Here is a 230,686-nt window from a genome sequence, read left to right as displayed (position 1 = left end):
CAATCAACGATTTTGTTTCTAACTTTGTTGGAAAAGATCGTATCTGGTCATCTCCTGAATATATCAAAGTTTCTGATATTATGATTGAAAAACCAATTACCTGCACAAAAGAATTATCTATTATAAGATGTATGGAAAAGATGCGTAGTAACAAAGTTGATAGCTTACTTGTCATTGATTCTATCACTAGAAAACTAGAAGGCATTATTAAAGCCAAAGAACTTAGAAATGTTGAAGATAAAACACAATCGGTTGGAAATGTTATGAGAACAACTTTCTTTAAACTTCATCCTGACCAAACAATCATTGATGCTTTATCCATTGTAAATGAAAATCACATTTCAACCGTGCCTGTCGTTGATGACGATGGTGCCTTAAAGGGTCTTGTAACAAATAGTAGTTTAGTTACAACTTTAAGTCAGCAATATATAGACATGGAAGAATAAAGCCAGAAGGGAATTTCATTCATTTTAAATTGAACTTCCTTTCGACAAATGGAGATAAGTGTGGAAAATAAAAATGAATTTCACACGCAAGTTTGTGCTCGCGCACCACAAATTTGTAATGCATAAAGAACGTGCGCAGGAATGGGGATTAATATGAAAATAATTGAATTTTTTGAATATATAATTAACAATCAACAACAAATTTTAAGTTTGTTGCTAGAGCACATTAAACTAACGGTAATATCCGTTGGCCTAGCCATTTTAATTGGTGTTCCTCTAGGTATATTTATAAGCTATATGAAGAAGTTAAACAAACCAATCTTAGGAATTGCTAGTGTTGTTCAAGCCATCCCAAGTATGGCACTACTAGGATTTTTGATACCACTATTGGGTATCGGTTCCGTACCAGCTGTTGTTACAGTAATTTTATATTCTTTACTACCAATCATTAAAAATACGTATACAGGGATTGATAACATCAACCCTCAAACGCTGGAAGCAGCCAAGGGTATTGGCCTTACTAAATTTCAAGTATTAACAAAAGTACAGATTCCTCTAGCACTTCCAGTTATCATGGCGGGTGTTCGTATCTCAGCCGTAACTGCTGTTGGTCTTATGACAATGGCTGCTTTTATAGGTGCTGGCGGTCTTGGATATCTAGTGTTTTCTGGTATTCGTACCGTTAACAATTTTCAAATTTTAGCTGGTGCAATTCCTGCCTGTTTACTTGCTCTTCTCGTAGACTTTTTAGCAGCAACCATTGAAACATTAGTAACTCCAGTAAGTCTTCAAAAAGGCGGTCTAACTGCTAACCGTAAAAAAAGAACAGGGAAAAAAATAGCCTTATCTATTGTTTCATTTGTTATTATCATATCTTTTATTTTCTCTTATTTTAGTGGTGTAAACAAAAGTGATAAGGTGATAACTGTTGGTTCTAAAGACTACACTGAACAAGCGATTCTTGGTAATATGGTTGCCGATATGATTGAAGCACATACCGATATCTCGGTAAATAGACAATTGGAACTTGGTGGTACACAGGTATGTTTTTCCGCTTTAAATTCTGGAGAAATTGACATGTACGTAGAATATAGTGGTACCGCATACGGCGATACGTTAAAATATGCACCAATCAGTGATGTAAAAAAAGTCTATGATACTGTTAAGAAAGATTTTAAAGAAAAGTATGGTATCGAGACATTAAAACAAATGAGTTTTAATAACACCTACACTCTTGCTGTTACAAAAGAGACCAGCGAGAAATATAACTTAAAAACAATTAGTGATCTTGCTAAAGTTGCATCTAAATTTGTATCCGGTACTACATTTGAATTCTTAAACCGTGGCGATGGTTTACCTGGAGTTGAAAAGACATATGGATTTAAATTCAAAGATTCGAAAGCCCTTGATAGCTCTCCAAGATATGTTGCTCTTAATAATGGAGATGTTCAAGTAATTGATGCCTTTTTAACCGATGGCTTATTGAAGAAATATGACCTTGTAACTTTAGAAGATGATAAGGGATTTTTCCCACCTTACTATGCGATCCCAATCGTAAATGAGAAAGTCCTTGAGAAATACCCAGAGATTGAACCTCTTATGGATGAGCTAGGTGCGGTTCTTACTAATGATGTAATGGCAGAATTAAATTATAAGGTAGATGAATTACAAGAAAAACCAAGCGATGTTGCTCATGAATTTTTAGTTGAACAAGGATTAATTGGTTAGTAGTTTAAAATATAATCATCTTTGTTAGCTACTAAAAATTACGAAGCACAGTGTCCGTTTTGTGATACTGTGCTTTTTCTTACTAAAATTATCCAGATTATTCTTTCTTGTTAATTTAATTATTCCATGATGAATTTACTTACTTTAATTATTCCATGATGAATTTACTGCTTTACCCATACAATGTCCATCCGATATCCTCACTTTATTGATTTTATTCCTTTCAAATTTACCCTATAATTTGGAAATTTCTTATTTACTTACCTAAGGTTATATGTTAAACTTACAATAAGTTTGCTCTCAGCATTCGCTGAATCTTTATTCCTCACATTCAATGAATGGAGGATTATAATGTCATACATAAAAAAATTTTTATATTCTTTCTTATTATGTTCTGTAATGCTGTTTTTTTCTATCCCAAGTCAAGCAATATCAGTAAAAGCATCCAATCCCATTGAATTTGTTTTACTTACTAAATATGAAGCTAATGCCAACATTGGAGATGAATTCTATATTATTGCGATTACCACCAATGGAAAACTACCTACCTGGAAAAGTAACAATTCTAAAGTTGCTTCTGTAAGTACCTTTGGAAAAGTAACTGCAAAAAGCTCTGGTTCTGCTACCATTACTGCAAAAATAAAAGGTGCAGAAGCTTCTTGTAAAGTCACAGTAAATAAAACAAAAGTTACAATTAGTAATTCAAGCGCCAGAATTGAACGTGGTGAAACATTAACACTTACAGCTACTTGCTCAACTGGTTCAAATATCACTTGGAAAAGTAGCAAGAAAAGTGTTGCTACAATTGATGAGAATGGTGTCATTACTGCTATTAAGCCTGGTGAAACTATAATCACTGCGACAGCCGATAAAGTTAGCGCTACCTGTAAACTTACGGTCAAATCTCCTACTGTCAAATTAAGCAGTACAAAAATCAAATTGTATCGTGGTCAAAGTGCAACGCTTACTGCTACGGTCTCTTCTAATATTAATCCCACTTGGAAAACGAATAAAAAAAGTGTAGCTACAGTAGATTCTAACGGCATAATTACCGCACAAAAACACGGTACGGCCACGATTACTGCAACGATAGATGGCGTATCAAAAACATGTGAAGTTACCGTCGAGCAACCCGTAATAAAGTTAAGTGCATCGGAACTAAGCATTAAAAAAGGAGATACCGCTACTATTACTGCAACGGTATCTTCTGGAAATGTTCCTGTATGGACTACTAGTAATCCAAATATTCTTTCCATTGATTCCAATGGAACAATAACTGCTTTACAAAAAGGAACCGCATATGTTTATGCCTCTGAAGATGGTATAAAAATGCGATGTACAATTCGTGTAACTGAATAATGATTCTGTGAGGGATAAGGAGAGCAAACTTTATTTTCTTTAAACATAACTAACATTTACTAGATCCAATTAAAAGTTCTTTCACTGGACAAGGATTGGATTCTCCATTACAATAATACTATTGTAGAAACAGGAGAAATGCTATGGAAATTACAATTGATAATAAAACAATATACTTTCAAGTGCAGTATGCTAAAAGAAAGAAAACCACTTTAGAAATAACACCTGAGGGATTAATAACTGTAAAAGCTCCAAAACATACAGAAGAACAAGAAATTCTAAAATTTGTTCAATCACATGCTAAAACCTTATTAGCGCATCAAGCTCAACTTGAGAATCGAAAATACATTTCCAATAAAAAAAGCTATAACGAAGACGAAAACTTCTTATACCTTGGAAAAGTGGTAACGTTAAATGACATATTAGAGGTTATTCCTGAAACAGAAGAAGAAATTCAAGCAGAACTCAAGAAATTCTATACAAATAAAACGAAAAAGATAGTAAAAGAACGAGTACAACATTATGAAAAAATCATTGGAGTAAATGCCAAAGGAATTACAGTGGTAGACTCAACAAAAACGTGGGGAACCTGTAATTCCTTAAAGCAACTTACTTTTAATTATAGACTATCTATGGCGCCAATGAGTTCCATTGATTACGTGGTAATACATGAACTTTGCCATATACTGCATCTTAATCATGATCGTTCCTTTTGGAGAAAAGTTGGCATGTATGATCCAGATTTTAAGAAGCATCAAGAGTATTTGGATCGGTTTGGTTTTTTTATGACGATTTAAGTAAAGTACTCAAAGTTCGCACTTTCAAAATCTATACTATTCTTAATTAATTCAGGCGAAAGAGTGTAATTACCATGATTAAAACTTTTATATCGACGTGAATCAAACTTATTTTAATCCGTTACACACCCTAAGTCCGGTTTAGATAGCAGAGAAATCGAATCCGCCACCTTTCCTTCCGTTTCAAATACAATGATCTCATTCTCCCCAATATGTAATAATGGGCCTGGGATATAGAGCCTTCGTTGAGGCCCTACTTCCCAGAACCTTCCGATATTAAATCCATTTACAAAAATACAACCTTTACCCCAGCCAGTAAAATCAAGGAAGGTATCACCTATTTCAGAAACATCAAATGCAAACCGATAAAATGCAGGCCTACCTTCTTTATAACCCCTGGTATAATTTAATCTTTCTAAATTATCAAGGGGCAGTGTATATAAAGACCATCCCACATGCTGATATTGATTTACTTGAACCATACGATGAATGCCCTTTTGTTGCTTTTCTAGCATCGGTCCAAAATTAACACGCCCCATGTTTTCAACTAATATATCTAGTTTACCTTCTACAAACGGAATGCTAGGTTCAAATTTTTTAGTAGAAAGCAATTCACGATCATACAATGTTGCTACTAACTCTTCATCTACAAATATGTGTGCCCGATCGTTCGCCTCCCATAAACGAATTTCAGCTAAATCTTTTGAGTGATTCATTTGAGTACGATATAAAATATATCCATAATTCTGACCGAGTTTTTCCATTGACTTTGGAAAACTAGAATTTTCCTCCTGGGAGATGTCTGGTAATGCCTCAAATAGCCCTACCTTCTCTTTTACAAAAATTCTACCATAGTCTTTCTTTTTAATTACTGTTGAAAACTTCACCTCTGGGAGTTTAATAAACTGCTTAATCACTTCTTGAAATGCAAAATACTTTGCTGTGCACTCCCCATCTTCTGTTAACAATGCATCATAATCATATGAAGTAACATCGGGTGAAAGTTTATCATAATAATTTGATCCATTCATAAAACCGAAATTCGTCCCACCATGGAACATATAAATGTTTACATGTCCATGTTGTAAAATATATTCTAAATCCTTAGCGTGTTCTTTAATATCACCTGTTTGATGATTTTCCGAACCCCAACTATCAAACCAACCTACCCAAAACTCCATGCACATCAATGGTCCACCATTGGTGTGCTTTTTTAATACTTCAAACTGTTCTTCCCCACGTGAACCAAAATTAGCAGTTGGTAAAACTCCCTCTAAACTTCCAACAGCAAGGGCATCTCCCCAAGGTCCATCCGAAGTTACCATTGGTATCGTACATCCATTTAAAAGCATGATATTTCTTAATTCTTCTAAATATTTCTTATCATCGCAGTAGTATCCATATTCATTTTCAACTTGATATAAAATAATTGGTCCACCATTGGTAATCTGTAATGGTGTAAGAATTTGAAATAATTTAGTATAATATTCTTTTAAATGCTTCATAAAAAGCTCATCGCTTGTCCGAAGTTTCATAGACTCGTCTGCCAAAAGCCAAGCTGGAAGCCCTCCAAATTCCCACTCCGCACATATGTATGGGGATGGACGAATAATCACCCAAAGTTCTAGTTCCTGTGCAAGCTTGATAAATGCCTCTAAATCTAGTATTCCACCAAAACAAAACTTTCCCTTTTCAGGTTCATGCATATTCCAAGGTACATAAGTTTCAACTGTGTTGCAACCAAGTGCCTTTAATTTTTCTAATCGGTCCCTCCAGTATTCTGGAACGGTACGAAAATAATGCATTCCACCTGAAATAATTTTAAATTCCTTATCATTTAAATAAAAGTTATCCTTAACCTTAAACGACCCCATAAACGTTTCCTTACCCTTTCCTCTTTCGACTTTTTGCCAATCATTCAATATAGCTTTTATAATACGCTTAAGTTATGTTATATATAGTAACTTGTTTTAAGTATATATTTACGTATCAATAGCATCAATGGATTTTTCTATACTAGAAAAGCATTATCTATTATTTCTTCCTTCGCTTATATTATAAACGAAAAAAGGCTATCACAAAATCTCTTCATTCCTCATGAAGCATATTTTGTAACAGCCCTTTTTCATCAAAAATATGATGAAGTTACTCTTCACATTTATCTACTTATTAAATAGTTTCTAAATCTCTGAAATATAGAACCTGGATTTTTCTTAAATTCTTTCATTTCTTCATAATCATCAAGTTCATTATATGTAGAATCATTATTAAACCCTTGAAAATAACCCCATTTATCTTCTTTGTGTTCTTCTAAAAACATAACAAAATCATTCAATGGTAATGTACGATCGAACTTAAGAGGTATTCTATATTGGAAACAATAACTTGTTATTAAAGAATCAAGTATCGCCCACTGTATAGGTATAAATGGTTTATATTGATGCCTAAGTTCCTCAATAACCTCATAATTTCTCGTATCATTTAAATATCCAGCAATAATTAAATAATCAATTGGTTGTGACTCTGTTGTTTTTAAAACTTGTTGCTTATTCTCCACCACTCCAACTACAGAAATCCCTGCAGTAATCAAAAAATTAGATAATGCTTTTGCACAATCTATTAAACGGTCCGATATAATTAGGACCCTGGTCAATTCGCTCAAACCTTCTTCTTTCATCATAATATTCTCCCCTTTCAATATTATTTAATGACAAAATTCGTTTATAGTCAAGGACCTATTCATAATATTTTATGACTAGTTATCAAGTGTGCTACTTCATTGTAGCATAGATAATATCAAAAAGCTATTATAAATAGCATTTTAACAATTATCTTTTTTTGCTTCGTTTTATATATGTAAATTTGCATATATTTCTTTGTTTCTGACATGCTAATTTGTAACTACTATATAAAATTTTCTTGAAATTTGTAGAAGAATATGCGATAATATTTCCACAAATTATTATTGAAAATTAAACTTATATTTAACGTAAGGAGGCACTGTTATAAGCGTCGAAAATAAAAAAGAAAAATCTCTTGGTTATACCTTAGTTCCTAATAAAACAAGGTATATCGTATTAACTTCCTTTTCTTTAGTATTCCTACTAATCGGAATTCTTTCGGATTCATTTTCCAATATTCTTTCAGGTTTATATAAAATTATTATTGAACCAGATATTTTAATTACTGATTACTTTGAAGTCGGAGGCATTGGTGCTGCATTTGTCAACTCAGGTTTATTAATGCTTATATCTGTATTGATTTTATTTATATTAAAGGTTGAAATAACTGGAATCACAATTGCTTCTGTATTTTTAATGGGTAGCTTTGCTTTGTTTGGTAAAAATATCGTCAATGTTTGGCCAATTATTTTAGGTGTTTACCTATATTCAAAAGTATGCAAAGAAAAATTTGCAGACCATATTTATGCTGCTTTTTTTTCAACCAGCATCTCCCCTATTGTTACGGAATTATTGTTTGTGTCTAATTATCCTTTGTGGATTCGAATTATTAAGACACTTGTAATTGGTATAAGTATCGGTTTTTGTGTACCTCCAGTTTCAAAACACTTATTTCATGTACACAAAGGTTTTAGTCTTTATAATACAGGTTTTGCAGTTGGTATCATCGGTACTGTGTTCGTTTCATTTTTTAAATCCATCGGTTATGATCCAAGAAATAGGCTTTTATGGAGTTCTGGCAATGATGTCTATTTAGGAACTTGGCTCATTATTATCTTTACTTGCTTATTTATTGCAGGTTATTTTTTGAGTGGTAAATCACTTGAAAATTTAAAAAATATCTTTACATATTCCGGACAGCTTAGCAGCGATTTTGTAGCATTGGAGGGTTTTGGATCTGTTCTAATGAATATGGGGTTGAACGGTTTCCTAGCAATGGCATATGTACTTATAGTTGGTGGTCCATTAAACGGACCTACAATTGGTGGTATTTTAACGGTTGTAGGTTTTGGAAGTTTTGGAAAGCACTGTAGAAACATATTTCCAATATTCCTTGGTGTCTTACTGGGTGGCATCCTAAACCTATGGGAATTAAATAATCCATCCATATTATTAGCTGCTTTATTTGGTACATCACTTGCACCAATTGCTGGACGCTTTGGATTTATATGGGGTATTGTTGCAGTTATCATTAATTCTGCTGTTGTATTAAACTTAAGTGTCCTTCATGGTGGAATGAATTTATATAATACTGGTTTTTCTGCTGGCATTGTATCTGCTTTCATGGTACCTATATTAAATACTTTTTATGAAAAAAACATAGTAAGCAAAAATAATTTGATATAATCATCAAAAAACAATAAATAAAATATTAAATTGCTATTCAAATTGCGCTATTTAACTATAGCATATGAACTCTCATATTGCTATTTTAAATAGCCTTTTTTATAACAAAATTACTTATACTCTACTTAGATTGGATGGTGATTTCGTGAATAATGAGCTACTAGCAAAACGCTTAAGAGAATTGAGAAAATTGCATAATTACACGCAAGAATATATTGCTTCCTATTTAAATATAATTCGTCAAACATATTCCCACTATGAAACTGGGCGTAATACGCCTAGCACTGAGGTTTTATATAAACTTGCTACACTTTATAGCATTCCTGTGAATGATTTGTTGCAATTAACAATTGAATTAAATTCCAATATTTATCATGATGCTCCCACTGTTGCACCATCGGTGAATGAATTGTCCAATTATTTAAATTATACAACAGATCCAAACAACGAAAAGAAACTAAAACATTTAAATAGAAAAGAAAAAGAACTATTATATTATTTTGAAAAATTAAACGTCAAAGATCAAGAAGACATACTAGATTTTATTCGCATCAAAGCGAAGAAGAGGTAAATGAGATAAAAAAAGCATCCATATGATAAGTCTCCAAATTAAGCTTGCTTAATGTAGAGTATTTTCATATGAGATGCTTTTTAATTGTACAAACATGCAATTGTCTATAATTAAGTTTGCTTATTTCAACCTTAGTTAATAACTATTATAAAACTTTTTTAATCTTGCTTGCATATTAGCTTATAAAGCCTTTTTTAGCCTAACTTGCAAACTGGCTATTATAAAGCTTTTCATAGAACCCTTTTCGAGCTAATAACTCCTCGTGTGTTCCCTGCTCTATAATTGTACCTTGTTGCATTACAAGGATTAAATCTGCATCGCGAATTGTAGAGAGCTTATGAGCAATAATAAAGCTAGTTCTACCTTTCATTAAATTGTTCATTGCCTTTTGTATTTCAACTTCAGTTCTAGTATCAACACTTGAAGTTGCTTCATCTAAAATTAATATCTTTGGATCTGCCAATAATGCTCTTGCAATTGTAAGCAGCTGCTTTTGACCTTGTGATACATTGGCACCATCTTCCGTAAGAATTGTGTTATAACCCTCTGGAAGTGTTCGTATAAAATGATCTGCTCTTGCAGACTTTGCTGCTGCAATTATTTCTTCGTCACTTACATCAAAATTACTGTATGCGATGTTATCTCTTATACTTCCACCAAATAACCAAGTATCTTGCAATACCATACCAAACATACTTCGCAGCTCTGCACGTGTCATAGATTTAATATCCATGCCATCAATCGTGATTCTACCACCTTGTATTTCATAGAATCTCATTAATAGATTCACTAGTGTTGTCTTACCTGCACCCGTTGGACCTACTATAGCTACTCTATCCCCTGCATTTAACTTAATATTTACGTCTTTCATTAAAATATGATCGTCGCTATAACCAAATCTCACATGCTCAAATGATACTTCACCTTTTGGTGCAGAAAGAACATTAGGACTTGCGTTATCTGGCACTTCATCTAGTTGATCCATGATTTCAAAGAAACGTGCGGAAGCTGCAAATGCTGCCTGCATAGAGCTAATAATCTGAGAACATTCAATTACTGGCTCTGATGCTTTATCCGTATATTGAATAAACGCCTGTACTGTACCAATTGATAATCTACCATTTAAAATAGATAGTCCACTCATTACTGCAACAACAATATAACCAAGATTGTTGATTACACGAACAGAAGGTGCAACAATATATTGCGCAATTTGTGAATTATTACTTGCTTCATATAAATTTTGATTTATCTTTCTAAATTCATTAATCGCATTCTCTTCCTGATTAAATGCCTTTAATACTAATTGACCAGTAAACGCTTCTTCAATATTCGCATTTAATTCACCAAGTGAGGATTGATAATTGTGAAAATATCTTCTAGATTTTTTGGCAATTAACATCGTAACCAAAGTCGCTGTTCCGATTGTTAAAAAAGCAATCACTGACAAGGAAGGACTAATTACAATCATCATAATAACTGCACCTGAAATAATAACTGCACAGCCGATTAATCGGTTAAAACCTTCTCGCAACGTATCCGCTACCTTTTCAAGATCATTGGTAGCACGGCTTAAGATTTCACCACGTTCTGTCGAATCATAAAAACGAAGTGGGAGGCGGTGAAGTTTTTCACTTAACGCGTTACGCATATTTAAGGACACTGTTTCAGAAACAGATGACATCAAATAATTTGCAATGTAATTTGTAATAAAACTAAAAACATAAAGCATTAAGAGGATTAAAAATATTCCACCCATAGTATGAACATTTACTTGAAAGCGAGTGCCATTTTTAACAGCATTTTTAATTCCCTCAGCGAGTTGATCTGTCGCTTTCCCTAAGAAAATTGGTGTGGCAATAAATAACCCATTACTTAATACTGCAGCTATAAAAATGAATAACAGTTTTAATCTTAACCCATGAAAATAAGGAAGTAGTCTTCGAATTGTGCCTTTCTTTTTCTTTTCCATACTATTTAACCTCCTTCCCTTCTAATTCAGATTCACTTAACTGTGAAGCTGCTATCTGCTGGTACACTGGACATGACTTCATGAGTTCTTCATGACGCCCGATGCCCACCATTTTTCCTTCATCTAATACAATAATTTGATCTGCATCTAAAATAGTACTAATTCGTTGAGCAACGATCACAACCGCAGACTCTTTTACTTCACTACGTAATGCTTTTCTAAGCATTGCATCTGTTTTAAAGTCAAGGGCAGAAAAACTATCATCAAACACATACACTTCTGGCTTTTTCACTAATGCTCGCGCAATAGCCACTCTTTGTTTTTGTCCACCAGAAAGGTTTGTACCGGCTTGGGCAACAAAAGATTGATATCCATTTTCTAAGCCTTTTATGAAATCATGGGCTTGAGCAACCTTTGCAGCATGCTCTATTTCTTCCATCGTTGCATCATCTTTTCCAAAGCGTATGTTACTTTCAATTGTACCTCTAAATAGAAATGCTTTTTGAGGAATAAAGCCAATTTTATCTCGTAATAACTTTTGAGGGTATTTTTCAATATTCGTGCCATTTAGAAGGATTTCACCTTCTTTAATATTGAAAAAATGGGGAATTAAATTCGCAATGGTAGATTTTCCCGAACCAGTACCACCAATAATTGCTGTAGTTTCTCCTGGTTTTGCCGTAAATGAAATATGACTTAGCACAGGCTCTTCCGCATTGGAATATTGAAATGTCACATCACGAAATTCTAAAGTACCTCTTTGTTTGCTATCTATGATTTCGGTATTCGTATCTTGAATTTCTGGAGTTAAGTTTAAAACTTCATTTAATCTGGCTGCACTACTTAGCGCACGTGGAATCTCCATAAATCCCATAACCGCCATAACGCCACAGAATAAAATAATTGTTAAATACTCAATCAATGCGAAGATACTACCTATTTCCATGAAGCCATTGGATACTTGGATTCCTCCAAACCATACAATAGAGGCTACACTTAAATCTAACACTAGAAAAAGAGTAGGTAATAAAATTGCAAAAATTTTATTTGTATGCACCGCAACATCACGGTAATCGTTACAGGAATCCTTAAATCTCTTTTTTTCAAATTCTTCACGATTAAACGCACGAATTACTCGTACTCCTGTAATACTCTCACGTAGTACGTATGTTAATCGATCCATTTTAATTTGTAATTGTTTAAATAATGGAACTGCCTTTCTACCAATGAAATATGCCAAAACACCAAATATCACTATAACTGCAACAAAGAAAAGTGCCATTTTTGCATCTGTGGCAAATGCTAAAGAAAGACCAACGATTGTCATCACTGGTGCTGGTAAGATTACACGTAAGAACATCATTCCAGATTTTTGTATAATCGTGATATCATTTGTACAACGGGTAATCATTGAAGCAGTTCCAATTGTTTTAAAATCATTCATAGAGTATTGCTGTGCTTTTACAAAGACAGCTTCTCTTAAATCTCTACAAAAGGCTGCCGTAACTTTTGATGAAAATATTGCTGATATAATTGAACTCACACCACCAAGTACTGCTACTGCAAGCATAAGTGCACTTATTCGGTAAATGTAGTCTAAATCTCCATTCGCAACCCCAATATTGATAATTTTTGCTGTTAATGTTGGCAAAAACATCGCTGTGAAGTTATTTAAGAACAAAAATAAAACGGCTCCTATCAGTAATTTTTTGTGTGGTTTTAAGTAATGTAGTAATTTACTCATAGATATCCTCCTAAATTATATGGAAAACATAAAATTATTGGTTCCCTCATACCAATCATTCTGCTTTCTGTTACATCCTTGACGCTAGGACGCAATTATGTCATTATAAAGTATAGTGTTACCCGAAAGTCAAGAAGGAGATAAAAAAATGTCAAGCCAAAACATGCAGTACTTTACAACAAGTGAATTTGCTAAAATCTGCGGAGTTACAAAGCATACTTTGTTTCATTATGATGAAATTGGAATATTAAAACCAGAGATTGTAAAACAGAATGGTTATCGGTATTACTCAATAAAGCAGTTTTATACCTTTGATATGATTTCAATTCTTAAACAGGCAGGGACCTCGTTAAGTGATATAAAAAAATATATAAATGATCAAAATCCGTATCATTTTCTTTCTATTTTAATGGAAAAAGAAAAGCAACTGACAGAAGAAATAAGAAAAACTACATTAATGAGAAACCAAGTAAAAGCAACAATAGACATGACGAAGAAGGCGTTAAGCTCCATTTATGGAACTCCTTCTATTGAGAATTGCGAGGAAGAATATTTTATTATTGTCAAAATGTCTAGTAAAGACAGTGACCGTGAGGTACTTCAAAAGATTCGTGAACATTTTGAATATTGTGGAATGCAAAACGATTATTGTGAACTCTTACTCGGTACTATCATAAATAAAGAAAATCTTGTGAAAGGCTTATACGAACATCCCGATTACTACAGTAATAAAATCGCTCATAAAGTCAAAAGTGACCGCCTTCATATTAAACCCAAAGGAACTTATGCTGTCATCATACACAAGGGAGCATATAGCGAGTTACCACGGTCTTATGAGCTACTTAAAAAATTTATAAACGACAAGAATATGATTATCGATGGGAATGCTTATGAAAATGACATGCTTGGTTATTTAGCTGCGGGAGATCCTAATGAATTTGTCGTTAAAATATCCATTCCAATAAAAGAAAAAGACGAAAACAAATAATTTTTTTCAAGAAAGCTAAAATATTTTTAACATTGTTCAGGGTGACAGAATACAATATATTACGACAATATGAAAGGAGAATCGACATGCTTACTTTAAGTGCTATTAAATTAAGTAATGTATTCACTCTGATAACTACTGTTAATCCAATATTTATAAAGCTTTACTGCACTATTTGTTTTTACATCATATTTACTGGCCTTATTTCTACAGTAGTTTTAAAATTAATTAAAAAAATAAGAAAATCCAACTGCAATGAATCTAGTTTAATGTGTTGTAGCCTTGATTCTAATTATTCTTTTAATAATAATGTTCAGGATGATGACCCAGAAATAAATTCATTTTCACTACAAAACGCAAGACAAAATAATTGGAATGGGAATCCATGTTTTAGGCGTTCAAGATGCAATAATAACGCTATGATAAACAGAAGAAGATGCTGTAATCCTTTATTTAACTGTAGAAGAAATACTTGTAACAACACATCATGTCGTCAAATGAGATATGATAAAACAGGAGCACTAATTTTTGACTCCGATGATCGTAGAAGAAATCAATCTGAAAATAATCTACGCAAGAATTCTAGAATGTACAATTATACTGGATATGATCCTGATTCCTATAGCCGATTTGATGGTTACAACTATAATGATAATAATGGCTATAGCAATGATAATAAGTATAGTGATAATAATGACTATAGTGATAATGATAAGTATAACGATAATAATGACTATAGTGATAATAGTCAGTATAGCGATAATAATGACTATAGTGATAATGATAAGTATATCGATAATAATGACTATAGTGATAATGATAAGTATAACGATAATAATGGCTATAATGATAAGAATGACTATAATACTGTTACAGGAGATACCGATATAAGAGAACGTGATACTGATTCTCATCACATGAAATCTAATAAAAATGAACGACGCCATACAAAAAAATTAAAAAAGGCCAATAAGAAAATTAAAAGGGCACCTAGAATTAATCGAAAAACAAATTTAAATGAAATTTTGAAGAATCACTTTACACAAGATAAGCATTTAAATTTCCGTAACGATGATAATTATACGACACCTATATATCAAGATCCCGATGATACACGTATTGCATCGAATAGATTTAAGTTAAACAATATTAATTTAATTCCGATAAAAGACACTATTTTAAAACCAATACAAGGAGTCTTAATTAATAATAATGCCCAATCGCAACCACCACTTACGGTAGACGAACTTAATAAAGATTTAGAGCCGTATGGCTTTGCATATGATCCTAATAAAGATTTATTCTATTCCAATATGAATTGCTGGCAACGAGAGTTTGGATACTGCAGACTATATGACGAAGGATGTGCTACCTTAAGTATGATTGTTGATTCCGAACCAATATATTTCAACTATGATGGTAGGAGCTGGCTTATTGAATTATGGAAAGGACAATATGGCCTTAATACAGGCTGCGAGATGGGGGTCTATAATTCATCAAATATTATTGATGCAGACGATGTGCAAGGTGCTTTTTATAATACGGTAACCGATGATGAACTTTTAGATTTTGAATTTACTTTATACAAAAATAAAAAGTTCTTACTATCAAGAAAAGAAACACATTGGTGGTTAACTGCATTTAAACTTGGTGAATTTAGTCAACCAAGTGAATTAACACTAGACTCTAAAATTACATTTAAAAATGAAGAGATGTTAAAAGCATTCCTTGGTGGATTAAAGTCAGCTGGCTATGCAAAAAACGATTATAGTGTTGATGACTTAACCGTACACATTATATTCGATAAGCCAAAAACCCAGCAACCACGGACACGTACCCCAGTGATTGAATTTATAATGCAATTAAATAATAGATTAAATTGTAACACTTATCAAACAATAACAAAAGATTATGATTATACCTTAGATAAAATAAGCTATTTAAGACAAAAAGCTCCGGGACTTTACCGTAAGCTAATGGATTTAGGTAAGTCAACAGCAATTATTAAAAGCTATCAAAGTATAGCAAATAAAAAGAAAAATGAACATAGAGAAAAAAATGATGATCATAAAGAAGAGAATAAAGAACACAAAGAAAAAAATGATAATCATAAAGAAGGGAATAAAGAACACAAAGAAAAAAATGATGATCACAAAGAAGAAAATAAGGAACACAAATAATTGAACGTTGATTACAAAAATGAGAATAAGAAACACAAATAATAGAACCTTAATCACAAAAAAGACGAATGAAACATATGTGAAGTAAACAAGGATGAATAACTTTTCATTTCCCTTTATCTCTCAATAAAAACAAGGGGTGGTCCTTTCAACCATCCCTTGCTTTTATTTTGGTTCTATAATAAATGTTGGGGTGCAAACTCCAACATTTTATATTACAATAAAAAAAGACCTCCTCGTGCCAGTCTGACAAACAAATCACAAGGAGGTTGCAATAATGCATAATTATTGTATCAATAAATTATTAGATTTAAAAGGGGTAAAAATAAAAAATATCACTCATGCTGATACTTTTGTTAAAATATATCTCGAAACTAATCCTTCTGAACATATTTGCCCTAATTGTGGTAAACAAACAAAACGTGTTCATGACTATCGAGATCAAAAAATAAAGGATTTACCTTTTCAATTTAAAAACTGTTTCCTTGTTCTTAGAAAACGGCGTTATATCTGCACCTGTGGCAAACGGTTTTATGAAAAATACTCTTTTCTAGCAAGATACCAACAGCGCACAACTCGTCTTACACATATTATTGCTCATATGCTTCGTGAGCTTGTAAGCATGAAATCTATCGCTAAGCGTACTAATGTATCCCCCTCAACGGTTGCTAGAATTCTTGATACGCTCAGTTATTCCTGTCCGAAGCTTAAAAATTCTATTTCTATTGACGAATTCAAAGGCGATACAGATGCAGGAAAGTATCAATGTATTATAGTAAATCCAAACTTACCTTCTGTTATGGATATTCTCCCTAATCGATCACAGGCTCACTTATCATCTTACTTCTCTGGACTAAATCGCGCAGAAAGATATCGAGTGAAATTCTTTGTTTGTGATATGTGGCAGCCTTATGTTGAATTAGCTAAAATTTATTTTCCCAATGCTGCCATTATTATTGATAAATATCATTTCATTCGCCAAGTAACTTGGGCTACTGAAAAGGTACGCAAACGTCTTCAAAAGACAATGCCTGTAGCATTACGGAAATACTATAAACGTAGTCGAAAGTTGATTCTTACACGATATTATAAGCTCAAAGAAGAAAAAAAGCATGCATGTGATTTAATGTTACAATACAATGATGATCTTCGCTTAGCTCATAAATTAAAAGAATGGTTTTATGCGATATGCCAAAATAAGAAATACTCAGAACAAAGAAAACAATTCTTTGAATGGATTAAATGGGCTGAAACATCCGGCTTAGAGGAGTTTGAGAAATGCGCAGCTACTTATCGTAATTGGTCGGAAGGAATTTTAAATGCATTTAAATACGGATTAACCAATGGCCCTACAGAAGGGTATAATAACAAAATTAAAATTCTAAAACGTGTATCATTTGGTATGAAAAACTTCCCACGTTTCAGAACCAGAATATTGCATAGTATGAATTAAATAAAGCTAGACTGGCACGAGGTTTATTTGTCATGTCCAAAAACAGACATTATAGAAAATAACATAAAAACAGCTCTGATTCTAGTAAAGAAGCGGGTTCCACAAGAACCCGCCCCAACACTTGACACAGAGCCTTTATTTTCACGATATTTAATTATGGCTCTACACCTAATACAAGATTACCATCATAATATACCAGTATATGTGCGCTATCGCCGTACGAATAGTCGTTTTCCTGGTTATATAAACTCCAGTCACTCTTGGATATTCTAGTATTGATCATTAAGGTAGCCCCTGCAGACAGCTTATCTGTTGTATTAAATGCTATATTAATATAAGAATCTGCGTTTGCTATTGGTGTTACCATAGAATAAAATGTTCCTTTTACTGCCGAATTATATGTTACATACCAAGGAGCTTTATTTAACTGCATTGCAGAAGTATCACAATAAAAGTTTTCTGTAGCAGCTCCTTCTTTTGTATAATAATAACGGATGCTAAGCTTGGATAAATCAATATCGCTTCCATTTTCATGCTTAATTTTTAAATTATTATTTATCGTATTCGATACCACTGTTGCATTTCCGCTATTCGTTAATGATAATGTGAATTCACCTGGGGTAGGTGTTACTGTTGGTATCATAGTAGGTATCACTGTAGGTGTAATCGTTGGTATTACCGTTGGCGTTATTGTTGGCGTTATTGTTGGCGTTACCGTTGGTGTTACTGTCGGAATTACCGTTGGCGTTACTACTGGTGTTACTGTCGGTATTATTGTCGGAATTGCTGTTGGTATTGCTGTTGGTATTGCTGTCGGTATTATCGTAGGAATCGGTGTTGGTAGTGTCCCATCAAAGTCAGGTAATTCATCTAAAGTAATTACTTTCTCACTATTATATACTTTTTTAACCATAGATGCTTCTGTATATACTCCGTTTAAATTACCAGAATAGTCAATTAGGAAATCGCCATACCATACTGCAAACCACAGCCAAAATGTATTATCTCTAGACATTAAATCTGGATCTAACATAACACCATTTTCACTTAGTGCAGTCATTTTATTTCCATTTGCATAATTTAGTGTTTTCATAAATTGCGCAGTCTGAGCATTATAATTGTGTTTATCCGCATAAATATCTGTACTAACAATATCACAATATTCATCTCCTGGATACCAATCTTGACCTTGTCCATTCCATACCCAAATTAAATTATTTAGTTGATGATAATATGTTTGACGATCAAACATCAACTTATATAGCCATAAATAAGCATCCGACCCAGCAGCTCCCCACCAAAACCATCCGCCACTTGCTTCATGAAGTGGTCTCCAAAGTATAGTGATTCCTGCATCTTGTAATTGATCAATATAACCAGAAATAGCATCAATATCTCTCACCATAAGATAACATTCTTCTGAAATCTTACCAGCTTCATACATAGCTTTTACTTCCGATAAAGGCTTTCTGCTAATATCTTCTGTTGTGACTGCTTTTGCTAAATCAAATGTAGTTTTTTCAGTATAAAAAGATGCCCCTCCTTTTGGTGCATGCCAATGCCATTGAAAAGTAGTTAAACCACCTTTTGCTTCCCAATCAAGAGCTAAATCTACTTCACCAGTAGAATGCCAATCACTTGCTGGAGAACAAAAAATAAAATCTAGCATACGTATCGCTGGATATTTACCAGTCGTTTTATAAAGGGTTTCAATTTCTGTACTCGCATTAAGTGTAGCAGACTGTCCAGATAAGGTTTGCTTCCCATAAATGCTCTTTAAATACCCCATTATATTTTTTGTTTTCTCATTTGCATTGGGATTTACAAGGGTTGCTGTCGCTCCTTGATAAACAGAAGCATCCACACCAGAGCCAGCTTCAATAAAAATATAATCTAAATCGAACCAACCCCAAAATTCTTTCACGGATAAAGTCAGAGTTCCCGCTTGTAAATATACGCTTTCGATAACGGTATCACCCCATATACCATCACCTGTACTGTAAATTGTGCCAGCTTGTGCACCATCGATAAAAAGATAATTTTCTTTATAACTATCAGATGCACTTCGGATCGTAAAAGTATAATGCCCTGTTACTGGAATAGTTACAGCGATTGACCAAGAATTATTATTGCTTTGCGTAAATCCTGTCGCATATCCTGTTCCACTATACCCTTCTCTTGTGTCAGAAACTTGAATCGTTCCGGTCATTGTTGCATCTTCAGCTTCCAACTTTGTAGAAAATTTCTCAGCAGCTTGTGCACTTACACTGCTGTTTGTACCTGCCATAACCCCTAATGGCCCAGATACATTTGTAATTAGCATAGACGCGACTAATAATAATGTTAGCGCCGATGCAATTACTTTGTTTTTGCCTCTTATCATTCTTAATACCTCCCATAAAATATTTACACTCGGAAAATAAAAATTCACAGATATTGGCCCATATGTAAAACATTTATATTTAGAGAAAAGTTATATAAGCAGATATCTTTCTGTTTAATACTTTTCCGAGAGTACAAAATAAGATGAATGGGTTGTAGGGTCTAATATGAGTGTTAAGTTAAATGAGTATTAAGTTAAATGAGTGTTAAGCAAAATAAGAGGTTATATAAATCAAACTGACATATTATCTATATTAAGTAGTTTAATATTTGTTTTCTTTCATTATATAATAAATGTAATTATTTTACAATATTTTAGATAATCTATGAATGACTAAAATTATGCTGTATTTTAAGCATTTTTACTAATTATAAACTAATATGTATATAAATATCGCACAATTATTTTGAAGAAAATTGTATCTCACAATAATATAGTAAATTAATACCATGCCAATAGAGATAAAAGCAGCAAGGGTAATGATGTGATCCCTTAAAGTTAGATTTATGTCTAACTTTAAGAGGTCGGCTCATCTTCCCTTGCTGCTTTTTTATTGATTAAATTTTTATTATTAATTCTTTACAATTTTTCTACTATCTAGTCAAAGATTCTCCATGCAACGATAAATCTTGAACTCCACCAAGAATTGATATCACGATATACAATTCTTCCTTGTGAAGAAGATGCATCGATAACCATACCATTACCAGCTGCAATACCAACATGGCCTTTTACTACAATAATATCTCCGGCTCTAACATCTGATAAACTAGAAATTCTCTTATATTTACCAACATTTCTCCAGCCACTTGATGTTAAGTAACTTTGTTTAATACCAACCTGATTTAAGCACCAGTAGATAAATCCAGAACAGTCAAATGCGTTTGGACCTTTTGCACCAAGTACATAAGGCGTTCCAACCTTTGATTTAGCTATACTAATCAATGCGCTAACGGATGAATTGCTAGTGCTTGAAGAGCTGCTTGAGGAACTACTGGAAGAACTACTTGAGCTTCCAGAATTACTGCTGGAGTTACTTGAGCTGTTTGAACTGCTTGAACTGCTTGAACTATTTGTGTTACTTGCGTTACTATTAGAGGAACTTGAACTTGAGGAGCTAGATGAAGAGCTACTAGCTGGAGTGGCATCACCTGATGTCAACTTGTTCATTGTCATAACGCCAACGTTACCATCTGCAGTAAGTCCATTATTTTTCTGGAATGCCTTTACTGCATCTTCAGTTACCTCACCAAAATATCCTGTCATATTACTAGAGGATATATATCCATATTTATTTAATAATTCTTGAACACGTTTAACTGCATCACTGTTATCACCTAATGATAAACCATTAGGAACTGCAGAAGAACTATTTAATACTTGTCTTGTGGATGGTCCTAAGAAACCATCAACAATAAGGTCATTTCTTGATTGAAATTGCTTAACTGCAATTAAGGTATCATTTCCATATGTACCATCTGGAGTAGTTGTTAAATAACCTAATTCTTTCAATCTATTTTGAGCTTCAAGCACAATATCTGATTTTTCTCCATAAACAATTAGGTTTGGTTTTGCTGCTTCACTATATAAAAGTTCAACTGTTTGAACACCTACTTTACCATCAGCAGATAAACCATTGTTTTCTTGCATTTTTTTAACAGCTGCTTCTGTAACATCCCCGAAATGACCAGTTACCATATCCGCAGATGTAAGGTAACCCATTTCATAAAGTCTTTGTTGAATACGTTTGATGTCATTACCATCCATACCCAACTTTGCTGCATAATGTTTCGCATCATCTGATAATAATGTTGCATATGTCTCTGGTCCAAGAATTCCATCTTGCTTTAAGTCTTGCTGACGTTGAAACATCATAACTGCTTCGGATGTAATTGTACCATAATAATCGGTTGGTTCTGCATACTCCATAAAACCAAGATCCATTAATCGTTCTTGAATAGCTATTACGCTGCTATGCTTTACACCAATTGTATAAAACATTGGAGCTGGGTCTTCTTCTACTGTAGTTTCAGCATCAGTTTCACCATCTTCTGCATCATCTACTACATCTTCACCTGCATCCTCTTGATCTTCTGTTGATAATGTAGATACTACATTTTCTTCATCTGTTGATTCATTGGTGTCTGCTGATTTATCAGTTTCAGCTTCGTTTGCATCTGCACTAGCTGTTACATCATCTGCATTCTCGTTGTTCGCCAACGCATCAACATTACTATCTGAATCATTCGCTTTATATGTAATATTATTTTCTGTATTATTAGAATCTCTTAATACATTATTTAAAGTATAATCACTAATATTGGTAGCACCTAAAACATTACTAGCCAAACTAAGTGCACTATCATTATCTTCGATCAAATCATGCTGCTGTGAAACGATTGCAGCTTTCTTACTAGCCTCTACTGTATTCTCCTTAATTAAAAAATTAGGAGCTACTACTGATGAACTTAATCCTACCACTGCACCAACTACTGCAATGCGTAATCTGTTCTTTCTTGTAAATGGTAACATGAGTACTATTCCTTTCTCGACTCCATGAAGCCTTCTATCTATTTAATTTTGTTATAGTCATTTCTCAATTGCTTATCGTAAAACTCATTGTTTTACATCGCCTTTTACAATTATACGACAAAAATGTGTCTAAATTGTGACATAAATGTTAAATTTTCAAATTAAATGTTATTTTTTTGACCCAAAAGCAAATAAACTGTAAGATTATTGTAATATCATACAAATAATTCATACAAAAAAGAGTATAAGAATCCCTTTATTTCATATTTGAAATAAAGGGATTCTTATACTCCTTCTAAAATTTATTATTAACTTATTACTTCTTTATATATGCCTCTCATTACTCTGTGTTACTTTTCAATATGTAGCATAATCATGAAACAATATATTAGAAGCTAATATTTTAAATTATAAATTTATCCAACCATTCAGCAAAACCATTTGCAATATTTTGCATATACTTAATTGTTCTTTCACTGGAAATATTTCCTTGTTCATCAAGACTATCTGTAATACTAGATAGATATGCTTCTGGCTGTTGCATTGTATAAACATTTAAAAAGGAAAGCACTTGACGCAAATGATGATTTGCACCAAACCCACCTAAATTACCAGGTGAAACACTAATGATAGCTCCGGGCTTACCTGACCATACATTTTGCCCATATGGTCTTGAAGCAATGTCCAATGCATTTTTAAGTACTGGAGGAATGGAGCGGTTATATTCTGGTGTTACAAACAAAAAACCATCCAACTCTTTTACCACTTTACGGAATGCATCCCATTCCTTTGGTGTATTCCCATCATCATCAAAATCTTGATTATAAATTTGCAAATTGCCTATCTCAATTATTTTCATTTCATACTTTTCTGGCATAAGAGAATTAAACGTTTCCGCTACCTTTTTGCTAAAGGAATCTCTTCTTAAACTGCCAACAAAAACACCAATTTTAATGCTCATTTTATTACCTCCTTTAAGTTATGTATATCATTCACTGATAACTCTATTATAAAGAGATACTTAAGTTAGGTCAAGCTTACTTAAAATGTTTCGTAGTTTAAATTCTCTTTTTCGTAAATTGCCTTCTTTGCCATTATTACATAAATCCCTATTATTCTTTATCAAATAATTTTCTAGGATTATAATTTGCGATAATAGTACTGGATAGCAATGTTGCAACTAAAACTACAACCAGATAGATTACGCTTGCATACAGCAGCGATTGAACAGAAAATGCATGTTCCAAAACTTTACTTTCCATAGCATTGTCAAGAAATTTTGAATTAGTAAATCTTAGAGCTAAATTTAGTAACTGGTTTCTATATGTATACACCACGCTACGTCCAATTAATATAGATACAATAAGGGAGCTTACTGCAATTGTTAGTATCTCTAGCACAAAATATAATACTATTTTATACTTTTCTGTTCCTAACGCAATATAGATTCCAGCCTCATAATAATGATCCCTCATCCACAAGAGAGTCATTAAAAATAAGATAAAAAGGGACGTAATATATGTAAATTCAAGTAAACTAGAAGTCGTATTCTTTAAAGTAAGTATAACTTTTCCATAATAGCTTAGAGTACTCTCAAGGCAATTAATTACTCCGTACCCTTCAGGCAAAACAATTTCTTCGATTTTTTTATACGTTGGTAATATATTGTCGTACTCATTAACATAAAATATCAAGGATGTTATAGACGAATTTCTGTCAGATACTTTGAAATATGAATCATAGTCACAAAAAATATAACTATTTGCGGATACCGTATAATGTGTACCCAAATCATTACTCACCTTTGAATTCGGTGCTTCTAATGTTTTATATATGCCAATTATATTAAAATCAACTACTTTATCATATACTTTGCTGTATAGTTTTATACTTTTTCCAATACTGAGTTCATTCTTTTTTGCAAGCTTTTCATCAATAAGGACACCTTTATTTTTAGAATCAGGATAAGTTCCCTCAATAAGTATCATCTCATTATTTCGAAAGCTTCCATATAATGACGTATTAATATTGGCATATAATATAACATCTACTGCCTCTTCATTTCCTTCTTGGTCATTCCCATCATACGGAATATTTATAAAATCAACTGGCCTAAAATAATCATACAAATTACTATTATTATTGCAGCCTATTATATAATCTAATGCTAAAATCTCATCACTTATTTCATTTGGTATAGACTCCTGATTATTATTCTCAATGGCGATACTATACCCCTCTATTTTAATATATTCCTGATACGCAGTTTTTACTATGTCGTGTAAAAATACTCCCACCAAGGATGCTAATGACAATACTAATATCATAAATGCTATAGTCACCGCTCTAAATGGCCTTCTTATAATCTCCATAAATATCCGCTTATATAATCCCATCCTAATCCTCCAGAGAGTAACATATATCACATTGTTCTTTCAAACGTTCTGAATGAGTAACTGCTATCACACATTTTCCCTGCTCTTTTACTAATTTTTTAAAAATGTCGATTATATTTTGCGTATTATCTTTATCAAGATTCCCCGTCGGTTCATCTGCAAGTATATATTTTGCATCGGTTGAAAGTGCCCTAGCAATTGCTACTCTTTGCTGTTGTCCACCCGATAATTTTGTTACTCGTCTATTCATCTCCTGTGTATCTAGCCCCAAGGAAGTAAGCAATTCAACTGCTTTTTCTTTTGCTAACTTATTATTTTTTATTTTACCTGTAATATCAATTGCTAACATGACATTTTCAATCGCTGACATATAATTAAAAAGATGGAAATCTTGAAATACATAGGAGACGTAATTTTTTCTGAGGTTATTATATCCAATTTCCTTTATATCCTTGCCATCCAAGGATATCGTCCCTTTTAATGGGCTTTCCAATCCTCCAAGCAATGACAAACAAGTAGTCTTACCACTTCCGGAGGCACCATACACTGAATAAAATAAACCTGCTTTAAAATCAATGCTTACATTATTAAGAACAAGAATATCAACTTTATTTTTATTTCTGTAACCATAACTTACATTTTTCATTGAAAGCATTTTCTTTCCTCCTACTTTTTATTTAATAAAAAATGAGGTTTTGTAACCATAATACTATAAATTGGTATCACCATAGATAACAATAAAAAAGCCACACCAATCATAAGAATCTTTATATAATTCCACAGACTAATCATTTCATTAATATTAATTTCCATTGAAAATCCTTGCCCTAACTGGGGTGTTTTATAAGGTGTTAATAAAGAAGCAGATACGTAATTTTTAGAAATAACTAGTTTCGCGCTATCATCTAAACTATAAACCACCTGTTCAGCTGTAAAATGAAATATAATACCAGATATGAAAAATGCTATCACTATAATTACTAACATTGATAAAAAGTACTGTAAAATAACCCTTGCCTTTTTACCCCCAAGGGCTAGGAATATACCACATTCCTGCTGATATTGACTAGCATAAAAGGTTAGTAGAAGTAACATGATAATACCACCAATTATAGTTACATAACCTAAAATCGTAAGTGAATAATTTTTCATTAAAACAACTACACCTCGTTCATTATTTAAATATCCATTAGCAGTATTATATATTTCAGCATCCTTACCTAATAAATTACGTAAGTCTACCCCAACTTTCTCTATTGATTCATATTTATCTACATAAACTTCACATCCTTTTGGAGCATAGGATTCAAAGCCAATTGTCTCTGAAGCATATTCATAATCAATATAAGCAACATTATATGGACTGTATTTAAAGACACCTTCTCCATAGGGATTATATTCTGTTATTTCAAATTCGGAATCTACCTTAAATATTCCACACACATTATATGTACACTCTTTATCACTACCCTGCAATGCATATGTAATTTCATCTCCCAAGGAAAGATTATTTTGCTCTGCAAATCTACTTTCAATTATAACTCCCTTATTCTTTGAATCTGGATAAGTACCTGCGATCAGTGAAACTGATTTTTCCCACCTGAACCACGAATATAATTTTGTATCCATTAATGCCACTAAAATTACTGAATTTTTACTCCAATCAACTTTTTCAGTTTCTACTCCTGGATTGATTCCGGTGTATTCTTTTACATTATCCATTCCTACTGGTTCAGCTAAAATTCCTTTCCAATTATTAACTCCAACTACATGTTCGATAGAAGTAATCTGTTTATATATATCTGGAGTAAGATTCAAATTTTCCCCTTCTATAATAAAATCCGAACCGTGATAAATAAATGCATCTTCTTCTCCATTTTTAGCTATTGAATATACACATATACCAATTAATTCACCCAAAAATATGATGATTAAAATCATGCATAAAATTATATTCTTAGTGGGTTTACGCATAATATTTATCAAAACACATTTAAACATACTCATTTATTAATTCTCCCATATTCAATAGAACATTCTCAATTAGCTTCAACTTAAAATTACTGTTTTAAATGATTTGGTGATAATGGTAACACTCAGAGTCTTCATTTTTTAAATTTATTTATCCTCCATATACATTGATTCTAAAATCGATTTCATTTCATCAAAAGAAACATCTCCTTGAACATCACACTCATTCATTCCGATTGTCCAAGTGACCATTGTTTTATCAACGTTAGAAAAGATATAATGGTCAATACCATTGTATGAGAAAATAAATGGTGTCCCCTCACTCTTTTCAAAGGACCTTGTTTGCCCACTGGGTATTTCAGAATATTTTATGACAGTAACCGTTATTGATTTTTCTTCATTTTTATAAATTGATGCTATAATGTCATATTCTGAAGTGTCACTCACTTGTACACCCACAAACTGATAATTACTTGGAAGCCAAGTCGGCTCTTTTACTTCACTAATTCCATATACATCCAATGCATCTTGAAATGACTCATAAGTACTTGACTCTATTTTCTCAGGCAGAACACTTAAGTGGGTAATCTCTTCATTCTCCATTGAAACAAATGTCTTATGAAATACATTATCCGTAAAACCAGCTATTGTCTGTAGAATATTAAAATTGAATGCATATGCAGAAATAGTATTACCCATTAATAACAACAGAATAACTGCGGCTACAGCTGCAAATCGTCTAAATTTAACCCTATGTAGAACTTCACTGTAATTCCACCCTAAATATTCTTGCTTAGTAGTCGTTACATTCCTTCTCTTCACTACATCATCAAGTCGGATAGGCAACTTATCTCCATGGTTGATAAGTAACCTTGCCCAAAATGCAATTCGTTCTGTTTCACGTTGATCGTCAGTCTTGTTTTCTTTTTTTATTATCACCTCTGTAATTTTAAGAATTAAATCGCTATTTAAAACATCGTCCAATGGTAATATATTTTCATCAGCTAGCATTTCACGAAGTTCTTCAACAGTTTTCTTCTCAAGTTCGGTGACAGATATCTGACTAGACATTAAAAAGCCTCCTTCTACATGATATATCCCTTTTTTACTTAAAAATCTTGCATTAAAAAATTATTTAATTTTCATTGATTTTTAAAAAATTAATAATCTTATTTTTTATACGAAATACCTTAGAATCTATCGTTCCTGGCCTTACCACCATTAATTCAGCAATCTCGTGATGCTTATATCCCTGTTCCTTTAGCCTAATAATACGAACTTCATCCGGTGATAATATAGATGTAAATGTGATTTCGTTTTCTAAATCAGGAATATATGTTTCTGCCTTTACATCAGTCATTAAAGCGTCCATAACTCTTTTTTCGCTTGCTAGTTCATCATAGAATTTATGTATGTGATTCTTTAGCGCGTTCATTAGCCAGCCTCCTGGGTTTAATGAATTCATAACACTATCAATATTCTCCCAGGCTGTACAGCATGCATCTTGAACTAAATCATATGCTTTTGAAGTATCCGTTACTCTCATACGAGCATATACAAGTAATTTATCATATGTTGAATCAATAAGCTCTGCATAAAATTTTTTCTTCTCATTTGAGCCTAACATCATCCCTTTTATTCCTCCTTATTATTTACCTCCGTGACAATCATAATTTTTATTTCATGATAAATAAAACATTATATTTTAGCTTAGAAAATATTTAGCCACTCCCCTCTAGTTTTAGTTTTAGATTAATCCATTATAACATCGAGCATTCCAATTTTCACCTAATTATTTACAATAAATACTTAATTATTGTTTTTATTTACAATTAAAACTTAAGAAGTTGACTTGAAATCATTATCTTTATTATTTCTATACAAAAAAAAGCCCTCTTTTACAATAATTGCAAAGAGGACAGGGAAAGTTATTCCTAATAAAAACTCAATATATGACTTGGATAGTACCAATAAAAAAGATGGCATAAAAGCATTGAATTCGTTTTCTCTTCATTTAACACCTGCGTTTATGGATTGCTAGGGCCAAATGGTGCAGGAAAAACTTTAATACATGTTTAATGTAACCCCCTTCTATTTGGCAAGAGACCTAATGGAAGGAGTCCTTCTTAATATTCCGGTCAAAAGCAATAAGCTTCTCTTTTCTTTTTTCACAATTCCCATCTTTAATCGCTTCTACTACTTCTTCCCAAAGATGCCTTAACGTTACATCATCCCCTATTATATCTAATCTTTTTACACACTTTCGCATAATTGCTTTCGACCAAAAAAGAAGCTCACTATCATTTTCACTCAGAATAATGGTTCTCGATATTTGATATAGCATTGGGATTTCATTTATCTTCAAATCCGGTACTAACTCGCTCAAGTTTTTTAATGCTTCTTCTCTATACTGGCATTTATCTTCGCAACAATACTCTAGTATGTCTTCTAGATACTTTCTCTTCTTTGTATGAATATATAGATATTTGGCTAGATTAGGGGTATCCATAGTATGTTTTTGTAATGCCTCATATTGCTCTGCTACAATTGAAATACCATCAAACGTAGTTAAATGTTGCATAAACTTTAAAACACTTATATCTTGTTGTTTTAATAAAGAAACTAGGTGGGTTTCAACCTCTGTTCGCTCCTCAGGGTATATTGATTGTAACAAATCGTCCCGATACCCTTCCCTTTTGAGTGCATAGTCGATTGAATCTTTTTGTTTCATAAATAATTGAAATGCTTCGCTATGTTCCATTTCATGCTCCTTTATTCTTTACATTTTTATTTACGTTACCACACAGCAATAAAGGTTGTGAAAATTCCTCTAGCTCCTCAGCTTTAATTATATGATAATCCTCTCTAATAGCATAAAAGCGAAGAGTAATTGATGATTCAACATCTTCATCTCCAACATCAACACTTAATAAAATATCAAATAGCATATTATTATAATCATTATGCATTTGTCTTTCTAATTGATTTAGTACTAATAAAGCTTCATACATTAACTCATTTATTTCACGGGAAGACGATATGTATATTTCATTACCATCCCATTCTAGTTCCGTTAATTCAATTCCTCTGGCCACTATTCTTTTATTGGGTAAACAAAAACCTTCTTTTAAACGATAATATTCTTCTCCATTTTCGCTCTTTCTTTTTTCTATTACCTTATTATTACAACTTGTACACTGCGACAAATTAATATTCTCTAGTAATTTTTTCATTTCTAAATTATAAACCATACATCCCTCCATTCTATATCTATCTCCTGATATAATCTTACCCCCTATTACTTTACTTAAAATGTGACCTACACATAAGTTACACAATAATAATCTATTTACATTAACCCTTGGAGGCCTGCTTCCTAACAAAAATTAAACCAATGATATTTCGGATTGTCTTTAAATATCCTGATCACAAATATGTTTTACAGTAATTTCTGGAGGGAAAGTAGTTGCGATATCTACAATATCATCAATCACTTGTAAGTAAAAAGCTTACTTCAATTTGTGATACCTCTTCCATATTTATTCCTTTCAATTTTTATATTTATCAAGTCTTCTTAATACCTATAATGTGATTTATTAATCACCCTCTATAATATAGCATACGTTAAATAGTATTTCTTTCTTATCCAGCATACTTATAAATTTTTTAAACTTAATAACACCAACTATTATTTCATCATCACCACCCTGATATCTCGATTGGAACATTATTGTTCTATTTGGTGAACTTACAAGTAAAAATTCAACTATTTTAATAAAATCATCATAAACCTCAGCTCTTATAATTAGTGGTGTTAAATTATCTTCATTATGATTTAAAATCCAACCTGGTGGTAATTTTTTTGAAATTATCGAATCAAAATCAGAATCACATAAAGAAAATGAACTATAAAATTCCTCATTTACTTCCTTAACCAAAGTATATAAAATCCCCGTAGTTTGCGAAAAGAAAGGCCAAATATCTGCATATCTACTCACTTCAGGATTAGTTACTTCATTTCGTAAAATAATTTCAGAAGTAAACGGAAGCTGAACTTCTTTCTTTTGATTTATCGATACTATATTTATTTCATATGACATTACTAACTCCAATCCGTTTTACATTTACCGTTTTCCATTTACTTTTTAGATTTCATTAATAACATTTCCGTTTTTCACTTGATGTATTTCCGTGCTATTCCTCATTACAATACAAAATTCCTGGCTTTTGTATTGAATTAAACTCTTGTATGAGTCTTTTCATGTCCAATAAATTTTTCACACTATAATTACATTTTTTTAAGTTAATAACCAAAACTTCCAATAACTTTTTCCATTCTTCCATAAACGAAGTCTTATCTACCCTAATACTATTAGATTCATTTAGTAAATCTTCTGTATGTCCTAAAACCATATTCCAATTTGTATTAATTAATAACTTATTTTCTTCCCATTGTAACTCCCATTTTGATGAAAAAGTATTGGATGCCCAGTTGATACTCATATTGCCTTGTTTTTTCGCCCTTAAATTATTCAACATTATTAAGATATCTTCAATCATTACACTTATATCATACTTGTAATTTAAAGGAATATAAATTGTATTCCACACAAGAAGTGCTTCTTCTGTCATCATTGGAAATATTGTTTCTATTGCTTCTGATATTTTCTCATCTTCACTACAAAAACAACCATTATTACGTGGGTTACTTGCTTGAATTCTAAACTCCATTTTTTGCTCCCTTACTATATACCTCTAACCATATTTTCCTTAAGCAGAACCTTAATCATATTTATTGTAAATTCTATTTTCTCTTATTCCATTCAGCAATTGTAGTTTTTGCATTAAATCCCACACCTTCTGGTTTTCCCTTACATTTTTTTAGAGTTTTTATACCTATGGTAGAATCAAAAGGTAAAAAATGATAAGCGACACTACACCGTACAAAATTACTATCGTGCTTTAAAAGTTCTTTCAAAGCATTCTTTCCTTCAACCCCATATTTACATATATCAATAAAATAATTTGTATACACTTTATAATAAGTATTAGCTTTTTTATAGTCTCCTGCCCAACTCTCTTTCCCATGAATCATCACAGCTTCAACATATTTCTGAATTAACTTGTCGAGCTTATCCATTCTTGACCTCCTCACTTCATGAATATAATCGTTGCTCCTAATTCCTTAGCATACACCTCACGGTGGGCCCCCTACTATATGATCCCAATAAAAAGACACATACAAGCTTTCATTCGGATGATATCGCTATGCATAGAAAAAAATATCACCAAACTTTAGTTACAATGTAACAGTAGTATCACTCAATACATCTTTTCTAACACCATGATTTTGCAGCATCTTTTCATAATGATTTTTCTTATTGGATACACTACTGCCTTTCCTATTGATCTATACTTATTCAACCATATATGGAGACCTAATATTTTCAATGAAAAGTCCACTGTTTTCTATACTGCTTCTACATTTAACTAATGATTTTCTAGATCCAATATACATATAATAGTCATATCCAAAATGTACAAAAAAGTTAGTATTATTTAATTTGCCCCACAACTTTTCTCTTAGCACCAATTTCATAAATATGATAATCTGATTAGTCGCTAATTCTATACCATCTTCCATAGAATTGAAAGTTTCTTCCATGTTTTTATCTACATAATCATAATCCTTAATATCATTCTCTCTCTCTAAATTTTCTATTTTTAGTGATGTTATATTTAATTCATCAAGTATAGTTAATATAGCTTCTATATAAGTATTTTCTACTTCTAAATATGCCTCGAAAGTTAATTCTATCTTATTAAAAACATTACCTATATCACAAATTGAGGTCCATTCATCATTTTCAAATCTCCCAAATGAATCACGATATTTAGGATCATACTTTGATATTCTCCAACAATACATTATAATCTCCTATTCTTTTTAATATATTATCAAAGGTTCCACTACTAAGACGTGCTAGAGACTAGCCTTCCCTACCAATAGCATGCATCTCCCACTTAACATCCATTTTATCCTTCCACCCTTTTCTTTTATAAGTATATATGTTTGTAAGGACATATAATAAATTATCGTCTGCTAAAGCGGCTGATATAATAAATCCTTTCATTTCATAAGTCCATAGCTTTTCACCTTTCACAGAAAATGCTTCAATCCATGAATCATATTGAGGATATTCTTGCATAAAGCTTTGCTGAAAAAGTCTCCCATTGCTTCCTACAATTGGCGCCTTTAGAGTAGCACCTGCTATCTCATTCTTCCATAATTCCTTTCCATTACTATCTAATGCCACTAGCCAATAAGGTGTCGTATTAAGATAAAGATTTCCTTCATTATCTATTGCAGGTGTATTTATTACGCTCCCTTCACTAGGTTTATATTTCCAGTTAATGCTTCCGTCAGAATTAATTGAATATAAAATACCTCCTTGGCATAAATAGATTGTCCCATCATTTCTTAAATTTAGTGTCTCAGATGATGGTTCATGTGTCATTGGTAATTGCCATAATTTATTGCCCTCTTTATTAAAAGCAGTTAATGTTTTACTAATATTTAATCCTATATAAATAATCCCTTCTTGTGAAATAATAGGATCACTCCAATTAACGTCTGTAAGCTCATATTTCCAATTTAAAGTTCCTTTGTTTGAAATACTAAATATAGTGCCATTACCAGCCAAAAAAGTGAATAAATATATATTTCCTTCAGCGTCCAAAACAGGATTTGAATTTGCCATATGGTTAATATCATATTCCCACATTAGATTACCATCTGAATTTAAACAGAACAATTTATGTCCTATAGAATCAGAATGTCCATCTGTGGAAAGGTATATCAGTCCATTCTTACCAATAATGGGTGATTTTAGAGTTCTTTTATAATGAAATATTTCCTTTATTTCACCTTTATAACTTATCTTTAGTAATCTTCCTGTTCTAATATCACCATCCAAATTATTATCATTTTCAACAACTAGAACTTCATTGTTTTTATTAATTACAAATGATGCTCCCTCACACATTTCACCCAAATACCCATTGTTCAAGCCAGTCTTCCATAATAAAGACGGTGTATCAGGTATACAAAATCGTGAATTTCTAGTCCAGCATGTGTTAATTGGATATTTTGCCTCCAAATCATAGTTTCCTTGTTCAAAACCACCCAGACCCTCGTTTGCACTAAACAGAGTGACTTCTTTTTTCATATTGTACCTCCAACTAAATAATACCGAGTTATGAAATAAACAATTCGTTTTAAAATACTATGCTTACATTCTATCTTGTTCTCTAATATTATTATATGCCTTATATAGGCTTGGATCTGCCGCAAACCAAGTATATAAATCTTGTTCTTCAATATCACTCATTGTCATCCATGCAATACCAAATATTATTTCTTTAATTTGTGTTTTTGACAAAATAGAAATCCTTAGCCCTTCCTCTTGATAACCACAAACAATACCCGGCAACTCATCTTCAACCCCAATGCTTACTTTTCTATCATCAGAATAAAAACTAAGCATCGCCACTCTCTCTCCAGACTCTACACATTTTTCAAGCATATTTTTTCCATTTTGTATTAATACACACTCAACAATAATCTTTTTATATTTTTCTTTACAATATTCACTAGTGTTAACAATTATTTTATAACGCTTATCAACCTTAAAATTTACTTCTTCATTAGACAGTTCTATTGATTGATAATCAATACTTTGTCCATTGATCATTATCTTAACTTGCCCAAATATAGTGTTTATCATAATAGCCCTCCACTTTTTAATTATCTCTGAAACTGCCTATCAGGCTTTCCGCTCGTTTAAACTCATATAATTAAAATTGTTCCACTTTGATTGCGGGCTATATGCAGTAAAAAAGGGCTCTTCAGAATTTATCGGAGTAAAACTCCGTTTTCATAACCATATTTTGCTACATTAAAAAAGGCCACAACAGCTGAAACTGCGTAGCCTAATAATTAAACACTATTCTTCTTTTTCAACAAAAACAAAATGCTCGCTTTAATTTCCACAAAGTTATCGCTCAACAGACAATTCATCATAACAGTCCAAAAGATAATCATCAGTCGCTTCAATATCTCTCCAACTATATACAATATCGTGCAATGGTAAGCACGTATTAGTTCTATTATTACTATTAAGTATAATAATGCAAATGTTTAATTTTTCATCCCACTTCCACTCACCGTTAAACTCGTTAATAAGGGAATTGCCATAGTATGCAGCCATCTCTAAAAGTAATCCTTGCATTTCTTCATATTCTTCATCTTGCTTTTCTTTCATTAGTTGTAGTATTTGATGTATACCATCCTTTGTATTATCAATTGAAACTTTATACTTTTCAATAAAACGATTACATAAACTATCATGATTTACAAAAAGCTTAGTTTGCATTTCCAAGGTCAAATCAATTCTTGACTCCCTTGTTGGTATGCTAAGTTCATCTAATGCATCTAGTCCATAATCAATGATTATTTGTGCAAAATCATTTAAAATATGAATAAATGAGTCTTCATCTGCATAGTCCCAAAAATATATAGTTCCATATTTCTTCTCCCATTTAGGATAAAAATCTCTTATTTCCATAATTCTAAAAACGTCTACTGACGTAAAGATTTCTAATCGTATTGACTTTGAAAAATTGCTTTCAAAAACACTAACGAACTGCTCTACATCATGGCATTTACGACTAAAAATCCATGTATTAGGCTCTGATCTATAGTATTTAAATCCATACTTCTTTAATCTATTACCAATTGTTCTTTTTATTAAAGCTATTTTTTTCACTTTACTCCCCACTAGCTGTTATCTTTCATTTATTTATATGACGCTATATTTTGTTACAATAAAGCTTTACGGCTTCTCAACGCAAACTCGTAATCGTCACTTTTTAACTAGCACTTCTAAACTATAAGGCATATTAGTTACTCCGTTTTTTATTAAATATTTTGTGTAATATTATCTTACACTCATTAATTATTATCAGAAATAGTCGTAACTACTATATCGGGTAAATCAATCTCCCACTCCTTATTCCAGTCTCTATAGTGTGTATGACATTCACTATCAGTTTTTAAATAGGACTCATGCCGTTCTTTAACTATTTCTAAAAAAGTTATCAATTCTTGTATCTCTTCCAAATTACAATTAAATATGACTTCCTTTAATTGTATCGTTTCCCCATCATCTTCTCTACTACCATATACTCTCATTTCTAATCCACCTTACATCCATGTTCTTTAGGACACTTTTTAGTATTTTGGATGGATCTGGTTCTCCACCTTTTTAGTCAAACTGAAGCTATCACTATTGCTTCTTTATATTCGTCAATATCTTCACTTAACCATCTCTTTTCATTATGACGCAAACAATGGAAACGGATTTCTGTTTCATTGGCTGTTACACTATTCTTCTCATTATTTCTATAATACCTAATTTTACCATCCATTTCAACACTTACTTGTTCGTTACCAAAGATAAATTCCGAGTTACAATATATTCATTATGCCAAATCAATTTTTACATTTTTCCTACCCAATCTATTATCTCAGATACTTTGTTCTTGAGTTTATTACTATTAGTTATTTAATCATCTGCTTTACCAAATCAACTTGTCTGGAACTTACATATTCTAAAAAGAAAGAGCTCAAAGGCTTATACCTAATAACTCATTCTTTTCTGTCTCTTTCTTTATATGTATTAAAAAAATAATTAAATCACTTGTCTGTATCATTCATTTTCCGTAAAATTTCGCTTGTTACTTGTAAATTTTGTCCTCTAATATATATTTCTCTATACAACATACCACAAGTATAATTATAGAGTTTTACAAGAATAATATCATAACTATTAATACTTCCCACTTCGATAGAAGTTATTTCTGATTCTAAGTAATCACTATCTTCATGACATATATAATCAATTCCTGTCACTCTTACTTCAATCTCAACTTGATCATCGATACTAAGATCTTTGATATTGTAATTATCAACATTCAGTTCACTTAACAATTGTACAATAACTATCTTTAGAATTCCTTTTGCATCATAACAAATATTTGAAATATAGCTGTCATGAAATGAATTTTTTTCAAAATACTCTTTTACTGTCATAGATTTTTTTCCTCCACTCCTATTGCGGATATATATCTAAACCTTATAAATCTACCAATCTTAGCATCAAACTCTGCTGATTAAAGGCTAATATCAAAGGTTGGATTAATCATAAAAAATCCCAACTGACATAAGCCAGTCGGATAATTAATCTTGCATTGGAATAAAATACAAATCAATTATATTTTTCCAGTGATAATATTTTTAAACATTTCTGGAATGATGGAATAATCCAAGTCCAATGAGTTAATTTCATGAGTACTTCTATCGATAATTAAGTTAAAGTATTCATTTAATTTATCAATTTTCTTTTGGACTTCAATATTTTCTTTACTTGGTGACCATGTAGTATGTATTTGTCCCCAATCAAACAGCCTCTTTACCTCTAGGTCTTTCCATTTCCATGTAGGATTATCATTTAACTTCAATAAAATCCCATTTCCAATTATTTCGTCAAACTCTGATATCTGTTTTACCAATTCCGTAGTTTCTTTTGAATCAATAAAAATATTTTTAGTGTAAATGGATGGCCATGAATCACTCATTTGCTGTTTAGCATTCGGTGAGCATTTTTTTATTTTATCAATGTCGGCTTTCATGTCCCATATTACTTGTCGAACAATCAAACCATCAATAATATCTTGGTCATCATTTCCATTTTCATTCCATTCTCTTCGCTGAGAATAGATACACCAAGAATAAGATTTTGTATTCATTCCCCATTTTCTTATTCGCAATATTTGTTGAAGCTTATAACTATCTTCATCTTGATTTAACTGCACATTAACCAAATAAGGTTCTTCTGAGTAAAAATCGAATATGGCTTCATATCTCAGCATACTCAATTTTAACATTGGAGAACAAATCTCATTAATAGTTCTAGCATTACCTGTGTTTATTGGTTTTAAATCTTTCATCTAAAGCCTGCTTTCTAATAAAATACCTCACTTTGCTTCGGGCTGACATTTAACTTAGGATTTAACAATCCTCATATAATGAGTTACTTCCTCTACTGGTTATCCAACTCTTTAATACACTATACCACCTTAACGCTACATTTAGAGTAACTTATCTTTTATAAAAAAAATAATATTCTCTAGTTTAATTTCTCGAATATCGGACTTTTCCTTTATTAATTCAATAAAATAATCGTACTTAGGATATTCTAGCTCTTCTTGTGATATAAATTTCTCAAAATTTCGTTATCTTATCATAATATATTATACTTATCTTTTGATGTAATAATAACGGTCATAAAATAAATTTCCTTTTACACTTTAACTTATTGAAACGGTGTTCCTGGTATAAAATTTCTCTTAAATACTTAGCTTGACATTTTTTACAAACAAGTATAATCTCACCCGTTTCCGTCATTCCAGAAGAAACTTTTGTTTCGTTAATCATATTTTAAAAGGCCACAGCAGTTGAAACTGTGTGACCATTAAAATTATTAATTTTGATTCTATTTAAATTATTGATACTCTCCAGTAGTGGAACTCCTTGATCTTGCAGTCCTGAAAGATTATTACATTACAGGCCTTTTAATACTTCTCTTGAATAGGTCTCATTCTCCACTATCATTGCATTGAAATAATCCCTATCATCTTCTTCAAGATGCCTTATTTCCTCCTGTAGCTCTTGGATTGCTTCATATCTTTCATGCAAAATTTCTTTCGTCATATTGCTGTTATCTTTCATTGATTTATATGACTCAATGTTTTGTTCCAATAAAGCTTTACGACTTTTCAAAGCATACTCATAATCGCCACTTTTTAATGCCATAAAATACTTGGAGCTATCTAAAAGATTAAGTCCTGCACCTTCCAAAGCCCCATCTTCAATCCCATCAGCTTTTAATCCAGCGATACGATTCTGATTAAAATGCTTTTCTAATTTTATTAGTTTTGGCAAAGCAGTCTTACAAGAGCATGCATTCTCGAAGAGTGGAATTAAGTAACTTGTTAGGTATCGTAGAATTTCGTTAATACAAGCCTCCATACTTTCATCTGACTTAGAGTTATACACCCATTCATCCCAATGTGTCCAACGTGCTGGTTCAAACCTTCTCAAGTTATATGAATACACACCACCTAATATATAATTTTTCTCAATGCGCAAGCTAAGAGGAATTATTGCAAACTCCAACCTAATCCTACCAGACCCAAGCTTTTCAATTGCAAAATTTTGCATTACATCATTTATGACGCGTACAAAAGCTTTGTTTTTTTTCTTGAAACCATATTGTGAAAACATAACTTTACAGGCTTCATAATAATTCTTTAGAAAATAATTCATGCTTTATCTCCTCTTACTTAACCAATATTGGAACTAACGCAGGGGCTGCCATACCTCCCGTTGAGTAAATCAAGACTGTTGATCCTGCAATAATGACAAGACTTGTAACTACCTCGGTAACTTCTTCGCAATCAGTTACTTTATCATAATCATACGCTATAACTCCGCCTCCTGCATAATAGTAAGAAATATTATAAGTGTCAACGTTTAATTTAACAGTTAATGAATCTGGAGCGATATATCCGCCAACGGAAAGTGTTTTATCCGGAAATCGCTTCCATTTGTTTTTTACATATTTCAATACTTGCGCGACACCTTTTTCTATTTGTTTAGGCTTATCTCTTTTTACATCCCAAACGTTTCCAAAAACACTAATTAAATCAGCTCTCCCCCATCCAAAGTCATAATCTATTGTTTGCTCTTTGTAGAAACCGTGCTTGAGAGCGATATAGTTTACAACCAAATTATGTATCTGGCCCGGAAATGCTAATTCTCCTGTTGGGTCAATATACCGAATAGGATTGTTCATTACATAAATATATAAATTTAATCTAACTGACTCACTTTGCTCCCCACGATAACTATCCTCACTAATAAATCTACCAATCTTAGCATCATAGTATCTTGCCTTCGCATAGTAAAGGCCAGTACTCTCATCATATACATGTCCGGTATAGGAGAATAAATTCTCCGAGAATATATTCCCATTCGTCCCAACAGCTTCTGGATTCAGCATCACTCCATACTCATCATACTGAATGCTTGCTTGTACCTTCCCTGCCCCATCCAGTATCTCAGTGACACTATTCTTCTCATCGTTTCTATAATAGCTAATTTTACCATCCGTTTCAACACTTACTTGTTCATTAACAAAGGTAAATGCAGAAACTTTACCAGTCACCGTATCCTTAGCCATAACAATATTCTGATAGGTTGTCATCGTATCAACGACATAACTCGTGTTACTAATCACAGAACCATACTTGGTTACCTTAACATTTACACGGTTTCCATTGCCATCATAATCATAAACTGTTGTCGTATCTTCTCCAACAACTTTCGTTAACTTATTCGTGGAATCAAATGTATATACTTGCTTTGTATTACCATTCTCTTCTACCGTTGATAAGTTACCTCGCTTATCATAGCTATATGTAGTAAGATCTCCACCCCTAAATTCATATACCAACTGATTTAAGTTATTGTAAATATATTGAGTAGATAACTTGCCACTTTCCTCTTTGAAAATTCTGTTATTAAACTCATCAAATCCATAGGATCGAGTGCCATTCTTATCCGTCACGTCGGTCAACTGATTTAATACATCGTACGTATAACGAGTGATTTCCGTCATTCCAGAAGACACTTTTGTTTCTTTGATACGGTTACCATTCTTATCGTACTCGTATGTATACGTATCTTTAAGAACTCCACCATTCTTTTCTTTACGCTCCGTTAACTGTCCAATGGAATCGTAGGTATATGCGGATTCTGCACTGTTTGGAAGTTTTCTAGTCTTTACTTGATTTAGTGCATCGTAGGTATACGTTGTAACCGCATTATTTGTATCTGTCACCTTGCTTAGATTGCCGTTATTATCATACACATAACTTACGACTTCACCATTTGGATCGATTATGGATTTCTTCTGGCCAAGTTTTGTCCATGTGTATTCCATTACCTGATTCTTTGGATCGGTTATTTTAATGGTTTGACCATTGGCATCGTATTCGTAAGTCGTAGTACCGTTCCAGTCTTTCATTGATTTGAGCTGATTGATACTATCATAGGTATACGTAATGCTTCTATTATCACTATAGGTGATTTTCTTAACATTACCAACCTTATCGTATTGATATCCAGTGGTTGTTCCATCTTTTTGCGTTTCCTTCGTGATTTGACCATTCCCATTGTAAACATAGGAAATGCTCTCACCCAGTGGATCCGTAAGCTTTGTTAAACGACCATTTTTATCGTACTCATATTTTGTTGTCTGGTTGTTTGTAGAACTAAGCCCCACACGAGTTTCTTCGGTTAAATTACCAAGCTTATCATAAGTATAGTTTGTTACATGACCTAGGGCATCGGTTACTTTCGTAAGGTTATTACTAGAGTCATATTCATAGTAAGTTCGATTTCCTCTTGCATCGGTTTTTCTGTTTAGATTTCCAAGGGCATCATACTTATATGAAATCACGTTTCCTTTTGCGTCTTTTTCTTCTAGTAACTGATTCTTAGCATCGTATGTGTAGCTTGTGATTGCACCTAGCGCATTTGTAACTTTTTCTTGGTTTCCATTCTTATCATAGCTATAAGAGGTAACCTTCCCCTTTGCATCGGTTTCTTTAATTAACTGACCCTTTGCATTGTATTCGTATTTTGTAACTTTGTTCAATGCATTTGTAATCTGCGTTACGTTATTTGCTGCATCGTAAGCATATTTCGTTGTATTACCAAGTGCATCTTTTTCTACTACTTTATTACCAGCAGCATTGTATTCATAAGATGTAATTCAACGTAAAACACCTCATTTGCTATAACAGCAAATGGAGGTGTTTCAATCAATTACATTTCATTTAATCAGGGAAAATTAGGAATATGCATTACATTTTTCCCAAAAACATTATATTTCTCTTAGAAATCGTCTTCTCCTTCTAGAATAAGTAATTTTTATGTCAATTCATATGTTAATACTTTATCACCACACGAATATAAATTATTAATTATCAAATTTTTAACTTCATTTAAGTTATAAGCTTGAAAAAAAATATCCATATGATCAGAAGGAGATATTATTAATTTAGAATCTTTAAATACTATTTGAATAAAGCTATTGTATTTAAAAACAGACTCAATGAATAATTCAACAATTTTATCATTTTTATTGACCAATAGACCGCCTTTCAATTTATTTGTCACAGAATTATTTGCTAAAATATTTGCTAATTCCGGTGCTTCTTCTTTGTTAACAACCCATTTCTCATTGTATTTAACTATTATGCAATTATCTTCAGATACTTTATTAATTATCTTTTTTATGAATTCAATAAGTATCTTCTTTTTGAATTCATACATCTCACAACCGTTGTTTAACATTAAGTCACTATACGTTACTGTATCAATATAATTATGAAATTTAACTATTAATTTAGTATTATCCTCTGAACATAACTCATCAAAATTATAAAATTTAATCTTCTTTTTAATATTATTCATTTGTTTACTACTTATTTTATGCAACCATTTCAACTCCTTATAATTAATTATATTGTATTATTTTGGTGCTTTGTTTTTATTTTTAGGCCCATTAGGCCATATCTCATTCCCATCATAATCAACTTCACGGATTTTCTGGCCTTTTTTATTACTGATATCCCAATGATCTTTGTGTAATTGATCTTTTTTCCATGTATTTCCGTCTTTATCTTTATATCCTTGATTTCCTTTTAATTTTGTAAAATCCTTTGGATTTGAGGATGGTGTCTTAATTTTATCAGACTTATTCACTCCCTTATTAGTGTCTGATTTATCCGCACTAGCTCCGTTACTCCGTAATATAAACGTAGTTTGATCTACATTAGATAACGTAAAATAATTTGGAAACGTCTTTGGTTTAATTCCAAATAAAGAGCCTATTATATCCTTAGCTTTATCTACAAATTTGAAATTATATTCAACATACTTTTTGCCTAACCAAACAGTTCCTGCAACTTGAAGTTTACCAGCTACAACTACTCCATCTTTAATAGCAGTGGCGCCCCTATTAATTGCGTCTTTGCCCTCAGGAGAATGGATGTATCTCTCATAAGTACTAATTGCATATGTTCCAACAACTAGAATAATTACGGCGGCTGCATACATAAGTGGAATAGCAATATTCCCACTCGGATCCGAATACTTAACTGGATTATTATGAACATAAACATATAAATTTAAGCTAACTGACTCACTTCGCTCTCCACGATAACTATCCTCACTAATAAATCTACCAATCTTAGCTTCATAGTATCTTGCTTTCGCATAGTAAAGTCCAGTACTCTCTTCATACACATGTCCCGTATAGGAGAATAAATTCTCCGAGAATATATTTCCATTCGTCCCAACAACTTCTGGATTTAATATCACTCCATACTCATCATACTGAATGCTTGCCTGTACCTTCCCTGCACCATCCAGTATCTCAGTGACACTATTCTTCTCATCGTTTCTATAATAGCTAATTTTACCATCCGTTTCAACACTTACTTGTTCATTACCAAAGGTAAATGCAGATACTTTACCAGTCACCGTATCCTTAGCCATAATAATATTCTGATACGCTGTCATCGTATCAACGGCATAATTCGTGTTACTAATCACAGAACCATTCTTCGTTACCTTAGTATTTACACGGTTTCCATCTCCATCATAGCTATAAACTGTTGTCGTATCTTCTCCAACAACTTTCGTTAACTTATTCGTGGAATCAAATGTATATACTTGCTTTGTATTACCATTCTCTTCTACCGTTGATAAGTTACCGCGCTTATCATAGCTATATGTAGTAAAATCTCCACCCTTAAATTCATATACCAGCTGATTTAAGTTATTGTAAATATATTGAGTCGATAACTTGCCACTTTCCTCTTTGGTGATTCTGTTATTAAACTCATCAAACCCATAGGTTCTAGTGCCATTCTTATCTGTTACGTCGGTCAACTGATTTAATACATCGTACGTATAGCGGGTGATTTCCGTCATTCCAGAAGAAACTTTTGTTTCTTTGATACGGTTACCATTCTTATCATACTCGTACGTATACGTATCCTTTAGAACTCCACCATTCTTTTCTTTACGTTCCGTTAACTGACCAATGGAATCGTAGGTATATGCGGATTCTGCACTGTTTGGAAGTTTTCTTGTCTTTACTTGATTGAGTGCATCGTAGGTATACGTTGTAACAGCATTATTTGTATCTGTCACCCTACTTAGATTACCATTGTTATCATACACGTAGCTTACGACTTCACCATTTGGATAGGTTATGGATTTCTTCTGGCCAAGTTTCGTCCATATGTATTTTATTACTTGATTCTTTGGATCGATTATTTTAACCGTTTGACCATTGGCATCGTATTCGTACGTCGTAGTACCGTTCCAGTCTTTCATTGATTTGAGCTGATTGATACTATCATAGGTATACGTAACGCTTCTATTATCACTATAGGTGATTTTCTTAACATTACCAACCTTATCGTATTGATATCCAGTGGTTGATCCATCTTTTTGTGTTTCCTTCGTGATTTGACCATTCCCATTGTATTCATAGGAAATGCTCTCACCCAGTGGATCCGTAAGCTTTGTTAAACGACCATTTTTATCGTACTCATATTTTGTTGTCTGGTTGTTTGTAGAACTAAGCCCCACACGAGTTTCTTCGGTTAAATTACCAAGCTTATCATAAGTATAGTTTGTTACATGACCTAGGGCATCGGTTACTTTCGTAAGGTTATTACTAGAGTCATATTCATAGTAAGTTCGATTTCCTCTTGCATCGGTTTTGCTGTTTAGATTTCCAAGGGCATCATACTTATATGAAATCACGTTTCCTTTTGCGTCTTTTTCTTCTAGTAACTGATTCTTAGCATCGTATGTGTAGCTTGTGATTGCACCTAGCGCATTTGTAACTTTTTCTTGGTTTCCATTCTTATCATAGCTATAAGAGGTAACCTTCCCCTTTGCATCGGTTTCTTTAATTAACTGACCCTTTGCATTGTATTCGTATTTTGTAACTTTGTTCAATGCATTTGTAATCTGCGTTACGTTATTTGCTGCATCGTAAGCATATTTTGTTGTATTGCCAAGTGCATCTTTTTCTACTACTTTATTACCAGCAGCATCGTATTCATATGTAACTTTATGGCCTAAGGCATCGGTAATGGAGGTTACTTGATTTTCTTTATCATAGGTATACATTGTACTATTACCGTTGGCATCGGTTACTTTTGTAAGGTTATCGTTTTTATCATACTCCCAAAGAGTAATATTACCAATTGCATCGGTTTCTTTCGTCTGTCTTCCTTCTTTGTCATACTCATAACGGATTTTATTCCCTAAGGCATCGGTGGTACTCTTTAATAACCCTACGGAGTTGTATTCATTTTTCGTAACATTCCCTAAGGCATCCGTTGTTTCAATTACATTACCGACTTTATCGTATTTATACTTCGTAATACCACCAGAAGCATCAATTTCTTTTATTGCTCTTCCAAGTTCATCGTATTCATAAGTTGTTGTACGATTTAAGGCATCGGTTTGTGCGATGACACGGTTTAACTTATCATAGGTATTCTTTGTTACATTTCCTAACTCATCAACTTCTTCGGTTATATTTCCATTGACATCATAGGTATAGGTAGTTTTACCACCCAATGCATCCGTTAGCGTTTCAAGTCTACCTAATAAATCATAGTTATAACTTGTAATTCCACCATCTGCTGCTGTAACGGAGGATATATTGCCCATGACATCATACTGATATTTCTCGATATTTGATAAGGCATCGGTAGTTTGGCTTAATAACCCAGTCTTTTTATCATAAAGATAAGAAATTGCATTCCCATTGTTATCGGTTTCTTTTAGGATTTTTCCATCTTTATTATATTCTGCTGTGCTAGAAAATCCGAGTGCATCCGTTATCTTTGTTGTATTGCCATTTGGTGAATACTCATATTTTGTGATATAACCATTGGCATCCGTATATTTTGTTACACAGTTTAAGATATCATAATCCAGAGTTATGGTATTTCCATTTCCATCGGTAGCTGTTAATAAATTTCCTCTGCTATCGTAAGTACCAGTCTCATAACTTCCATCTGGTCTTGTGATCTTTGTTAAATACCCCTTCGAATTATAGGCATATTCTGTTTTATTTCCAAGTGCATCCGTTACCGACGTTAAATTGCCCTTAGCATCATAATCATAAACCGTTTTGTTTCCAAGTGCATCGGTTACGCTTGTGATTTGATTTAATTCGTTAAAGGTATTTGTTGTCTTATTGCCCATGGCATCCACAGAGGAGGTTATGTTTCCATTATCATCATAGGTATAATCGGTTGAATTCCCTGACTTATCTGTATTGGAACCAAAAGAATCTTTGGAATCTACTGGGTATTCTATTTCTACCTCTGGGTCTGGATCAACGATTTCTGCATAAGACAATGGCATACTACCAAATGCCCATTTACCTGCTACAAATATGGCTATTTTATTCCATTCTTCGTAGGTAGTACTTTCCGTATTTAAAGAATAATCATTGGTTTGTACGTATTTTGTCCAGTCCGGTCTATGGATTCTTATATTAAGTTCTACATATTCTCCTGGATTTAAGGAGATATCACTTCTTGTAAATCCAATGTCAGCTACACAATTGGTTTTTAGATTCTCATCACCAACCTCTGTAAACTCAGCGGTTACGTCCTTACTACTAAGGTTTGATTGAAACCTACTTCCGATACCTACCCAGTCAACGTTAAAGACTTGTGTCTGTGGTCCGTCAGCTGTGTAAAAATAGTTAATCTTTAAATCCGATAGTTTGATTGCTTCGTTCGAAGTATTATATACTCGAAATCTTGGTGAAACCGTATTACTTCGACTCTCTCTATTTGCATTATACATTTCCCCACGAACAGGTGTATAGGTACTGTCCGCATAATCAATATGTTCTAGTTCTAACTCTTCTAATTCTCCAGGTGTTAGGTCCTCTCCCCAAACTTTCACACCTTTTATAAATACATCAACTTTCTTCCAGTCTTTAAAGCTTTCTGATGGATTTATAGAGTGGTCATTTGTAATATCGTAATTGCCCCAATCATCCTTTGCAATGCGCATATGGATGCTTATGGTTGAGCCAATATCAATATAACCAGAGCCTTCTTTAAATCCAACCTCAAGGTACGTATCTGCTCCTTCAAATAATTCATCTAGATAATGGAAGGTTCCGGTCACATTTTCTGTACCAGCACTTGACCAGTCACACCAGAAATTCTGTGGCTTATCGTCATCTCTTGTATAGTAATAGCGAATCTTTACATCACTTAGCTTCACCATATTGGTTCCAGTATTTACAAGGCGCATCATAGGATGAATCGAATTCGTATAGGAACCACCATTCCCTGTGTTAAACATCTGGATTTTTAGTTTGTCTGTTCCTTTTGGTTCAAACTCTTCTTCCTCCGTATAGCTACCGTTTCCAGAATTGTTTCCAGTGTTCCCATTATTCCCTGTATTTCCAGAATTGCCATTATCACTTCCATCCGCTGGTCCATTGCTGCCTTCTCCAGAGATAGAACCTTTTCCCCAGATGAGATCACCCTTATAAAACATATCTACTTTATCAAAATAAGATAAACTTGTAGAATAATTTTGAGAATAATCATCTCCTGGGATGAAATCATACCAGCCAACCTTTCCAATTCTAGTATGCAGATCAATATAATTTCCTGGACTTAATTTTCCTGCACCACTACGAAAGCCTACTTCTAAGTAGTAGTCCGCACCTGTTACTGGCGTATTTAATTTTACAAACTTACCAGTTACATTCGCCGCTCCAATGCTTGACCAGTCACACCAGAAGTTTTGTGGCATTTCACCATCAATGGTATAGTAATAACGTAAGGTTACATCCGATAAATTGATATCCCCATCACTGGTATTGAATATACGAAATTGTGGATATAAGGTATTATTTACAGCACTACCAGAGCATACATTCATGTTAAAAGTTTGAAGCTCTAGTATATTATCAATGCTTTTAAGTTCATTGTTTCCATTTAATGAAAATACAGTTAATTCTTGTCCATCTTTCACAGCGGACAGCTCAGCTGTATATGCTGCCTTATCCCGTCCTATATTTGATGAATTATTAGTTGTATTCTTTACGAAATCTACATTACTAACCTCTGAACTCGTAATCGTATTGGATGATACTATGTTTGTATCGCTCTCATAATTTATATCATCGTTATTGGTAATTTCACTATTTGTAATTTCACTATTCGTGCCATTACCCTGTTTTCTTAAATTCTCAGACTTTCCGCTACTCTCTTTGTAATAATACTTAATCGTTCCATCGGAATATTCTTCTGATTCAATTCGATAATCCGAAGTGTACTTAAAGGTTATCTTATTACCATTTGGCTCCGTACACTCGATGGTTCTTGATTTGTCATTATAACTATAGGTGTATGTGCTTCCTTGAACTGTTTTTGATATTACACGATCGGACGTATCATATTCGATTGCATACAAAGTAATTTTTTCTGGGCTAACTACTTTGTTTAATCGATTGTAAGAATCGTAAGAATAAGTTGTCTTATTCCCTTCTGCGTCCGTGAAACTTGTTACTAATCCATTGGTATACCCATAACTTATACTACGATTTCCACTATCCTTTACCGACCCAATCGTACCGTCTGTGTTATAGGTAAATTCCATATGTCCACTGGGATTTGATACTTTCGTAAGCATTCCATCATAGTAAGTGAAGGTTGTTTTATTTCCATTTAAATCAGAGATTGTCTTAATTCTACCACTTGCTGTAAAATCATAAATTTCCAAACCTTCCACCGTTAAGGTATAAGTTCCGTTGGCATTCTTGATCAATTTTCTTGCCATTCCATCTGGTGAAGCATAAGTACCATCGCTATTTTTCGTATAGTACTCAATATGACCATCACTAAACTGAATTGCTATGGTACTTCCTAAGTCCTGCAATAGATAAGAATAAGAATCCGACCAATTGATACCAAATTCATGGAAACTCTCACTCATTGAATTATACATTCTTGTAAAGGATAATGGTGTATATCCATCGATTACGAGATCCTCATTGGAATAAAAATTATTTCCCATGGTAAGACTGACTGGATTCATTGACGCAGTTCTTTGTAATTGGTCAACCACACCTAGATGCTGATTGGTTAAGGTATTATTACTTGTAATCTCTTGTTTAATGTCTTTTGATGGGTCAATGATAAGAATACTTGATCCCACCAATTCACCACTATTGGTATAGGTTCCATAAAGCCCATTATCGCGGATAATTGCAGCATCTTTTTTATAATCACCATAATAAGCAGATGCTAAATATTCCAGCCGGTCGGTTACACGAAACGTATGGCGTACCGCTGTAATTGATTTTGTACTATTTCCACTGGAACTTGATACCGATGCTTTAATGTTATAAAGTTTATAACTTGTCATCGGAAGTTCCGCATACCATAAGTTATCACTTATTGTAGCACTGATACTTTTTACAGCTTCCCCATCTGCAGTTACAGAGAGGTTAACCTTATTTACCCCCTGCTTTTTACCACCTTTTCCATAAACTTTAAAAATGGTTCCATTTACATTCGGTGAAATATAAAGTTCACTATTGTTATCACCTATGACAGCAATATTGGTAATGGACTTATACTTTTTATACTTATCTTGTGGCTCTACAACTACCTTATAAGTTCCACTTTTTACGTAGCTTCCACTCTCGTCCTTACCATCCCATTGCAATTCATGGGTTTCATAGCCACCTTTGTACTCCCTGTTTTTCGCAAGGTAAGCGACTACTTTTTTCCCGTCCATAATCATGACATTGACAACATGCTTATTTTCTAAATTAAATGTTATCGTTGCCTTTTCACCACTGGATGGTACGAATACTTGCGGTTCTGCTTTGATAAACTTTTTAGTAGATGCCGCATTCGCTGAAAATGGAATGCTGGTCATAACCATAGTTACACAAAGAAGTAAACATAAAACCCTGTTAAAAATACTTTTCTTCCTTCTTAGTACTTCCATACTTTCCTCCTACTTTGATTTAATCTTTGGCATCAAAGCATATTTAAGGACTCCAAAAACCGCATAAAAAGTAAAAAAGGGCAACAAAAAAAAATGCCGGTTGCACCACTTGCTCCCTATAGCCCAAAGTGCCCAGATATTGACTATAGTTCAACGCATCATTTTTTTACATTCGTATTTAGTTGTATTTATCCATTAAATCGCCTGATATATGGAGCTTCATTTAAATTCTAATAAATATTCAATATAATTGATTTTTTTTATTTAGCCCATATTAATTATATATCGGTAATATTTGTATGAAATATAATATATTTTCCTTTTTATTGTATAGTATAAAAGTCCTAGGTATAAATGGATTTTAGTAATATTGTCGCATATTTTCAAATCATTCAATCAATTTAACTATGGATAGAAATAGTATATCTAATGCATATTCTTGGGATTTTTGATGATAATTATAATAATTAACGAAAGTTCCCAACGAATCAAAAAATAAATAAATTTTACAAGGATGGGCTGAAAATAGGCATATCCGTCATAAATGAGCACAGAAAATTCTTTACGCACAATAATTTTGCTGCCAGTAGCAGCATGGAGGAAATTATGAAGAAATCCCATGACGAAAATAATGTTGTTACCTTACCTTTGACAAAAAAGCTAGATGAAAATATAAAAACCCTTGAAACTTTATTTGTATCTTGCAGTGATGTTATTAAACGTAAATTAACCATTGGTGGTTCGCAAAAAGTAAATATCTATCTTTCCTATGTTGATCTTATGATAGATAGAAAGTCACTGGAGCAGAACATTATTGATAATTTATTATACAGGATGGACGACCTACCATCAGAACATCAATTTGATTATATCAAAGCCCATGCATTACAGACAGCAGATATCAAAGAACTAACCACGATGGATGAAATAACACAAGCAATTATGTCTGGTGATGTTGTCTTGTTAATTGACGGTTTTAATAAAGCTCTTATGATATCTTTAAAGAGCTATCCTAGTCGGGGTGTGTCAGAAGTCAAAACAGAAGTCACAATTAGAGGAGCAAAGGATAGTTTTACCGAAAGTGTCGCTATCAATAAGGCTTTAATACGACGACGCATTCGTGATACTAAACTTAAAATGGATCCCCTTAAAGTTGGAATCAGAAGTCGTACAGATATAACCATAGTTTATATATCTGACCTTGCACATGAAGACATAATAAACGAAATAAAAGAAAGAATTGATCAATTTGTAATTGATGGTATCTTTGATATTGGTATGCTAGAGCATCTTACCGAACATGCCTGGTACTCTCCTTTCCCACAATTTCAGTCGACAGAACGACCAGATAAAGTAGCATCTGCTTTGTTAGAAGGTAGAGTTGCCATATTGGTAGATAACTCACCAATGGCAATGCTCTTCCCAGTCACACTAAGCTCATTTTTTCAAGCCTCTGATGACTATTATAATAGATGGGAAGTGGTATCTTTTATAAGAATATTAAGATATCTCGCATCCATCATAGCGATTGGAGCTCCTGGATTATACATCGCCATTACCAATTACCAACCTGAAATGATTCCTACCTCCTTAGCTCTCTCATTTGCTGCTGCAAGACGGGGTGTCCCGTTTTCCATTGTCTTAGAAGTTATTATCTTGCAGATAGCCTTTGAATTATTATCTGAAGCCGGGATACGGCTTCCTAGTCCACTGGGGAATACCATTGGTATTGTCGGAGGATTAATTATCGGCGAGGCAGCGGTAAGTGCTAACTTAGTAAGTTCTATGGTAGTAATTGTTGTAGCCTTTACTGCGATTGCTTCTTTTACTATACCAAATGAAACCTTTTCCTCTGCGTTTCGTTTAATTCGATATATGATTATTATCTTATCTGCTATATTGGGTTTGTTTGGATTTATAATTGGTTTAATGCTTGTCTTTATCCACCTAGCAAGTTTAGAAAGTTTTGGAGTACCTTATCTCTCTCCATTTGTTGCAGTGAATCACAAGAAAGAAAGTACGATTGGCGATTCTATCTTGAAATACCCAATTTTCAAGCAAAAGAAACGTCCATTTTATGCAAATGAAGATCAAAAAGTCCGTTTAAAAGAACGTGATAAAAAAAGAAATGGTAAGTAGGTGAATCGCTATGTTTCCGAGGAATTTTAAAATTTCAAGCTCACAATTTAGAAAAATGCTCGTATTAGATATTCTAAGTATATCTATTATGATTGTGCCACAGATAGCCTCTGTGGGCGCTGGCAAAGATGGAATCCTAGCAATTATATTAGGATCTGTCCTTGCACTTCTTTATAGTTTACTCATGTTATATTTTACAAGGAGGGTAAATAGCGACTACTTCACCTATAGTAAAGATACCGTTGGTAAATTTATTACTTTTATTTTTGGCATTTTATATATCATAAAATTTTTAATTCTATGTATCTTCGTTTTTAATCTTTTCTCAAATATTATAAATGAAACTTTATTGCCGAATACTAATTATAAAATTATTTTACTATTTCTTATCGTTTTAACCTTATATTTGGCTTCAAAAGAAATTGAAGTTCGTGCAAGATTAACTGAATTCCTTTATCTTGTTGTCTTAATCCCTCTTGTTCTTTTGTTACTTTTAGGAGTTCCAAAGGTTGATATTCCTAATTTACTTCCTATATTAACAACAGATGGTGGTTCTATTTTACGTACAGGATTTTCGATTTTTTTAACGTATTCTGCTGCTGAATTTATATTATTCGAATCTGCTGCTATAAAACAAGACGATAAACGTAGTCAAAAAAATGTGATACACGCAATTATAACATCAACTGTCATAAATATATTTTTCTTTATTATGGTAGTTGGCTTACTTGGTATTTATAGTACGAATCAAAAAATATGGTCAACGATTATAGTAATGCAACTCTTAGAAGTTCCCGGAGGTTTCATACAAAGACTCGATGCAATTGTTCTCGCCTTTTGGATGATAAGTATTTTTTTCATTTCAAGCACCTTACTGTACCATATTAGTAACATTGCAAAAAGTATTACGAATGCTAAAAAACGTGAATATTATCTTATCATTTTTGCAATATTGATTTTCTTAATTTGTATGAAGCCAATTAAAATAGATATTATTCTCGCCAATTTAAATAAATATCTAATATATATTGGAGTACCTCAATCGATTCTTATGCCACTTATAGTGTTTGGTATTGATAAAATTAAATCTGGGAAAGGAATACGCCATGAATAAAGTAACGTTATTTAAAAAAATAAAAGTTATTTCTTTGATTTTAATCATATTCCTTATCTCCTTTACAGTCACTGGTTGCTCTGACATGGTTGAAATACAAGATAGAGATTTTGTGCTCGCGTTAGGAATTTCTTATACCGATAAATACAACGTAACATTTGCACTCCCCGATTTAGATGCAATTACTGGTCAATCAAACGAAGCAGCAAAAGAACGTTTGTTACGCAATTTTAGTGCTGAAACACTTCCAGAAATTGAAGTTCTTTATAATTTAAACTCTGAGAAACGCCTTGATTATAGGCATTTAAAAGCAATTGTTTTAGACGGCTCTATCTTCTTAGACCAAGAAAAGCTAAAAGAATTTTTAAGATACATTGATAATCAATATATGTTGTCACGAAATGTTTTATTATTTTACTATCCCGATGGCGCAAACAACTTATTGGATATGAATAGTAAAATTGGCGGTAGTATCGGAGATTATTTAAAAAAGCTAAATAAGAACAACTTAAACATGAAAGATAATGCAACCCTTGGTAGTATAATGAATTGTTTGGATTATACGAAATCTCTTCTAATTCCAATGCTTAAAGAGGAAGAATCTTCTATCGCTTTAAATGGTGGCGTGATCTTTTATAAGGATTCTGAACTTAAAATAATCACGGAAGAACAACGTAAAATCTATGAAATTCTTCAAGGAAAAGGTACCGATTATGTCTTTCGAATCGGTGATGATGTTATTCGGTTAAAGGATGTAAAATGCAAAACCAAATATGAATATACGAATCATGTGCCATATGTGCAATTTAATATCAACGGGATATCAGAAAATTTACAATCGGATTCCAGTATGGATACTTCCTTACCAAATAAATTAAAGCTATACCTTGAAGAGCAAATTAAGGGAGAGTTGAATACTCTTTTAAAACAAGATCACATTGATTTTTTAAATCTTTATGAAACGAGTAGCTATAAAAATCGTGATATTTGGGTGAATTATGAAGGTAGGATAAATGAATTTATTGATGATTTACAAATTGGACTAAATATTGAAATAAAATAAGAACTTAGGGAATTTAATTTATCTGTATTTCCATATTATTAAAAAATCCGGCTGTTTCGACTACAGCCGGATTTTTTTAACACAAGAAATTAGAAATTATAGAGTTCTGCTATAAATCCTGTTTTTTTAATGCTGTCTTTTTAATGCCTTTTTACTATCTTTACTAGAATTTTCAAGAAAAGGATTATGTATAATACTGAGCCTGGGCATTCCAAAGGTTAGAATAAGCTCCATCCTCTTCCATTAATTGCTCATGACTACCACGTTCGATGATTTTACCATGCTCAAATACAATAATATCATCACAAAATCTACAGCTACTCATGCGATGGGATATATAAATACTAGTTTTATCTTTCACTAGCTCGTCAAATCTTGAATATATCTCATATTCACTAATAGGATCTAATGCTGCCGTCGGTTCATCTAGTACTACAAATGGTGCATCCTTATAAATTGCTCTGGCAATTGCAAGTTTTTGCGCCTCACCGCCACTTACTTCCATACCACCCTCATCGTATTTATAAAGTGGTGTAGAAAGTTTCATCGGCATTGCTTCAATACGTTCTTTTATCCCTGCTTTTTGTAGACTATCCCAAATTTTCCCTTCATCCACCTCTTTACTTGCAGCTATATTTTCCCGAATTGGAAACGCAAACAAGGAAAAGTCCTGAAATACTACACCAAAAAGCTTTATATAGGATTCATAATCATATTTTTTGATATCAATACCATTTAATGTGATTACTCCTTCTGTTGGATCATATAACCTACAAAGCAATTTTATAAACGTCGTTTTACCAGCGCCATTGCAGCCTACTACTGCTATTTTATCTTTTAATGTTACTTTACAGGACACACGGTCTAATACTTTTTCACTGCTACCAGGGTAAGAAAAGCTTACATCATGAAATTCAATCTCATATTCATTGTCAAGACGCTTCTCAATAGGTATTGTCCCAGTTTCCCTCTTATTTTCAAGTTTCATAAAATCAATAAAACTACTAAGATAACTACATATCTTACGAATTTCAGTATTTTTGCTCTGCATATCCATAATGGATTGATTAAATTGTGAAAATGCGCCTGTATATTTTGTAAATGATCCCACGCTAACTGCACCAGCTAAAATTTTAATCAAAACAAGCATGTAAGTATAGATGGTAAACACTCCACCAATGATACTGTCTAGTAATAAAGAATTCTTTTCATACTCACACATATTTTCATATACTTTTCGTGTTGGCTTTTTCCAATAATCAAAGATATCTAAAAGCATTTCTTTCATTCCAAAGATACGAATGTATTTTCCTTTTGTATAGTCAAAGAAAACATCCATCACCATATATTGAATTTGTTGCTCTGCTTTTATATGGGAATTAAAATTAGTTTCTTGCTTTTTTCCATAATATAAATTTTTCTTATTTGTTATCATAAATAAGAACGCAAAAAAGATAATAAATGAAATAATAGAAAAAGGAAGGCTTGCTAATTTCATAAAAGCAACTGTCTTTAATGGCTTTGAGATACAAAGATTTATAACTAACACAATTGCTGTGATTGCAGATAATAACGCTCCTAGCATTTCTTTATACTTGATTATTAAGTAGCCAACGCCTCCATACATGCTCATCGTAAATTCGGTTGAACTTATTTTTTGAAGAACATCCGCCTTTTCCATTGTTTCATAATCAAGTTCAAATGCTTTCTTTCGAATCAATATCTTCATATTGTTTAGAGATTCTTTTGATTTGTAATCACAGATTTGCTTTAACAAATCAACGAGCAACCCTACAAGAAAATCTAAGCTTATCATTAATATTGTTAGAAAAATTGCAGTCTTAAATTCCTTACTTAATAAATGATCAATAATAGCAGCTGAAAAAAACAATCCAATATAAGGATATATTGCTTCGACGACTGCACTTAGCATAGCAAGAGGAATTGTGGATGAATCTGTTTTATGAACCATTGCCATTAGTTCAAATCCTTTTTTATGAAATCCTAACTTTTCTTTTAGTTTATCCTTCATAACACAGTTCCTCCTCATTGTTTTCTAGATTTTTTTGATAATAATGTGATTGAACCGCAAACATTTTTGCATATTCTCCATGCTTGTCCATCAACTCGTCATGAGTGCCTTCTTCCATGATTCTTCCATCTTTTACAAAGATAATGCGATCACAAAAGCGGGTAGAACTTAATCGATGTGAAATAAAAATACTTGTTTTATCTTCTGTTAATGATTGATATTTCTCATATAAGTTACTTTCTGCAATCGGATCAAGGGCTGCTGTTGGCTCATCTAAAATTATGACTGGAGCATCTTTATAAAGTGCCCTTGCAAGCATAAGCTTTTGCATTTCACCTCCTGAAAATTCAACCCCTTCTTCATCTAATTTTTTCAACATCATAGTATCCATCTTCTTAGGTAATTCCTGAATTTTTTCTGTAAGGTCAGCCTTTTTCACCGCCTGTGTTAATCGCTCCTCGTTAATCTCTGAACGCTTTACGCAAACGATATTTTCATCCAAATGAAATGCAAATGCAAATACTTCTTGGAACACAACTGCAAACTCTTTAAAGTAATCCTCCTTACGAAATGTCTGTATATCAATGCCATCAAGATAAATTTTTCCTTCGGTAGGTGTATACAAACCACTGATTAACTTGATTAATGTTGATTTTCCTGCACCATTCATACCGACTACTGCAAGTTTTTCACCTGCACGAATTGTAAGATTGATATCTCTAAGAGTATACTCTTCATTTCCTGGGTACTTAAAAGAAACATGTTCTAATACTATTTCATGTGATTTGGAATTTTTTGGTGTTAGCTCTCTATTTTTATCTTGATTTTGTATTTGGTTTTGTATTGGTTCTTGTATTTGTTTTTGCTTCTGTATTTGTTTCTGTTTTTGCTTTTTATTCTGTTTTAGCTTCTGTTCTTGTTTTTGTTCTTGTTCTTGCTTTTGTTCTTGTTTTTGTTTTTGTTTTTGTTTTTGTTTTTGTTTCTGTTTCTGTTCTTGATTTTCTACAATTCCATACTCCATAAAACTTCTATAATCATTTAGATAATCGGAATCCACCTGCATACCATGGTATTTCTGAAAGATTTCTTTCATCCAAGTTCCAAAACCTGCTGCAACACCAATGTATAGTAAAAATTGATCCAAAGGCATTCCATGTATCATTTGATAAATCAAGTAAGCATACACTACGCCATCACGTACTAAGTTCATGATTCGCTCTGCCGCATTTACAAGATAATACCTTCTATATTCTTTCTTGTACCAGTAAAATCTTTTTTCAGTGTATTCTTTAAAGGAATCTAAAAACCAATTCTTAAGTTGATATAGTCGAATATCCTTACCATTCTTTGTGTCGATTGCTTGATTTTGCAGATAATCTAACTTTTTATCATAAGGAGTCCAATCTTCCTTATGTTTTTGTATAAAAGAACGGTTTTTATGGTTTAAAATAACTATGATTAGAGTGGTAATAATAAGTGTTATTAATATAAATATACTCATATTAGCCGATATCATAGCATATAAAATAAATCCTCCAATTTGTGCAATTAAAGCACTGGTTTTATTTGCTAGTGCTTCGATACCAACATCATTTCCTGCATACACTGCAAATCTTGCCTTAGTCAGCATGTCTTGACCTTTTGGACATTCTAATTTTTCGTAGTCCATTTCAGTGGTATGAACTAACATTTCTCTCATAAAATCAATTCGAAATAAAAATGTTTTGCTGGTAGTTGTTTGTTTTAGAAAAGTCAAACCAATTCTTACAACCATTAATAATACTACATAAAATAGAACTTTTAGAATGGATGTCTCTACCCTATTTTCTAATGTTATTGCGGCAATGACCACACTTGGCAATGCCATTGTTAAAAACGGTGCTGCTATTTCAAATAGTATTTGAAACATTGCATAAGCAAAATAGGAGATACCAACATAATCATATACTTTTTTAAAGGTGTATCTTATATTTTGCCATAGTGTATAATTTTTCTGCATACTTACCTCCCGTAGAATATTTACTCTTATCATACTTATTTTTTATTGTATGAGGAGTAATCAGCACGAATTGTAAAAATACACGCACGAATTGCAAAACACATGCAAGAATTGTAAATACACACAGGAATTGCGCTTTATCTATAAGGGAATGGTTACTTCTGAGGCAAATATCCCTGGTTCATTTTGTAAATTAAGATAACCATCGTATTTTTCAGTTAGTATTTTAACACGTTTTAAACCAAGTCCATGATTCCCACGTTTTGTCGTAATATAATTTTTATCATTCACCGATAAATCTTCTTTCGCTGAATTTTGAATTGATAGATAGAGCTGCTTCTTAATAATTGCAATATAAACTCGAATAAAACGCTTATCCTCCTCAATCCTTTCGCATGATTCAATTGCATTATCCAGTAAATTTCCTAGTATGACACACAAATCAATTTCACTGACAGATAAATCTTCCTTAACCTCAGCCTTACAATTAATTTTAATATTCTTTTTCTCAGCCAAAGACAACTTACTATTAAGTATCGCATCAATCATAAGATTTCCTGATTTTACGAAGGTATCTACATGTGATAGTTCTTGCTCAAGCTTATCAAGGTATGTATTTACTTCCTCTATTTGCATAAGAGCAATGTGGGCTTTTATTACCTGAATATGATTATGATAGTCATGACGCCAGCCTCGCATATCTAAATATATATTCTTAATTTCTTCGTATTGATGCTGTAACAAATTCTGTTGGAAACTTCTCATACTCTTTTCAAAACCAGTTTTATAAAACCTAAGAGTTAACTCTAACATAATAAAAATTAGTAATGATAAGCCAGATAGCCACAACTGAGTAATTCTAAGATAAGTATCATTCCTAAAAATTTCACTACCGTTTTTATTTATAAGGAATGTAATCATAATTATACAAGCATATACAACGGTAACAATAAATGCATTAAATATACGTAAATAAGACCGTTTCCAAGAAAATATAAAGAATAAAAACAAACATAGAAATTCCATAAGTATTTGTTTAGTAAAAATTGGATGAATACCCTCTAGCAATTGATAAACTAAAATGATTCCACCATATAAAACGATATATTTCCACTGAAATTGAAATATTTCTTCATCAAAGAACAAATCATATAGCACAAAAAATAACGTAACCAACAACCATCCAACAAAACTATAGCCAAGTACGTTTGCAACAACAACGGAACTTACGGAAAGAAAGCAAAGGATACTTAATTTTCCTTTGCCCTTTTCAATTTCGCCCATCTGATATAAAAAATATGTATACCCTACGATAAAAAGCAATTGATATACAATGTTTAATGCATTCATAGCAACCTTAAATGATGTATTTTAGTACAATACGTACACTACACCAATATGCTCCTTTCCTCTCAACTTTATTATATTAACTCAAACTTCGCATTATAAAAGTTAAATGAATACTTGATACATTCAGAAATTAGTTTATCTATATTACCATGATTATAATTCTCTTCGATAATATTCTAAAAAGGCCTGATTTAAAGACTCCCACTTCCCTCTTGCAATGGGAATTTTATCGCCAGAATCAACAACAAGCTCTGTCTTTCCAATACGTTCAATTTTTGAAATATTCACAAGATAGGAACGGTGCGTACGGTAAAACCCGAAAGAGCTTAGCTCCTCACTAAGTTTTTGTATTCCTGTTCTACTTTTATACTCCATGCTTTTTGAATAAATAATAGAATCATGTCCCGCACTTTCTATGTATAAAATATCTGAAATCCTCACCTTACTTAAGGTACCCTTTTCTTCACAAATCAAACATTGTGGAGCTGTCTGAATTTTTTGATATGCCTTATCTAAGCATTCTTTTAATATATCTTCTTTCACAGGTTTCATCAAATAAAATAATGCATTCACCTCATACCCAGAAAATACATAATCCGAGATACCAGTAATAAATATAATTGGAATCTCATCGTTTTTCGCTCTAAGTTTTTTTGCTAGTTCCATTCCATTCATATCTTTCATTTGAATATCTAACAAAAGCAAATCGTAATCATTTTTATCTTCATAAGAAAACAAAAAGTTTTCTGAACTTATAAATGTATGTATTTCACAAATTTCTTTACGGTCATAACACCATTTCGTTATGTATTTTGATAAAAGCTCTAATTCTACATTTTCATCATCACAAATTGCAAATTTCATATACTTAATTTCCTTTGCTTCTTATTCAATCATAAAGTACTATTGCTAGTGAACTTCCTTATAAGTTTACTGCAAAATAACAAAATAAGCCAGAATGTTTTTATAACATCCTGGCTTGTTTTGATAGATAAAGCTTCTACATAGATTAAAAGGATTTAAGTAATACTTAGAATTATGCTATTATTCAGCACGACTTTAAAATACAACAACTAAGAACATCTTAAATTTCTCTGTTGCATAAACAGCATGTGGATGACCGGATGGCATTACAATTGTTTCACCAGCTTTTAATACATAATCCTGTCCATCAATTGTAATCTTTCCTTCGCCCTCTAAAGCTAATACAAGCGCATCACCTTCCGATTGGTGAGTACTAATTTCCTCATCTTTATCAAAAGCAAATAAAGTTAAACTAACCGCTTTATTTTGAACCAAGGTTTTACTAACTACTTGACCTGGTAAATAAGAAGTTTGCTCAGCCATATTAAGTACCGTTGAAAATTCAATATTTTTTAATATTTCTTTCATTAACATCCCTCTTTTCTTTTATCCAAAGATTATGTTGCATCCGTATTACATTTATAGAATAGCCTAATTGAATAGGATGCATTGTATCTGTAGCAACATTTTGTATTTTTTAGGAGTTTCGTGTTTATTAGAGTTTCGTGTTTATTGGAGTTTCCTGATTTATTAAGAAAAATATTAAATATTCAAATCAGTTTTCTAAACTTTCATTTACTTCTTTCGTTATTTTCACCCCGCCTCGTTCCTTCCACAAGCCTACGAATGTGTCAAAACTTTCAATTGGTTGTACCCCTGTAATAATCTTTAAAAATGCATCTTTTTCTAATTGTTCAAGCATCCACCACTGGGATTGAATCGTTTTCGTTTGTCCATTTAAAACATCTTCCTCATAATGAACAGTACCTTTTTTTAATTCACTTGCGGCAACGATACGTGACATATACGCTGCCCATTGTTCTGGATTTGGTTTATCACTTTCTAGATATTCCACACACATATCGTAGTAAGATTTTTCAAGCACACTGAGATTCTCTCTCTTCCTAGTACCATCAAGAGCCTCTTTAATATGTTCACTACTTCTAAAATAAGCATCATGATAATCTACATTTATTGCAATTGGCCTAGCAGTTGGATCTACATTAGCAGCATAATATCCCTGTATTTCTGTGACATTATCATTATTTGTTCTCTCACTATCAAACAACGCACTAACTAGTTTAACTGCAATTTCAGGATGTTCAAATCCTTTTCTAACTACTACATATTTACCGCTAGCTTTTTGACTGTAAGTAGTACAACTACCATCTTCTGAAGTTTTTATAAAGCAAGGAACCCAATTTGCTTCTGGATCCTTTTGATAAGCTTCCATTAAAGGATTATTTGGTGCCCACCACGGTCCAAAAAATGCACCACTCTTACCTTCAATAATAAGCTCATGATTATTTTCATTATTCCTCATTAAGAATTGATTATCTAAAATACCTTCTTGATACAGCCTACTTAAATATTCAAGTGCTTTTCTTGTTTCTTTTATTATTGAACCATAAACCGCATTCCCGTCCCCGTCCAATACCCACTTTTTAGGAAACGCTTCAAATGAGGCGAAAATAATATCCATTTGATACTCTAAATCATAATTCCCACTGATATCTTGATCACATAATAATCCGATTGTTTTCCCTTCTCCATTGCCTCCTGGGTCTTTCTCAATAAATTGACGAATTACATATTCCATATCCTCAAGACTCTCTGGAAGTTCTAACCCAAGTTTATCTAACCAATCTTTTCTTATCCACAATAAATTAGGTCCATAACTAATATTCACATCTGGAATTGCCATGATCTTTCCATCAAATGTAACGGCATCTAAAGCTTTCCCTTGATAACTATCATATATCTCTTTAATTCGGTCACTTACACAATTTTCATACGCTGTTGTCAAATCTTCGATTGCTCCAGAATACACTAAGTTTTTTAGTATCGTTAAATCACTAACGACCATGATATCTGGTATATCCTGATCTGAGATTGCCATTGATACAATATTATCATAATAGATACCTTCTGCTTCAAATTTATTCATGTTTTGAATATTCAAAAGATTATAAATATAGCGAGTATACGCATTATTCTCATAGGTATCCCCTTCTGGCATATTGGAGCGATTTGTCCCTGTCATCTTCCCTAAGGTGTATGTTATTAACTCAGGATACTTACCAAAAGGAGTAGTCATAGCAATCTCCATTTGTTCTGATACCCTTTGTTCTTCTGCTTCGGATTTTAAAATACCCGTTTCCCCAAAATCTGTTTGATCTGAGTTTACTTGTTTTATTGTATTTACTGGTATTGTTTTGTCATTCAATCCAAGCAAGTTTTTTAGATAGTTCTGATTTTTAAAATACACTGCAATACTAATACCAATTAAACATATTATAATTCCAAATATTATCCTACGATGTTTCATTGTCACCCTCACACATCTTATTCTCAAAGATTGTACACTAATATTTCATCGAATCTTTTTCTGCAAATTTTTTAAGTTATCACTGCTTTAATTCTTTATTTGAATTGTTATAATAGTTCCAACTCCTAGTGAACTTTTTATATTTAAACTTGCTCGATCACCATATAAAAGCCGAATACGGTCATAAACATTTTTAACACCGTATCCAGACGTATTCCGAGTAAGCAGTTCCTGACAAGTTTCTTCTTCCATTCCGTTACCATTATCTTGCACTTGTAATATTAAACCATTCTCATCATGGTAACCACGGATTATCAATATTCCTTTCCCTTCTTCTTTTAAATCAATGCCATGGTTAATTGCATTTTCAACGATTGGCTGTAATATTAGGTTCGGCATCTTGTCCATTAATATATCGTTAGAAACCTCCCAATTTACATCAAAACTTCGGTCATGCATAAAAAGTTGTATTTCTAAATAGTCCTGTATATTTTGTAATTCGTCCTTTACAATCGTTATATTTCGCCCTTTATTTAAGGTTGTTCGATAAAAGGATGCCAAACGTAATGCTATTTTACTAATATCCTTTTCTCCAGCCTGTAACGCTTTCCAATTAATCATAGAAAGTGTATTATATAAAAAATGTGGATTAATCTGCGCTTGCAAAGCTTTCATTTCAAATTCTTTTAAATCAATTTTATTTTTATAATTTTCATCAATTAGTTTATGTATTCGCTGTACCATCTTTCCAAAACTACGGATCATGATTCCAACTTCATCTCTAGCATCACTTGTAACCGTTACGTCCATTTTTCCATCATCGGCAAACTGTCTCATATTTTCTGTCAAACGTTCAATTGGTTTAACAATAAGATGTGAAGCAATCACTCCTACCCCGTACATAATAATTAGACTAACAAATATAATAATGCATACGGTGAAAAGAATATTATTCGAATATTTAGGAAAGGTTTCAATTGGTTTATATAAGAATATATTCCAGTCGAACCCTTCAATACTTTCCATAGATACATAATAGTTCCCGGTCTGTTGATGAATCTCCCCTGCTCTTAACCCTTCACTGCTGGTTATTTTAAAATCCTTATAATCGTTAATCAAAGTATCATAGTCATATATAATTCTATCTTGGGCATCTGTTACTATTACGCCGATATTTTCCTCACCAAGTACTTGCAATGGCAGAAATAATTCTTCATACTTAAATTCTATTAATAAAATACTATTCGCATCTTCATACATTTTTGATAGCATATTTCTTACTAGAAACACGGAAGTATCCTTTTTTACAAACCACTGAATCTCGGTACTATACCCCATATTCTTGTACCAATATTCTTCTTTTACAGAATCTAATGGTAAAACACTAGCACCGTAAGCATCTGTAACATGATCTGTATAGATTACAATCTGTGACATGTCCGTATGTAAATACCGCATAGAATCTAAGATTGGATTCACCAGCGAGCTATACTTTGCATAACTATCATAATAATTTTGATATGGGTAGTTAATCACTTGGTAGATTGTCTCATTAAAAGCAATGTAATCTGCTAAATTCTCAAATATATTTAACTGGTTCTCCATACTAAACGTAATTTGAAGTAAAAAATCATTCATCTTTCCTTTTTCCGTATGTTGCACCAGTTTACTTGACTGTTTATACGCATAAATACCTACAATTAAAATAGGTATAATACATACTAGCAAATATGTGTAAGTAATTTTTTGTTGTAAATTAAATTGTCTTTTCTTTTTCATTTACTTCTCCGGACTGTCTGTATTTCTCAGGACTTACCCCAAAACTATCCTTGAAATTTTGACAAAAATACGAAACATTCGTATACCCTACAAGCTCACATATATGAACAATCTTCATCTGTGTACATTTTAATAATTCTTTCGCCTTATCCATTCGATAGGCTTTTATAAATTTATTTAAGTTACATCCCGTCTCTTTTTTGAATATATAACTTAAGTAACTAGGCGTTAAACAAACCTGTTCCGCTAATAATTGAATGCTAATGTCTTCTTGATAATTCTCATAAATATAACTTTTGATGGCTTGTATTTCCGTTCTCATCCCTGGGTTATTAAAGGATTTTATAAACCTTTCAATATAACGATTCGTAATTTCAATAACATCCTGCATTTTTGTACTCTTATATAATTCCTCTATCTCTTTTTCTAATTTATTTTCATTGTTAAAAGCAAGTACAGCACTAACTTCTTTCATAATATTTGAAAAAATAAATTTAATAAAAATTTGTGAAAAGGAAGTCTGTTCTTGATATTTATTACATAAGGTTTCATAATTCTTTTTAAGACCTTCAATATTTTTATTCCGAATATCCTTATGGATTAAATTTATAAGTTCATCCTCTGACTTAGTTTTTGTAAAGACAGAGCTATTTTTTCCTACCATAAACACATGATCATCTGGCTGATAAAATTTTTCCTCCATTAATTCTTCTAATTTCAGAAAAACTTCTCCAATCTCACTAATATTCTTAAATGACCTGCTAACCGCAACATAGCAAGACTCTTGGTAATTTTCCTTTATAAATTTATAAATATTTTGTGCTAATAATTCGTAATCAACACTCAAGGTTTTCTTAAATAAAAGAATACTCTGTTGCATATTAAGATTTAGATAATCAAATTGTAACTGCAAATTTGTCTTAAGCTCATAAGAAAAAATTTCATTCACACGTTCAAAAAAATTATGGTTTGACTCAATTAATATCATACGATGATACATCGTAAATGAATTTTTATCTAACATAAAGTCTGTACGATCCTGAATCGCTTCTAATGAAATACCATTAACCAGTTGATAAAGAATATGATCCCACAGATAACTATTCTTCTTTTGACGAATTTTTTCTTGTAAATCTTGTTTGTTTAACTCATTAAATACTTCTTTTATTGTTTTAGTAAATTCATCGGGATCCACTGGTTTTAATATATAATTATTTACTCCCATACGAATTGCTTCTTTGGCATATTCAAACTCACTAAATCCACTAAACACAACGCATTTTAAATCTGGGTAGAGTAATATTGCCTCCTGAATTAGCTGTAGTCCATCCATAAAAGGCATTTTTATATCGGTAAATAAAATATCCACTTTATTATGTTTTAGATATTCAAGGGCTGCCTTTCCATGTACAGCTTCTATTACCTGTAACTCAAAACCGCTTTCCTTTAATAGAAATTTAATTCCTTCTCTTTCGATTCTTTCATCGTCTGCAATTAAAATAGTTCTCATAATGGTATTCACTCCTCAAAGCTACTACTAACTTTTCATTGATACAGTACCTCTTAATTTACATGTTTTTCCTACCTTATTTTACCATATAACTTTCATTTGCTCAATTTTAATTCATAAAATGATAGAATTAAAAAAGCTCAGTCAAGGGCCTACCACAATCAAGTAGTCGAAGTATTCCTTGATTGAGCTTTTTACTTTTCTATATGTAGTAAATCCTTCAGAAATTTGGTTTAAGTTTTATTTTAAATATTTTCCACTTACTCCTATTTTCCCTGGTGCTGGATTACCAGGTAGATCAAGAACATAAACTCTCATATTTCCTTTTTCAGTGCTTGGTATTGATAATGAATTACTTGTAACAACCCTTATATCTCCTGTAATCGCATCCTTATAAGTTCCATTTGGTATTCCATTAAAGGTTGCAGCATTGGTAATTGAAACTAAAACAAAGCTATCAACACCTGTTTTTTCGTCGGTATAACGTCTCTTAAATGCCATTTCACCAGATACACCTTCTGTAGAATATTGTCCTTTTCTTAGTGCCGGAATTGCTCTACGAATCTTATTCAATCTTTGAATATGTAAGGACAGTGGATGGTTTAAAGTAGACGCAATAGGACCAGTTGCATTGGTATATTCTGCATAATCGGTTACTGTAAGCGTCCCTTCAATGTTATTTCCAAAATACGCTCTTCCTGTCTCACTCAGAGGCTTTGTTGGTCCTGGATCAATGACTGCACCTTTCATAAATTCAATTTCGCTTCCATAGTAAATACAAGGAATTCCCCGGAACGTAAACATAAGATTAAGATTCTCTGCCCAAGTGTCTTGTGTCCCTGCAAATCTTTGATTTTCAGGAGCGCCATCTGGTGCATAATCATGAGAATCTACATATGTTACATTCCAAGTAGCATCGCTATAATTCTTATCCCCTTCTACACCAATTCGAAAGGCATCTCTTGCTACTGAAAAGTTCCAATGCATAGGAAAGTCAATAACACCCAAGCCAGAGGAAATACTATTATCTGGTACATGGTATGCATTTCCATTTAATAAATGATTATTACTAGTAGGTTGTTCATTCACATTTTGATTATCATTCCAGTGCTTAAATGTGCTATTCATATTTGTTATTGTATCTCCCCATGCATATGACTTACTTTCAGCCCAAGTATAAAATGGGGTAGATATTGCTGGAATATTACTATTCCAAACTTGTCGGTATCTCGTAGCAACCTCCCCAAATATGAAGAAATCTTCTCCTCCCGCGGCTTTAAAAGCTGGAATGTATTCTTTATTAAAGGTTAGCCTAGAAATATGTTTTACCGTATCGATGCGAAAAGAATCTACACCCATATCTATGTATTTTTTATACGCTTCTGTTAGGTAGTTTACTACAATAGGATTTTCCGTATTTAAATCTACGCAATCACCAGCAATTTGCCCAGTTTGCACAGTATAGCCTTCCCAACTTAAACTCTTTTCATGATGGTATATATTTAGAATATCATTCGCATCTTCTTTCATTGCACTAATTCTAGCTTGATATTGTAAAGCTGGAGACAAGACATTATAATTTGCTGGTAACCTACCTTCGTCAATTCTAATAATATTAGCCGCTGTATCTTCCTTAGTTTCATCTTTAGTGAACATCGGAAATAGATTCTCTTCTCCAAAATTACCTGTATGGTTTAATACGATGTCTTGTATAACTTTTAGACCTTTTGCATGTGCTGCATCAATGAAATCTTGATAGGTTATTCCTTCTGATTCATATCTTGGATCAACTTCTGTAAAATCGATTGCATGATATCCATGATAATCATAACCACTCATATTTTTAACAACTGGTGTAATCCAGATTGCTGAAAATCCTAGCGCTTTAATATAATCTAGTTTTTCTATTAACCCTTTAAAATCACCTCTCCATGCCGCATCATCACTATTTTTCATTGCTGCTACTTCGTCCCAACAATGTACATTATTGCTTGGATCCCCGTCATAAAATCTTGTTATCATTACAAAATAAATGGTCTCATCGCGAAAATCAACACCAGTATCTACCCCCGGAGTTGGTGTAATCGATGGTGTAACAACTGGTGTAGATGTAATACTTGGCGTTGGTGTTACACTTGGCGTTGGTGTTTGGGTCACAATCGGTGTTGGTGTTAAGGTTGGTGCTGTACTTGGTGTAGGTGTTATTGTTACTTCTGGATTATTTGAATACCAAGTATTGTTTTTAAACCACCATTCTCCTTTCGTACGGGACAAATCGGCTGTTTGACTTCCACTATAATTAAAGATTAAATTTGTTGAAGTGGTATTATTAAAAACATATTTATACCATCCATCCTCTTCTTTTAACATCGTCGTTCCTGGCCAAGTTATTGTAGAAGCTGAGGGCTGTGTATTCCAATAGTAAATATTTGCTCCACTCCAAGGGCTTTTAAAATGAACCGTAATCAAATCTTCGGTTACTACACTCTCTGGATTATAATCATACCACTGGGAGTCTTTATACCACCATTCTCCTGAGGTTCGAAATAAATCAGCTGTCTGTGATCCATTCTGATTAAAAATAAGGTTAACACTCTTAGTATCGCTAAACGAGTAACCAAACCAGTTATTACTTTCAGCATTCATTTTAACGCCTGGCCATGAAACTGGATTATTACTTTCTCCATTCAGATTCCAGTAATAAATATTTGGTGCAGTATAGCTTCCCTTGTAATGCACTATAACTGAGGTGGTTGCTGCTTGAGCATTTGTTGCTATTGATATTTCTGATACTCTAATCCCCGTAACAAGTAATACAACTAGTAGTAAATATGCAGTCAGTTTTCTAAATAAATTATTTTTCATACCAACCCCTGCCTTTCAATCATTATTACTTACCCCGTAATTTTCACATTGATCTTTTTTTACTTTCTTTCTCTTTTGATTCTGCTTCTTTTCGTTCCTTCCTCTTTTGAACTTGCTTTTCTTCCTTTCTCTTTTGATTCTCTCTCTTATAAAATTCTGCTCTCTTTCATCCCTCCTTTCAAACTATAAATGGCCTGTAAAACTTACTTAAGTGTTAAAAAAGTCCACAGGCCACATAATTAATTCAATTTATTTTACAGTAATCGTTGTTTTAAAGCGTTTCATTGTTCCATTTTTTAAAGTTACAGTTGTCGTAATTTCTGCTTTACCAGGTGCAATACCCGTTACTTTTCCAGTCTTTTTATTCACGATTGCTATCTTACTGTTAGAAGACTTATAAACTACGGTTGCTGCCATTTCTGATGGTGCAACTTTTTTGAGTGCTTCTTTATCGAAGGAATTAATAATATTGATAATTTCTGGTACCGTAATTGTTATCGTTTTACTATCTCCTTTCGCTATCGTCTCTTTTCCTATTACTGTAATTTGACTTATTAAAGCAGTTTTAACTTTTGCACCTGCAAGAACAGGAAGTACCACGTATTCATTACCATACTTCGGACTGATTTCGATGCATCCATCCTTATCAACTTGATATTCATATGTTGGCATTGTCTCTAGTTTCTGAGTTTTTGGGTTATAATGATATAAATACACGGTATCGCCTTCTTTAACATCCATGCTATCTTTTACCCTAATTGTTACTTTTGTACCGTCTGGAATATTTTTTATTTCTCCAAAACGTACAACACAACCTGCGCTTCCTCTTTTATATGATTTTAATATCTTATAAATATCTGCATTATCTTTTACTTTTGTTACATTTAATGCAAGATTTAAATCTCTTACTTCTTGCTCAAATTGAACGAATGCAGCTCCGCTAAGACTAAAGCGATATAGCATTCGACCGTTTTCATTTACCACCGTAACATTAATATTTGCACTAGTTTCTTTAATTGTTGCAATAAATTCCTTCTCGAGTTTGAGGGCTAACTTAATCTTATTATTATTGATTAATTTACTATCCATTATTATTGTGATATCTGCTTCTAAAACTTCTTTTCCCTTTAGAAGTGTCATCAACTTTTCGGAAGATACTGTAATTACAAGTTCTGCTACATCTTTTATTTCTTTCTCTGCAAATTCTAATATTTTATCGGCAGGTAGTTTAAAAGAAACCACAGCTTTTTTATCCTTGATTAATGTTTCCATTGTAATTGGAAGAGTGATCGTTGAATCCTTCCCTTTTACCTTAACTTCAATGGTCTCAATATAATTAACATTATTTGAAGAAGTTCCTGCACTAGATTCTGTATTAGTATTAGTACCATTTCCATTTCCATTGCCGCTACCATTACCATTACCGTTTCCGTTTCCATTTTCAGAACCTGAGGATGTAACTGCTAACAATACACATCCACCATCCTGTGCTGCTGGAATCGTTACCAATAACGAGCCGTCATCCCCTGCCTTATATGTCTTTCCACTATATTCATCAATTACTGTGGCATTTTTAGCAAACGGAAGTGTAATCGTTACAGATTTCGCTTCATCTGTAACATTTAAACCTACTACAAGGTTTTGGGTTAGATAGCTTCGATTAAACATCATGTAACCAAGCTCATCACTTCCTGCAACCGCTTTACGTTCCCCTTTTGCAAATACTTCGGAGTACTTATTTCTTGCCGCAAGTAGTGTTTTGTAATGAGTTAACATTGAATTCTCATCATTTACCAAAGACCAATCAAAATCATATCGATTTGTTTGATATGGATAATCATTTGCTCCACTAAGGCCAATCTCTTCACCATAATAAATAACTGGTTGCCCTTTTGCAGTGATTTGTAGTGCTGCAGCTACCATCATTTTTGCTTTTGCTTCATCCTCAGAGTAGGTTTGTTTTAATCGATAGTAAAGACCATCTTCATCATGACTACTTAAAAATCCGCCTAAGTTTTCTACATTATTAATTGCACTATTTCTTGTTTCAAAAAATGCTTCAACACTCTCTAAGTTGCCTTTTACAAAGTTCTCTGCATTATCGTTAAAATCAAAATCTAATAAAGAATCCATCGTTCCGGAACCAAGATAATCAAAATTATTTGCATATCCTGCTCCGTAATATTCTCCAATCATTTTAAATTCAGGATTTATCTTTGTTAATTCATTCTTTAATTGCATCCAGGTAGTCATATCCACATGTTTTACCGTATCAACACGGAAGAAATCAATTCCAAAGCCTTCCACCCATGCAGTTTGCCACTCAATCAGCTTATCCCTAACTTCTTTCTTTTCTGTTGCAAAGTCTGGAAGTCCACTTAAGGAATCTAAGATCAAGTCACCGGATGTGTTATCTTCTGAAGCACGTAACATATCTTGAAATATATCTTCTGTTCCATAGCCAGCATGATTTAAAACGATATCTACCATAATCTTAATGCCTTTGCTATGTGCGGTTGTTATTAAGGTACGAAGTTCTTCTTCTGTTCCAAAGTTAGGATTTAATGCTTCAAAATTCTTAGCCCAATAACCATGATAAGCTGAATTATAAGGCACATCGTTACTTCCAGAAACCTCACTACCTACCGATGTTCCCTTGATATTCTCAACAATCGGTGAAATCCAAATTGTGTTCACACCAAGATCTTTTAAATAATCAAGTTTTTCTGTGACACCAGCAAAATCACCACCATGATAAAGACCTGGATTGTCTCCATATGCATCTTCACCATTCGCTATGTTATTGGATTCATTTCCATCAAAAAAACGATCTGTAAGCATGAAATAAATGATTGCCTCATCCCAATCAAAGTCACCGTTTGCTTCTCTTTTTACTACTGTTATAGAGGTATTTGTTGTATATTTATTCCCATATTGGTCGATTACAGTAACCGGAATTGTCTTTACTCCATCTGAAATTGTATCTCTTACACCAATCGATAATTCCATCAACTGTGGGTCAATACTTACTTTATCCTTACCCCCTAGTGAAGTTAAATCTGCAAAAGCATCTTTTACCTTTAACTCACTTAGGTCAGAACCATCCACTTCTTGAATGTCCACTGCCAATATAGCATTTTCATTATAATTTATACTAGTATTAGAAATAGTAGCATTAACGATAGCATCAAACTTTGCATAGGAATAGCTGGAGCATTCTACGCCATCATAAATTTCTTTTACTGTATTATATTTGTCTAAAATGATTTTCCCATTTACAATGTAATAATAATAGTGTTGCCCTATTGTTAATGGTAAATGAATACTAAATCTTTGATTTACTGAATCATAGGTCATTTCTTCTATCTTGCCATCATGATAGAGCTGAATACTTTCAATCTCTTGAAGTGTTTCCTCTAAATATGCCGTATCATCTCGGTAATAAAAATCCACCTTATCATTCTCAGTATCAATTTCGTATCCTGTATTATATGGATATAATAATTTAGGTTCGCTTCCTGCAGTCATAACCGATTTTATTACGGTCTGGTTTAATGGCACTGCAATCATATGGTCACCGCCATCTTTAGCTCCCCATACATCATTTCCAACGGTCTTTCTTACGCAAAATGAAAGAGTATTTACCGTTGGCATGATTGGTACTATCGCTACCCATCTACCATCTTTTGTTTCTTTAAAATCCACACTGACCTCAGAGCCATATCCACTGTTCCAAGTGTAAATATTCCATCCATCATATTGTCCATCTGGTCGTATATATTCTATCGTAACATATCGTTTCTCCGTTTGGATAACCACTGGCTTTTCTGTTGTTATACCTTTTCCATGGATATACCAAAGGGTAGCCGTATTACCATCTAGCTGATTATAATATTGATTGCTATCCTGACCACTCCAACTACCTGCGATTGGTCTACCAATAATACCAAGCTTATTATATGGAAGTGTGATTGTTCCCTTTAGCCATGTAATCCCATTATCATTATCTTGATATGCTTCATCTAGTGAGACTATGGCATTTTTCCCTCCACCATTTTCAAATATGTAGACATCTGAAGCACCTTCTACCATTTCAGTATACTGGTTATAGTAGTAAAATGTATATGTATACATACGTTCAACAACATCAACTTTTACTTTAGTAGTAAGCGAACTACCAGATGCTACGATAGCTCCTCCTGATGTTATCACTGGAGCATTTGTCGCGGTAAGATTTACTTCTGTTCCAGAAAATCCTTTATCTACGTTTAATTTATACCCATCTAAATTAACTGCATCATCATATGTATCTAATGTGTAAGTAACATCTACGGTTTTTCCTTGTCCATTCATATCATAATGAATTCCAGTAGTATCAAGCATGACAAAAGATCCCTTTTCTACTTGCTTATTCTTTACTACTAAACTTTCATTATTGGATAAAGATACTTCAATGTTAGAACCAACATTAGCGGAATCAATGGTTAATGTCACATTGGCAGGTGCGGTTAGTTTTAAAACATAATTTCCACCAGAACTTCCCCAGGATTTGTCCCATCCAAAGGTAGCAGGATCTTGGAGTATCTTAAATTCATAAGTCCCTGCTGCTACATTGTCTAATGTTACTGAGTATTTGCTTGAATTATCCACTTGGCTTAGGTAGGTTGTCGATGCTAAATGCTCCCATTTCGTATCAACAAGTTCACCTACTACAACATAAATATCTGCTGCCTCAGGTGCTTTTAGCTCGTTTGTACAATCAATATCTGTATACCATATTTTATTCTTACAATATAAATCTGCTGGTGTATCCCCATTAAATTGAGTCATAGAAGGATTATAAACAGAACCACTTGTATTCTTTGAACCATCTGAATTTAGAAATTGGATTCCGCCTACGGAACCTTTCAAGGTTAAATACCACCAACCACTTTCCTCATCGGTTAGTTTGTGTACATCCACCCCCCAACTCTCTAACCTTTTACTTTCAGGTGAATTTGCAAGAGTTGGTGAACCGCCCCAATACTGTAACCAAACTTCATCATACTTCTCACTGCCGTTATAGAAATGAAGATTTACATTCATTTCATCAGCTGCTGCTGTTGCCACTTTCCCATTCATTGGCAACATGGTTAAAGTCATAGCAAGTATTAACACAAAACTTACTATTCTTGACCAAACTTTTGATATTTTCATAACCTTTCTCCTTTCTTGTAGTGACTTTCTTCTTAAAGTTTTAAAATAAGAGTATTCACCACTTTTATTATAGAATAGAAAGGTTTTGACTATCTATATCAATATTCTTTGAAACATGTTGTTATTTTACGAAAACAAAGAACATAAAATAAGCCAGAACGTTTATATGAACATTCTGGCTATTTCTATATATAAACACGATAAAGTTAAATGCACACTATTATGATTTACAAAGATTAGTTCTCACATTAAACGCTCTACTTTACATTCACTTTATCCTCTATAAACTTCATAATACAGGTAGAAGCATCTCCGCTGACATTCTGGCCCTGCGATTTTTTCATTCGTTCTATCATTTCAGGTGAATTTAATAATTTTATACCTTTTAACACCTGTCCTTTTATAGTCTTTGAAGATACCGACATTTTATGTTTCCTAAAAAATTCACGATTGGCGGTTTCACACCCTGGAATCGGAGACGTGTGTATTAATGGTTTCCCTAATACGGCAACCTCGGTAGATGTTAAGCCTCCTGGTTTTGTATAAACAATATCACATGCCTGCATATATAGATGCATTTTCTTAGTATGACCTACGATAATTACATTAGGTATATTCTTATATTGCTTTTTCAACTTATAAAATACTTTTTTATTATTACCACATATGACTACAACGCAAATCTTATGCTGATTCATACTCCACACGGTTGAAGTTAGTTTTATAATATTTCCTGCTCCCATACTTCCACCAATAAGCAAGTGTATTTTTTTATCGGAAGGTAATCCAAGCTCTTCTCTAGCATTTTTACTACATCTTTTATCAGATTCTAATTCTAAGTATTCCAAAAACTTAAGACTTACTGGTATTCCTATCGGAATCAATTTTTCTTTTGGAATGCCACGGCTACTAAATTCATCAAGAAGATCCTTATGAGGGATGATATAATAATCGCAATTTGTTTCTTCCCAAAAGGGAATACAGGTATAATCTGTTGCCACCCCTATCGTAAGGGGAAGTGAAATTCCTTTATTTTTCATGTAAGTAATGGTTTCAGCTGGATATAGATGTGGCATAACAATAGCATCAAAGTGATTTTCATTCAGATATTCCTTAAGGTATTTTCCCATTTTAGCATTTACGTAATATACAGGTGATCTCTTAACCCTCTTACTCACGAACATTCCAAGCTGATAGACCTTCCCGAATAATTTCGGCATATATTTAACAACATCTACATATAACTTTTCGACCCACTTTGAAACTCTACCACCGGCCAATGTAAGATAGTCGAACATAACCGCCTCATGGCCTTCCTTCTCAAATCTTTCTTTTATTGCTATGCCAGCTGCATCATGACCACCGCCAGTTTTACATGATAATATAAGCACTCTCATAACCTAACTCCTTTTAAATAGAATCCTTATCTGCCTTTCCTCATTACTTTTTAGTTCCTGCATATGTTTGCTAATTACTACTGCCGTAATTAAAATAGAGCCTGTAATAATTCCTATGTCACTCTTTATGAATATTTCACTCATTACCCAAAATACAAATGTTACAGCCGTTCGAAAGCTATGGGGTTTTATATTACATATTACGGAGAAAAAGATATACCAAAATGCAAGTAACAAAACACTAGAGAACTCAGGAAGCAATCCAATTAAAACTCCAAAGGATACTGCGATGCCTTTCCCTCCATATTTAAATTTAGTGTATATCGGATATGCATGTCCAAGCACTGGAGCCAAGAGAATAAGTGAAAAATAAATATGATTCGTGTCCAATGCCTGTTTTGCTATATAAACTGGAATTCCACCTTTTAGCAGATCACAGATTAATACCAGTATCCCACACCCAATACCTGCATATGAAAAAGCATTTGTGGTACCTGGATTTCCATCTCTGCTGACTTTTCTTACATCAATTCCCTTTAATTCTTTTGGAATAATATACCCAAATAATATACTTCCCATTAAATATCCTAGAATAGAATATAATAAAAATTTCATGCTAATCATACTTCTTTCTTATCATTATCTTTCCTATCATTAATTTCTTCTTGTTACTTTTCTTTTTCTTACTGTTTCTTATTCTTACCGTTTCTTATTCTTATTCTTACTGTTCTTTTCTTTACTGTTTATTTTCCTTCAATCCTTTACTATCTAACTTATAGATTTAATCATTCCATGTTTGCTTCATTCTATAAAACTCTGGTATATATAAGAGGAAGGTAATAAACATAATTATCATTTCACCTATTATTAAGAGATTCGCCGCACTGATTGAAATCTCTGGCAAGAAAACAAGTACCATCAATACTAAAAACAAACTTGCTGTACAAACTTTACCAAACCATTTTGCCCCATCTAGTTTTGTTCCATGTCTGAGATTGATAATCCCCATGACAGCCATAAATCCCTCTTTTATAAGCATTAACAAAACCAAGTATTTCATGTAATGATATCGAAACATTAAACAAATAGCAATTGCTCCATGGGTTATTTTATCCGCCACTGGATCTAAGAACTTACCAAATTCCGTTGTCATGTTAAATCTTCTAGCGATTTGCCCATCTAAAAAATCTGTAATCGTTGAGACTAATAAAATACCTGCTGCAATATAATAGTCCTTTAACGAATCTGCTCTCAAATAAACAAAACAAAAAACTGGGATTAATAAAATTCTAAAGTAGCCCATAAGATTGGGGATTGACCATAGTTCTTTTTTATTTATTTTTTTCATTTTGATTCCATCCTTATACGTATTAGATTTCTGTATCTATTTCAAGTATGCGTTTTAAAATCCTGAAAAATTCTCTTGCATCCTTCTCTCCGATTTCTCGAAGCACTCTTTCAACTTTTTCTATGGTTTCCTCATAAAGTTTTTGTGCACAACTTCTACCACTCTCTGTTAATGTTACAATAATTCGCCTTCTATCATTTTTATCAATCTGACGATGGATATAATTTTTATTTTCTAAGCTTTTCAAAGCAGCTGCCACCCTACCCGTACTTATTTCTTGAATTGCGCTTAATTCTCCTGGAGTAAGCATTTCTCCTCCACTTTTCTCATTAATTAAAAGTGATTGTAATATTCCGTTTTCTCCTTTTTCAAATTCTCTAAAATCATTTATTGGACGCTTTTTCTTACGCATCATTTCCATTAATTCATAAGTTAACTCTCTGTAATCCATACCTCTATCACCTTCTCTTCTAGTATAAATATCTTCTACTATAAGATAATTTATCATGAATACTCTGTCTGGTCAAGTCATGGGCTTTTCAATGTTGTATTGAAGGAAGTATGTAACTTGTATTTCAACTCTAATAGTAACAAAGAATGTGCATAGCACATTCTCATCGTTATTTACGACTGACGTGCTTAGACGCTATAGAAATATTTCATTTTAAGCGGCTATGCAGCCATAGCTTCCTATCATAAAAAAGCCACCTCACTCGTATCAGGTTAACCTAATATCAGTGAAGTAGCTTTTATATTGATTCATTGTATTATAGATAAGCTATATCATAGGAACTAAATTCTTGTTCCTATAATCAGATTTACGGTGCAAAATACGCACCTTTTATCAGAAGTTTAATAGCAACTTCTGATAAGCTATATTATAGGAACTTAAATCTTGTTCCTATAATCAGATTTACGGTGCAAAATACGCACCTTTTATCAGAAGTTTAATAGCAACTTCTGATAAGCTATATTATAGAAACTTAAATCTTGTTCCTATAATCAGATTTACGGTGCAAAATACGCACCTTTTATCAGAAGTTTAATGGCAACTTCTGATAAGCTATAATATCTGCACACGAAATGCGGTTGTTTGAGGTGGTATACTAGCTGTTTGGAAGGTTGCATGTTCAACTCTTACATTCTGTCCAACAGATAAATCTGCCATGCAAATTTTTCTTCCGCGTTGATTGGTAATAATCGTATCTTCTGTAATAACCAATCTTAAAAGATCATTTTCTCTATTTTTATTATCAATAAATACAAAATTATTTTCTGCATCAATTTCTGTGATACATCCTTCTCTTGTAACAAAGTTAGTAGATCGATTCACAACAGAAATTTTAATTGCTTGTGCTCTAGGTGGCATACTACGATTCATATTTCTAATACATTCTACATCTATGTTCATGCCAACTCTTAAATGTCTTAAAAACATTCTTTGTCCTCTATGATTTCTTATAATTGTATTATTATCAATCACTAAAATCATTTTTCTTGTTATAATCAAATTACCACGGCCTGGTACACCAAAAGATATTGTAACGAGACCTAATTGATTTTCTCTTGTTATTTGTTCAATTAATGCATTTTCAATATGCCTAGTGCTATTGTTATTATTATTACTATTTCTTGTTCTATTATTTCTATTTCCTAGATTAAAATTAAACACATTTGCACCCATTAATCCATTTTATATATCATATGTTTGCAAATTATAAATGTTAATCATTAGCTCTTTTATCTAACTAGATAAATAGATTGCATAGATGAATTTACTTTAAATGTTCATTTAATTCTTAATATTTATTTTAGAAAAGTCCTGTCCAGATGGACTTTGATAAATTTGTAGTCCAAATTCTTTCACTACAGCAAATAAATGATCAAAAATATCACTTTGAATATTTTCATAATCTGCCCAAACCGTTCCATTAGAAAATGCATATATTTCTAACGGCAATCCTTCTGAGGTTGGTGATAACTGACGAACCATTAAGGTCATATCCTTACGTAATCCTGGGTGATTTCTTAAATAATTTGTTACATAAACTCGGAAAACACCTATATTCGTAAGTCTTCTACCGTTGGACAACTCTGTCATATCCAGTTGTTTGTTGCGGTTATATTCTATTATCTCAGCTTGTTTTGTAGTAATATAATCTTTGATATATTCAATCTTTTTAAAATGCTCTAACATTTCATCGGTACAAAATCGAATACTATTTACATCAATATTGATTGCACGCATAATTCTGCGACCGCCACAATCTTGCATTCCACGCCAATTTTTAAAAGAATCTGAGGTTAGTATATTGGCTGGTATACTTGTTATGGTATAATCAAAATTCTGTACTTTAACAGTTAACAAAGATAATTCAATCACTGTTCCATTGGCATCATACTTAGGTACTTCAATCCAGTCACCAATTCGTATCATGTCATTTGATGTAAGTTGAATTCCAGCAACAAAACCAAGTATTGTGTTTTGAAACACCAACATAAATACAGCTGTTAATGCACTGATTCCACCAAGAATAATAACTGGGCTTTCACCGATTAGCGCTGCCATTGATATTATTCCACCGATAATAAATACTACAATCTTTGTAACTTGAATAATACCTTTCATCGGTTTAGTCTTCGAAATTTCATAATTCACGTAAATATCATCTATCGCTGATAACACTGCATCTACAATAAGTATCATTACTAATACAACGTAAACTTGAATTCCTCGATTTACTAACGCTTTATAACTTGGAAAATATTCAACAAAAAAGCTTACAATTAATGGTGAGATAAGATATGCCAAACGGTGAAATACCTTATTATCAAGCATATGGTTTAACCAACTAATTTTTTGATTTTTAGGATTTTTATTGTTTTTAATAACTTTAGCTACAAAATTTAATACCGTTTTACGTGCGACTACATTTCCTAAGATACATAGTAGTACTACAAATATAACTAATAGAAATCTTGATAAATTTTCGGATGTCTGTTGTTTCATTCCAAAGTCTTGGAAAAATTCAATCATTATTTTAAGCATATAAAACTCCTGACTATTCCTGCTTTTAGACGGCTCACTCCTCTTCCATTATACCATGATCAAAGGGTTCAAGTCTTGTTACTCCAATCGGCATCAACAAGCAAGCTTGTAGATACCACACTCCGCTTTCATTATACCACATCAAGTATTTCCCTCAAGTGGTAATCGGTAGCAAATTCTTTCACGCTTCCTCTTTATTTTATCCTAGATTGGTAATTTAGAAAAGGCCAACATAGGTATACTTCATATGTTGACCTCCAAATATTATGTTTTATAATTATCTTCAATTTTAATTGTTATGCTGATTTTTACATATGATCATAACATCTGCTGATTTTGAGCGAATTGATACCTTCTTTTTATTATCCTTATCCATTCCAGCAAAAGCATTCTCTGTTTGACCCTTCTCATTTTCCACCGTAAAATCTAATGGTGCATCTGCTGATTGAATCCATTTAACAATTCCAGAATTACTTGTAACTACTCCTTCAATCTCATTCTCTTGATTCACAACTATACGGCTACTGTCGCTATTGATTCTTAGTTTATTTTGAAGGTCCCTTACAATGATTTCCCCCTGCAATGAGTCAATAATTGTACTTCCAATTTGATTCTCTATCACAGTATTTCCAATTTCATTATTTATAATAAACTCTTTTATTGCGGTATTTTGTATATCAATTTTTCCATGTATGCTTTTGATGTTCGCCTGATTCGAAGTGATATTTTCAACATTAATATAACCTTTTTCAGACACTAAGTTTAAATTTCCTTCACCACTTTTTATAATCGTCTTGCCAAGCCTATTATGAATATCAAAGACAGAATAATACTCATTAACTATTATATCGGCTTTTTTGGTTTGAACAGTTATCTTATTCGCATTTATATCTATTACATGAAATTCACCTTTTTCAATGAAAACATCTAAATTATCTGCATCAAGATGAACTATTTTTATGGTACCATCTTTTATATCTAAACGAAAATCTTTTACCTTTTTATCTTCTGGAAGATATAAAACTAATTCTGCCTTCTCCATTCTTGTAAATATATCAAATATGCTATTGGTACCCAAATTTAAATTCACTGTATGATCTTGGTCTTGTCTATTTTCAATTTCTTCATTTAGGTGTCGAATACTAGATGACTTAAAATATCCCTTCACTTCCATCCTAGCCTCTTGCCCTTTTGTAACTTGTACAGTTACTACACGAATCGGATAATCCGTATGTATCTTCATAGTAAATTCATTATTTGTTGGTAAACCAATTGTTTTATTATACTTAATCCCTTGATAAAACCAACGATTGGTTGCCGTTAACCAAGTGAAACCTATAATTCCAAACCAAAAAAAGACCTTCCCTACGTTTAGAATATTCTCCTTTCTTAATAAAGATACAATAATTCCAATTAACAGACTTGTGATTAAGATAGGTGTAAACGCTGCATGCTTTTCCACAATAGCTTCATATATTACATATACTATAAAATATACAATTAATATAGAAATTAATGTGATTGCAATATTTTTCAAAGTCCTTATAACAAATTTAAAATATTTTTTTCTGATCCTTGCTCTTTCATTTTTATAAATTCGTCTTACGTCTTCTAAAGGTATTACGTCTTTCTTAGCATTTAAAGCTGTTTGTATTCTTTGTTCCTCGTAAAACTCATCTACTATTTCATGGGGTGTTCCCAAGGATTCTAGAATTTCATCCTCACTTTTTCCGCTTTCTTGTTGAACTCGGATATGTTCTAAAAGATCTTCTTTCATCTCATAAAATGCCTCTATATCAAGCGGGAGAAAAAGGGCTTCCATCTCAAGAAAAAACTCCTCAATTTTGCTCATTATCTTCTTCCTCTCTTATCTTAGCAACATCTTTAATAAATATTTTTTATCTCTCTTGTACGATCCCTTTGCATCTATTTCATTGTAACCTATCTTCGATATTTTTTCTACCAATTATCTACATCTTTATACTCGTTTCGACTAAAAAAAGCCGTTACTAGCAGCATTTTATACTATTTCATATAAAATACCATCCCATAACAGCTTCTTTCTTATATTCTTTATTTTATATATAACTCTTACATCTTAAATTCGATTTCTTTTCCATCGGAATAAGTTGCTTTAAACTGAAATTCTTTATATCCCTTATCTAAGTTTAATTTCGTTAAAATATGGTTAATAATCGTTGTTTGATTATTTTCTTTTATATCTAAGCCTTCAAGTATTCCTTCAATTTTTTCCTTTGCAGCTTTTCCTTGTATCTCTTCTTTTGTAAAATCATTTTGATACTCAGCCTTTATACTACCATCTAATTTAACGCTATATTCAAGTTCAACACTTCCGTTTTTATAATCAATGTTTATCTCTAATTCTTTTAAATTGGATTGTGTTACTTCTGGTGTTGTTGTAACCACTACATTCATATTTCCTTCTTGGTCTAAGCTTGGTTTTGAAGTTTCTGTATTTCCATTGTATCCGGATACACCAATGTAAGCATTTTGATATGTAGGTTTATTAAGCACTACAACTTTAAGGTTTAATTTGCTATTCTTTGCTAGTTTTTTTAATATGCCAACTGCTTGGTTGTAGTTATTATTAAAACGAGCTGCAATTAATTTTGCATCATTAGCACTATACCCAGCTGCTTCCCAAATTGTAGATTTTTTTAATTGTTTGTAAACGGATGAAGTGTTCTTATATGTTAGCTCAATTCCTGTTAATTCCTTTATGTCAGCCTTGGTTATTAAAGTAACCACTTTATACTTTGTAGAGGATACCACAATTGGTGTTACTTTTGATGTAGTTTCTTCTATTCCCGTAGTAGGTTTAACATTTTCTACTGAAGTTGATACGGTAATTGCTTTTGCAGGCGTTGTCGCTGTTACACCTACGTTTTCAGTTGATTTTACAGTGCTTGTTTCTTTTTGTTTTTCTGAGGATGGAGCAGCTTTTACTGCCACAACTCCGATTGATAATACAAGGACTGATGCCAGTACTGCACCTTTTAATTTATTTAATCTCATAGTTATTCTCCTTTGTGATGTTACTAATATCTGTATGTCCGTATTATATATTGAATAGTTGCGTAAGTCAACTTAGTGTGCTATCGTTGCATATGCAATATTGAGATTCCCTTTTTTTGTTCAATAGAGTTATTTATAAATATAATAAAATGTATCTCCTAAGCTAGGAGCAACTTGTATTCGATAATTCTCTATACTTCTTTATCAAAATTTCAATCCACGCGCATGCGTAAGGAGCGACTTGTCTGAGTGCCCTAAATCCGTTCAGTTTTGTATTTCAATCCACGCTCCTGCGTAAGGAACGACGAAGTTCTGGTATCACGTAATCTGCATCCATACCTATTTCAATCCATGCTCCTGCGTAAGGAGCGACAAAGACTATGTACCAAATGCAGCGCAAACAGATAATTTCAATCCACGCTCCTGCGTAAGGAGCGACTAGCTATGGTTTGATGCAAAGTTATATAAAACAAGGATTTCAATCCACGCTCCTGCGTAAGGAGCGACAACAACTGCAAATAAGTTTATGGTTTATCGTTGTAATTTCAATCCACGCTCCTGCGTAAGGAGCGACAAAAGAAAATTTGCTATTGCTTATGACCCAGCTAATTTCAATCCACGCTCCTGCGTAAGGAGCGACAATACAAGTATAACAAAGATATAAAAAAATACATTTCAATCCACGCTCCTGCGTAAGGAGCGACTATACATAATTAACAGCACTTAAAGTTTTTCCAATTTCAATCCACGCTCCTGCGTAAGGAGCGACTATAGTCACACACCATGCACGACCATAACCATCAATTTCAATCCACGCTCCTGCGTAAGGAGCGACCTGCACGTTTCTGTTTTTCAGCATAATAAACAATATTTCAATCCACGCTCCTGCGTAAGGAGCGACTAGCCCTTACCCTTACAAATACGTGTAAGGGTCTTATTTCAATCCACGCTCCTGCGTAAGGAGCGACGTTGTACTAGTTGTTTTAGAATTTTATAAGCTGTCTATTTCAATCCACGCTCCTGCGTAAGGAGCGACAATGAAGAGCATGACGAATTTATGAAAAGGTATAATATTTCAATCCACGCTCCTGCGTAAGGAGCGACGCTGCATTTATGGCAGCAAGCTTATATGAATTAAATTTCAATCCACGCTCCTGCGTAAGGAGCGACCTCCATCCTCTTTCTTGTATAAAGCATCATAAACTTATTTCAATCCACGCTCCTGCGTAAGGAGCGACAGTATATTGGTAAAAATCCAGTTGCAAAAGTAAAATTTCAATCCACGCTCCTGCGTAAGGAGCGACCATCAATGGAGTGTCTATGGCTTTTGGATCTTCGTGATTTCAATCCACGCTCCTGCGTAAGGAGCGACGTGCCCTCCCCTATAGACGGGGCTTGGGATGATGATTTCAATCCACGCTCCTGCGTAAGGAGCGACATAATAGTCAATGTGATATGCCTACACGCACAAATATTTCAATCCACGCTCCTGCGTAAGGAGCGACCATAACAGTTTTCTATCTCTTCTGCGCACTCTTCAAATTTCAATCCACGCTCCTGCGTAAGGAGCGACCCATCCGGTGCTCCTATCATTACATACTCTCTAAAATTTCAATCCACGCTCCTGCGTAAGGAGCGACATATTTGATAAACAAAATACACAACGATGCGTTATTTCAATCCACGCTCCTGCGTAAGGAGCGACAGAATAAGTGAAAAATTCTATGAAGGCAATTCGAAAATTTCAATCCACGCTCCTGCGTAAGGAGCGACTATGACAAAGTCAGAATTAGACACTCTCATTAAATTTCAATCCACGCTCCTGCGTAAGGAGCGACCTGACTCACTCATGATTTTATTATATTGTGCATATTTCAATCCACGCTCCTGCGTAAGGAGCGACTAACTCACCACAATAGTCAAAATCATTTCTTTTTATTTCAATCCACGCTCCTGCGTAAGGAGCGACATTTTTATGTTTATCCATTTTCCAGTACATGCTAATTTCAATCCACGCTCCTGCGTAAGGAGCGACGCACTCTATCCCATTCATCCATCAACGATTGTGGATTTCAATCCACGCTCCTGCGTAAGGAGCGACTCACATGCTTCTAACCATAGTTCTTCATCATTACTTAATTTCAATCCACGCTCCTGCGTAAGGAGCGACGTCCTGTCCGATTCCTGTCTTGTAAAACTTGCTTAATTTCAATCCACGCTCCTGCGTAAGGAGCGACAATTAAGTCCTCCATTTTACAATTCAATACCTTAATTTCAATCCACGCTCCTGCGTAAGGAGCGACTTGTTAGGACATGCTGACATTTCAGTAACAGAAAAATTTCAATCCACGCTCCTGCGTAAGGAGCGACTAGTCCGTCCCAATCCTCATCTTTTAAATACTCTTATTTCAATCCACGCTCCTGCGTAAGGAGCGACAGCAAATAACAACAAAAAATATCTAGAATTCTATATCATTTATATATTTTTTGCATAAAAATCTAAAAATAATATTAAAATAAAATATAATAACCATTTAAATAACACGCAAAGCAGTATAGAAATTGGTGCGAATCTCCAAGGAATTTATGATCACTTCTGGTTCGCACTAAAATAATAATGTACCTTCAATATCAAATGTTTCTTTAGCACCAATATGTTCAACTTTTCTTTTATAATTTTCACCTAAATAGTAAAATCGTAAGCTATCCTTTTCTTTATCTATAATTCCTTCAAGTATAGCCTTAACCTGACGACATTTGGCAGCATCCATAATACATTCAAATACCGAATTCTGTACTCTTTGACCATAATTTTTACATTGCTTTGCCACCATTCTCAAACGTTTTCTACCAGCTGCTGTTTCTGTATTTACATCATATGTAATAAGAACTAACATAAACACCTACTTCCACATAAACGGTGGGTACTCGTCAATATCACCTCTTAAGAAACGACTTAATAACATAGCCTGAACATAAGGTACAAGTCCCCATTCAACTTTTTCTTCTAAAAAAGGATGCAGTATCTTTTCTTGTTTTTTTGTTTGCCAAGCTGTTAATACAGTTTTCTTACAATCATCCGTCATTATAACAGCTCCGTTTTCCTTTTTTACAAAACCTTTTTCATTTACAATTCTCTTATTTATTAAAGATAAAACAAAACGGTCTGCAAATACTGATCTTAACTCTTCCATTAAATCTAGTGCCAACGAAATTCTTCCCGGTCTATCCCTATGTAAAAAACCTACATAGGGATCAAGACCAACTACTTCTAAAGCTGAAGCAGTCATATTAGCAAGCATGGTATAACAAAAAGATAATAAAGCATTTACATTATCTAACGGTGGACGTTTATTCCTATTTTTAAAATAGAATTTTTCTTTTTGTTGCAAAATTAAATCATCAAATACTGAAAAATAAACACTTGCAGCTTCACCCTCATACCCTCTAATAGCATCCAAACTATCACAAGTTGATATATAACTCATAGAATTCTTCAAATAAGCAGATGCCTTCTTTAACTTTTCAACATCAAGCCTTAAAGCATGATCTCTTGTGGCGCGCTCAATAATCCATCTAGAATTATAAATCTTACCAATGATAAAGTTTTTTGCAATCTTTGCACTATCGATTTCATTATCAGAAAAACGATACTGTGTTTTTCTAAGAGTAACATTACCTCTTACTTCTCCAGTAACTCTTGCAAGAAAACGCCCATTACTTGTCATAAAACATAACATAATGTTATTCCTTGCGCAAGCTCCCATGAGTGCTGGACTAGCTCCTGTATATCCAAATGTCACAATGCCTTCTAAATTATGTAGTGGCAGTCTTCCAATCTCTTGATTCTCACATATAATAACAACATTCTCACCATCTAATGCAAGATACCTATCAGGAGAGGTTACATATAATGTATTTAATAATTTTTTCATCCAACAATCTCCTCTGAAATTTTTGATTCAATATATTTCTTAGCAGATTTATTTTTACATAACTTAGGTATACATATATCCTTTAAAGAACAAGCATTACATGATTTCGTTAATTTAACCTTAGGCGTATAGCGTCTCTCATATATTTCATGCATCTCTTTAAAAGTCTTTACCACCTTTTCTCGCAATGTATTATCTATCTTCACTTCAATCCTATGTCTTGTTTCTCCATAATATAGATATCCCATATTAATTTCGCAACAAAGCATTTCTTCAAGACAAATTACCTGCGCTACAAGTTGAAGAATATCCACATCGTTTTCCTTAGGCTCACCCTTTTTGTATTCAACTGGATACACTTTATACAACCCTCTTTTTCCATGAAGTTTGATACCATTTTCATCTTTATGAAATTCAACCACATCACAGACTCCGTTGATACCTAAACTTCTTGAATATACTGCCATACCCCTTGAAATAATAATATCTCCACGTTTTTCTGTAATATTTCCATTATGCGCTCGGTTGTGAAATAAGTCTCCTTCTACCGTTCGAAGATTCTCTGCCCATTGTTGTTCAATATGTATTAGTGCCCATTGCCTTCTACAGAATTCAAAATGTTGTATACCAGATAAATTTAAATAATCATCCTCTTCATACATCATAGCATTTGTATTAACTCAACACCGTCTGGAATGTTATTCTCATTTATAATTACATTGTAATCACTGTATTTTCTAGGTGTTGCAACTTCATCATTTTTAGCTACTGAAATAGATTCAAACAATTTATGTGCTGGACAACATCCAAGTTCACTATTATGCTTAAATACAATTAAACTTCTAACTGACATTTTACCTCTCGCTGCTGAATGATCTATTTCAAACATATTTATTATTGCATCCCATAATAATTCTAAATCTTCTTCATTAAATTTTGTCGTTTTTCTTGCTAAATTCGCAGATACATATCCATCGGCACGATAAAGAGCATATGGAATAATGTGCTTACGCCCCATTTCTGTTTCTTTTTTCTTAGCATCTGCTTCTGTTGTAATTGCAACTCTAGTTATTGTAACTTCCTGTGGTATAATAGGATCTATACTTTTAGCAAAGCCAAGTTGAACAGGTCCCCTAACTTGTCCACAGTTTAACTTTGCTTTTACAAAAGTAGTCATTACAGCCCCAAAGGTTCTTATATCATAAAAATTTTGGCACATAAAATCTGCTATCTTTTCATCGATTTCACCCTTACTCTTATTTGCTTCTTTTTCATCAATTCCAAGATATGTATAAGCTTCTTTATCACTTTGATTTAAAGGTACTCCTTCTTTTATATAAATACGATATCCTTCGCTGTCCTCTTTCACTGTTTCTACATAATTACGAATTTTTCGTTTCAAGCAAACATCCGTCACAATCCCATATCCAGTTTCAGGATCAACTCTTGGCATATTTCCAGCATCAGGATCCCCATTTGGATTTCCATTTTCAACATCAAATAACACAGTAAATTCATATCTATTTTTAATTACATTACTCATTTTAAGCCTCCTCCTTCTTATAAAATGCATTTTTTTGATGATAATATCCTAATACGAAAATCCCCTGTTCTTCCAATGGTAATTGTTTTGGAAATGGATTCTCATTTACTGATAATAAGTCCATTACTCCCCTTATACGATTTTCACTATTCTTTCCATACTCGGCTTTTGAAATATGATGATTCGATAACTTTAATAGAATAGGAAAAACATTTGCTGGTGTTGCACAAGCTGATGTAAAATATCTATCTTTTATTGTTGTATTTATTCCTGGATTCGCATCCTGCTGAACTTTTTCCAAAATAGCAAATAATCTTCCCAATACATATGCTTTATTTGTACTTTCGTTATTTAGTGACAAAGTCAATACCTCCTTATATTTATTATAATTCTTACAGCGTGTTAGATAAGCCTTAATAATCCCAGCTTTATTATAGTTAATATTTCCTTCCGCCCGTATGCGAATCATCACCGCATGAAAAAGTTCAGTTGGATAAGAGCTACCTTCTAATATGGCACGCATAACAGATCCTGATAGTAATGGCGAGGCTGATTTATCTCTTGAGTTAGGCGATACTGTTTCATTTAGAATCCCCCATATAGATAGCCAATTCTTATCACTTTCGTATTGCTTTTCTATTGCCAAATTCTCATAATGCTTAATTATATTTTCTGTTACTTTTCCAAATGAATTTTGTATAAAAAATCTTACAGAAATTCTTGCAGCATTTGGTGATAATCCAAGAATATAAAATTGAACATTCTTATCAATACAAAGAGAATCAATATCAATTTTCTTACCTTCTGAAATTCTTTCTAAAATACCTCTTACTTCTTTCGCTGCACTTAAATCTACTATGTATTCTTCATCATCTGAATCTATCTTTTCTTTACTATGTGGTTCCAGCATAAAAGACATCATATCCTGAAAAATGGACTTCGGAGATTCTGCCCAGTATACAACAGTTGAATCACCAATCGTTAAACGATGAGCCTTATCCTCTAATAAATGATTAAGTACCGTTCCATAAGCAAAAGCAGCATATTCCGACACTGGTGAATTGAATCCTTGACTATCTTCATTCCCATAAGATTCATACGCTTTTGCATTGAAGGACACTAGAGAGTTTCCCATTGCTTGCCCTCCATTAATCCCTTTAATAATTGGGTGAAGCCTTGCAATAGCTGACTTTTTTCCAGTGACAAGACAGTTTTTTATAACCGATTCTGTAGAATTTTTATATTTCATCCAAGCTCTTTTAATCTCTTCATTTTGATGTACATAGTGGCTCATATTATCTACTATAAAAACAAAATTAGCACCACCATATATGTCATCTAAATATTCTCTTACGATTCCATTATCTACAGAATATCTTACATCCCAATTATTTAAAAAATTGATAACTGCTCTTGCTTCAATGCAATCTACATTTCCCAAGATATCCATATGTAACTTTTTAAACGCTTCAAAACATTCTATGGAACGTTTTGGCTTCCCTTTGTTGTCAAACCCAAATACATAACTTGAGTTATCACACAAAAAATTAGGCGACACTCCACTTGATCTTGTAACTGGCTCCGGAACAATCATGTTTTGTGCTACCAATTTTTTAGTAGTCTTACTCGGCACTTTAAGGGGTACCATATTTAACAATTCCCCTTCTTTTGAAATATTAAGAGCAAATGAGACTTTCACATTACCAAATCCTTGCTGTGGAATGTTATAGTCCTCATCCTCCGATAAAATTTCATAGTATTTTACCAATGACTGTAGTAACATCCACCTCACCTCACAATATCTACATCTGTTAAATCTACTACTCCGTTTTTCCAATATGCACGAAAAAACATTGGTGTAATATTTTCAGACTCACTAAAATTCATGTCGTAAAGCATAAAACCTAGATCTCTTTCACCAACAATATTACTTTTCGGTATTTCATCATCTTCTATGATTCTAAAATTCGCTGGAAATTCTCTACATCCGAAATAAGGTTGATAAAACATCTGTCCTTTTCTCAAACGACGAAGCAATATGTTATAATGTTTTTCTGGCGTATCTTCTTCCCCTGCTTTCTTTGTCATTTCAAAATGAGCTTCAATAACGTAACGCACATTCGTTAAAATCATAGATGCTCGCTGCTGTATTGTATCTTTTGTGTTAATATAAGCTCTAGAAACTTCTATACCACTCATTAATTTTTTCATATCCGAAGCCAAGATTTTAGCACTTACTTCATTTCTTCTTATATTTTTAAACTTTGGTTCATTGATTACATGTATTTTATCTATAACATAATGAATCGCTGGTTTCCAATAAATTGCCTCTAATATCCCTCTTGCAGCAGAAGGAGTTATAATATCATAACTTACACGTTCCACCTTAAATTCTGGCCTGCTAAACAGTGCATAATCACCAAACAATTCCACCTTAAATCCATAACCCATGTTATCACCTCCTTTCAATGATTTAAAGTAAGTTCATTTAATAAAACAATCCAACTCCAGATTTGATTTCTATGTTTATCCCCATCTCTTCGCTATAATCTTCCATACTCCTAAGTACTGCAATATCTTTTTGCACTAATTCTATCTTACCTGCCCCATACAAATTGTTATATTCACGTTCATAAATATTAACCGTATAACCCTGTAATGATTTTAATATCTCACCGATAAAGTCAACATATCTTAATTCATTAATCTTCCTAACCGCAAGGCAATCAAATGGAATAATAACAGAAACTGTATTCTCTTCCATTAATTTGAAGTCTCTAGCAATATCCTCAAATGGATAAGTAAATGCTTCATCAAAACTTTTAACCTTTTTAGGACATGCTTCATTTATACGCTTTATTATATCTTTATTATCCAAAGATTCTTCCCCATTATAAAAATATAGTTTATCAAAATACGATTCAATTGCTTCTGGTGAAGTAATATCTTTGTAATCGCGTATAATCTTTTTCGTTATCTCTATTGGAGCTTTAAAATTTAAAGGCTGATTTTTTGTATATTCATCATCTGCTTCAAAAATATGTATTTCACCTTGAGTCAAATTACCATTTTTATCTCTTAACTTTCCTTCTCTATTTCCTCTTCCTGCTGACTGGATAATAGAATCAAGCCCCGCAAAAGCCCTGTAAACCCTCGGAAAATCTACATCAACACCAGCTTCAATTAGTCTCGTTGAAACTACCTTACACGGTTTATTTTCTCTCAATCTCATTCTAATCTCATCAATTACTTGCTTTCGATGCTCTGGACACATTAGTGTAGATAAGTGAAATACACCCTCACCTTTTAACATTGAAAATAAGCTCTTTGCATGTCTTCTTGTATTAACAATAGTTAGACATTGATATAATTCATTCATTTCATTTGCTAACTCTTTTGTTGTAAGTAATCCTCTATTAATTATAGTTGTACGTTTAAATAATTCATATAATTCTTTCGTATTCTTACATATTTCAATCGGTCGTATCTCTCTTGGAAACATATTTGTAAGAGAAGGCTGTGTAGCAGTACATAATACAGCAGTACAGTTATAATTAATAACCAATTCTGAAATTGCTTTCGTACATGCTTTTATATATTCCAACGGTAGCATTTGTGCCTCATCAAATATAATTAAACTGTTCGTAATATTATGTAATTTTCTTGATCGAGTTGTTTTATTTGAATAAATGGACTCAAAAAATTGAACGTTCGTTGTTATAACAATTGGCATATCCCAATTTTGCGATGCTAATTTCTTAACATTATAAAAATCATCATCTTCTGAATTAAAATCATAATTAGAATGATGTTCTAATATAACATCAGGCCCAAAAATATCAGAAAAAACTTTTGCTGTTTGTTCAATAATATTAGTATAGGGGATCACATAAATAATACGATTCATTTGATTTTTAATCAGATGATTTAACGAAAAAGCCATGGAAGAAAGTGTTTTTCCTCCCCCAGTTGGTACCGTAAGAGTATATAAACCTCGTGGTAAATAAGCTTTTTCTATACAATCCTGTAAAATCTCCTGTCGTTTTACATTTATAATACCATCATTTTTTTGAAGATGTTTTAAGCATAAATTCAATTTATCAAGCATTTCTTCAAAATCATAATTGACAGTTCTATTGATGTTCCCATTGTACATAAATGCTTCGGTATCTAAATAATCAGCATCTGTCAAACAAGAATGTAGCATCTTTATAAACATATAAAAGGTCATACCAAAATCATTGGAATCATAAATCTTTAAGTTGGGCGGTGTGTCATATCTTAAATCCTCTATTTCAATTTCTTTCATGAATGCATCAAAATTCGGAATTTTATAATCCTTAGATAACCTTGAACAAAGTGTTCTTTCTCTATCTATATCAGAATAAGTGCCATGATTTAGAAGTCCCCCATGATGTCCAGTAATACAAAAAGACAATATCTTACCAAAACGAGATAAATCTTTAACAACTCTGGCTCCAGCAGTAGAATGGTCACAACGCTTACCATCATTACGAATCCTTTTTTGAAATGCTTCTGAATACTTACCTATATCATGGAATAAACCACATAAATACGCATAGTCACTATTATTAAAATCCTCAGCAAATTTTTTTGCAATTTCTGCAGTATTTTTAAGATGTACTATTAAATCTTGTTCCGTACCATCTTCTCTTACATGAGCTAGATAGTTCATTAAAAACTCCTTTATTTTATATTTTTTCTTAAAAAATTACTTAAGTTTAAATTGGTTGTTTATATTCTATAATAGTTCAAACATTCTATTTATTCAACAATATTTTACATTGTTTTGGAACTTAATTACAATAAACACAATTATTTTCTATATTTAAAACTATTATTTTTTTAATCTGGAAACTAAATATTTCATTTCATTTTCCATTTTCCACCTGTTAATAATCAATATGATTCCAAAATTAACCTTGCCAGAAACAAATTCTACAGATTATAATAAAAATAAATTACATATTTAATAAAAAACTTTCATTTTATTTTAATCATTGGCAATTATAATTCTATATAAGGAGGTGTTAAAATTGCGAATATTAGTAGTTGAAGATGAAAAAGATTTAAATAATGTAATTACAAAAAAATTAGAAGCAGTACACTACAGCGTGGATGCTTGTTTTGATGGTAAACAAGCACTAGAGTATATCGAGTTAGCAGAATATGATGCAATTATTTTAGATATCATGATGCCTTTGGTAGATGGTATTCAAGTACTTAAAAAAATGCGATTAGCAAAGAATAATACTCCTGTTCTTCTGTTAACCGCAAAAGATAGTATCGAGGACCGAGTGGTAGGACTTGATGCTGGCGCTGATGATTATTTAGTGAAACCATTCTCATTTGAAGAGCTCTTAGCAAGGCTTCGTGCAATGTTACGACGTGCTTCAAATAATACAAGTAATTGCTATACCCTTGCCAATTTAACAGTAGATTGCGATACCAGAACGGTATTTCGCGATGATGTTGAGATATCTTTATCCAGTAAGGAATTCTCTATTTTAGAGTACATGATTCGAAATAGCGGAATTGTTCTCTCTAGAGATAAAATAGAACAACATATTTGGAATTACGATTATGAAGGTGGTTCTAACGTTGTTGATGTTTATATAAGATATCTTCGCAAGAAAATTGACGATAATTATTCTCCAAAATTAATTCATACCTTACGTGGTACTGGATATGTATTGAGGGTGAATGAATGAAGCGATTATCAATTAAATTTAAGGTAACCTTATGGTACACCATTTTTATGACGATATTAGCGATTCTTGTAATCTCGCTTTTATTTAAAATGAGTAATAATCAAATCTCATCACTATCCCAGAGAAATCTAACAGAAGTGGTTTTAGATAGTTTAGAGGATATTAGATATGATGAAAAAAACAATAAATTAGTTTTTGATATAGATTTCTTTGAAGATGAAGTTTATCTGTCAGTATATGATATGAATCAATCTCTTATCTATGGACGGGTTCCCCGTGACTTTCTTAACAATGTTGATTTTACATCAGAGCATATACAGACAGTAAATGATATGGGTATGGAATGGTATGTATACGATATTTTAGTTGAAGTAAATGGTTATGGTAATGTTTGGGTTCGTGGTATTACTTCTATATCTTCCGCCGGATCCGCAATGAATACTATGATTCATTTATCTGTGATTGTATTTCCATTTCTTGTGTTATTCATCGCTGTTGGCGGTTATTTCATTACAAAAAAAGCATTTCGCCCTGTAATGCAAATTAATGATACTGCAAAAAAAATCAGTGATGGAAATGATTTATCTAAACGCATTCAATTAGGAAATGGGACAGATGAAATTCATCAACTTGCGCACACCTTTGATGGTATGTTAGATCGTTTACAAACGTCTTTTGAAAGTGAAAAGCAATTCACTTCCGATGTATCCCATGAATTACGCACACCGACATCCGTTATTATTTCACAGTGTGAATATGCACTAGAAAACGCAACTTCACTAGATGAAGCTAAGGAAAGCTTATCTATAATACTTGGACAATCTAAAAAGATGGCTGGACTTATATCGCAATTACTCACGCTGGCAAGAACGGATAAGGGAACACAAGCATTACACTTTGAAGAGGTAAACTTAAGTGATATTTTAGAGGTTGTTGTTGAGGACCAAAAAGACTTGGCAAAAGGAAAAGAGATTTCTATAAAAACAGAGATAGAACCTGATATTATGTATACTTCTGATGAAACAATGATAATGCGATTATTTATTAATCTCATTTCAAACGCCATAACTTATGGAAAACACGGAGGGAACATTTGGGTAGGCTTGTCCTTAAAAGGCTCGACCATCATCGGATATGTCAAAGACGATGGCATTGGTATTCCCAAAGATAAAATTTCGAAAATATGGGATCGTTTTTATCAAGTTGACCCATCACGTACTTCAAATAAAGAAGGTGGCATCGGACTAGGCCTTTCTATGGTCAAATGGATTGTGAATGCTCATGGTGGTACCATCGAAGTAGACAGTGTTTTAAATGAAGGTTCGACATTTACATTTAAATTCTTTAAATAAGAAGTTTATCTTATGCTTGATGTTAATCATGATTTTAAAATTTTTTTTCGTTTTAATTTTATTTTAATTTAAGGCAGTTATGATAGATTCATAATCAAAAAGGAGGAATTTAAAAATGAAAAACAAATTATTAATGACAGCACTAACATTTGCAACCGTATCTGCAGCTCTTGTAGGATGCAATGGTTTAAACGATAATGTAGCTACTTCTAATAACAATCAAACTGTAAAAAATACAGTTACAGATAACACAAATAATAATGGAACTACAACTGATTCTAACAATCTTATCACTGAAGATGAAGCTAAGAAAATTGCGCTAGAACATTCAGGTATACAGGAATCAGACATCACTAATTTTAGAATTAAACTAGATACCGATGATGGCATTAAGGAATATGAAGTGGAGTTTCTTTCAGGAAATACTGAGTATGATTACGATATAAACGCTATTTCTGGCGAAATTATTAGTTTTGATAACGATGTTGAAAATGATTTTAATAGCAATTCTAATGATACTTCAAATAGCAATAACACTTCAGGGGATGCTAGTAACGTAATCACTGAGGATGAGGCTAAGAAAATCGCTTTAGAGCATGCAGGTCTTAAAGAGTCAGACATTACTAATTTTAGAATTAAACTAGATACAGATGATGGTATGAAAGAATATGAAATAGAATTCTACTCTGGTAATACAGAATATGATTACGATATAAACGCTATTTCTGGTGAAGTTATCAGCTTTGATAACGATATTGAAAATGATTTTAATAACAATTCCAATAACACTGCTGATAATTCTAATGAATTAATCACTGAGGATGAGGCTATGGCAATTGCTCTTAAAGATGCAGGTATTAACGAAGCTGATGCTACATCCCTTAGAATTAAGCTAGATACAGATGATGGTGTTAAAGAATATGAAATAGAATTTTATACTGCAGATAAAGAATATGATTATGAAATTAATGCAAGCACTGGGAATATTATTAGTAAGGATGTAGAGAACCTTAAGAATAATTAGAAGATTATATTCTAAATAATTTAGCAAATACAAATCCCAAAATGCTGTAAAGGACTCTTCCGCCCTTTATGGTATTTTGGGATTATCTATAACTTTTCTAACTTATTTTGATATTATCTTCTTTATCATTGAATGTAAGATAAGATAATGAGTTAATTTAAAGAGATAGTCACATATTCCCCACCAGGATAAAGTGTAGAGGAATATAATCTTTTTATCTGAGGGATTGCTACTCCAGATGGTTTATCGCTTAAATCATACTCTGTACCAGAAAATATATATGCCTTTTCTGGCGTATACACAATAACATCCTCTTTATTTCTACCAAACAAATCCCCATGCAAAACATATCCATCCGCACCAAACTCAACAACTATATTACCATCGCCATCATAAAGTGCAGGATTAACTCCTCCCCCTCTACGATATGCTAATATATAATCGTCTCCATCACCGTTCCAATTTCTAAGGGTATCAACAATGGTTAGCCATCCTTTTGTTTTTCTATCCTCTTTCCAAACTTCCCTTCCCTTAAAATCAATTAAAAACATTCCATCTTTGCCATCCCATTGCCCTTTATATCCATCACCACGAACGATTCGATCTAGTCCAGCAATCATTAATCCTGGCTCATTTTTTTTAAATTTACCTAAGGCAATGTGCTGAGATTCAATGGATCCTTCATATCTCCAAAGTTCATTTCCATCAATATCATATAAACAAGTAACGCTACCACCAACTGCAATCTCTAATTTACCGTCACCATTTACATCCCCAACCCATAAACAATCCGCATGGTCATCCAAATCTTTGCAAGACCATAATATTTTTCCATTATGATCAAGTAAATCATAGCCTGCCATTACTTCATCAAAACCATCGCCATTTACATCATACACCCATGGAAAATGTCCTAAGTTTCCATCATGAGTCCATAAGAGATTAAAATCCTCATCAAGGGCCCACATTTTATGGTATCGATCCTTTAAAATAATATCAGATGGACGTTCTTTTCCTTGTAAATTAGCTATGATGATACAGTCATGTGCCTCTTCTCCTGGTAAATCAAAACTCTTTTTTACCGTTCCATCCATTCCATCAAGGATAAGGAATTTCTTGTTCATAACACATAAAATTTCTAATTTTCCATCCCCATCAATATCATAAATCTGTATCGGGAAATCAGAACCAAAACCACCTGGCGTCTCCTCTGGCGTACCTGTTTGCCATAAAAGAATTCCGTTTAAATTATAGGCAGTTACACAGGTAATCTGGTGGGGCACATATCTATCATCTATATTAGAATCTGCCTGCCCAAAGATAAGCTCCATTCTACCATCGCCGTTGATATCACCTAATAAACCTTTTCCATTGCCAGCAGCCGTAATATCGATAGTTCCAATTAATTTTGCCTCCATAAAATACCTCCAATATTTATAAAATACGCGATTTCCATAAATCAAATCAATTAACTTTATGCCAACCATAATTCTATAACAATTATGTTTTATGAAAATCTTGTTCTATGGCAATCTTGTTCATGTCAACCATGTTTATGCCAACCATGGCAACACATAGCGAAAATCCATATCGGAAGCATAATAAAACGATGGATACGCAGGTTGATTATAGCAATTGTTTTGCCATGCGATTCCCGTACGATACTGAATATCATGCATGAAGGTAAATAATTTATGATTCGTTATTACTGCATTTGTATAAATGCGAAGATATTTACTATCTATTGTACGTAACACCAACTCTTCGCGAAAATCACCAAACAAATCTGCTACTAAGCAAGGATTTCCTTTCGTTCCATTATTGGTCATTGTTCCTTCTGGTTTTAACATAATTCCGTGGATATTATCATTAATAATACCTGTGTGCTTACCTCCTACATAATCGACTCCATCGGTTACCTGTGTAGTCAAATCTGGTGCCCAACGTATGGATTGATTGGTACCAAGTAAAGGAACGGAAAGTTTTTCTCCTGTACAAGAGTAGGTTTCTCTTACCCAAACTTCTAGTCCTCTCTTTGTTGGGTCGATATCTCCAATCATACATCTACCTAAATCTTCTTCTGCATACTCACCAAAAATGGCTTCTCCAGTTGCCGCATCTCTTAATGCAAATCCATAAGGAGCCGCGCTTCCACCTTCAAATACATTGAAAATTTCAAGACCTGGTCGATCCGGATCAATATCTGCAACATGCATCGCATCACCATGACCAAATTTAGCATATGTACCGTCTGGTAAGTATCCATAACTACTATATAAAAGACTTCCATCGTGATCAATTACTGCTCCGCCATAAATGATTTCATGGCATCCATCACCGTCTACATCCGCTGTGGATAAGCTATGATTTCCCTGTCCCGCCAAAGTTCCATATACAGGATCACTTCCTTCATATTCATGTGGATTCCCATGAAATGGATTTGACATAGGAACAAAACCTGTATCTACTTTAAAATGCTCTTTAAAATGATTATCAAAAAACTGATATGCAGTTATCGCTGCTCTTGTGTAATAACCCCTACAAATAATTAGATATGGATTTTCACCATCTAAGTACGCTACTCCTGATAAGAAGCGATCCACACGGTTGCATGGTTCAATTCTAGGCATTGCATAATCTCCCCATAATAGTCCATCATCTACACGTGGAGTTGGAAATGGAATCGTTTCAATCTCACTGCCATCCCCTGCAAACATCGTAAGATATTCTGGCCCTTTCATAATAAAGCCTTCGCATTTCTCTAAATGGTTTTTCTCGCTTCTCATTGGTGCATAAACATGAATAAAATATTCTGCAAGTTCTTTCGCGTCTTCTTCCTTTAGTGGGTATGAGTATTTTTTTTCTATACCAAAACATGCTTCTAAAGTATCTGGCCATTGTCCTTTTATTACCTCAGGATGTTTATGCCAATTTAAAAACAAGTCTATTATATAATTTTTGTAATCATCACTGGAACAAACATAATTATCCTCGTGTCCATAACCAGCCTTAATATCTTCCTCTGGCATGGTAATAAATCTTTCACTCCCCAAATCACCCGACTCATTGTAACTTATCATTTTCGTTCCAGGCGCAGTTTTTACAGCAATTTCAGCCTTCCCATCATTATTAAAATCATAGACCATAAATTGCGTGTAATGTGCACCAGCTCGAATATTAACCCCCATATCTAGACGCCAAAGTTTTTTACCATCTAATTTATAACAATCAATATAACACTTTCCTGTGTAACCTTTAATGGAGACATCATGAGAATTGGAAGGGTCCCATTTCACTATGTATTCATACTCTCCATCACCGTCCACATCACCAACACTAATGTCGTTTGCAGAATATGTATACGCCTCCCCTGCAGGTGTAACTCCACCCTCTGGTCTATCTAAAGGAATTTCTAAATAATTCACACCGCTAGAAAATGCTTTTTTCCCCTCGCAAGGAGCAAACTCCTTGCCGTTCAAATAAGGAGCCACTGCATACAAATCATTCATCGTACCTGTTTTATCTAAATAGTTTGTACTATCAGCTACAGTTGAAATTTTTTCTCCATTCTTATACACTACAAAATCCATACCAGACAATCCAGTATCTGTATAACCATTTACCTCATTTAAGAACAATCTCCAACTTAAGAATATTCCTTCCTTTGTTTTAACAACGATAAGTCCCCTGTTAAGTTTCTCTAATTTGGGTTCAAATACTTTTTTTACAGGAGTCTTTAATACCTCACTTAATAATTGTTCTTTATCATTGATCACTGCTGAAACTTTTATATAATGAGGCACATGGGTAGCTTTTTCTAAAGTAAAAACACACTCTGATGTTGATGCAATCTTTTGATACTTTACCGTTTTCGTATCTTTATCTGCATAATAAATGTTATATGTCTTAGCATCACTAACTTTATTCCAAGTAATAGTTACAAAATTATCTTCTAATTGTTTTATTATTGGTTTTATCATTATAACCTCCATGCTACTACAAGCAGCTTAATCATTGAGTGTAAAGTACTCTTTATGCTTTAAACTTTTATCCGCAAGGTTTATCAATACTAATCAAATACAGAAAAGAAGCTGTCTTTGACAGCCTCTTTCTATATCAATTATACCCTGAAAAAGTTTCAAAGCGTTATTATAAAAATTACTTATTTAAATCTGCATGGTAAAGTTCGTTTACTTCCTTAATTACTTCTGTTCCACCTAAGCTCTCCCAGTTCTTCCATGCTTTTTGTAATCCTGCTTCATCAATTTCACCACAGATATATTGTGTTCTCGCTGCTTGAAGCTCTTGATCTAAGGATGCACCATTTAATGAATATGTAGGTGAATTTACTAAGTAACCGGATGCTGGATTAAATACTGCTTTCTCTACATTCTCTTCTTTAATTCTTAACTCAATATCTTGTCTTTCCGTTGTAACTGTTTTAATACTTGTTGGTGTTAGATTTGGAATATATGCAACTACTTGATTTAATGGAGCATAATCTTTCGCTTTTACAGGATCTTGAGTATCTAAATCAACTAAATTTCCATTTTCATCTTTTTCCCAATGTACACCTTCTAATCCATAAGAAGAAAGAATTAACATTTCATCATCGCACATTTTATCTAGAAATTTTAAACATGCCTCTACTTTTTCTTTCGTATCTGCAGCCTTAGTTATAACAAAGAAACCACCATAACCTGTTGTTGCTAATGTTTTATCATTAATAGTACCAACTAAATTCATTGACGCATTTTTACTAGAATCAGTAACGGATGGGATGCTATTTGTCTCAAAATAATCCCATATTCTTCTAGCACCATCTAGCACGTCGATGTAGATACCACATTCACCATTTTTAACAGAATCAGACCAAGTTGCAGTATCTCTAACTGCCCAATCTTTATATACTAAGCCATCATCATACATCTTTTTGAACCAATTAAGTGCTTCCATATATTCTGCTGTCTGATGAACTGGCACTAAATCACCATCTTTTTCTACCCACCCATTGCCTACACCAAACCATGTCTGCATAATATCAAATGGTCCAGTATATTTACATAATGCAACTCCATAAGTGTCATCCTTACCATTTCCATCTGGATCATTATAAGTGAATTTATACATCATATCATAAAATTCATCGAGGGTTTTAGGCTCACTAATTCCTAATTTGTCTGCCCAGTCTTTACGATATCCAAAACCATTTCTTCCGATTGGTCTTGCTCTATATAATCCTATAAGTTTTCCACCAACAGTAAGTGATTTATTTACATTTTCATTTGCTTGGGATAAATTTGGATAGGATTCTGAATCATTTATAAACTCACTTAAATCCCAGAATGCACCTGCTTCTGCAGAGCTAACAATAACACCAGTCATACTTCCTACTGCCATTATCATAGGCATACTATCTGGATCTGCTAATGCAAGGGTCAATTTTTCCTCATAATTATCACTTGGTACCCAATCAAACTTAACTTTTGTATTTGTATAATCTTCCATTTTCTGAACAACTTCTGCAGCATATTCCCCAGATAAAGGACTGCCTTCATAGTCAAATGTCATCATCGTAATTTCTGTTTTTTTGTCCCCATTACTTCCAACTTCATTGGATGCGCTCTTACTTTTACAACCACTAAATGTGGCTCCTACCATAGTAGTAATCATAAGTAATGCTACTACCTTTTTTAAGCTTCTTTTTCTCATAATACATCCTCCTTAAAAATGATTTATTTTTGACTCATTGCAATATACCTTGCAGCTGAGATATTGCTAACTATGTAATTGGGTATGTAACGATAATTTTTTTATCAACCTTTTACAGCTCCAACCATAACACCTTGAGCAAAATATTTTTGAACAAATGGATAGACCATTAATATTGGAACTGTTGCAACAACTGTTGCTGCCATCTTAACTGCTTTATCCGGTGGTGCTCCCATTGCATCAAAATTAATTAAATCTGTTTGTATTCCTTGTGCCAACAAAATAATTCGGCGTAGTACAATTTGTACTGTTTCTTTGTGTGGCTTTAAATAAATCATTGCATTAAAATAATCGTTCCAATGGCCCACTCCATAAAACAAGGAAATCGAAGCAAGTACTGGTTTTGATAATGGTAGTGCTATCTTTGCGAAAATACGAATCTCGGAGCATCCATCGATTCTTGCTGCTTCATCAAGTTCTCTTGGTAGCTCTTGAAAGAAATTCTTAACAATGATCATATTAAATGGGCTAATTGCACCCATTAACACCAAACCGAAAAATGAATCCTTTAATTTTAAAGTTCCCATTAAAATGTAAGTGGGTATCATACCACCTGAAAATAGCATCGTGATAATTACAAAGTTCAATATTGCATTTCTTCCTCTTAGTTGTGATTTTGAAAGTGGATATGCAAAGGTTGTTGTGAAAAACATATTAACGAACGTACCTAATATCGTAAGAATTAAAGAATTTTTAAGTCCTCGAAAAATTTCACCTGTTTGTGCAATGTATTGGTAAGCATTGAATGAAATTTCTCTTGGTATGATAAAAAACGCTCGCTCTGTTAACTCTTTTTCCGTTGCAAAGGAACCTGCTACTACATATAAAAAGGGTAACAATGTAGCCAATGCTATCAAACCAATGATAATATAAATTAGTACTTGTGTTGCTTGATCGCTGGCGCTTCTTTTAATTTTGTTATGTGCCGCCGTCATATAGCTCATCCCCCTTCTAATAGATTCCTTGTTCACCAAATTTTTTCGCTAACTTATTAGAGCCTAAAACCATGATCAGACCTACAATGGACTTAAATAACCCCGCCGCCGTACTGAATGAATATTGCGCGTTAATGATACCTTTTTTGTAAATGTAAGTATCGAACACTTCTGCTGCTGAACGATTTAAATCATTTTCCATTAAGAAAATTTGTTCATAACCAGTATTTAAAAGTGAACCTACGCGAAGGATTAACATCATGATAATAGTACCTTTGATTGCAGGTAATGTGATATGCCACATAAGTCTCCATCTTCCTGCACCATCAACTCTTGCAGCCTCATACAATTGAGTATCAACACCAGCCAAAGCTGCAAGGAATATAATTGTCCCATAACCAGATTCCTTCCAGATGCTCTGCCCCAAAATTAATCCCTTAAAATATTTTGGTTTTGATAAAATATCAATTGTATTTCCAGTAATTGATTTTATAATCATATTAACAACACCATCTGATATGTTAAAAAGCTGATATGTAAGACTGGCTACGATAACCCAAGAAACAAAATGTGGTATATAGATAAAGGTTTGCGCAGTCTTTTTAAATTTTTGTGATCGCAATTCATTTAATAATAACGCTAAGATAATCGGTGCCGGAAAATAAAATACTAAATTTAAAATAGAAATCCCCAATGTATTTTTTAAAATCATCATAAAATCTTGATTTGCAAAAAATGATTTAAAATGTGTAAGCCCCACCCACTTACTTCCTGTGATTCCTTGAAATGGGCTGTACTGTTGAAACGCAATTACTATACCTCCCATTGGTATATAACGAAAAATTAAGAAGTACAGTAATCCAGGTAGCAGCATGATATATAACCATTTATGATGCATTATATATCGAAACAAACTTTCTTTTTTTATTGCTACATTTGTTGCATTTTTGTTTCGCTTTCTAAATGGAATAGGTACAAGAGCTTCTTGTTTTGCTTTTTTCATAAGCCTCCTCCTTTTATGCATTTTGTCTTTTACAAAACTTTTTTTAGTAACTTTATAGTGCAATAATACTTCTCAAATGCAATTACATCAATAATCATTTTCTATCCTTTTGTGTTAATTGCATATATAACCTATATTTTTATTGTTATTTTTGTTAATTTTGTAATTTATAATCATTTTATTGACCATATAACTAAACCGGAATTAGATGATTAGAACGAAGCTCTCTGCTTTTATTTCCTATCAGAACAAAAGTGTGCTTCGCACACTCTCGCGAGCAAATACTGATATAGCACACCTTTTGTTCCGCGCGCGCAGCTGCGTATCCTTAACGGAGCGATTTTTAAATGATAGGACAAAGCAAAAATGCTTTGTCCTATCATTTAAAAAAAGCTCCTACATATAGCTCCTTTCATGTGGTCACAAAACAAAGAACACGCGCACACACATTTTAGATTGCTATTTGTAAAAGCTTATTTTAGACAAAATGATATTCATAATCCGCTTACACTGGTTGCTCTATACCCCCGATCGTGAAAGTGAGGATAATTCTTAGTAAATTAATTCTTTTTATGTTGTTGACGATACTTTCCTGGAGTAGTTCCTTCCATTTTACTGAAAAATCGAATAAAGTTTTGAGAATTCGTATAGTTTAATTCTTCAGCAATATCTGAAATATTCTTATTGGTTTCTATTAAAAGTTTTTTCGCCTTTTCCAATTTATAATTTCCAACATAATCAGTAAAAGTGGTATTGTATTTCATCTTAGTCACCTTCCATATATAGGATGGATGGTAATTTAATTGCTGGGCACATTCTGCTAAGGTTATATTTCCGTCATTTTGTTCAATTAAATCCTCGATATCTCGCATAGTTTCTGAAGATTTACTCATTCGAATTTCATTTATTTTTACTATAACAGGCTCTATTACTTTTTTCTTTATAAAAGTCCGCATCTTAGCCATATCGTAAATTTTATTCATCTGCTGGAATATGTTATCCTTTAAATTATCTTCAAATATATCATCTAACGAAAGACCTGCATCGGTTGCTATTAATAAACCAGATATTACAAATCTTTGAATATGTAAAAAACAATCACTTTGTATAACATTTTTCTGGGTAAGTCCATTAATAAATTCATCTATAATAAGAAATGCTTCCTCAATATTATTCGTATCAATCGCTTCTTTTAATTTCTTCTCCGATAATCTGTCATAGGAATATCTACTATTATTTTCTTTGATATCCGAATAAAATAACATACTATTACAATCTGTCGCATCTTGCATTGAGCCAATAAATAAAATATTTTTCATGGCCTCTAAACTTTCATGATAAGCAACTCTATATTCTTCTAAACCACTATGAGAAAGACTGACTCCAACGTTAACATGTAAATGATACTTCTCAGTGATAAACTCTTCAATTTTTTGATATATATTTGAAACTTTATCTTCTAGTTCCTTCGACGTTTGTCCAGTGACTGAAAGTATAAAATTATTTTCATAACTAATTGGTGCAATAAAAGTTAAGTCTTTTATTTCTTTTGGCAGACTATCAATCATATCCATTCGAATTGCATCTAAATTCGTGTCTTCTGATAAATCTTTTTTATCTTTTGTAGTTAAAACTCCCAACATCAGCATATAACAATTTTGAATTTGAATATGAAACTTTTCTACATAATTATAAATTTTCCCTTTATCAATACTGCCACGAATCATACGAATCTGAAATAACTCAACCAGCTGTGGTTGCTGACTTACTACTAGATTCTCATAGAAGTTACGGTTATCTACTAAGCTTTCAATACGTTCATTGATATAATCAAATTCATTTCGTTTGTTTACATGTTTTGCCTCGTTCTTTAGTATTTTCGTTGACATACTGCCGATACGTTCTGTAAGTAGAAAAACCGGTTTATATAATTTTTTAGTTATAAATAAGGAGATACTCATCATTGCTATGATTCCAATCAAAAGCGATAACGTCAAATATATAATAGTATCTCCTTCACTACTAACCACTTCCATATCATAGCTAACTAAATATGTCCAGTTCAAAACGCCTGAATGTGCAGTTGCAATACTATATTTTTTACCATTATCCAACTTTATATTTTTTGAATCTTTAAGAAGTTCCATATGACTTTTCGCATAGGAAGCTAATGTAAGATCGGTTGTATAAACCACATCACCTTCATTATTTAGTACAGTAATATCTCCACCACCTAAATCTTCTCTTAATTTCCGTTGTAAAAAATCCATATCTATATTTATTATTAAAAGACAATTTGGATTTTTTTTAATTGTTGGTGCTTTAATCACCAAATTTAAACCATTAATTTTAATCTCTTCACGACTTAATTTTGTTTCAGGCATAAGTGAGTTATCCAACCAAAAACTCCTGGTTAAAGTTCCCTCATATTGATTGAAAATATCTTGTATTTCTTCTTGATTTTTTGCTTCAAAAAAATGATACATTCCTCGGTTACTAAGAACCCACTGGGTATCAAAATTAATGAAGGTATATCCTGATATGTAAGACAAATAATAGTTGGTTCCAGCTAAAATATCTGTCGCTCTTTTTAAATAGGAATAATCTGAATATGAAATTTCTGAATTTATTAGCCACTTAAGCTCATCTCTACCTGTTTCATAGACATAGCTTCTGCGTATGTTATCAAGTGCTGTATCTATCTTTGATTTTACTTGAGAAACAGTTGATTTTGTTGAAGAATACACCTTATCAGATACTCCTGACGTATAGGTATGGTAAGAAAAAACACCTAAAATAATCGTTGGAATTAACATAATGATCATCATGCATATAAAAACAGTTCCTTTATAGTTTAAGTGCAATAACCCCTTGCTCTTCTTCATCTTCTCCTCCTCCCATGTTTCGTAATCTCCAAATTTTATATTAGTCAAAGCAGATTCACCGTCTACTTATACTACTCATAACCTTACTTCTACTTCCTTGGATTTAACTATATTTCCATTAATTCTATAAACCTAAACTTTACAGCAACAAAAAAAGAGCTCGCTTCCTAGTAATTTTCCATTCTGCAATGCCCTCTTATTATTTGTACGTACACTCGATGTCTCTTAACAAAGTCATTTCTTATATCGTTTGTATTATCGTTACTATACAGGCTTAACAAAAAATTACACTATTTTCTACTATATCGCAATTACAAGCAAAGATTTCCTAATAACAGTATAGCAAACAGCACTAAAAGATTCAATATAAATCCCTAAAAATAGTAATAATGACCATATTTGCTCATTATTATGTGTTTTTTGATTATTGTATATATTAAAATACTTCTCGTACTTTTGGTATGTTATCGTAATTAAATTATCATTATCCTTGTATAGTTTTATTGCTTTCTTACCAATAAATGTGTACAATAGTAAGTAATTATTATACATTTTTAACAATTATGTGGAGGGAGTCATGAAACAGATAAAGAAAATCGGAGTATTTATCTCTCATATCTATGGAGAATATCAGAGCATGCTTTGCGAAGGAATTATACATAAAGCCACAGAGTACGGGTATCTAGTAGAAATCTTTTCTTCCAATGAGGGGGAAAACTTAGGCGATTATGGCCTTGGTGAATTTGGAATTCTTCATATTCCAAATGTGGATGACTATACAGGCATTATATTTGCTTCTGATACCTATCGACTAGTTTCCTTAAAAGATGAAATTACTAAGTTACTTGAAACTCAATTTACTTGCCCTATTATAGACATTGCTCAATCAACATCACCCTTTCCACGAATTATATTAGAAAACAACAATCCATTTGAAGACCTTGTGACTCATCTAGCTAAGGTACATCAGTATAGGCATATTTGTTATTTAGGAAATATTGAACAACCTAAATTAAGTAACCTACGTTATCACGCATACCAAAGAGGAATTAAAAATCTGAACTTACCACTAAGTGATCAGCATTTTTATGAATGCACGGACACTAAAAATCAAATAGCAAAAGCAGTTACTTTTTTCCTGAATACAAAACAAAGACCTGATGCCATTTTATGCTATAACGATGAATACGCTCTTTCAGTTATTGAAGAATTACGTGCTAGAGGAATGAAAGTCCCAGAAGATATCGCAGTTACAGGATGTGATACCTTAGAATTTGGTCAAAATACCATGCCTAGTCTTACATCTGTCACATTTCCAATTGAAGAATTAGGCGAAAGCGCGATGAATCAATTAATTCGCGTCTTTCATGGTGAAACGATAGAGCCTTTATTTACTGTAAATGCTTCGCCGCATATTGCTAGTTCCTGTGGTTGCAGTATTAAAAATGCAGAAAATCATTCCTACAGTCATATTTTAAAACAGCGTATCGATACATTGGAAAACCACTTAGTTAGTCATATTCATATGTCTTCCACTCTTCATAATGTTACAGATATTGATCAAGGAATGGATATATTAGCACAATTTTTAATTGATTTACCAGAGTGCAAAGAATTTTATTTATGCCTTTATGAGGGGTGGGACAGAGTTTCTAAGCATATACGTATACTCACAAATTCTGAAAAAGAACGCTTTGATACAAACACAATACTTTTAAAACTTGCTTTAAAGGATGGAAAACGTTTGCCCGAATGCACGTTTATAAAACATAATTGTTTACCGAATTATATCTATGAAAAAGATTGCACCTACATATATACTCCTCTCTTTTTTGGTGAAAATAATTTTGGATACGTTGCTCTTTCCTACCACCATGACAAAGTAGGCTATTCCTTTTCTTTTATCTCTTGGTTAATGAACATAAATAGTATGCTAAAAAATATATGCGACAATAAAAATATGGGATTATTAGTTGGACGTTTGGAGGATATCTATCTAAAAGATGAACTTACAGGACTATACAACACACAAGGCTTGCAACATATGTCACAAAAGTTAATACAAACTGCAATTTTAGAAAATCGTAATATAATGATTGCTATTTATGATTTAGATTGTTTAAAAATAATAAACGATACTTATGGACATCTGGAAGGAAACTTTGCAATTCAAGTATTAGCTCATGCGCTAGAAAACTCAATAGAAGATGGAGTTATATGCGCAAGATTAGGTGGTGATCAATTTCAAGTATTAGCAATCGATTATACGAATGAAATGGCAAAGCTTTTACGAAGTAAGGTTAGAACATATATTGATAACTACAATCGCTTAACTACTAAGGAATATGTAATTCAAATTAGCTGCGGTTTTTGTGTTCGTTCCATTTCTTCTAAAGATGAAATGGACGATTTATTAGATCAATCTTATAAGCAATTGTATCAGGAAAAAAGAAAAAAAGAAATTCATAGGCAATCGATCTCTGATTGATAAATATTTTGTTTATATAACGATTCATCCTGAATTATTCATGTAAGTAAATAACAAAGTTAATTTACTGATCTTTATATCAGCCCGTTGTTTTTTACTTTGATTTTATGATTTTACTTTTTTTAACAGTCAAAAAGAAAGGAATTTAACTAAGGTATTATTACTCTCTTTTTTTAACTGCCAATGTGCAACTCACTATCTACTCTAATAACCTTTGTAGTGGTCTTAGTGAATGTATTTTTGATAAAACCTCATTAAATTCATTTTTATAAGGGCAACTACTGCATAACTTAAAGATTAGATAGCGTGATTTCTTCGTTAGCCTTGCTGCTATTTTTATAAGTTTTAAACGAATTGTATCAACTTGAAGATGTCTCATCTTCTTTGGTAAAACCATTCGACGAAACCAATTGAATATGTTATATGTTAACATATTGATTTGGAGTCGATTTTGATTAGTTATGAAATCATGATTTGGCATAGCATTCATATGAAAGCCTAGTTTTGCTTCTTTAATCATGTTTTCCATAGTCCCTCGATTACAATAAAAACGTAAAATATCCTGGGCAGGAATCTCCATATTTGTAACGATGAATGTATAATTAGCTACCATTACTCCATATGGTTTTTCAATCTTGCAAACAATTCTACGAGGATATGCCCAGCTATCAGCAGCATACATGAATTCAGTATAAGTGCAAGCGTAATCAACAAGATTATTGTTTAATGATTCCATAAAATCATAAACATCACCTTCAACCATCTTACGTAAGCGTGCTGATTCCTTCATACGAATAGCAAAACTCACACCATTGGTCTCTAACTTTTCATAAAGCATAACGTCTGCGAAACCACTATCACCTCTTAAGAATAGTTGAGTATCTGGATAATTATCCATATATTCCAATAGGAGAGGATACAAAAAATTATGTGCGTCCTTTGAAGTGTAAGTATTTCCTGGTCTTAACTCAGCCTTTAATAAATCCTTAGTTAACCCATCAAATACTAATAATGGATGATATCCAACGTTTTGATAATGAGTATTATAGCTACTACCTTCTTGCGAACCATACGTAGTAAATGAAGTAGAGTCGACATCAAGAATGATCTGTTGTGGTTGTTCATAAGAATAAATCTTCTCACGTAATAGTTGATGAAGAACATCCATCTGCACAATACAGATGTCATCAAGACGATTCATAAAACGGCTTATTGTAGGTTGAGATGCCAATCTTTCTTTCGAAAGAATTTGAGTAAATATAGGATCAAAAGCCAATTCATCCGCATCATCATCTTGAAAGTACCCAGCGATGTTTTGAAAGATACGTTGCATGAGTATGGATGAATCAGAATGAATACGCTGTTTTGTATCAGTACTAAAATTCTCAGCAATGATAGAGGGGATCTTTAGTTTATTTATATATTCATAGAGTAAAAGTAATCCAGAATCGGAGGAAAGTTCTCCTCCATTAAAATTTATTTTAATACGGTTATTGCATTCTAAGTGTAAATCCTGTAAACTAGACATATAAGGTTTCTCCTTTGTTTGATTTTGGGTCGCACTTAAATTTTAACAAAGAAGAGGCCTTTTTTCTATATCTAGATTTCACTTTTTAGGTGAAAGTAATAAATGTATGAAACTCAGTATTAAAAAGGTATTGTATCATGCTAACAAGGTCAGCATGAATAATTCAGGTTCATTTAGAACTTAATTCGCATGGTGCTAAAGCTCAGCCATTGCAATTTAAAAATCAATGAAAGAACAAAATATTTTGTTCCAGAATTAAAAGATATATGTACCATCATAAAAAACATGAGCACATGATTTTATATGATGGTATATATATCCTTATATAGATTTTACATGTATCCCATTCCATAAAGCTGTCTTAACTAACTTTTTAAAAATTCCTTACGTTTAAATTGCATATTCTTCCGATACTCCGTAGGTGATACCCCGCAAACAGATTTAAAGGTTTTCATAAAATGTTTCTCATTTTCATAACCAATTTTCTGGCTAATATCAATAATCTTCATATCGGTTTCTTCTAACAAACGTTTCGATTCTTGTATGCGTATTTCCTTTAAAAAGTTTACAAAATTACTTCCTGTATATTGCTTAAAAACATAAGAAAATAAAGAATAATTCATAGAGATATGATTTGAAACAACGGCCATATTCAAGTCTTTATCGTAATTTTCCATAATATATTGAACTGCTTGTTGAATTTTTTGCTTATTCTTATAATCATCAAATTGACGATTTAAGTTTTTACAAAATTCCGTGATCCATAACATCATCTCTTTTTCAAATTCCTCAAAGCAATTATATTCATAAATCTTTTGAAATTGTTGCAATTCCCCATTGCTAACCTGTAATACATTCGAGTAGGTAGATTGTATTCCTTCAAATAAAATTGAAATATGCTTTTCTATATTTGTAGGCGCATATCCTCCTAATTTCGCATTCTTAAAGATACGTCCAAGTTGCCTTAATGCTTCGTCATATTTATCAGTTCCTAATAACTGAATAATTTGTTTCATTATTAAGTCATCTAATTCCATTCGATGTTCTTTATTATGTACCTCATCATAAGTTATGAGATTTTCGCCTAAAAAGTAGGCTTCTCTCCTAGCTTCTAATGCTTCCTTATAAGCAATTTGTAAGGATTCTAATCCTTGATGTTCGCTACTTACTCCAATATAGCGATTTAATAATTCCGTTTTGACCATTAAGTTTAAATTTTCTACTTCCGTAATAAATAATTCGGTATCATCAACATCACTTAAATAGATATACATATCCCCGTTATGATTCTTTTTACCGATATTATTCGTACAGCAAATTACATACTTTCCATTATAACCTGAATTATTCATGCTGACCTTGTTAGCATGATACAATACCTTTTTAATACTGAGTTTCATACATTTATTACTTTCACCTAAAAAGTGAAATCTAGATATAGAAAAAAGGCCTCTTCTTTGTTAAAATTTAAGTGCGACCCAAAATCAAACAAAGGAGAAACCTTATATGTCTAGTTTACAGGATTTACACTTAGAATGCAATAACCGTATTAAAATAAATTTTAATGGAGGAGAACTTTCCTCCGATTCTGGATTACTTTTACTCTATGAATATATAAATAAACTAAAGATCCCCTCTATCATTGCTGAGAATTTTAGTACTGATACAAAACAGCGTATTCATTCTGATTCATCCATACTCATGCAACGTATCTTTCAAAACATCGCTGGGTACTTTCAAGATGATGATGCGGATGAATTGGCTTTTGATCCTATATTTACTCAAATTCTTTCGAAAGAAAGATTGGCATCTCAACCTACAATAAGCCGTTTTATGAATCGTCTTGATGACATCTGTATTGTGCAGATGGATGTTCTTCATCAACTATTACGTGAGAAGATTTATTCTTATGAACAACCACAACAGATCATTCTTGATGTCGACTCTACTTCATTTACTACGTATGGTTCGCAAGAAGGTAGTAGCTATAATACTCATTATCAAAACGTTGGATATCATCCATTATTAGTATTTGATGGGTTAACTAAGGATTTATTAAAGGCTGAGTTAAGACCAGGAAATACTTACACTTCAAAGGACGCACATAATTTTTTGTATCCTCTCCTATTGGAATATATGGATAATTATCCAGATACTCAACTATTCTTAAGAGGTGATAGTGGTTTCGCAGACGTTATGCTTTATGAAAAGTTAGAGACCAATGGTGTGAGTTTTGCTATTCGTATGAAGGAATCAGCACGCTTACGTAAGATGGTTGAAGGTGATGTTTATGATTTTATGGAATCATTAAACAATAATCTTGTTGATTACGCTTGCACTTATACTGAATTCATGTATGCTGCTGATAGCTGGGCATATCCTCGTAGAATTGTTTGCAAGATTGAAAAACCATATGGAGTAATGGTAGCTAATTATACATTCATCGTTACAAATATGGAGATTCCTGCCCAGGATATTTTACGTTTTTATTGTAATCGAGGGACTATGGAAAACATGATTAAAGAAGCAAAACTAGGCTTTCATATGAATGCTATGCCAAATCATGATTTCATAACTAATCAAAATCGACTCCAAATCAATATGTTAACATATAACATATTCAATTGGTTTCGTCGAATGGTTTTACCAAAGAAGATGAGACATCTTCAAGTTGATACAATTCGTTTAAAACTTATAAAAATAGCAGCAAGGCTAACGAAGAAATCACGCTATCTAATCTTTAAGTTATGCAGTAGTTGCCCTTATAAAAATGAATTTAATGAGGTTTTATCAAAAATACATTCACTAAGACCACTACAAAGGTTATTAGAGTAGATAGTGAGTTGCACATTGGCAGTTAAAAAAAGAGAGTAATAATACCTTAGTTAAATTCCTTTCTTTTTGACTGTTAAAAAAAGTAAAATCATAAAATCAAAGTAAAAAACAACGGGCTGATATAAAGATCAGTAAATTAACTTTGTTATTTACTTACATGAATAATTCAGGTATAAAATTGATTACTATACTGTTTAAATAACAACTCTTTTTCTTGCTGGGTGATATTTTCATTTAAAATGAAATATTTTAATTGCTGATAGCCTAAGGTTCTATCTTGCTTTAATAATTCCTTGCTCTCTATAATTTCAGCATTTAATTTTTCTAAAACCTCTCGAATCTTTTCCCTATCAATCGGCTTTAATATATAATCTTTCGCCCCCATGCGCATCATTTCTACTGCATACGAAAAATCATCATATCCACTGATTGCAACCGTTAAAGGAACATGAGGTAGCTTTTGCATTTCTTTTACTAATTCGATTCCGTCCATCTTTGGCATGCGTATATCTGTAAACATAACATCAATCTCTTGCATTTTTAAGATTTCTAATGCCATCTGTCCATTATTACACTCGATAATATTATCTACCGTTACACCTGATCTTTGGATCATCGACTTAATACCAAGACGAATCATTTTTTCATCTTCAACGATTAATAAAGTATGCATTTGTTCCTCCCTCTTTTTTTATGAATATCAAAACTATTGCTACATCTAATTTAGATAATCTATTTCCTCTTGCATTGGAATACGTACTCTAATCTTCGTAAAACACTCTAATTTTGAAGCGATTTCAATTCCATACTTGTCTCCAAAATTCATTTTAATTCGGTCCTGTACGTTCTTTAACCCAATACCATTTCCTGAACCACCCGAAGTTTCTATTTCACCAGATATCTTTTTTAACAATCGATCAACTTCTTCTTCACTCATACCCTTTCCTGCATCTGTAATCTCAATGATACAATCTTCCTTTTCTACAAATCCTTTTATGTAAATATTCGTATCTTCCGCCATTTGCTCTATTCCATGGTAGATCGCATTTTCAACAATGGGCTGTAATGACATTTTAGGAATCTTTTGCGTAAGTATCTCAGGCGGTATGTTTACAGACAGATAGATTTCATAGTCAAAACGAAGATTTATCAATGTCATATAGTTACGGACATACTCCATTTCATCCATAACTGTTACAAGGTTAGAACTCCATTTCATACTGTAGCGAAGAAGTTTTCCCAATGTAGTTATAGCATCTGAAATAGCATACTTTTCTTCAATTTCAGCCATCATCTTTATAGATTCCAACACGTTATAAATAAAATGTGCATTGATTTGATTCTGTAGTGCCCGAATCTGTGTATTTTTAACTAGTAATTCATGCTTAAAATTATCATAGGTTAATTGTTTGATACTACTTAACATTTTATTGATTTGGTTACCCAATTCCCCCATTTCATCGGAACCACAATTTTCAATAACAACGTTTAAATCTCCTTTTTGCACTTCTCGAATGGAATGAAGGATTTCATAAAAACGTTTTAAGACCCCCTTTACCACTGAATTAATACAAACTACTAATATTGCAATTACTAAAATAGCGGCAAAAATAAACCAACTGCGTTGATTATATATTGAACCAACATCGGAACTTATGTCATCCATACTAATTAAAATTCCCGATAATTCCTTAACCCATTGATAACCAACTACTACAAATCTTTTATCTAATTTCATTAGATATACTTGATTATCCTTCGGATTTGCTATATGAGATTTTATTATCTGGTCTATAAGTTCATATGATTCTTCTGATTCTTCGCCGTCACCTAAATAATAATTTTCATCACTATCGACAAAACAACTCCACTCCGTATCTGTTGTATCATATAAAGAAGGAAACATCGTTTCCATTTCCATTGCAACTTCAAGAGTTGCGATTTGTCCAAGCCCATATGCCTCAATGGGTGTAACTAAAGACATGATTTTCTTATTTTGATTTAGTACAAAGGATTCAAATATGGTATCTACATAGTTATACTTCCAACCATTTAGATTTACATCATGAGCCCAAGATAATTTATCCATTCGCGTCTTACGATAAAGAATTGGCATCATCTCTTGCATTGTATTGCTTTCTACATACACCCTTATTTGATACAAATATGGATTGTTATTCACCATACGTTCTAACGAGGCTATATCCTTATTGTAGATTTCCATTAAGGTTTCGATGCTATAACTTTCACCTTCCCTTATTCCAATTAAATAATCATTTAAGGTCTGATCACTTATGAAAAACTGAGTAGACATATTAATGGAATCAATATTTTTTAGTATTTGATCATAATCTTTGCTTAATTTGTAAGTCACCGCATTTTGTTTTTCTTTAATTACATTATCCTCCATATTTTTAAATAACCAAGCGGATAATGCAACGATTGGCAATAGGACGAAGAACAAAATAATAATCGTGAACTTGACATTAAGCTTTAATCCTAGGAATCTTTGTTTCATTCTATTCATTATTTAATCCCCAATTTTTTTTTCGTCTCCTTGATTTGCTTTGTACTTTCTTCTTTCACAATATTAAATCCTAGCTTCTCTCTTTTATCAACAAACTCCTTTAGTATAGAATCAAATTCTTCTTCTGAAGATGCTAGTAATAATTTCGGTAAGGTAATACTCCATAGTTTTTTTATATTTATATCTGTATTTCCTGCTTCTGTATTACTATCAAATCTAATTTCGTATTGTCCAAGGTAATGACTATAGGGATAAGTCCATTCCTCTAATTGACTGTTTGGTTCCTCTAATTTAGGTTTCCAAGCTAGTTGCATTACATTATCCTGAAACATCCAGTAAGTATTATCCGCTCCATATAATCGATCGTATTCACTGCGATTTGAATTAATTAGCTTTTTTACCTCTGGCTTAATGACAGCTTTTCCATCTACCATATCATATGTTTTACCTTCTACACCAAGATACGTAATCTTTTGTCCATGTTCACTCATTAAATATGAAAAAAGTGCGATTGCTCTTTCTGGATACTCACAATTCTTAGAAATTAAAGTTACGGTCCAACCATTAATACCTGCTCCTGGAAGTATATGATCATCACCTGCAGCATTTTTAGGTCCATCAATCGCTATGTAAATGCTATCCGGATCATTTGCATAAAGTAGTGCCTGTTGCGCACTCATATCCGTACGTTGATATAACATGCAAAAATACTGCCCTCTCGCTACTTTTTCTTCCATCTGCGTCCTCTGATCAATAAAAATATCTTCTTTTAATAGGCCCTCCGCTCCTAATTCACGAAACATTTTTAACCAAGTTATGTAATCAGCATCTGTATATCGATCATAAAACTCTCCGTCTTTTTCAAATGGAATTGCTAAAAAATTCTGAAGATATTGGTCAAAGGAATTACACCCCGTATTTGTAAAAATATGTGTTCCCACTGGTATTAGTGGATATCCATTTACCTCTGGATATAGCTTAGCTGCCATCTCAACCGCTTCTTTAAATCCTTTCGGTGTTGTCATATCTGGCTTTCCAATTGCTTCATAGATATCTTTTCTTACTAAAAAAGTTTGATTGGAGGCTATATTCTTATTCTCAATATAATCAGAAGGTAAATACGAAGAATTTGGATAAGAATATAAATTCCCGTCTTCTCTCGTATACCAATCAACTACTTGTGGATCCGCAACCTCCCAAAAGTAAGTATCATACTGATCCGCTAATTCATTTAAAGGATACACCATACCTTTATTTATCATTTCATCTACCTGATTGTCCCACCATCCAAGTGTTATGATATCTGGTAATGTATCTGATGAAATTAACGCATTAAATTTCTCTTCCTCGTTCCCAAGGGGTGTGATAAAATTTATGGTTACGCCAGTTTCTTCTGTTATGGTTTTTGAAACTAGATTTTCTCCCCATGGCGTGGTATACCATGAGAAATTCACGTACCAATCTAGCGTCACTTCCTCATCAGAATATACTTCCCACATTGGCCTACCGTCCGCTATCACAGGTTCTTTTTCATCGACTATTTCTTGTTTTGAGCATCCTATGAATAAAACAGACATGCTCATGGTAAATCCCAGTAACAACCTTAATACATTTCTTTGTTTTCTCATCTTTAACCCCGTTTTTTTATGATGCTTCAATTTTAAAAGAAACTCTTTTATTTTATAGCCCACTATATCATAATTCATATAACGCAATATGGAAGTTATCTAATTTCAATCTTCACATTTTCCTATATTTTTATTAATTCAAATATAGCAAATCATGTACAAAAATGCAAGAATTCTCCAGACGAGTATACTTACAAACAAAGCAGCAAAAGCCAGAAAATAACTAAGATATCTTTGCTTAACCTCTTTTAAACATTCGATATCTTAGCCATCTTTCTGGCATTTAACATATTTTATTCTTTTACACTACCTGCTGAAATACTGCTTATAATATATTTTGAACAAAAACAAAATACAATTAAAATTGGTATCACAGAAATTGCTACTGCTAAATAAATTGCTCCTTGATTGGATGCTATATCCGTGGATGAATTCAGTGAAGAAATCATAACTGGAAGAGTAAACTTTGTCGGCGTATTTAAAAGAACTAAAGGCACTAAATAAGAATTCCAATTTCCTATAAAAGATCCAATGGACATTGTTGCGATTCCTGGTGCCATGATTGGAAGAACTATTTTATGAAACATATGTATTTCTCTAGCTCCATCAATCCTTGCCGCTTCTAATAAACTCTTTGGTAATACCGACAATACATACTGTCTTAAAAAAAACACTGTCCCAGGAGCTGCAATTGCTGGGATAATTAATGGAATATAGGAGTCTACTAATCGTAATTTACTTACCAGATTATAAAATCCTAATAATCCTAGTTGCCCAGGGATCATCATAAATATAACAATCGTTGTAAATATGATATTCTTTCCTTTAAACTTATATACTGCTAATGCAAAGGCAGTTAATGCCGAAAAATATGCGGTTAAAACAGTTGCTGGAACCGCAACTTTAATACTATTAAAAAAACCTAGAAATAAATTAAAATATCCGGATACAATTCTCCAATTCTCTTTGAGGCTATCTCCTGGTTTAAATGTAAAGGAGGTCATTATTTCCCTTCCACTTCTAGTTGAATTAACCATCATTAACAAGAATGGAAGCAAACATACAATTGCAAGGCTGATTAATAGTATATAAAGGATGGACTTTTTAATTTTTGTTCCCATTTTTACCTCTCATTCCGCCGCCTACGACGGCACAAAATTAAACGAAAGAAGCCGCATCGCGGATTCTTTTAGAGTGAACATATCTTTTCTCTCACTCCTAATCCTCCTTCTTGCTATATAGAAGCTTATACTGAATTAGCGATACAACTAAAATTATGATAAACAAGGAATATGCAATTGCTCCTGCATAACCTACTTGATAGGTTTCAAATCCAAATTTATATAAATACATAACAACTGTTTGCATAGAACCAGCTGGATTACCTGCTGTTCCACCAGTGATTAAGAATGGTATATCAAAGATTTGTAAGCCACCTATTAGCGATGTAATTGCTACATACAACATAATTGGTTTTAATAATGGAAGCGTTATTTTCCCAAACACATACCATCTACCAGCCCCATCAATTGCAGCTGCCTCAAAATAATCTCTTGAAATTCCTTGTACACCAGCCATTAGTAAAATAAAAGAGTTACCAAACCACATCCAAGCACCAATGATAGACACAACATAAGGTGCTGTAGAAGTCTGCCCTAACCAATCAATTGGTTGCTTTACAAGACCGATATTCATTAGTATCTGATTTAAAGAACCAAACCTCCAGTCAAGTAAGGTTTTAAATAAAAATGAAACGGATGTTGCTGCAATTAAATTAGGCAAATAAAATAAAGCACGAAAGATACCAAGACCTTTCATCTTATATTTCATATCACTAAAAAGAATTGTTAATAAGAATGCAAGCCCTAATTGAACTACAATATTTACACCCCAAATCTTAACGGTATTAAAAAGTGCTTTCCAGAAAAATTTATCATGAACAACACGACTATAATTGTCCAATCCCACAATTGTAGCTTCTCCATAACCTTTGTAATTTGTAAAGCTTAAGTACAAGGTTCGAACCACTGGATATACATTAAATACCAAAAAAACAACAACAAACGGTAACACAAAAAGATATGCGATATTATTGTAGTTTCTCTTTTTTCCCTTACGTATTGTTTCCGTTCTAACCATATGCATTACCCCCATTGGTGGTTTTTGAGTGAAAGAGGTTGTTGCAAACCTTGCGACAACCCCTTCTATATTATAAATATGATAGATAAAATGTTTATCGTTCAATCTTAATCTCTGGATATGTGGAAGCTACAACATCATAGAATTCATTTACTGCATCTTCTTTTGATTTTTCACCAGTCTTTACTGATGTAATAGCTGCACCCCACGCATCTCCAATTGCCTTATCATATTTTGTTACTTTAGAATAATCAATACCTTTTGCTTGCTCTAACCAGAATGCATAAAGTTTTTGTCCACCATAGATTTCATTTTCATCGTCTGCATGCTTTTCTAAAGTTGGGATATAAGAAACTGTATCACCCTGAGATGCTTCGATCCACCAATCCATTGTTGATTCATTTAATGTACAGAATTTAACGAATTCCCAAGCAAGATCTTTTCTCGCAGAATTCGAGCTAATTCCAATGAAAGTACCTCCACCAAATCCATAAGAAGGACCTGAGCAAACGCCCCATAATCCAGAAGTGCCTTCAACATTATCTCTCATTGTAAGAACGCCCCAAGCAGGAAGTCCAAAAGCAAATACTTCTGTTTTTTCTGCATCTGCAGTCGCTGCTTCAAATGATTCTGCATCCCAAATATTCATATCATCAGTACCCCATTGTGTTTCAGCTGTTAAAATAGGTACTGGACCACTCATCGCTTGATACCAAGGTGCTGCCCATTGGCTTGCAAATGCAGTTAAATCATTTTGATATAATGCTACGCAAAGGTCCATATAATCATATCTTCCTTGATCAACATTTAATTTACCATCGATAACCCAAGCACTATCACCTGAGAAGTAGTTTGTCTCTGCATCTGATGCAAAGATACGATAACCTGCTGCTTTTAAAGTTTCACCTGTTTTTTGAATGGTGCTATAATCTGCAAATAACTTGCCAATCTCCACTGGATCATCGGTACCAAATACGGTCTTAGCAATATCTCTTCTATAATAGATACCAGCAGGTGTTATTTGATAAGAAATAGCTCTTTGAATACCATTTGCATCCTGTCCAACTTTCCATACATAATCAACAATCTTATCTGCATATTCTTGTGCATTGTATGGCGCTTGATTTAAATCCTCAAAAAATCCTGCTTCATACATATTCTCCAACATCTGAGGTTCGCCAACGATAACATCCGGCTCTTTTGCTCCACCTAAAATTGCAGCTTGAACTTTTGTAGGATAATCTGCTGGTGCAATTACAACCGTTTCAACTTCAATTCCATCATTTGCTTCCATGAACTTATCCGCAAACTGTTTTAAATCATCTGCTAGAGTCCATACCACTAATTTTTTATCGCCTTTACTTTCTGTACCGGTTTTTACCCCATCACCACTTACTGATTTGCCCCCTGAGTCTTTACTACTACATGCTGTTAATGAAAAAATCATTACCCCTGCTAACAAGATAGCTGTTAACTTTCTAAGCTTCATAAATATCCTCCTTTTTTAAAACAACTTGTTTCGTTTTGTAATTTCATTATAACTTCACAAGACATTTGTTATAATGTCTCTTTTTTTAAAAAGGTGTTCTTTTTTTAGGTCATATAATATTAGACAAAACCCCTGCTTTATTTGCTTATATAACAAATTGAACAAACAGAATGACTCATGCTTTATTTGCTGATGTAACGAATTGAACAAACAGAATGACTCATGCTTTACTTCCAATGCTTAGTCACTTCCATAGGCATGTGACAATAGAATGCTTCTCTACAACACACTGAATTCCATAGCCTTTCTCACGAAGTGTAACAGGTATATCCTTATCCGACTTATTTAAGATAATTAATACTCTTTCTCCGTCTGGATTTAGAAAAGCTACTGTTTCTATCTTATCTGTATAACAAGTTGTCATAATCTGTACAGCCCCTCGTTTGATATACCTACTAAAATGGCCAATATAGTAATAAGAAAGTCTTTTTTCTAATCCACCATTTCCATCACACATAATTGGAGCCGCGCAGAAATTACCAACATGATTCGGCCCGCCCTTTTCATCTAGTAATAAGTTCCAGTCAATAAAGGCTTCAATTCCTGCTTTTAAATTTCCTAGCATATCATGAGCATACATTTCAGCCTTTTCTATTTCTCCTGAATCCGCAAATCTGGAATACTCAACACATCCCTCAGTAAAGAAAACTTTCTTCTCTGGATAAGCCTTCTTAACTGCTCGAATCCCATCAAAATGATCTCCCGTATACCAATGCACCGCTACTCCGTTTACGCAGTCCCTACTTCCATCTACTAAAAAGGTACCCGTTACTCTGTCATATACTGCTTCTTTATTATGATCCCATATAAATATCTCAACTTCTGATAATCCAGCTTCCTTTAAAGCAGGTGCAAGATAATCACGTACAAAGATTCCTTCTTCTTCTGCTGTATAGATGCAAGAATCCCATGTTTGAACAGCTTCTGGTTCATTTTGAATGGTAATATATTTGATATTGATACCAACTTCATTGTAGGCATTTATATACTTAATAAAATACTCTGCCCAAAGACCATAGAACTCTTCCTTGAGTTTTCCACCGTGATTCATCTCACCATTTGTCTTCATATATGCAGGTGGTGACCATGGAGAAGCTAGAAAATGCATGTCTTGCTCATTCATTGCTTTTTTTATCAATGGAATCATATTCTTTTTATCATGGGCAATATCAAAGGATTCTAATGTTATATCACCTTCCGCAACATAAGTATAATTTCCAAGGGCAAAATCACAACTATTGATATGAACTCGCCCCATATTATAGCGAAGTCCTTCCTTTTTAAAATAAGCGGTTATAAATTCCTCCTTACCTTCCTCACTTAAATTCTCATAGTTATGAACCGTTGCTTCTGTAAATGCGCCACCAAATCCCTCGATTTGCTGTTCCATTAAATCTGGATATACATTGATTACATGCATACAATCTTTGGTGAAATCTGCATGTTTCAACTCTTCCTCCCAATACTTCCCTTGCAGTTGGTTTGTGATAATAAGCTTTATATCTTCCATCTTTTTCACTTCGTTTTTCATCCTACTTTCCTCCATCTTTTATTCCATACCTTCCATTTTGATTCAATATAACTTACCGATATAATTACGATTGATTTTCAACGTTAAATTTTTACGGTATTTATTTGAGTTTCACATGAATTTTTGCAACATTGCCATTACGCACATCTTTCGCATAGGTTCCGTATAACTTTTCTTTATTGGTTAAATACACACTACCATCAACATACTGGATTTCCATGGATGCGACTTCATAGTCTCCTGGGAAGTAATCTCTTTCTTCTTCGCACTCATAAATCACTTTTGTTGTTCCTAAAAACATTGCTTCTACCCTTTTATTTTCCCCAACGAGATATTTAGGAAGCATCGGTTGAAATTGAAGAACTAAATTATTCTCTTCCATCCGAAACGGATTTCCAAACATCATTAAAATCCACATCTTTAAAAATTCAACTGTTGATCCACTTAATCTAGCGACAAAGCCTTGCCCATGATATGCTTTATTCGGATTTTTACTGCTTGCAATAAACGAAGAATTCTCATAAATGCTTCTTCCATAAACATTCGGATCTAAAAATGGTATTCCTGCATTATGAAAATCTGCTGCAAATTCCTTAAATAACCCAGATTTTAATAATTCTAACAAGTACTTATATTCCATATGTAACCAAATGGACTCATTTTCAAGCCAGCCTGGTGTAAAGGCTTTTGCCCGACCAAGTTCATAGGACGCATCTTTAAGGGAAGCATTTACCTTATACATCTGCAATTTATTATCATACAAGTCACTTTGTTTAATCTTTTCATATAAAGCTTTCTTTGTTGTTTTCGTATGATTAAGTTTCATATAACGCACTGGACCTTCTAAAAACAATGGCAATCCTTGAACGGTAAAACGCTTTGGATAAATGCCTTCTTCTGTTTCTATATACTGATCCATTGAATATGTAAAATACGTAGGGCAAATCTCATTTCCATAGGAACATGCCTTTTGGATTCCACTTGTCACTGCGATTTGCATACTTTTTAGTATGTGAATTAACTCATCTACTGGCACCTCTTTTTTACTACCAGAGATTCCAGAGAATATCTTTTCCCAATAAGCTTCTTTCACATCGTTTCTTTCATTCCAAAATTCAATTAACTCTTCCTTGGTCTCAATGTCCTCTTTGTACTTATATGTAACGTCTCCTAATTTCAGTAAAAGTTCCGCTGTTTCATTGATAAGCTTTACATTCATCTTATACTTTTCTAAAACATCTATCGTATAATGGAGCATTCTCTTAAGTTCATAAGTTTCCGCCATAGACGAGCCAAATAATCCAGGCATACCATTGAGTGCATCATACCACCCTGGTTTTCCGCCCTCCATTTCTACACCCATACCATAGGCATCAAGTGCTGCATACTTTACCACACATAGGAGAATTAACTTTTCAATTAAAGTAGATTCAATAACATTACCATCTTGATTGCGTAATAATTTTTCGTTTTCATTTTCCTTTTTCAAATTATGAAGGAAATGATACTGCCGAACTCCATTTTCTGTTTTTACATAGCGTTTTGCTCTAGGCAATATCTGTGCCTGTGATGCATAATACGAAATTGCTGTATAAAACAATAACTCTTCTTCTTTCTCTGGATAAATACTTAGATAGCTCTCAATTAAGTCTAAATTATAAGTCCAGTGATCTGACCAATATCCTTCTCCAAAATCCGCATTGACCATACTTTCTGCTTGTTCCAATACACTTTGAAAATAAGTTTCTTCTTCTGTTAAATCTTCCACTCCAATTTCTTCTAACTTTCGAAAAAATGCCCCTGGCGTAAATGGTTGCTTAAAGAATCCTATTAATTCTTCCTTTTGTTCTTGACTTAATTGGTCAAAAATCATTTCTGCTTTCTCTTCTTCTAAGGTATAGCTCACTTTTTCTACCGCCAATGGGTTATAACCATCCAGTTGTATTAACCCATAGAACTTTTTGATATTTTCCATTCCTACATAAGGAGTAAAAAAATTATCACATCTTCTGTTTTGATTTACATCTCTAAAGTTCCCATTCCCTTGGGAATAAAACTCTGGTAACATACGAAAATAGTTATAATCTCTTTCAATATCCCCATGCTTTCTTGAATATACATAAAAAATTTTATCTCCATTTATTTTTATTGGATAACCACCGCGCAAAACATTGTCCATATACGTATACTTGCAATACGCATCAAACTCTTTTGAAGCGGTCTTTGTATCAATTACTTTACAAAGGTCTTTCGCGAGATTTTCTGCTTCTACTTTCTTTGATTCAAAATAATCACGATCCATTGCCTTAGAAACAAACTTTTTAAGTACTGATTTATTTACTACTTGACCAATCACCTGATACATGACTAAACTTTCTTTCTTTTCTAACCTTTGTTTCTGAGCAAAAAAACTGCAAGGATACTGATTTGTCGTTACTTGCTCACTTAAGAAGAGTGTATCTAACCCCTGATCTCGAAATCCAATTGCCACTGTCAATGAGGTATCGTAGCCAAATACTAACGAAGGGTCTACAACTACTGGTAATTTCGTTCCATCGGATAAACATGCAAAAGAAAAATTTCCACCTTCCACTTCTGTAACTTGAGCACTATCTTCCATGCTTGCCCTTACTCTAAAATAAGGAACCTTACTCTCTATGTCCTCTGCTTGCATCCAAGCCTTTGACGTATGACCCATATTTTTAATACTTTCCATATTTACACCATATGGTAACAAGGAAGGGATTCCATCCAATACTTCTAGCTCAATACTCTCCTCACTGGTATTCGTAATAGTGAGCTTACGCACCAATGCCCCAACTCGTTCACTTGGCATGATAAAGTACTCTACACTTGTATGTAATCCAAGCATCTTATCCTCTTCTTCGATACCAAAACTATTCATAGCAATGTGCATCTGCTTTTTCGTTTCTTCTTTTGTAAATAACTCGTTATAAACTCCATCTTTTCTTATAAAAGTTCGAAATCCAATTCTGTCTACATTTTGATACGATTGATGCGCTGGAAAAAACTCCATAATTCCATGATCCTTATCCTCAACTCCTAAACTTGTAATGCATTGCCCACGATTTACATAATAGCACCAAATTGGAATCCCATGGACACCTGCTAGCCCAGGTAAAAAGCTTGAAAACGTAGCCTTTTTATCATAATCATTAATAGTAAATGTTGTATCTGTCATAAGTCCCTCCTATATTAGCCAGACGATGATTTGGTGTTCCGATTCTTTATCAAGTAACTCAATTTGCTCTTTTTGTAATAGGATATTATTTTCCTGTAAATTAATCCTGTTACCATCCAAATAGACATCACCTATACGATATTCGCCATATTCTTTATGCGTTTCATTCACATATACTATGTTAAAAAGTCTTTCCCCAAATGGTAACGAAATCTCTGCTCTACCTTCTGCATCAAACTGTTTTGCCATTAACCTTGGCATAATACTTAATGCTCCTAAACTTCCTTTCACTCCAAATATTTGAGTTATTACCGTTAACATATACCAACTTGCTGCTCCTGTAAGGTAGTGATACATTCCTCTCCCGCGATCATTAAAATATTCAGGAATTCCAGGATAGATCTTACTCTTATTAAAATTTATGGATTGCTTATAAAGAGCATTTAGAGCTTTATATCCTTCCTTTGCAAATCCTCTATTATAAAGTGCATTCGCATACATCGTTGTCATATGCGAAAAAACAGCGCCATTTTCTTTATGTCCATATGCAAAACCAAACATTCTTCCAAGATCTGTTTTCATTTCATGAAAATTTGTATTCAGACGATATCCACCTACATCCTCTTTGTATAAATATTTATCTGCACTCGCTACAATCTCTCCAACTTGTTCCTCCGTTGCTGTTCCTGACATAATAGTAAATACCTGTCCTGTGAGCATCATTCGTATCCCATGTTCCGTTTTTCCTTCTACCTGCTGCCCGTGATTATCATAGTAGCTATTAAACCATCCAGATTCATCTACCTGAATCCATTCTGTTTTACGTATATGTTCCTGTAACCACATTGCTTTATTCTCTAATCCAGCAATTACAAGTTCGGTTTTTATGCGAACTTTTTCTCCTGAAATCGTATGCTTACAAGATTCGCAGTAGGAGTCCAATAAAGACTTTTTCATTCGTATACTCTTATATAAGGTACTTTGATCTGTAAAAAGTAGCTCCATCTCCTTTGCTACTAAGACATTTTCCATACCATAATCTTTTAACAAACATTTCAACAATCTAGCTAAAGTGAACAAATTTCCCGCATACGCTGCCGTAAATGCTACACTTTCTCCACGTTCATTTGCCATATCCAGTGCATCATTCCAATCTGCTCCTCGTATACGCATATGGTTATGCTCTCCAACTTCATAAAAGCAAGTAAGTGTTTGCACTAAAATGTGTTCTAATATTGTGCCATAATAAATATTTCCTTTTAGATCTTTTTGTATCGGTTCTCCTTGATTTAAAAAATTATCATCAATCTTAGTACCTCTGCATACTTGTTTATCTTTAAAATATGATTTCTCCTCTAATAAAACAGATACATCACCCGTTTGTTCGATATAAAGTGCTGTTGTTATCAATGGCCACAAACCGTGGTCCATCCATACACGGGTAATATTATTTCGATCTGCAACAAATTCCCCTTGCTTACTACCAATGATGGTTGCATTTGTACCATCCATACGAACTCCACCAAAATTATCAAGGAGCATTTCTTTTACTCCTTCTGGATTCATCATGAGAAGTGCCAAACAATCCTGCCACAAATCTCTCCAACCTCTACCACCTTTTCCATAATCATGATGTGGTAAAAACGAACAGCCATAAATTCGCCTTAGTATTGGTTGAAAGCTAACCCAATACATGAAATTATCAAACTCTGAATCGCCAGTACGATAAGATACATTCAATCGTTTCTTCCAATGTTTTTGCTGGACATCAAGTGCCTTTTTTACCTTATCACTGGTTCCAAAACTATTTAGAGCTTGCTTATAAGAATTTTCATCCTGCCCCATACCAAGTAAAATTACAAATTCTTTACTCTCGCCTGGCGCTAAGGCAATATCCTTAAAGCGAATACCACCCATTGCCTCATAACCTTCAAATTCCATTCCTTTTAAAATACAATATTTTTTACGAAATACCGCCTCAGGGCATTCAAAACTTCCACCTTCACCAATATAATCTTCTACGATTGGATAAAATCCCATTGGCTTTTCACATTCTCCAGTTACCCCACTGACATAGTAACTCATTTCGTTTACTTGATGACCTCTCTCATCAAAGGACAGCGTTGGTTTTACTATGATACTCTCATCTTTTGTAGCAATCCTATGTAATAAGGATGTGACATGTCTGTGATCTCGCAAATTATCTGCACTTCTTCCATAGATAGGAATCGCAGCAATTGGAGTGATTTCACATGGTATTGTTCCTATATTACGAATAGTTACGGACATAATTTCAACCTGTTCTTCACTTACAGGTACAAAAGATAGTATTTCAGAGGATAAGCTAAATTCTTTTGATGTCCTTTTCATCTTATGCCAAAGGATACCTGCTTCTAACTCTGTTACTTCTTTTTCTTCATCCATAGAATCGAAGCGTTTACTCATATTATGAGAACTCACACCAGTTGCTGACCATATCCCCTTACCCTTTATGTCACACCAGAAATTCCTAGTACTCTTATTATTATGTAAATCTTCTGCACTGACAGGTTGTAGCAGAAAATGATTTTGATCAAGTTTACAATCCCCACCTAACGTAGGAGTGATTGCACTTTTTATTCCCTGTTCTCCTGCTAAAGGAAAGTATAGATATCCCGTCTGCTCTGGATTATCTATATGAAATGTTCCATATCTATCTTTAAACTTATATCCACTCATAATCTGCTCCTTTTACCAATTCTCCCTTTACTGTTTCCATACATTTTTCCCCTTTACTATTTATCTTTTTAAACATTTCTCCTTTTCCTATTCTCTCTTTTTACATTATAAAAAAGATCCATTTCCTAAGAAATGGACCTTTTTTTAATTAGGTGTTATTTTTTTAGTATGATATAAATTTAAAGAATGAATTCACTAATCTCATTCCATCTTATCCCTTCACCGCTCCTGCAGTCAATCCATCAACGATTTGATTGCTAAAACAACAATACACAACAATGGATGGTACAACTGCAATTACAATTGCTGCAAACATCTGAACATAATTTGTTGAATATGGCCCAACAAAATAAGTTAATGTAACTGGTAACGTCTTCTTTTTAACATCTGAAATAAATACCATAGCTAATAATAGTTCGTTCCAATTGGCTACAAATGTCATTAAGCCAGTAACAAACATTCCTGTTTTAGCAAGAGGCAATGCAATTTTAAAAAAGCATTGATAAATTGAACATCCATCGATACAAGCTGCCTCAAACATATCCCTTGGCATTCCTTTAAAGAAATTTACTAAAATATAGATTGTCATAGGTAGTGAAAATGTAACGTATGGCAGGATTAAAGCTAGTAGCTTATCTGTTAAGTTCATCCTTGAAAACGATACAAATAAAGGTATTAGTAAACTATGTACTGGTATCATCATTCCGATTAAAAAGTAAGTTAGTAATGGATTTGCTAGTTTAAAACGCATTTTTCCAATGGCAAATGCTGCCATAGATCCAACTAAAATACTTATAATTAAAGCAATAACACAAATAAAAATTGAATTTAAGGTTGCACTTCCTAATTTTCCTGCACTCCAAGCAATTTTATAATTATCCCACTGTAGTATTTTAGGTAAGCTAAATGGATTTTGAAATATCTCTGCATTCGTCTTAAAGGATACTAACACCACCCATAACAGTGGTCCAATATAAATAACTGCCAATATACATAGAAAAAAATAAATAATTATTGTACTAAGTTTTATTCTTTTCATCTGTTCCCTCCTATATCTCATAGTTCTGGGCTTTGAAACATCTATTAATAATAAACGTTACAATCAAACACATGATTAACAAAACTACACCAATTGCACTTGCATATCCATATTTAAAATATTGAAAGCCATTATAATATAAATGAGTTGCTAATACTTCTGTTCTATGATTTGGTCCCCCTTGGGTCATATTGTAAACTAAGTCAAAAAACTTAAGGGATCCTATGCAATTTAAAGATAAGGATGTTGCAATCATTGGTTTAATAAGGGGCAAAGTTATATAAAAAAAGCTCTTACTTTTACTAGCACCATCAATATAAGAGGCTTCATATAGTGACTTTGAAATTCCTGTAATCTGGGCCATATAAAGCATCATCGTGGTACCTACATACTGCCATAATGCAACAAAGGCTATAACCCACATTGGAAGGACAATAAATCCCTTTGTTTCCATTAACCATAAAGGACCTTTTATGCCAAAGATTGCAAGAATCTGATTAATTCCCATCTTAGGATTAAATAAAAATGACCATAATAGACCTAATGCAGCCGAAGATAATACTGCCGGTAAATAATAGATATTCTTAAATATATTTCTACCTTTTTTAATATTCGTAAGTAATACTGCTAGAATTAACCCCATTACCTGCTGAGTAACCGAAGAAAAAATCATAAAAAATAATGAATTTTTTAAAGCAATTTTCATTGTTTTATCAGAGCTTAATAGTTGTTTAAAATTATCAAGTCCTACAAATTTCGATTCCGTCAATGCATTCCAGTCGCATAGAGAATAATATAAAGCCTGGCAAATAGGAATCAGCAATACCGCTGTAAACAATATAATTCCCGGTGCCATAAACAGCACGATAGCCACTTTATTACGAAATAACTTATCCATATGTTTCCTCCTGTTACTTTAAATACAACTCTTAGAAAAATTGTACATAACTTCCACTACCGTACCTAGCACTACAGTTATAAAATGGTTGAAACTGTCGTATCAACTGTTCTCTTAATTTATTAATACGTAAGAATCAATTGACACGACAGTTTTTCTAAGTAAATTAAAACTTATTATTTCTTATTTTTTTTATTTTTTCTTATTATATTTATCATTCTCATAAATCATTATTTCTTCCAGACATTATTCTGATAGAATTCCTGTACCTGAGCAAAGGCTTCTTCTGATGTTAAACTACCTAAAAATAGATCAACCATTGCATTATCAAATACGTCTCCTGCTTCCACCGATGCTAGAGATTCGTTATAAAATCCGAACGTACCCGTTGATTTCTCTAAGATATCCATAACATAAGCAAGCTGTGCAGGTGCCTTATTTTCATCATACTCTACATTAATTACCGGAATCTTTCCGCCAACTTCTGCTGTGTATTTTTGAGCAGTTTCATCTGTAAAGAATTTCATAAGAGCAATGCATGCCTCTTGGTTTTTCGTTGTTGAACTCATAACTAAGTTATCCGTCTTTACAATCATACGATTTGGATTTGCTCCCCCCTCAATTGCAGGAAAGCTAAATACACCACATTTTGATTCGAATTCAGGATTTGAACCATTGATTTGCCCAATTGCCCAAGAACCCTGAACTAACATAGCTGCCTCGCCATTGTAAAATGCAGCGGTTGCCTGATCGTTTGAATCTCCTGCTGCTGTTTCTTGAAAGTACTTCGATAATTCTGCTAACTTATTACCTGCAGTAATAAATGATTCACTCGTCCAATCCAGCGTTCCCTCATTTACACCTTTTAAGTTATCAGGTCCCCCAGCTCTATCACAAAGATATCCAGCAATCATCGACAAGCACCATGCTGTACCAGCGGAGCAAGAAATTGGCGTAAAACCAGCATCTTTTAATTTCTGGCAAACAGCAATCCATTCTGTAAAATTCGTTGGTACTTCCACTCCTGCTACTTGAAACATTTCCGTATTATAAAATACAAGAGACGCTGCAAAATTAGTTGGTACTGCATATATTTTTCCATCATAAGTCATACGTTCAAAAATACCTTCGGTAAAATTTCCATACCAATCTTTTTCTTTATTATTTAGGATATCTGTTAAATCTGCAGCTACCCCAGCTTCCACGTATTGCGTTAAATTAGGTCCTGGATTACAGATGAATACATCTGGACATTTTTTCGCTGCTATCAATGCATTTAACTTTGTATCATACTCTTCAAGATTCGTTGTAATTGCTGTGACATGATATTTATCCTTATATTGTTCATTAAATCGCTCAATTACCTCAGCATATCCTTTGGAAATCAAATCTTCTGTAGCCGTTAAATCATCCCAAAACATCCATTGTAATTCTACAACCCCATTACTGTTCTCATTTGTAGTTTTAGATGAATCACTGTTTTTACAACCCGTTAGTAAACTAGTTACCATAAGTGCACATAGTAATACTGCTAAAACTTTTTTCCCCATAAAAACACATCCTCCTTATATATTAAAATTTATGAAAACAACACAAATAAGCTTGTGTTATTTCCATATTTTTACTATATCAGAGGATAAGTTTTTTGTCTTATTAATTATTGCTTATTTACTGCTAATTCTTGTTATCTGTGGGATATTTTATGAGGTTAATTGATTCGAATAGATTATTTTCGACTTTTCTTAGATGTTTCTTCGAAACTTTTAATCAATTTCTGTTCAGCAACCATAAGTACTTGCTCGTATCGATTTATTTTATCATTCAAAAGCTCTAATGATTCCTGCATGTCATTGATACGATCAATTAAATGGTTTCTTTGCTCAATTAGAAGCTCTTTTCTTGCATTCGCAGTTGCATCTCCCTGCTGAAATAATGAAACGTACTCAATCAAAGCTTCTATCTGAACTCCTGCTTTTCTCATGCACTTCATGAGTTCAATCCATCGGCACGAATCCTCATCATAATCACGATTACCACTACTGTTACGAGGCACTGGCGGAATGAGCCCAATTCTCTCGTAATAACGGAGTGTATCTGCTGTGAGTCCATACTTTTTACTTACTTCTGCTATTGTCATACCGACACCTCCTAGTTATTATTCTATTACTAAACGACACCCCTATGTCAAGTATTAAAACTTAAATTAAATTCTTATTACTTATATACTTTTTCCCATTTCATAGGCTTGTTGTAACGCTCTATTATTATTAATTTCTCCTTTTTTCCATACACCTAATCCATAGATAATTCCTTTTTCCTTTGCACCACTTAGACAATCAGTAAATCCTCGAAAACCTTCTATCGTTCGTTCCAAGGCATCTTTTGTATTATCCGCTGCTGTAGCAATAAAATAAAATTCTTTGTTCTCAATTTCTGTATAACGTGAACAAGTACGGTCAATTAAAGTTTTCATCTGAGCGTTCATCGTATAAAAATAAACTGGTGTTGCCATGACGATCACATCTGCTTCTACCATTTTTTCTAGTATTTCAGCCATATCATCTTTTTGTGGACAGGCTTTTCTATGTACGGAACAAGTACCACAGCCTGTGCAATAATTTATTTTTTTATCTCCTAAAAATATCTTTTCAACTTGATTTCCGGATTCTTTGGCCCCTAACATAAATTGATCACACAAGGTATCGGAATTACCTCCTTTTCTTGGACTTCCAGATAATATTAATACTTTTTTACTCATATAAAAACCTCCTACTTTCTTTTCTATAAATAAGTCGTTTATAACGTTTAAAATAATTCATTAGAACTTGTTTTAATTGTTTTAGTGCTACTTATAATTTAACCTCCCTTTCAATGTTATCATCATCTTATCACTTGGAGTTAAATCCAAGTCAATACTTATTTATTAAACGTTTGTATTTTATCGTTTGTATTTAAAACGTGATGATATAAAACTGAACATTTAAAACACAAAAAAAGAAAAGATTTATTCCTCTATTGAAAAATAAATCTTCTCTTCTTAATTTAATCGAAATATTTAATCGAAATCTAAAATTTTATATCCGTTATTCTGCAAATGATTACTAATCTCTTGAACCGAGGTCTGCTCATCAAAATCGACATCTACATAATCTTGGCCTTCACTGAGTTTCACATTTGTGACACCGATAATTCCTTCTATTTGATTTCTAACTCTTTCTTGTGTTTCATTAAACTGTAGGCCTTCAATATTAATTCTAATACTCTGAGTCTCCATTTAGTATCCTCCTATACAATTCAATCGGTATTAATTAATAATTCTTTCAGTTATCTATCTTCATCCGATATTTTAGATGTTATATGATCACTTCTAATTTGTGTAGGGTTATTGTCATCTCTAAGTCCAAATACAGCTCTAGCACTTTCAGCCTGAGGATCGTGTTTTATATGCTTTGAGTGGAACTTTCCATCTGATTTCTTACCATTTTTTGTACTTTTCATTTTATTTCCTGCCATATAATACTCCTTTTTAGAAACAATAGTTATATATAGTATCTCAAATTTTAATAATTTCATCCTTTAAATAAAGAAGAGGAAATGATTGATTTGCATTTTATCTCTGACCTCTAAACCAATTATAAAGAACGATTTTTTTAGCGAATATATAAATGATAAATATGGGATCATAGAGGATATATTGGATTGACATTGGATTTATTGAAGAATTATAAAGGCTTTATAGAGAAGTTATAAAGGCTTTATAGAGGATATTTAAATATAAATAAATTATAAAAAGTAAAAAATCATCTTACATATTCTCTGATATGTGGTATTATATTCATCAATTGGTAAAACTTAAAGATATACAATAAGACGAAAAGGATGAACTATATGCAATATCAAATAATAAGTGACAGTTCTTGTGATTTAGACAAGTTATATGCAAAAGAAAACAATTTAGAAATCGTTCCTTTTTATGTTTCATTTGACAGTGTGAATTATAAGAAAGAAGGAATTGAAGTAGATCATGAAGAGTTTTATAGAAGAATGATTGAGGAACATATCTATCCTAAAACTTCGCTCCCATCCATTGAAGACTATCTCAATGTTTTTAAGAAATATAGCGAAGCAGATATTCCAGTTATCTGTATCTGCATCTCTTCAAAGTTAAGCGGATCTTATCAATCTGCAATAAACGCAAAGAATATTATAGAAGAATCCAATCCAAAGGCAAAAATAACCGTAATAGATTCTAAATTAGCCACAGTTCTTCAAGGTATTTATGTTAAGGAAGCTCTTCGCATGCAAAAAGATGGAAAATCCTATAATGAATGCATTGAAAATCTAGAACGCATTCGACCTTCTGGCAGAATTTTATTTACGATTGAAGATATGGATTATTTGAAAAAAGGCGGTAGAATTGGAAAATTACTTACATTTGCAAGTGATGCTTTAAAAATAAGACCGTTAATCCTATTCCAAGAGGGTGAGATTTTTCCTGCTGGTATCTGTCGTAGTAGAAAAAAAGCAAAATTGAAATTATTAGATTTAGCAAAAGATCATTTTGCTAAAAGTGGAGAAAATATAAATGACTATGAAATTGTAGTTGGAACTGGTGTTGACTATGAAGAGGCCGAAGAATTCAAGAAAGAACTTGAACTTGCGCTAAACAAAGACATTACACTCCCTGTTGGTCACATCGGAGTTACCATTGGTACTCACACTGGCCCACACCCATTTGGCCTTGGATTAATTAAAAAATATGATGCTTAATGTTGCATTTCTAAAACAATATTAAAATTCCAAAAAACGAAGAAGAGATATTCTCTTCTTCGTTTTTAATTTAATTATTTATATCATTAATTTCATGCAAATCTAAATCAATATTCCATTAGAATTTAAAATCAGAGAAAAAGTCCATAAATTTATCGCAGATATTCTTACACTTCCATCCAAAATTCTGTCTCATTACTCTAAAAATACCCCACATTCCAGACTCTACATCCCATTTCAAAGTTCCTGAACGATATAGATAATCACCAGGAGTGGATGCCCCATTCTCAAGTTCCATATCAAACCGATTTCCTATGCTAATTGCTCCCTGAAGAGGAATTACTCTAGAAAACGGATCCTTTGGTTGTTCTTTCCACATGTGTCCATGAATTGCAAATCCTACATTTCTTGGTTTATCAGCAGGCATAACTGTTCTAAAAATAACACGTTCTTTCGGACGTGCTTTAAAAATAGGCGTTGCTGGATCTCCATGAACTCTACTGCTAAATACGCTGTGAATACATCTATCCTTTTTCAAGCGATTTGCAAATCGCTCTGAACGATAATTATATCCTTTCTCACCGGTATCCTCTGCATCTACAGGTTCGCCATCATCTCCTGTCGCTGTTTGTATGATTTTCCCTTCTTTATCCAAAAGTCTGATACCATTCTGAATTAAGACTACAAATTCTCTGAAACTTTCTACTCCTGGAGCAGTAATGGTCACTTGTTCTTCATAAGTTCCTTTATTAAAGAAATCCCCATGCCATTTTGCTGCAGGTGGTTCAATGATGATGACACCAAATAATCCATGATATCTGTGATTTCTCATATCACCAAAGGACTGCAATATACAGCCTCCATACTCTTTATCTGCATGCCATAGATATTTTATACTCTCACCAGGTCCTACTGTCTGTTCTTTGTTGTTACGTCCTACATTAATACCCGAATCACCAATAGGATCGTACTGTAAAAATTGTGGATTGAGAGAAACTCGATTGGATGGTTGATGCTTAAAATCTAGTGGAACCCTTGGATAATCGAAATACGGTATTGGTTTTTCTGGCGAGAACTTATTATGAAGGGTTATTTCTATCCAATCTCCAGCATTTGCACGTAATATTAATGGTTTTGGTTTACTCTTACCACATAAAACTGAATTCATCTCCTCTAATGGTACAAATATCAGACCATCTGGATCATGATCCCCATGTTCGTTATATTTAATATCCGTTTGGATTGCTGCAATTTCATACTTACGAATTATTGCATCTTTTCCCGGGCATGCTGGTGGGAATGGAACTAATTGTGCTTTCGCCTTGCATAAAGGTTTTAGGTTATCACATTCCGTATCATATGCTCTAATAATTCCCCATAAACCTAGCCATACATCATCAATTCCACCAAAATAATAAAGATAATCCCCAGCTCTATATGGTTTCGTTATCCGCAAATTAAATGCTTCCGAAATTCCAAGTGTTTGAGATGCTGCAAACGGCGAATTAATATCTGCTATTTCCTTTTGCCAAGACATACCAGCTATATTAAAGGCATGCTGTTCTTCATGTGCGCCATCTAAAAGTCTTATAACCATTTCGTCTCCTGGATAAGTTTCAAGGATAGGCGTTGCTGGATCTCCAAAAACATCGGAACTAAAAATATGCGCTGGATCTTCATGAAGTTTCAAACGTTCTCTCATTGGTTCTGAACGATAATTTATGCCCATTACCCCCGGATCATTATGGGAACCAGGTACCTCAGGTGGATTAAGGGCTTTCCCTTCTCCATCAAATAAAAGAGCAAAATCATGAACAAATAACGCAAACTCTCTAAAAGACGTTCCATCTTTTCTTCGAATCACTGCTTTTGTACCAAACTTTAATTTATCTCCCGTTCGTATATCATGGAAAGTTGCTCCCGCTTCCTCGACGATTAACGCTCCAAACACTCCATGTTGTTGATGTGAATTTGCATACAGATGATCATGGAAAAATACGGTGCGTAGCTCGGTATTTGCAAAAAATCTCTCTACCAAAGTTTCATATTGCCTTGCACCAGCAATATTATTCCATCCATTTGCAGCACCATCGGATACAATCGTATCAAATTTAACAAGGTGAATATGATAACCTGCAATATCTGTCAATGTGAATTGCTGAAACGGAGATGCTTCCAAAAACTCTGGCAAAAGATTTGTTAACCTCACTTCAATACAGTCTCCTGCGTTTGCTCGAATTACCAAAGGTTCTGCTATAATTTCCTGATTTTCAACCTTTTTAATATAGGCTTCCAAGCCACCTTGCCGTTCTAATTCTTCTTTTAGTACGAAAAATCTGCCCTGTGGATCATTCCATCCGTAACTATTGTACGTTACCTTTGCCTGTATTAGTGCAATTTCAAAAAGCTTTACATCTTCTTTTTTACATCCATCGGTATGGCAAGGACAGGTCTCTGCATAAAGTGCTCCTCTTGCTGGATTTTCAACAAAGTTACTTTCTTCCAAAGGTGTAGGGTCTATCTTATTCGTTCCATCAGGGTTTAGAATTCCAAGTGGTGGTTGAAGTGGACGTTCTCCAAACGTTCCATTAATAAAATTTGGATATCCTGGATGATCTGGATCCTTTGGTAAAGGTTTCGTTCTATCTTTAAGCGGCTGAAGTTTTGGAATTATAGTTCCATCTGGTAATTTACCATTTCCATCTTCTAATCGGTCATGAATTCTCCATAACGTCCACATTCCTTCATGAAAATGAGGGTAAAGGTGGCAATGGAAAATTACATCTCCAATTGTTCCATTCAAGCTTCCTGCACCATGCAAAATATCAAGGGTATAACATTCCTGCGGACTAATGGAAATAGAATCAATAATGGTGGAATTCGTATTATTACCTTCTAACCTCCATTGATGATTATGAAGATGAAATACATGTGTCTCTTTTACTCCACCGTGAATCAATCTAATTTTTGATGGGTCTCCTACATATGCTTTTAAAATAGGTGGCGCAGGATCTCCATATACCCACGAACTCATTGAGATGTCTTCTCCTGAATCTCCAGGATCATGGGTAAGAGGGTGACGATTTCTCATTGGCTCTGCCCGGTAGCTAATACCTGTTGTTGCAGAAGGTAAGCCAGTGAGATGATCCTCTGGTTGTTTTCCATCTTTATTCTTCATTTCTAATTCATCGTGGAAAAATACCGCATATTCACGAAATGCTGCATTTACAGGGTGATAAATATCTGCGAATAAACCGCTTTCTAGTTCTTCTCCTGTTTCTGGATTTCTCCATGAAGATTCTGGTGCCTCAATAATTATTGCACCAAATAATCCGTGAACGTTAGTACCTTCCTCACTACTCCTTGCATCCCCCAAGTCGCTGAATAAATAAACTCCTTCCTTATCTGCAAACCAGCAATACGTTATCTCTGCCCCTCCTGTGGTACTGTCTGGATTCATTCCTACAAACGCCCCATCCGAAGTTAAAACATCATACGTAAGTCCTTGTACATGGATCGACAGATTTCTGTTTAACGAATGTCTGAAATGAACTCGTATTTCATCTCCTAGATTTGCGCGTAATACAAGGGGCTGTACCTCTTCATAAGGCTGCGGAATCTTCTGTTTAAAATTCTCAATTGCTCGTTCTTTTATCCTCTGCGCATCCTTTTTTAATACATACATCAGTCCATCTGGATCATGATCACCGTATTTATTATAAACGATCGGTAGTTGAATTGCCTCAATATCAAACTCTCTGACTATTCTTTCTATGGTGTTCTCACACGATTCCATCATACTATTAACTCCTTTCATATTCCTAAAAGATTCGATTACAATTCCATATTGAATTTCAAATAGTATGTCGTATTAAATCATGATAATTTATCAAAATCCTCAATTTACGCTTGATTTCGACAATATTATCAATATATTATATTCGTAGAATCTACAAGAGTTCCATAATTCGACAATAGTCTTTATGTTCTATAAGTTTACATTCTTATAATTTCTTATTATATAAAAAACGATGAAGGGTATATCCTCCATCGCTTTTATTTCGAACAATATCTATTTTTTCCTTGATTTTTGGCATGATATAAAGCGTTATCCGCACGTTTGACTGCTTGTTTATAATCAATATCATCTTTTTCCATGTAAGCACCACCCATAGAAAGTGTAACATTAAATTTTTCTCCATTCCCATCAAACACAATATCCGAAACCGTATTACGAATATTATTTGCAAAATAATATTGTGAATCTTGTTTAACTCCTTGTAGAATTAATAAGAATTCTTCTCCACCCCAGCGATAAAGCATATCTCCTACGCGAAGACATGTTGTTATATATTGTGTTACCTTTTGTAATACATAATCACCAATATCATGACCATAGGTATCGTTTATTCTCTTAAAATCATCTATATCTATCATAATAAGCAATGTAGAATTATCATTACTTTGCATAAGTTCGAAATGCCTTTTTAAAGATTTATCCGCTGTTTTACGATTTAATGCTCCTGTTAGTGGATCCAATTCCGTTTCTCTTCTAACATAACTATCAACATGCTCTTTATATGATTTCTGAAATTTTAAAATAATGCCTGTACCAAAGGTAAAGAGGATCAGAGTAAAAACCACAAGTATTACCAAAGTAAAACCAATGGCTTTACTATAGTAGTTTCTAAGTACATTGGTATAAGAAAACATGTCACCCAATGGTAATCCTGTTGAAATAATCCAATCAAATGGTTCATATAGTTTTGAATATGACAACTTTTCTTCTATCTTATCATCTAATTTATTCTTAAAATAGTAAGTTTGAAATATTTCACCTTTTTCTTTTATTCCTTCAAGTTCTGTAAGATATGGATAATTCCCCTCAATATCTTCTGTTAATGTTGATAATAAATCTCCTTCTGTTTCAGTAAGGTTAGGATGTATAATACGGACTGCGTAATTATCACCACCATCGTAATTTAATACTTCATTTACCCATACATAACGGTTACCCTCGTTATTGGTATTATGTAGTTCTATGTAAACCTGGTCTTTAACAATCTGATCCATATCATTTTGCTTTGCATAAAGAACCAATTGATAATTACCATTTGTTTTTTCTTTATAAAGTGAATTTTTGGATTTTTGTGCATCGATTTGCTGCTTTTGAATATTTTCTGATTGTGAAGAAATGCTTTCGTCTGAATTAAATAACACCTTACCTGTGACTTCATTTAGCAATATAAATTGAATTATTTTTCCCTTTTGTAAAGATTGATATTTATCATAATAAGTAGAAACCAAATTCTCAACGTCTTCTTCTTTAGCTTCAGAAAATAGATCCAATGATAGATCCATTAATTGACTTACTTGCTCTGAAACACTTTTCCTTTTTAAATCAATTCTTAAAACTGTATTATCAATAATTTCCTTTATATCAACTTTTGTATCTGATATAACCAACTTACGAATAAGCTCCTTATTATGTTTCGAAAAATCTTTAAAAAAAGGCGATAATAAAAGAATAATAAATAGAAAAATTATGGTTTGAGAGCCTATTAAAATCCTCAAGTATAGTTTATTTTGCTTTTCCATAAAACAAGATCCTCCCCCAATATAAGTGTTCTGACATGCAAAAACATTTTATATTGGTTTTATCTAAAGTTAAAATTATACTTTTATTTTATATATTATAGTACTTTTCGTATTATTTTCAAGATACCTTGGTATGTATTATTTGAATGTAGTTATCCAAAAACAAAAAAACTTCTGCAAAATCAATATCGTTATATATTGCATTAATTTCGCAAAAGCTCTTTTTAATTATTTACTAATATGCATTTTCCCAAATTGTTCGAATATGTTTTTTACTTCTCCTTTAAATTCTGGCTTTATAAGTGCAAGTAATTTTACACTGATATCATCTAGGTATTCTGTTGTAAAAGTTCCTTGCTCTTGTCTTTCAAAGGACTCCTTTAAAAGCATAATTCCTTCTTCTTTTCTCTCTTCCTCCATTTTATCAATCATATACTCATAAAATTTTGCCTGTCCTTCATGCATACATTTAACCTCCTAATGTTAATGTTGATAGTATACACATATTTGAAAATTTATTGCTATTTAATAAAATTCTATCTAACTCGCTGTATTTTTGCATGGTATTGTTCACTAACAGAACTTTAATAGTATTTAAAGATGTTTGTTTTACATAATCATTATTACTATATAAAAATGAAATCCGTTAAAAAGTTTATGTATCAATGCGAATCAACTCTGCAACATTTTTATTACGATATTTCAGATCCGTTCTTTCTATAAATCCTTGATTCTTCCAAAAAGAATTTCCAAGTTCATTATTTGAAAAAACAACCATTGCAACTTTATTAATTTCCTCTTGCCTTAAAGCATTCAATACACTGTCAACCATGAATGCTCCAATACCTTTTTTACGTTCTGTTTCTGCTACCGAGGTATGATATTTGGATTGTGTCTTAAAAATTTTTCTATTCCTGATTTTGAATCGTCTAGATTATTTAAACCCATACCAGCGGTATTTAACCACAAATCATATACTCCTTCATAATCATGAATCGTCATAATACGGACATTTACATCGACCATGCAATATACCCCCTTTTTTAGACAAGTTAGATTCTATTGTATTCTTTGTTTTTTACTATTATTATTCGTATCAGTATGCCATACCTTCTTTAAAATATCAACTTACCATTATACAAGTTATTTGACAATCTTTTTTGGTTAATCTATAATTAAATTGCTACATGTAAAATTTCGGAAGAAGGTGCCTGATTTATGAAGTTATTCTCCTCTGTAAAGCATATTTTTCATAATATGAGAGTCAAGAAACAGTTATATTTCATTTACTTTTCCGCAATTTTTATACCAATTTTAATTATCGGAACTTTTTTACTAGCGAATACCCTAAACCTTTTATTGACCCATTACAAGAATCAAGCAGAAGCAGATAATGTGCGAGTAAAATCCATTATGTTTGACATAACTACTACTGTTTACAATATATCAGATGACTTATTTAAGGATAAAAATCTCCAAGATCTATTAAAAACCAGGTATACATCTGTTCAGGAAGCTGTAAAACGCAGTAGCAATTATACAAAGCTCTATAACTAAATACAAAAAAATGCTTTTATTTCTTCCATTGAAATCTATACAAATAATCCAACTATATATAACAATGGTTACTATAAAGCTGTGACTGATGAAATAAAAAACATGGAATGGTATCAACAAGCAGTGAAACAAGCAGATATTCATTGGAAAAGTCTTGAACGTTTGGATAACTGGAAACATACCACTCAAGAGCTTTGTTTAATCAGGAGAATTCCTGTAATTGCAACCAATGAATATGCAGTCTTAGTAATACGTATTAGTGACAACTATCTAAAAAACAGAATTCAAAATAATCTACTGATTAATATCGTTACTGTAAATCAAGATCCAATCTTTTATAGTACGGAACGTAATACGACTGGAACAAACTTAACAATACCAATTGATTACAGTAAATCCCAATATGTCTATTCCGGAAAGCTACGCTTTCGCAATAAGGATAGCATTGCTTACATTTCTACTTTACTCTCTTATACTTCCAAAGATAAAATATATATTTCAACAATAGATTTACATGCCTATGATGATGCAAGAGGCATCATTCTTATATGTAGTGCTATTATTTTAATTGCATCCTTCTTACCCTTTATTATGATCGTGATATTTACCAATCAGTTCAGCTCTAGGATTGTAACACTTCGTGGCGAAATGCGCAAAGCAAGTGAAGGTGATTATCATATTATCGATACTTTTAAAGGAGAAGATGAATTATCTGAAGCTTTTTCTGATTTAAAAGTAATGATACAAAGCATCATCACTATGAACGCAAAGATGTATGAATCAGAGATAAAAGAACAACTTTTAAGAAATCAACAACAAAAGATGGAATTTAAAATGCTTGCAAGCCAGATTAATCCTCATTTTTTGTATAACACACTAGAGACTATACGTATGAAAGCTTTTAAAGAAGGAAATAAAGATGTTGCTAATGCTATTATGTTATTAGGAAGGTCTATGCACTATGTATTGGAGAATACCGGAAGCACCTCAACTACGTTAGATAAAGAATTAGAATACATATCTACATACCTAGCAATTCAAAAATTACGTTTTAATGACAGGGTAAATTATACTTTAACCATCCCAGATGATATGAATTTAAAAGAATATCAAATTCTTCCTCTATTATTACAACCAATTGTAGAAAATGCTATTATTCACGGTTTAGAGGGTATAGAAGAAAATGGGCAAATTTCCATTGATGTTAAAACTAGCTATGATGAATTTTTATTAATTGATATTTATGATAATGGTTTGGGCATGACTGAAGATGCATTGTCTTCTCTTATGAATAATATTAAAGTAAAAGATGAAACCAAAACTTCTAGTATTGGCATCTATAATATTAATCAGCGGATTAAATTATTTTATGGTGAAGCCTATGGAATTCAAATAAAAAGTTGTCCAAATGAAGGAACACTTGTATCTCTAACACTTCCTTTACATAATATGATGGAGGGATAATTGGATTATGAATGTATTTATAGCAGATGATGAAGAAATTATTCGCGAGGGATTAAAATGTATCATTGAGTGGGATAAACTTGGATTTACCATATGTGGTGAATCTAGCAATGGCGAAGACACTCTATCAGGTATACTAAAACTAAAACCAGATTTAGTATTGCTGGATATTCGCATGCCTAAACTTCAAGGAACAGAAATTGTAAGACTCGCTAGAGAACAAAATTTTAAAGGCCATTTTATTATATTAAGCGGTTTTTCTGATTTTAAATATGCTCAAACTGCGATACGTTATGGTGTGGATTTTTATTTAACGAAACCAATTCACGATGAGGAACTAATTCATGCAGTTACCACAGTAAAGGAAGCATTGGAAAAAGAGCAATTACATACAAATACCATGAATCAATATAAAGAAAAAGCGAAGTCTGCGATACTTCATGATATCATTTTGAATTCAAGTGATTATAATCAAATAAATTTTGAGGAAATTAACCTCTCTGCTTCTATGTATCAAATCGTTATTTATGAAAATTATAATCAGGGATTATTTAATCTTACTTATAGCTTTGCTGATTTATTAAAAGTAACAAATCAAGGGAATAATTCGTATGAACACATAAAAATTCATGATAATGATGTTGTTTTATTAAAAGGAGATTTTGCTTTAAATCGTTTTCAAGATTTTCTAAGACATTATGATAACGTTCCCCAAAAAGGTTCTCCTCTGGATTCCTTATTTATAACTTATGGAAGATTAATCTATAGAGTTGAAGACATTCACTATTCATATGATGATGCACTAGAATTGTTAAATCGACGTTTTTTCTGTGAGCAAAACCAACACACCATTGGTTATGAACAGCTGCCTGATGTAAGCTCGATGAAACAAGAACTCACTCCGGAAGATGCCAATCAGTACTGTGAAAAATTCTGTGACTATATTCAATGCTTCAACCGAAATATGATTGCTGAAACTCTACATCACCTAGAGAAGAAGTTATACAATGCTACAAGCAATTTATCTAATATTAAACTATTTTTAACAGATATATATCTACAGATCAAGCAAACTATCAGTCACATTTATAACGCTACTGGGATTCCCTTCCCAACGAATTCTTCTGTGATTGACTTAATTGAGAGAAAATATTATCTTTACGAAATTATTTTATTTTTTTCAGAACAGTTTGAAATGATCATGAACGCGATTGGAAATTCATCCAGTGATAGTATCATTGATGATATCGTCTATTATATTAATCATAACTTTTCTGATAACATAAAACTAGATACGATAGCACCATTATTCGGGTACAATAGTTCCTATTTAGGTAAAATCTTTAATAAGAAAATGAGGGAAAGTTTTAATTCCTACATAGACCAAGTCCGAATTCGCCACTCAAAAGAATTACTTCTAGAAAGAAATCTAAAAGTCTATGAAATTGCTGAGCGTGTGGGCTATAAAAACGTAGATTATTTTCATAAGAAGTTCAAAAAATATGTTGGTGAAAGTCCCGCTGAATTTCGCAAAAATAATTTAAAGTAAAATTAATTGCTTTTATATATGTATATTTCAATGATTTTTCAAGTGCATTTTTCTTGTAACCTTCTTGTTTTGCAGTGCACTCTATTTGTATTATTTTATATATACACTTAATGTTTTTAGGTGTGCTCTAAATTTTATTAAACTTAAAAAATAGAGCACACCTACTTTATATTATATATTTACAAGCCAGGTTTCAACTAAATTAATCCAAGTTTTACACTCTTCTTGAACACCATATCCATTCGGACAAGCGGTTTCCTTTGTAGCAAGTCCCAAACCATGGCCTCCAACAGGATACATATGGAATTCCGTTGGGATATTTTTTTCCTTCAATGCCATTACAAATAAAAGTGAATTTTCCACTGGTACACAATCATCTGGAAAGGTGTGCCATAGAAACGTTTTTGGAGTATCTTCCGTAACATGTTTTTCTAAAGACATTTTATCAAGCAATTCTTCATAGCGTTCTCCTAATAAATTATAAAAAGAATCACGATGAGCAAATCGTCCAGATGTGATAACTGGGTAATTAAGTATCAAACCATTTGGCTTTAATAGATCTGAGATAGTATTAAAATATTGTGCTAAAAAAGCTTCTTTCCAAAACACACCGAAGCTTGCTGCCAAGTGCCCACCTGCAGAAGAACCTTGAATAATTATTTTTTCCTTGTCAATATGCCATAAATCCGCATTATCTCTAAGTAACTTTACAACCGTTGCTAATTCAAGCAACGCTGTTGGATAAACTGCTGGTGCACAAGAATATCGTAATATAACTGCGTGATATCCCATAGACAGAAACTTCATTGCAACTGGTTCTGCTTCTCGATCGGAGGTCATTGCATAGCCACCCCCTGGACATATAACGATTACTGGCCTAACCCTGTTAGAATTAATTTCTTCAGAATTATCTAAAAAATAGGTATATAATTTTGTATTTGGCAAAGAACCTTTCACTTGAATATCAATTACTTGGTGTATCATGATATTAGTTACCTCCTATCTTTCATCCATATTGAATCACTTATTTGAAATCGCACCTAATAGAATTAACTTCTATAAATGCAGTTCGTGAATTAGTTACTCTAATAGCCACCTTCAAACGAGATTTTTGATAGTTTATTCCTCTTTTATTATACCATATTTTTCCTTCTCCATGTTGTTTTAATAACTTAAATCTTATTTATTTTTTTCTTTTTTATTTTATCTCAATAAGAATTCAAAGAATCAAAAGAACTTCCTAACTCTAGAATAACCATAATTATTCTTTTAGTTAGAAAGTTCTTTCTTTAAAATATTATTTTGATGCTGCTACTGCCTGTTCTCTTGTAGTATTTTGATCTTTTGCATTTTGCATATCAACAGCTAAGACTTTATCATAACCTAAACCAATAACTGTGTCTTGCATTTCTTTAATTAAACTATTGAATTCATTTTCATCCGAAGCAAATACTGCTTTCCAAGAATTTTCGATAATAATTGCTTTACATTGTCCTCTTAATGTAGTGATTTCAGAATCCTCTTCTGGAGCAATATAAGAAGCACCTGGTGCTACCATAAGTTTATCATTCTTTTGTAAGAATTCAATTGTTGTTTTTGCATCCATCTGAGTTTGCCAATCAGTATCAAGTGGAGTTGTATTTTTTTCTAATACAGATTCCCATAACGTATAGTTATAAGGAAATCCAGTCTTTGGATTTATATCACTTGGAATTACAGCCGGAAAGTTAAGTGCTGAAACGCCATCTTTCCATAAACCGCCACCCCATTCGTCAGGAACTTGAGTATCTCCACCTTCATAAAATGCTTTCCATCCAAATTCAGTTAATTCAGGTCTATTGTTTTTCATTTCCCAGGTTAATCCTTCTGGTCCACTTGAGCTAGAAGTCTGTGCTGCTGACATCTGTATTCCTTCTGGAGAGTATAACCAGTCAATAAAATCTGCTAATCTTTCTGGATCTTCTGCTTTACTACCGATTGCAATTGTTTGTCTGTCACCATTTGGTCTACATCCATAAGATAAATCTTTCATATCGGCAATAGAGGAAATCATAAAACCTTTTCCTACTTCTTTATTCGTTGGTGTGTTATAAGCTGCTTGCCCTAACCAAGGCCATGGAGAATATAAAATTTGTCCATCCTGGTATTTTGCATACATCGTATCATAATTTTGAGTTGTTGATTCAGGATCTACAAGTCCCATTTGATTTGCATCAAAGTAAAGTTTTAAAACTCGTACATACATAGAATCACTATCAATAATACTCTGATAATCAGAACCATCCGCTTTTGCTAATACAAATCCTAACTCATCATATCCATAGAAACAAGTTGGTTGTTTAGCTAAACACATCATGTTTCCATCCCAGTCTTTAAACAATGATATACTATAGGTTGGCTTTCCAGAGTCGCTTGTTGGAACTTTTTCTTGCATTGCCTTTAATACAGGCAGTAAATCTTCTAATGTGTTCATCTTAGGATAACCTGCTGCTTTATATGCATCCCAACGTAAATATGGTCCAAATGTTGGGTCAAGACCTTCAGAAGGATTGGTCGCTGGTTGCTCTGAAACGCTAGAAGGAAGACCCCAAATTCCATCTTCTTTCACTAAAGAATTTAACGAATCGATTGCATTTTTGTATTTTGTAACAATTTCTTTACCTTTTAGCAAATCGGTTAAATCTAATACGAGACCTGCTGTTACCATGTTCTGCAACTTACCATCATCCGCTCCATAAATAATTAAATCTCCAAGATCCCCAGCTGTAGAACGTGTCTGAAATAAAGTATCTCCACCACCTGCTACGTTTGGTGCAATGATATTAAGTTCCATGTTAAATTTGTCTTTTACAATCTTTGCAAACCATCCGGACTGAATTCCCTGATAGTTAGCCAAACCATCAAAAACGTCTACCGTTATAAACTTTGAGTACTTTGTTCCCCCAGAGTCTGTTGGTGTATCTTTCTTTCCACATCCGGCTAATATAGATGCCACTAATGCAACACAAACTAGTACACTTAACAGTTTCTTTCTCATACCTTAGTCCTCCACTAATTTTATATTAGCAAAATAAAATGAAATAATTTATTTTGTTTTGCCCAAACCAAAAAATAATAATTATAGCTACTTAAATCACTTTGTATTTTTCTCCTTAGCCTTTTACGGATCCAATCATGATCCCTTTAACAAAGTATCTTTGGAACATAGGATAGATGAATAAAATTGGTAATACTACAATGACAGTTACAGTCATACGCACTGAGGTTGGTGTTTGTTTTGTTGCTAAGGCCATTACATTTGCAGAAGAGCCAACGCTATTTTTAATCAAAGCTGCAAGGGAATTGGCTTGATTAATGTAAGTATATAGTAGATATTGCAAGGAATACAGTTTTTGGTCAGTAACATAAATTAAGGTATCATAGAAAGAATTCCATTGTCCTACTGCTGCAAAAATTGCTATGGTCGCTAAAATTGGGGTACTGGTTGGCAATATAATCTTCCGAAATACGGTAATAATGCTTGCTCCATCAATTTCTGCCGCTTCTTGAAGAGAAGAAGGGATGGATTCAACATAGGTTTTGACTAAAATAATATTAAATGGTTGCACGATTGCAGGAATAATATAAACCCAAAACGTATTGGTTAAATGTAAATTCATCATCGTTACATACATTGGAATAAGTCCTGCATTAAAATACATTGTAATTATAATAAAACGGTACCATAGACTTCTCTTCCACAATTTTTGCTGTGTAAACATAAATCCTAAAAATGCGGAGGCAAGCACTGTACACGCTGTACCAATTACTGTTCTTGCAATGGATATCCATAAGGCTGTGCCAAGACCTCTAATTTTAAGTACATTGATATAATTTTGTATATGTATTTTTTTCGATATAAAATTAATTGCTCCATTTGCACTAAGATTATTCGCACTTAAGGTGTTAATAATTAAATAATAAAACGGATAGATGCATATTAAAGCGAAGATTGCAAAAAACGAGTAATTTAATATGTTAAAGACAATATCTGAAAAAGTATATGTTTTCTTTTTTTTCATTCTCTGTTTCATATGGATTTCCTCCCTATATGATAGATTCGCCACGTGTTCGTTTAGAAACTTGGTTCACTATAAATAACAAAGTTACACTAACAATACTCTTAAGCATACCGATTGCAGTAGCCATGGATGGGCTGCGTCCTGTCATACCAACGTTATATACGTATAAATCAAGTACCTGTATGTGTTCTTTATTAAAGGAATTCTGAAATACATAATATTGATCTAAGCCATTATTAAGGAAATTTGCTATGGATAATATTAATAAAACAAAAAAGGTAGGCATTAGGGCAGGTAAGGTGATATATCTCATTAATTTAAAACGCCCTGCTCCATCTACCCTAGCTGCTTCATATAATTCTTGATCAACTCCTGCAATTGCAGCTAAGTACATAATTGCTCCCCAGCCAAGGCTTTTCCAGGTATACCATAAAATCATACTAAGCCAAGTATGAGAATCACTGTCTAAGAATTTAATTGGTGCGTCTATGATTCCAATATTTTGAAAGATTGCATTCACCATTCCTGTATTTGAAAATAAACTAAATGCAACGGAATACACCATAACCCAGCTTATAAAATTAGGAACTGTCGTAAATGTTTGCACAAAATTTTTAAACCATTTACATTTAATTTCACTAATAAAAATTGCAAAAACAACAGGTAAAAAGGAGGTGCCTATTGTTAATCCGCTCATTGCGAAGGTATTTATCATTACCTTAAAAATCTGTTTTAACTGAGTTGGATTTGCAAATAACATCTGAAACCATTTCAATCCAACAAATTGACACTGTGATAATTTAAGAGGTGGCTTGAAATCATAAAAAGCATATATCCAACCATGTAACGGAAAATAAGAAAATGCAAAGGATGACAATAAAAAGGGTAATATGTATAAAAACATTTTTTTTCCTTGCTTGCTCCCTCTCATTTTTGTTTTCTTACTGTGATACGTCTGTTCTGATACTAGTTTCTGCATGTTGTAACCTCCTAGCTTTGGTACTCCTATTTTCAAAAAAACAGTCCACGAATTAAATAAATGCTAACATTTTTCTTTTTTCTTTAATACAGTAAAAATTTTATATAGTATATAGTATTAATTACACATTTATTTTTCTAACAAAAAAATGTCTATTTTTTCGTGTATTTTACATGCTAAGTTTGATGTAGACGTGTTTATGATAAGCATTTAATCTATAGTAGAGAATATATGAAATTGGTTAAAATATCTGAATTAAATAGTAAGAGTTTTAAATCATTCGAAGAATGGTTTTGAATTTAAATAGAATTTAAGATTTAAGAAAATTTATTTCTTCTAAGTGTTTTATATGGTGATGCATATTAAGGAGGAGCGATATGAAATTTAATATAGAAAGTCCAATTTTTCAGTTTATAACTACTCTGTCTGAATTTGTTTTATTAAATATTTTATTTATAATAACCTGTCTCCCATTATTTACGATAGGCACTTCTTTATCTTCTCTTTATTATGTCACCATGCAAGAAGCTCGTCAGGAACATGGTTATATTGTTAAAAATTATTTTAAAGCTTGGAAGGAAAACTTTGCTCAGTCAACTATCCTTTGGATTTTATATCTTATCATTAGCTATATTTTAGTTACTGCTCTTATTGTCTATCAAACTCTTGATAATTTTGTTGGAAATGCAATCACAGTTTCAATTACACTGTTTTCTTTTCTACTGATTATAAGTTTTCTTTATATCTTCCCTTTATTAGCAAGATTTAAAAATAGCATGACACAAAGTATTAAAAATTCTTTTTTAATAGCACTACATAATATAAAAACAACGATTTTACTTGTTTTAATCAATTGTATTTTTATTTACTTATGCAAAATCCTTCCATGGTCTAAAATATTTATGATTCTTCTTGGATTTGCCTTTCTGGCTTATTGCAATTCCTTTTTATATATACGTGTATTTAAGAAATATGAACCGCAAGATGTAACAGATACTAAAAAATTATAGCTCTCTTTATTGTTTCTTAACTTACAATAAAAAGAGCTATATAAAATAACTTTAAGCTTCTATTAAAATTAGAATAATGATTTTGTAGCTATTCCTTACTATTTGTTATTGACTTGAGCACTCATAAATTCTGTTATTAAATCAACGCAATTTTCTTGCTGCTCTTGCCTTGTAATCGTAGCGGTTCCATCCCCTGCTTGTTCACCATAATTACCATAATACGCATGATTTCCACCTTCGATTTCTTTACGATTTGGTGATGTTGAAAGCTTTTCTCTATTTATCACTCCATCATTTGAACCATAGATTGTGATTACTGGAATATTAAGCTCGCCGGTTGCATAGGCACCAAGTAATATAACTCCAGAAAGTACATCTTCATGTTTTAATGCATATGATCTTGCCATAGCTCCGCCAAGGGAATGTCCTCCAATATACCAATCTGTAACTTCAGGAAGTAAATCAAATATATCATCAGCTCGGTCTATACCAAATACAGCAAGACGAAATGGCATTTTAACAAGTACACAGGTAATCCCCTCTTGTGCTAACTTTTCTAAAAGTGGTAGATACGAAGTTTCTTCAACCTTTCCTCCTGGATAAAAAATAAATCCAGTATCTGTAGGCTGTTTCGGTGACACAATAGTATACTCATTTTTTGTGGTGACTTTTACATCGTTTACATTTGTAACAAATTCTTCAACGTTAAAATCAGCATGATAGTAATTGGATGTATAAATAATAAATCCCCCAATAATTAATAATATAATTGCGACCAATGCAATCAATACACGCTTTAAATTCTTATACTTTTTCAAAGGTAAACCTCCCTCATTTATATTATGATATAAATCCTGCTCCCTTTCTTATCTCTTGTTCTAGAAATAAAGTCTCTACTGCCTTCTCATAATCAGAAAATCGTTCTGCTTTTCTAATCTTTTTAGCATACTTCTCATAATCCGTAAACATACAAGACCAGTAGTGCCATACTTCCTTCATTTTAAATAAAACATCTCTATCACCAGATAAGATTTTTCTATAATCTACAACAAGACGATCATGAAATTCTTTTAAAATTTCTTTCTTTAGCACAGTTCCTCCGGTTATCTCATTTATAAAACATGGATTCGCAATCAACCCACGTCCAAGCATAATGGATTTTACTTCAGGAAAAGTATTGACGAATTTTTGATAATCATCCGCTGTAAAAATATCTCCATTGTAACATATATTGTTCTTACTTAATTTAAGAGCATCTGCAAATACAGTTAAATTTGGCTTGTTTTTATAGAAATCTTTTTGAACTCTAGGGTGAATGATAAGTTCTTCCATTGGGTACCTATTATATATCTCTATTAAATCATAAAAAAGTTCAGGATCATCAATACCCAATCTTGTTTTAACCGATATCTTTGTAACTCCAGCAGAAAAAACAGTTTCTAAAAAGTTATTAAGTTCTTCTTTTTGAGAAAGAAAACCTGAGCCTTTATTTTTTGCAACTACTGTTCCTGATGGACATCCTAGATTTAAATTAATTTCATCATATCCAAATTCTTTTATTTTTTTAGAAGTTTGAATAAAGTCATTTGCATTGTTTGTAAGTATTTGAGGAACTACCTTCATTCCTTGATTATGTTCTGGCTTTATATCTTGTAGCTCTCTTGTTTTAAAACTAGTACTTTGATTCGCTACAATAAACGGCGTAAAGTACTTGTCTACTTTTGGAAAGTAAGATTGATGAATATTTCGATAAATATATCCAGTCACACCTTCCATCGGTGCGAAATAAAACTTCATATTGATTAAACTCCTTCTATTGTAAAGTAAATTCATTAAGTAGATTCGTAAAATAATTTTGTAAAATAAAGGCGCATAATAAATGTGTATAGTAAATGCGTAAAATTAATGCGTATAATAAATGTGCGTAATAAATGAGTATAGTAAATTTATATTTAAATATAAATACGTAATACTAAATCTTTAATTTAATGTCAACTATCGGCTATTATACATGGTTTTATTTAATCACGCAACCAAAATAGAGGCGTCCTTATTTTCATCTGGACGCCTCTAAAACCTACTTATTTATTTTTTCAACGGATTACTTCAAATCCTACTTATTAATCTTTCAATGGGACACCTCGAAACCAACTTATTAGTTTTTTAATGGAATCCTCAAGATTCTACTTATTAATTTCTTTCAACGATAAGTGGTCTCATCATATCGTAGTCTTCATGTTCAAGAATATGACAATGCCAAACATAATCCCCTGTGTGCTCCTTAAAATGCATTACAATGGATGTTACTTGACCAGGTTCAGTCCTTACCACATCTTTTGGTCCTTTTTCATAATCAAGTGGTGGGGTTAAATTATCTATATTAAACTTATAGTTTCCATGTTCATCGAAATCATCAGCCGTAAATTCCTTCCTGCCTAATATTTCAAAGTGAACTAGGTGAAGATGAATTGGATGTGGAAAATTAAAATGATTCACAAGATGCCAGATTTCAATGGTATCTAATTTTGGTCTTTCTGTGGCTGGGTCACTCCACATACTATCATTTAATAAATGCATAACTCTTCCGTAATGATCCGTTGTTTCATCTAAATTCATCGTTCTTTCTACCCTTGCTAATGCAGGATTTATGTTATGCTTAGGCATTAATTCATTTGGAATCGTACTTGTATCTGGTGAGGTTAATTCTTTGCATACTTTAAATTTCATAATATTCTCCATGCCTGGAGTCGGAGGCCCTTGCACTGTGTTTTCTAATAAAATCTCTTCTCCTTTATACTTTGAGAAATCAACAATAAGGTCAATTCTTTCGGCAGGTTCCAAGATAAAGGAATTAATTTCCACAGGATGGTGTAATAGGCCTAGGTCTGTTCCGATTTGATGAAATACTTCGCCATTACTCAATTTTAGGTCATACGCACGTAAATTAGATGCATTTAAAATACGAAATCTATATTTACGAGGCTCAACCTCCATATACGGCCAAATCTTACCATTTACAACAATGGTATTTCCAAAGAAAAATGAAGGTGTGGATGGAACTGGATTATCAACGGGAGGTGTAGCATTGTCAGGATAAAACAATGATCCATCTGGATTAAATTGTTTATCCTGTATCATGATTGGTATTTCATAAGGTCTCTCGGGCAAATTCAGCCGTTTCTCTAAGAAATCACGTATGAGATAGAATCCTGCCAATCCAGCATACACATTTAATCTTGTAATTCCTATTGCATGATCATGATACCATAAAGTTGCACCTGGTTGATGATTTGTATACTCATAGATTTCTCTCGTATACTTATGGCCAACAAACTTATTATCTTTTGAAAACCACGCCTCTGGATGTCCATCGCTTTCTGCATCCACATTAGCACCATGCAAATGTACGACCGTTCTGACATCTGGAGTATCCATTGTTCCATGGAGCGTGTGATCTACAGGGAATAGGTGATTTATTGGTAATTTATTTTCCCATTTTACTTTTATGTGTACATCCTTTGGAACCTCAATTGTTGGTCCAGGATAGTATCCATTATAGCCCCAAACCTTTGTTAACGGAAAGTTCTTATGAAATCTATGCTTTTTTTCTAACATTGTAATATTATACATAATTTCATTGTCTTTTGATTTGTTATATGGTAATGTTGGTTCTGCTATCTTTGGTATAGGCAATGAATCAACAAATTTAGGAATCGTATTCGGGTCTGAAGGATCTATATTAATCGTTTGTTTACTACACTCTTCACATTCTTCACATTCTTGAAAATCCCAATCTGTATAACTAAACATAAACAACACCTCTTTATTTTTAAAATCAATATTAGATATGATATTGTATGTTAGTTTTGTTGGTTTGTGTCTGTTCATGTCGATTATTAAGAAATATTGTTTATGATTCCTAGACGCTCCATATCTTTTTTAAAGAATTCTACTGGATAGCCATATTCCTCAAATCCTATTGGTGAACATATATCTTTGTTGATAATCTTACAATGTAACTGTTGATATAGATTATCTGGATCTATTGGATCTGCAATATAGTACAAAAATTCTATAGCTTTATTCAGTCCTGCCACTGGCTTTCTTCCATGTGTTTTTGTTATAACAGGAGCTCCTGCTAAATTGAAATAAGAATCAATTTGCTCTTTTGTATAGCCTTCACTTAGCATTCCTAATTCAATTGCTTCTTCTACTCGAGTGGTTAAGTCTTTCCAATCAGCGGCTTTCATTCCTACTAATAAAACTATAAATCTATTATTTGCGTTAACAGCAACCAAAGTATTTTTGCCTTGATATTTAATTACATGTATCTCCCAACAAAAAAATAGATCTATTGGTTCTCCATACGAAGGTGCCTTCATTTTCAAATGTTTTTGAAGTGGAATTGTTATTCCTAATTGCATCTTTTTTACTCCAATCTTCACAATTTTTTTCTACATTTACATTTACTTTTACTTTTACTTTTACTACACATTATAAGTAGTATATTTGCTGTTTACAACATAAAAGAAAGCATAAATTAAGCTCTCACTTAATTATGCTTTCCTTTTAGATATAAATTCTAGTTCCTTGCTTTTATTTTTTTCTTTCCTAAAACAAAACCGCTAATTCCCATTAATACCATAAAACCTCCTACAATATAAAAAATCCATGGTGAAGTCTCTCCTGTTTTCGGAAGTTCTTTATCTACTATAGCATTACCTTTTGGTACGTCCCCAACATCAATCTCAATTATAATATCTTCTCTTTGTCCATCTTCATCAGTAATTGTAATAGTAAATTTATCCTTACCAACAAAGTTTTTATCAGGTGTATACGTCCAATTTCCATCCTCATCGACGGTTATCTTTCCATTTACAGGAGATTCGTTTACTGTTGGATTTCCACCTTCGGGCACTTCTACTTTTCCATTCTTAGGACTATTCTTCGGGGTTTTCTCTTTGATACGTCCCTTTGGAGTTGGAGTAATGGTTAGTTCTGCCACTGGTGCTTCTGTAGGACTTGGTGTTGGTGTTTTTGTTGGCTCTAGCTCCGGTGCCTTGGTTGGTCCAGGTGTTGGCGTATTCGTTGTCCCTAGGTCTGGTGTTTTTGTTGGACTTGGTGTTGGTGTATTCGTTGGCCCTGGGTCCGGTGTTTCTGTTGGACTTGGTATTGGTGTATCTGTCGGTCCTGGTGTTGGCGTTTCTGTTGGTCCAGGCGTTGGTATCTCTGTTGGTTCTGGTGTTGGTTTATCTGTTGGACTTGGCGTTGGTGTCTCTGTTGGTCCTGGTGTTGGCGCCTCTGTTGGTCCCGGCGTTGGTTTATCTGTTGGTTCTGGTGTTGGTTTATCTGTTGGTTCTGGTGTTGGTATATCTGTTGGTCCCGGCGTCGGTATTTCTGTTGGTTTTGGTGTTGGGGTTACAATTTTTTTATTTGAGACACTTGATGGATTCGCGGTTACTGTCTTTCCATTATCACCCTCACCAATTGTAGCAGTTATTATTTGCTCAGATAACTGGTATCCCTCTGGAGCTAAGGTTTCTTTAATTTTATAAATGCCGTATGCAACATTTTTAAATTCAACGATTCCATCTACATCACTTATAGCTGTAGCAATTGGAGTTATAAAATTTTGATCACTCGCTGCATACAATGTAAACGCTGCACCTTTTAGTGATTGTTGTTTTTCATCTACTTTCTCAAATCGGATATTACCTTTAATTATCTCATTAACAAAGTTATAAGATATGTTTTTTGCATTATCCTTATCTTCCACTGTAAACCTATAAGGTTTATCACTAAGCACATAACCAGTTGGTGCAACTTTTTCTCTAATGGTATAAACATTACCATATTTTAATCCAGTGAATAAGGCTTTTCCATCTGTATCTGTTGCGTTAGATACTTTTATTGGATTATTATACAAATCTAATAATTCAAAAATTGCCCCAGATAAAGGTTTTTTATCTGAATCATCCAATTTATAAATTGCTATACTTCCTCTTCCTGAACCAGATGCACCACCGCTTGAATTTTGGAAGCTTACTGTAATTGCGCTTGCATGTCCTATTTGAGTACTATCAAGTCCTTTTAAGGATATTGAATTATTAAAAGTCGCCGTATTATAAGCAGGTTCTATATCTGTTCTAAAAGTCAATCGATAAGCACTTTCGATATCTCCTGTAAACTTGAATATTACTTTTCTTGTTTTCATATCATAGCTTACATCAAGTAGAGTTTTCGTTACATCTTCTTTCTCTACAAATTTTCCATCCGCCGCTGTATCAACTTTTACAAGTTTAACCGTTGCTGCATCTAATTCAAGACCATTTTGTAAGATGTCCTCAAGAATCGGAGCTGTAATTTTTATATTATTTTGATTGATATTAACTTCCCAGTCTATATAATCTTTACTATTGACATAGAAACCTTCTTTGCCGACCAAAATATTGTTAATCTTTTGACTTGCCGTAGAGTGAACATCATTCGGTATATCGTCTCCATACAGGACAGCTGTGTTTGTAAGACTTTGGTCAGCATTTGTCTTAAATATAGATAAATCCACAATCTTAGTCTTAAATGTTATTGTTTGTATTTCTGTAATTTGAGAAGGAAAATTATAAGTCAACTTCTTAGTCGCTTTATCATAATAGTAAGTACCTTTTACATCGGCATTACCTCCCAAGGTAGCTTTCATTCCATTGATCATAACAGAACCATCTACAAGTTCTTCATATTTACCAATTACATCTTCTACGTAAGAATTGTCCATTAACATCTCATTCTTATTTACTATAATCTTCCAAGATGTTTCGCGAGTTATATGATCATATCCCGCTGCTTCCTTTTTTATTACTTCGCTGGTTACTTGTTGTGTGCCTTTGGCCTCATCACCAATATTGTTACCAGTCGTAGGATGTTTTCCGGTTAAGTAAACTATATTTTCATAATATTTCGTACCATTTGTAGCATAAGCATTGTTATCAAGTACTTCTGTTTTAAAAGTAACGACATAGGTATCACTAATGTCACCAAACTTATATGTAAAATTACCAGTTTTCTTTGCATCATCTGGTAGATCAGTATAGGTAAGTCCATTTAGGTTAACTTCTCTACCATCCTTAGTAACTACCAATGAACCGTCTACATATTTCAAACCAGATGGAATATCATCACTAATCATTGCATTATTAATGGCTATTTTGTTGCTATTAACAACTATCTCCCAAGATATGATATGAGTTTTTGGGTCATATTTAACTCCCTTTTTACTAATAATATTCGTTGCTATACCTACAAGAAAACCAGCCTTAGCATTATCCGGTACCCCATCACCTATAAACTGAGCTTCATTTTTAAACTCTTTCTTATTTGTATTAAACGCGTCAGGATCTGTTACGGTTGTAGTGTAGGTTATGTCATAGGTTGCATTAATATCTTGTTCAAATTCATATGTAAATATGTCATCCTTATACTGATAACTTCCTGTAGTAAATGCTTCACCAGTTGATTTATTCACTATTTTAATTGAACTTTCATCTAAGGTTAATCCCTTTGGAATTTTATCAATAAGCTTAGCATTTTTGATGGTTAAATTATTTTTATTTATGCTAACGGTCCAATTAATCACTTGATCCTGTGCTAAATAACTACCACTTTTATCAATAAAATTAACTGTGGTTCCAACGGTAGCTTCCTTACTATCTTCTGTTTTACTCTCACCTGTAATATCGGTATAACTAATCTGTGCTTTATTATTAAATTGTACCCATTGGTCTTCTGATATGAACGCATCCGTATTCGCCTTAGTTTTAAAGGATATCACGTTCTTTTCATTTGCAGTTGTATTTATTGCACCATCAAATGTATAGGTAAGGGTCTTCGTATTTTCATCATAAATAAAATTATCGGTAGTTTCAACTCCATTTAGCGCTGTTGAATTCGGTACAAATACTTGTCCTTTCTGGATAATATCTGTGATAGCAGCCCCAGTTACAGGAATTAAGTACGGTACAGACTTAGGCTCAACTTCAATTGTCCATGTAATCTCATTGGTACTCGTATCATAGCTACCATATTTATTGATTGAAATATCTACTTTTTCATCTATCTTTTCAAACTTAACGTTGACTGGATATGAAGCATTCCCAGCGATTTCAAACAGTATATCTCTTTCTCCTTCATTTCCAATTACTTCTTTATTAAACTCACTATATATCTCAATATACCCTTCCCTATCATTCAAAAACTCTGTATCATTCACCGCGTCATAAAATTGATAGGTAATTGTATTATCCTTATATATGTGAACTTTTACTATTGCCCTGGTACCATGCATAAGATCAAATTCTTTTTCTTCAATAATTTTAATCTCATCTGGTATGGTGAGAGTATGTACCTTTGTGGTATCTACTATTTCTTCATTCGGTATTTCATAGTGATATCCTAATGTTATCTTTGAATCTGTTTTTACTGTGCCTTTAAAGTCATGTCCATCTTGATCCTTAATCTCTACTCTATTAATATAAAACGCAGAGCCTGTTGCAACTTCTGGTGTTATCGCAGACCCAGATGCTACTTGAATCAATTCAACTTCATTCTCAGCCGACTCTAAGTTATTTTCATTTAGCATTGCATACGTATTTATACTTGTCATCGGTAGAATCATTTGTATAAGTAAAGTTATTATAAGAAGATAAGTTAAGTTCCTTTTGTTCTTCATACTTTTTCCTCCTTGAAATATTGTTACTTACACTATATCAATTGATTCTCACAAAAAACTCACAAGAAATTACTTAAAATGACAGAACAAAGTGTCTACGACACTCTCAACTCCCCTGGCCCCTCAATCATGAGGGGAAGGGGTTTCTTTTTTCTTAAACTTCCTTCATAATAGTATCATGAGTAGATTAAAAGAGATTTTTAAAGAACATTATGAAGAGATACTATATATTTTACATCCACGTAAGTCTGTCATTGAAAATGTAAATAAGATGATAGACTGTGGTGATTCATCTAAGGGTGGTGCCTTTTGGGGCTGCCCTGATTGTGGTGAGCTTAAGTTTGTTCCTTATACCTGCAAAAGCCGTTTTTGTCCTTCTTGTGGAAACATGTATAATCAAAAACGATCTTTTCGCATATCATCTAAGCTTATTTCTTGTGTACACAGACATTGCGTTTTTACTATCCCCGAAGAACTGCGTGCATTCTTTCTAAACGAACGCACTCTTCTTGGTGAACTTTTTCATTCAGTCCGTGATGCAATTCTTCGTATGTTTTCTAAATTGAATAAATCTGAAAACTTTACTCCTGGTATTGTTTGTGTTCTTCATACCTTTGGTCGAGATTTGAAGTGGAATCCTCATATCCATGCTCTTATCTCTGAAGGTGGAGCTGGCAACCATACTCCCTGGCGTATTGTTAAACACTTTGATTATCACTTTCTACGGAAAGCTTTTCGAAAAGTTCTTTTGGATCGCTTAACGAATCGTATCGGTCCTTCTTTTCGTAAAATAAAAAATGAAATGTATACGCTACATTCTGATGGGTTTTACGTTCGTGCAAAGCCGAATGATTGTACTCCTGATCAGACTGTGAAATATATCACTCGCTACCTTGGCAGACCAGTAATCGCTTCCTCACGTATTGATCACTATGATGGTGAACAAGTTACTTTCCATTATAAAAAACATGAAGATAATTCTCTTGTAACCGAAACAATTCCTGCACTTGATTTCATCAAGCGCCTGATTATACATATACCTGAAAAACACTTTAAAATGGTGCGATACTACGGTATTTATGCCAAGCATCACAAGCAGGAAAAACATCTTTTTAAATATCTTTCTGATGAAAAACGTAAGTTCTTAAAATCCCTGCTTGATTGGAGACAATCAATTCTTTTAAACTTCGGATATGATCCTTTAAAATGTTCGAAGTGTGGCTCTTCTATGTTGGTTCTAGAAGTTTACCACAAAAAAACTGCACTATTTGAACAATATCGAAAGGCAATGGGATATGGATAAATCCAATCTCTAATTTCTTTCTCAAACGTCAAATAATGCAGTTCGAACCAAAAACAAAAAACATCATAATCAAAGTCATCGCGAAGTCCGCACTTCGCTCTTTTGTCATGCAATTTTTTATTTCTATTCTATTATACACTATTTTTCAGATTTGAGAAGTTTCCTAATAATTAAAAAAGCTACTCTACAAACGAATAAACGCATTATTTGTAGGGTAGCTCCATTTATATTTTTCTTAAATTATTAACTCGCATTTCTCTATAAATATTTTGTAACGATTCACTTGGTTTTACATTAAGCTCATCCTTTAAGATATCTTCTAATTGATTATAAACTTTTTTCATCTCAAATCGTTTTCCTGTAAAGTAATATGTCTTCATTAATAGCTCTACAATATCCTCATCGTATGGATCTAATTTTACACATTCAAGTAGATAAACTTCTGCCTTCTTATAATTATCACGATTCATAAAGTATGTAGCAACCTTTTTCATACTATTAATAAACTCTTTATTTATTCTTTCTTGTTCAGGCAAGGCCCACACATAATTTTCAGGTGCAAATAAATCTCCAGCGTACAAACTTAACGCTTTTTCATAGTATGATAGATTATCTTTCGTTATGATAGGATTATTTTCAATCCACTCTTTCCATTCCCAAATATCACAGGAAAACATAGACATATCAATCTTATAATTTCCCTTTACGCAAGAAATAATATTCTCAATTCCAATATTTTTTAGGGCAGCTTTTAATCTGCTAATTGTACTATGTAAATTATGTTCTGCTTTTTTTATAATCATTTCTGGAAATAGAATATCACAAAGTGTCCATTTATCTACTTCTTTCCCTCTTTGTAAAACAAAGTAAGCGAACAACTCCTTCCCCTTCGCCGTTGCCCATTGAACTTTTTCACCACTGGGATTGCCGAAAACAGTATATTCCCCTAACGTCACAATTTTATTTATTTCCTGCTGATATGAAAAATTTTGTTCTCTATAATTATAATTCTTTAAAAGACGTGTTACTGTTATATTTAATGCCTCTTCTGTAATTGGTTTTAAAATATAATTAACAGCGTTCACATCAAATGCTTTCAAAGCATATTTTTCAAAAGCAGTTACAAATATAATCTGAATGTTACTATTAAAATGCATCACCTCTGTTGCCAGTTCTACCCCTGTCATCTGCGGCATTTCAACATCAACAAAAATAACATCAGGAACGTTTTCTTTAATATATTCAAGTGCTTTTAAGGAATTTGTAAATTCTCCAATCACTTCAAGATATTCATTTTTACTCATTAACATTTTCATTAAAATAATACTTGGTAGCTCATCATCAACTATTACAACTTTCATAATACCTCTCTTTCATCGACATCGATGTCTAAACTCCCACAATTAAATTGGCATTGTGATTGTTACCATCGTCCCTTTATTAATTTCGCTTTGAATGTTTATCGTTGCGTCTTTCATTTTGGCAATTCTTCGTTTTATATTCCAAATCCCAACTCCTGTTGTCTTATATTCCTTATTCTTTAGAAGCTCTAACTTTTCCTTCGACATTCCAATACCATTGTCTTTCACTACGATAACTATCCTCTCATCAACTTTTTTAATTGAAATATAAATATATGCTATTCCTTGTACTTGGTAATATCCATGTCTAATTGCATTTTCCACTAAAGGCTGTACCATCAATGAAGGAATCTGTTCCTCAAGTAATATAGGATCAATATCATACTTAACAATAAATCGATCCCCAAATCTTGCATTCTGTATCTCAACATAAGCTTTTACTAATTCTAGCTCTTTTTGAACGGATACAAACATATTCATGTTATCGATATCAAATATAAGTCTTAAATACTTACTAAATTCAGCAAGCAACATAGCAGCCTTTTCAGAGTCTGTATAGCAAAAGGAGATAATTGTATTGATTGCATTGTATATAAAATGTGGTTTAATCTGCGCTTGTAAAAAAGCTTGCTCACTTTTTGCTGCATCTTCAAATGAAGTTTTTAGTGAAATTAAGGTTTTAACTCTTGCCCTAAGCTCTTTTTCCATATAAGGCTTTGTTATCGTATCATTTGCTTGAGCTAATAAGCCAAGGTTTACATCATTATTTACATTAATTCTTGTAGAAAGTAAGATCGGCAACTCAATTATGGAATACTTCTCTCTTATTTTTTTGCAGGTTGCTATCCCAGAAACCCCTGGCATCATCACATCTAAAATTACCAAATCAATTTTATACTTCTCAAGCATTTTAAGAGCTTCATGTCCAGAGCAAGCGGAAACAATATTGTACCCTTCACTTTCTAAGATAATAGCTGCCGTTTGTATATTAAACATCTCATCATCAACAATCAATATGGTTTTAGAATTACTTTCTGCGTTTACCGTGCTATGAGAATAAGGATTAAATTGATTGATACATCGAACTCCTATATTCTTCTCTTCCTCCGCATTAAATTCCTCACTACAAGAAGGTAATGTTAATACAAATTGACTCCCTTTTCCTAATTTAGACCATTCTAAATTAAGATTTCCATCCATATGTAGCGCTAACTGACGGGACAAATATAACCCAAGTCCAATTCCTTCGGAATGAAATGATACATAAGGTTTAAATATCTCCTCTTGCTGTTCTTTAGAAATACCACATCCATTATCTATGACTGAAATGGAAACCATCTTTCCCTTTTGAGCTCCCTTTATAATAATTTTCCCTTCTGTCATGCTATAAATGGAATTCGTTAAAAGGTTATGTAATATTTGTTGAACTCTCCCCTCATCCGCTATAACAATTAATGATTCCCCAATTTCTGAAACAATTTCAATTCTTTTATTATCAAGTAACTCTTTTATACTTTCGACTAATAATTCAATTTCTATCTTCATATCAATTGGTGTTTTTGATAGTTTCAATTGATTATTCTGCAAAAGTGTAGCATCAAAGGTTGCATTGACAATTTCAATTAAATTACTAGTAATATCTTGTATCATAATTGCATCAGAAAGTACCTCACGATACATGTTCTCATGTTCATCAATTTTGTTAATTACAGAGGTTGCAATATTTAAAATACTATGTAAAGGTGCATTTAAAACATAGGACGAATTCATATAAAACTCATCCTTTACCTTTTCCATCTCATCCATCTTTTTATAATTATCCGCATAACGGAAAGCTAGGAAAATTTGAGATAAAAATATAAATACGATTGCTACTAAAAAACTTATTATTTTAGTTGAAACAAGACTCCAATAATAAAGAATGTTATTATAATAATGGATAAAGATACAAGCTAGGCATATTAGATAAATCGTTGCTTCATTATTATAATTATTATTTTGTTTGTATTTTTGTAATACAAATCGATAGTGTAAAATATTTTGTGTAAATAAAAAAAATAGAGAAGTTCCATCTGACATGGTAGAATGTTTAACGACGAAGAAAAACACCAAACCAAGAAAGAAGGACTTCCCTATGACTTATGATAACAAAAATCACAAAGAAAATCTAGACTTAAACTCTTTTTTTCAAGAGTATATTCTTAGTCTGTTAAAACAAACCATGGAAACCTTAATGAAAGAGGAACTCACTAACGTTTTAAATTATGAAAAATACAGCCCGGAAGGTCATGGTACGGGTAACTCACGCAATGGTTACTACAGTCGTAACTATGAGACCAAATACGGTACAATTGAAGGAATCAAGATACCTCGTGATCGTAACAATGAGTTTGAGCAACAACTCATTCCTCCTTATGCAAGACGTGACGATTGGCTAGAAACAATGATTATTCGAATGTATGCCAGCGGTGCATCTACACGTGAAATTGCAGGTATTATAGAAAAGCTTTATGGTAATTCATATAGTGCTGCAACTGTAAGCAATATCACCGATGTTGCATTGGAAGAAATCGAACAATGGCATAATCGAACTCTCAAAAAACGCTACTCCGTTATATACATCGATGCACTTCATATCAAGCTAAGAAGAGATACTGTATCAAGTGATGCTGTATACTTCATCCTAGGCGTTGATGAAGATGGTTATCGTGAAGTATTAGACTTCTTCATCGGAGTAAATGAGAGTGCTTATGTCTGGGAAGATAACCTACGTCTACTTAAAAATCGCGGTGTAAATGAGGTTCTTCTCTTCGTAATGGACGGTCTCAATGGTTTAGATGATGCTGTTCACCGTGTGTATCCGAAAGCTGATATTCAACGTTGTATTGTTCATAAAGTGCGAAACTCCATCCGCAGTGTACGAAAGAAAGACATCAATGAATTTACAGCTGATCTGAAAGTAGTCTATGAATCACCAAACTATGATCAGTGTAAAGTTGCACTTGATGATTTTTCAACGAAATGGAGTAAATCTTATAAACGTTTAGTGGAATCCTGGTTAAATGATGAGGATTTATTTACGTACTACAAATATCCTGTTTCAATCCGTAAATCCATTTATACAACGAATTGGATTGAGCGATTCAATAAGGAAGTACGTCGCCTGATCAAGACCAAAGACTCTTTACCAACAGAAGATGCCTGCAGTAAGTTAGTTTACTACAAGGTCATTTCCTATAATGAATCATGGTCATCCAAGAAACTCAGAGGTTTTTCTAGCAGTTATGATTCCCTTCAGGATATGTTTACTGAGAGGTACTCATAATCTATTTACACAAAATTCTTGACACTACCTACAAATCCGATTCGAAACATCATATACAAATATAATATTAAAATCGGTATAAAAATACTTTGAATAAAATATATGTTTATTTTATATGGGGTAATTATTAATAAGATTGAATATATGTAAAATACATTACGGATGATTTTATACATCCCATCGGATACTACCTTATTTGCTACTAAATTAGCATATCCTACGATTGAATAGGGGATACAAGCAATAGAAAGATATAATATTTTTATATAAATTTCTAAATTGATATTCGGAAATGCCCAATAAATAAATTTTTCACCTGAAAATAAGAAAAACATAGTTAGACTTAAGAATTCCGAAATTGAAAACTTAATTTCTTTTGTTTTCTTCCCACCAAAATATACATAAATATAATATAAGGCGATCAAAAAGCACAATACAGCAGCACATAATTCAGTGGCATTTTTAATAATTTCACTTGAATTTAAATCCTGTTGTAATCCTAAAACCAAATAATATTCATCCAGTGAGAATGGTTGATAGAAATCTTTTACTTGCAGAATTATTTCCATGGTATCTGAGTTGTTTTGGAAGAATACTTGATATGCATTTCTGTCTAACTTTTTTATTTCTTGTTCTAAGACATCACCGCTAAAACCAATTCTCTCACCATTAATAAATAGTTTATTTGTGGCATAGATTTTCTCATTGTTTATTTTTATTCCAAAATATCGATCACAATTATCTATCTTAACGGTTACACGAAAAGTTCCATAGGTTTTATCACTATATGTTAATCTTTTTATTAGATTTTTACGTTGAGATTTCGATACATTATAACCAGTTAACTCTGGACTTTTCCCCGTTATTTCATCAAAATCCTCTGGCTCTAATAACTGTTTATCGTAATATTCCCATTCCCCTTGAAGTGTGACTACCCCATCTTTATGAAAATCCCATGATGTTAAATCAATCACCCCTTCTTCGGCAACAGGTGATTGCTTCCTATTTAATGGATCTGTATATGAAATTAAAAATGTCGTTATTAAAACGCCTAAGCAAATCATTATTACTATTTTTTTCATAACATATCCTCCGTATATTAAAGCACTTCTTAATACCTATATTACAGTCATTTTATCTACATTATATACCATTTTATGTTAATGTTAAAATACTTCCTACCATTTTTAGCAAATTTAATTTCCTATTATAAGTAGTTATCCTAAGCGGTACAATTTTAACTACAGCTTTCAATATCCCATCATGAAAAAAGTGCAGATGAATTAAATACAAAAAATTCTTATAAGGACAAAGCATTTATACTTTTATTTTCTCTCATAAAAAAAAGTTGCAGATGTTCTATTAATCCATCTGCAACTTCATATTTTTTATTTTTTTATATTTTCTTATAAGAGTTTAAATAATACTTATTTAACTATTTTGTATACTCAGTTTTTAACCAATCTTTTGGATTCATATTAACGGTATCTGCTCCAGCATATTTTTTAATCGTTGATTCTACTTTATCTAGTGGAAGTACGTTATATGTATATGCTAATTCTTCATCATAATTATATTCAAAGGTGAAAGGATCGGATGGAGGATTTGATTTATTCATAGTTTCACTTCCTACTATTTTAGAAGACCATGCCCAATTACCGATGGTTGATTTATCAAGCCATGTAAAGCCTGGTGTAAATAGATTTTCACCATTGTTATCCCAACTGCTTCCAATATAAGTACCATTTTTGTTAGTAATCTTAGAATTTACAATTAAGTTTCTGTTATACGCATTTTGAAATAAGGTATTCCAAGGAGCATTCATGTTACTCGTATCTAAGCCTTGGATTTCTGCTCCAACGATTGGTTCAGTAATTCCATTAAATACACAAGTATCTGCTGCGATAGAGGCACCATTTCTTGCGTTTAATGCACGTGATAACTTGTCATTACCATAAGTAGCGATTGCGCTAACATTCTCTAATACTTCCTCGTGGGTAGAATTATCAAAATAACAGTTAACTAAATGGCCAGCGCCTTGACGAATCATTGGGATACGCTGCCCAATGTTACTATAGCTGTTATATGCGAGTGTTAATCGTATTCTTTGATTGCCATCCTTATATTCCACTCCATTTTTATCAACGTAGTTTACATAATCTTTATCCCCTGAGCCATTTAAGTGACACTTACTATGATAAGCGGCATAAGCCATAATCTGTTCTTTCGTTGCTCCGGCATTTCGCATATTTAAATAAACGCTAGCCTCACCAAGTTCATTGGCAATATATTTTTCTTCCATAAAATTAATGGATTGATAGATGGAACTATTTTTATCTGGATGTTCAGTCGCCTCTAGTCCAAAATCACACCAGGAAAAAGTTATATTGGATGCACCATTTTCAACATCAATCATACCATCTGCTGCAATGGAAAACTTACAGTGATCAATCCAAACATTATTTGCTCCATTTACTTTAATGAAAGACCAACCTACTTCTTTATGTTTTCCTGTATCATCCCATTGCCACATTTCATCAAAATTTAAATTTCTAATCACAATATCATTAACAGATCCTTGTAATTTAATCTCAGCATGCTTAATTGTTTTACCCTTTTTTGAAAAAATAGTTAGGCCATCAATATTAGCAATACTTAATTTAGAAACGCCGGATTCTGCTAATAAAGGATTGGTAAAACCGTTCATAGGGTTAGGATATTTTGTTACAAAGCTATACTTTTTCGCTTCTTCTTTACTTAGATTTAATGCTGTCCAACCTAAATCTAAATCTTTTGCTATTTCAATTACCTTTACAGTACCATTGCTGGCATCTAAAATTGCTTGTAAAAACTCTCTTCCATCCATCACCTTACGATAATAGGACGTTCCATGATATTCACTTCGATCATTAACCCCTAATGATGCAAAACCTGTAACTGACATAAAGCTTTTGTCATAATTTTTAAATGTTCTTATTGTATTTGGTATCGAATCAAAATCTGCTGCTTTTGTTGATTTACTTCCCCCAAATAAGAATGATGACGTAAGAAATGATATAACCAGTAGCCATATAATTATTTTTTTTAATTTCATAATGCTGACCTCTCTTTTGTAATTTTTTTATTAACTGGTGTCAATTCATCTTGCTTTAACTGCTTGTTTTTTTATAACCTCCTCATTTATTTTTGTTTAAATTGCACATTATTTTAAACTCCACCTCACTTATATTTAAAATAATACAACAATTATATCATGTTTTTTCTAATTTTTTTATTCATTTTAATGGTATTTATGCACTAACGTTATTTCTACTTTATAATTCATAGTACCTATGATTTTCAAAGAACCCGTAGAAAAGCAAAAAATTAAATACATGCAAAAAAAATCATCTATTTGTAAAAAGCAGTTTACACTACTTTTTATAAATAGATGAAAATAATGATCGATAATATTCATCAAATACGCTATTTTTTCTCCATATATAATTAAATTCATGATGTATATTAAATTCAGGTATCTTAATCTTTCTAAGTTTTCCTTCTTCAATTTCCTTCCTTACTGCAATTTCATACAAAAAACTAATTCCACATCCTTGTTCCACCAATTGTTTGATTACATGAATACTGTTTATGGTTGATAAATTTGCAAAGTCAGAAAAGGAATACCCTTTTTCTGAAAGATAACGTTCTAAAATTTCTTTCGTTCCAGAACCATTTTCTCGTACAATTAATTTATGTGTTAATAGCTCTTCAATAGTAATCGTATCCTCTAACGGATAATCCTTACCGCAGACCAACACATATTCTTCATTTGATACTATTATTGACTCATATTCACTTTTCTGAAAATACCCTTCAACAATTGCAAAATCAATGATCCCATCTTCTAATAATGTTAATAATTCTTTTGTGTCTTCAATTACAAATTCAATTTGAGTATTAACATTTTCTTTTAAGTAATCGATAATTTTTAATGGTAGCATAAACTCTCCTATGGTAAGAGTCGCTCCAAATTTGATAGTGTTAATATTTGTGCTATGATCCTTGATTGTCTTTTTAAGATGCATATTATCATGATTAATCGATATCATTGCATCTCTTAAAACAATCCCTGCTTCTGTTAGCGTTAATGTTCTATTTTTGTAAGTAAAAAGCTTACCTCCATAATAGTTTTCTAAGTATTTGATATGTTGTGATACGCCTGGTTGCGTCATTCTTAGTTCTTCCGCAGCCTTGGTATAGCTCATATATTTACATACACACAAAAATGTTTCGATTCGAAAATCTAACATGATTTATACTCCTCTTTATAATCCTAAACAATTGCTTTCCTTCTTATTAAAAAGGAATTTATCTATTATTGTTCTACTTATTTTCTAATTCTATGTTTAATCATAATATTTTTTTATGTATTAATCAAGATAAATAATTTTACATTATTAATTATTTTTTGTAAGATTAGGAAAAACAAAAGAAGGAGAAACATGATGAATGTTTTAAAAAACAAAAGTAAAGGTATTTTATTATGCCTAGCGATTTCATTACCAGTATGGTTCTTGGTAAAATCTATTGATACGCTTGAAGTGGTTGGCGCTCCAGTGATAGCAATGATTATTGGTATGATTTTATCGATCCTTATAAAAGATAAATCCGCTTTTATGGATGGCATAAGCTTTACTTCAAAAAAAATCTTACAATATGCTGTTATATTACTTGGTTTTGGTTTAAACCTTGCTACTGTTAAAAAAGTTGGAATGGATTCACTTCCTATTATTCTTTCTACCATTTCAACATCTCTAATTGTAGCATATTTAATGCATAAAGCATTGAAAATCCCTAGCAAAACTGCAACTTTAATTGGGGTTGGTTCCTCCATTTGCGGTGGCTCTGCTATTGCTGCTACTGCGCCAGTGATTGATGCCGATGACGAAGAAATCGCTCAATCAATTTCAGTTATATTTTTATTTAATATAATTGCAGCAATTATTTTCCCTACCTTAGGTTCAATCCTTGGATTATCCAATACTGGTTTCGGTTTATTTGCTGGTACTGCAATCAATGATACCTCTTCTGTAACCGCTGCTGCAGCAACATGGGATACGTTGCATGGAACAGGTGGAACTGTTTTAGAGTATGCAACCATTGTAAAATTAACTAGAACTTTAGCAATCATACCAATTACATTAGTATTATCATTTATTCGAATTAATAAGGAAAAGAAACAAAATACCAATGTTGAAACAACGATTTCAATAAAGAAAATCTTTCCTATGTTTATTTTATATTTTATATTAGCCTCCGTTATTACAACTCTTATTACAAGTTTTTGTACTGGAGCAACACTTAGCTTAGCTGTAAAATCATTTAATTTCTTAAAACAATTAAGTAAATTCTTTATTGTTATGGCTATGTGTGCAATTGGATTAAATACAAATATTGTTACCTTAGTTAAAAAAGGTGGAAAACCAATTGCTATGGGCTTTTGCTGTTGGATTGCCATTGCAATGGTAAGTCTTATTTTACAAAATATACTTGGAATTTTATAATTATGTACATAAAGGGTGTAGCAATATAGATTAACTCTATTTTGCTACACCCCTTCTGATTATATTGGCTAGAAGCACTTTATTTTGATAAGTAATTATAGCTTCTACTGATTATTTCTTGAAAAATACTTCAATTTTTCAATTGGTAGATATTTGTTTACAATAATCGATACAACAATACCAATGGTAGTTTCTACTACACGATAAACAGTATAAACCAACGGATTCATATCTTCTAACTTAATTAATATGGAAAGAAATACTACACAAGACATTGAAATTGCTTCTTTTTTGTTAATCAAATTACCAAAGTATATTAATATGACGATCCCTAAGGTAATCATTACGGGGTTATCGCCAAACAATATTGTAAAGAAATATGCTAATATTCCTCCAATTATTGTTCCAAGAACTCTACCCTTACTAACTAAGAAAGAGTTCTCTATTGTATTTTGTGTACAGATAACAGCTGCAATACATGCAAACAGTGAATATGGTTGCCCTATTATATGATATAGCATCAAGCATATAAAAACAGATAACGCTGTTTTTACATTTCTTGCACCTATCCTTTTCATATTTAGTTCCTTTCCAAACGATGATTTCTTAGATTTATCTCAACCCTTTATAGTTTGAAGCACTACTATTATTACATATGCAACATTTTAAATATATTTACATTTTTAAGTGTAGTATGACGATTATATTATACCATTATAATATTAATATTCAAGATGTAAGTATTTTCCTAATCATTAATCATAAGTACAAATCTATGCTATATAACCACTTACATAATTCCTATAGAAAGATTTTTCATAGCTTAGCATTTTCACAAAGATTTTTTATTAATTTTTGTAAAAAAAGAAAGCATAGATAAATGATGTTCCTTCTTTATCAATGCTTTCTTTTTAGTTATTTGTTTATTTTCCTAAAGCAATAGCATAATACAATTTACCCAAAGCCAGCTAAAAGGCATAATTAAAACCATAGCCGGTATCATATCTGCAATCGGAAATTCTTTCACTTTTGCAATTCTAAATCCTGTAGCAATCATTAAAAATCCACCACAAGCTTTAAAATCTGCAATCATGTCTGGAGTTGTTAAAGGGAAGATAAATTTCGCCCCAAGGAACAACAAAAAGAAGATAATAAATTGAGGTATTGCAACAACAGATACAACATATCCCAAGTTACAAGCAAAAATCGCTGCAGTAAAGAAATCAAGTATGGATTTGGATATTAAAATTGTACTATCACCAGTCATTCCAGAATCTAAGGAACCATAAATTCCTGTTCCACTTGCACAGAATAATACAATAATAGTTACCAGCGTTGCTAAAAATTCATCTTCTGATAAACTTGAATTGTGATTTTTAAATAGTTTTGCTATTGGCTTTTGCATTTGGCTAGCCCCTTTATTAATTAAACCACCAAGATGAATTGCTAAGCCTAGACCGGTACCAACTACAATTGCAAAAATAACTGCAGGCATATTCTTCATAAGTCCAATTGAGCTAATACCCATACCCATGGAACAAATACCAAAAATTAATGTAAGGTCTGCTTTAAATTTTGCAGGTAACTTATTACCGATCAGTGCTCCAAAAATTCCTCCTAAAAATACAGATAGTGCATTAATGATTACTCCCGTTGGCATAATCTTTCTCCTTTTCTAAAACATATCAGGTAGCCAATGTTTTGGATCTACCTCCATAAATTTTGCACGCTCAAAACGTTCTTTTTGATCAAAAGGTACTGTGCAATCAAAGATAGCTTTGCATGCAACGCCTCTTGCACGAATACTCTTTGAATACTCTGGTTGATTGGATGGATCCAGTGGATGGCACTGTACACCTGGAATCGGAATCATATCAATATCCGCTTGGAATCTAGTAGTCATTGCCCACATAACATCTTTCATATCAAAGCAATCCACATCTTCGTCAACCAAAAAGACATGTTTTAATTCTGCAAATGCACTAAAAGCTAGTAATGCAGCCTGTCTTTGGCGTCCTTCATCGGAAGGCACTGATTTTTTAAATTGCATGATAGCAACATACTTACCACCGCCACTAGAAGCACAGTACACATTTTGTAATTTACCTGGCATTGCCTTTTCTACCATGGCTAAAATACTTGCTTCTGTAGGAATACCAGCCATGGAAACATGTTCTTCACTTGGTCCAATACAAGTCTGCATAATAGGATTCTTTCTTGTAGTTACTGCTTTTACTTTAATAATTGGAAGTTCTGGGTTGGCTGGTCCACAATAGCCAGGGAATTCTGGCATAGCCTTTCCAGTATTTGAATTGATATCTTCACGGATTCTAACATTCGGAAGAATTTCACCTTCAATTACATATTCAGCGTTTGCAATTGCCTTACCATCGATAGTTAAACATTTTACAAGTTCTACTGGCTCTTTTCTAATGGCTCCAGCTGCTTGTAATTCATCGTATCCAAGTGGTGTTGTTGGTGGCTCAAAACAGGATGCGATTTCTATCGCTGGATCCACACCGATACTAATGGAGATTGGAAGTGCTTCTCCCTTAGCTTCTGCTAATTCGCGGAAATAGCCAATATGACGAGCTCCTGGTTGTAAAAAGATTGAAATCTCATCTTTTGACTGGAAACACATACGATGAATTGTTACATCGGATTCTTTTGTCTCTGGATTCGCAGCATAGCACATACCAAGTGTAATATATGGACCAGCATCTTCTAAGGTATTGGTTGGCGCTGGTACGAGTTTACGAATATCAAAGCCTTCTTCGGATGCTAAATGTACTACTTCCTGGCATTTTGCTTTCTCATTTGGAATCACTACTGGAGGGATTGGATTGGCAACGGACTCCTTTAATAAAAAGCCTAATTTCTTAGGATCACAATCCAGTAAGTGTCCAACTCTGTTACGACTTGCTAATAAACCAATTGCTACTCTTGCACCAGGATGTCCTTTTACATTATTAAAAATCATCGCTGGTCCTTCTTGCGTTGGTCTCATAACCGTTCCGCCAGCTCCCACATGACGATAAACCCCAGATAATTCTCCCATTGGATCAACTTCTACATCAGTTTCAACCAATTGCCCTGGAATGCTTTGTAACAGTTCCAAAGCAGAACGTAAATCATTTACTTTCTTTTTTGACATATTCTTATCCTCTTTTCTCTTTCATTATTTGAGCAATGATATCCTGTAACATCTCATCTGATTTATTCACTATTTCTTTAATCATTTCTTTAGTAGCATTGTCAAAGTGAATTCCACATACTACTGTAGCTCGACAATTAAAATGCTTTGATATTGCATTCGCCCATGCCTTACTTATTTCACCCTCTTTATGATTGGGAGCTATAATAAGTCCTTCTTCTATACCATTACAGAACATGCTAACAGACCCTGTATGCCATAGACACCCTCCAGTCATAAGAACATGGATATCCTTTTCTAACAAGGTTACAGTTGCTTTTATTTCATAACCATATAGCTGTTTACTAGTTTCAATAACTTTCATTGGTAAGTCCCCTCCAACGCTTAAAATGTTCCCCTTCTATTTCAAAAGGATCTAGAATTTTACCAGCCATATGTTGTATGCAATCCTTTAGTCCATCTGGTTTTTGATAGAAACTTAAAACAAGTGGCATAATATACGCGCCCATACTACTTAGTTCATGCATATTTCGTAAGTGAATCGTTGAAAATGGGCATTCTCTTACGGCCATCACTAATTTACGTCTTTCCTTTAATGTTACATCTGCCGCACGTAGGAGGAGGTTATCGCTATAGCCGCTTACTACACCGGCAACGGTTTTCATACTACAAGGAACAATTATCATTCCATCGGTACGAAAGCTTCCGCTTGCAGGCGCTGCTCCAATGTTTTTATTATCATATACTACATCTGCCATGCTTTTAAATTCTTCTAACGAAAGCTTTGATTCTTCATGAAGTGTTATTTCTGCAGCATTTGAATAAATGAGATGCGTTTCAACATTTGGATTTTCTTTTAATTGGCGTAATACTTCAATGGCTACAGGAATACCAGAAGCACCACTAACGCCAACAATAATTCGTCGTTTCATTTAATACTCACCTCCATCTCTTTGGTCTCTTGAAAGTTAAAACTATCTTTGTAAAACTATCGTGTTACATTTTACTCGAAATTTTTTTACAATCAATTCAATTTTTGTGATATACTATTCCATATTGGAATACTTGGAGGCATTATGGATATTCAGAAAATGAAGTTTTTTATCGATTTGGCGGAAACTAAAAATTATACAGAAACAGCGGAACGACTGTTTACTACGCAAAGTAATGTATCCAAACAAATAATTTCCTTAGAAAAAGAACTCGATACTTACCTATTTGATCGTACACGAAGACATATTGAACTAACAGAAGCTGGAAGAACACTTCTTCCCTATGCACATAGAATTTTAGAAGATTATTATGCTCTTTGGAACGCTACCTCTCCGTATCGAAATTCAGAAAGTTCAATGTTAAAAATTTATGCGATACCAGTTATGGCTCAGTATAAAATCACTGGATTAATTGCTGATTTTCATAAAAAACATACGGAAATACGTTTGGATATTGAAGAAATAGAGAGTGCAAATTTAATGCACGAACTTGATGAAGGACATTGCGACATCGCTTATGCTAGAATTTTTTCTTTAGATGAGAATAAATATGAGAAAATCACTTTAGAATATGATCATTTCATCGCCGTTTTACCAAAGGACCATGCTCTTGCAAATCAAAAGATTATAGACATCGCACAGTTAAAAGATGAAAACTTTCTTCAACTGGATAAGAGCACTTGTCTATTAGATCATGTATGTTCCATATGCAAAAAATCTGGATTTCTTCCTAAGATTGGATATACGGGAACTCGCATGGATAATATCTTGGGTTTGGTTTCAAATGGAATGGGTATCTCCTTGATGATGCAGCATGCAGTGGAATCCATGCACCATTCTGGCATTAAGTTAGTTCCACTAGCAGATAATATAAAAAGTGAATTGGCTTTTATACGTTTAAAAGGAATCAAACATACGAAAGCATCTAATTTATTTTGGAATGAGTTTCAAAATCTATAAACGACGAAAAAAGTGCAGATATTATACACATATCTGCACTTTTTTTCATTTCTCTTTTCAATTTTATCTTCACTTTTTATCTTTCATTTTTACCTTTGATTTTTATCTTCACGTTTTGTCTTCACTGTTTATCTCCACGTTTTGTCTTCACGTTTTGTCTTCACTGTTTATATTCACTGTTTGTCTTCACGTTTTGTCTTTCATTTCATTTTTGTTTTTGTTTTCACTATTCTATGCTATTCATCTCTTCATGATATCAATTCAAGCAAGATCTGCTGTGCCTCTTTATTATAGCTAATCACATTGTATTCAAATCCGCCTCTTCCAACTCTCTTATCCATGGTAATACCAACAGAATAACCTTTTTCAGTAACTTCGGTTACATTTTTTTGAAGTTCTTCATCATATCGTTCATAAAGATATTCCTTTTCTTTCAGGAGTGTTGTAAAATGCTTCGTATTTATTTGTTTCATTCGTTTATCATCTCTTAGTTCGTTGAGCTGATCTACAAATTGACTTATTGTTACCAATTCCTCAAACTTAATATTCTCTCTAATCTCCTCTGTCAAGGAGAAGTCTTCCTTACCAGTTTTTGTAGAACTTCTATTACTTGATGACTTCTTTGATATTTCAAGGATCTCTTGATCTTCATAGCAAAGTCTTTCTTTTACTCCGCCTGTAAATTCTAAAATAGCATCTAGAAATGCCTGACCATATTTTTCAAACTTATTCTCACCTACTCCAGTAACGAAAAGCATCTCATCCTTGTTAAAAGGAAGTTTGATTACCATATCCGTTAACGTTTTATCGGAGAAGATAATGTATGGAGGCATTCCTTCCTCCCTAGCAATTTGCGTTCTTACTTGGCGTAAAATTTCAAATAATTCGAATCCTTTTGAAGTCAATAATTCAGATTTTTTAAGTTTTTTACTACTATTAATCTTACCTTGATTCTGACTTTCTTTCGAAGTCTTTAGAATAACCTTGGTTGTTCCCATTTCAATTTCATTGGCACTACGATTTACTTTTACAATTGCATACTTATCACTTGTTAAATATAAGTATCCATCGATAATAAGTTTATTCATAACACTTTTTAAGAAAGACTCACTTTCCATTTGATGCTTACCATAAAAACTACTCTCATTCATACGATTGGCGGTTAATTTTGCAATTTTTCTGCCTTGGAGAGTTGAAATAATAACATTTAAACCAAAGCGCTCACGACATTCCCTAATACAACCAATAATATCTTTGCTAAGGTTAGTAACATCCACTTCCTCAAATTCAGCGAGGCAATTAGAACAATTATCGCAATTTGCTTCGGTATACTGCCCGAAATATCGCAATATGTATTCTCTTAAACAATCCTTTGTAAAACAATAATAAGTCATCATTTTTAATCGTTCTTCATCACGTTCACGGATCATTTCCTTTTGATCTTCTGTCAACATTTCATTTTCATTACCATTTTCAATAAGAAATTGATTGATTCTTACATCCATTGGCGCATAAAATAAAATACATTCCGATGCCTCTCCATCTCGACCGGCTCTTCCTGCCTCCTGATAATAACTTTCAATGTTTTTAGGCATATTATAATGAATTACATACCTAACGTTGGATTTATCAATCCCCATTCCAAAGGCATTCGTTGCAACCATAACCAATTTTCTATCATAGATAAAGTCTTCTTGATTCTCATTTCTTTGATCATCATTCATACCACCATGATATTTTGCTGCGTCAATTCCATTTTTCCTAAGTAATTCCTGCACTTCCTCAACATTCTTACGGGTGGAACAGTAAATGATTCCGCACCAGGAACTATGATTTTTTATATATTCAATCAATTCTGCATCTTTATCCTTTGGTGTGCGAACTTCATAAAATAAATTTGGTCTATCATACCCAGTTACCACAATCGTTGGTTCTTCTAATCGAAGAACACATATAATATCTTCCATTACCTCTTTTGTTGCAGTTGCTGTAAATGCACTGACAATCGGGCGTTTTGGTAATTGTTCAATGAAATCTACGATATTTAAATAACTAGGTCTAAAATCCTGTCCCCACTGTGAAATACAATGAGCCTCATCAATGGTTACCATTGTGATATTGGATTGTAGTGCAAAATCAAGAAACTCTTCGGTAGAAAGGCGTTCAGGCGCTACATATATAATTTGATATCTGCCTTGCTTTGCATATTGTAGTGCAAGGCTTACTTGTTTTGTTGAAAGGGAACTGTTAATATATGCAGCGTGTATTCCTGCCTCATTTAATGCTGCAACCTGATCTTTCATCAATGAAATTAATGGTGATATAACAATAGTGATCCCATCCATTGCTAGTGCAGGCACTTGGTAGCAAATAGATTTCCCAGCACCAGTTGGCATAATCCCAAGGGTATCTCTCTTTTCTAAAATACTTTGAATCAGTTCCTCTTGTCCCTCTCGAAAATAACTATATCCAAAATATTTTTGCAAAACCTGATAGGCTTGCTTTAAATTACCATTTAAATTATCAGCTAAGTTATTATTTAAATAATCAATTAAGTTATTTTTTAAATCATCAACTAAGTTAATATTTAAATTATCGTCTAAACTATCATTTAGATCGCTACTAGAATTCTCGTTTTGTATCATATTTAATACCTTTCTTATATTTGTATATTGCTGAATTTTCATGAAAAAATAGAGCATTTACTCACAAATGCTTTCACTATTTTTATATTTGAATAAAATTATAGCTAAGCTCAGAAATGAAAAGAAACTTTTAGATATGTATCAAGTAGTTTTTTGCTTCTATATACATAGTATTCCAATTGGATACTACTGTCAATCACTTAACTTCGCAATATTCTGTTATCATATCATGTGAATTCAAACATTCCAACTGTCCCATCATTCATAATTCATAATTTATGCGAATAATGATATAACGATTAGTATTTTTCATTGGAGGTAATTATGGGATTTTATATTGAAACAAGAGATCATGTTAATATTTATGTTGAAGATCTTAATCCGAAAGGGGAAAAAACAATCCTTTTTCTTCATGGATGGCCTGGAAGTCATAAATTGTTTGAATATCAATTCGATGTACTCCCAAGGTTAGGATATCGGTGCATTGGAATAGACACCAGAGGGTTTGGAAATTCAGATAAACCTTGGACGGGGTACGATTATAATACCTTATCTGATGACGTTAGAGATATCATTGATGCCTTAGGACTTAGTGACATTACACTTGCTGGGCATTCAACTGGTGGGGCAATGGCTATTCGATATATGAGTAGACACAAAGAACATCGTGTATCAAAACTCGCTCTTTTTGATGCTGCAGCTCCTAGCCTTATTAAACGCCCTAATTTCCCATATGGATTAGATAAAGAAGTTGTTTTACAGATAATTCAAGGTACATACAACGATCGTCCGAAAATGCTACAAGATTTTGGTGATACCTTTTTCTTTCAACACATTACACAAGGCTTTTCAGAATGGTTCTTCCAGTTAGGATTGCAAGCTGCTGGTTGGGCAACTGCTGCCATCGCAAATACCTGGATAAATGAGGTGCTTTTTTCAGATTTAGAGACTATAACGGTTCCAACTTTAATCATTCATGGAATTCATGATAAGGTCGTTCCTTTTCAACTTGGGGAAATACAAAACCAAAACATTAAAACATCAGATCTACTCCCATTTTATTATAGTGGTCATGCAACATTTTATGATGAGAAAGATCGATTTAATGAGGAATTGGTAAAGTTTATTGAAGGATAAATAAAAACGTTTACGAAACAAAATCCCAGAAATGCAATAAGGCAAGTATTCTAACCTTTATAGCACTACTGGGATTTTATAAAATATTTAACAATATTTTATAATTTTGAATAGGTATTTTGTATAGGTATTTTATATTTATTATTTTGTATTGTATTTGTTATTTTGTATTTGTTATTTTGTATTTATTATATTTGTTATTTTGTATTGTTATATTGTATTTGATATTTTGAATTTGTTATTTTGTACATGTCATTTTGTATTAGTCTATTTTGTTTTACTCATCAAGTAAAGTATGTGCTTCAATACCTGCGTCTCTTTCCGCTGGAATATCATTTGCTAAAATTGCTGTTCCTGTAATATTGTCTATGTCTTTAACCGTCTCGCTATCGGAAACCCTTGTATATTCACCATCTTTATATTTTAAAATAGCATAATTACCTTCTGCTCCACCACCATAGTAAGGAACTACTAAATCATGTACACCATTTGTCATAGTATCACTTATGATAACTGGTGGATTTATTAATGTAAAATCTTGTTTGATATGCCATTTCCCTGCATTTTCTGTTAACCAAAGAGCAGAACTTCCACCTGTTCCACTTGTATATGATCCCATAACAACAGCAAAAATTTCATTTGTTCCATCGTTATCTAAATCCACATAATTATAATAATATTTAGTTTCTCCATAGTATTCTTCTGGAATTTCATAGTAATCTATTATTAAATCTCGTAGTTCTGCATTCACAGCAGTTTCAGACTTCATACCAGTAATTTTGTCTGGCAATGCAACCATTGGCACTTCTAAATTAGTGTTTTCATCTAAATTACCGGTTTCATCTGAATTATCTGTTACATTCGTATTTAAGTTATTCTTATCTCCTACATTTTCATCTTCAGTTTTTCCATTGCTTTCTGCTTGAGTAATTCCAACATTTGTATTATTGTTGTGATTTTTTGAGTTCCTTACATAGATGGCACCACCTAAAATAACAATGATTGCTAAACTTGTAATTGCAATTTTACCTTTTAAATTTTTTCTCATTTTATTCTCCTATTCTTTTACCCACTACAACTATAAAATTATGAAAAGAAGCCGCCGCGAGTTCTTTTGTATTTTCTTATAAATTTATCTTAGCAATAAAATGTATCTAATTTGTATCATCCTACTCCGCTTGCAAATAATTTTCCCATTCCTTTTGAACACTTTCTTTAAACTCATTGTTATTCCACTCATCCGACTCTAATTTTATTAGCTTTCCGGATTCTTCTTCTAGCACCACATTATATGAAATATCCTTAATCTTTACATTTCCCGACCAGACTAACATTGTCTGAGAAGGAGTTTTCGCATTTATTAATAAATATGGTCGTATGTCAATTTCTTGATAAACAGGACCATAGATATCCATTTCTAAGGATGATAATTTACTAAGCTCCTTAAAACATTGCTTTCTTGCCTCATATAAACTATAAGTGTCTCCGGTCTCAAGGCTTACACTTTCTATATCCATATTACTATTTAACATATTTATTTTTTCCTCAATCGTCATCAACAACAAATCGGAATCCTTTATATCCACAGCCGTAATATCTATGCTTTTTTCATTGCTTAATGTTTTCTTATCCTTAAAGGAAAAATATATGTGCGAGAATATCATAAAGACTAAAACAATAGATACTGTCACAACTCCACCAAATAAATATCTAATGAATGTTTTCATCCTAACACCTCCAACTAATACAAACTCTTGTCCCTTTATTCAGTTCACTATCAAATTTAATTTCTCCATGATGTAACTTAATAATCTGTTCAGTGATACTCAAACCTAGTCCTACGCCACCTTCTTTTCTAGCTCGGGATTTATCTACTCTATAAAAGGCTTCCGTAATTTTCTCTAGATCCTCTTTTGGAATTCCTCTCCCATTATCGATAATTTCAATTGTAACTTTTTCATCTGCCCTATGTGCTTCTATCGTAATAATACCATTTATATCAACTGCCTTTCTTGCATTGTCTATGACATTGATAAAAACTGTCTTCATCAGTTCCACATCTACATTTATAAGAAAATGTTCCGTGTTCATAATAACTTTTATACTTTTTTCCTCAAGAACAGGTTTTAATATTTCTACAACTTCACAAAGTAATTGGTCTACAAAAATTTCACTCATTTGTACTTTGTTATTCTTTTCAACAATCAATTCCAAAAGCTTAATTGAAATATTTTCAAGCCTTTTTCCTTCAGTAAAAATATAATTTGCAGCCATAAATGTTGTTTCAGTATCCATCTTCTTACTTCGCAAAAGATCAGCATACCCAATAATGGATGTTAGTGGAGTTTTTATTTCGTGTGCAAAACTTCCAACGAAATCTTCCTGTCTTCTTGCGGCATCTTTTAGTTCCAGTATTTTTTCATCTAAGGATTCTATCATCCCATTAAAGCAGTCTGCTAGAACACCTAACTCATCTTTATTTCTCGTACTGACTTTTACTCCGAAACTGCCTTCTTTTATTTTTTTTGTTGCAAGGGTCATCTCTCTAATTGGTTTTGATATTTTATATACAATAATCCAATTAAAAGCAGCACCAATACCTCCAATGAACAAATTCACGATAAAAGCTATCCGCAGTAATTCATCTCTATCCTCGAATAGCTCTGAAATATCACGCGTATTTATGATAAAGATATCTTCCTCCATATTCAGTCTTGTGCACATTGAAAGATAATACCTATCTTCTATTTTATTTATGTTATATTTTAAGGCCTCTTCATTCTCTGGGAATTCTTTTAGAGATATTAAATTAAAATATCTACCATTTTCTTCTCTTACATTTTTATATTGATCTAAAATCAAATATTGCCGGTTTTCATATTTCCAGCTTTTTGTAAGGGTCTTTAATACAGTTTCTAAGACCTCTCTTTCATTCCGGTATATGGATTTATTATAATTTTTTGTTAATGTTGCAATTTGCATTCGCATCATTAAGTTTTCATTTTTCCCCTGTTCTATCTCACTTCTTAGCTCTTTATTAAATGTAATTGAAAGCACTATGGTTTCACCTACACATAACGTTAGCATCACGAGCAAAAATGTACTAATAAAGATTTTCAATGAAAATTTCATGACTCCTCCAACATATAACCTATTTTATGAATGGAAATAATTTTCTTTTCCCATCCCATTTTTTTTCTTAACCGTTGAATATGTAAATCAACTGTTCTAGTGTCTCCTTTATATTCTCCTTCCCAGACTCTTTCATAAATCTGTTCCCGATACAATGCAACATTCTTATTTTGTATAAAAAAGACTAATAGATTGAATTCTTTTTCTGTTAAGTTAATCACTTTATCTGCCTTCTTAACTAGATGGCCCTTCAAATTGATAGAAACATCTTCGTATTCTATAATATCTGAACTTTTATGGCATCTTCTTAATACACTCTCTACTCTTGCTAAAAGTTCTAATATTTCAAAGGGTTTAGTTAAATAATCATCTGCCCCCAGTTTTAATCCTTTTATTCTATCCTCTAATTTTCCTTTTGCTGATATGATAATTACTGGTATATCCATTGGTTTTACAAACTCTAATACTTCATAGCCATTCACTTTTGGTAGCATTATATCAAGTAATATTAAGTCGTATCTTTTTTCTAATAATTTATCAGAAGCTTCCATACCATCATATGCTGTTTCACATTCATAACCAGCGGAACTTAAACTAAGAAAAATTAGATTTGATATAGGTTTTTCATCTTCAACAATTAGTATTTTAATCATTTCTTTCTCCTATCCAATCGAGAAACGCATAATAGTCCTGATTGTATTCATCTATATTCATAATCTTTAATATATTATCTATAACTTTACTTTACGTATTTTAGCATAAGTATGTATCATTTTTGTATCGTTAATTAAAAAACTTTCAAGACGTTATATACTATAAATTACCGCCATCATTTTCCAATATAAATTTCCATATTTTTATTAATTGTATATACATCTTCAAGTCTATACACTAATAATTCAACAAATTAACTTGACATACTAATTTAACTATTATATTATTTTATTTAATTATTGAATAGGTATCGCTGAAAAAAGAAGGAGTAGCCCTTTTAAGCTAGGCATAGAAAAGCAGAACTAAATCGCGCTATTCATCCAAGTTGGATGGATAGCTTTTTTAATTTGGAACGCTACTTCATATTACTCTCTACCTTTCATATAGACTAGAAACTAAAGGAGTTCTTAATTATGAAAAATCAGAACATATTTTTACCTAATTACAGTGTTGGAGAGGATTGCTATCAGGAAATCCCATACATTACAAGATACTTTGGAAAGAATGCAGTAGTTGTAGGCGGCAAAACTGCTATGGAAAAAGCGAAGGATGCGTTAGAAAAAGGTATTGCAGGATCACAAGTTACCATTCTTGGATACGTTTGGTATGGTGGAGATTCTACAATGGAAAACGTTGAAAACTTAAAAAATAATTCACTGGTACAACAAGCTGATATGCTCTTTGCTGTCGGTGGTGGTAGAGCCTGTGATACAGTTAAGACGCTTGGAGATATGCTTGAGAAACCAGTATTCACATTTCCAACTCTTGCATCGAATTGCGCAGCTTGTACAAATTTAAGTGTAATTTATAATGAGGATGGTTCTTTTAAAGAATATTATTATCAAAAACAGCCTGCCAACCACACATTTATAAATACAAAAATTATTGCAGAGTCCCCTTATAATATGTTTTGGGCTGGTGTGGGAGATGCTCTTTCAAAGGAATACGAAGTAGCTTTTGCGTGTCAGGAAAAGAAACTTCATCACCTTCCATTATTAGGTCTTGGAATTGCTAAAACCTGTGCCTCCCCATTGATTACACTTGGCAAAAAGGCAATTGAAGACTGCAAAAACAACCAAGTTTCTTTCGAGCTTGAGCAGGTTGCCCTTGACATCATTATGCTTACAGGTATTGTATCCAACTGTACAGTAAACCAAAACCAACCAGATCCAACGGAAAATTACTACTATAACAGTTCACTTGCTCACTGCGTATATTATGGCAGTTCACTAATACCTTCCTGTGAAAAACATCTACATGGCGAAATTGTTTCTTTTGGAGTTTTATGTCAACTTACATATGAACAAAACTTCAAAGAAAGAGATCGAATCCTTGAATTTAACCATAGTGTTGGTCTTCCTATAACCATGGCTGAAATTGGCTTAACGAATGAGCATCTTCCGATCATAGCTAAAAAGGCTTCTTCTGTTATTGAATGGAGCTATGTACCTGGCAATCCAACGGAAGAAAAATTTATTCAAGCAATCAAAGACGCCGATGCGGCTGGAAGAAAGTTGTTAGAAAATAATAAATAAGGTCTTCACGATTTACAAGCTGCCCGAAAATAATTTCATTTTCGGGCAGTTCTCACATAAATACACGCCTTATTCCATTTTTTTTATAATTATTTTATAAAAATATAATATTTTAAAATCATCTCTTGAAAAATATTTACATTCGACATAATATTTTAATAGTATGTTTAATTTATGAATAGATATAAGTAGTTATCTAGGTAATAGACATGATTTTCATCTATCTGTAGTATTTTTTACTACTTTTTTTATGTACTATTATATTAAGTGTTACATTTTATGTTGTTCCCTAATAAAATAATGTTTGCTCATATAGGTGAGATGCTCATTTGAGATTCCTATCTTAAATTTTATTTTATTACGAAGTTACATAATGACATCTTCCACTGATGTGTGTTCCATCACTTAAGTTTATCTATTACATGCAATTACATACGAAACGTTTGATCCTTGACAATATATACGGTTTATAATCTTGTTATTCTATTGACGGAATCAAACAAAAGATAAAATTATTGGAGGACTTATGTAGGATGGAGAAACTTAAGCCAAAATTATTCTCAGTGCTAAAGCACTATTCAAAGGAGCAATTACTAAAGGATATTACTGCTGGTATTATCGTTGCAATTATTGCTCTTCCGTTATCCATTGCCCTTGCAATCGCATCGGGTGTAAATCCAGAAAGAGGTCTTTATACTGCCATTATTGCTGGATTTTTTATTTCTTTCTTTGGAGGCAGTAGGGTTCAAATTGGTGGTCCAACGGCCGCTTTTGTCGTAATAATCTATGGAATAATACAAGAGCATGGAATGAATGGACTAATTATAGCAACAATCATGGCAGGTTTTTTATTAATTATTATGGGCTTGTTGCGATTCGGAACATTAATTAAATTTATTCCTTATACAATTACAACCGGATTTACTGCTGGAATCGCAGTAGGAATATTTGCTGGTCAGATAAAAGATTTTCTTGGATTATCTATGGGAAGTGTTCCTTCTGAATTTCTAGAAAAGATGAAAGCTTATGCAGAGCATATCACTACAATTAATTGGTCAGCATTACTAATTGGAGCAATTTCCTTACTCATTTTAATTCTCTGGCCAAAAGTAACAGATAAAATACCTGGTTCTTTAATTGCTGTTATAGTAAGCACTTTAATCGTTAAATTTTCAGGTATGAATGTAAGCACGATTGGAAGTGTGTATGGTGAGTTGTCCAGTAAATTCCCTACAATGCAAATTCCTGATTTAAATTTCCACACTATAAAAAGTTTATTCCAACCTGCTTTAACAATCGCGATTTTAGCTGGTATCGAATCACTATTATCCTGTGTAGTGTCCGATGGTATGATTGGAAGTAAGCATCGTTCAAACATGGAATTAATTGCACAGGGTATTGGAAACATATTCTCAAGTTTATTTGGTGGTTTGCCTGCAACCGGTGCAATTGCACGTACCGCTGCAAATGTTAAAAATGGTGGTAGAACTCCTATCGCTGGTATTGTTCACTCAATTACATTGCTACTAATATTATTAGTACTAATGCCACTCGCTGCACTTATCCCAATGCCTACTCTTGCTGCTGTATTAATTATGGTAGCGTACAACATGAGTGAATGGAGGGTATTTGTGAATTTAGTAAAGACAGCACCAAAAAGCGATATTATCGTATTGGTTACAACCTTCTTATTAACAGTCATCTTTGATTTAGTAGTTGCAATCGAAGTTGGTGTGGTTTTAACTGCCTTACTATTTATGAAACGAATGGCTGATGTTACAGATATTAAAGGATGGAAATATATTCAGGAAGAAGACAGTGATAATGAATCTGATTCTGAAAATATTAATTTAAAAGTTGTTCCAAAGCATACTTTAGTTTATGAAATTACTGGCCCTATGTTTTTTGCAGCTGCCGATAAATTTATGGAAATTACGAACGCAAATGAAGCCCATATTAAAGTAATCATTCTAAGAATGAGAAGCGTTGGAGCAATGGATGTTACTGCTCTACATACCCTAGAAAATATAGAGAGAATTTGTAGAAAGAAAAATATTACACTTCTATTCTCACATGTTCAAGAACAGCCTTTTTCCGTTATGACAAAGGCTGGATTTTATCAAAAAATTGGCCAAGAAAACTTCTGCAAGAATATTGATGAAGCATTACAAAAGGCAGAAATGTTAGCAGCTTAAAAAGTGGATTATAGATACTAACATAATATTGGCTTGGAGCATAAAAGGAATCATTTTCTATGAAAATGATTCCTTTTATGTATTTTATACCAACTCTATAAAATACTTATACTCGAAAACGTGCTACGATAGCATATCCTTCTCCGTTCCCACCTGTCACATAAAATTGTCCACTTCGAATCCACGCATGTGCAATCATCTTACCTTCATCATCCTTACCTACCCCAAGATACAAAGTAGATGAGATATTTTTACTCCTTAAAAGCCGTTGGGCCGTCCACGCCTGCACCATACACTTGCTATCCCAGGGTGAATTATGAGCAACATGTTCCACTACCCATTGAATAAGCCTTGCTTCTTTATAATTGCGATTTGATTCGTTTTGAATAGACTCCTCATTTATACTACCAAGTCTCTTCTTTAATTTATTAAAAGGAATAAGAAGTATGCATAATCGATAATATCCAGTGAGCAGATAGGTTTTTAATGTTAATTTCTTATGTCGATTATTCATCATAAATCGAATTAATTTCATAGACTACACCTACATTTAACAATATTCAATCATATTCATTACATTTAGCTTCTTTAGAAAGTCCCTTACTGAGGTATCACACATCTCCTCCTCTACCTCATACTTCGTTAATAATTCGCTAATTATATTATTGATTGAAATAAATTCTTGTTCTCCTAGCATATCCCATATATCATTAGCGATACCCTTTAGCATAAAGTACTTCCCAGTTTCAAAATCTATCATAACTTTCTCACCACATAAATCCGTAACATCTAATTTGCGAACTAATCTCACAGATGAAGAATCCATTTTTATACCACCTCTATCTATTAATTTGAATATTAAAAATTACAGCGTTGCAAGTTAAAGAATACGAAACGAATACAGCTTGTACAAAAATAATCTAGATACCATCATAGATTATTTGCCCCATCATTATCTACACAATTACAACGCCTATTCTACAATACAATTTACCATATTTTTACTTTTTCTTCAATCCTTCATCCATTCTTTCCATCGCAAATTTCTTCACATGTCTACATATCCTACATAAGATACTCTATTTGTCTATTCTTTTCGATTACTTCGATAATATAATCAGTTACTTCCTCTTGGGTGTTCAAACCCTCTGGTCGTGTTAGGTTATAAATCGGTGTTCTATTTACAATCTCTATGATCTTTTTCATAAAACTATGGGGAATTCCTAAGGTCTGTAACAATTCGTAACGAAAAATACTATGTAAGAAAAAATCCAATTTTTCGTGGCTGCTTAGTAATCGAACTTCCACTTCAGAGATTTCACTTGAGCAATTTAATATGACGATTACACCCAATCGTGCTTCTAACCGAAAACGATTTGTATTATGTAGGCGTATTGCAAACTTATCTCTCTCTTCATCCAAGTAAATCAAAGACTCCAGATCATACCCCTGACTAGTAACTGCATCTCGACATAACTTTTGTTGTGGATATGCAAGTTGCACCAGTATGTCTTCCGATTGTATATTTAAGGCACATACATCATCCGCTATAAAATCATATCCTTTTTGAAAAAGTTTCGTCGAAATTGTTGATTTTCCTGCTCCAGAATCCCCAGAGATTATAACTCCAAAGTTACTTGAGGATATACAACTTCCATGGACCGCTACTATTTCTCTTTGAATTAATAAAAATCCAAAAGCAGTGCCCAATAAATAACAGGTAATATCTTCTATCTTCGCTTCTCTTGTAATCTCTAGTATGATTTCTTTTCCTTCTTTCACACGATAGATTCCAACATTTTTTATGTAAAAGTTAAATAATTTAAAACTATATTTTAGCTGATGTGCTTTTTGATGTAACTCTTCTTCCTCTACGTAACAATACGATATTTTTACATCCGGACAAGTTCCTACAGTATCCCTGTATGCTTCTTCTATTATTAATTCAGAACTTACCTTTAATCCGTATATCCGATACTCGTACATAAGCCACCTCACTATATTTATTACAATCTATTATAGATTATTTCATAGTATTGGGCAAATACAATTTGTATAATTTTTCCATATTTGTTATAATAATTATAATTTGCTGAATAATTACATATTTCTAACTTATATTAACTAAATAATATTTAACTATATAAAAGGAAGGTTATTAACATGTCTGGTATATTTGGAGTTATCGATTTTACTAAGAAAACTATAAATCACTCATACGAAGAAGATATGAAATCACCATATTACAACTATTGCATTGATGAGTACCAAAGTACAACAAAAGAAAATCATATGATGGGTTGTGCTCTTCAACATATTACAAAAGAAGCAAAATTAGAGCAATTTCCATATTCCAATGAGGATAAAACAATATACCTTACTGCCGACTGTGTATTAGATAATAGAGACGAGTTGCTTTCTAAATTACAATTACCATCTCATATACCAGATGGAGCTCTTATTTTCCATGCCTTTTTAAAATGGGGTAGACACTGCATCCATCATCTACTTGGATGTTTTTCTTTTGTTGTTTACGATTCCAAGATTAATGAAGCATATTTATTTGCAGACCACATTTCAAGCCGTTCCCTATTTTACTATTATTCTGAAGGTAAAGTTTACTTTTCTACTTTAATTCGTTCTATATTAAAGGCCAATAATTACAATATTAATAAAAATAAACGCTGGATTCTCGATTGTATGGCCATGAAAACCCCAATTATGATAACAAACCCAGAAGAAACTCCATTTCAAGGAGTAAAAAAAGTTCTCGCTGGGTGCTATGTTACGATCGGACTAGAGAAACAATATTGTATTGAGTATTGGAGTCCAATAAAAAAAGCAAAAGAATGGAAACGTGCAAAAGACACGGAATATCAACATCGTTTACTCTCTACCTTAAATAACGCAGTACAATCTGCAATTCGGACCGATGGAGAGGTGGGAATTTATTTAAGTAGTGGCTTAGACTCTGCGTCTGTAGCATGCGTCGCTGCACCATTACTACAAAAATGCAATAAAAATCTTTATAGTTTTACTGCAATACCAGAAGAATCTTTTATTAATACACATTCTTCTTACTATATTGTAAACGAATCAAAAGGAGTTCTTGACATTTGCAAACAATATCCAAACATTATCCCTTCCTTTGAAACGTCAGAAAGCAAATCCATATTGACAGAAATTGATGAAATCATATCCATTACCGAGTTGCCTACCAAATCAGGTGAAAATGTCGTATGGTTAAACGAAATTGCGAAATCAGCTTCAAAAAAAGGATGTAAAATCCTATTGGATGGACAACATGGTAATTCCACGCTATCAAATGGTCATTTAAGAGAATATTTTAAGCATTTATTCACAAACCTACATTTCATCAAAGCGATGAAAGTAGTAGATACATATGGTAAATATCATCGTATCTCAAGAAAAAGACTCGCATTCTCGCTAACAAAATCTGTCTTTTCAGAACCATTTAGTAGATGGTTGGCAAAAAGAGATGATTTATTTCAAGATGTCCTTGTAAACAAAGAATTAGCCAAGTGCTATAAAACAAATATTCGACTTAGAAAAAATTTTTATAACAGCAATCATACCATAATTCCAAAATGGAAAGAGATTAAATCGGACATGTTCTCTAAACTTGAATTTTCACAAGTGGGCGAATTTAAAACAAAACTAGGTTTGAAATACGGTATGCTTCTTCGAGATCCTCTTGCTGATAAACATTTAATTGAATTAACTATGACATTGCCATTTTCTTGTTTTGTTAGTGAAGGATATGAACGTAGACTTGTTCGTAAATATATGAAAGGAATTATTCCGAATACAATCTTAGATGATACATATCATCGTGGATTACAAGGGGCTGACTACCTACATCGCTATAACAAACATTGGAAGGAGTATAAAGATCTTTTTCATCAAGGGATATTCTCAAAAGACTTTGTCCCTTACATTAATAAAGTAAAAACCACTGAGTATTTTAACTATTTTGATCATCAAGTTGACGCAGAGCATTCTGCTGCCTTTCGGCAATTAACGATCTTATTCGTTATGTCAAAATATTTTGATTGGACATTCCTTAATTGTCCATAAGTTATTACAGTTCTGTTAGATTTCTTGATATTATATTACTTTTATTATAAAATCATTTACAAGCATTGGAATTAAATTACACTTATTTCTAAGTTTGTTAGTTTCATGTTAATAATGATGGAGGTAAAATACTATGAAAAAATGGGAAAATCCAGAAATTGTAATGTTGGATTTTAAAGCAACTGCATCCGGTGGTAAGAATAAGGAACATGTTGACCACACTTGGACTGATTATGACGATAAAGGTAACCCAACTGATCACACTACTTATCGTTCTTAATCTATAATACATTGTTATAAAAATAGGAAGAAACAAGATAGTCTAAAACTATAACTTGTCTCTTCCTATTTAGTTTAAAAAATACCCGTACTTCTATGCGTGAAAATCAAGATTTATCTCCTTATAAATTTTTTGGATTGTTTCAATTTCTCTTGGATCTGCTACTTTTAGTAACCTTATCTTATCTTTTCCCTTACTCTCAAATACTCCACTAGCCCCCCGAATTCCCCAAGCTATTGGCAAGAAAAATGGTGCTTTTTTCAACCACGGATAATATACTTTCATATAATAAAGCGGAGGAAAATAATACCACATTCTTAACTTGATTCTTGAATATTTTGTTTTAGCGACAGATTCTTTTGCATACTGATTCCATATTCCATTTTCATCTTTTCCATAGACACCGCAGTTTAACATATATTCAAACAAATCATCTAAAAAAGGTGTTGACTCTTTTCCTTGTAACCAAGTATAGGACAACTCTTCCATATATTGAGCAAACTTGTACAAACCACATTTTATCAACTCTTGATTTAAATAATCTTTATCGATAATCTGTTTGTACTTTTCTAAAAAAACATAAATATCAACTAGATTTCTGATTCCACATCCTGTTTCATAAAAATGTTTTGCCATATGGGCAATCATATAAATATAGAAATCTTCCTTGCTAAACTCGTATGTATAACTCTTTCCCGGTATTAGCCTACTTTTTTGAAATGTACCAAAATAATTAAATTGATAGGTATCTATCCTTGCATTATAAAGAGAACGATGAATTTCCACTACCATATATGGCTTTTTTATGTAAATATCATGCTGAGCTTCTTGATACTTTAATTCATAGCCAAGCTCCGCCAAAAGTTTCTGGACTTTGCCCATATTATTTTCTTCCACTAAAATATCAATATCACTCATTTCCCTTAATTCCGCAACACTATATACTTGCTTTAATATACACCCCTTCATAGGATGATTTTTAATCCTATTTTTTTCGAAGCAATCCAAAATCTTTTTTAGTTCATTTTTTTGTGTAGCAGATTTTAATATGCAAGATAAAACCTCTTGTTTTGCCTTCTCTTTTTGTGCTTCTTCCACTTCTAGCTGCATGATAGATTTTAATAGTAAAACATTGAGATAATGACTTTTCCCTATATGAAATAACGTAGGAACAGAGATGTTATTTGGTACTGGCGCTGGTATCCTACCATCCAATTGAGCAGTAATTAATTCTGCTAAGTAATCCGCTAATTCTGTCATAAAGCACCTTCCTATTATTTATAAACTCTATTACTAATTTGATTTAAATTTTAACTTTATCTCTGTACCCAATTTCACAGGATTAACAGAAATTGACTTAGTCGTTTCTTCCTTCATATTGCCGTTTTGTATAATCTCCCAGTTTACAAACTCAATTTGTTGATTGGAGCCCACTTTAAGTTCAATTGGAAATTCTTCAAAATACCATCCGGACCATACGCTGTTTTCTGATAATTCGATTGTTTTACCATTCAATACAATGATAGCCTTATCTACTCCCTCCAGAGAAATTTTGATTTCAGCTAATTCTGATTTTATATTTAGGTAATTTTTCATATGATTCGCTATATAAAATAATCGATTTTCATAAAATTCTTGAACTTCCTTCACATACTCCTTATAAGTATACCTTGCAACAGAGTCAGGGAACCGCTTATAAAAGTTACTTACTGGTTGCTCATAAAGATAATTTAATTCCTGAATTTTATTCGCTACCACTACCTTAGAAAAATTGATATTTCCTATCTCCATAAACGTTTCTATGAACATCTCTTTGAATTCTTTATTTTTTATTAAGGATATAAAAATCGGATCATTTTCTAGTTCATTCACTAAAAATGAATTCACATGATAAGAACTTTTTTTATCAAATCCACTGGAGTTGTCCATCTGGGATAGCATATAACGCCACTTTCCATCTTCATAAGAGTTACTTGAATTGTTCGTGGAGTTAATTGAATTATTGGTAGAATTATTTAAATTATTCCTTGACTTCCATAAGTATTTATCACCAGTTAGCCAGTCATTGTTTGCCACGAATATCTCACAACTATAGCAATCTAACAAACTTTGAATATCTAGCACTTCTTCAACTTTAGATAGGCTATCAGGTAAGGACATATCAATACTTTGTATATAATTAACCAAATCAAAATATTCTTTTTGATCATTTACGCCTTTTGATATTGCTTTGCCTTTTCGTATTAAAATTACATTATCTTGAGCTACACCATATGTTTTTTCTATATATCCAGTTTTATAAGATTCAGTAATATTATAAATTCCCCAATATTCACCATCTAAAAAAACAATACATGGGTCAATCTCCTGTGTACTCACTGATCTATCTTTCATTAATTCATGTACTAAATTACTACGTATTTTTGTATTATAATCAAAAGTTCCATTACTAAGTACAAAAGAACCTTCTTTTTTCGATGCTATGTATGAAAAAAGACTAGACTCTCCAAGGCCAGCTCGATCAATTTTACTTATTTCTAAACTTTTTTGTGCATTTTGGATCATATTATCCTTATAGGTCTGAATTTCACCGCTACCCATATAAGATAAAGTACCATCTACTTCAAAAAATTCTATGTTAACTTTTTTTGACCAGTCTTCTAAAAAGTTCGCTTTATGGTATGCATCTTCATTTTTAATCAAAGCTGTATCAAACTGATTGCCCAATACATAGATCCCTGTCCAATAATCAAAAAGATTTTTAGGATCTGTTACCAAAGAAATAATCGGGAGATTTTTATAACCCGTTTTTTTGTCAAAACCAATAAAATAAGTCGCTATAGTCTCTTTACTTCTTTTCGCATTCTGATCAATCGCTACTGCTCTTACTATAGTTGCCTTATCAACAAGAAACCCTGGTGTATTAGTTCCCGAATTAGAAGTTGCCGTTATACTGGAATATTGATTTGCATTTAAACTTACATCCGTAATGGAAATTGGATCTGTGTATAGTGTCGAATTCGCCGTTGGTTCACTTCCATCCAGTGTATAATAAATTTGTAGGTCTTCATCTGCCTGCATCTCTAAAGAAAAAGATTTTTCATAAAATCCACTAGGTATACTAAATATTGGATATTCTTTTGCTATCATCTTAGCGTCATTATTTGAACTTCCCTTGGTTGGTTGTAAATAATAAAAATTTAAAGAACCATCCTCTTTTCGTCCATATGACTCCCCCTGCTGTAGGATCGGAATATAAATATAATCCGCCATTATCCCTTCTATGTTATGTAAGTAAAGATATTCGGTGCCATCTAACATTAAAGGTAAATCATAATTTTTCCCTTCCAAGTTCCCATCCAAGGAAATCGTAACAAATTGCTTTGGCTCTAAAATTATATTGTTTACTATCTGATATTGAATTTCCGTATCATGATTTAAGCTAAAATAATATCCATCCAATGAAATCTTATAAGAACTTGGATTATATAATTCAATCCAAATTGACTTGTCATTCTTACCACTACTCGTTTCTTTGCCTTCAACATATATTTCATTGATTGTAATAGAGGACATTGCATTACGTTGCTTCTCTTTGAATGCTTCTTTGCTTTCCTGTTGTTTACTACTCTCTAGTAAATTATTTTGATCAGTTTTTTGCTCATATTGTGCAATTACTAAAAAAATAATCAAAGCAACAAATGCAACAATCGACGTTATTAATGTCACTATATCTATGAAACGAAATCTTTTGTAACTAGTTTTAATACTCTTCTTTGCCATAGTCTACCTCTTTTCTACGCTGCTTTCATATACCACAAGCTGTATTGCAGCAAAATAGCAATCGTATTCTACATTGATTTTTAGTCCCTAAAATAAATATCTCTTGTATAGACTTTTTCTAGCACATCTTCTAGTTCTTCATTAAAACGATTCGCTATTATAACATCTGATAATTCTTTGAATTTTTCAATATCGTTTACTACCTCGATATCATAAAAATTATTCTCTTTATAAGTAGGTTCGTAAATAATCAATTTCCCACCGCTAGCAACTATTCTCTTCATTACTCCTTGCACACTTGATTTACGAAAGTTATCTGATCCCGATTTCATAATGAGACGATAAACACCAATAACCGGGATTGCATCTTGCTTTTTACTATGTGTTCTCGCCTTTTCTAAAATTCTTTGCGTAATAAAATCTTTTCTTGTTTGATTCGATACTACAATAGCTTTAATAATATTTTGTGGAACATCAGAATAATTAGACAGTAGCTGCTTTGTATCCTTTGGAAGACAATATCCCCCATAACCAAAGGATGGATTATTGTAATACTGCCCAATTCTAGGGTCTAATCCTATTCCTTCAATAATCTGTCTTGTATTTAGACCGCGTAACTCTGCATATGTGTCTAATTCATTGAAAAAAGTAACTCGTAATGCTAGATATGTATTGGAAAATAATTTAATAGCTTCTGCCTCTGTCGGATTCATTATAATCGATGGAATCTGTTCCTTAATTGCCCCCTGCTTTAACAAACTTACAAATTCTTCTGCTTTTTTTCTGATATCTGGCTCATTATAAGCTCCAATAATAATTCTAGAAGGGGATAAATTATCTTCCAGAGCATGTCCTTCTCTTAAGAATTCAGGTGAAAACATTATATTTTTCGTTTCATGCTTTTTCTGCATCATTTCCGTGAAGCCGATCGGTATTGTACTTTTAATGATTATGCTAGCTTCGGGATTTACCATACATACTTCTTTAATAATTTCTTCCACTGAAGAGGTATCAAAAAAATTTAATTTAGTATCGTAATTTGTGGGCGTACAAATTATTACATAATCCGTATCTTTGTATAGATCAGGATTCCCTTTACAAGCCTTCAGGTTTAACTCTTTCTTTGTTAAGTAATTTTCTATCTCTTGATCACAAATTGGAGAGATTCTATTATTAATCTGAGATATCCTCTCCTCTAAAATATCAACTGCTACAACTTCATTATATTGAGCGAGTAAAATTGCATTCGATAATCCCACGTAACCTGTTCCTACGACTGTTATTTTCATACTTTCCTCTCATCTCACCACTAAAATAGCTATTTGTACTATTTATGGTGTCATATTATTTGTTGTTCATATATATTATTAAATATGCCATGTACTTTTTCCCATTAATCTTGCTATCTAAATTCATTACAAGGAGCATAAAATTGAAAAACGAAATTTTTATACTAATTATTATTGGAATCGTTCTTTTTTTATATCCACCAAACAGTTCCAAGAAAAATGATACATCAGCTTCCAAAATGCTAATAACTCAAGGTACAAACGATATTAGTATCATCCCTGATAAATTTAATACTGGAATTGATGAATCCATTTCTCTATATATAATCACAGAATTTACAACTTACCAAAACATTGTTTATACGGATAACGGTATCAGTATCGTACTTGATCTTTTTTATAGAAATAAAGATCTCGGCGAATTCACAATTATTGAAAATATTGACTTTAGTGAAAAACCGTTTGCAATTTATAACGATGATAAAGTGACAACTAAGAAAACTATAATATTCCGTAACTGTAAATTTTCAAAAATGAGTACCAATCCCAAAGTTACAAATGTAACTTATCAATTTAAAAATTGCACTTTTACCAATTTTAATGGGAGTAATGCTACCTTTAATAAATGTTACTTTGGAGGTACAAGTGCCGATGGTATAAATCCTTATAAAAATGTTACTGTAAAGAATAGCTATATTGCCGATTTGGCTCATATACAGTATGATAAAGTGGTCCATTCTGATGGTGTCCAAATCTATGGATATAAAGATATGGATGCTACGGATATCCATTTTAAAAATTGTCGTTTTGAAATACCAATTATTCCATTTATCAATAGTTCCTCAGCAATCAATGCCTGTTTGTTTGTAGGACTTGAATATAGTAATGCAAACAACATCTCATTTACTGATTGTATTATAAATGGTGGTGGATTTACGATAAGTGTAATTGCAAAACCACCCTTTAAAGTATCTAATATTGTCTTTAAAAATTTAAAATTGGGAGCTGCAAAAAAATTTAAAAATATTTATCCTAATTCCAAAAAATTAGCGACTTTTAAAAACGTTCAAGAGATATCCAAACTATATGTTTCTTCTGTATGGAGGGAAAATGGTACTATCCATCTAAGTGTTACCAATGATACTTCTGTAGAGAAAAAACTTATCGTTATAACTAAGCATGGTAGCTATGAATTTTTAGTACCTGCATGCTATAAGTCTTCCAAACTGACTACTGATGATAAGTTAACTTTTCAGGATTATCCTTTTGATATAGAATATATTGTAATGAGCTCTGATTGGGTCGTTTGTTATGACACTTCTATAACATCGGAAAATCAAATACGTTTTGTGAATTGGGGAACCAAGCCTGTATATATTACCAAACCTAAAACGGTTCAAAAACTTAAATGAAAAACTGTTAAATCTGTTCTCTGATCCAGCTTTGGTTTCTTTTTATAACCTTAGCTGGATTTCCAGCAATAATACAATTTTCCTCTGAAAACTTTTTCGTTAATAATGCATTGGCCCCTATGATACAATGATTAGGTATCTCAACGTCTTTCAGGCAAACAACTCTTGTCCCAACCCACACATGATCACCAATGACAACCTTCTTAGGATAATTAACTCTTTTACCACTTTCATCTAAAATAGAATGACTGTCTCCTGTTCTTACATCAATATCTGAAGAAAACATACAGTCTTCTCCAATTTGCAAGCTTGTTGATTCAATGGCAGCAAGATGTACTCTCGCATTAAAACTTGAATTACTCCCAATTGATATTTCATTGTTATTGTTTTCGATACGTATATCTGTTTTGTTCATATAAACGCTATCACCAAAGGTAATTCGATTATTATTACCATAGATATAAATAGTACATTTCTTTAAGTTACATAACGCTCCCATACTAATTCTATTACCGGTTCCAAATATTCTAATTTTTACATCGTTAAATAGGCAACTTGTATATGTGAGTTGGTTATATCTTCCTATTTTATAGCGGTTTTTAAAATAAAATAAATTATATATATGGAATAAGAAGTTATATCGTCCTGGATTTTTCATTACCCTTTCCTTCAAATTGGGCATAATCTTATCGTCCTTTCCCTTAAACTCTTCCCATAAGGATTCGCTTTACAGTTCCACCAAAGATTCTTCCTTTTCTTTTCATAGAACTTGCTTTACTATATTTTTTTAAAATAGCTTTGGAATATGACGGTCTTATTTTAAATAAAAGGTCGAAGGCCTTTACCTTCACATGCATCGTTGTTCTGCGGTCAAACTGATACGTTTGCATCCTATAAAGAGCGTTAAAATCAGTGAATTTTTCAGCATATAGATATCCTTCTAACATAGCTCTTTCAAATAGTTCTCTTCCTTTTATGCTTCTTGCAAAAACAACATTTCTACCCTCATGTTCAGAAAAATCTGGTGAAAGTTCCTCTGTTAAAAACCAAGCATCTCCACATGAAATATCTGCTCTCTCTCCAATACCGTCCATACAAAAACGACAAAACTTATGAACATCTCGGCCAAGAATTTTTCCCCATGCCGTGACATAATCCATAGCATGCTCTTTTCCCTCTTGATTTACTGCTACTGTATAACCTGGCCAACCGTTTCCACGATAATTTAGGTACCTACATTCTGTATGACAGCCTAGTTGATGTAATAAACTTTCATTTGCCACCTTACTTGGGATACCAGCACAAAAAAATGATAAAGTATAGGGTATTTTATTCTTAATTTCTTCGTTGATATCAAAATAATTTTGCAACGCAGTCACATCGCAAGGTTTGCCTATAAACGCATATTTTTTGTTCTCTTCCAATCGATTCAAACAATCAAAAAACGGAGAAGATATGGAATATCTAGAACCACAGCGCGCAAGCACTTCCTCTCTTGTATTACTAATACAAGTTTTTGTCTCAATGGGATTTTCTTCTGAAACACAGGTATGTATAATACTATCAACCTTGCCACTTTCAAGTAAATAAAGTGCCAGAGATGTCAATACACCTCCACTTGATGCTTTATGTCGAATCTCGCTATCTCTTGAGTAAGAAAGATATACCTCTTCTCTTTTACCCCAAATGTTTCCTATTTCTAGTTTTTTTAAAGAATTATTATGGACAGGGCATACCTGTTCAAACAAATCCAACACACCATCTTTTAAATTTTTAACATCTGGCCTTTTAAAACCTTTATCATCTGTAATGAAATCTTGCCCTTTTACCGCACTACATAAGCCACATCCAATACAGTACTCTTTAAAGTAATCCACATTTATCAATCCTGCACCTCCCTTTCATCGTTTCCCATTGTAATTTCATTTCTGTTTCTCCTCACTTATGAAACATATCTTTGTAGTTCGTTTCTTTTTCGAAGCTTACTTGTTAAAATCTGAACAAAATATAAAACATTATCCTTGTAAAAAATAATATCTAAAAGAATAATAATGACCGTATAACAAACTAGGCCTACAATAGAATTTAATAATTTAACACAAATAAAATAAGTTATTAAAAATAAGAGTAAGTAAGCATAATCTCTGATCTGTAGTTTTATTTCTTCAAAGTCTCGTTGTGAGTAAATCAGCCAAACATAGTAAACACACATTGTAGCTACAGATATCCCAACAGTATGGCTATTAAGGGCAACTGAAATTGAATTCATAACAAAGGCTACGATTAAAATCCCAATTAATGTTGCAATATATTTTTTAAATTGCCTAGTGATTTTATATAAGTTTATGTACAATACATTAATAACAGCAATTGCCGGAAATGCAGCAAAGAAAACACTTACGATCTGTAAACTATCCGTATATTTCCCTATAAAAGTTTTAACAAGAAATGCAACTACAAAATAAGCACAACCTGACATAGCTCCTAGCATAAATAACAACTCTTTTAATCTATTTAACAAATCTTTTTCAATATCCCCTCTTGCTAACCTTGGGTAAATCGGATTCGCTAGTGCAGTTATTAATACAGTCATAATTCCTTGAGTGGACATAGCAAAAGAATACATTGCAAATGAATGTCTTGAATAAATAGTATTTACAAATTGCTTGTCGATTGCATGTAAAAGAACATTAATATAATTACCAATAAGCAATAAAAATCCGCTTTGCATCGTCCGCTTATTTTTTTTTGACCATAGTTTTTTAGTTCTAAATCCTTTGGTATCGGAATAATATTTAATAAGGAGATTGCATGTTATAACATACTGTATGACAAGGTATGATGTTATAATCATATTAGACTCTACACGTTTAAAAACAAGGAAACTAACAAGTAAGACTACAGTAAATGCTACTGTTGACACTGCATTGTATATTGCATAATCGGTAAACTGATCCCATGCTTGAAAAAGAGCCTTGTACGTACCTATAATTCCAATAGGCAAAATAGATAGAACGACTGCTAAAAACATTTTATTCATTATAAAAACATATAATATCATTCCTACTATGGTAAACATGGTTAATATGAATAGCAGTAATAATATTTCACTCTTATACTGCGACTTATCAATTTCTTTATACTTTTTTCCTCCATAATTGATAAAGAGACCAGAGGATAAACCTAACTGGCATATAAAGATATACGATACATAGAGAAGAAATTCTTGATAGTCCGCATATCCGTTTATGCTTAAAATGAACGGGAAAATAATGCTATTTACTAGGCCCACTAAAGTAATTAGACCATTTGAGAACAATACTTTTAAAATATTCGTTACCATCTCATACCTCTATGCTAGATAATATATTTTGTAATTCATGATGAAAAATTTCCTGCTTCTTATGTACCAAATGCAAGGATTTGTTCACTTGCCTTTTTAAAGTCTGGTATTGATTAATCCACCCTATTGTGTCATTAATTGCATTTTGTGTTGTTGTCGTTCGTGCACTGATGACATAAGGATAACCAAGACTTTTGTACAATCCCTCAAACTTTCGGCTATAAGAAAATGGTATGGTCGCCACTCCTGATGAAAAAGCTGCTATGGTTGCATGCATACGGGCTCCAATAAAGATGTCCATAGAAGAGATATATGACTTTACATCCATTGGAGTTTTCATATTACTAATAACAACCGCATCTGGGTATCTTTCCTTTAATTGAATGCATATACTTAAATCATTCTCTAAATCTTCCATACATTCTCCCCAAACATGAGGTATTAAATATAATTTATATTTTTTTTCCTTTGTAAGCATGGATATTAATTTATGACAATATTCTTGATAATCTACCAATAATCCAAATTGGTTTTTTCCATTATAGCCACCTGCCCATAACAGTGCTGATGGGTTAAATCCAATATGAATAAATTCATCCTCCCTCTGCGCCTTTTCAATGTATGGAAGAGCAAATGCCACATCTGTAGTTAATGTTATGTCTTTACCACTTAATTTCTTTACATACTCCTGTGAAAGTACATCCCTTGTAAATATGTATTTTGTATCATTCAAAATACGTTTTGCCCACCATGTAGAAAATTTTTTTTCAAATGGACCAAAGGTCTGCGGTCCAAGAATGAATACCTTTTTAGACCAAACAGCTAACTGTTTCATCATAGTCATTAACATAAATCTTTTTTGTCCATAAATATCAGTAAAACTATCTCCCATTGTAAAATCAAAGATTACATCACTCTCCTTCATGATCTCCCAACATTTTTTCCAAAAACTTGGTGACTTCATACGGATTTTGATACACTCCACCTTTTGATCACCAAAAGGTAAGTTAATTTGTGATTCCGGTTGAAAGACAATCGCTTTTAATTCAAGATTTTTCTTTAATTTTCTCGTTTGCTCAATCAGCTCAGCTGCAAAAGAATATGTTAACGCTTCACATCCTTTATTCTCCATATAGAATTCTAGGCCAATGAAAACTACTTTCAAAATAATTCTCCTTTCACATCTGTTTTTAAACGTATCTTTGGAAAGACATATACGAACATAAGAAATAAAATACTACCCAATATTCCTCCGGCTGTATTACAAATTAAATCTTCCGTTTCAAAATATCCACGTGAGGTTATTAATTGTGTTATCTCTATAAGAGCACTTAAAAGAAAGCTTTTTGAGGTGACTAATAATAGCATAAGCTCCCAACGATAGTGTGACTTTAAAAAAGAAATGATAAATCCATAGGGAACAAATAATAAACAATTTAGTAACGCGTATAAAAGTCTTGATTCGTTTAACTCACCTGTCCAATGATAGATATTTAAAAAAGGTATTATACTAATACTATCTCTGCTCCCAGTTTCTCGATTACATAACGTTATCTGAAATATAAAACATAGATATATCAGATAAAAAATCCTTCCTAATTTATAATTTAAAGGTATATGAATTCCCATATACTTACTTCTTAGTAACCATATTAACTGTAAGCAAATATATCCCAAAAGAACCATAAGTAAAAATAAGATTGGATGAATTCCATCCATTTGTCCTAGTACTAAGTCTTTTATCCGCAATTTATTTACCTTATTACCCTTTCTAAAGTAAAATTCTATCACTGAAAATATCGTGATTTTTTTGTATTATTATGTACGCCTTGATTCAATTCCTTATAAATTACATAAAAGATTGCAAATAGTATATAAACATATTTTAAGGTCATCAAAGAATCTAGCCACCAAAGATTAATAAAATAACACAAACTACCGATAAACATACTTTTTACTATTCCAGATTTATGGTCTCTAGCTGTTCGATGCATCGACTTAAGTACACAAAGCATAAATACTACAAAAGTAATCAAGCCTGGATAAGCAAATCGAATATAATGAGCCACATAGAAATTATCAATCGACTTGATATAAATCGATCCAATTTTAACACTTAGCACATAGGTGGAGCCTCTTCCAATCAAAGGATTAAGCCAGTCAAGTGTAAAAATATAGGGTAACATTTTCCTATAATTTGAACTATCCTGCAAGCGGATTACTTCTGCACCAAACTTAACGGCATATTCAGTCCCCGCTAACTCATCATATAAGCTAGTCACTTGCAACATAATATACCTCGCCAATGGGGTATTATAAAAAGCTATTACAAAAAGTGTAACTCCTGTTATGATTCCAAAAAAATAGAATAGGGTTTTCTTCCTATCATATTTATTACTATAGATAAGCAATAAAAATAGCTCTAAACATAATAGCGCTAAAGTCGACCTAGAGCCTGTTAGAAATATATTTATTATAAGTAAAATCAGCAAAAGCTTGTTCTGCAAAATATTAATCACACTCTTTTTTACATCGATACATGTAATTGGAACAACCGTTAATAATAGTAATCCGTAACCTAATGCATGATTGCATGGTCCCATAATTCGATACGATCCAGATCTTATATAAGAACCTGTGTATAACGATGGTATTGTGGCTAGGTACCTAAACAAAGTATATCCAACACCATATTCAATTAGTCCCTGTATGCAAAGAATATATGTAAGTTTTATAATTATTGAAACAAATTTCTCTATTCCAAATACGTCCTTAATAATATAAATGAGTAAATAAAAACACAGGAACTCAATAAAAGAATATAAGAATGTATTTACATTAAAGCGAAATACTGCTGTATAAAATAATACTGCCATAAATGCCAGGATATGGATTGAAAACTTACATGTTTTTATTATCTCTATGAAATCAAGCCATCTTCTTTGCTTCCCCATGATAAAAATCATTAAAATTATCATAGTCATGCGCTGTGCGGTGATATCAAACCCAGCAATCTGAAACCCAAAATATTGTGGTAATACAAATAATGCAAAAACAAATAGAACAGAAAGTTTATAAAAGCATCTTTCCTCCACGTCAGTTTTTATATAAGACATTCTTTGAGATACTCTTATTACTCCTTCTTGTATCATAATGTTTTTACCTCCATTGTTCCTATCTTAATTTTATATCCGAAATGCCATCATGAGTTCGACAGGTATCGATTTTCTACTGTGATAATTATTCCAATAAAAAAGAATTAATCGTAACGTATTGCTTATCTTCCTATTTTCTAATAATTCAATTCGAAGTCTTACTGAACGTATATTTTTTTCTATTAATTCAATATAAATATCCTTCATTTTTCTATCTTTTGCATAAACCAGCATACTTTCATGGCTCTTTTCTAAACTTCCTAAAAATTTTAATCTCTTATTTAAATCCCTCATTTTTTGTTTTGAAACGTTATTTCCGTGAATTCTTCTATTCATCATAGATTGATGAAACACATAACATCCGTTTTGACATAATGCTAACTTCCAGACAAATTCATCATGTGCCCACCCTTTAAACCAATATGACATAATAGAATCAAGTAAGGATTTTCTTATACACATCGTGCAACCTTCGCAGCCTATAAAAATTGACTTATGATCTAATGAAATCTTTTCTAGAGAACCATCGTCTTTTTGTTGTTTTAAAAGATGTTTTGATATTTTGAGAACACCCTCCCCACTATAAAAAGGAGTGTATTCTGAACCTAGTAACTGTATATCATCATTTGACTCCATGATATGAATCATCGTTTCGATTTTATTCAGCTCCCAAATATCATCTTGATCGCAGAAAAAGATAAATTCACCTGATGCTTTTTTAATAAGTTCCATAAAGTTATTAGCATAGCCAAGGTTCATATCATTTTGATAGAAATGCCACGTAGTAGAAAGCTTATTCTCTACTATATATTTCTTTATTAATTCAACTGTAAAATCCGTAGAACAATCGTCTTGTATTAATACTTCACCAATCTCAAAATTTTGATTTCTAATTGAATCTAATTGTTCTAAAAGATATGCCTCTCCATTATAAGTTGCCATTAAAACTGATACTTTCATTTTTCCTCCATATAGTACGTATCACAAACATTCACTAAATTATCCTCACTCGATTCGAAGCTTTTGATGTAGATAAAATAAATTACAAAACAAGTGAATATTTTTCTTTGTAATACTTTTCATATATTTACTTTTTAAACCCTGCTGAAGATAGGGGTTCTTCTTATACTCTGAAAACTGTGTCGACAACATCTTACTCGTCTGCTCAATCAAAAAACTTCTTAATTCCTTATTTCTTACTAAAGAAATTCTTCGCATAGAACTGCATAATAGAATTTTCGAACAAAAATACTCAACTTCTGCTTGATATTCACTCCAAAAATTATTTTCCTTATAAAAAGTAACAATGTCATCTAAAACAGAGAATATATCTGCTACCTTTTTACTCTTATTTGTATTCATCGTTGATGTCTCACGGTACATATGATAAACGAATACCTTATCTATAAACTCTGATTTCTTAATAAAGGGAATCATTTTTATATAAAATGAAGTGTCCTCATATATATAACCTTCTGGAAATAAAACTCCTGAATTCTTTAATACACTACTTTTATATAAGTCATTCCAAGGTGCTACCATAGGATCTAAAAACATATCCGCTTGGTTTAAAAACTTTCTTGTTTTTCCTCTTTTTTTCAATGGAATTAATTTATTATTTTTAATTTTTAAGAACTCGAAATCGCACTCAACAAAATCACAATCAGACGCTACGGCTACATCATACATTTCTTGATACATATCAGGGTGTACAAAATCATCAGAATCCACAAATCCAATATACTCCCCCGTTGCATACTGTATACCTAAATTTCTCGCTGTAGCTTGTCCACCATTTTCTTTTGTTAAAACTACAAATTTATCTGGATAATCCATAGCGAAACTTTCTATAATCTCTAAGGAATTATCAGTAGAACCATCATTTACGACAATGATCTCTATCTCATTTAACGATTGCATTACTAAGGATAATAGGCAATCCCTTAAATATTCCTGTGTATTATAAACGGGTACAATTACACTGACCTTAACTACTCTACCTTCCATAACCTGCTCTTTCCTTCTATATACTTTTACTAGGTGACTCATAATGACTTTTAAAAACCGACTTAATATACTGATCTATACTTTCAATAATCACATGTGTATTTGACTTATACTTTATGAAAGACATTCCCTCAATTTCTTCAATATAGCGACCTAAATCCTTGGGATCATAACAAGCGCAGATAATATTCATCTCTTCGAACTGCTTTAATATCTGTAGCTGATGATCATCAACATGCTCTCCATACAGAGAATTTCTTGGTACAGCAATTACTTTCTTACCATAATTCACTGCACTCATAATAGCTCCTGTTCCACTATGAGTAATCACAAAATTGCTTTCTTTCATTCGCTTGTCAAATTCCTCTCGGTCTAAAAACTTTTCATAGTCATAATTCCTTGGAATATAATCGCTATATCCAATCTGTGCTATAACTTTTTCTTTAATTACTTCTTTCTCTACTAACTCGTCCACTGCTACAAGTAAACGATTAAACTGAAACTTTTGAGAGCCTAACGTTACAAAAATCATAATATCCTCCTCATATCAATCTTAATATAGCCCTCCTTTGTATATTGCATTTGGAAACAGATTAAGCATTTCTGACCATTGAACATAAAAACGATCAGAAAATCGATATAATAATTTACCACTTTGTGTTGCTTTCGTAACCATCGCAAAGGATTCTATAAAAATCACTTTTTTACGAAATAGTTTAGCTAAAATACAAATCGGAATCGTTGCTAATACACCTGTGCTTATAACCACGTCAGGTTTCTCTTTTCTCATTATATTTAGAGTTAAAAATATATCCTCAATAAACCTTAGGATAAATAAAGGTTCTTTTCGATTAATTTGTTTTAAGTAATATGTTTTGTAATCACTAATTTCTGTATTATAATTTGTTTTTTCAGTCAGTATAAAACTATTGTAACGGTCCATTAATGGTTTTAACCTGACTAGTTGTTCATAATGTCCACCCGTAGATGCAGCAAAACATACTTTTATTTTTTTATCCATATATTTCTTTTTTTGCAATCTCACCATCTCCTTTTAATATTTTTTCTGTACGAGCCATAATAATATGAGCTGTTTTTCCAAGAATCTTTAATGCTTTTGCATAATTTTTATACGCATTACTTAGCCCATGGACATCGCTGCCTAATGCAACGATATTTTCTGAAGCTACCAAATCTTTTAGACGTTTATACTTTATAAAAGTACAAACTGCATTGGTATTTATCTGCATATTTAAATTCAAATCTTGAATTTGCTTGATTATCTCTAAGGAATAACGATCTACATGTGCAATTACTATATTGAAATATCTCTTCTCTTTCAGTGCTTTTAAGGTTTTTAGTAACTCTAAATCCCAATAAGCGAACGGCAATTCAATTAGCAAGCAGTTTGTATTCCTAATGCATAGTTCTTCTAACCTAGGATGCTTTTCCAATCCCGGAAACAATAAAACTTCAGCTCCTAAATCAATTTGAATGGGTAATCCGTCTTTGTGTTCTAATAATTTTAAGTAACCTTCTTCTCGTCTATTAAGAAAGGAATCTAACGTTTCCAGATGAGGATAATAATGAGAGGTAGCGATAATATGATCAATCCCCACATCCATTGCCATCTTTAACTGCATGATAGCCATCGAAACATCATCACATCCATGATCAACACCTGGTAGTATATGTGCATGAAAATCTATATTCATACTAAAATTCCTTTCCTTTACTTAAGTAACTAAGCTTCCATCCCTTTTCCTTCTGGTATATAGTAATTTTTATATGCTTTATAATTTTTGGAACCGTATTCACTACTTTTTGGATTGGTTGCATTAAATATAAAACCACAGATTTCGGTATCTACTTGGTCTAATAATTCTACAATATGTTTTTCCTTCGTCATCTTACTAACATTAGAACGCACTACTAAGATATATCCAGTGATACGTGGTGCTAATAAAATTGGATCTGAAACAATGCCTACTGGGGACATATCAATAAAGATATATTCAAATTCCTCTCTCATCATCGCTAGCAGATTATCTAGTCTAGAGGATGCAATTAATTTCGTTGGATTTGGTGGTATAATACCCGCTGGCAAAATGTATAAATCTTGAATTTTTGTCTCTACGTAATTAATGTCATCGGTCATCCCTGCAAGATATTGACTTAGCCCAATGGAATTTTCCTCAATTTGAAATTGTTGATGCACCGACGGATTTCTTAAATCCGCATCAATCAGCAATGTTTTTTTACCAAGTTGAGCAAAGCTTACTGCCAGATTAATACAATTGACGGTTTTTCCATCACCTTGATCTGCACTAGTTACAGCGAAGCATGGGCATGCTTCTCCTTTCCCTGTAAACATTAAATTCGTCCGTATGTGATTGTAAGACTCCATAAAGGCGAATGGGGTATCTGAACCAAGTATTTTATTTGCTTTCACTCTTCTTGTGGGATCGTATATCATTGGAACATCACCTAGAATTGGAATTGTAAATACTTCTGAAATCTCACTCTTTTTCCTTATTGTTGTATCTAATAATCCAAAGAACAAGAATAAACCAGCAGAAAGTACGAAACCACCAAGAATTCCAACGAGTGTATACTTTAATATATTCGTTGAGTAGTATGGACTTGTTGGCATGGTTGCATGGTCGATAACTTCTACTCCTCCAGATTTCACAACACGTGATATCTCTGATGGAGCTATCTCTGCTATTTCATTCGCTATTTCAGTTGCTGTATAAGGATTTTCATTATAAACATGAATATAGAATACAGATGTGTTTTCAACCGAACTTGCATTTATCGCATTTTTTAACTGATTTACAGAATAATTAATATTTAATCTTTCTATAACTTTTTCTAATACTGTATTACTTTTTAGTACTAACATATAACTTTCTACTAAGTTCTTGGCTGTTGTAAACTCTGCATTTGTAACATTAACATTTGATGAAGATATGTAAGAGGGGTCACTATATACATACATGGATACCTTTGCTGCATATATTGTTTGGCTTGTCCGATAGCTATAATAACCTACAGCTACACCACCAATTGTTGTAATTAATAAAATAAAAAACAATTTTCTTTTTAAAATTCCAAAAATTTTCTCCAATGTAAAATTGCATAATAATGTATCTATCATAACTCTTTCCTCCATCCACATTTTAAAACATTTTCTTATGTCCTTTTATTTTTATCCATTATATAACTGTCAATAATTGGTAATCAATACTACTTTGACAACTTATGTAAGATTCGATTGACATAAAGTTCCTTTTCACAAAAAATATTTGGAAAAATAGATGTTATTTTTTGGTAATTTGGTGTATATTATATTTATATGTATTTACATATATTTCCATGGAGGTGTTTTAATGAACTATATACTGATGATAGATGATGATATAGAATTGCTCGAAGTAAATGCTAAGTTTTTAAGAAATGAAGGTTATAAAGTTATCACAGCTACGAATGCTATTGATGGAATTAACCTTTTATCCAACTACAATCCATCCTGCATTCTATTAGATATCATGCTTCCTAAATTAAATGGTTTTGATGCTTGCAAAATAATACGTCAAACTACCAACGCACCAATTATTTTTTTATCAGGTAAGGTAGGGGAAGAGGATAAAGTGAAAGGATTATTTTTAGGTGCGGATGACTATGTCACAAAACCATATAGTTTACGTGAACTGTCTGCGAGAATTCATGTTAATATCAAGAGACACCAGAGTTCATTACCCCCGTCCCATCTATTAGCTTTCCCGCCATTAATAATTAATCTCATCGAACATAAGGCTTATTATGATAATGAAGAAATCATCTTATCAAATCGAGAGTTTGAATTACTACTTCTTCTAACTTCTAAGGTGAATCAAACCATTACCTTTGAAGAAATCGGTTTAAAAATGTGGGGGACTTACACAGATAACGACAGAAAAAATATTATGGTCACTGCAAGCAGGCTTAGAAAAAAATTAGAATCTTACGTAGGATTACAGAATAAAATACAAACAGTTTGGTCAAAGGGTTATCAGTTTATATATAAAGTAAGAAAATAGATAACTTATTATAAGTAAATATTTTTGAAGGTAAAAAAATATATGAGGTAAATTATGGATAGAGAAGAACGAATCAATACCACGAAAAGAAAAAATTATAAGCGCAATACTGTTACAAGTACAAAAAGTGATAATAAAAAATCCTTATACATAAAGCCTGATATTACAGTAGCTGAATTAACGACTGCTCTTTATCATGTTACTGAACAGCTTAATAAGGCAAATAAGACTCTAAAGCTACAAGAAGAACTTCGCATGGAGATGTTTTCAAATATCTCTCATGATTTACGCTCGCCTATCGCTACCTTAAAAAGTAGTTTAGAATATCTATTATCTATAGATTCTATTGATCCTGATGAACTAAAAGATATGTTAACAAGTATGACTCAAAGAATTATATTACTTGAAAAAATGATTGACGATATTTTCTTACTTACAATATTAGATAATGAGACGATACCTTTTCAATGTACTAAGGTAGATGTCTGTATGTTATTAGAAGATTTTTATTATACTTGTTTAGCTGATAACAAATATAAAAATCGTCACCTGATTCTTTACGTTCCTGAAACCTTACGTGTTAACGCTTTTATTGACCCGGAAAAAATAATTCGAGTATTGGACAACCTTTTTACAAATTCATTAAAATACTCCCTGGATGGCAGCACAATTACTCTCGAATCTTACCAAAATTTCAATGATATTATTATCAAGGTAAGTGATACAGGTCAAGGAATCAGTAAAGAGAACATTACACATATATTTGATCGATGTTTTACAGAATCAAAATCTAGAACTCCAAGTCCAATCATTGGATGTGGCCTTGGTCTTTCTATTGCAAAATCAATTATTGAGCGTCATAACGGAACAATTTGGTGTAACAGTGAATTGGGAATTGGAAGTGATTTTTACTTTTCCCTCCCTATTATTTCATAATAAATAATTTAGTATATCCTAATATGGAGGTTATTTCATGTCTGATATTAAAGATTTTTTCAAGAACTTTCGTACTCAAAGTACCTATGGAAAATGGTTATTTTATTACACCAAACCGTATATTCCTTCCTTACTACTTATTATATTTTTTTCTATTACTAGCCCACTTATTTCCGTAAGCATTGCTGTTATTAGCCAAAGAATAATTGATTCAGCAACACTTGGACAAAATGTTTCAACTGAACTAATGATGTATGTTGGAATTATTATTGTTAGTCTAATTATCGGTAGTTGTTCCATGTTTTTTTCCACCGTAATAAATGAAAGGTTTTCCTTCTCTATTCGTAAACAAGTTTATGATAAAGTGTTACACTCCTGCTGGCTTAATATTTCAAAATATCATACAGGCGACTTAATGACCCGCTTAACCACTGATACAAATACTATTGCAAATGGTATTTCTTCTAATATTCCTACTATTATAGCATTAGTATTCGAGATATTAGCTACTTTCTTTACACTGCTTTACTATCAACCAGCTTTGGCCTTTTTTGCAATTCTAATTGCTCCTCTAGGTGCACTATCTAGTATATGGCTTGGCAGAAAGCTAAAAAGAATGCAAGTGAAAGTACAAGAATCTGAATCAAAATATCGTTCCTTTTTGCAGGAAAGTTTAAATAATATATTAATCGTAAAAACATTTTGTGAGGAGGAGAATTATTTACATCAACTTAGTGAATTACGAAATGAGCGCCTTTATTGGATTATGAAAAAAAGTAAAATGTCATTAATTGCTTCTACTATAATTAGCTTTGCTTTCCAATCAGGATACATTATAGCTTTTGCCTGGGGTTCCTACATGCTTTCTGATAATGCAATTACTTTTGGTGTTATGACTGTATTTCTAACCCTTGTAGGCCGAATTCAATCACCGTTAATGGGATTAGCCAATCAGATACCACAGATTGTATCTGTTCTTGCCTCCACTGGAAGAATTATTGAACTACAAGATATTCCTTCCGAACATAAGAATGAGCCACAACTTAATACAAATTCTATTGGGGTACATATAAAGAACTTGTCCTTTGGATATTCTGAAGAAGATGTTTTAACAAATACAAATTTAACGATATTACCTGGTGAATTCGTAGCTATTGTGGGAGAATCGGGAATCGGTAAAACCACATTAATTCGGTTAATTATGTCTTTTGTCACCGCTACTCAAGGTCAGTTACTTTTTTATAATTTACAAGGAGAATATGAAGCATTATCCGCAGGCTGTAGAGAATTTATATCGTATGTTCCGCAGGGTAATACCTTATTTAGTGGAACGATATCCGATAATGTTCGTATGGGAAATCGAAATGCTACAGATTCTGATGTTATAAAAGCTTTAAAAGATGCTGCTGCATATTCTTTCGTTTCGGAATTGCCTGATGGCATCCATACTTTTATAGGGGAACATGGTCATGGATTATCTGAAGGACAAGCTCAACGAATCTCCATTGCAAGAGCATTAATACGAAATGCTCCTTTTCTTATCTTAGATGAAGCAACCTCTGCACTGGATGAAGCTACTGAATTAGCCGTACTAAAAAATATAAGAGATGTTACACCAAATCTAACTTGTTTATTAATAACTCATAGACGGTCTGTGATTCAATATTGTAGTCGTGAAATAAAAATTGAAAACAAGCAACTCTTTGAATATGAGGCACTTTAAACGCCTCAATAAAAATAACTGTAGCAGAACTAACTTAGTCAATTAGTTTTGCTACAGTCCTTTATAATTTCAGAATTTCTAGAGATAAATCTTAACTTACCCCATTTCTATCAAAGAATCGCACAAATTTTTAGTTTAATACGCACCATCTCCTCCTAGTACTTTCCATATCGTCTTAAATATAATCTTAAAATCCACAAAAATATTCCAGCAATCAATATATTCTGTATCCATATCAACAACCGATTGAAAATCTGTTACTGAACTTCGACCACTTACTTGCCACATGCCAGTAATCCCTGGCTTTATACTCATTCTTCTCCAATGATTTGGTTGATATTGCAAAACCTCATCTATTGTTGGTGGCCTTGTTCCTACTAAACTCATATCCCCTTTTAAAACATTAAAAAATTGAGGCAATTCATCCAAACTAGTTTTTCTTATAAATTTTCCTACAGGAGTAATTCTTGGATCATTTTGCATTTTAAACATAATTCCCCCCTGCATCTCATTTTGATCTAATAACTTAAGCTTTTGCTCCTCCGCATCGTTACACATACTTCGGAACTTATACATGTAAAAATATCTGCCATTAAGTCCTACTCTCTTTTGTTTAAATATAATAGGTCCTTTTGAATCTATTTTTATTGCAATAGCAGTTATCAATAGAAAAGGTGTGGAAAGAATAATCCCCACTATGCTTCCAATGATATCAATGCATCTCTTTAAGACTCTAGCAGAAGTATTCAAAGATACGGTATGATATGTTATTACAGGATAAGTTCCAACACTACTTACATAGCTATGGGCTATTTCATTTTTATACATATCCATTATAACCTTAGCAGTTACTCCCATCTCAACACACAAATCAATATGGGATTGTATATCAAATCCATTGGATTCCGTATGCATAAAGTATACCTGGTCGATGGCATTTGCGTGGACAATCCTCTCCAAATCTTGAATTGTTCCTAAATAACCTTCCCCACCTTCTTCTTTGCTAACATATCCTATGATATCAATATTTAAATTACATTTACCTACATAACGTTCAAAATCAGAAAAAGAATTGTTATCCCCTACTAAGATTGTTCGATACATATACAATTTTTTCTTTTTGACTAATATTCTAACGCAAATTGCGCTTATCATCATGTATAGGTATATAAAAAATAAATACTGTAGATAGAATTTATATATTAAGCTTGTCCTAGCTACATAGAAAAACATTGTTGCTGTAATAACGGTAGCTATTAAGAATGACTTAGAAATGTATTTTAAGACCCTATCTTTGTAGAAGAATGTTGTAACATTATACATGCGTGAATCTTTGTTGCTCAAAACGTAGATTGTTAAGAATACTGCACATATAGCAATGCATGTTCCTAAATTATTCTTTATAATTTCTTTATCTGACAAAACGATTGAAGTTAATAAAGCGAATATACCAAACAAACAGTCACTTATTATATGTAACATATTTGTACTCGCACCACGGTTAAATTGACTCATCTCTAAACGCTAGCCTCCTATTTAATTCATAATTTAATTTCATCCTTTTTTCTATTTATTCTTATTTACTAAAACATCAACAATAAAAAACTTTCTCTGTTGCTATGATAGCTAGTATATCATTCGATATTTTTAGTGTAAATATATAACAGGTAATATTTGTAAATTTTCTTAGTATCGCTATAGCTTATTTCCTTTTATTATGTAACAATATGTCTTTCGTCTTTGAAATGTATCTAATTATATAAAATCTCACCTATTTCATTTGTAGAACAAAGAACCTGAGAAACGTATTCTTACCGTAACTACGACTAAGAAATGCTGTTACTTTAGGGATAGCGTTTCATTTTTGGCTAGGATACATGATTAAAGTAGCGTTATTGAATGAAAGAACGTGATTTTCTAGTTAAAAAAAGATAGAGGCCATTTATTTTGCCTCTACCTTTTGTTCTGTTTCTATTTCATATCATAATCTTAGTCCTTTGATATCTTTAATCCTTGAGAGTATTACATTACATTCTAATGACAAAACCCCCGGTAATTTATAAATAACATTATTTATAAATGCTTCCATACCTTCATGATCTTCAGCTACTGCATGGACATGAAGTTTGTTTTTCCCAGATACTTGATATATTTGTGTTACTGTATCGTTCTTTTCTAAAATATCAATCACCTCTTGATATTTTTTGGGTTCTATCTCTATATCATAATAAGAGGATATTGCACTATTTATTTTTTGTGGATTTATAATGGTAGTGTATTCTTCAATGATTCCTCTCTCCTCTAAATTACTGATTCTTGTTTTAACTGCAACTCGTGAAAGACCAACTGCCTCTCCAATATCTACATAACTCATTCTCGCATTCTTAGTTAACAGTGTAATAATTGTTCTATCAATCTCATCCAATCCCTTTAAATACATAAGCTTTCCCCCTTATAACGAAATGGTTAACGTTATAATAACATTTTTTACACTTTCAAACAAGAATTTCCTGATTATGTGAATTTCAAATTGACAAAATTAGATTGAAATGATACCCTTAGTATATTACATAAGGAAAGTTTTATATTACATAATGTAACATCTAGGCTATTTATTATCTTATTCTATCAAAAGATCAAAAAAGAAAGATATTGAGAGGTATCGTATGAAAACATCAAGAGATCTGCTAAATGGTAATGAGACAAAAGCTATAATAAGTTTTGCTATCCCCATGATAATAGGCAATATATTTCAACAATTATATAATGTTGCCGATACTATTATCGTTGGTAAGTTTATTGGTCCGAATGCCCTTGCTGCTGTAGGTAGTTCGTTCTCGGTTATGGTTCTATTAACATCTATCATCATCGGTTTTTGTATGGGAAGTGGCGCAGTTTTCTCTTTATTATTTGGCGCAGATCAAATTGAGAAATTAAAAAATAGTTTCTTTACCTCGTTTATTTTTATTGGTATTGTCACTGTTATCATCAACATATGTTCCATTCTTTTTATTGATGAGATTTTAGTATTTATTAATATCCCTCCTGAAGTTTTTAGTGATTCAAAAATCTACTTACAAATTATCTTTTACGGAATCATTTTTACATATATCTATAATTTTTTTAGCGCAATTATGCGAAGTATGGGAAATTCTATCGTACCTCTAATATTTCTTATTTTATCTGCTATTATAAATATTGTATTGGATATAATTTTTGTTGTACCACTTAAAATGGGTATTGCAGGTGCAGCATATGCAACAATTATAGCACAGGGATTTTCTGCTGTTGGTATCGCTATTTTTTGTATAGTCCGTGTACCTATTATTCGCCTAAAACGCGAACATTTATTTTTAAATAAAAGCATCGTAAAGATGATTGCTAATTATTCTACACTTTCAAGCGTACAGTACTCCATTATGAATTTTGGCATTTTATTGATACAAGGCTTAGTTAATAGCTTCGGTGTTACTGTAATGGCAGCCTTTGCAGCCGTTGTTAAAATTGAAAGTTTTGCTTATATGCCTGTCCAAGATTTTGGTAACGCATTCTCTACTTTTATTGCTCAGTGCTTGGGCGCAAAAAAACAAGAGCGTATTCGCACTGGAATACGCTCTGCAATTAAAATAATAACAATTTATTGCGTTATCATATCAGCTTTAATTATTCTATTTGCAAAACCTCTAATGTATATATTTATAGAAAAACATGAAATAGAAATATTAAAAACCGGAGTTATGTATCTTTATATTGTTGCAGGATTTTACTGCTTAATTGGATATTTATTTATGTTCTATGGTTTATTTAGAGGTCTTGGTAAGCCAGAAGTATCAATCATTCTTACAATCGTAAGTCTTGGTACACGCGTTACATTAGCTTATATACTTTCTTCTATTTCATTTATTGGTGTTGTAGGTATCTGGTGGTCCATTCCTATTGGATGGGCTTTGGCAGATATCCTAGGAGTTTTCTTAATTAAAAATCATTATAAACATAATAAAGTTTAATGGCTAATGGGCTCACAAGTATGTGAGTCCATTAGCCATTTTTAGTAAGCGCCTATCGAAATTCATGTTATTCTTACTATAAACTAAATTTTAAATTGTGAAATCATTTGCGTTAACTTCTCCGCAATTCGAGCCTGTTGTTGGGCTGTACCTGCAATCTCGTCCATAGCAACTGATAGATTTTCTATACTACTTAAAATTTCTCCAGAACTATTTGACGTATTTTCTATGCTCGCTGATATTGCTTCTGTTACATTTGCAATTTCATCCGTAGAAGCACTTAATTCTTCTGACATGGTTGCAATGCTTGTAGATAAATTGCCCACATAGATGGAGTCGTCTTCATAACTTACACCTGTGTCTATTAATAACTGATAATCCTCTCTAACCTGAGTGTTGATAAAGTCTAATAAATCTTTCGAGTGTATGGTTAGATTAGTCACTGAATTTCTAACATTTGTAACAATATTTTGAATATTACTTACATCACTGGTTGACTTTTCAGCAAGAGTTCGGATTTCTTCTGCCACTACTGCAAATCCTCTTCCATGCTCCCCAGCCCTTGCTGCCTCTATCGCAGCATTTAGTGCAATTAAATTTGTTCGATTCGCTATTTCAGCTATTGAGTCTGTAAAACCAATAATTTGTTCTACAACTTTGCTTTGTTCTATTGCTTCTAAAATCTTTTTATTTTTTTCAGTGCTCAACTTCTCTGCTAATTCTTTCGATTTCTCACCTCTATTTTTAATTTGCACCGCTCTCTCTTTGATCTTTAGTGATTCACTATTGCTTTCCGAAGAATCCGATGCTAATTGAGTGATTCCTGAATCTACCTGTTCAACACTTGTATATAATTCTTGTGTTGTGACATTGATTTCTTGAATTTTACCTACAATTGTAGAAACATTTTGATCTATTTGGCTAAATGTGCTTGAGAGCTCTTCAAACGTAGCCGATAACTCTTCACTTGAAGCTGAAACATCTTGTGTCTGTTCTGAAATATTGGCTACTAAACTTCTTAATTTTTCTCTTGCCACGTTAAGAGAATTTGAAAGTTGGGCAAGTTCATCTTCACCTTTGACATATGTATTAAATGTAAAATCTCCTTCGCCAAGAGCTTTTGCAAATAAAAGCATATTCTTAATCTTTTTTGCAATAGATAAAGAGATACCCACACTTATAACTATTGCAAGCACTGCTCCAATAACGATTATAATAACAATATTATTTCTACTTGTATAATATAAATTTTTATTTACTTCATTTTTTGTAATTGCATTATTTTGTGTTTCATCTATTAGAGAATTTATTGCTTCATCTATCTTCGTTCTTATTTCTGTAATACGAGGCAGATTTTTTTTGGCTTTTATGTAATCTCCATTATTTGCAAGATTCAAAACTGTATCTCTTACTTTTCGATACTCATTAATCATTGTTAATAATTGTTCAAAACTATCTCTAACATCAGAAGAATGATTCAAATCTTCATATTCGCTTAATAAAGTATCCATTTCTAAATCGAAAGAATCGATATTTTCTATAGAAGTTATTGTTTTTTCCTTTTCTTCATAAAGTACCGCATTGTCTATCTCAGCTCTAATGTATAGTAGTTTTTCTTCAATCTTATGAAGATATGTTACGCTTTTGAAATCATAATGAAAGATCTCTTTTGCATTATCATTTAACGTCTTCATACCAAACGCTCCGAGAAACCCTACAAGCATCAATAGGATCACACAAAATAAAAAACTAGATAATAATTTTGCCTTTACAGACATTTTCTGAAATATATTCATTTTATCCCCCCACGCTACCTAAAGGTAGCTTAAATTAAGTTGAAATTTTTATAAACTTTCCAATGTTTTGGTGAATGTGTCCCCTTTTTTACATTATAAATATTTAAATATATTACCACTGGATTCGACTTTTTTCAACATTATTCTATTTTGCAATACAATATACCTTTCACATACGCGTATGAATATAAGGTTAAAATAAAAATATATAATGCATTAACAAAGCATTTTTTACTGTAACACAAAAAAACATCCAGGAATGATCAAGGGCACTGAAAAACTTTCTATTTTTCAGTGCTCTCAAATTCACCTGAATGTTTTCATTTCTTCTATTAAATAGCTAATCTTCTACTGCTTATTATGGTTCTACTATATGAAATATTCTACTATTTTAAACAATAGCATAATTAAACAAACAATAAAAGACTTAACGCCATTACAGCCATACCGGCAATTAAACCGTAAATCGATAAATGATGTTCTCCATATTCTCTTGCAGAAGGAAGGAGTTCATCAAGGCTAATATATACCATAATCCCTGCTACAGAAGCAAAGATAAAACCGAACACAGCATCGTTAAAGAATCTATATAGTAATAAATATCCAATTATTGCACCTAGAGGTTCAGACAGTCCTGATAAAAAAGATAATTTAAATGCTTTTTTTCTGCTTCCAGTCGCATAAAATATTGGGACCGCAACTGCTATACCTTCTGGAATATTGTGTATGGCTATCGCTGCTGCTATAGGAATACCAAGACTTGGATCACTTATAGCTGCAGTGAATGTGGCTAAACCTTCGGGAAAATTATGGATTGCTATTGCCAATGCTGTAAATACTCCCATTCGCATTAAGTTTGATTTATGTTCCTCACTTTCCCCGTCCATTTCTTCTACCAAATGTACTTCATGAGGATTTTCTGAAGAAGGGATTAGTTTATCAATAATAGTTATAATTAAAATACCAAAGAAAAACCCTCCAACAGTTGCCCACGTTCCACCCTTGACACCAAGAACAGAGATTAGAGAATCCTTAGCTTTTACAAATATCTCAACAAATGAAACATAAATCATTACCCCCGCAGAAAATCCTAATGCAATGGATAAAAACTTAGTACTGGTCTTTTTTGTTAGTAGTGAAAGTGCACTTCCGATTCCTGTTGATAGACCAGCAAAAAGTGTCAGTAAAAATGCAAATAAAACATTCGATAACTCCATTAAATTCCTCCCTCAATTTATTCTACTGTTACTTATATTATAAAGGAGAAATTCAAAATAACAACTTTATTTTCCAAATATCTAATTTATATAAACTCTCCAGAAACAAGTTGACCCTTAAATAAAACAACTCTTTCAGGACAAACTCTTCCAACTAAGTGGGCGGAGCATTCGGCCTTTGTGAATAAGATGTCTGCTTTATCTCCTACCTTAGGCCATACCTGATTTCCTTCTTTATCAAGTGGAGTCACACCATTTGTTACAAGCCCTAAAGCATTTGATAATGAAACTTCATCAGTTAAAGAAAATACTTCTGCTGCACGGCTGGCACGTTCAATTAAATCGCCAGATCCAAATGGACTCCAGTGGTCATTGATATTATCATTAATAACATTTACCTTTACTCCCTGACTTTGTAACACTGGAATTGATAATGCAGTCATTCCTAATGGAACAGTTGTATTTATAGCAATATCCGCTTCTTTTAATCGTTTTGCAATACGGATTAAATTCTCACCTTTAATATCTCCTAAGGCAAATGCATGGCTTATTTGTACTTTTCCCTGTAGATTTGAAGCGATTGTATAATCAATGATGTGATTTATTTCATAAATACCTAACGTACCACCGTCATGTAAATGTACATCAACATTTTTGTTATATTTCTTTGCTAAATCAAATGTAATTTTTAATGACTTTTCAATATCACCATCAATGGTTGCTGGATCAACTCCACCGATTGCAGTTACGGCCTCATCTTCTAAGGCTTTACTTAATAAACCTATTTCTTCTGTAATCACTGTTCCATGTTGTGGGAATACTACAATTTCATAATCTAACTTATTTTTATTCTTTTCAAGAACTTCTTTGATTAGCTCTAGATTTTCTAATCCAATGACTGGATCCACATTAACTTGTACACGTAAAAAAGTTGCTCCCCTACCTGTAATTAAATCAATTAATGCCTGTGCTTTTTTCGGTGTGTCTACTAAAAAGTCTCTTAAAAATCCCTGCTCTTCTACAATTCTTTCTGCTACACTATGCATTGGTACAACTGCATGCCATTTACCACCAAAATGCCCTTTATCCAAATGAATATGATTATCTGCCAAAGATGGTAAAGCTAAATATCCTTTTGCATCAATGATATCTTGTGCATCCTCTGGTACAGTATCTGTAATTTCTTTTATCATACCATCCTGAATAAATAGACAAACTTCTTTAGTTTTTGTTACAATATTATTTTTAGAGATTTCTTCTCTACCTACCTCTAATAGAACGTTCTTAATCCAACTCATAAATCTTACCTCCAAATTCATCCTTTTTAAGTTTAATACTTATACATTTTAAAGTTCTAACCTTAAAACATTATAAAGCTTTATACTTTTATCCTTTTTTGCATATTTCCATAAAAGCATTTGATTAAAGTTAATTTTTAATTATCTGTATTATGAAGTATGGAGTGACTCTATAGTCAAGCAAAAAAATAAACTGGATGTAATATTGAAAATAAATATAAAAAGCGAATGATATTGGAACGAATTGCTACAAGAATCTTTTAATTTTTATTGCAGTCTTATACAAAAATATGTATTATAAAGGATAGAGTAACTCCATAGTTAAAGAAATGAACGTTATGTTCAATAATACTGTAATGAAAAATGTAATGGACAAGAACTCTATGGGGAAGAATGCTATGAAGAAAAATGTAATAGAAAAATATAATGGAAAAAATGCTATGCAGAATGATGCTAAGTATAATAAACTATGCAAAATAACGCAATAAAGAACAATTTAATAAAGAACAATGCTATAAAGAACAATACTATAAAGAACAATACTATAAAGAATAATACTATGGAGAAGAATATAATGGAGAATAACATAAAAACCTTCACCACTGGTGAATTTGCACAACGATTTGGCATAAAAAAAGATACCTTGTTCTATTACGATAAAATCGGATTATTTCAACCAGCTGGGGTAAGCGACAATGGGTATCGTTATTATACAGTTCCACAACTGGATATCTTTTGGATGCTTCAATCTTTAAAGGAACTTAATTTCCCTTTAAAGACTTTGGAGCACTACCTCAAGGCACCCTCGCCAGAAGAGTTAATTACATTATCAAAGGATCAAATTGAGCGAGTAAATCAAGAAATTAAAAAACTAGAACAAATACATTGGTTGTTAAGTAATATGGTAACCTATACCGAAGAAGCAATTAATGCACCCCTTGATGAAATTATTTTCGCAGAGCTACCAAAAGAACGTGTATTATATAGTGAAGCTTTTCCTTACACAAATGAATTCTCTGATAAAGATTGGTTTGACTTTACAGATAGTTTTCTAAAAAAAGCTGATATAAAAGGCCCTGCTTTTGTTGGTTCTGTAATTAATCAAAAGGATCTTATGGATGGGATTTACGGAAAAATTGACCGTTTGTTTTTACGTAGAAATTGTGCCAAGGCCAAAATAAAGCCTTCTGGTCTTTATGCGATTATATATCATAAAGGCCCATATGCATCTGCGCAAGATGCCTATGAGCCATTTCTAAAATCACTTAAAGAGCAAGGACTTACCATATGTGGAGATGCATACGAAGAATATCTCCTTGATAAATTAACCGTTCAAAATACTACTGATTTTATGATTAAAATCAGCATCCCTGTAAAATATCAGGATTAATTTTAATGTAAATTTTAAAAAACGGAGGATGAATTATTCCTAGCAAAACTAGTTTATTCATTCAAGCATCCTATGCTAATCACACTGAGTCATGATACGAATAATTTCCTCATCCGTTTCACTCATTCCTCTAGCGGCTAGACGATAAATATTTTGAATGGTTTTTTCCACTCCCTTTGATACAATTCCATCTTCTGCATAAAACTGTTGACCTTCTTTGTACATTAAATATCCTAAAATACCCGCATCCACTGATACAGCAATCTTACCAGCGCAGGAGGCCTTTGCTCCATCACAAATTATACCTGAAACTATTGCTAATGCATTTACCAATGCATGTGATATAACCTCTGTTCTATCACCCATTAAATAAGCAATTCCACATCCAGCAGCACAACCTGCGCTTACTGCACCACAAAAAGCAGATAAAGATCCGATTCCATTTTTAATGTGTACTGCAATTAGGTTAGAGACAACGAGTGCACGATACATCTCCTCCTTTGCCACATTCAACTCTTTTGCATACACAATAATTGGTACGGACACGGTAATCCCTTGATTTCCACTACCAGAGTTTATTACTACTGGTAATTCACATCCACTCATTCTAGCATCAGAACCTGCTGCTGCCATAGCCTTAGCTCTTGTACGAATATCATTGCCTTGTGTATTTAATAGGACACTGCCTAGATTAGCTCCCCAATCTTTTGCCATCCCTTCCTCGGCAATTTTATAATTATACTCTACCTGTCGTTCTAATACTTCTTCTACATCAGATAAAGTTACCTCTTGTGCAAATAGGATGATATCTTCAACAGATAGGAGACTTCGGTCTGCTTTATCCGTTGTAATCGTTGTATCTTCTTGCGCTTGCCACATTACTTCTGAATTTTTTTCTATTCTTACAAGATTGGTGTGATGTTTTGCGATTCTAACTACCGTAGTATCTTCTCCGCTAGATACTGTAATTCGGATATCTAGTTTATCTCCGCCCTCCAATGGCATCACTTTAAACTGTGTATTTTCTAGATAATTACGAATTTCTTCTTTTTTCTCATCTGATACATGAGAAATAACCTCTAATTCTTTCGATGCATCTCCAGCCACAATCCCTGCTGCTGTTGCTGCAGGAATCCCCTTTAATCCTCCAGTGTTTGGAACTATTACGCTTTTTACATTCTTAATAATATTGCTGCTTGCTTCAATCACTACTTGGTCTGGATATTTTCCTAAAATTTCTCTAGCTTTTGCAGCACAATATGCAATAGCAATTGGTTCTGTACACCCAAAGGCTGGAACTAATTCTTCCTTTAAAATCTTTACATATGTGTCATACTTTTCCTTTGTTAATACCATATCTATTTTATTCCTTTGCTTTAATTATGCTTTAATTGCCCATCTCATTTTAGTTGAGCGTGCACGACCATTCATCGCACATTCTTCTGCGGAAGGGCGGATAACTTCCGTTGAAATTTCACTATATACTCCTTCACGCAACAATTGTTTAAACGACTTTTTAACCAATCGATCCTCTCCAGAATGGAATGTTAAAATAGCAATACGTCCTCCTTTTGCCATAACATTAGGGAGTTTATCTAAGAAATCATATAGTACTTCGAATTCACTATTCACATCGATTCGTAATGCTTGGAATGTTCTTTGACACGATTTCTTTATCGCTTCTTTGCGTTCCTTCTCTGGAATAAAATTAAGAACATCTTCTATGATTCCTCTCAATTTTGTAGTTGTAGAAATATCATTTCCCTTTTTGATTTCTGAAATAATAGCTTTTGATATTTCCTCCGAATAAGGTTCATCTGAATTCTCTATTAACATTCCCTGTAATTCTTCTTGAGTAACATTTCTTAATAACTCTGCTACTGACATTCCTTTTTCAGGATTAAGACGTAAATCCAATGGACCGTCTGTTTTAAATGAAAAACCTCTCTCAGGATTATCAATTTGCATTGATGAAACACCTAAATCTGCCAAAACAAAATCAAACTTTCCTGCTTCTTCTGCAACTTGGTCTATATTAGCAAAGTTTAGCTGCTTAATAGTTAAGATATCAGGACCATAGCCTAGACCTGCTAAACGTTCTTTCGTCTTAACAATTTCTATTGGGTCTACATCAAGAGCATAAATATGACCCTTTGATTCTAAACATTTTAACATTGCAGATGTATGTCCACCGTATCCTAGCGTCGCATCCAACCCGATTTGACCTGGTTCTATTTGCAAAAATTCAATGATTTCATTTACACATATAGATATGTGCATACCAACTGGCGTACTTCCTTTACGAATTACCTTCGCTACTGTTTCTGGATATTTATCAGGGTTTAGTTCTTTATATTTCTCTTTATAATTTTTAGGATGAGTTCCTTTATATCGAACTCGTCTCTTGTGTGTTTTTTCTTGATTCTCCATTATATACCTCTCCAATTTCTCTTTATTAGCTTTGTTAACATTAAACATCTATATTTCTATTGGTATCGTTTTAAATAATGCTTAATGTTCAAACATATGCAACTATCATTGTTACTTTTATCGCACTTAATATTTTAGTAGCATATAAAATTTTCTTGATAAATTAGCATACCCCTATATTCTATCACAATTAAGCAGTTCAGACCATCTCTATATTTCTATAGCACCTACTAAAAATGGTACCTATTTATGAACTCAATATTTATTAACCTTAAAGCAAATCTATTTTGTAATTTTGAATATGCACTATCGTAATTTTCAAATTCTCCTTTTGTAATTCAGAATATATACTTTTTTAATTTTGAACATGTACTTTTGTGCTTCTGAATATATTTTTTTAATTTTGAACATGTACTTTTGTGCTTCTGAATATGTACTTTTACAATTCTGATCTTACTTTTATATTTTGATTTACGATAATCAAAAAAGTCGAGAAGTTTGTGGAAAAAAATGTTATACTGAACTTACTTCCGGAAGTAACAATAACATAGCATTAAAACTCAATATTTTTTATGTCGTTAGTTATATTATTTTTTATATTGTTAATTACAACAGTAAAAATACTATAAAAATTGGAGTTGTGGAGATGGATTATTCAATATTGATTTTATCAGTATGCACCTACGTTGAAAACCGAGTGAAGTCTGAAATCAATCCTATTGATTTAGAAAATGCGGTAGGTTATTCTTATTCCCATGTCAGAAAAGCATTTAAAGAGAATATGCAAATTTCAATTGGCAGGTACATTCTTTTAAGAAAACTTAATTATGCAGCGTTTGACCTGATTCATACAGATCATAGTCTACTTAGTATTGCTTCAGAATATGGATTCGAGCAATATGATGCTTTCACTCGTGCATTTAAAAGAGAAATCGGTTTACTTCCCCGTGAGTTTCGCAGACAAAGATTACGGGCGGGTAGACGTCTAATAGCCTCAGGTGTGTATGCACCCGCAATACTTGAACTTCCATCTCCTTTACAAACAAAATCGGAGGTAGTTATGAAACAAATTGAAAAAGATAGTTGTATTCTTCTAGGAATACCTAAAGTTGAGTATAAATGGGAAGAATGTACTCCTTTTCCATCATGTTTAAAATCGTGTTTAAACTATATGGGCCAGGACATCAATTACGGATACTTAATGGCAGCTTCTGGAGCGGCATTTCGCCTACGCTTTAATAAAAAATTCTGGGATGGTGGTAATGTTGATATCGTTTATATTTATGAGGATGGGACAGAAGCGTTTAAACGTTCTTTTCAAGCGGCTGGACGCAATTATAAATTCTTAATGCGGAAAGATAGTAATAAACAAGGCTTTATCGATTTTATAAAAGAAGAAATTAATCAAGGTCGTCCTGTAATATCCCTTGGAATTATAGGCCCTCCTGAAGCTTGCATTATCGCAGGTTATCAAGAGAATGGAGAAATCTTATTAGGCTGGAATTTTTTCCAACACCGCTCTGAATATAACAATGGGGTTTCTTTTCATGAAACTGGATATTTTATGTTCGATAAATGGTGGGAAAATACATGCACTTCTATGCTTATGTCCATTGGGGAAACCGAAAGTGCAATGATAAATGATAAAAGTATCTTGCAAAATGCGATTGATATTGAAAATAGAACATCAATTGATTGGAAAGATGATGCCTTGGGAAGTGAAATTGCATGTGGTCAAGAAGCTTATGAAATATGGGGCAAATGGACGACCGATGATAAACAGTTTGATAAGAATATCACCTTACCTTTACTAACAGAACGTTTTATGTGCCAAATGGATGCCCAAACCATGACCGGAGAAGGTCGTTTCTATGCTGCAGAATATTTAAAATCCGTTGGAAAGAGACAACAAAATGTAATTGATTTATGCCTTGAAGCAGCAGATTATTTTTCTAAAGTAAGTTACATCGGTTCTAGGAAAATGAATGAAGTTTTAGGTAGACACGAGAATCAAGAAATCCTATTAAGACACTATGCAAAACCTGAAACTCGAAAAGAGCTGGTTAAACTAATTGATGAGGCAGCAAAAAACGAAGCAAAAGCTATGGAAATTATAGAACGTATCATTGAAAATTTATCGGAATAATATTTGGAACTATAAAATTAAAGGGGCTGAAGCAAAATAAAGTTTTATTAATGTAAAACTCTATTTTGCAACAGCCTTTTTTAATAAGATGTCGATTTTTTCATATATCTATTTTTTAAGATGTCTATTTTTTTCAGACTTCTATTTTTTTGAGATGTCTATTTTTTGAGATATCTATTTTTTGAGATATCTATTTTTTGAGATATCTATTTTGAAGATGTCTATTTTTGTATTTTTTATAGAAAGTCCATTTTAATAGGAACCTTACTTCTTAGTTAATTTTAAAATCACATAAAAAACCCTTTTTATTATATACTGCTTTGACAGCACTGTAATTCGTAATTGCATTGCCCGACAGATATAACTCATTTAGATTTACAAGCCCCTTTAAAGAGGCAATACTTTTAACTTTATTATCCTTTAAATAAAGCTTTTCTAAAAGAGTAAGTTTTGCCAAAGGTTTCAGATCTGAAATATTATTTCCATTCAGTGATAATGATTTTAACTTTTTAAAAGCTGAAACCGTACTAATATCACTGATTGTATTTCTTTGCAAATATAAACTCTCAAGTCCACTTAGACTTTTTATCGCCTTTATAGACGAAATTTTATTGTTTGATAAGTCTAGATACGTTATATTCGTCAAGGCCTTTAAAGCTGAAAGATCAGAAACTTGATTGTTATCCAGTGCTAAGTACTTCAGGTTTTTTAATTTTTTCAAACTATCTATTTTCTGTATGCTGTTTTTCCCAAGTTCCAAAGTTTCTAAGTTAGTTAGTTTATTTAAAGCAGTTATATTTATAATCTTATTTTCACGTAGATATAATTTTTGTAACTTAGTTAAAGAAGTTAGTGTATTGATATAAACTAACTGATTCCCGTTTAGTGATAGTACCTCTAAATCTTTTAAATTTTTTAAGGCAGTTATATTTGAAATTGCATTTCGCTGAAGGTAAAGTACTCTTAGTTTAGTAAGCTTACCTAT

At 32.6% G+C, this 230,686-nt stretch carries 170 protein-coding genes, 1 CRISPR repeat array and 1 riboswitch (2 of these 172 only partly in view); of the genes, 38 read left to right on the top strand and 132 right to left on the bottom strand.

Annotated elements, in window-relative coordinates:
* The 4 genes from BN4220_RS12775 to BN4220_RS12760 all read left to right on the top strand — a co-directional run.
* A protein-coding gene (locus BN4220_RS12775) for an ABC transporter ATP-binding protein (RefSeq protein WP_066716903.1) crosses the window boundary here: on the top strand, positions 1-446 show its 3' end. Its footprint begins 679 nt before the window's first position; 446 of the gene's 1,125 nt are visible here — the last part of the coding sequence; the start codon falls outside the window, past its left edge; it ends in the stop codon at positions 444-446.
* A 153-nt stretch (positions 447-599) separates the two neighbouring features.
* Positions 600-2,174 carry an ABC transporter permease/substrate-binding protein gene (locus tag BN4220_RS12770; protein WP_148401740.1) on the top strand — a complete coding sequence of 525 codons (1,575 nt, stop codon included), beginning with the start codon at positions 600-602 and terminating at the stop codon, positions 2,172-2,174.
* Between the two features lie 351 nt (positions 2,175-2,525).
* Complete coding sequence (locus tag BN4220_RS12765) at positions 2,526-3,533, top strand: Ig-like domain-containing protein (RefSeq protein ID WP_066716901.1); 1,008 nt, start codon at positions 2,526-2,528, stop codon at positions 3,531-3,533.
* A gap of 143 nt (positions 3,534-3,676) precedes the next feature.
* On the top strand, positions 3,677-4,330 hold the full coding sequence (locus tag BN4220_RS12760; protein ID WP_066716899.1) for a M48 family metallopeptidase: 654 nt from the start codon (positions 3,677-3,679) through the stop codon (positions 4,328-4,330).
* Between the two features lie 113 nt (positions 4,331-4,443).
* On the opposite strand, the gene BN4220_RS12755 is transcribed toward BN4220_RS12760, so the two are convergent.
* Together BN4220_RS12755 and BN4220_RS12750 are read right to left on the bottom strand one after the other, a co-directional pair.
* Entirely contained in the window at positions 4,444-6,204 is a 1,761-nt protein-coding gene (locus tag BN4220_RS12755; protein WP_066716897.1) for a glycoside hydrolase family 35 protein, read from the bottom strand.
* Between the two features lie 284 nt (positions 6,205-6,488).
* A complete protein-coding gene (locus tag BN4220_RS12750) occupies positions 6,489-7,010 on the bottom strand; it encodes a response regulator (RefSeq protein ID WP_066716894.1) in 522 nt (173 codons plus the stop codon).
* Between the two features lie 325 nt (positions 7,011-7,335).
* On the opposite strand from BN4220_RS12750, the gene BN4220_RS12745 reads away from it, so the two are divergent.
* A complete protein-coding gene (locus BN4220_RS12745; protein ID WP_082812294.1) occupies positions 7,336-8,637 on the top strand; it encodes a DUF1576 domain-containing protein in 1,302 nt (433 codons plus the stop codon).
* A 145-nt stretch (positions 8,638-8,782) separates the two neighbouring features.
* On the top strand, positions 8,783-9,208 hold the full coding sequence (locus BN4220_RS12740) for a helix-turn-helix transcriptional regulator (protein WP_066716888.1): 426 nt from the start codon (positions 8,783-8,785) through the stop codon (positions 9,206-9,208).
* Positions 9,209-9,407: 199 nt separating this feature from the next.
* Here the strand turns inward: BN4220_RS12740 and BN4220_RS12735 are convergent, their stop codons facing one another.
* A complete protein-coding gene (locus tag BN4220_RS12735) occupies positions 9,408-11,180 on the bottom strand; it encodes an ABC transporter ATP-binding protein (RefSeq protein ID WP_066716885.1) in 1,773 nt (590 codons plus the stop codon).
* A gap of 1 nt (position 11,181) precedes the next feature.
* Positions 11,182-12,924 carry an ABC transporter ATP-binding protein gene (locus BN4220_RS12730; RefSeq protein WP_066716882.1) on the bottom strand — a complete coding sequence of 581 codons (1,743 nt, stop codon included), beginning with the start codon at positions 12,922-12,924 and terminating at the stop codon, positions 11,182-11,184.
* A 148-nt stretch (positions 12,925-13,072) separates the two neighbouring features.
* On the opposite strand from BN4220_RS12730, the gene BN4220_RS12725 reads away from it, so the two are divergent.
* The 3 genes from BN4220_RS12725 to BN4220_RS12715 all read left to right on the top strand — a co-directional run bounded on the left by BN4220_RS12725 (position 13,073) and on the right by BN4220_RS12715 (position 17,545).
* Positions 13,073-13,912 carry a MerR family transcriptional regulator gene (locus BN4220_RS12725; protein ID WP_066716879.1) on the top strand — a complete coding sequence of 280 codons (840 nt, stop codon included), beginning with the start codon at positions 13,073-13,075 and terminating at the stop codon, positions 13,910-13,912.
* A gap of 86 nt (positions 13,913-13,998) precedes the next feature.
* The gene (locus tag BN4220_RS12720) at positions 13,999-16,092 is read left to right on the top strand and encodes a DUF4474 domain-containing protein (RefSeq protein WP_066716876.1); all 2,094 of its coding nucleotides are present in this window, start codon (positions 13,999-14,001) and stop codon (positions 16,090-16,092) included.
* Between the two features lie 277 nt (positions 16,093-16,369).
* Positions 16,370-17,545 carry an ISL3 family transposase gene (locus BN4220_RS12715; RefSeq protein ID WP_066716266.1) on the top strand — a complete coding sequence of 392 codons (1,176 nt, stop codon included), beginning with the start codon at positions 16,370-16,372 and terminating at the stop codon, positions 17,543-17,545.
* 154 nt (positions 17,546-17,699) lie between these two features.
* On the opposite strand, the gene BN4220_RS12710 is transcribed toward BN4220_RS12715, so the two are convergent.
* The 25 genes from BN4220_RS12710 to BN4220_RS12595 form a co-directional block, all read right to left on the bottom strand.
* The gene (locus BN4220_RS12710; RefSeq protein ID WP_066716874.1) at positions 17,700-19,928 is read right to left on the bottom strand and encodes a glycosyl hydrolase; all 2,229 of its coding nucleotides are present in this window, start codon (positions 19,926-19,928) and stop codon (positions 17,700-17,702) included.
* A 597-nt stretch (positions 19,929-20,525) separates the two neighbouring features.
* Entirely contained in the window at positions 20,526-22,460 is a 1,935-nt protein-coding gene (locus BN4220_RS12705; RefSeq protein ID WP_066716871.1) for a peptidoglycan-binding protein, read from the bottom strand.
* Positions 22,461-22,863: 403 nt separating this feature from the next.
* Positions 22,864-23,421 carry an NADPH-dependent FMN reductase gene (locus tag BN4220_RS12700; RefSeq protein ID WP_066716868.1) on the bottom strand — a complete coding sequence of 186 codons (558 nt, stop codon included), beginning with the start codon at positions 23,419-23,421 and terminating at the stop codon, positions 22,864-22,866.
* A 151-nt stretch (positions 23,422-23,572) separates the two neighbouring features.
* Positions 23,573-24,856 (bottom strand): ABC transporter permease, encoded by a 1,284-nt coding sequence (locus BN4220_RS12695; RefSeq protein ID WP_066716865.1) that lies wholly within the window; start codon positions 24,854-24,856, stop codon positions 23,573-23,575.
* A 1-nt stretch (position 24,857) separates the two neighbouring features.
* Positions 24,858-25,511 carry an ABC transporter ATP-binding protein gene (locus BN4220_RS12690; protein WP_066716862.1) on the bottom strand — a complete coding sequence of 218 codons (654 nt, stop codon included), beginning with the start codon at positions 25,509-25,511 and terminating at the stop codon, positions 24,858-24,860.
* An 11-nt stretch (positions 25,512-25,522) separates the two neighbouring features.
* Positions 25,523-26,863 (bottom strand): ABC transporter permease, encoded by a 1,341-nt coding sequence (locus BN4220_RS12685; RefSeq protein WP_066716859.1) that lies wholly within the window; start codon positions 26,861-26,863, stop codon positions 25,523-25,525.
* A gap of 111 nt (positions 26,864-26,974) precedes the next feature.
* On the bottom strand, positions 26,975-27,898 hold the full coding sequence (locus tag BN4220_RS12680; RefSeq protein WP_066716856.1) for a DUF4367 domain-containing protein: 924 nt from the start codon (positions 27,896-27,898) through the stop codon (positions 26,975-26,977).
* 64 nt (positions 27,899-27,962) lie between these two features.
* Positions 27,963-28,457, bottom strand: a complete 495-nt coding sequence (locus BN4220_RS12675) for an RNA polymerase sigma factor (protein WP_066716850.1) — start codon at positions 28,455-28,457, stop codon at positions 27,963-27,965.
* A gap of 477 nt (positions 28,458-28,934) precedes the next feature.
* A complete protein-coding gene (locus BN4220_RS12670; protein WP_066716847.1) occupies positions 28,935-29,588 on the bottom strand; it encodes a hypothetical protein in 654 nt (217 codons plus the stop codon).
* 1 nt (position 29,589) lies between these two features.
* Positions 29,590-30,078: a hypothetical protein gene (locus tag BN4220_RS12665; protein ID WP_066716844.1), complete on the bottom strand. Its 489-nt coding sequence runs from the start codon at positions 30,076-30,078 to the stop codon at positions 29,590-29,592.
* A 345-nt stretch (positions 30,079-30,423) separates the two neighbouring features.
* Positions 30,424-30,927, bottom strand: coding sequence for a hypothetical protein (locus BN4220_RS12660; protein ID WP_066716840.1), 504 nt, complete (start codon positions 30,925-30,927; stop codon positions 30,424-30,426).
* 94 nt (positions 30,928-31,021) lie between these two features.
* Positions 31,022-31,558 carry a hypothetical protein gene (locus BN4220_RS12655; RefSeq protein WP_066716832.1) on the bottom strand — a complete coding sequence of 179 codons (537 nt, stop codon included), beginning with the start codon at positions 31,556-31,558 and terminating at the stop codon, positions 31,022-31,024.
* A 73-nt stretch (positions 31,559-31,631) separates the two neighbouring features.
* The gene (locus BN4220_RS12650; protein WP_066716826.1) at positions 31,632-31,967 is read right to left on the bottom strand and encodes a hypothetical protein; all 336 of its coding nucleotides are present in this window, start codon (positions 31,965-31,967) and stop codon (positions 31,632-31,634) included.
* Positions 31,968-32,243: 276 nt separating this feature from the next.
* Positions 32,244-32,756 (bottom strand): hypothetical protein, encoded by a 513-nt coding sequence (locus BN4220_RS12645; protein WP_066716824.1) that lies wholly within the window; start codon positions 32,754-32,756, stop codon positions 32,244-32,246.
* Between the two features lie 61 nt (positions 32,757-32,817).
* The gene (locus BN4220_RS12640; protein WP_066716822.1) at positions 32,818-34,056 is read right to left on the bottom strand and encodes an outer membrane protein assembly factor BamB family protein; all 1,239 of its coding nucleotides are present in this window, start codon (positions 34,054-34,056) and stop codon (positions 32,818-32,820) included.
* A gap of 63 nt (positions 34,057-34,119) precedes the next feature.
* Complete coding sequence (locus BN4220_RS12635) at positions 34,120-34,614, bottom strand: hypothetical protein (RefSeq protein WP_066716820.1); 495 nt, start codon at positions 34,612-34,614, stop codon at positions 34,120-34,122.
* Positions 34,615-34,884: 270 nt separating this feature from the next.
* On the bottom strand, positions 34,885-35,655 hold the full coding sequence (locus BN4220_RS12630; RefSeq protein WP_066716818.1) for a hypothetical protein: 771 nt from the start codon (positions 35,653-35,655) through the stop codon (positions 34,885-34,887).
* A 185-nt stretch (positions 35,656-35,840) separates the two neighbouring features.
* The gene (locus BN4220_RS12625) at positions 35,841-36,080 is read right to left on the bottom strand and encodes a hypothetical protein (protein ID WP_066716816.1); all 240 of its coding nucleotides are present in this window, start codon (positions 36,078-36,080) and stop codon (positions 35,841-35,843) included.
* Positions 36,081-36,157: 77 nt separating this feature from the next.
* Positions 36,158-36,316: a hypothetical protein gene (locus tag BN4220_RS20115; protein WP_156476420.1), complete on the bottom strand. Its 159-nt coding sequence runs from the start codon at positions 36,314-36,316 to the stop codon at positions 36,158-36,160.
* A gap of 268 nt (positions 36,317-36,584) precedes the next feature.
* On the bottom strand, positions 36,585-36,980 hold the full coding sequence (locus BN4220_RS12620) for a hypothetical protein (RefSeq protein ID WP_066716814.1): 396 nt from the start codon (positions 36,978-36,980) through the stop codon (positions 36,585-36,587).
* A 179-nt stretch (positions 36,981-37,159) separates the two neighbouring features.
* Positions 37,160-37,897, bottom strand: coding sequence for a hypothetical protein (locus BN4220_RS12615; protein WP_066716811.1), 738 nt, complete (start codon positions 37,895-37,897; stop codon positions 37,160-37,162).
* Positions 37,898-38,510: 613 nt separating this feature from the next.
* A complete protein-coding gene (locus BN4220_RS12610) occupies positions 38,511-39,275 on the bottom strand; it encodes a hypothetical protein (RefSeq protein WP_066716809.1) in 765 nt (254 codons plus the stop codon).
* Positions 39,276-39,288: 13 nt separating this feature from the next.
* Positions 39,289-41,787, bottom strand: coding sequence for an RHS repeat-associated core domain-containing protein (locus BN4220_RS12605; RefSeq protein ID WP_278280762.1), 2,499 nt, complete (start codon positions 41,785-41,787; stop codon positions 39,289-39,291).
* A 158-nt stretch (positions 41,788-41,945) separates the two neighbouring features.
* Complete coding sequence (locus BN4220_RS12600; RefSeq protein WP_066716798.1) at positions 41,946-42,515, bottom strand: hypothetical protein; 570 nt, start codon at positions 42,513-42,515, stop codon at positions 41,946-41,948.
* A 33-nt stretch (positions 42,516-42,548) separates the two neighbouring features.
* Positions 42,549-50,108 carry a cellulose binding domain-containing protein gene (locus tag BN4220_RS12595; RefSeq protein WP_066716796.1) on the bottom strand — a complete coding sequence of 2,520 codons (7,560 nt, stop codon included), beginning with the start codon at positions 50,106-50,108 and terminating at the stop codon, positions 42,549-42,551.
* An 85-nt stretch (positions 50,109-50,193) separates the two neighbouring features.
* A riboswitch (cyclic di-GMP riboswitch) is annotated at positions 50,194-50,278 on the bottom strand.
* A 436-nt stretch (positions 50,279-50,714) separates the two neighbouring features.
* On the opposite strand from BN4220_RS12595, the gene BN4220_RS12590 reads away from it, so the two are divergent.
* From BN4220_RS12590 to BN4220_RS12580, 3 genes are read left to right on the top strand one after another with little or no spacing between them, the layout of a single operon-like run.
* Positions 50,715-52,247, top strand: coding sequence for a spore germination protein (locus BN4220_RS12590; RefSeq protein ID WP_066716794.1), 1,533 nt, complete (start codon positions 50,715-50,717; stop codon positions 52,245-52,247).
* A 10-nt stretch (positions 52,248-52,257) separates the two neighbouring features.
* Positions 52,258-53,361 carry a GerAB/ArcD/ProY family transporter gene (locus BN4220_RS12585; RefSeq protein WP_066716792.1) on the top strand — a complete coding sequence of 368 codons (1,104 nt, stop codon included), beginning with the start codon at positions 52,258-52,260 and terminating at the stop codon, positions 53,359-53,361.
* Positions 53,354-54,424, top strand: a complete 1,071-nt coding sequence (locus tag BN4220_RS12580) for a Ger(x)C family spore germination protein (RefSeq protein WP_066716790.1) — start codon at positions 53,354-53,356, stop codon at positions 54,422-54,424. Before BN4220_RS12585 ends, BN4220_RS12580 begins: the two co-directional genes overlap by 8 nt.
* 184 nt (positions 54,425-54,608) lie before the next feature.
* On the opposite strand, the gene BN4220_RS12575 is transcribed toward BN4220_RS12580, so the two are convergent.
* The 25 genes from BN4220_RS12575 to BN4220_RS12455 all read right to left on the bottom strand — a co-directional run bounded on the left by BN4220_RS12575 (position 54,609) and on the right by BN4220_RS12455 (position 93,511).
* The gene (locus tag BN4220_RS12575; protein ID WP_066716787.1) at positions 54,609-56,456 is read right to left on the bottom strand and encodes an ABC transporter ATP-binding protein; all 1,848 of its coding nucleotides are present in this window, start codon (positions 56,454-56,456) and stop codon (positions 54,609-54,611) included.
* Positions 56,446-58,455, bottom strand: coding sequence for an ABC transporter ATP-binding protein (locus tag BN4220_RS12570; RefSeq protein WP_066716785.1), 2,010 nt, complete (start codon positions 58,453-58,455; stop codon positions 56,446-56,448). The genes BN4220_RS12575 and BN4220_RS12570 overlap by 11 nt, the downstream gene beginning before the upstream one ends.
* Positions 58,456-58,596: 141 nt before the next feature.
* On the bottom strand, positions 58,597-59,805 hold the full coding sequence (locus tag BN4220_RS20505) for a sensor histidine kinase (protein ID WP_082812290.1): 1,209 nt from the start codon (positions 59,803-59,805) through the stop codon (positions 58,597-58,599).
* Positions 59,806-59,958: 153 nt separating this feature from the next.
* Positions 59,959-60,669, bottom strand: coding sequence for a LytR/AlgR family response regulator transcription factor (locus tag BN4220_RS12560; RefSeq protein ID WP_066716784.1), 711 nt, complete (start codon positions 60,667-60,669; stop codon positions 59,959-59,961).
* 195 nt (positions 60,670-60,864) lie between these two features.
* On the bottom strand, positions 60,865-61,197 hold the full coding sequence (locus tag BN4220_RS12555; RefSeq protein ID WP_066716782.1) for a cupin domain-containing protein: 333 nt from the start codon (positions 61,195-61,197) through the stop codon (positions 60,865-60,867).
* A gap of 187 nt (positions 61,198-61,384) precedes the next feature.
* Positions 61,385-63,157, bottom strand: a complete 1,773-nt coding sequence (locus BN4220_RS12550; protein WP_066716775.1) for an extracellular solute-binding protein — start codon at positions 63,155-63,157, stop codon at positions 61,385-61,387.
* Positions 63,158-63,244: 87 nt separating this feature from the next.
* Entirely contained in the window at positions 63,245-64,936 is a 1,692-nt protein-coding gene (locus tag BN4220_RS12545) for a sensor histidine kinase (protein WP_066716772.1), read from the bottom strand.
* On the bottom strand, positions 64,914-66,446 hold the full coding sequence (locus BN4220_RS12540; protein WP_066716770.1) for a response regulator transcription factor: 1,533 nt from the start codon (positions 66,444-66,446) through the stop codon (positions 64,914-64,916). Before BN4220_RS12540 ends, BN4220_RS12545 begins: the two co-directional genes overlap by 23 nt.
* 240 nt (positions 66,447-66,686) lie before the next feature.
* Entirely contained in the window at positions 66,687-69,311 is a 2,625-nt protein-coding gene (locus BN4220_RS12535) for an alpha-amylase family glycosyl hydrolase (RefSeq protein ID WP_066716768.1), read from the bottom strand.
* A 249-nt stretch (positions 69,312-69,560) separates the two neighbouring features.
* On the bottom strand, positions 69,561-74,507 hold the full coding sequence (locus tag BN4220_RS12530; protein ID WP_066716765.1) for an alpha-amylase family glycosyl hydrolase: 4,947 nt from the start codon (positions 74,505-74,507) through the stop codon (positions 69,561-69,563).
* A gap of 257 nt (positions 74,508-74,764) precedes the next feature.
* The gene (locus tag BN4220_RS12525; protein ID WP_066716755.1) at positions 74,765-75,904 is read right to left on the bottom strand and encodes an MGDG synthase family glycosyltransferase; all 1,140 of its coding nucleotides are present in this window, start codon (positions 75,902-75,904) and stop codon (positions 74,765-74,767) included.
* Positions 75,905-75,907: 3 nt separating this feature from the next.
* Positions 75,908-76,519 carry a glycerol-3-phosphate acyltransferase gene (locus tag BN4220_RS12520; protein ID WP_242867792.1) on the bottom strand — a complete coding sequence of 204 codons (612 nt, stop codon included), beginning with the start codon at positions 76,517-76,519 and terminating at the stop codon, positions 75,908-75,910.
* 166 nt (positions 76,520-76,685) lie between these two features.
* Entirely contained in the window at positions 76,686-77,252 is a 567-nt protein-coding gene (locus BN4220_RS12515) for a CDP-alcohol phosphatidyltransferase family protein (protein WP_066716749.1), read from the bottom strand.
* A 22-nt stretch (positions 77,253-77,274) separates the two neighbouring features.
* A complete protein-coding gene (locus tag BN4220_RS12510; RefSeq protein ID WP_197467931.1) occupies positions 77,275-77,703 on the bottom strand; it encodes a MarR family winged helix-turn-helix transcriptional regulator in 429 nt (142 codons plus the stop codon).
* A 612-nt stretch (positions 77,704-78,315) separates the two neighbouring features.
* On the bottom strand, positions 78,316-78,924 hold the full coding sequence (locus tag BN4220_RS12505; RefSeq protein ID WP_148401739.1) for a hypothetical protein: 609 nt from the start codon (positions 78,922-78,924) through the stop codon (positions 78,316-78,318).
* A gap of 120 nt (positions 78,925-79,044) precedes the next feature.
* The gene (locus BN4220_RS12500) at positions 79,045-80,301 is read right to left on the bottom strand and encodes a mechanosensitive ion channel family protein (RefSeq protein WP_197467930.1); all 1,257 of its coding nucleotides are present in this window, start codon (positions 80,299-80,301) and stop codon (positions 79,045-79,047) included.
* A 289-nt stretch (positions 80,302-80,590) separates the two neighbouring features.
* A complete protein-coding gene (locus tag BN4220_RS12495; protein WP_066716742.1) occupies positions 80,591-82,153 on the bottom strand; it encodes a DUF4097 family beta strand repeat-containing protein in 1,563 nt (520 codons plus the stop codon).
* Positions 82,154-82,392: 239 nt separating this feature from the next.
* A complete protein-coding gene (locus BN4220_RS12490; RefSeq protein WP_066716739.1) occupies positions 82,393-83,337 on the bottom strand; it encodes a YusW family protein in 945 nt (314 codons plus the stop codon).
* A 209-nt stretch (positions 83,338-83,546) separates the two neighbouring features.
* A CRISPR array of direct repeats spans positions 83,547-85,774; the repeat unit is 32 nt; unit sequence ATTTCAATCCACGCTCCTGCGTAAGGAGCGAC.
* A gap of 169 nt (positions 85,775-85,943) precedes the next feature.
* Positions 85,944-86,234: a CRISPR-associated endonuclease Cas2 gene (cas2, locus tag BN4220_RS12485; protein WP_066716737.1), complete on the bottom strand. Its 291-nt coding sequence runs from the start codon at positions 86,232-86,234 to the stop codon at positions 85,944-85,946.
* Positions 86,235-86,240: 6 nt separating this feature from the next.
* Positions 86,241-87,272: a type I-C CRISPR-associated endonuclease Cas1c gene (gene cas1c, locus BN4220_RS12480; protein WP_066716735.1), complete on the bottom strand. Its 1,032-nt coding sequence runs from the start codon at positions 87,270-87,272 to the stop codon at positions 86,241-86,243.
* Positions 87,269-87,937, bottom strand: a complete 669-nt coding sequence (cas4, locus tag BN4220_RS12475; protein ID WP_066716732.1) for a CRISPR-associated protein Cas4 — start codon at positions 87,935-87,937, stop codon at positions 87,269-87,271. The genes cas1c and cas4 overlap by 4 nt, the downstream gene beginning before the upstream one ends.
* Positions 87,934-88,815, bottom strand: a complete 882-nt coding sequence (cas7c, locus tag BN4220_RS12470) for a type I-C CRISPR-associated protein Cas7/Csd2 (RefSeq protein WP_066716729.1) — start codon at positions 88,813-88,815, stop codon at positions 87,934-87,936. Before cas7c ends, cas4 begins: the two co-directional genes overlap by 4 nt.
* 1 nt (position 88,816) lies before the next feature.
* The gene (cas8c, locus tag BN4220_RS12465; RefSeq protein WP_066716725.1) at positions 88,817-90,598 is read right to left on the bottom strand and encodes a type I-C CRISPR-associated protein Cas8c/Csd1; all 1,782 of its coding nucleotides are present in this window, start codon (positions 90,596-90,598) and stop codon (positions 88,817-88,819) included.
* Positions 90,599-90,603: 5 nt separating this feature from the next.
* Positions 90,604-91,266: a type I-C CRISPR-associated protein Cas5c gene (cas5c, locus tag BN4220_RS12460; protein ID WP_066716723.1), complete on the bottom strand. Its 663-nt coding sequence runs from the start codon at positions 91,264-91,266 to the stop codon at positions 90,604-90,606.
* A 37-nt stretch (positions 91,267-91,303) separates the two neighbouring features.
* Complete coding sequence (locus BN4220_RS12455) at positions 91,304-93,511, bottom strand: CRISPR-associated helicase/endonuclease Cas3 (RefSeq protein ID WP_066716720.1); 2,208 nt, start codon at positions 93,509-93,511, stop codon at positions 91,304-91,306.
* A 361-nt stretch (positions 93,512-93,872) separates the two neighbouring features.
* Here BN4220_RS12455 and BN4220_RS12450 point away from each other — a divergent pair, with 361 nt between their 5' ends.
* The 3 genes from BN4220_RS12450 (at position 93,873) to BN4220_RS12440 (ending at position 96,923) form a co-directional block, all read left to right on the top strand.
* On the top strand, positions 93,873-94,547 hold the full coding sequence (locus BN4220_RS12450; RefSeq protein ID WP_066716710.1) for a response regulator transcription factor: 675 nt from the start codon (positions 93,873-93,875) through the stop codon (positions 94,545-94,547).
* Positions 94,544-95,899: a sensor histidine kinase gene (locus BN4220_RS12445; RefSeq protein WP_066716707.1), complete on the top strand. Its 1,356-nt coding sequence runs from the start codon at positions 94,544-94,546 to the stop codon at positions 95,897-95,899. The genes BN4220_RS12450 and BN4220_RS12445 overlap by 4 nt, the downstream gene beginning before the upstream one ends.
* 115 nt (positions 95,900-96,014) lie before the next feature.
* Complete coding sequence (locus tag BN4220_RS12440; protein ID WP_066716705.1) at positions 96,015-96,923, top strand: PepSY domain-containing protein; 909 nt, start codon at positions 96,015-96,017, stop codon at positions 96,921-96,923.
* 152 nt (positions 96,924-97,075) lie between these two features.
* Here the strand turns inward: BN4220_RS12440 and BN4220_RS12435 are convergent, their stop codons facing one another.
* The 6 genes from BN4220_RS12435 to BN4220_RS12410 all read right to left on the bottom strand — a co-directional run bounded on the left by BN4220_RS12435 (position 97,076) and on the right by BN4220_RS12410 (position 107,518).
* The gene (locus BN4220_RS12435) at positions 97,076-98,341 is read right to left on the bottom strand and encodes an FG-GAP-like repeat-containing protein (protein WP_066716703.1); all 1,266 of its coding nucleotides are present in this window, start codon (positions 98,339-98,341) and stop codon (positions 97,076-97,078) included.
* 135 nt (positions 98,342-98,476) lie between these two features.
* Positions 98,477-100,903, bottom strand: coding sequence for a rhamnogalacturonan lyase (locus BN4220_RS12430; protein WP_066716701.1), 2,427 nt, complete (start codon positions 100,901-100,903; stop codon positions 98,477-98,479).
* Between the two features lie 178 nt (positions 100,904-101,081).
* Entirely contained in the window at positions 101,082-102,635 is a 1,554-nt protein-coding gene (locus BN4220_RS12425; RefSeq protein ID WP_066716699.1) for an extracellular solute-binding protein, read from the bottom strand.
* Between the two features lie 104 nt (positions 102,636-102,739).
* Complete coding sequence (locus BN4220_RS12420; protein ID WP_148401738.1) at positions 102,740-103,630, bottom strand: carbohydrate ABC transporter permease; 891 nt, start codon at positions 103,628-103,630, stop codon at positions 102,740-102,742.
* A gap of 16 nt (positions 103,631-103,646) precedes the next feature.
* Positions 103,647-104,633 carry an ABC transporter permease gene (locus tag BN4220_RS12415; protein WP_082812289.1) on the bottom strand — a complete coding sequence of 329 codons (987 nt, stop codon included), beginning with the start codon at positions 104,631-104,633 and terminating at the stop codon, positions 103,647-103,649.
* Positions 104,634-105,193: 560 nt separating this feature from the next.
* Positions 105,194-107,518 carry a helix-turn-helix domain-containing protein gene (locus BN4220_RS12410; RefSeq protein ID WP_066716693.1) on the bottom strand — a complete coding sequence of 775 codons (2,325 nt, stop codon included), beginning with the start codon at positions 107,516-107,518 and terminating at the stop codon, positions 105,194-105,196.
* 577 nt (positions 107,519-108,095) lie between these two features.
* Here BN4220_RS12410 and BN4220_RS12405 point away from each other — a divergent pair.
* On the top strand, positions 108,096-110,006 hold the full coding sequence (locus BN4220_RS12405) for a substrate-binding and GGDEF domain-containing protein (protein WP_066716690.1): 1,911 nt from the start codon (positions 108,096-108,098) through the stop codon (positions 110,004-110,006).
* A gap of 199 nt (positions 110,007-110,205) precedes the next feature.
* On the opposite strand, the gene BN4220_RS12400 is transcribed toward BN4220_RS12405, so the two are convergent.
* The gene (locus BN4220_RS12400) at positions 110,206-111,534 is read right to left on the bottom strand and encodes an IS1380 family transposase (RefSeq protein ID WP_066712939.1); all 1,329 of its coding nucleotides are present in this window, start codon (positions 111,532-111,534) and stop codon (positions 110,206-110,208) included.
* 365 nt (positions 111,535-111,899) lie between these two features.
* Positions 111,900-112,886, bottom strand: a complete 987-nt coding sequence (locus tag BN4220_RS12395) for a helix-turn-helix domain-containing protein (RefSeq protein WP_066716688.1) — start codon at positions 112,884-112,886, stop codon at positions 111,900-111,902.
* Between the two features lie 154 nt (positions 112,887-113,040).
* Between BN4220_RS12395 and BN4220_RS12390 the strand changes: the two genes are divergently transcribed.
* Positions 113,041-114,369: an IS1380 family transposase gene (locus BN4220_RS12390; RefSeq protein ID WP_066712939.1), complete on the top strand. Its 1,329-nt coding sequence runs from the start codon at positions 113,041-113,043 to the stop codon at positions 114,367-114,369.
* 166 nt (positions 114,370-114,535) lie between these two features.
* On the opposite strand, the gene BN4220_RS12385 is transcribed toward BN4220_RS12390, so the two are convergent.
* The 16 genes from BN4220_RS12385 to BN4220_RS12310 form a co-directional block, all read right to left on the bottom strand.
* Positions 114,536-115,042 carry a response regulator gene (locus BN4220_RS12385; RefSeq protein WP_066716686.1) on the bottom strand — a complete coding sequence of 169 codons (507 nt, stop codon included), beginning with the start codon at positions 115,040-115,042 and terminating at the stop codon, positions 114,536-114,538.
* Between the two features lie 45 nt (positions 115,043-115,087).
* A complete protein-coding gene (locus tag BN4220_RS12380) occupies positions 115,088-116,896 on the bottom strand; it encodes a sensor histidine kinase (RefSeq protein WP_066716684.1) in 1,809 nt (602 codons plus the stop codon).
* Positions 116,896-118,524, bottom strand: a complete 1,629-nt coding sequence (locus tag BN4220_RS12375) for an extracellular solute-binding protein (RefSeq protein ID WP_082812416.1) — start codon at positions 118,522-118,524, stop codon at positions 116,896-116,898. The genes BN4220_RS12380 and BN4220_RS12375 overlap by 1 nt, the downstream gene beginning before the upstream one ends.
* A 293-nt stretch (positions 118,525-118,817) precedes the next feature.
* Positions 118,818-119,645: a carbohydrate ABC transporter permease gene (locus BN4220_RS12370; RefSeq protein ID WP_066716682.1), complete on the bottom strand. Its 828-nt coding sequence runs from the start codon at positions 119,643-119,645 to the stop codon at positions 118,818-118,820.
* Positions 119,646-119,742: 97 nt separating this feature from the next.
* Positions 119,743-120,663 carry a carbohydrate ABC transporter permease gene (locus BN4220_RS12365; protein WP_066720922.1) on the bottom strand — a complete coding sequence of 307 codons (921 nt, stop codon included), beginning with the start codon at positions 120,661-120,663 and terminating at the stop codon, positions 119,743-119,745.
* A gap of 94 nt (positions 120,664-120,757) precedes the next feature.
* Positions 120,758-122,152, bottom strand: a complete 1,395-nt coding sequence (locus tag BN4220_RS12360; protein ID WP_066716679.1) for an ABC transporter substrate-binding protein — start codon at positions 122,150-122,152, stop codon at positions 120,758-120,760.
* 244 nt (positions 122,153-122,396) lie between these two features.
* Positions 122,397-123,743 (bottom strand): glycoside hydrolase family 30 protein, encoded by a 1,347-nt coding sequence (locus BN4220_RS12355; protein ID WP_066716677.1) that lies wholly within the window; start codon positions 123,741-123,743, stop codon positions 122,397-122,399.
* Positions 123,744-123,843: 100 nt separating this feature from the next.
* Positions 123,844-126,945, bottom strand: a complete 3,102-nt coding sequence (locus tag BN4220_RS12350; protein WP_066716675.1) for a hypothetical protein — start codon at positions 126,943-126,945, stop codon at positions 123,844-123,846.
* Positions 126,946-126,954: 9 nt separating this feature from the next.
* Entirely contained in the window at positions 126,955-129,663 is a 2,709-nt protein-coding gene (locus tag BN4220_RS12345) for a GH36-type glycosyl hydrolase domain-containing protein (RefSeq protein WP_066716674.1), read from the bottom strand.
* Between the two features lie 211 nt (positions 129,664-129,874).
* A complete protein-coding gene (locus BN4220_RS12340; protein ID WP_066716672.1) occupies positions 129,875-130,702 on the bottom strand; it encodes a carbohydrate ABC transporter permease in 828 nt (275 codons plus the stop codon).
* Positions 130,703-130,712: 10 nt separating this feature from the next.
* Entirely contained in the window at positions 130,713-131,600 is an 888-nt protein-coding gene (locus BN4220_RS12335) for a carbohydrate ABC transporter permease (RefSeq protein ID WP_066716670.1), read from the bottom strand.
* A gap of 230 nt (positions 131,601-131,830) precedes the next feature.
* Positions 131,831-133,150, bottom strand: coding sequence for an ABC transporter substrate-binding protein (locus BN4220_RS12330; RefSeq protein ID WP_066716661.1), 1,320 nt, complete (start codon positions 133,148-133,150; stop codon positions 131,831-131,833).
* Between the two features lie 176 nt (positions 133,151-133,326).
* A complete protein-coding gene (locus BN4220_RS12325; RefSeq protein ID WP_066716658.1) occupies positions 133,327-133,737 on the bottom strand; it encodes a MerR family transcriptional regulator in 411 nt (136 codons plus the stop codon).
* Between the two features lie 81 nt (positions 133,738-133,818).
* The gene (locus BN4220_RS12320; RefSeq protein ID WP_066716655.1) at positions 133,819-134,358 is read right to left on the bottom strand and encodes a flavodoxin family protein; all 540 of its coding nucleotides are present in this window, start codon (positions 134,356-134,358) and stop codon (positions 133,819-133,821) included.
* Between the two features lie 297 nt (positions 134,359-134,655).
* Positions 134,656-134,874, bottom strand: coding sequence for a hypothetical protein (locus BN4220_RS12315; RefSeq protein ID WP_066716647.1), 219 nt, complete (start codon positions 134,872-134,874; stop codon positions 134,656-134,658).
* Positions 134,875-134,924: 50 nt separating this feature from the next.
* The gene (locus BN4220_RS12310; protein WP_066716644.1) at positions 134,925-135,113 is read right to left on the bottom strand and encodes a CPC_1213 family protein; all 189 of its coding nucleotides are present in this window, start codon (positions 135,111-135,113) and stop codon (positions 134,925-134,927) included.
* Between the two features lie 375 nt (positions 135,114-135,488).
* Between BN4220_RS12310 and BN4220_RS12305 the strand changes: the two genes are divergently transcribed.
* A complete protein-coding gene (locus BN4220_RS12305; RefSeq protein WP_066716636.1) occupies positions 135,489-136,370 on the top strand; it encodes a DegV family protein in 882 nt (293 codons plus the stop codon).
* 118 nt (positions 136,371-136,488) lie between these two features.
* Here BN4220_RS12305 and BN4220_RS12300 read toward each other — a convergent pair whose 3' ends face one another.
* From BN4220_RS12300 to BN4220_RS20695, 5 genes are all read right to left on the bottom strand, one after another.
* Entirely contained in the window at positions 136,489-140,169 is a 3,681-nt protein-coding gene (locus tag BN4220_RS12300; RefSeq protein WP_347477089.1) for a multicopper oxidase domain-containing protein, read from the bottom strand.
* A gap of 257 nt (positions 140,170-140,426) precedes the next feature.
* Complete coding sequence (locus tag BN4220_RS12295) at positions 140,427-141,968, bottom strand: diguanylate cyclase domain-containing protein (RefSeq protein ID WP_066716634.1); 1,542 nt, start codon at positions 141,966-141,968, stop codon at positions 140,427-140,429.
* 228 nt (positions 141,969-142,196) lie between these two features.
* Positions 142,197-142,433: a hypothetical protein gene (locus BN4220_RS12290; protein ID WP_066716632.1), complete on the bottom strand. Its 237-nt coding sequence runs from the start codon at positions 142,431-142,433 to the stop codon at positions 142,197-142,199.
* Between the two features lie 190 nt (positions 142,434-142,623).
* The gene (locus BN4220_RS20700) at positions 142,624-142,800 is read right to left on the bottom strand and encodes a hypothetical protein (protein WP_347477088.1); all 177 of its coding nucleotides are present in this window, start codon (positions 142,798-142,800) and stop codon (positions 142,624-142,626) included.
* Positions 142,801-142,835: 35 nt separating this feature from the next.
* Complete coding sequence (locus BN4220_RS20695; RefSeq protein ID WP_347477087.1) at positions 142,836-142,994, bottom strand: hypothetical protein; 159 nt, start codon at positions 142,992-142,994, stop codon at positions 142,836-142,838.
* A 192-nt stretch (positions 142,995-143,186) separates the two neighbouring features.
* Between BN4220_RS20695 and BN4220_RS12285 the strand changes: the two genes are divergently transcribed.
* From BN4220_RS12285 to BN4220_RS12275, 3 genes are all read left to right on the top strand, one after another.
* Positions 143,187-143,525, top strand: a complete 339-nt coding sequence (locus tag BN4220_RS12285) for a hypothetical protein (RefSeq protein WP_066716630.1) — start codon at positions 143,187-143,189, stop codon at positions 143,523-143,525.
* A gap of 102 nt (positions 143,526-143,627) precedes the next feature.
* The gene (locus BN4220_RS12280) at positions 143,628-144,989 is read left to right on the top strand and encodes a sensor histidine kinase (protein WP_066716622.1); all 1,362 of its coding nucleotides are present in this window, start codon (positions 143,628-143,630) and stop codon (positions 144,987-144,989) included.
* Between the two features lie 7 nt (positions 144,990-144,996).
* Positions 144,997-146,538 (top strand): response regulator transcription factor, encoded by a 1,542-nt coding sequence (locus tag BN4220_RS12275; RefSeq protein ID WP_066716611.1) that lies wholly within the window; start codon positions 144,997-144,999, stop codon positions 146,536-146,538.
* A gap of 171 nt (positions 146,539-146,709) precedes the next feature.
* Here the strand turns inward: BN4220_RS12275 and BN4220_RS12270 are convergent, their stop codons facing one another.
* The 4 genes from BN4220_RS12270 to BN4220_RS12255 form a co-directional block, all read right to left on the bottom strand.
* Entirely contained in the window at positions 146,710-147,522 is an 813-nt protein-coding gene (locus BN4220_RS12270) for an alpha/beta hydrolase (protein WP_066716608.1), read from the bottom strand.
* Positions 147,523-147,835: 313 nt separating this feature from the next.
* Positions 147,836-149,575: an extracellular solute-binding protein gene (locus BN4220_RS12265; RefSeq protein WP_066716605.1), complete on the bottom strand. Its 1,740-nt coding sequence runs from the start codon at positions 149,573-149,575 to the stop codon at positions 147,836-147,838.
* Between the two features lie 115 nt (positions 149,576-149,690).
* Positions 149,691-150,611 (bottom strand): carbohydrate ABC transporter permease, encoded by a 921-nt coding sequence (locus tag BN4220_RS12260; protein ID WP_066716596.1) that lies wholly within the window; start codon positions 150,609-150,611, stop codon positions 149,691-149,693.
* 13 nt (positions 150,612-150,624) lie between these two features.
* Entirely contained in the window at positions 150,625-151,578 is a 954-nt protein-coding gene (locus tag BN4220_RS12255) for an ABC transporter permease subunit (RefSeq protein ID WP_066716593.1), read from the bottom strand.
* Positions 151,579-151,955: 377 nt separating this feature from the next.
* Here BN4220_RS12255 and BN4220_RS12250 point away from each other — a divergent pair, with 377 nt between their 5' ends.
* Complete coding sequence (locus BN4220_RS12250) at positions 151,956-152,588, top strand: YesL family protein (RefSeq protein ID WP_066716588.1); 633 nt, start codon at positions 151,956-151,958, stop codon at positions 152,586-152,588.
* Between the two features lie 98 nt (positions 152,589-152,686).
* On the opposite strand, the gene BN4220_RS12245 is transcribed toward BN4220_RS12250, so the two are convergent.
* The 5 genes from BN4220_RS12245 to BN4220_RS12225 all read right to left on the bottom strand — a co-directional run bounded on the left by BN4220_RS12245 (position 152,687) and on the right by BN4220_RS12225 (position 161,310).
* Positions 152,687-153,406 carry an alpha/beta hydrolase gene (locus BN4220_RS12245; RefSeq protein WP_066716584.1) on the bottom strand — a complete coding sequence of 240 codons (720 nt, stop codon included), beginning with the start codon at positions 153,404-153,406 and terminating at the stop codon, positions 152,687-152,689.
* 22 nt (positions 153,407-153,428) lie between these two features.
* Entirely contained in the window at positions 153,429-154,385 is a 957-nt protein-coding gene (locus BN4220_RS12240; RefSeq protein ID WP_066716581.1) for a tRNA dihydrouridine synthase, read from the bottom strand.
* Positions 154,386-154,778: 393 nt separating this feature from the next.
* Positions 154,779-156,398 carry a multicopper oxidase family protein gene (locus tag BN4220_RS12235; RefSeq protein ID WP_082812287.1) on the bottom strand — a complete coding sequence of 540 codons (1,620 nt, stop codon included), beginning with the start codon at positions 156,396-156,398 and terminating at the stop codon, positions 154,779-154,781.
* 86 nt (positions 156,399-156,484) lie between these two features.
* Positions 156,485-157,012, bottom strand: coding sequence for a DUF6933 domain-containing protein (locus tag BN4220_RS12230; RefSeq protein WP_066716578.1), 528 nt, complete (start codon positions 157,010-157,012; stop codon positions 156,485-156,487).
* 158 nt (positions 157,013-157,170) lie between these two features.
* Positions 157,171-161,310: a collagen binding domain-containing protein gene (locus BN4220_RS12225; RefSeq protein ID WP_066716576.1), complete on the bottom strand. Its 4,140-nt coding sequence runs from the start codon at positions 161,308-161,310 to the stop codon at positions 157,171-157,173.
* A 178-nt stretch (positions 161,311-161,488) separates the two neighbouring features.
* On the opposite strand from BN4220_RS12225, the gene BN4220_RS12220 reads away from it, so the two are divergent.
* Entirely contained in the window at positions 161,489-162,613 is a 1,125-nt protein-coding gene (locus BN4220_RS12220; RefSeq protein WP_066713097.1) for an IS91 family transposase, read from the top strand.
* A gap of 224 nt (positions 162,614-162,837) precedes the next feature.
* On the opposite strand, the gene BN4220_RS12215 is transcribed toward BN4220_RS12220, so the two are convergent.
* Together BN4220_RS12215 and BN4220_RS12210 are read right to left on the bottom strand one after the other, a co-directional pair.
* Positions 162,838-163,974, bottom strand: coding sequence for a response regulator (locus BN4220_RS12215; RefSeq protein WP_066716575.1), 1,137 nt, complete (start codon positions 163,972-163,974; stop codon positions 162,838-162,840).
* A 42-nt stretch (positions 163,975-164,016) separates the two neighbouring features.
* A complete protein-coding gene (locus BN4220_RS12210; RefSeq protein ID WP_197467929.1) occupies positions 164,017-165,771 on the bottom strand; it encodes an ATP-binding protein in 1,755 nt (584 codons plus the stop codon).
* A 337-nt stretch (positions 165,772-166,108) separates the two neighbouring features.
* Here BN4220_RS12210 and BN4220_RS12205 point away from each other — a divergent pair, with 337 nt between their 5' ends.
* A complete protein-coding gene (locus BN4220_RS12205) occupies positions 166,109-167,299 on the top strand; it encodes an IS256 family transposase (RefSeq protein ID WP_066715751.1) in 1,191 nt (396 codons plus the stop codon).
* A 5-nt stretch (positions 167,300-167,304) separates the two neighbouring features.
* Here BN4220_RS12205 and BN4220_RS12200 read toward each other — a convergent pair whose 3' ends face one another.
* The 3 genes from BN4220_RS12200 to BN4220_RS12190 form a co-directional block, all read right to left on the bottom strand.
* A complete protein-coding gene (locus BN4220_RS12200) occupies positions 167,305-168,381 on the bottom strand; it encodes a hypothetical protein (protein WP_066716570.1) in 1,077 nt (358 codons plus the stop codon).
* A 353-nt stretch (positions 168,382-168,734) separates the two neighbouring features.
* A complete protein-coding gene (locus tag BN4220_RS12195) occupies positions 168,735-170,393 on the bottom strand; it encodes a hypothetical protein (RefSeq protein WP_066716568.1) in 1,659 nt (552 codons plus the stop codon).
* Between the two features lie 319 nt (positions 170,394-170,712).
* The gene (locus BN4220_RS12190) at positions 170,713-171,591 is read right to left on the bottom strand and encodes a LysR family transcriptional regulator (protein ID WP_066716561.1); all 879 of its coding nucleotides are present in this window, start codon (positions 171,589-171,591) and stop codon (positions 170,713-170,715) included.
* A gap of 195 nt (positions 171,592-171,786) precedes the next feature.
* Between BN4220_RS12190 and BN4220_RS12185 the strand changes: the two genes are divergently transcribed.
* Positions 171,787-172,845, top strand: coding sequence for a YeiH family protein (locus tag BN4220_RS12185; RefSeq protein WP_066720913.1), 1,059 nt, complete (start codon positions 171,787-171,789; stop codon positions 172,843-172,845).
* 104 nt (positions 172,846-172,949) lie between these two features.
* On the opposite strand, the gene BN4220_RS12180 is transcribed toward BN4220_RS12185, so the two are convergent.
* The 5 genes from BN4220_RS12180 to BN4220_RS12160 all read right to left on the bottom strand — a co-directional run bounded on the left by BN4220_RS12180 (position 172,950) and on the right by BN4220_RS12160 (position 176,931).
* Positions 172,950-173,423 carry an FUSC family protein gene (locus tag BN4220_RS12180; RefSeq protein WP_066716558.1) on the bottom strand — a complete coding sequence of 158 codons (474 nt, stop codon included), beginning with the start codon at positions 173,421-173,423 and terminating at the stop codon, positions 172,950-172,952.
* A gap of 353 nt (positions 173,424-173,776) precedes the next feature.
* Positions 173,777-174,505: a DUF554 domain-containing protein gene (locus BN4220_RS12175; protein WP_066716556.1), complete on the bottom strand. Its 729-nt coding sequence runs from the start codon at positions 174,503-174,505 to the stop codon at positions 173,777-173,779.
* Between the two features lie 15 nt (positions 174,506-174,520).
* Positions 174,521-175,999, bottom strand: coding sequence for a UbiD family decarboxylase (locus BN4220_RS12170; RefSeq protein ID WP_066716555.1), 1,479 nt, complete (start codon positions 175,997-175,999; stop codon positions 174,521-174,523).
* Positions 176,000-176,003: 4 nt separating this feature from the next.
* Positions 176,004-176,363: a prenylated flavin chaperone LpdD gene (locus BN4220_RS12165; RefSeq protein WP_066716554.1), complete on the bottom strand. Its 360-nt coding sequence runs from the start codon at positions 176,361-176,363 to the stop codon at positions 176,004-176,006.
* On the bottom strand, positions 176,350-176,931 hold the full coding sequence (locus BN4220_RS12160; RefSeq protein WP_066716553.1) for a UbiX family flavin prenyltransferase: 582 nt from the start codon (positions 176,929-176,931) through the stop codon (positions 176,350-176,352). The genes BN4220_RS12165 and BN4220_RS12160 overlap by 14 nt, the downstream gene beginning before the upstream one ends.
* Positions 176,932-177,075: 144 nt before the next feature.
* Here BN4220_RS12160 and BN4220_RS12155 point away from each other — a divergent pair, with 144 nt between their 5' ends.
* Positions 177,076-177,951 (top strand): LysR family transcriptional regulator, encoded by an 876-nt coding sequence (locus tag BN4220_RS12155; protein ID WP_066716551.1) that lies wholly within the window; start codon positions 177,076-177,078, stop codon positions 177,949-177,951.
* Between the two features lie 248 nt (positions 177,952-178,199).
* Here the strand turns inward: BN4220_RS12155 and recQ are convergent, their stop codons facing one another.
* Positions 178,200-180,596: a DNA helicase RecQ gene (recQ, locus tag BN4220_RS12150; RefSeq protein ID WP_082812286.1), complete on the bottom strand. Its 2,397-nt coding sequence runs from the start codon at positions 180,594-180,596 to the stop codon at positions 178,200-178,202.
* A 324-nt stretch (positions 180,597-180,920) separates the two neighbouring features.
* Here recQ and BN4220_RS12145 point away from each other — a divergent pair, with 324 nt between their 5' ends.
* Complete coding sequence (locus BN4220_RS12145) at positions 180,921-181,733, top strand: alpha/beta fold hydrolase (protein WP_066716548.1); 813 nt, start codon at positions 180,921-180,923, stop codon at positions 181,731-181,733.
* Between the two features lie 277 nt (positions 181,734-182,010).
* Here the strand turns inward: BN4220_RS12145 and BN4220_RS12140 are convergent, their stop codons facing one another.
* The 4 genes from BN4220_RS12140 to BN4220_RS12125 form a co-directional block, all read right to left on the bottom strand.
* Positions 182,011-182,781, bottom strand: coding sequence for a hypothetical protein (locus BN4220_RS12140; RefSeq protein ID WP_066716545.1), 771 nt, complete (start codon positions 182,779-182,781; stop codon positions 182,011-182,013).
* A gap of 121 nt (positions 182,782-182,902) precedes the next feature.
* Complete coding sequence (locus tag BN4220_RS12135) at positions 182,903-183,460, bottom strand: hypothetical protein (protein ID WP_066716543.1); 558 nt, start codon at positions 183,458-183,460, stop codon at positions 182,903-182,905.
* A 1-nt stretch (position 183,461) separates the two neighbouring features.
* Positions 183,462-184,865 (bottom strand): sensor histidine kinase, encoded by a 1,404-nt coding sequence (locus tag BN4220_RS12130; RefSeq protein WP_066716541.1) that lies wholly within the window; start codon positions 184,863-184,865, stop codon positions 183,462-183,464.
* Positions 184,862-185,518: a response regulator transcription factor gene (locus tag BN4220_RS12125; RefSeq protein WP_066716538.1), complete on the bottom strand. Its 657-nt coding sequence runs from the start codon at positions 185,516-185,518 to the stop codon at positions 184,862-184,864. The genes BN4220_RS12130 and BN4220_RS12125 overlap by 4 nt, the downstream gene beginning before the upstream one ends.
* A 474-nt stretch (positions 185,519-185,992) precedes the next feature.
* On the opposite strand from BN4220_RS12125, the gene BN4220_RS12120 reads away from it, so the two are divergent.
* Together BN4220_RS12120 and sulP are read left to right on the top strand one after the other, a co-directional pair.
* Positions 185,993-187,114, top strand: a complete 1,122-nt coding sequence (locus BN4220_RS12120) for an iron-containing alcohol dehydrogenase family protein (RefSeq protein ID WP_066716535.1) — start codon at positions 185,993-185,995, stop codon at positions 187,112-187,114.
* A gap of 533 nt (positions 187,115-187,647) precedes the next feature.
* Positions 187,648-189,309 carry a SulP family inorganic anion transporter gene (gene sulP, locus BN4220_RS12115; protein ID WP_066716533.1) on the top strand — a complete coding sequence of 554 codons (1,662 nt, stop codon included), beginning with the start codon at positions 187,648-187,650 and terminating at the stop codon, positions 189,307-189,309.
* Positions 189,310-189,415: 106 nt separating this feature from the next.
* On the opposite strand, the gene BN4220_RS12110 is transcribed toward sulP, so the two are convergent.
* From BN4220_RS12110 to BN4220_RS12100, 3 genes are all read right to left on the bottom strand, one after another.
* Positions 189,416-189,844, bottom strand: coding sequence for a lasso peptide biosynthesis B2 protein (locus BN4220_RS12110; protein ID WP_066716531.1), 429 nt, complete (start codon positions 189,842-189,844; stop codon positions 189,416-189,418).
* Positions 189,845-189,859: 15 nt separating this feature from the next.
* The gene (locus BN4220_RS12105; RefSeq protein WP_066716529.1) at positions 189,860-190,135 is read right to left on the bottom strand and encodes a PqqD family peptide modification chaperone; all 276 of its coding nucleotides are present in this window, start codon (positions 190,133-190,135) and stop codon (positions 189,860-189,862) included.
* 239 nt (positions 190,136-190,374) lie between these two features.
* Complete coding sequence (locus tag BN4220_RS12100) at positions 190,375-191,295, bottom strand: hypothetical protein (protein WP_066716520.1); 921 nt, start codon at positions 191,293-191,295, stop codon at positions 190,375-190,377.
* Positions 191,296-191,472: 177 nt separating this feature from the next.
* Here BN4220_RS12100 and BN4220_RS12095 point away from each other — a divergent pair, with 177 nt between their 5' ends.
* Both BN4220_RS12095 and BN4220_RS20105 read left to right on the top strand, forming a co-directional pair.
* On the top strand, positions 191,473-193,407 hold the full coding sequence (locus BN4220_RS12095; protein WP_066716519.1) for an asparagine synthase-related protein: 1,935 nt from the start codon (positions 191,473-191,475) through the stop codon (positions 193,405-193,407).
* 133 nt (positions 193,408-193,540) lie between these two features.
* Positions 193,541-193,687 (top strand): hypothetical protein, encoded by a 147-nt coding sequence (locus BN4220_RS20105; RefSeq protein ID WP_156476419.1) that lies wholly within the window; start codon positions 193,541-193,543, stop codon positions 193,685-193,687.
* A gap of 93 nt (positions 193,688-193,780) precedes the next feature.
* Here BN4220_RS20105 and BN4220_RS12090 read toward each other — a convergent pair whose 3' ends face one another.
* The 3 genes from BN4220_RS12090 to BN4220_RS12080 all read right to left on the bottom strand — a co-directional run bounded on the left by BN4220_RS12090 (position 193,781) and on the right by BN4220_RS12080 (position 198,759).
* Entirely contained in the window at positions 193,781-194,947 is a 1,167-nt protein-coding gene (locus BN4220_RS12090) for a nucleotidyltransferase domain-containing protein (protein WP_066716518.1), read from the bottom strand.
* 33 nt (positions 194,948-194,980) lie between these two features.
* On the bottom strand, positions 194,981-197,470 hold the full coding sequence (locus BN4220_RS12085; RefSeq protein WP_066716516.1) for a CotH kinase family protein: 2,490 nt from the start codon (positions 197,468-197,470) through the stop codon (positions 194,981-194,983).
* An 80-nt stretch (positions 197,471-197,550) separates the two neighbouring features.
* Complete coding sequence (locus BN4220_RS12080) at positions 197,551-198,759, bottom strand: nucleotide sugar dehydrogenase (protein ID WP_066716513.1); 1,209 nt, start codon at positions 198,757-198,759, stop codon at positions 197,551-197,553.
* A 143-nt stretch (positions 198,760-198,902) separates the two neighbouring features.
* Between BN4220_RS12080 and BN4220_RS12075 the strand changes: the two genes are divergently transcribed.
* Positions 198,903-200,171, top strand: a complete 1,269-nt coding sequence (locus BN4220_RS12075) for a hypothetical protein (RefSeq protein WP_066716510.1) — start codon at positions 198,903-198,905, stop codon at positions 200,169-200,171.
* A 7-nt stretch (positions 200,172-200,178) separates the two neighbouring features.
* Here the strand turns inward: BN4220_RS12075 and BN4220_RS12070 are convergent, their stop codons facing one another.
* The 11 genes from BN4220_RS12070 to BN4220_RS12015 form a co-directional block, all read right to left on the bottom strand.
* Positions 200,179-200,829, bottom strand: a complete 651-nt coding sequence (locus BN4220_RS12070) for an acyltransferase (RefSeq protein WP_066716508.1) — start codon at positions 200,827-200,829, stop codon at positions 200,179-200,181.
* Between the two features lie 43 nt (positions 200,830-200,872).
* A complete protein-coding gene (locus tag BN4220_RS12065; RefSeq protein ID WP_242867833.1) occupies positions 200,873-202,048 on the bottom strand; it encodes a Coenzyme F420 hydrogenase/dehydrogenase, beta subunit C-terminal domain in 1,176 nt (391 codons plus the stop codon).
* A gap of 65 nt (positions 202,049-202,113) precedes the next feature.
* Positions 202,114-203,514 (bottom strand): lipopolysaccharide biosynthesis protein, encoded by a 1,401-nt coding sequence (locus tag BN4220_RS12060; RefSeq protein ID WP_066716505.1) that lies wholly within the window; start codon positions 203,512-203,514, stop codon positions 202,114-202,116.
* A gap of 1 nt (position 203,515) precedes the next feature.
* Entirely contained in the window at positions 203,516-204,679 is a 1,164-nt protein-coding gene (locus BN4220_RS12055; protein ID WP_066716504.1) for a polysaccharide pyruvyl transferase family protein, read from the bottom strand.
* A 622-nt stretch (positions 204,680-205,301) separates the two neighbouring features.
* Positions 205,302-206,666, bottom strand: coding sequence for a hypothetical protein (locus BN4220_RS12045; RefSeq protein WP_066716500.1), 1,365 nt, complete (start codon positions 206,664-206,666; stop codon positions 205,302-205,304).
* Positions 206,667-206,699: 33 nt separating this feature from the next.
* Complete coding sequence (locus tag BN4220_RS12040; protein ID WP_066716497.1) at positions 206,700-207,629, bottom strand: glycosyltransferase; 930 nt, start codon at positions 207,627-207,629, stop codon at positions 206,700-206,702.
* Positions 207,630-207,674: 45 nt separating this feature from the next.
* Positions 207,675-208,676 carry a glycosyltransferase family 2 protein gene (locus BN4220_RS12035; protein WP_066716494.1) on the bottom strand — a complete coding sequence of 334 codons (1,002 nt, stop codon included), beginning with the start codon at positions 208,674-208,676 and terminating at the stop codon, positions 207,675-207,677.
* A 16-nt stretch (positions 208,677-208,692) separates the two neighbouring features.
* Positions 208,693-209,208 carry a PssE/Cps14G family polysaccharide biosynthesis glycosyltransferase gene (gene pssE / locus BN4220_RS12030; RefSeq protein ID WP_066716487.1) on the bottom strand — a complete coding sequence of 172 codons (516 nt, stop codon included), beginning with the start codon at positions 209,206-209,208 and terminating at the stop codon, positions 208,693-208,695.
* A gap of 21 nt (positions 209,209-209,229) precedes the next feature.
* Positions 209,230-209,715, bottom strand: a complete 486-nt coding sequence (gene pssD / locus BN4220_RS12025) for a PssD/Cps14F family polysaccharide biosynthesis glycosyltransferase (RefSeq protein ID WP_242867791.1) — start codon at positions 209,713-209,715, stop codon at positions 209,230-209,232.
* Positions 209,690-210,391 (bottom strand): CpsB/CapC family capsule biosynthesis tyrosine phosphatase, encoded by a 702-nt coding sequence (locus BN4220_RS12020; RefSeq protein ID WP_066716483.1) that lies wholly within the window; start codon positions 210,389-210,391, stop codon positions 209,690-209,692. Before BN4220_RS12020 ends, pssD begins: the two co-directional genes overlap by 26 nt.
* A 29-nt stretch (positions 210,392-210,420) precedes the next feature.
* Positions 210,421-211,836, bottom strand: a complete 1,416-nt coding sequence (locus tag BN4220_RS12015; protein WP_066716480.1) for a polysaccharide biosynthesis tyrosine autokinase — start codon at positions 211,834-211,836, stop codon at positions 210,421-210,423.
* 232 nt (positions 211,837-212,068) lie between these two features.
* Here BN4220_RS12015 and BN4220_RS12010 point away from each other — a divergent pair, with 232 nt between their 5' ends.
* The 3 genes from BN4220_RS12010 to BN4220_RS12000 are packed head-to-tail and all read left to right on the top strand — an operon-like array spanning position 212,069 to position 215,417.
* Entirely contained in the window at positions 212,069-212,758 is a 690-nt protein-coding gene (locus BN4220_RS12010; protein WP_066716477.1) for a response regulator transcription factor, read from the top strand.
* A gap of 54 nt (positions 212,759-212,812) precedes the next feature.
* Positions 212,813-213,694 (top strand): sensor histidine kinase, encoded by an 882-nt coding sequence (locus BN4220_RS12005; RefSeq protein WP_066716473.1) that lies wholly within the window; start codon positions 212,813-212,815, stop codon positions 213,692-213,694.
* Between the two features lie 37 nt (positions 213,695-213,731).
* Positions 213,732-215,417: an ABC transporter ATP-binding protein gene (locus tag BN4220_RS12000; RefSeq protein ID WP_066716470.1), complete on the top strand. Its 1,686-nt coding sequence runs from the start codon at positions 213,732-213,734 to the stop codon at positions 215,415-215,417.
* Between the two features lie 135 nt (positions 215,418-215,552).
* On the opposite strand, the gene BN4220_RS11995 is transcribed toward BN4220_RS12000, so the two are convergent.
* Together BN4220_RS11995 and BN4220_RS11990 are read right to left on the bottom strand one after the other, a co-directional pair.
* Entirely contained in the window at positions 215,553-216,932 is a 1,380-nt protein-coding gene (locus BN4220_RS11995) for a sugar transferase (RefSeq protein ID WP_066716467.1), read from the bottom strand.
* A 466-nt stretch (positions 216,933-217,398) separates the two neighbouring features.
* Positions 217,399-217,857: an Lrp/AsnC family transcriptional regulator gene (locus tag BN4220_RS11990; protein ID WP_066716463.1), complete on the bottom strand. Its 459-nt coding sequence runs from the start codon at positions 217,855-217,857 to the stop codon at positions 217,399-217,401.
* A gap of 226 nt (positions 217,858-218,083) precedes the next feature.
* Here BN4220_RS11990 and BN4220_RS11985 point away from each other — a divergent pair, with 226 nt between their 5' ends.
* Complete coding sequence (locus BN4220_RS11985; protein ID WP_066716460.1) at positions 218,084-219,424, top strand: MATE family efflux transporter; 1,341 nt, start codon at positions 218,084-218,086, stop codon at positions 219,422-219,424.
* 83 nt (positions 219,425-219,507) lie between these two features.
* On the opposite strand, the gene BN4220_RS11980 is transcribed toward BN4220_RS11985, so the two are convergent.
* The 3 genes from BN4220_RS11980 to BN4220_RS11970 form a co-directional block, all read right to left on the bottom strand.
* Positions 219,508-221,220, bottom strand: a complete 1,713-nt coding sequence (locus BN4220_RS11980) for a methyl-accepting chemotaxis protein (RefSeq protein ID WP_066716457.1) — start codon at positions 221,218-221,220, stop codon at positions 219,508-219,510.
* Positions 221,221-221,627: 407 nt separating this feature from the next.
* Entirely contained in the window at positions 221,628-222,437 is an 810-nt protein-coding gene (gene zupT, locus BN4220_RS11975; protein ID WP_066716454.1) for a zinc transporter ZupT, read from the bottom strand.
* An 86-nt stretch (positions 222,438-222,523) separates the two neighbouring features.
* The gene (locus BN4220_RS11970) at positions 222,524-223,735 is read right to left on the bottom strand and encodes an amidohydrolase (RefSeq protein ID WP_066716452.1); all 1,212 of its coding nucleotides are present in this window, start codon (positions 223,733-223,735) and stop codon (positions 222,524-222,526) included.
* 574 nt (positions 223,736-224,309) lie between these two features.
* On the opposite strand from BN4220_RS11970, the gene BN4220_RS11965 reads away from it, so the two are divergent.
* Positions 224,310-225,125, top strand: a complete 816-nt coding sequence (locus BN4220_RS11965; protein ID WP_242867790.1) for a MerR family transcriptional regulator — start codon at positions 224,310-224,312, stop codon at positions 225,123-225,125.
* Between the two features lie 75 nt (positions 225,126-225,200).
* Here BN4220_RS11965 and BN4220_RS11960 read toward each other — a convergent pair whose 3' ends face one another.
* Positions 225,201-226,481 carry an L-cysteine desulfidase family protein gene (locus tag BN4220_RS11960; protein WP_066716449.1) on the bottom strand — a complete coding sequence of 427 codons (1,281 nt, stop codon included), beginning with the start codon at positions 226,479-226,481 and terminating at the stop codon, positions 225,201-225,203.
* 24 nt (positions 226,482-226,505) lie between these two features.
* The gene (rsmH, locus tag BN4220_RS11955; protein WP_066716446.1) at positions 226,506-227,555 is read right to left on the bottom strand and encodes a 16S rRNA (cytosine(1402)-N(4))-methyltransferase RsmH; all 1,050 of its coding nucleotides are present in this window, start codon (positions 227,553-227,555) and stop codon (positions 226,506-226,508) included.
* Positions 227,556-228,201: 646 nt separating this feature from the next.
* Between rsmH and BN4220_RS11950 the strand changes: the two genes are divergently transcribed.
* On the top strand, positions 228,202-229,701 hold the full coding sequence (locus tag BN4220_RS11950) for a helix-turn-helix transcriptional regulator (RefSeq protein ID WP_066716443.1): 1,500 nt from the start codon (positions 228,202-228,204) through the stop codon (positions 229,699-229,701).
* Between the two features lie 271 nt (positions 229,702-229,972).
* On the opposite strand, the gene BN4220_RS11945 is transcribed toward BN4220_RS11950, so the two are convergent.
* Positions 229,973-230,686, bottom strand: partial view of a leucine-rich repeat domain-containing protein gene (locus BN4220_RS11945; RefSeq protein ID WP_066716440.1) — the final stretch only. It continues 1,590 nt past the right edge of the window; 714 of the gene's 2,304 nt are visible here — the last part of the coding sequence; its start codon lies beyond the right edge, outside the window — the gene reads right to left on this strand; its stop codon occupies positions 229,973-229,975.

Source organism: Clostridium sp. Marseille-P299 (genome assembly GCF_900078195.1).
Lineage (GTDB): Bacteria > Bacillota > Clostridia > Lachnospirales > Lachnospiraceae > Lachnoclostridium.
This window is presented reverse-complemented; position numbering and strand designations above follow the sequence as displayed.

What these genes read in the sequence shown, in the direction of transcription:
- BN4220_RS12770 (WP_148401740.1), top strand. Translation starts at nt 600, where the DNA reads ATGAAAATAATTGAATTTTTTGAATATATAATTAACAATCAACAACAA.
- BN4220_RS12765 (WP_066716901.1), top strand. Translation starts at nt 2,526, where the DNA reads ATGTCATACATAAAAAAATTTTTATATTCTTTCTTATTATGTTCTGTA.
- BN4220_RS12760 (WP_066716899.1), top strand. Translation starts at nt 3,677, where the DNA reads ATGGAAATTACAATTGATAATAAAACAATATACTTTCAAGTGCAGTAT.
- BN4220_RS12755 (WP_066716897.1), bottom strand. Translation starts at nt 6,204, where the DNA reads ATGGGGTCGTTTAAGGTTAAGGATAACTTTTATTTAAATGATAAGGAA.
- BN4220_RS12750 (WP_066716894.1), bottom strand. Translation starts at nt 7,010, where the DNA reads ATGATGAAAGAAGAAGGTTTGAGCGAATTGACCAGGGTCCTAATTATA.
- BN4220_RS12735 (WP_066716885.1), bottom strand. Translation starts at nt 11,180, where the DNA reads ATGGAAAAGAAAAAGAAAGGCACAATTCGAAGACTACTTCCTTATTTT.
- BN4220_RS12730 (WP_066716882.1), bottom strand. Translation starts at nt 12,924, where the DNA reads ATGAGTAAATTACTACATTACTTAAAACCACACAAAAAATTACTGATA.
- BN4220_RS12725 (WP_066716879.1), top strand. Translation starts at nt 13,073, where the DNA reads ATGTCAAGCCAAAACATGCAGTACTTTACAACAAGTGAATTTGCTAAA.
- BN4220_RS12720 (WP_066716876.1), top strand. Translation starts at nt 13,999, where the DNA reads ATGCTTACTTTAAGTGCTATTAAATTAAGTAATGTATTCACTCTGATA.
- BN4220_RS12715 (WP_066716266.1), top strand. Translation starts at nt 16,370, where the DNA reads ATGCATAATTATTGTATCAATAAATTATTAGATTTAAAAGGGGTAAAA.
- BN4220_RS12710 (WP_066716874.1), bottom strand. Translation starts at nt 19,928, where the DNA reads ATGATAAGAGGCAAAAACAAAGTAATTGCATCGGCGCTAACATTATTA.
- BN4220_RS12705 (WP_066716871.1), bottom strand. Translation starts at nt 22,460, where the DNA reads ATGTTACCATTTACAAGAAAGAACAGATTACGCATTGCAGTAGTTGGT.
- BN4220_RS12700 (WP_066716868.1), bottom strand. Translation starts at nt 23,421, where the DNA reads ATGAGCATTAAAATTGGTGTTTTTGTTGGCAGTTTAAGAAGAGATTCC.
- BN4220_RS12695 (WP_066716865.1), bottom strand. Translation starts at nt 24,856, where the DNA reads ATGGGATTATATAAGCGGATATTTATGGAGATTATAAGAAGGCCATTT.
- BN4220_RS12690 (WP_066716862.1), bottom strand. Translation starts at nt 25,511, where the DNA reads ATGCTTTCAATGAAAAATGTAAGTTATGGTTACAGAAATAAAAATAAA.
- BN4220_RS12685 (WP_066716859.1), bottom strand. Translation starts at nt 26,863, where the DNA reads ATGAGTATGTTTAAATGTGTTTTGATAAATATTATGCGTAAACCCACT.
- BN4220_RS12680 (WP_066716856.1), bottom strand. Translation starts at nt 27,898, where the DNA reads ATGTCTAGTCAGATATCTGTCACCGAACTTGAGAAGAAAACTGTTGAA.
- BN4220_RS12675 (WP_066716850.1), bottom strand. Translation starts at nt 28,457, where the DNA reads ATGATGTTAGGCTCAAATGAGAAGAAAAAATTTTATGCAGAGCTTATT.
- BN4220_RS12670 (WP_066716847.1), bottom strand. Translation starts at nt 29,588, where the DNA reads ATGGAACATAGCGAAGCATTTCAATTATTTATGAAACAAAAAGATTCA.
- BN4220_RS12665 (WP_066716844.1), bottom strand. Translation starts at nt 30,078, where the DNA reads ATGGTTTATAATTTAGAAATGAAAAAATTACTAGAGAATATTAATTTG.
- BN4220_RS12660 (WP_066716840.1), bottom strand. Translation starts at nt 30,927, where the DNA reads ATGTCATATGAAATAAATATAGTATCGATAAATCAAAAGAAAGAAGTT.
- BN4220_RS12655 (WP_066716832.1), bottom strand. Translation starts at nt 31,558, where the DNA reads ATGGAGTTTAGAATTCAAGCAAGTAACCCACGTAATAATGGTTGTTTT.
- BN4220_RS12650 (WP_066716826.1), bottom strand. Translation starts at nt 31,967, where the DNA reads ATGGATAAGCTCGACAAGTTAATTCAGAAATATGTTGAAGCTGTGATG.
- BN4220_RS12645 (WP_066716824.1), bottom strand. Translation starts at nt 32,756, where the DNA reads ATGTATTGTTGGAGAATATCAAAGTATGATCCTAAATATCGTGATTCA.
- BN4220_RS12640 (WP_066716822.1), bottom strand. Translation starts at nt 34,056, where the DNA reads ATGAAAAAAGAAGTCACTCTGTTTAGTGCAAACGAGGGTCTGGGTGGT.
- BN4220_RS12635 (WP_066716820.1), bottom strand. Translation starts at nt 34,614, where the DNA reads ATGATAAACACTATATTTGGGCAAGTTAAGATAATGATCAATGGACAA.
- BN4220_RS12625 (WP_066716816.1), bottom strand. Translation starts at nt 36,080, where the DNA reads ATGAGAGTATATGGTAGTAGAGAAGATGATGGGGAAACGATACAATTA.
- BN4220_RS20115 (WP_156476420.1), bottom strand. Translation starts at nt 36,316, where the DNA reads ATGGATGGTAAAATTAGGTATTATAGAAATAATGAGAAGAATAGTGTA.
- BN4220_RS12620 (WP_066716814.1), bottom strand. Translation starts at nt 36,980, where the DNA reads ATGACAGTAAAAGAGTATTTTGAAAAAAATTCATTTCATGACAGCTAT.
- BN4220_RS12615 (WP_066716811.1), bottom strand. Translation starts at nt 37,897, where the DNA reads ATGAAAGATTTAAAACCAATAAACACAGGTAATGCTAGAACTATTAAT.
- BN4220_RS12610 (WP_066716809.1), bottom strand. Translation starts at nt 39,275, where the DNA reads ATGAATTATTTTCTAAAGAATTATTATGAAGCCTGTAAAGTTATGTTT.
- BN4220_RS12595 (WP_066716796.1), bottom strand. Translation starts at nt 50,108, where the DNA reads ATGGAAGTACTAAGAAGGAAGAAAAGTATTTTTAACAGGGTTTTATGT.
- BN4220_RS12590 (WP_066716794.1), top strand. Translation starts at nt 50,715, where the DNA reads ATGAAGAAATCCCATGACGAAAATAATGTTGTTACCTTACCTTTGACA.
- BN4220_RS12585 (WP_066716792.1), top strand. Translation starts at nt 52,258, where the DNA reads ATGTTTCCGAGGAATTTTAAAATTTCAAGCTCACAATTTAGAAAAATG.
- BN4220_RS12580 (WP_066716790.1), top strand. Translation starts at nt 53,354, where the DNA reads ATGAATAAAGTAACGTTATTTAAAAAAATAAAAGTTATTTCTTTGATT.
- BN4220_RS12575 (WP_066716787.1), bottom strand. Translation starts at nt 56,456, where the DNA reads ATGAAGGATAAACTAAAAGAAAAGTTAGGATTTCATAAAAAAGGATTT.
- BN4220_RS12570 (WP_066716785.1), bottom strand. Translation starts at nt 58,455, where the DNA reads ATGCAGAAAAATTATACACTATGGCAAAATATAAGATACACCTTTAAA.
- BN4220_RS20505 (WP_082812290.1), bottom strand. Translation starts at nt 59,805, where the DNA reads ATGAATGCATTAAACATTGTATATCAATTGCTTTTTATCGTAGGGTAT.
- BN4220_RS12560 (WP_066716784.1), bottom strand. Translation starts at nt 60,669, where the DNA reads ATGAAATTTGCAATTTGTGATGATGAAAATGTAGAATTAGAGCTTTTA.
- BN4220_RS12555 (WP_066716782.1), bottom strand. Translation starts at nt 61,197, where the DNA reads ATGAAAGAAATATTAAAAAATATTGAATTTTCAACGGTACTTAATATG.
- BN4220_RS12550 (WP_066716775.1), bottom strand. Translation starts at nt 63,157, where the DNA reads ATGAAACATCGTAGGATAATATTTGGAATTATAATATGTTTAATTGGT.
- BN4220_RS12545 (WP_066716772.1), bottom strand. Translation starts at nt 64,936, where the DNA reads ATGAAAAAGAAAAGACAATTTAATTTACAACAAAAAATTACTTACACA.
- BN4220_RS12540 (WP_066716770.1), bottom strand. Translation starts at nt 66,446, where the DNA reads ATGAGAACTATTTTAATTGCAGACGATGAAAGAATCGAAAGAGAAGGA.
- BN4220_RS12535 (WP_066716768.1), bottom strand. Translation starts at nt 69,311, where the DNA reads ATGAAAAATAATTTATTTAGAAAACTGACTGCATATTTACTACTAGTT.
- BN4220_RS12530 (WP_066716765.1), bottom strand. Translation starts at nt 74,507, where the DNA reads ATGAAAATATCAAAAGTTTGGTCAAGAATAGTAAGTTTTGTGTTAATA.
- BN4220_RS12525 (WP_066716755.1), bottom strand. Translation starts at nt 75,904, where the DNA reads ATGAGAGTGCTTATATTATCATGTAAAACTGGCGGTGGTCATGATGCA.
- BN4220_RS12520 (WP_242867792.1), bottom strand. Translation starts at nt 76,519, where the DNA reads ATGAAATTTTTATTATATTCTATTCTAGGATATTTAATGGGAAGTATA.
- BN4220_RS12515 (WP_066716749.1), bottom strand. Translation starts at nt 77,252, where the DNA reads ATGAAAAAAATAAATAAAAAAGAACTATGGTCAATCCCCAATCTTATG.
- BN4220_RS12510 (WP_197467931.1), bottom strand. Translation starts at nt 77,703, where the DNA reads ATGGATTACAGAGAGTTAACTTATGAATTAATGGAAATGATGCGTAAG.
- BN4220_RS12500 (WP_197467930.1), bottom strand. Translation starts at nt 80,301, where the DNA reads ATGCTTAAAATAATGATTGAATTTTTCCAAGACTTTGGAATGAAACAA.
- BN4220_RS12495 (WP_066716742.1), bottom strand. Translation starts at nt 82,153, where the DNA reads ATGAGCAAAATTGAGGAGTTTTTTCTTGAGATGGAAGCCCTTTTTCTC.
- BN4220_RS12490 (WP_066716739.1), bottom strand. Translation starts at nt 83,337, where the DNA reads ATGAGATTAAATAAATTAAAAGGTGCAGTACTGGCATCAGTCCTTGTA.
- cas2 (WP_066716737.1), bottom strand. Translation starts at nt 86,234, where the DNA reads ATGTTAGTTCTTATTACATATGATGTAAATACAGAAACAGCAGCTGGT.
- cas1c (WP_066716735.1), bottom strand. Translation starts at nt 87,272, where the DNA reads ATGAAAAAATTATTAAATACATTATATGTAACCTCTCCTGATAGGTAT.
- cas4 (WP_066716732.1), bottom strand. Translation starts at nt 87,937, where the DNA reads ATGATGTATGAAGAGGATGATTATTTAAATTTATCTGGTATACAACAT.
- cas7c (WP_066716729.1), bottom strand. Translation starts at nt 88,815, where the DNA reads ATGAGTAATGTAATTAAAAATAGATATGAATTTACTGTGTTATTTGAT.
- cas8c (WP_066716725.1), bottom strand. Translation starts at nt 90,598, where the DNA reads ATGTTACTACAGTCATTGGTAAAATACTATGAAATTTTATCGGAGGAT.
- cas5c (WP_066716723.1), bottom strand. Translation starts at nt 91,266, where the DNA reads ATGGGTTATGGATTTAAGGTGGAATTGTTTGGTGATTATGCACTGTTT.
- BN4220_RS12455 (WP_066716720.1), bottom strand. Translation starts at nt 93,511, where the DNA reads ATGAACTATCTAGCTCATGTAAGAGAAGATGGTACGGAACAAGATTTA.
- BN4220_RS12445 (WP_066716707.1), top strand. Translation starts at nt 94,544, where the DNA reads ATGAAGCGATTATCAATTAAATTTAAGGTAACCTTATGGTACACCATT.
- BN4220_RS12440 (WP_066716705.1), top strand. Translation starts at nt 96,015, where the DNA reads ATGAAAAACAAATTATTAATGACAGCACTAACATTTGCAACCGTATCT.
- BN4220_RS12435 (WP_066716703.1), bottom strand. Translation starts at nt 98,341, where the DNA reads ATGGAGGCAAAATTAATTGGAACTATCGATATTACGGCTGCTGGCAAT.
- BN4220_RS12430 (WP_066716701.1), bottom strand. Translation starts at nt 100,903, where the DNA reads ATGATAAAACCAATAATAAAACAATTAGAAGATAATTTTGTAACTATT.
- BN4220_RS12425 (WP_066716699.1), bottom strand. Translation starts at nt 102,635, where the DNA reads ATGAGAAAAAGAAGCTTAAAAAAGGTAGTAGCATTACTTATGATTACT.
- BN4220_RS12420 (WP_148401738.1), bottom strand. Translation starts at nt 103,630, where the DNA reads ATGACGGCGGCACATAACAAAATTAAAAGAAGCGCCAGCGATCAAGCA.
- BN4220_RS12415 (WP_082812289.1), bottom strand. Translation starts at nt 104,633, where the DNA reads ATGAAAAAAGCAAAACAAGAAGCTCTTGTACCTATTCCATTTAGAAAG.
- BN4220_RS12410 (WP_066716693.1), bottom strand. Translation starts at nt 107,518, where the DNA reads ATGAAGAAGAGCAAGGGGTTATTGCACTTAAACTATAAAGGAACTGTT.
- BN4220_RS12405 (WP_066716690.1), top strand. Translation starts at nt 108,096, where the DNA reads ATGAAACAGATAAAGAAAATCGGAGTATTTATCTCTCATATCTATGGA.
- BN4220_RS12400 (WP_066712939.1), bottom strand. Translation starts at nt 111,534, where the DNA reads ATGTCTAGTTTACAGGATTTACACTTAGAATGCAATAACCGTATTAAA.
- BN4220_RS12395 (WP_066716688.1), bottom strand. Translation starts at nt 112,886, where the DNA reads ATGAATAATTCAGGTTATAATGGAAAGTATGTAATTTGCTGTACGAAT.
- BN4220_RS12390 (WP_066712939.1), top strand. Translation starts at nt 113,041, where the DNA reads ATGTCTAGTTTACAGGATTTACACTTAGAATGCAATAACCGTATTAAA.
- BN4220_RS12385 (WP_066716686.1), bottom strand. Translation starts at nt 115,042, where the DNA reads ATGCATACTTTATTAATCGTTGAAGATGAAAAAATGATTCGTCTTGGT.
- BN4220_RS12380 (WP_066716684.1), bottom strand. Translation starts at nt 116,896, where the DNA reads ATGAATAGAATGAAACAAAGATTCCTAGGATTAAAGCTTAATGTCAAG.
- BN4220_RS12375 (WP_082812416.1), bottom strand. Translation starts at nt 118,524, where the DNA reads ATGAGAAAACAAAGAAATGTATTAAGGTTGTTACTGGGATTTACCATG.
- BN4220_RS12370 (WP_066716682.1), bottom strand. Translation starts at nt 119,645, where the DNA reads ATGGGAACAAAAATTAAAAAGTCCATCCTTTATATACTATTAATCAGC.
- BN4220_RS12365 (WP_066720922.1), bottom strand. Translation starts at nt 120,663, where the DNA reads ATGGTTAGAACGGAAACAATACGTAAGGGAAAAAAGAGAAACTACAAT.
- BN4220_RS12360 (WP_066716679.1), bottom strand. Translation starts at nt 122,152, where the DNA reads ATGAAGCTTAGAAAGTTAACAGCTATCTTGTTAGCAGGGGTAATGATT.
- BN4220_RS12355 (WP_066716677.1), bottom strand. Translation starts at nt 123,743, where the DNA reads ATGAAAAACGAAGTGAAAAAGATGGAAGATATAAAGCTTATTATCACA.
- BN4220_RS12350 (WP_066716675.1), bottom strand. Translation starts at nt 126,945, where the DNA reads ATGACAGATACAACATTTACTATTAATGATTATGATAAAAAGGCTACG.
- BN4220_RS12345 (WP_066716674.1), bottom strand. Translation starts at nt 129,663, where the DNA reads ATGAGTGGATATAAGTTTAAAGATAGATATGGAACATTTCATATAGAT.
- BN4220_RS12340 (WP_066716672.1), bottom strand. Translation starts at nt 130,702, where the DNA reads ATGAAAAGAATAAAACTTAGTACAATAATTATTTATTTTTTTCTATGT.
- BN4220_RS12335 (WP_066716670.1), bottom strand. Translation starts at nt 131,600, where the DNA reads ATGGATAAGTTATTTCGTAATAAAGTGGCTATCGTGCTGTTTATGGCA.
- BN4220_RS12330 (WP_066716661.1), bottom strand. Translation starts at nt 133,150, where the DNA reads ATGGGGAAAAAAGTTTTAGCAGTATTACTATGTGCACTTATGGTAACT.
- BN4220_RS12325 (WP_066716658.1), bottom strand. Translation starts at nt 133,737, where the DNA reads ATGACAATAGCAGAAGTAAGTAAAAAGTATGGACTCACAGCAGATACA.
- BN4220_RS12320 (WP_066716655.1), bottom strand. Translation starts at nt 134,358, where the DNA reads ATGAGTAAAAAAGTATTAATATTATCTGGAAGTCCAAGAAAAGGAGGT.
- BN4220_RS12315 (WP_066716647.1), bottom strand. Translation starts at nt 134,874, where the DNA reads ATGGAGACTCAGAGTATTAGAATTAATATTGAAGGCCTACAGTTTAAT.
- BN4220_RS12310 (WP_066716644.1), bottom strand. Translation starts at nt 135,113, where the DNA reads ATGGCAGGAAATAAAATGAAAAGTACAAAAAATGGTAAGAAATCAGAT.
- BN4220_RS12305 (WP_066716636.1), top strand. Translation starts at nt 135,489, where the DNA reads ATGCAATATCAAATAATAAGTGACAGTTCTTGTGATTTAGACAAGTTA.
- BN4220_RS12300 (WP_347477089.1), bottom strand. Translation starts at nt 140,169, where the DNA reads ATGATGGAATCGTGTGAGAACACCATAGAAAGAATAGTCAGAGAGTTT.
- BN4220_RS12295 (WP_066716634.1), bottom strand. Translation starts at nt 141,968, where the DNA reads ATGGAAAAGCAAAATAAACTATACTTGAGGATTTTAATAGGCTCTCAA.
- BN4220_RS12290 (WP_066716632.1), bottom strand. Translation starts at nt 142,433, where the DNA reads ATGCATGAAGGACAGGCAAAATTTTATGAGTATATGATTGATAAAATG.
- BN4220_RS20700 (WP_347477088.1), bottom strand. Translation starts at nt 142,800, where the DNA reads ATGGTTGACAGTGTATTGAATGCTTTAAGGCAAGAGGAAATTAATAAA.
- BN4220_RS20695 (WP_347477087.1), bottom strand. Translation starts at nt 142,994, where the DNA reads ATGGTCGATGTAAATGTCCGTATTATGACGATTCATGATTATGAAGGA.
- BN4220_RS12285 (WP_066716630.1), top strand. Translation starts at nt 143,187, where the DNA reads ATGAAGTTATTCTCCTCTGTAAAGCATATTTTTCATAATATGAGAGTC.
- BN4220_RS12280 (WP_066716622.1), top strand. Translation starts at nt 143,628, where the DNA reads ATGGAATGGTATCAACAAGCAGTGAAACAAGCAGATATTCATTGGAAA.
- BN4220_RS12275 (WP_066716611.1), top strand. Translation starts at nt 144,997, where the DNA reads ATGAATGTATTTATAGCAGATGATGAAGAAATTATTCGCGAGGGATTA.
- BN4220_RS12270 (WP_066716608.1), bottom strand. Translation starts at nt 147,522, where the DNA reads ATGATACACCAAGTAATTGATATTCAAGTGAAAGGTTCTTTGCCAAAT.
- BN4220_RS12265 (WP_066716605.1), bottom strand. Translation starts at nt 149,575, where the DNA reads ATGAGAAAGAAACTGTTAAGTGTACTAGTTTGTGTTGCATTAGTGGCA.
- BN4220_RS12260 (WP_066716596.1), bottom strand. Translation starts at nt 150,611, where the DNA reads ATGAAACAGAGAATGAAAAAAAAGAAAACATATACTTTTTCAGATATT.
- BN4220_RS12255 (WP_066716593.1), bottom strand. Translation starts at nt 151,578, where the DNA reads ATGCAGAAACTAGTATCAGAACAGACGTATCACAGTAAGAAAACAAAA.
- BN4220_RS12250 (WP_066716588.1), top strand. Translation starts at nt 151,956, where the DNA reads ATGAAATTTAATATAGAAAGTCCAATTTTTCAGTTTATAACTACTCTG.
- BN4220_RS12240 (WP_066716581.1), bottom strand. Translation starts at nt 154,385, where the DNA reads ATGAAGTTTTATTTCGCACCGATGGAAGGTGTGACTGGATATATTTAT.
- BN4220_RS12235 (WP_082812287.1), bottom strand. Translation starts at nt 156,398, where the DNA reads ATGTTTAGTTATACAGATTGGGATTTTCAAGAATGTGAAGAATGTGAA.
- BN4220_RS12230 (WP_066716578.1), bottom strand. Translation starts at nt 157,012, where the DNA reads ATGCAATTAGGAATAACAATTCCACTTCAAAAACATTTGAAAATGAAG.
- BN4220_RS12225 (WP_066716576.1), bottom strand. Translation starts at nt 161,310, where the DNA reads ATGAAGAACAAAAGGAACTTAACTTATCTTCTTATAATAACTTTACTT.
- BN4220_RS12220 (WP_066713097.1), top strand. Translation starts at nt 161,489, where the DNA reads ATGAGTAGATTAAAAGAGATTTTTAAAGAACATTATGAAGAGATACTA.
- BN4220_RS12215 (WP_066716575.1), bottom strand. Translation starts at nt 163,974, where the DNA reads ATGAAAGTTGTAATAGTTGATGATGAGCTACCAAGTATTATTTTAATG.
- BN4220_RS12210 (WP_197467929.1), bottom strand. Translation starts at nt 165,771, where the DNA reads ATGGAAAAGGTAAAGGATGAGTTTTATATGAATTCGTCCTATGTTTTA.
- BN4220_RS12205 (WP_066715751.1), top strand. Translation starts at nt 166,109, where the DNA reads ATGACTTATGATAACAAAAATCACAAAGAAAATCTAGACTTAAACTCT.
- BN4220_RS12200 (WP_066716570.1), bottom strand. Translation starts at nt 168,381, where the DNA reads ATGAAAAAAATAGTAATAATGATTTGCTTAGGCGTTTTAATAACGACA.
- BN4220_RS12195 (WP_066716568.1), bottom strand. Translation starts at nt 170,393, where the DNA reads ATGAAATTAAAAAAAATAATTATATGGCTACTGGTTATATCATTTCTT.
- BN4220_RS12190 (WP_066716561.1), bottom strand. Translation starts at nt 171,591, where the DNA reads ATGTTAGATTTTCGAATCGAAACATTTTTGTGTGTATGTAAATATATG.
- BN4220_RS12185 (WP_066720913.1), top strand. Translation starts at nt 171,787, where the DNA reads ATGAATGTTTTAAAAAACAAAAGTAAAGGTATTTTATTATGCCTAGCG.
- BN4220_RS12180 (WP_066716558.1), bottom strand. Translation starts at nt 173,423, where the DNA reads ATGAAAAGGATAGGTGCAAGAAATGTAAAAACAGCGTTATCTGTTTTT.
- BN4220_RS12175 (WP_066716556.1), bottom strand. Translation starts at nt 174,505, where the DNA reads ATGCCAACGGGAGTAATCATTAATGCACTATCTGTATTTTTAGGAGGA.
- BN4220_RS12170 (WP_066716555.1), bottom strand. Translation starts at nt 175,999, where the DNA reads ATGTCAAAAAAGAAAGTAAATGATTTACGTTCTGCTTTGGAACTGTTA.
- BN4220_RS12165 (WP_066716554.1), bottom strand. Translation starts at nt 176,363, where the DNA reads ATGAAAGTTATTGAAACTAGTAAACAGCTATATGGTTATGAAATAAAA.
- BN4220_RS12160 (WP_066716553.1), bottom strand. Translation starts at nt 176,931, where the DNA reads ATGAAACGACGAATTATTGTTGGCGTTAGTGGTGCTTCTGGTATTCCT.
- BN4220_RS12155 (WP_066716551.1), top strand. Translation starts at nt 177,076, where the DNA reads ATGGATATTCAGAAAATGAAGTTTTTTATCGATTTGGCGGAAACTAAA.
- recQ (WP_082812286.1), bottom strand. Translation starts at nt 180,596, where the DNA reads ATGATACAAAACGAGAATTCTAGTAGCGATCTAAATGATAGTTTAGAC.
- BN4220_RS12145 (WP_066716548.1), top strand. Translation starts at nt 180,921, where the DNA reads ATGGGATTTTATATTGAAACAAGAGATCATGTTAATATTTATGTTGAA.
- BN4220_RS12140 (WP_066716545.1), bottom strand. Translation starts at nt 182,781, where the DNA reads ATGAGAAAAAATTTAAAAGGTAAAATTGCAATTACAAGTTTAGCAATC.
- BN4220_RS12135 (WP_066716543.1), bottom strand. Translation starts at nt 183,460, where the DNA reads ATGAAAACATTCATTAGATATTTATTTGGTGGAGTTGTGACAGTATCT.
- BN4220_RS12130 (WP_066716541.1), bottom strand. Translation starts at nt 184,865, where the DNA reads ATGAAATTTTCATTGAAAATCTTTATTAGTACATTTTTGCTCGTGATG.
- BN4220_RS12125 (WP_066716538.1), bottom strand. Translation starts at nt 185,518, where the DNA reads ATGATTAAAATACTAATTGTTGAAGATGAAAAACCTATATCAAATCTA.
- BN4220_RS12120 (WP_066716535.1), top strand. Translation starts at nt 185,993, where the DNA reads ATGAAAAATCAGAACATATTTTTACCTAATTACAGTGTTGGAGAGGAT.
- sulP (WP_066716533.1), top strand. Translation starts at nt 187,648, where the DNA reads ATGGAGAAACTTAAGCCAAAATTATTCTCAGTGCTAAAGCACTATTCA.
- BN4220_RS12110 (WP_066716531.1), bottom strand. Translation starts at nt 189,844, where the DNA reads ATGAAATTAATTCGATTTATGATGAATAATCGACATAAGAAATTAACA.
- BN4220_RS12105 (WP_066716529.1), bottom strand. Translation starts at nt 190,135, where the DNA reads ATGGATTCTTCATCTGTGAGATTAGTTCGCAAATTAGATGTTACGGAT.
- BN4220_RS12100 (WP_066716520.1), bottom strand. Translation starts at nt 191,295, where the DNA reads ATGTACGAGTATCGGATATACGGATTAAAGGTAAGTTCTGAATTAATA.
- BN4220_RS12095 (WP_066716519.1), top strand. Translation starts at nt 191,473, where the DNA reads ATGTCTGGTATATTTGGAGTTATCGATTTTACTAAGAAAACTATAAAT.
- BN4220_RS20105 (WP_156476419.1), top strand. Translation starts at nt 193,541, where the DNA reads ATGAAAAAATGGGAAAATCCAGAAATTGTAATGTTGGATTTTAAAGCA.
- BN4220_RS12090 (WP_066716518.1), bottom strand. Translation starts at nt 194,947, where the DNA reads ATGACAGAATTAGCGGATTACTTAGCAGAATTAATTACTGCTCAATTG.
- BN4220_RS12085 (WP_066716516.1), bottom strand. Translation starts at nt 197,470, where the DNA reads ATGGCAAAGAAGAGTATTAAAACTAGTTACAAAAGATTTCGTTTCATA.
- BN4220_RS12080 (WP_066716513.1), bottom strand. Translation starts at nt 198,759, where the DNA reads ATGAAAATAACAGTCGTAGGAACAGGTTACGTGGGATTATCGAATGCA.
- BN4220_RS12070 (WP_066716508.1), bottom strand. Translation starts at nt 200,829, where the DNA reads ATGAAAAATCCAGGACGATATAACTTCTTATTCCATATATATAATTTA.
- BN4220_RS12060 (WP_066716505.1), bottom strand. Translation starts at nt 203,514, where the DNA reads ATGGTAACGAATATTTTAAAAGTATTGTTCTCAAATGGTCTAATTACT.
- BN4220_RS12045 (WP_066716500.1), bottom strand. Translation starts at nt 206,666, where the DNA reads ATGATACAAGAAGGAGTAATAAGAGTATCTCAAAGAATGTCTTATATA.
- BN4220_RS12040 (WP_066716497.1), bottom strand. Translation starts at nt 207,629, where the DNA reads ATGAAAGTATCAGTTTTAATGGCAACTTATAATGGAGAGGCATATCTT.
- BN4220_RS12035 (WP_066716494.1), bottom strand. Translation starts at nt 208,676, where the DNA reads ATGGAAGGTAGAGTAGTTAAGGTCAGTGTAATTGTACCCGTTTATAAT.
- pssE (WP_066716487.1), bottom strand. Translation starts at nt 209,208, where the DNA reads ATGATTTTTGTAACGTTAGGCTCTCAAAAGTTTCAGTTTAATCGTTTA.
- BN4220_RS12020 (WP_066716483.1), bottom strand. Translation starts at nt 210,391, where the DNA reads ATGAATATAGATTTTCATGCACATATACTACCAGGTGTTGATCATGGA.
- BN4220_RS12015 (WP_066716480.1), bottom strand. Translation starts at nt 211,836, where the DNA reads ATGATAGATACATTATTATGCAATTTTACATTGGAGAAAATTTTTGGA.
- BN4220_RS12010 (WP_066716477.1), top strand. Translation starts at nt 212,069, where the DNA reads ATGAACTATATACTGATGATAGATGATGATATAGAATTGCTCGAAGTA.
- BN4220_RS12005 (WP_066716473.1), top strand. Translation starts at nt 212,813, where the DNA reads ATGGATAGAGAAGAACGAATCAATACCACGAAAAGAAAAAATTATAAG.
- BN4220_RS12000 (WP_066716470.1), top strand. Translation starts at nt 213,732, where the DNA reads ATGTCTGATATTAAAGATTTTTTCAAGAACTTTCGTACTCAAAGTACC.
- BN4220_RS11995 (WP_066716467.1), bottom strand. Translation starts at nt 216,932, where the DNA reads ATGAGTCAATTTAACCGTGGTGCGAGTACAAATATGTTACATATAATA.
- BN4220_RS11990 (WP_066716463.1), bottom strand. Translation starts at nt 217,857, where the DNA reads ATGTATTTAAAGGGATTGGATGAGATTGATAGAACAATTATTACACTG.
- BN4220_RS11985 (WP_066716460.1), top strand. Translation starts at nt 218,084, where the DNA reads ATGAAAACATCAAGAGATCTGCTAAATGGTAATGAGACAAAAGCTATA.
- BN4220_RS11980 (WP_066716457.1), bottom strand. Translation starts at nt 221,220, where the DNA reads ATGAATATATTTCAGAAAATGTCTGTAAAGGCAAAATTATTATCTAGT.
- zupT (WP_066716454.1), bottom strand. Translation starts at nt 222,437, where the DNA reads ATGGAGTTATCGAATGTTTTATTTGCATTTTTACTGACACTTTTTGCT.
- BN4220_RS11970 (WP_066716452.1), bottom strand. Translation starts at nt 223,735, where the DNA reads ATGAGTTGGATTAAGAACGTTCTATTAGAGGTAGGTAGAGAAGAAATC.
- BN4220_RS11965 (WP_242867790.1), top strand. Translation starts at nt 224,310, where the DNA reads ATGGAGAATAACATAAAAACCTTCACCACTGGTGAATTTGCACAACGA.
- BN4220_RS11960 (WP_066716449.1), bottom strand. Translation starts at nt 226,481, where the DNA reads ATGGTATTAACAAAGGAAAAGTATGACACATATGTAAAGATTTTAAAG.
- rsmH (WP_066716446.1), bottom strand. Translation starts at nt 227,555, where the DNA reads ATGGAGAATCAAGAAAAAACACACAAGAGACGAGTTCGATATAAAGGA.
- BN4220_RS11950 (WP_066716443.1), top strand. Translation starts at nt 228,202, where the DNA reads ATGGATTATTCAATATTGATTTTATCAGTATGCACCTACGTTGAAAAC.